This is a genomic window from Thalassospira sp. NFXS8 (assembly GCF_040148805.1).
Taxonomy (GTDB): Bacteria; Pseudomonadota; Alphaproteobacteria; order Rhodospirillales; family Thalassospiraceae; genus Thalassospira.
On record NZ_JAGEMF010000003.1, the window covers coordinates 57,672 to 288,357 of the forward strand.

General features: G+C 52.5%; 214 protein-coding genes, 4 pseudogenes and 1 riboswitch (2 of these 219 only partly in view). Of the genes and pseudogenes, 137 read left to right on the forward strand and 81 right to left on the reverse strand.

The genetic code is table 11. The features are described 5' to 3' along the window. The 11 genes and pseudogenes from J4E05_RS24110 to J4E05_RS16655 all read left to right on the forward strand — a co-directional run. A protein-coding gene (locus J4E05_RS24110; RefSeq protein WP_503012356.1) for a transposase crosses the window boundary here: on the forward strand, positions 1 to 126 show its final stretch. The gene continues 171 nt to the left of window position 1, outside the view; the window shows 126 of its 297 coding nt (coding positions 172-297); its start codon lies off the left edge, out of view; its stop codon occupies positions 124 to 126. Beyond that, positions 92 to 613 carry an RHS repeat domain-containing protein gene (locus J4E05_RS16610; RefSeq protein ID WP_349597748.1) on the forward strand — a complete coding sequence of 174 codons (522 nt, stop codon included), beginning with the start codon at positions 92 to 94 and terminating at the stop codon, positions 611 to 613. Before J4E05_RS24110 ends, J4E05_RS16610 begins: the two co-directional genes overlap by 35 nt. Continuing rightward, positions 614 to 811, forward strand: coding sequence for a hypothetical protein (locus J4E05_RS16615; RefSeq protein ID WP_349597749.1), 198 nt, complete (start codon positions 614 to 616; stop codon positions 809 to 811). It abuts the gene before it with no gap. A 229-nt stretch (positions 812 to 1,040) separates the two neighbouring features. Continuing rightward, entirely contained in the window at positions 1,041 to 1,592 is a 552-nt protein-coding gene (locus J4E05_RS16620) for a suppressor of fused domain protein (RefSeq protein WP_349597752.1), read from the forward strand. Positions 1,593 to 1,910: 318 nt separating this feature from the next. Next, entirely contained in the window at positions 1,911 to 2,375 is a 465-nt protein-coding gene (locus tag J4E05_RS16625; RefSeq protein WP_349597754.1) for a hypothetical protein, read from the forward strand. A 313-nt stretch (positions 2,376 to 2,688) separates the two neighbouring features. Continuing rightward, on the forward strand, positions 2,689 to 3,060 hold the full coding sequence (locus J4E05_RS16630; protein WP_349597757.1) for a hypothetical protein: 372 nt from the start codon (positions 2,689 to 2,691) through the stop codon (positions 3,058 to 3,060). A gap of 220 nt (positions 3,061 to 3,280) precedes the next feature. Continuing rightward, the gene (locus J4E05_RS16635) at positions 3,281 to 3,868 is read left to right on the forward strand and encodes a hypothetical protein (RefSeq protein WP_349597760.1); all 588 of its coding nucleotides are present in this window, start codon (positions 3,281 to 3,283) and stop codon (positions 3,866 to 3,868) included. 265 nt (positions 3,869 to 4,133) lie between these two features. Further along, on the forward strand, positions 4,134 to 4,394 hold the full coding sequence (locus tag J4E05_RS16640) for a hypothetical protein (protein ID WP_349597763.1): 261 nt from the start codon (positions 4,134 to 4,136) through the stop codon (positions 4,392 to 4,394). Positions 4,395 to 4,517: 123 nt separating this feature from the next. Then, entirely contained in the window at positions 4,518 to 4,838 is a 321-nt protein-coding gene (locus J4E05_RS16645; protein WP_349597766.1) for a hypothetical protein, read from the forward strand. Next, positions 4,838 to 5,161: a hypothetical protein gene (locus J4E05_RS16650; protein WP_349597768.1), complete on the forward strand. Its 324-nt coding sequence runs from the start codon at positions 4,838 to 4,840 to the stop codon at positions 5,159 to 5,161. Before J4E05_RS16645 ends, J4E05_RS16650 begins: the two co-directional genes overlap by 1 nt. A gap of 102 nt (positions 5,162 to 5,263) precedes the next feature. Beyond that, positions 5,264 to 5,435, forward strand: a pseudogene (locus J4E05_RS16655) (transposase); the annotation flags it as partial. Here the strand turns inward: J4E05_RS16655 and J4E05_RS16660 are convergent. Further along, a pseudogene (locus J4E05_RS16660) lies at positions 5,433 to 5,591 on the reverse strand (transposase); the annotation flags it as partial. The pseudogenes J4E05_RS16655 and J4E05_RS16660 sit on opposite strands and share 3 nt — an antisense overlap. A 225-nt stretch (positions 5,592 to 5,816) precedes the next feature. Between J4E05_RS16660 and J4E05_RS16665 the strand changes: the two are divergent. Next, positions 5,817 to 6,377: a hypothetical protein gene (locus J4E05_RS16665; protein ID WP_349597770.1), complete on the forward strand. Its 561-nt coding sequence runs from the start codon at positions 5,817 to 5,819 to the stop codon at positions 6,375 to 6,377. 140 nt (positions 6,378 to 6,517) lie between these two features. Then, positions 6,518 to 6,877, forward strand: a complete 360-nt coding sequence (locus tag J4E05_RS16670; RefSeq protein ID WP_349597772.1) for a hypothetical protein — start codon at positions 6,518 to 6,520, stop codon at positions 6,875 to 6,877. 79 nt (positions 6,878 to 6,956) lie between these two features. Here J4E05_RS16670 and J4E05_RS16675 read toward each other — a convergent pair whose 3' ends face one another. Further along, entirely contained in the window at positions 6,957 to 7,442 is a 486-nt protein-coding gene (locus J4E05_RS16675; RefSeq protein ID WP_349597774.1) for a hypothetical protein, read from the reverse strand. A 49-nt stretch (positions 7,443 to 7,491) separates the two neighbouring features. On the opposite strand from J4E05_RS16675, the gene J4E05_RS16680 reads away from it, so the two are divergent. The 6 genes and pseudogenes from J4E05_RS16680 to J4E05_RS16700 all read left to right on the forward strand — a co-directional run bounded on the left by J4E05_RS16680 (position 7,492) and on the right by J4E05_RS16700 (position 10,805). Then, on the forward strand, positions 7,492 to 7,926 hold the full coding sequence (locus J4E05_RS16680; RefSeq protein WP_349597775.1) for a hypothetical protein: 435 nt from the start codon (positions 7,492 to 7,494) through the stop codon (positions 7,924 to 7,926). Between the two features lie 560 nt (positions 7,927 to 8,486). Then, positions 8,487 to 9,281 carry an RHS repeat domain-containing protein gene (locus J4E05_RS16685; RefSeq protein WP_503012357.1) on the forward strand — a complete coding sequence of 265 codons (795 nt, stop codon included), beginning with the start codon at positions 8,487 to 8,489 and terminating at the stop codon, positions 9,279 to 9,281. Continuing rightward, positions 9,239 to 9,457: pseudogene (locus J4E05_RS24115) on the forward strand (polymorphic toxin type 50 domain-containing protein). Before J4E05_RS16685 ends, J4E05_RS24115 begins: the two are co-directional and overlap by 43 nt. A gap of 33 nt (positions 9,458 to 9,490) precedes the next feature. Beyond that, positions 9,491 to 9,877 carry a MafI2 family immunity protein gene (locus tag J4E05_RS16690; RefSeq protein WP_349597780.1) on the forward strand — a complete coding sequence of 129 codons (387 nt, stop codon included), beginning with the start codon at positions 9,491 to 9,493 and terminating at the stop codon, positions 9,875 to 9,877. A gap of 29 nt (positions 9,878 to 9,906) precedes the next feature. Further along, the gene (locus tag J4E05_RS16695; protein WP_349597783.1) at positions 9,907 to 10,383 is read left to right on the forward strand and encodes a hypothetical protein; all 477 of its coding nucleotides are present in this window, start codon (positions 9,907 to 9,909) and stop codon (positions 10,381 to 10,383) included. Continuing rightward, positions 10,383 to 10,805 (forward strand): hypothetical protein, encoded by a 423-nt coding sequence (locus tag J4E05_RS16700; RefSeq protein ID WP_349597786.1) that lies wholly within the window; start codon positions 10,383 to 10,385, stop codon positions 10,803 to 10,805. The genes J4E05_RS16695 and J4E05_RS16700 overlap by 1 nt, the downstream gene beginning before the upstream one ends. Positions 10,806 to 10,889: 84 nt before the next feature. Here J4E05_RS16700 and J4E05_RS24120 read toward each other — a convergent pair whose 3' ends face one another. Then, complete coding sequence (locus tag J4E05_RS24120) at positions 10,890 to 11,000, reverse strand: SymE family type I addiction module toxin (protein WP_503012358.1); 111 nt, start codon at positions 10,998 to 11,000, stop codon at positions 10,890 to 10,892. A 78-nt stretch (positions 11,001 to 11,078) separates the two neighbouring features. Here J4E05_RS24120 and J4E05_RS24125 point away from each other — a divergent pair, with 78 nt between their 5' ends. From J4E05_RS24125 to J4E05_RS16720, 5 genes and pseudogenes are all read left to right on the forward strand, one after another. Continuing rightward, positions 11,079 to 11,240, forward strand: coding sequence for a polymorphic toxin type 50 domain-containing protein (locus J4E05_RS24125; protein WP_503012351.1), 162 nt, complete (start codon positions 11,079 to 11,081; stop codon positions 11,238 to 11,240). Next, a complete protein-coding gene (locus J4E05_RS16705) occupies positions 11,240 to 11,551 on the forward strand; it encodes a MafI2 family immunity protein (RefSeq protein ID WP_349597787.1) in 312 nt (103 codons plus the stop codon). Before J4E05_RS24125 ends, J4E05_RS16705 begins: the two co-directional genes overlap by 1 nt. 77 nt (positions 11,552 to 11,628) lie before the next feature. Then, positions 11,629 to 12,638, forward strand: a pseudogene (locus J4E05_RS16710) (IS3 family transposase). A gap of 135 nt (positions 12,639 to 12,773) precedes the next feature. Then, on the forward strand, positions 12,774 to 13,250 hold the full coding sequence (locus J4E05_RS16715) for a hypothetical protein (protein WP_349597788.1): 477 nt from the start codon (positions 12,774 to 12,776) through the stop codon (positions 13,248 to 13,250). Beyond that, positions 13,238 to 13,477 (forward strand): hypothetical protein, encoded by a 240-nt coding sequence (locus J4E05_RS16720; protein WP_349597791.1) that lies wholly within the window; start codon positions 13,238 to 13,240, stop codon positions 13,475 to 13,477. Before J4E05_RS16715 ends, J4E05_RS16720 begins: the two co-directional genes overlap by 13 nt. Positions 13,478 to 13,950: 473 nt before the next feature. On the opposite strand, the gene J4E05_RS16725 is transcribed toward J4E05_RS16720, so the two are convergent. Then, a complete protein-coding gene (locus tag J4E05_RS16725; RefSeq protein ID WP_349597793.1) occupies positions 13,951 to 14,469 on the reverse strand; it encodes a hypothetical protein in 519 nt (172 codons plus the stop codon). Positions 14,470 to 14,837: 368 nt separating this feature from the next. On the opposite strand from J4E05_RS16725, the gene J4E05_RS16730 reads away from it, so the two are divergent. The 3 genes from J4E05_RS16730 to J4E05_RS16740 all read left to right on the forward strand — a co-directional run bounded on the left by J4E05_RS16730 (position 14,838) and on the right by J4E05_RS16740 (position 15,506). Continuing rightward, complete coding sequence (locus J4E05_RS16730; RefSeq protein ID WP_349598852.1) at positions 14,838 to 14,990, forward strand: prepilin peptidase; 153 nt, start codon at positions 14,838 to 14,840, stop codon at positions 14,988 to 14,990. Positions 14,991 to 15,107: 117 nt separating this feature from the next. Next, positions 15,108 to 15,248 carry a hypothetical protein gene (locus J4E05_RS16735; RefSeq protein ID WP_349597794.1) on the forward strand — a complete coding sequence of 47 codons (141 nt, stop codon included), beginning with the start codon at positions 15,108 to 15,110 and terminating at the stop codon, positions 15,246 to 15,248. A gap of 48 nt (positions 15,249 to 15,296) precedes the next feature. After that, positions 15,297 to 15,506, forward strand: coding sequence for a hypothetical protein (locus J4E05_RS16740; protein ID WP_349597797.1), 210 nt, complete (start codon positions 15,297 to 15,299; stop codon positions 15,504 to 15,506). Between the two features lie 1,103 nt (positions 15,507 to 16,609). Here the strand turns inward: J4E05_RS16740 and J4E05_RS16745 are convergent. Then, entirely contained in the window at positions 16,610 to 17,491 is an 882-nt protein-coding gene (locus J4E05_RS16745) for a sugar phosphate isomerase/epimerase family protein (RefSeq protein ID WP_349597800.1), read from the reverse strand. A 383-nt stretch (positions 17,492 to 17,874) separates the two neighbouring features. Between J4E05_RS16745 and J4E05_RS16750 the strand changes: the two genes are divergently transcribed. Further along, positions 17,875 to 19,467: a GMC family oxidoreductase gene (locus J4E05_RS16750; RefSeq protein ID WP_349597803.1), complete on the forward strand. Its 1,593-nt coding sequence runs from the start codon at positions 17,875 to 17,877 to the stop codon at positions 19,465 to 19,467. A gap of 55 nt (positions 19,468 to 19,522) precedes the next feature. Here J4E05_RS16750 and J4E05_RS16755 read toward each other — a convergent pair whose 3' ends face one another. From J4E05_RS16755 to J4E05_RS16775, 5 genes are all read right to left on the reverse strand, one after another. Next, the gene (locus J4E05_RS16755) at positions 19,523 to 19,909 is read right to left on the reverse strand and encodes a VOC family protein (protein WP_349597806.1); all 387 of its coding nucleotides are present in this window, start codon (positions 19,907 to 19,909) and stop codon (positions 19,523 to 19,525) included. Beyond that, positions 19,909 to 20,928 carry a glycoside hydrolase family 3 N-terminal domain-containing protein gene (locus J4E05_RS16760; protein ID WP_349597808.1) on the reverse strand — a complete coding sequence of 340 codons (1,020 nt, stop codon included), beginning with the start codon at positions 20,926 to 20,928 and terminating at the stop codon, positions 19,909 to 19,911. Before J4E05_RS16760 ends, J4E05_RS16755 begins: the two co-directional genes overlap by 1 nt. A gap of 12 nt (positions 20,929 to 20,940) precedes the next feature. Next, complete coding sequence (locus tag J4E05_RS16765) at positions 20,941 to 22,302, reverse strand: aspartate ammonia-lyase (protein ID WP_349597811.1); 1,362 nt, start codon at positions 22,300 to 22,302, stop codon at positions 20,941 to 20,943. A 67-nt stretch (positions 22,303 to 22,369) separates the two neighbouring features. Further along, the gene (locus J4E05_RS16770; RefSeq protein WP_349597814.1) at positions 22,370 to 23,065 is read right to left on the reverse strand and encodes a hypothetical protein; all 696 of its coding nucleotides are present in this window, start codon (positions 23,063 to 23,065) and stop codon (positions 22,370 to 22,372) included. A 127-nt stretch (positions 23,066 to 23,192) separates the two neighbouring features. Next, on the reverse strand, positions 23,193 to 24,026 hold the full coding sequence (locus tag J4E05_RS16775) for a helix-turn-helix domain-containing protein (RefSeq protein ID WP_085590184.1): 834 nt from the start codon (positions 24,024 to 24,026) through the stop codon (positions 23,193 to 23,195). A 164-nt stretch (positions 24,027 to 24,190) separates the two neighbouring features. On the opposite strand from J4E05_RS16775, the gene J4E05_RS16780 reads away from it, so the two are divergent. The 8 genes from J4E05_RS16780 to J4E05_RS16815 all read left to right on the forward strand — a co-directional run bounded on the left by J4E05_RS16780 (position 24,191) and on the right by J4E05_RS16815 (position 33,812). After that, positions 24,191 to 25,993: a thiamine pyrophosphate-binding protein gene (locus J4E05_RS16780; protein ID WP_349597818.1), complete on the forward strand. Its 1,803-nt coding sequence runs from the start codon at positions 24,191 to 24,193 to the stop codon at positions 25,991 to 25,993. A gap of 136 nt (positions 25,994 to 26,129) precedes the next feature. Beyond that, a complete protein-coding gene (hisD, locus tag J4E05_RS16785) occupies positions 26,130 to 27,437 on the forward strand; it encodes a histidinol dehydrogenase (protein ID WP_349597821.1) in 1,308 nt (435 codons plus the stop codon). A gap of 85 nt (positions 27,438 to 27,522) precedes the next feature. After that, positions 27,523 to 28,776: an ABC transporter substrate-binding protein gene (locus tag J4E05_RS16790; RefSeq protein WP_349597824.1), complete on the forward strand. Its 1,254-nt coding sequence runs from the start codon at positions 27,523 to 27,525 to the stop codon at positions 28,774 to 28,776. Positions 28,777 to 28,866: 90 nt separating this feature from the next. After that, positions 28,867 to 29,763 carry a carbohydrate ABC transporter permease gene (locus J4E05_RS16795; protein ID WP_085590192.1) on the forward strand — a complete coding sequence of 299 codons (897 nt, stop codon included), beginning with the start codon at positions 28,867 to 28,869 and terminating at the stop codon, positions 29,761 to 29,763. Beyond that, a complete protein-coding gene (locus J4E05_RS16800) occupies positions 29,753 to 30,631 on the forward strand; it encodes a carbohydrate ABC transporter permease (RefSeq protein WP_101267120.1) in 879 nt (292 codons plus the stop codon). Before J4E05_RS16795 ends, J4E05_RS16800 begins: the two co-directional genes overlap by 11 nt. Before the next feature lie 7 nt (positions 30,632 to 30,638). After that, positions 30,639 to 31,736 carry an ABC transporter ATP-binding protein gene (locus J4E05_RS16805; RefSeq protein ID WP_349597828.1) on the forward strand — a complete coding sequence of 366 codons (1,098 nt, stop codon included), beginning with the start codon at positions 30,639 to 30,641 and terminating at the stop codon, positions 31,734 to 31,736. 11 nt (positions 31,737 to 31,747) lie between these two features. Further along, a complete protein-coding gene (locus J4E05_RS16810) occupies positions 31,748 to 33,262 on the forward strand; it encodes a GMC oxidoreductase (RefSeq protein ID WP_349597831.1) in 1,515 nt (504 codons plus the stop codon). Positions 33,263 to 33,677: 415 nt separating this feature from the next. Continuing rightward, positions 33,678 to 33,812: a hypothetical protein gene (locus tag J4E05_RS16815; RefSeq protein ID WP_349597834.1), complete on the forward strand. Its 135-nt coding sequence runs from the start codon at positions 33,678 to 33,680 to the stop codon at positions 33,810 to 33,812. A gap of 140 nt (positions 33,813 to 33,952) precedes the next feature. On the opposite strand, the gene J4E05_RS16820 is transcribed toward J4E05_RS16815, so the two are convergent. Next, positions 33,953 to 34,150 (reverse strand): hypothetical protein, encoded by a 198-nt coding sequence (locus J4E05_RS16820; protein WP_503012352.1) that lies wholly within the window; start codon positions 34,148 to 34,150, stop codon positions 33,953 to 33,955. Positions 34,151 to 34,497: 347 nt separating this feature from the next. Here J4E05_RS16820 and nikA point away from each other — a divergent pair, with 347 nt between their 5' ends. From nikA to nikE, 5 genes are read left to right on the forward strand one after another with little or no spacing between them, the layout of a single operon-like run. After that, positions 34,498 to 36,084 (forward strand): nickel ABC transporter substrate-binding protein, encoded by a 1,587-nt coding sequence (gene nikA, locus J4E05_RS16825; RefSeq protein ID WP_349597836.1) that lies wholly within the window; start codon positions 34,498 to 34,500, stop codon positions 36,082 to 36,084. After that, a complete protein-coding gene (nikB, locus tag J4E05_RS16830; protein WP_349597838.1) occupies positions 36,081 to 37,031 on the forward strand; it encodes a nickel ABC transporter permease subunit NikB in 951 nt (316 codons plus the stop codon). Before nikA ends, nikB begins: the two co-directional genes overlap by 4 nt. Beyond that, complete coding sequence (nikC, locus tag J4E05_RS16835) at positions 37,028 to 37,906, forward strand: nickel ABC transporter permease subunit NikC (protein ID WP_349597841.1); 879 nt, start codon at positions 37,028 to 37,030, stop codon at positions 37,904 to 37,906. The genes nikB and nikC overlap by 4 nt, the downstream gene beginning before the upstream one ends. Beyond that, positions 37,906 to 38,691, forward strand: a complete 786-nt coding sequence (locus tag J4E05_RS16840) for a nickel import ATP-binding protein NikD (RefSeq protein WP_349597844.1) — start codon at positions 37,906 to 37,908, stop codon at positions 38,689 to 38,691. The genes nikC and J4E05_RS16840 overlap by 1 nt, the downstream gene beginning before the upstream one ends. Further along, positions 38,691 to 39,533, forward strand: coding sequence for a nickel import ATP-binding protein NikE (gene nikE, locus J4E05_RS16845; protein WP_503012353.1), 843 nt, complete (start codon positions 38,691 to 38,693; stop codon positions 39,531 to 39,533). Before J4E05_RS16840 ends, nikE begins: the two co-directional genes overlap by 1 nt. 73 nt (positions 39,534 to 39,606) lie before the next feature. Here nikE and J4E05_RS16850 read toward each other — a convergent pair whose 3' ends face one another. After that, positions 39,607 to 40,497, reverse strand: coding sequence for a helix-turn-helix domain-containing protein (locus J4E05_RS16850; RefSeq protein WP_349597847.1), 891 nt, complete (start codon positions 40,495 to 40,497; stop codon positions 39,607 to 39,609). Positions 40,498 to 40,686: 189 nt separating this feature from the next. On the opposite strand from J4E05_RS16850, the gene J4E05_RS16855 reads away from it, so the two are divergent. From J4E05_RS16855 to J4E05_RS16895, 9 genes are all read left to right on the forward strand, one after another. Beyond that, complete coding sequence (locus tag J4E05_RS16855) at positions 40,687 to 41,709, forward strand: TRAP transporter substrate-binding protein (protein WP_085595066.1); 1,023 nt, start codon at positions 40,687 to 40,689, stop codon at positions 41,707 to 41,709. Between the two features lie 112 nt (positions 41,710 to 41,821). After that, positions 41,822 to 42,349: a TRAP transporter small permease gene (locus tag J4E05_RS16860; RefSeq protein ID WP_349597851.1), complete on the forward strand. Its 528-nt coding sequence runs from the start codon at positions 41,822 to 41,824 to the stop codon at positions 42,347 to 42,349. Further along, positions 42,346 to 43,629, forward strand: a complete 1,284-nt coding sequence (locus J4E05_RS16865; protein ID WP_349597854.1) for a TRAP transporter large permease — start codon at positions 42,346 to 42,348, stop codon at positions 43,627 to 43,629. The genes J4E05_RS16860 and J4E05_RS16865 overlap by 4 nt, the downstream gene beginning before the upstream one ends. An 11-nt stretch (positions 43,630 to 43,640) precedes the next feature. Beyond that, a complete protein-coding gene (locus tag J4E05_RS16870) occupies positions 43,641 to 44,486 on the forward strand; it encodes a dihydroorotate dehydrogenase electron transfer subunit (protein WP_349597857.1) in 846 nt (281 codons plus the stop codon). Further along, positions 44,480 to 45,424: a dihydroorotate dehydrogenase gene (locus J4E05_RS16875; RefSeq protein WP_349597860.1), complete on the forward strand. Its 945-nt coding sequence runs from the start codon at positions 44,480 to 44,482 to the stop codon at positions 45,422 to 45,424. The genes J4E05_RS16870 and J4E05_RS16875 overlap by 7 nt, the downstream gene beginning before the upstream one ends. Next, on the forward strand, positions 45,421 to 46,707 hold the full coding sequence (locus tag J4E05_RS16880) for a Zn-dependent hydrolase (RefSeq protein ID WP_349597863.1): 1,287 nt from the start codon (positions 45,421 to 45,423) through the stop codon (positions 46,705 to 46,707). Before J4E05_RS16875 ends, J4E05_RS16880 begins: the two co-directional genes overlap by 4 nt. Continuing rightward, positions 46,704 to 47,795, forward strand: a complete 1,092-nt coding sequence (gene pyrC, locus J4E05_RS16885) for a dihydroorotase (RefSeq protein ID WP_349597865.1) — start codon at positions 46,704 to 46,706, stop codon at positions 47,793 to 47,795. Before J4E05_RS16880 ends, pyrC begins: the two co-directional genes overlap by 4 nt. Position 47,796: 1 nt before the next feature. Next, the gene (locus tag J4E05_RS16890) at positions 47,797 to 48,492 is read left to right on the forward strand and encodes an orotate phosphoribosyltransferase (RefSeq protein ID WP_085595053.1); all 696 of its coding nucleotides are present in this window, start codon (positions 47,797 to 47,799) and stop codon (positions 48,490 to 48,492) included. Between the two features lie 14 nt (positions 48,493 to 48,506). Further along, positions 48,507 to 48,827 carry a hypothetical protein gene (locus J4E05_RS16895; protein ID WP_349597868.1) on the forward strand — a complete coding sequence of 107 codons (321 nt, stop codon included), beginning with the start codon at positions 48,507 to 48,509 and terminating at the stop codon, positions 48,825 to 48,827. Between the two features lie 165 nt (positions 48,828 to 48,992). Here the strand turns inward: J4E05_RS16895 and J4E05_RS16900 are convergent, their stop codons facing one another. Beyond that, a complete protein-coding gene (locus J4E05_RS16900) occupies positions 48,993 to 49,163 on the reverse strand; it encodes a hypothetical protein (RefSeq protein ID WP_349597871.1) in 171 nt (56 codons plus the stop codon). Between the two features lie 324 nt (positions 49,164 to 49,487). On the opposite strand from J4E05_RS16900, the gene J4E05_RS16905 reads away from it, so the two are divergent. The 3 genes from J4E05_RS16905 to hmpA all read left to right on the forward strand — a co-directional run bounded on the left by J4E05_RS16905 (position 49,488) and on the right by hmpA (position 51,795). Further along, on the forward strand, positions 49,488 to 49,949 hold the full coding sequence (locus J4E05_RS16905) for an RrF2 family transcriptional regulator (protein ID WP_085595049.1): 462 nt from the start codon (positions 49,488 to 49,490) through the stop codon (positions 49,947 to 49,949). 106 nt (positions 49,950 to 50,055) lie between these two features. Beyond that, positions 50,056 to 50,457, forward strand: coding sequence for a group III truncated hemoglobin (locus J4E05_RS16910; RefSeq protein WP_349597874.1), 402 nt, complete (start codon positions 50,056 to 50,058; stop codon positions 50,455 to 50,457). Between the two features lie 123 nt (positions 50,458 to 50,580). After that, positions 50,581 to 51,795 (forward strand): NO-inducible flavohemoprotein, encoded by a 1,215-nt coding sequence (gene hmpA / locus J4E05_RS16915; protein WP_349597877.1) that lies wholly within the window; start codon positions 50,581 to 50,583, stop codon positions 51,793 to 51,795. 318 nt (positions 51,796 to 52,113) lie between these two features. On the opposite strand, the gene pdxR is transcribed toward hmpA, so the two are convergent. The 4 genes from pdxR to J4E05_RS16935 form a co-directional block, all read right to left on the reverse strand. After that, positions 52,114 to 53,574 carry a MocR-like pyridoxine biosynthesis transcription factor PdxR gene (gene pdxR / locus J4E05_RS16920; RefSeq protein ID WP_349597880.1) on the reverse strand — a complete coding sequence of 487 codons (1,461 nt, stop codon included), beginning with the start codon at positions 53,572 to 53,574 and terminating at the stop codon, positions 52,114 to 52,116. A 598-nt stretch (positions 53,575 to 54,172) separates the two neighbouring features. Then, positions 54,173 to 54,637 carry a GNAT family N-acetyltransferase gene (locus J4E05_RS16925; RefSeq protein ID WP_349597883.1) on the reverse strand — a complete coding sequence of 155 codons (465 nt, stop codon included), beginning with the start codon at positions 54,635 to 54,637 and terminating at the stop codon, positions 54,173 to 54,175. Positions 54,638 to 54,820: 183 nt separating this feature from the next. After that, positions 54,821 to 56,029: an NAD(P)/FAD-dependent oxidoreductase gene (locus tag J4E05_RS16930; protein ID WP_349597886.1), complete on the reverse strand. Its 1,209-nt coding sequence runs from the start codon at positions 56,027 to 56,029 to the stop codon at positions 54,821 to 54,823. Positions 56,030 to 56,113: 84 nt separating this feature from the next. Then, on the reverse strand, positions 56,114 to 56,746 hold the full coding sequence (locus tag J4E05_RS16935; RefSeq protein ID WP_349597889.1) for an RrF2 family transcriptional regulator: 633 nt from the start codon (positions 56,744 to 56,746) through the stop codon (positions 56,114 to 56,116). 284 nt (positions 56,747 to 57,030) lie between these two features. Between J4E05_RS16935 and J4E05_RS16940 the strand changes: the two genes are divergently transcribed. The 7 genes from J4E05_RS16940 to J4E05_RS16965 all read left to right on the forward strand — a co-directional run bounded on the left by J4E05_RS16940 (position 57,031) and on the right by J4E05_RS16965 (position 65,283). After that, complete coding sequence (locus J4E05_RS16940; RefSeq protein WP_168185010.1) at positions 57,031 to 57,195, forward strand: hypothetical protein; 165 nt, start codon at positions 57,031 to 57,033, stop codon at positions 57,193 to 57,195. Between the two features lie 10 nt (positions 57,196 to 57,205). Beyond that, on the forward strand, positions 57,206 to 57,292 hold the full coding sequence (kdpF, locus tag J4E05_RS24130; protein ID WP_085595633.1) for a K(+)-transporting ATPase subunit F: 87 nt from the start codon (positions 57,206 to 57,208) through the stop codon (positions 57,290 to 57,292). Positions 57,293 to 57,305: 13 nt separating this feature from the next. Beyond that, positions 57,306 to 59,015: a potassium-transporting ATPase subunit KdpA gene (gene kdpA / locus J4E05_RS16945; RefSeq protein WP_349597892.1), complete on the forward strand. Its 1,710-nt coding sequence runs from the start codon at positions 57,306 to 57,308 to the stop codon at positions 59,013 to 59,015. Positions 59,016 to 59,032: 17 nt separating this feature from the next. Beyond that, positions 59,033 to 61,066 (forward strand): potassium-transporting ATPase subunit KdpB, encoded by a 2,034-nt coding sequence (gene kdpB, locus J4E05_RS16950; RefSeq protein WP_349597894.1) that lies wholly within the window; start codon positions 59,033 to 59,035, stop codon positions 61,064 to 61,066. A 13-nt stretch (positions 61,067 to 61,079) separates the two neighbouring features. Further along, a complete protein-coding gene (gene kdpC / locus J4E05_RS16955; protein WP_349597897.1) occupies positions 61,080 to 61,646 on the forward strand; it encodes a potassium-transporting ATPase subunit KdpC in 567 nt (188 codons plus the stop codon). A 210-nt stretch (positions 61,647 to 61,856) separates the two neighbouring features. Further along, positions 61,857 to 64,607, forward strand: a complete 2,751-nt coding sequence (locus J4E05_RS16960) for an ATP-binding protein (RefSeq protein ID WP_349597900.1) — start codon at positions 61,857 to 61,859, stop codon at positions 64,605 to 64,607. Continuing rightward, a complete protein-coding gene (locus J4E05_RS16965) occupies positions 64,600 to 65,283 on the forward strand; it encodes a response regulator (protein ID WP_085595643.1) in 684 nt (227 codons plus the stop codon). Before J4E05_RS16960 ends, J4E05_RS16965 begins: the two co-directional genes overlap by 8 nt. 225 nt (positions 65,284 to 65,508) lie before the next feature. On the opposite strand, the gene J4E05_RS16970 is transcribed toward J4E05_RS16965, so the two are convergent. From J4E05_RS16970 to J4E05_RS17005, 8 genes are all read right to left on the reverse strand, one after another. Continuing rightward, on the reverse strand, positions 65,509 to 67,563 hold the full coding sequence (locus J4E05_RS16970; protein WP_349597903.1) for a bifunctional sugar-binding transcriptional regulator/dihydroxyacetone kinase subunit DhaK: 2,055 nt from the start codon (positions 67,561 to 67,563) through the stop codon (positions 65,509 to 65,511). After that, a complete protein-coding gene (dhaL, locus tag J4E05_RS16975; protein ID WP_349597906.1) occupies positions 67,560 to 68,231 on the reverse strand; it encodes a dihydroxyacetone kinase subunit DhaL in 672 nt (223 codons plus the stop codon). Before dhaL (J4E05_RS16975) ends, J4E05_RS16970 begins: the two co-directional genes overlap by 4 nt. Before the next feature lie 83 nt (positions 68,232 to 68,314). After that, positions 68,315 to 70,060: a dihydroxyacetone kinase subunit DhaL gene (dhaL, locus tag J4E05_RS16980; protein WP_349597909.1), complete on the reverse strand. Its 1,746-nt coding sequence runs from the start codon at positions 70,058 to 70,060 to the stop codon at positions 68,315 to 68,317. A gap of 38 nt (positions 70,061 to 70,098) precedes the next feature. Further along, positions 70,099 to 70,857, reverse strand: a complete 759-nt coding sequence (locus tag J4E05_RS16985; RefSeq protein ID WP_349597912.1) for a GolD/DthD family dehydrogenase — start codon at positions 70,855 to 70,857, stop codon at positions 70,099 to 70,101. Between the two features lie 93 nt (positions 70,858 to 70,950). Continuing rightward, positions 70,951 to 71,958 (reverse strand): substrate-binding domain-containing protein, encoded by a 1,008-nt coding sequence (locus tag J4E05_RS16990; RefSeq protein ID WP_349597915.1) that lies wholly within the window; start codon positions 71,956 to 71,958, stop codon positions 70,951 to 70,953. Positions 71,959 to 72,052: 94 nt separating this feature from the next. Beyond that, positions 72,053 to 73,072 carry an ABC transporter permease gene (locus tag J4E05_RS16995; RefSeq protein WP_349597918.1) on the reverse strand — a complete coding sequence of 340 codons (1,020 nt, stop codon included), beginning with the start codon at positions 73,070 to 73,072 and terminating at the stop codon, positions 72,053 to 72,055. A 67-nt stretch (positions 73,073 to 73,139) separates the two neighbouring features. After that, entirely contained in the window at positions 73,140 to 74,621 is a 1,482-nt protein-coding gene (locus tag J4E05_RS17000; protein WP_349597921.1) for a sugar ABC transporter ATP-binding protein, read from the reverse strand. A gap of 718 nt (positions 74,622 to 75,339) precedes the next feature. Next, positions 75,340 to 76,119, reverse strand: a complete 780-nt coding sequence (locus J4E05_RS17005) for an IclR family transcriptional regulator (protein ID WP_349597924.1) — start codon at positions 76,117 to 76,119, stop codon at positions 75,340 to 75,342. Positions 76,120 to 76,285: 166 nt separating this feature from the next. Here J4E05_RS17005 and J4E05_RS17010 point away from each other — a divergent pair, with 166 nt between their 5' ends. The 16 genes from J4E05_RS17010 to J4E05_RS17085 all read left to right on the forward strand — a co-directional run bounded on the left by J4E05_RS17010 (position 76,286) and on the right by J4E05_RS17085 (position 93,143). Further along, complete coding sequence (locus J4E05_RS17010) at positions 76,286 to 77,806, forward strand: ABC transporter substrate-binding protein (RefSeq protein WP_349597926.1); 1,521 nt, start codon at positions 76,286 to 76,288, stop codon at positions 77,804 to 77,806. A 31-nt stretch (positions 77,807 to 77,837) separates the two neighbouring features. Next, on the forward strand, positions 77,838 to 78,755 hold the full coding sequence (locus tag J4E05_RS17015) for an ABC transporter permease (RefSeq protein WP_085593121.1): 918 nt from the start codon (positions 77,838 to 77,840) through the stop codon (positions 78,753 to 78,755). Between the two features lies 1 nt (position 78,756). Beyond that, positions 78,757 to 79,656 carry an ABC transporter permease gene (locus J4E05_RS17020; RefSeq protein ID WP_085593120.1) on the forward strand — a complete coding sequence of 300 codons (900 nt, stop codon included), beginning with the start codon at positions 78,757 to 78,759 and terminating at the stop codon, positions 79,654 to 79,656. A gap of 16 nt (positions 79,657 to 79,672) precedes the next feature. Further along, positions 79,673 to 80,701 (forward strand): ABC transporter ATP-binding protein, encoded by a 1,029-nt coding sequence (locus J4E05_RS17025; RefSeq protein WP_349597931.1) that lies wholly within the window; start codon positions 79,673 to 79,675, stop codon positions 80,699 to 80,701. Beyond that, positions 80,698 to 81,669 carry an ABC transporter ATP-binding protein gene (locus tag J4E05_RS17030; RefSeq protein ID WP_349597933.1) on the forward strand — a complete coding sequence of 324 codons (972 nt, stop codon included), beginning with the start codon at positions 80,698 to 80,700 and terminating at the stop codon, positions 81,667 to 81,669. The genes J4E05_RS17025 and J4E05_RS17030 overlap by 4 nt, the downstream gene beginning before the upstream one ends. A gap of 50 nt (positions 81,670 to 81,719) precedes the next feature. Continuing rightward, on the forward strand, positions 81,720 to 83,294 hold the full coding sequence (locus J4E05_RS17035) for a gamma-glutamyltransferase family protein (protein WP_349597936.1): 1,575 nt from the start codon (positions 81,720 to 81,722) through the stop codon (positions 83,292 to 83,294). 18 nt (positions 83,295 to 83,312) lie between these two features. Further along, entirely contained in the window at positions 83,313 to 84,707 is a 1,395-nt protein-coding gene (locus tag J4E05_RS17040) for a M20 family metallopeptidase (protein ID WP_349597939.1), read from the forward strand. Positions 84,708 to 84,983: 276 nt separating this feature from the next. Beyond that, positions 84,984 to 85,436, forward strand: a complete 453-nt coding sequence (locus tag J4E05_RS17045) for a c-type cytochrome (RefSeq protein WP_085593111.1) — start codon at positions 84,984 to 84,986, stop codon at positions 85,434 to 85,436. Positions 85,437 to 85,463: 27 nt separating this feature from the next. Next, positions 85,464 to 86,807, forward strand: a complete 1,344-nt coding sequence (locus J4E05_RS17050) for a cbb3-type cytochrome c oxidase subunit I (RefSeq protein ID WP_349597943.1) — start codon at positions 85,464 to 85,466, stop codon at positions 86,805 to 86,807. Positions 86,808 to 86,933: 126 nt separating this feature from the next. Beyond that, a complete protein-coding gene (locus tag J4E05_RS17055; protein WP_349597946.1) occupies positions 86,934 to 87,743 on the forward strand; it encodes a CbbQ/NirQ/NorQ/GpvN family protein in 810 nt (269 codons plus the stop codon). Positions 87,744 to 87,757: 14 nt separating this feature from the next. Further along, positions 87,758 to 89,728, forward strand: a complete 1,971-nt coding sequence (locus J4E05_RS17060; RefSeq protein WP_349597949.1) for a nitric oxide reductase activation protein NorD — start codon at positions 87,758 to 87,760, stop codon at positions 89,726 to 89,728. Next, positions 89,725 to 90,354, forward strand: coding sequence for a cytochrome c oxidase subunit 3 family protein (locus J4E05_RS17065; RefSeq protein ID WP_349597952.1), 630 nt, complete (start codon positions 89,725 to 89,727; stop codon positions 90,352 to 90,354). Before J4E05_RS17060 ends, J4E05_RS17065 begins: the two co-directional genes overlap by 4 nt. Then, on the forward strand, positions 90,351 to 90,656 hold the full coding sequence (locus J4E05_RS17070; RefSeq protein ID WP_349597955.1) for a cytochrome C oxidase subunit IV family protein: 306 nt from the start codon (positions 90,351 to 90,353) through the stop codon (positions 90,654 to 90,656). Before J4E05_RS17065 ends, J4E05_RS17070 begins: the two co-directional genes overlap by 4 nt. A 296-nt stretch (positions 90,657 to 90,952) precedes the next feature. Beyond that, a complete protein-coding gene (locus J4E05_RS17075; RefSeq protein WP_349597958.1) occupies positions 90,953 to 91,621 on the forward strand; it encodes a Crp/Fnr family transcriptional regulator in 669 nt (222 codons plus the stop codon). A gap of 105 nt (positions 91,622 to 91,726) precedes the next feature. After that, complete coding sequence (locus J4E05_RS17080; RefSeq protein ID WP_085593099.1) at positions 91,727 to 92,458, forward strand: Crp/Fnr family transcriptional regulator; 732 nt, start codon at positions 91,727 to 91,729, stop codon at positions 92,456 to 92,458. Continuing rightward, positions 92,436 to 93,143, forward strand: coding sequence for a Crp/Fnr family transcriptional regulator (locus J4E05_RS17085; RefSeq protein ID WP_349597962.1), 708 nt, complete (start codon positions 92,436 to 92,438; stop codon positions 93,141 to 93,143). The genes J4E05_RS17080 and J4E05_RS17085 overlap by 23 nt, the downstream gene beginning before the upstream one ends. A gap of 130 nt (positions 93,144 to 93,273) precedes the next feature. Here the strand turns inward: J4E05_RS17085 and J4E05_RS17090 are convergent, their stop codons facing one another. From J4E05_RS17090 to J4E05_RS17125, 8 genes are read right to left on the reverse strand one after another with little or no spacing between them, the layout of a single operon-like run. After that, a complete protein-coding gene (locus J4E05_RS17090) occupies positions 93,274 to 93,795 on the reverse strand; it encodes a DUF2478 domain-containing protein (protein WP_349597965.1) in 522 nt (173 codons plus the stop codon). 28 nt (positions 93,796 to 93,823) lie between these two features. Next, a complete protein-coding gene (locus tag J4E05_RS17095) occupies positions 93,824 to 94,618 on the reverse strand; it encodes a peptidylprolyl isomerase (protein WP_349597967.1) in 795 nt (264 codons plus the stop codon). A gap of 4 nt (positions 94,619 to 94,622) precedes the next feature. After that, a complete protein-coding gene (gene narI / locus J4E05_RS17100; RefSeq protein WP_349597969.1) occupies positions 94,623 to 95,363 on the reverse strand; it encodes a respiratory nitrate reductase subunit gamma in 741 nt (246 codons plus the stop codon). 11 nt (positions 95,364 to 95,374) lie between these two features. Beyond that, the gene (gene narJ, locus J4E05_RS17105; RefSeq protein WP_349597971.1) at positions 95,375 to 96,082 is read right to left on the reverse strand and encodes a nitrate reductase molybdenum cofactor assembly chaperone; all 708 of its coding nucleotides are present in this window, start codon (positions 96,080 to 96,082) and stop codon (positions 95,375 to 95,377) included. Next, the gene (narH, locus tag J4E05_RS17110; protein ID WP_349597973.1) at positions 96,082 to 97,608 is read right to left on the reverse strand and encodes a nitrate reductase subunit beta; all 1,527 of its coding nucleotides are present in this window, start codon (positions 97,606 to 97,608) and stop codon (positions 96,082 to 96,084) included. Before narH ends, narJ begins: the two co-directional genes overlap by 1 nt. After that, positions 97,605 to 101,342, reverse strand: a complete 3,738-nt coding sequence (locus J4E05_RS17115; protein WP_349597975.1) for a nitrate reductase subunit alpha — start codon at positions 101,340 to 101,342, stop codon at positions 97,605 to 97,607. The genes narH and J4E05_RS17115 overlap by 4 nt, the downstream gene beginning before the upstream one ends. A 60-nt stretch (positions 101,343 to 101,402) precedes the next feature. After that, positions 101,403 to 102,788: a NarK family nitrate/nitrite MFS transporter gene (locus J4E05_RS17120; protein ID WP_349597977.1), complete on the reverse strand. Its 1,386-nt coding sequence runs from the start codon at positions 102,786 to 102,788 to the stop codon at positions 101,403 to 101,405. Between the two features lie 12 nt (positions 102,789 to 102,800). Continuing rightward, positions 102,801 to 104,183 (reverse strand): MFS transporter, encoded by a 1,383-nt coding sequence (locus J4E05_RS17125; protein ID WP_349597979.1) that lies wholly within the window; start codon positions 104,181 to 104,183, stop codon positions 102,801 to 102,803. Between the two features lie 211 nt (positions 104,184 to 104,394). Here J4E05_RS17125 and J4E05_RS17130 point away from each other — a divergent pair, with 211 nt between their 5' ends. The 9 genes from J4E05_RS17130 to ric all read left to right on the forward strand — a co-directional run bounded on the left by J4E05_RS17130 (position 104,395) and on the right by ric (position 115,025). Beyond that, positions 104,395 to 105,144 carry a helix-turn-helix domain-containing protein gene (locus J4E05_RS17130; protein WP_349597981.1) on the forward strand — a complete coding sequence of 250 codons (750 nt, stop codon included), beginning with the start codon at positions 104,395 to 104,397 and terminating at the stop codon, positions 105,142 to 105,144. A gap of 234 nt (positions 105,145 to 105,378) precedes the next feature. Then, positions 105,379 to 107,655, forward strand: coding sequence for a 4Fe-4S binding protein (locus tag J4E05_RS17135; RefSeq protein WP_349597983.1), 2,277 nt, complete (start codon positions 105,379 to 105,381; stop codon positions 107,653 to 107,655). A 23-nt stretch (positions 107,656 to 107,678) separates the two neighbouring features. Further along, entirely contained in the window at positions 107,679 to 109,607 is a 1,929-nt protein-coding gene (gene nosZ / locus J4E05_RS17140; RefSeq protein ID WP_349597985.1) for a TAT-dependent nitrous-oxide reductase, read from the forward strand. 12 nt (positions 109,608 to 109,619) lie between these two features. Then, positions 109,620 to 110,918 carry a nitrous oxide reductase family maturation protein NosD gene (locus J4E05_RS17145; RefSeq protein ID WP_349597987.1) on the forward strand — a complete coding sequence of 433 codons (1,299 nt, stop codon included), beginning with the start codon at positions 109,620 to 109,622 and terminating at the stop codon, positions 110,916 to 110,918. Beyond that, the gene (locus J4E05_RS17150) at positions 110,908 to 111,837 is read left to right on the forward strand and encodes an ABC transporter ATP-binding protein (protein WP_349597989.1); all 930 of its coding nucleotides are present in this window, start codon (positions 110,908 to 110,910) and stop codon (positions 111,835 to 111,837) included. Before J4E05_RS17145 ends, J4E05_RS17150 begins: the two co-directional genes overlap by 11 nt. Then, positions 111,834 to 112,658, forward strand: a complete 825-nt coding sequence (locus J4E05_RS17155; protein WP_349597991.1) for an ABC transporter permease subunit — start codon at positions 111,834 to 111,836, stop codon at positions 112,656 to 112,658. Before J4E05_RS17150 ends, J4E05_RS17155 begins: the two co-directional genes overlap by 4 nt. Further along, the gene (locus J4E05_RS17160) at positions 112,655 to 113,170 is read left to right on the forward strand and encodes a nitrous oxide reductase accessory protein NosL (RefSeq protein ID WP_349597994.1); all 516 of its coding nucleotides are present in this window, start codon (positions 112,655 to 112,657) and stop codon (positions 113,168 to 113,170) included. Before J4E05_RS17155 ends, J4E05_RS17160 begins: the two co-directional genes overlap by 4 nt. Next, the gene (locus J4E05_RS17165; RefSeq protein ID WP_349597997.1) at positions 113,167 to 114,174 is read left to right on the forward strand and encodes an FAD:protein FMN transferase; all 1,008 of its coding nucleotides are present in this window, start codon (positions 113,167 to 113,169) and stop codon (positions 114,172 to 114,174) included. The genes J4E05_RS17160 and J4E05_RS17165 overlap by 4 nt, the downstream gene beginning before the upstream one ends. Positions 114,175 to 114,341: 167 nt before the next feature. Further along, on the forward strand, positions 114,342 to 115,025 hold the full coding sequence (ric, locus tag J4E05_RS17170; RefSeq protein ID WP_349597999.1) for an iron-sulfur cluster repair di-iron protein: 684 nt from the start codon (positions 114,342 to 114,344) through the stop codon (positions 115,023 to 115,025). 305 nt (positions 115,026 to 115,330) lie between these two features. Here the strand turns inward: ric and J4E05_RS17175 are convergent, their stop codons facing one another. After that, complete coding sequence (locus J4E05_RS17175) at positions 115,331 to 115,741, reverse strand: MarR family winged helix-turn-helix transcriptional regulator (protein ID WP_349598002.1); 411 nt, start codon at positions 115,739 to 115,741, stop codon at positions 115,331 to 115,333. A gap of 117 nt (positions 115,742 to 115,858) precedes the next feature. Between J4E05_RS17175 and J4E05_RS17180 the strand changes: the two genes are divergently transcribed. Continuing rightward, positions 115,859 to 117,127 (forward strand): HPP family protein, encoded by a 1,269-nt coding sequence (locus J4E05_RS17180; RefSeq protein WP_349598005.1) that lies wholly within the window; start codon positions 115,859 to 115,861, stop codon positions 117,125 to 117,127. A gap of 238 nt (positions 117,128 to 117,365) precedes the next feature. Here the strand turns inward: J4E05_RS17180 and J4E05_RS17185 are convergent, their stop codons facing one another. Both J4E05_RS17185 and J4E05_RS17190 read right to left on the reverse strand, forming a co-directional pair. Continuing rightward, complete coding sequence (locus J4E05_RS17185; protein WP_349598007.1) at positions 117,366 to 118,337, reverse strand: 2-hydroxyacid dehydrogenase; 972 nt, start codon at positions 118,335 to 118,337, stop codon at positions 117,366 to 117,368. 110 nt (positions 118,338 to 118,447) lie between these two features. Then, positions 118,448 to 119,209, reverse strand: a complete 762-nt coding sequence (locus tag J4E05_RS17190; RefSeq protein WP_349598010.1) for a GntR family transcriptional regulator — start codon at positions 119,207 to 119,209, stop codon at positions 118,448 to 118,450. A 171-nt stretch (positions 119,210 to 119,380) separates the two neighbouring features. On the opposite strand from J4E05_RS17190, the gene J4E05_RS17195 reads away from it, so the two are divergent. The 6 genes from J4E05_RS17195 (at position 119,381) to J4E05_RS17220 (ending at position 125,351) form a co-directional block, all read left to right on the forward strand. Then, positions 119,381 to 120,406, forward strand: coding sequence for a TRAP transporter substrate-binding protein (locus tag J4E05_RS17195; protein WP_349598013.1), 1,026 nt, complete (start codon positions 119,381 to 119,383; stop codon positions 120,404 to 120,406). 62 nt (positions 120,407 to 120,468) lie between these two features. Further along, positions 120,469 to 120,996 (forward strand): TRAP transporter small permease subunit, encoded by a 528-nt coding sequence (locus tag J4E05_RS17200; protein WP_349598015.1) that lies wholly within the window; start codon positions 120,469 to 120,471, stop codon positions 120,994 to 120,996. Further along, positions 120,986 to 122,290 (forward strand): TRAP transporter large permease, encoded by a 1,305-nt coding sequence (locus tag J4E05_RS17205; protein WP_349598018.1) that lies wholly within the window; start codon positions 120,986 to 120,988, stop codon positions 122,288 to 122,290. The genes J4E05_RS17200 and J4E05_RS17205 overlap by 11 nt, the downstream gene beginning before the upstream one ends. Positions 122,291 to 122,310: 20 nt before the next feature. Further along, positions 122,311 to 123,510 carry a mandelate racemase/muconate lactonizing enzyme family protein gene (locus J4E05_RS17210; protein ID WP_349598021.1) on the forward strand — a complete coding sequence of 400 codons (1,200 nt, stop codon included), beginning with the start codon at positions 122,311 to 122,313 and terminating at the stop codon, positions 123,508 to 123,510. Positions 123,511 to 123,534: 24 nt separating this feature from the next. Next, entirely contained in the window at positions 123,535 to 124,302 is a 768-nt protein-coding gene (locus J4E05_RS17215; RefSeq protein ID WP_349598024.1) for an SDR family oxidoreductase, read from the forward strand. A gap of 11 nt (positions 124,303 to 124,313) precedes the next feature. Further along, complete coding sequence (locus J4E05_RS17220; protein WP_349598027.1) at positions 124,314 to 125,351, forward strand: L-idonate 5-dehydrogenase; 1,038 nt, start codon at positions 124,314 to 124,316, stop codon at positions 125,349 to 125,351. Positions 125,352 to 125,466: 115 nt separating this feature from the next. Here the strand turns inward: J4E05_RS17220 and tkt are convergent, their stop codons facing one another. Next, a complete protein-coding gene (tkt, locus tag J4E05_RS17225; protein WP_349598030.1) occupies positions 125,467 to 127,473 on the reverse strand; it encodes a transketolase in 2,007 nt (668 codons plus the stop codon). 134 nt (positions 127,474 to 127,607) lie between these two features. On the opposite strand from tkt, the gene J4E05_RS17230 reads away from it, so the two are divergent. The 4 genes from J4E05_RS17230 (at position 127,608) to fba (ending at position 130,947) form a co-directional block, all read left to right on the forward strand. Further along, positions 127,608 to 128,393 carry a triose-phosphate isomerase gene (locus J4E05_RS17230; protein ID WP_349598033.1) on the forward strand — a complete coding sequence of 262 codons (786 nt, stop codon included), beginning with the start codon at positions 127,608 to 127,610 and terminating at the stop codon, positions 128,391 to 128,393. After that, the gene (gene derI, locus J4E05_RS17235; RefSeq protein ID WP_085593059.1) at positions 128,390 to 128,851 is read left to right on the forward strand and encodes a D-erythrulose-4-phosphate isomerase; all 462 of its coding nucleotides are present in this window, start codon (positions 128,390 to 128,392) and stop codon (positions 128,849 to 128,851) included. The genes J4E05_RS17230 and derI overlap by 4 nt, the downstream gene beginning before the upstream one ends. Before the next feature lie 92 nt (positions 128,852 to 128,943). Beyond that, a complete protein-coding gene (locus J4E05_RS17240) occupies positions 128,944 to 129,912 on the forward strand; it encodes a class 1 fructose-bisphosphatase (RefSeq protein ID WP_349598036.1) in 969 nt (322 codons plus the stop codon). 3 nt (positions 129,913 to 129,915) lie between these two features. Then, complete coding sequence (fba, locus tag J4E05_RS17245; RefSeq protein WP_349598039.1) at positions 129,916 to 130,947, forward strand: class II fructose-bisphosphate aldolase; 1,032 nt, start codon at positions 129,916 to 129,918, stop codon at positions 130,945 to 130,947. A 248-nt stretch (positions 130,948 to 131,195) separates the two neighbouring features. Here the strand turns inward: fba and J4E05_RS17250 are convergent, their stop codons facing one another. The 4 genes from J4E05_RS17250 to J4E05_RS17265 all read right to left on the reverse strand — a co-directional run bounded on the left by J4E05_RS17250 (position 131,196) and on the right by J4E05_RS17265 (position 135,487). Then, positions 131,196 to 132,146, reverse strand: a complete 951-nt coding sequence (locus J4E05_RS17250; protein WP_349598042.1) for a D-ribose ABC transporter substrate-binding protein — start codon at positions 132,144 to 132,146, stop codon at positions 131,196 to 131,198. A gap of 100 nt (positions 132,147 to 132,246) precedes the next feature. After that, a complete protein-coding gene (locus tag J4E05_RS17255) occupies positions 132,247 to 133,281 on the reverse strand; it encodes an ABC transporter permease (RefSeq protein ID WP_349598045.1) in 1,035 nt (344 codons plus the stop codon). 11 nt (positions 133,282 to 133,292) lie between these two features. Further along, a complete protein-coding gene (locus tag J4E05_RS17260; protein ID WP_349598048.1) occupies positions 133,293 to 134,840 on the reverse strand; it encodes a sugar ABC transporter ATP-binding protein in 1,548 nt (515 codons plus the stop codon). Further along, a complete protein-coding gene (locus tag J4E05_RS17265) occupies positions 134,837 to 135,487 on the reverse strand; it encodes a DUF2291 family protein (RefSeq protein ID WP_349598049.1) in 651 nt (216 codons plus the stop codon). Before J4E05_RS17265 ends, J4E05_RS17260 begins: the two co-directional genes overlap by 4 nt. A gap of 523 nt (positions 135,488 to 136,010) precedes the next feature. Between J4E05_RS17265 and J4E05_RS17270 the strand changes: the two genes are divergently transcribed. The 5 genes from J4E05_RS17270 (at position 136,011) to J4E05_RS17290 (ending at position 141,875) form a co-directional block, all read left to right on the forward strand. Further along, positions 136,011 to 137,612 carry an FGGY-family carbohydrate kinase gene (locus J4E05_RS17270; protein WP_349598051.1) on the forward strand — a complete coding sequence of 534 codons (1,602 nt, stop codon included), beginning with the start codon at positions 136,011 to 136,013 and terminating at the stop codon, positions 137,610 to 137,612. A gap of 1 nt (position 137,613) precedes the next feature. Continuing rightward, positions 137,614 to 139,122, forward strand: coding sequence for a glycerol-3-phosphate dehydrogenase (locus J4E05_RS17275; RefSeq protein WP_349598054.1), 1,509 nt, complete (start codon positions 137,614 to 137,616; stop codon positions 139,120 to 139,122). Next, positions 139,122 to 140,054, forward strand: a complete 933-nt coding sequence (locus J4E05_RS17280) for a TIM barrel protein (RefSeq protein WP_349598056.1) — start codon at positions 139,122 to 139,124, stop codon at positions 140,052 to 140,054. The genes J4E05_RS17275 and J4E05_RS17280 overlap by 1 nt, the downstream gene beginning before the upstream one ends. Positions 140,055 to 140,148: 94 nt before the next feature. Then, complete coding sequence (locus tag J4E05_RS17285) at positions 140,149 to 141,084, forward strand: sugar-binding transcriptional regulator (RefSeq protein ID WP_085593136.1); 936 nt, start codon at positions 140,149 to 140,151, stop codon at positions 141,082 to 141,084. A 29-nt stretch (positions 141,085 to 141,113) separates the two neighbouring features. Continuing rightward, the gene (locus tag J4E05_RS17290; RefSeq protein WP_349598059.1) at positions 141,114 to 141,875 is read left to right on the forward strand and encodes a DeoR/GlpR family DNA-binding transcription regulator; all 762 of its coding nucleotides are present in this window, start codon (positions 141,114 to 141,116) and stop codon (positions 141,873 to 141,875) included. An 89-nt stretch (positions 141,876 to 141,964) separates the two neighbouring features. Here J4E05_RS17290 and J4E05_RS17295 read toward each other — a convergent pair whose 3' ends face one another. Beyond that, positions 141,965 to 142,423 carry an NUDIX hydrolase gene (locus J4E05_RS17295; RefSeq protein ID WP_349598062.1) on the reverse strand — a complete coding sequence of 153 codons (459 nt, stop codon included), beginning with the start codon at positions 142,421 to 142,423 and terminating at the stop codon, positions 141,965 to 141,967. A 28-nt stretch (positions 142,424 to 142,451) separates the two neighbouring features. After that, positions 142,452 to 143,318 (reverse strand): LysR substrate-binding domain-containing protein, encoded by an 867-nt coding sequence (locus tag J4E05_RS17300; protein WP_349598065.1) that lies wholly within the window; start codon positions 143,316 to 143,318, stop codon positions 142,452 to 142,454. Between the two features lie 189 nt (positions 143,319 to 143,507). On the opposite strand from J4E05_RS17300, the gene J4E05_RS17305 reads away from it, so the two are divergent. The 3 genes from J4E05_RS17305 to J4E05_RS17315 all read left to right on the forward strand — a co-directional run bounded on the left by J4E05_RS17305 (position 143,508) and on the right by J4E05_RS17315 (position 146,589). Continuing rightward, positions 143,508 to 144,704, forward strand: a complete 1,197-nt coding sequence (locus tag J4E05_RS17305) for an MFS transporter (RefSeq protein ID WP_349598068.1) — start codon at positions 143,508 to 143,510, stop codon at positions 144,702 to 144,704. A 3-nt stretch (positions 144,705 to 144,707) separates the two neighbouring features. Further along, a complete protein-coding gene (locus J4E05_RS17310; protein ID WP_349598071.1) occupies positions 144,708 to 145,352 on the forward strand; it encodes a LysE family translocator in 645 nt (214 codons plus the stop codon). 325 nt (positions 145,353 to 145,677) lie between these two features. Further along, positions 145,678 to 146,589, forward strand: a complete 912-nt coding sequence (locus J4E05_RS17315) for a GntR family transcriptional regulator (RefSeq protein ID WP_349598074.1) — start codon at positions 145,678 to 145,680, stop codon at positions 146,587 to 146,589. On the opposite strand, the gene J4E05_RS17320 is transcribed toward J4E05_RS17315, so the two are convergent. From J4E05_RS17320 to J4E05_RS17360, 9 genes are all read right to left on the reverse strand, one after another. Further along, positions 146,586 to 147,401 carry an alpha/beta hydrolase family protein gene (locus J4E05_RS17320; protein WP_349598077.1) on the reverse strand — a complete coding sequence of 272 codons (816 nt, stop codon included), beginning with the start codon at positions 147,399 to 147,401 and terminating at the stop codon, positions 146,586 to 146,588. The genes J4E05_RS17315 and J4E05_RS17320 overlap by 4 nt on opposite strands. Further along, positions 147,401 to 148,297, reverse strand: coding sequence for an N-formylglutamate amidohydrolase (locus J4E05_RS17325; RefSeq protein ID WP_349598080.1), 897 nt, complete (start codon positions 148,295 to 148,297; stop codon positions 147,401 to 147,403). Before J4E05_RS17325 ends, J4E05_RS17320 begins: the two co-directional genes overlap by 1 nt. Then, positions 148,294 to 148,995 carry an RraA family protein gene (locus J4E05_RS17330; protein WP_349598083.1) on the reverse strand — a complete coding sequence of 234 codons (702 nt, stop codon included), beginning with the start codon at positions 148,993 to 148,995 and terminating at the stop codon, positions 148,294 to 148,296. The genes J4E05_RS17325 and J4E05_RS17330 overlap by 4 nt, the downstream gene beginning before the upstream one ends. Next, positions 148,976 to 149,809, reverse strand: a complete 834-nt coding sequence (locus J4E05_RS17335) for a creatininase family protein (protein ID WP_349598085.1) — start codon at positions 149,807 to 149,809, stop codon at positions 148,976 to 148,978. The genes J4E05_RS17330 and J4E05_RS17335 overlap by 20 nt, the downstream gene beginning before the upstream one ends. Beyond that, entirely contained in the window at positions 149,806 to 151,344 is a 1,539-nt protein-coding gene (locus J4E05_RS17340; RefSeq protein WP_349598087.1) for a serine hydrolase domain-containing protein, read from the reverse strand. Before J4E05_RS17340 ends, J4E05_RS17335 begins: the two co-directional genes overlap by 4 nt. Beyond that, positions 151,341 to 153,008, reverse strand: a complete 1,668-nt coding sequence (locus J4E05_RS17345) for a dipeptide ABC transporter ATP-binding protein (protein ID WP_349598090.1) — start codon at positions 153,006 to 153,008, stop codon at positions 151,341 to 151,343. Before J4E05_RS17345 ends, J4E05_RS17340 begins: the two co-directional genes overlap by 4 nt. Further along, positions 153,008 to 153,823 carry an ABC transporter permease gene (locus J4E05_RS17350; RefSeq protein ID WP_349598093.1) on the reverse strand — a complete coding sequence of 272 codons (816 nt, stop codon included), beginning with the start codon at positions 153,821 to 153,823 and terminating at the stop codon, positions 153,008 to 153,010. Before J4E05_RS17350 ends, J4E05_RS17345 begins: the two co-directional genes overlap by 1 nt. Beyond that, positions 153,820 to 154,764, reverse strand: coding sequence for an ABC transporter permease (locus J4E05_RS17355; protein WP_349598095.1), 945 nt, complete (start codon positions 154,762 to 154,764; stop codon positions 153,820 to 153,822). The genes J4E05_RS17350 and J4E05_RS17355 overlap by 4 nt, the downstream gene beginning before the upstream one ends. Positions 154,765 to 154,868: 104 nt before the next feature. Continuing rightward, positions 154,869 to 156,263 (reverse strand): ABC transporter substrate-binding protein, encoded by a 1,395-nt coding sequence (locus J4E05_RS17360; protein WP_349598098.1) that lies wholly within the window; start codon positions 156,261 to 156,263, stop codon positions 154,869 to 154,871. 508 nt (positions 156,264 to 156,771) lie between these two features. On the opposite strand from J4E05_RS17360, the gene J4E05_RS17365 reads away from it, so the two are divergent. The 3 genes from J4E05_RS17365 (at position 156,772) to J4E05_RS17375 (ending at position 161,508) form a co-directional block, all read left to right on the forward strand. Continuing rightward, on the forward strand, positions 156,772 to 157,845 hold the full coding sequence (locus J4E05_RS17365) for an NAD/NADP octopine/nopaline dehydrogenase family protein (protein WP_349598101.1): 1,074 nt from the start codon (positions 156,772 to 156,774) through the stop codon (positions 157,843 to 157,845). Between the two features lie 559 nt (positions 157,846 to 158,404). Next, the gene (locus J4E05_RS17370; protein WP_349598104.1) at positions 158,405 to 159,964 is read left to right on the forward strand and encodes an ABC transporter substrate-binding protein; all 1,560 of its coding nucleotides are present in this window, start codon (positions 158,405 to 158,407) and stop codon (positions 159,962 to 159,964) included. Between the two features lie 128 nt (positions 159,965 to 160,092). Then, positions 160,093 to 161,508 carry an MmgE/PrpD family protein gene (locus J4E05_RS17375; RefSeq protein ID WP_349598107.1) on the forward strand — a complete coding sequence of 472 codons (1,416 nt, stop codon included), beginning with the start codon at positions 160,093 to 160,095 and terminating at the stop codon, positions 161,506 to 161,508. Between the two features lie 327 nt (positions 161,509 to 161,835). On the opposite strand, the gene J4E05_RS17380 is transcribed toward J4E05_RS17375, so the two are convergent. Continuing rightward, entirely contained in the window at positions 161,836 to 162,738 is a 903-nt protein-coding gene (locus J4E05_RS17380; protein ID WP_349598110.1) for a LysR substrate-binding domain-containing protein, read from the reverse strand. Positions 162,739 to 162,832: 94 nt separating this feature from the next. On the opposite strand from J4E05_RS17380, the gene J4E05_RS17385 reads away from it, so the two are divergent. The 7 genes from J4E05_RS17385 to J4E05_RS17415 all read left to right on the forward strand — a co-directional run bounded on the left by J4E05_RS17385 (position 162,833) and on the right by J4E05_RS17415 (position 170,461). Next, complete coding sequence (locus tag J4E05_RS17385; RefSeq protein WP_349598113.1) at positions 162,833 to 163,930, forward strand: NAD(P)/FAD-dependent oxidoreductase; 1,098 nt, start codon at positions 162,833 to 162,835, stop codon at positions 163,928 to 163,930. Then, on the forward strand, positions 163,923 to 164,222 hold the full coding sequence (locus J4E05_RS17390) for a (2Fe-2S)-binding protein (protein ID WP_349598115.1): 300 nt from the start codon (positions 163,923 to 163,925) through the stop codon (positions 164,220 to 164,222). Before J4E05_RS17385 ends, J4E05_RS17390 begins: the two co-directional genes overlap by 8 nt. After that, complete coding sequence (locus tag J4E05_RS17395; RefSeq protein WP_349598117.1) at positions 164,219 to 165,592, forward strand: FAD/NAD(P)-dependent oxidoreductase; 1,374 nt, start codon at positions 164,219 to 164,221, stop codon at positions 165,590 to 165,592. The genes J4E05_RS17390 and J4E05_RS17395 overlap by 4 nt, the downstream gene beginning before the upstream one ends. 2 nt (positions 165,593 to 165,594) lie before the next feature. Further along, complete coding sequence (locus J4E05_RS17400; protein ID WP_349598120.1) at positions 165,595 to 166,719, forward strand: NAD(P)/FAD-dependent oxidoreductase; 1,125 nt, start codon at positions 165,595 to 165,597, stop codon at positions 166,717 to 166,719. After that, positions 166,713 to 167,654 (forward strand): ABC transporter permease, encoded by a 942-nt coding sequence (locus tag J4E05_RS17405; RefSeq protein ID WP_349598122.1) that lies wholly within the window; start codon positions 166,713 to 166,715, stop codon positions 167,652 to 167,654. The genes J4E05_RS17400 and J4E05_RS17405 overlap by 7 nt, the downstream gene beginning before the upstream one ends. Further along, a complete protein-coding gene (locus tag J4E05_RS17410; RefSeq protein WP_085594334.1) occupies positions 167,651 to 168,529 on the forward strand; it encodes an ABC transporter permease in 879 nt (292 codons plus the stop codon). The genes J4E05_RS17405 and J4E05_RS17410 overlap by 4 nt, the downstream gene beginning before the upstream one ends. Before the next feature lie 84 nt (positions 168,530 to 168,613). Beyond that, entirely contained in the window at positions 168,614 to 170,461 is a 1,848-nt protein-coding gene (locus J4E05_RS17415; RefSeq protein WP_349598125.1) for an ABC transporter ATP-binding protein, read from the forward strand. A gap of 104 nt (positions 170,462 to 170,565) precedes the next feature. Here the strand turns inward: J4E05_RS17415 and J4E05_RS17420 are convergent, their stop codons facing one another. The 9 genes from J4E05_RS17420 to J4E05_RS17460 all read right to left on the reverse strand — a co-directional run bounded on the left by J4E05_RS17420 (position 170,566) and on the right by J4E05_RS17460 (position 180,217). Further along, positions 170,566 to 171,309 (reverse strand): amino acid ABC transporter ATP-binding protein, encoded by a 744-nt coding sequence (locus J4E05_RS17420; RefSeq protein ID WP_349598127.1) that lies wholly within the window; start codon positions 171,307 to 171,309, stop codon positions 170,566 to 170,568. Then, complete coding sequence (locus J4E05_RS17425; protein ID WP_349598130.1) at positions 171,306 to 172,280, reverse strand: amino acid ABC transporter permease; 975 nt, start codon at positions 172,278 to 172,280, stop codon at positions 171,306 to 171,308. The genes J4E05_RS17420 and J4E05_RS17425 overlap by 4 nt, the downstream gene beginning before the upstream one ends. A gap of 61 nt (positions 172,281 to 172,341) precedes the next feature. Beyond that, the gene (locus J4E05_RS17430; RefSeq protein ID WP_349598133.1) at positions 172,342 to 173,175 is read right to left on the reverse strand and encodes a transporter substrate-binding domain-containing protein; all 834 of its coding nucleotides are present in this window, start codon (positions 173,173 to 173,175) and stop codon (positions 172,342 to 172,344) included. Between the two features lie 148 nt (positions 173,176 to 173,323). Then, positions 173,324 to 173,716 (reverse strand): carboxymuconolactone decarboxylase family protein, encoded by a 393-nt coding sequence (locus J4E05_RS17435; RefSeq protein WP_349598136.1) that lies wholly within the window; start codon positions 173,714 to 173,716, stop codon positions 173,324 to 173,326. After that, positions 173,709 to 174,518: an alpha/beta fold hydrolase gene (locus J4E05_RS17440; protein ID WP_349598139.1), complete on the reverse strand. Its 810-nt coding sequence runs from the start codon at positions 174,516 to 174,518 to the stop codon at positions 173,709 to 173,711. The genes J4E05_RS17435 and J4E05_RS17440 overlap by 8 nt, the downstream gene beginning before the upstream one ends. A 2-nt stretch (positions 174,519 to 174,520) precedes the next feature. Further along, positions 174,521 to 175,597: an LLM class flavin-dependent oxidoreductase gene (locus J4E05_RS17445; RefSeq protein ID WP_349598142.1), complete on the reverse strand. Its 1,077-nt coding sequence runs from the start codon at positions 175,595 to 175,597 to the stop codon at positions 174,521 to 174,523. Positions 175,598 to 175,626: 29 nt separating this feature from the next. Next, on the reverse strand, positions 175,627 to 177,138 hold the full coding sequence (locus tag J4E05_RS17450; RefSeq protein WP_349598145.1) for an aldehyde dehydrogenase: 1,512 nt from the start codon (positions 177,136 to 177,138) through the stop codon (positions 175,627 to 175,629). A 30-nt stretch (positions 177,139 to 177,168) separates the two neighbouring features. Further along, positions 177,169 to 178,131, reverse strand: a complete 963-nt coding sequence (locus tag J4E05_RS17455; protein WP_349598148.1) for a flavin reductase — start codon at positions 178,129 to 178,131, stop codon at positions 177,169 to 177,171. A 274-nt stretch (positions 178,132 to 178,405) separates the two neighbouring features. Further along, on the reverse strand, positions 178,406 to 180,217 hold the full coding sequence (locus J4E05_RS17460; RefSeq protein WP_349598151.1) for a helix-turn-helix domain-containing protein: 1,812 nt from the start codon (positions 180,215 to 180,217) through the stop codon (positions 178,406 to 178,408). 171 nt (positions 180,218 to 180,388) lie between these two features. Here J4E05_RS17460 and J4E05_RS17465 point away from each other — a divergent pair, with 171 nt between their 5' ends. Together J4E05_RS17465 and J4E05_RS17470 are read left to right on the forward strand one after the other, a co-directional pair. Continuing rightward, entirely contained in the window at positions 180,389 to 180,964 is a 576-nt protein-coding gene (locus J4E05_RS17465; RefSeq protein WP_349598154.1) for an amino acid synthesis family protein, read from the forward strand. Positions 180,965 to 181,346: 382 nt separating this feature from the next. Further along, positions 181,347 to 182,021 carry a class I SAM-dependent methyltransferase gene (locus tag J4E05_RS17470; protein ID WP_349598157.1) on the forward strand — a complete coding sequence of 225 codons (675 nt, stop codon included), beginning with the start codon at positions 181,347 to 181,349 and terminating at the stop codon, positions 182,019 to 182,021. Positions 182,022 to 182,266: 245 nt separating this feature from the next. Here J4E05_RS17470 and trpB read toward each other — a convergent pair whose 3' ends face one another. The 9 genes from trpB to J4E05_RS17515 form a co-directional block, all read right to left on the reverse strand. Then, entirely contained in the window at positions 182,267 to 183,490 is a 1,224-nt protein-coding gene (gene trpB, locus J4E05_RS17475) for a tryptophan synthase subunit beta (RefSeq protein ID WP_349598160.1), read from the reverse strand. A gap of 317 nt (positions 183,491 to 183,807) precedes the next feature. Next, on the reverse strand, positions 183,808 to 184,602 hold the full coding sequence (locus J4E05_RS17480; RefSeq protein ID WP_349598163.1) for a helix-turn-helix transcriptional regulator: 795 nt from the start codon (positions 184,600 to 184,602) through the stop codon (positions 183,808 to 183,810). A 52-nt stretch (positions 184,603 to 184,654) separates the two neighbouring features. Beyond that, positions 184,655 to 184,831 carry an FAD-dependent monooxygenase gene (locus J4E05_RS17485; protein ID WP_349598166.1) on the reverse strand — a complete coding sequence of 59 codons (177 nt, stop codon included), beginning with the start codon at positions 184,829 to 184,831 and terminating at the stop codon, positions 184,655 to 184,657. A 115-nt stretch (positions 184,832 to 184,946) separates the two neighbouring features. Continuing rightward, entirely contained in the window at positions 184,947 to 186,014 is a 1,068-nt protein-coding gene (locus tag J4E05_RS17490; RefSeq protein ID WP_349598169.1) for an ATP-binding protein, read from the reverse strand. After that, positions 186,004 to 186,726 (reverse strand): response regulator, encoded by a 723-nt coding sequence (locus tag J4E05_RS17495; RefSeq protein ID WP_349598172.1) that lies wholly within the window; start codon positions 186,724 to 186,726, stop codon positions 186,004 to 186,006. The genes J4E05_RS17490 and J4E05_RS17495 overlap by 11 nt, the downstream gene beginning before the upstream one ends. Before the next feature lie 368 nt (positions 186,727 to 187,094). Continuing rightward, positions 187,095 to 188,492 carry an efflux transporter outer membrane subunit gene (locus tag J4E05_RS17500; protein WP_349598175.1) on the reverse strand — a complete coding sequence of 466 codons (1,398 nt, stop codon included), beginning with the start codon at positions 188,490 to 188,492 and terminating at the stop codon, positions 187,095 to 187,097. A 2-nt stretch (positions 188,493 to 188,494) separates the two neighbouring features. Further along, positions 188,495 to 190,441, reverse strand: coding sequence for a MacB family efflux pump subunit (locus J4E05_RS17505; RefSeq protein WP_349598182.1), 1,947 nt, complete (start codon positions 190,439 to 190,441; stop codon positions 188,495 to 188,497). Beyond that, complete coding sequence (locus J4E05_RS17510) at positions 190,438 to 191,625, reverse strand: efflux RND transporter periplasmic adaptor subunit (protein ID WP_349598185.1); 1,188 nt, start codon at positions 191,623 to 191,625, stop codon at positions 190,438 to 190,440. The genes J4E05_RS17505 and J4E05_RS17510 overlap by 4 nt, the downstream gene beginning before the upstream one ends. A gap of 706 nt (positions 191,626 to 192,331) precedes the next feature. Further along, on the reverse strand, positions 192,332 to 193,654 hold the full coding sequence (locus tag J4E05_RS17515) for an aspartate aminotransferase family protein (protein WP_349598188.1): 1,323 nt from the start codon (positions 193,652 to 193,654) through the stop codon (positions 192,332 to 192,334). A 106-nt stretch (positions 193,655 to 193,760) separates the two neighbouring features. Here J4E05_RS17515 and J4E05_RS17520 point away from each other — a divergent pair, with 106 nt between their 5' ends. Continuing rightward, entirely contained in the window at positions 193,761 to 194,612 is an 852-nt protein-coding gene (locus tag J4E05_RS17520; RefSeq protein ID WP_349598191.1) for a LysR family transcriptional regulator, read from the forward strand. Positions 194,613 to 194,639: 27 nt separating this feature from the next. On the opposite strand, the gene J4E05_RS17525 is transcribed toward J4E05_RS17520, so the two are convergent. Further along, on the reverse strand, positions 194,640 to 195,515 hold the full coding sequence (locus J4E05_RS17525; protein WP_349598194.1) for a LysR substrate-binding domain-containing protein: 876 nt from the start codon (positions 195,513 to 195,515) through the stop codon (positions 194,640 to 194,642). Between the two features lie 90 nt (positions 195,516 to 195,605). Between J4E05_RS17525 and J4E05_RS17530 the strand changes: the two genes are divergently transcribed. The 7 genes from J4E05_RS17530 to J4E05_RS17560 all read left to right on the forward strand — a co-directional run bounded on the left by J4E05_RS17530 (position 195,606) and on the right by J4E05_RS17560 (position 204,505). Next, entirely contained in the window at positions 195,606 to 196,769 is a 1,164-nt protein-coding gene (locus J4E05_RS17530; protein WP_349598197.1) for a trans-sulfuration enzyme family protein, read from the forward strand. A 56-nt stretch (positions 196,770 to 196,825) separates the two neighbouring features. Beyond that, entirely contained in the window at positions 196,826 to 197,851 is a 1,026-nt protein-coding gene (locus J4E05_RS17535; RefSeq protein WP_349598200.1) for an amino acid ABC transporter substrate-binding protein, read from the forward strand. 48 nt (positions 197,852 to 197,899) lie between these two features. After that, positions 197,900 to 198,997, forward strand: coding sequence for an amino acid ABC transporter permease (locus tag J4E05_RS17540; protein WP_349598203.1), 1,098 nt, complete (start codon positions 197,900 to 197,902; stop codon positions 198,995 to 198,997). A 4-nt stretch (positions 198,998 to 199,001) separates the two neighbouring features. Continuing rightward, positions 199,002 to 200,069: an amino acid ABC transporter permease gene (locus J4E05_RS17545; RefSeq protein WP_349598205.1), complete on the forward strand. Its 1,068-nt coding sequence runs from the start codon at positions 199,002 to 199,004 to the stop codon at positions 200,067 to 200,069. Further along, positions 200,066 to 200,803, forward strand: a complete 738-nt coding sequence (locus tag J4E05_RS17550) for an amino acid ABC transporter ATP-binding protein (RefSeq protein WP_085591004.1) — start codon at positions 200,066 to 200,068, stop codon at positions 200,801 to 200,803. Before J4E05_RS17545 ends, J4E05_RS17550 begins: the two co-directional genes overlap by 4 nt. Before the next feature lie 232 nt (positions 200,804 to 201,035). Then, positions 201,036 to 201,259, forward strand: a riboswitch (cobalamin riboswitch). 106 nt (positions 201,260 to 201,365) lie between these two features. Beyond that, complete coding sequence (metE, locus tag J4E05_RS17555; RefSeq protein WP_349598209.1) at positions 201,366 to 203,708, forward strand: 5-methyltetrahydropteroyltriglutamate--homocysteine S-methyltransferase; 2,343 nt, start codon at positions 201,366 to 201,368, stop codon at positions 203,706 to 203,708. After that, on the forward strand, positions 203,705 to 204,505 hold the full coding sequence (locus J4E05_RS17560; protein WP_349598212.1) for an acyl-CoA thioesterase: 801 nt from the start codon (positions 203,705 to 203,707) through the stop codon (positions 204,503 to 204,505). Before metE ends, J4E05_RS17560 begins: the two co-directional genes overlap by 4 nt. 175 nt (positions 204,506 to 204,680) lie before the next feature. Here J4E05_RS17560 and J4E05_RS17565 read toward each other — a convergent pair whose 3' ends face one another. From J4E05_RS17565 to nirB, 3 genes are read right to left on the reverse strand one after another with little or no spacing between them, the layout of a single operon-like run. Next, positions 204,681 to 207,401 (reverse strand): molybdopterin-dependent oxidoreductase, encoded by a 2,721-nt coding sequence (locus J4E05_RS17565; protein ID WP_349598215.1) that lies wholly within the window; start codon positions 207,399 to 207,401, stop codon positions 204,681 to 204,683. Further along, positions 207,391 to 207,741, reverse strand: a complete 351-nt coding sequence (gene nirD / locus J4E05_RS17570) for a nitrite reductase small subunit NirD (protein WP_349598218.1) — start codon at positions 207,739 to 207,741, stop codon at positions 207,391 to 207,393. The genes J4E05_RS17565 and nirD overlap by 11 nt, the downstream gene beginning before the upstream one ends. Before the next feature lie 5 nt (positions 207,742 to 207,746). Next, complete coding sequence (nirB, locus tag J4E05_RS17575) at positions 207,747 to 210,215, reverse strand: nitrite reductase large subunit NirB (RefSeq protein ID WP_349598221.1); 2,469 nt, start codon at positions 210,213 to 210,215, stop codon at positions 207,747 to 207,749. Between nirB and J4E05_RS17580 the strand changes: the two genes are divergently transcribed. The 4 genes from J4E05_RS17580 to J4E05_RS17595 all read left to right on the forward strand — a co-directional run bounded on the left by J4E05_RS17580 (position 210,216) and on the right by J4E05_RS17595 (position 214,205). Then, positions 210,216 to 210,617, forward strand: coding sequence for a hypothetical protein (locus J4E05_RS17580; RefSeq protein ID WP_349598223.1), 402 nt, complete (start codon positions 210,216 to 210,218; stop codon positions 210,615 to 210,617). Positions 210,618 to 210,905: 288 nt separating this feature from the next. Next, complete coding sequence (locus J4E05_RS17585) at positions 210,906 to 212,297, forward strand: MFS transporter (protein WP_349598225.1); 1,392 nt, start codon at positions 210,906 to 210,908, stop codon at positions 212,295 to 212,297. A 138-nt stretch (positions 212,298 to 212,435) separates the two neighbouring features. Further along, the gene (locus tag J4E05_RS17590; RefSeq protein WP_349598228.1) at positions 212,436 to 213,023 is read left to right on the forward strand and encodes an ANTAR domain-containing response regulator; all 588 of its coding nucleotides are present in this window, start codon (positions 212,436 to 212,438) and stop codon (positions 213,021 to 213,023) included. A 3-nt stretch (positions 213,024 to 213,026) separates the two neighbouring features. After that, entirely contained in the window at positions 213,027 to 214,205 is a 1,179-nt protein-coding gene (locus J4E05_RS17595; protein ID WP_349598231.1) for a CmpA/NrtA family ABC transporter substrate-binding protein, read from the forward strand. A 48-nt stretch (positions 214,206 to 214,253) separates the two neighbouring features. Here J4E05_RS17595 and J4E05_RS17600 read toward each other — a convergent pair whose 3' ends face one another. Continuing rightward, complete coding sequence (locus J4E05_RS17600) at positions 214,254 to 215,558, reverse strand: L-fuconate dehydratase (RefSeq protein ID WP_349598234.1); 1,305 nt, start codon at positions 215,556 to 215,558, stop codon at positions 214,254 to 214,256. 117 nt (positions 215,559 to 215,675) lie between these two features. Here J4E05_RS17600 and J4E05_RS17605 point away from each other — a divergent pair, with 117 nt between their 5' ends. The 6 genes from J4E05_RS17605 (at position 215,676) to J4E05_RS17630 (ending at position 220,678) form a co-directional block, all read left to right on the forward strand. Beyond that, a complete protein-coding gene (locus tag J4E05_RS17605) occupies positions 215,676 to 216,455 on the forward strand; it encodes an IclR family transcriptional regulator (RefSeq protein WP_085591024.1) in 780 nt (259 codons plus the stop codon). Between the two features lie 147 nt (positions 216,456 to 216,602). After that, entirely contained in the window at positions 216,603 to 217,658 is a 1,056-nt protein-coding gene (locus tag J4E05_RS17610; RefSeq protein ID WP_349598237.1) for an aldo/keto reductase, read from the forward strand. Continuing rightward, positions 217,658 to 218,518, forward strand: a complete 861-nt coding sequence (locus tag J4E05_RS17615; RefSeq protein WP_349598240.1) for an amidohydrolase family protein — start codon at positions 217,658 to 217,660, stop codon at positions 218,516 to 218,518. The genes J4E05_RS17610 and J4E05_RS17615 overlap by 1 nt, the downstream gene beginning before the upstream one ends. 137 nt (positions 218,519 to 218,655) lie before the next feature. Further along, positions 218,656 to 218,979, forward strand: coding sequence for an L-rhamnose mutarotase (locus J4E05_RS17620; protein ID WP_349598243.1), 324 nt, complete (start codon positions 218,656 to 218,658; stop codon positions 218,977 to 218,979). Positions 218,980 to 219,044: 65 nt separating this feature from the next. Then, positions 219,045 to 219,779, forward strand: a complete 735-nt coding sequence (locus tag J4E05_RS17625) for an SDR family oxidoreductase (RefSeq protein ID WP_349598246.1) — start codon at positions 219,045 to 219,047, stop codon at positions 219,777 to 219,779. A gap of 56 nt (positions 219,780 to 219,835) precedes the next feature. Beyond that, a complete protein-coding gene (locus J4E05_RS17630; RefSeq protein WP_349598249.1) occupies positions 219,836 to 220,678 on the forward strand; it encodes a fumarylacetoacetate hydrolase family protein in 843 nt (280 codons plus the stop codon). A gap of 72 nt (positions 220,679 to 220,750) precedes the next feature. On the opposite strand, the gene J4E05_RS17635 is transcribed toward J4E05_RS17630, so the two are convergent. Next, entirely contained in the window at positions 220,751 to 221,140 is a 390-nt protein-coding gene (locus J4E05_RS17635; RefSeq protein WP_349598252.1) for a cupin domain-containing protein, read from the reverse strand. Between the two features lie 191 nt (positions 221,141 to 221,331). On the opposite strand from J4E05_RS17635, the gene J4E05_RS17640 reads away from it, so the two are divergent. Next, complete coding sequence (locus J4E05_RS17640) at positions 221,332 to 222,810, forward strand: caspase family protein (RefSeq protein ID WP_349598255.1); 1,479 nt, start codon at positions 221,332 to 221,334, stop codon at positions 222,808 to 222,810. A 26-nt stretch (positions 222,811 to 222,836) separates the two neighbouring features. Here J4E05_RS17640 and J4E05_RS17645 read toward each other — a convergent pair whose 3' ends face one another. From J4E05_RS17645 to J4E05_RS17655, 3 genes are read right to left on the reverse strand one after another with little or no spacing between them, the layout of a single operon-like run. Then, positions 222,837 to 224,273: an efflux transporter outer membrane subunit gene (locus J4E05_RS17645; protein ID WP_349598258.1), complete on the reverse strand. Its 1,437-nt coding sequence runs from the start codon at positions 224,271 to 224,273 to the stop codon at positions 222,837 to 222,839. Positions 224,274 to 224,288: 15 nt separating this feature from the next. Then, complete coding sequence (locus tag J4E05_RS17650; protein ID WP_349598261.1) at positions 224,289 to 226,247, reverse strand: MacB family efflux pump subunit; 1,959 nt, start codon at positions 226,245 to 226,247, stop codon at positions 224,289 to 224,291. A gap of 2 nt (positions 226,248 to 226,249) precedes the next feature. Then, positions 226,250 to 227,452 carry an efflux RND transporter periplasmic adaptor subunit gene (locus J4E05_RS17655; RefSeq protein WP_349598263.1) on the reverse strand — a complete coding sequence of 401 codons (1,203 nt, stop codon included), beginning with the start codon at positions 227,450 to 227,452 and terminating at the stop codon, positions 226,250 to 226,252. Between the two features lie 221 nt (positions 227,453 to 227,673). On the opposite strand from J4E05_RS17655, the gene J4E05_RS17660 reads away from it, so the two are divergent. Together J4E05_RS17660 and J4E05_RS17665 are read left to right on the forward strand one after the other, a co-directional pair. Continuing rightward, entirely contained in the window at positions 227,674 to 228,390 is a 717-nt protein-coding gene (locus J4E05_RS17660) for a response regulator transcription factor (protein ID WP_349598266.1), read from the forward strand. Beyond that, a complete protein-coding gene (locus tag J4E05_RS17665) occupies positions 228,387 to 229,943 on the forward strand; it encodes a sensor histidine kinase (protein WP_349598268.1) in 1,557 nt (518 codons plus the stop codon). The genes J4E05_RS17660 and J4E05_RS17665 overlap by 4 nt, the downstream gene beginning before the upstream one ends. 35 nt (positions 229,944 to 229,978) lie before the next feature. On the opposite strand, the gene J4E05_RS17670 is transcribed toward J4E05_RS17665, so the two are convergent. Beyond that, a protein-coding gene (locus J4E05_RS17670) for a histidine kinase dimerization/phospho-acceptor domain-containing protein (RefSeq protein ID WP_349598270.1) crosses the window boundary here: on the reverse strand, positions 229,979 to 230,686 show its 3' portion. Its footprint extends 714 nt past the window's final position; only the last 708 of its 1,422 coding nucleotides appear in the window; its start codon lies off the right edge, out of view; the stop codon is at positions 229,979 to 229,981.

Genomic DNA, 230,686 nt, shown 5'->3' on the forward strand with positions numbered 1-230,686 from the left:
GGCAGTGCACTTATCCGTAAAGAGATAGAGAATGCAGGAGCTTTGCCGGTGATCCCCGCCAAGGTAAATGCCAAAAGCCGATCCCTTGGGTATGGATACAGATCTGCATTATATTCGGGCCGATGATTTCAGTCTGGCGATTCATAAGATCACGATTGCGCAAGATACAACGCAAACGCAAAAGACTCTCTGGTATTCACTTGACCATATTGGCTCTGTGGTTCTGACAACAAATGCCGCAGGTGTGGTATGTGAGGCCATGTCCTATGATCCCCACGGGGCATGCCGTGAAGTAACATGGGAAGCAGCTCTTCTGCCGATCCGCCCCTATGACACGCCGCGCGGTTTTACCGAGCCTGAACAGCTTGATGCAGTTGGCATCATCCATATGAATGGGCGGATTTCTGATCCGGAGCTGGGCCGGATGCTCAGCCCTGATCCCAATGTGCTCGATCCGACTGTGACGCAAAGCTTTAATCGTTATGCCTATGTCCGTAACAACCCACTTTCATACACTGATCCAACAGGGTTTTGGGAGGACTTTGGTGACTACGGACCTGGACGGGATTTTGGGGGAGAAAGCTATCCTGATATGATCGTCAACGAGTTTTGATTGGTCAAGGGGGGGGGGGGGGCTGCTGCGGGCTTTATTTCTGCTGTGATCGATAAGATAAAAGACTTCTTGAATCTTAATGAAGAGGCAGAGCCAGAACCGGATGCTCGTCCTGAAATTGATGAGGGAAATGTACCAGCTGATGTAAATCTAAAAACAACCAGAAAAGGTCGAGGTCGTTTCGAAAGGGAACAGTAAAAGATGCTTGGGATTTGGCTGAAGATGGCGTTGTTGCTGGTATGAAAAGGTGTGTAAGTTGTGGGAAGGACGTAATGGTGCAAATGGATGGGATGTGGATCATGAGCCGAAATGGAAGGATCGAGATCCTCGTGGCCTAGACCGAAAGGGAATTCTCGATGAGTAAAATAAAAATACACGTCTGCGTTGTCCAGGTTGCAATAGATCAGATAATTGGTCAGGTTGAATTATGAACATAATTGATCACATAGAAAAATACATCGGTCCAATACAGGAAGGTTGGAAGGATAGAGATTCAAATTTAAATATTCAAATTGTTCGCTGTAATGATGAGCTCGAAGAAAATTTGAATCATTTTTTATCTCTTGGGTTGAGTGATTCTATTCTCTCGATTTCACCGAGGAAAAAAGTTCGGCAGGAGTTTTTGTTTTCAGTGCGTTCGTTCGACAACGATAGTTTAATTTGTTATTTTTTGATGTTGGTTTGTGAGGCTGTTATTGCTAGGAAAAAAGCTGTTTTAAGAGGAGAATATATTAGATTGCCTGCTGAAGTCGCTATGGATATGGGGTTTGATGCGCTTTACTGTTCAATTCCTATGTTGCAAGAGGATGGATTTTCAAGCTTCGATAAGGTTGATCCGCCTGTAATTATGGTTTGGTTGATTCCAATATATAAATCAGAAGTGGAATTTGTTGAGTTAAACGGTTGGGGTATGTTTGAAGATGTTTTGCAAGAGAATCAGCCTGATTTATTTTCTATTTCAAGGTCGAAATTATTTTAGATTAATAAAATTTTTATAATATATTTATCCATTTCATGGGGCGTGTTGGCCGTATGTTATTTTATGTACATGTGGGGGGGGCTTGAGCGGGAGCTTTCAGTCGAGTGTGGTTTATTTTTTATGATTTAAGAAACAGATTTTGAGGGACAACACTCGAGTGTGAGAGGGATGATCCTCCTGGGGGGCTTGCATGCTCATAGGTTTCAACAAGGATTAAGTGTCCCTGCAGGCTGAGTTTTCAAGAAGTTATAGAAATGTGTAGTTTTATGGGGAGGCAGGAGTGCTTGGACGAGCTTTAACAAGCCGTCGCGGGGCACGATGCTGACGGCTTCGGCAGTGACGCATACGCGCTTTGTTTATGGGCCGGATCGTGCGCGCATTCGTCAGAAGATTGTCGAGAACAATATTACCACGGAAGTAGCCTATGTCGGGAGCTATTACGAGTGCCGGACGGTAGTTGATGGTAACGGTGGTGATACGACGGGTGTGGATACACATCTGCACTATATCCGGGCTGATGATGTCAGTCTGGCGATCCATAAAATCACGATTGCGCAAGATACAACGCAAACGCAAAAGACTCTCTGGTATTCACTTGACCATATTGGCTCTGTGGTTCTGACAACAAATGCCGCAGGTGCGGTAAGTGACGCCATGTCCTATGACGCGCACGGGGCACGCCGTGAAGTAACATGGGAAGCAGTTCTTCTGCCGTTCCGCCCCCATGATACGCCGCGCGGCTTTACCGGGCATGAACAGCTTGATGCGGCTGGGGTCATCTGAATAGCCGCATCTATGACCCGGAACTGGGCCGGATGCTCACAGTCCCGATCCCAATGTGCCCGATCCGACTGTGACGCAGGAGTTTAACCGTTACGCCTATGTGCGCAATAATCCCCAGTCCTATACTGATCCAACCGGGTTTTATATCTTCTGAGATGGCGGATGGTCCTCAGGAGGTTATTCTGGAGGAAATGACCGGGGAGGTGATCATTCTCCGGTTCATGGAAGCGAAGGCGGAGACCACGTTGCGGGTAGTTCGGAAAGAGACACGATAAGTGTGGGTGACAAATATTCTCAGACAGATATCGGGATAATGACTGAGCTGGTTGTTGTGTCAGCTACCCGAGATTATGTTCCAAATGGAAAAGAACCGGATGGATATCCGAATAGCGGTGACGGCGGGGGAGAACACAACTATTCGGATTTAGCCTTTGATATTGTTGTTGACATCAGTCCTCTTGGAGATGTCAGGGATATTATCGAGGCAGGTGAACGTGGTAATTATGCCATGATGGCACTTTCGACGGGGAGTCTGGTATTGTCGTTTACGCCGGCAGGTTGGGGTGTTAAGGCGATAAAGGTCGCGTTCAAATTCCTTCGAAGACCAAAAAAGATCGATAAGTTTATTAGGAGGTTTCGCAAGGTATCTAAGATTTCAGATGTAAGGAAAAAAACTCCAAGTTAGCCAATATTGAGACTGATGTTCCGATAGATGAGTTTGAAGAAAATCTTGTTAAAAATAGATTTAAAAAATCAACGTCTATTGATGGAAATGTTAGTAATTTTTTTCTAAGGGAAATAGTAAATATACTACACGTGTATTTTCAAAATCTACAAGAGGGCCGACGGCTGATTTTTTTAAAGACGGAAGTCCTGTGTTTAAAATAAGGTTGAGAGGAAAATAAATGAGAGTTATTAGAGATGTCGATGATTTAAAAGATGCATACAGTTATATCTGTGAGTCGGTTTTTTTGGATAGGAAGCTTCCCGAAAAGGTATTCAGTAAAGAATTAATTGAGTTTCTTTTTATTGCATTTGATGATGTTATGATGCCGTTTTTTTTCAAGAAAATTACGGAATATTTGAGAAAGAATGAAGGTGACAGGTTTTGGATGATGTCTCTTGATCCGGACCCATATCTTTATTTTGGGGCAAACTATAATTATCTTGGGGCTGTTGAATTTTTTTCTTCCGATACAGAAGAGGACTATATATCAGCATTAAACGACTATCCAGAAAATAGTTTCGCAGATGCACTAGCCCATAATGCAAATCTGCTTGTGTTTTTTTCGCCTGAAAAAGATTTTGTTATTTACTGCGACCGTGATGCAGATATTGGTATATGCGCCTTCAAAGATGCTATAAGAATGCAGAATTTTATGAATATTTATGGAGAAGAATTGTTGGGTGGTAAAGAAGCCGCGGCATATTATGCATATGGCGAATTTCAAGAGAGCGAGAAGTTTGAAAAGTTTATTGATAGTTATGCGTGATAAAATCACTCTCGCTGGTCGATTTAGGATTTTTGGTTAAATTTTTCCAGATTATGATTGGCAAAAGGAGTGCATTTTTAAAGTTATAAGCGGACCCACTTTAGGGTGAAGAGTAGAATTTTTCGTGAATTTCTCGTGGTAATAAAACATGAAGGAAGGGGCTATTGGTAAGAAAAGGTTCTCGTGAAAGGAGTGATTGGGTGTGAATATTAATCAATTAAATCATAATTTTCACAGGTATATATGTTCTTGTTGATCAAGTATTATGGAGGTTTTATGGGACTGGGATAATTCACCGGGAAGAAGTGGCAGTATCAATGCTGAAGTCAAAAATAAGCAGGCTGTGCCGGGGAAAAATTCAAGTCTTTTAAGAATAGAAAAACAAGCTCTTGCCAGTGGATATGAGTATTCCCTGGGGGCTCTTGTTTACTTTATAAACACTCCTATCAATGCGGTGTTGGGGCGGACTAGCACGAAATTTCGATTTGCCTTAACGGAGGATTTACTGGATTATATCCAGCGTTGAGCCGCCTACCTCTATTGAGGAACAGATTGCTCGAGGGGCGGGGCAGATGGTAGGTGGGGTGCAGCGGAGATTGGTGCCGCAAATCGAGTTGCGAATGTGGGAACTTTGGGGCTTCGGATAAGGGTGCTGGATGAGGTTCCAAAGGGCGCAGACGACTTTGTAGATGGATACCGAGCTGTTTTAAAAGCCGAGACTGATGATATTGCCAAGCATGGATTCCGACTTAACCCCAATGGTCAATCGATGCAGGATAAATGGTTTTCTGAAACCCGTCAGGGTGCTGAAACATTCAAGCAGAACTATTCCGGTCTGGAGGACGTTATTAGCGCTAAAGTCCCAAAAGACGTATATGAGCGGAGTTATAAACATCCAAATATAGATAATACAGGCCCAGGATTTTGTGTTGCTTGCGATGATTTGAGTCGCTTGAAGGCGGGGCAGTGATGAGCACAAAATTACGATTTAATTTTATCTGGGTGCCAAGCTCTCTAGGTGGGCATAACGGGGAACCATACGAAGGTCTGCGCACAACTATTCGTTGGCAGAAATATTTAAATGAGTTTTTACAATGTGCAAGGGATGTCCAGTGGGAAACGATTGATTTTGATCCCATGGGTTCTCAGGGAGAGGCTACTTGTCGGTTGACTTCAGATGAACCTTTGCCAAGCGAATGGTTAAAAAATGGTGAGCTAATTGAAATGCTTAATGGCTATCGTGTTTTAGCTATAGGGAGAATATTCACTGAGGCAGATATTAAGCCCCGCTAACGTGGGGCTTCAGACTGCTGACAAACTCCTCGCCTTTGGCGGGGAGTTTTGATTCAATAGGCCGTGCTAAAAAAAACTTCCGCCCAACAAACCTAACTCGAGATGGTGACGCTGAACAGTCTGGTTCCAGCAGACCATCTGCTTCGCAAAATCGATGCCGTCATCGATTTCAGCTTTATTTATGACCGGGTTGCCGGGCTTTATTGCGCCGATCATGATGTTCAGGGCCTTTTTCATTGGCTATCTGTTTGGTGTTCGTTCTGAACGCCAGCTTGGCGTCCGATACCTCCACCCCGCCAAACTTCGACTTACAGCGGTAAAAAGTCTGCTCCGCAATACCGTGACGGCGGATGATATCCTTCACCGCAAATCCTGCTTCCTGTTCCTTCAAAATCCCGATGATCTGTTCTTCTGAAAAGCGTTTCTTCATCTTGAGTTCTCCTTTGCCTTAATTTGGAAAACTCACTCCAAAAATGCGACTGTTTTCAGGGAGAAGGTCAATTACGGACCTGGACGGGATTTTGGGGGAGAAAGCTATCCTGATGGAAGCCCGATAGAAGGAGGGCAGCATGGTCCTATGATGGATCGGCCATCCGGGGATAATTCACCAGGAAGAAGTGACAGTATCAATGCCGAGGTCAAGAATTGACAGGCTGTGCCTGGGCAAAACTCAAGTTTTTCAACAATAAGAACGCAAGCTCTTGCCGGTGCATATGAGTATTCCCTAGGGTCTCTTGTCAACTTTATAAACTCTCCTATCAATGCAGTGTTGGGGCTGACCAGCACGAATTTTCGGTTTGGTTTAACGCAGGATTTACTGGATTATGTTGAAGTTGGACTGCCTATATCTCTAGAGGAACAGGCTGCTCGAGGTTTTGGGCAGGTAGTTGGTGGGGTGCTGAGCCTGGCTGCGGCGGAGATTGGTGCCGCAAATCGAGTTGCGAATGCGGGAACTTTGGGGCTTCGGAAAACTGTAGCAAAATCGGATCTTCCCTTAGATTCAAGTAAGGGGAAAAGTGTAGATTTCATTGCAGACGGAAGAGGAACAGTTGTTTCAACGAGTCAAAGTCAAATGCGGAAAGGATTTGATGATGCAGGTTTCCCATCTATGAATGTCGTGTCACCTACAAGCGGAAACTCAGTTGGCAAGGCCCATACGATGCCGGATGGAAACATTACGCGCACAATGTCGGCAGATGGCCGAAATCCGCAGTGAGCATCGTTTACCAATAGGAATGGCGGAGCTATTGATCCTTTCATTAGCAAGCCTCCTCAGCCACAAAGTGGGTTGAGCCGAGCTGAGAGGAAACAGTTTGTGCGTGAGCGTAGCCACATAATTCAGGGACAATAAAAGCTATGAATAATCTCATTGACAAAGTCAGAAGGCAGCTTCCGCTACATGTTCGGGATATTTCGTGGGATGGGGATAATTTTGTTATTTTGGGTGAAGATTGGCGGTTCTCTACAAGTTGCGTTTGGCGAGTGCTGAATGAAGGTCAAATTAAATATGCTTGTTGGGATGAAAAATCGGAAATCTTGATAAAGGAGATGGTCGGAGAGAAAATTGTTTCACTAGATATTCAATGTGAGAGGATTAATGTGGACCCCGTTTTTATAATGTCTGGTAATAAGATTGTCGAAATTTTTTCATGTAGTTCGTTAGAGCCGTGGGAAATGCAGTTTTTGAATGGAGAAATTTATATAGGTAATAGCTAATAAATTAGTCGTGAAAAAAACGGGACAGATTTATTTTTTTTTGATGGAGCGGCGGTTTACAACGAGTGCGAGATCCACTTCACATCTTAATAATCTTCACTGGTGCTTTCTTGGGTCCGGTCAGAACAATCCGAACAGTGACGTCCCGAACGATTTTCCCGGATTGCTGAAGTCGTATTTTCATCTTAATGACCGAGAGCGGTGATTCTGGAGTTTTGTTGGCGTCAGCTAGTCTAACAATTCCATTTTGGGTTTCAGAAACCTTGTTTTTGAAGGAAGGTTCGATGATTTTTTCGTTTTGTGGTGTCTGACTGACAGGAGGCGATGAGGTGGAGAGGCTTGGCACAATATGGATGAGGCTGTTGGCGAGTTCATCGTCCATGCCGTCAATTGACAAAAGCTGTGCCCGCCTTGAATTCCTCTCATCGCTGTCGATCTTGGCGGGGGATGTAGAATTATCCTGTTTAAGGGGGCTTCTGGCGCTTTGCGAGATGGCGATTATGTCATTGGCGTTGGCCTTGGCTTGGTCAGCAGAACGTCCGTGAGCGATTATAAGTTTGGCCAAAAGGGTACCTCTTGGTAAGAAAAAGTTCTCGTACAAGGAGTGATTAGGTGTGAATATTAATCAATTAATATTTAACTTCCGTGGTTTTCTAATTTCGTCTTGGTCAAATGTTATGGAGATTTTGGAGCACTTGGACTGGGATAATTCACCTTACTTTCTTGACGACTGGATGCAGGCGAACTGGGAGTTTTTCGTCGAAAAGCGTGCCTTGGAATCTGAGCAGTTCCTTGTCCCTTATGGCGGCAATAGCTCATCAGAATGTCGTTATACAGATAAGGGTAGAGTGTTAACTCATCGTGTGACTTGCAAGAAAAAGGGAGAATCGAAGTCCCAGTACTATTTCTTTAAGTTCGTGACAAAAGATGATGGATGTATTAGAATTTGGTCGCCTTTCGATTATATTTATGTTGAAGATATAAAGACTGGTGATAGATTTTATCTTGCTTTCGATGAGGTGGAGTTTTCTGTTGATCAGATAGTTTGATTTTGTAAATGTTGTAGGTATTAAATTGAAATAAAAAATATTAATTTGTGATCGCCTATTAAACATAATGATAAGTTGGGTCGGAGTATTTATTGAAATATTTTTCAATAAAAGGCTGCTCATAATTTTTTATTTATCACTGACAAGAGTATTTGGATATATTGTTCTCTCTATATAGATAGTGTTCCGATTCTGATATATCCTAACTATTCCCCTTGATATCATGGCGTTTGTTGAGTGCCCGACGTTCGTGAGTGAGGATATCTTCAGCGCTTTTGCTCCACCTGGAGGATTTGAGTGTCTCGTTGTGCCGAGTGAGATAGTCGTAGATCGCAGTCTCGAGATCGCGGACACTGGTGTAACTGCCGCGTCGGATGTGACGGGTGGTGGGGGATTATTACGAGCGGCGCACGGTCGTTGATGCGCAGGGTCATATTACAGGTACAGATCGGCATCTGCATTATATCCGGGCCGACGATGTCAGCCTGGTGATCCATACGATCGAGATTGTACCGGACAGTACGCAAACGGAAGAAACACTGTGATACTCCCTTGATCATATTGGCTCGGTGGTTTTGACGACAGATGCGAGTGGTAATGTGAGTGAAGCGATGTCTTATGACGCGCACGGGGCGCGTCGGGAAGCGAGCTGGGAGGCCGTCCTTTTACCGGTGCGTCCGGTTGATACGCCACGAGGCTTTACCGGGCATGAACATCTCGATGCAGTTGGCATCATCCATATGAATGGGCGGATTTATGATCCGGAGTTGGGCCGCATGCTCAGCCCTGATCCCAATGTGCCCGATCCGACTGTGACACAAAGCTTTAATCGTTACGCCTATGTGCATGATAATCCCCTCTCCTATACCGATCCGACCGGGTTCTCTCTTTCTCAGAATGGACGTCGAGGGGAGCTTGGAGGAGGTACCCGGGAAGCAAACGATTATGGAAGCTGGGGCGGAGGAAATGACCGGGGAGATGGCACTCCCGCCAAAAGCACAACCATAAACGGGAATGTGAAAAATAAAGAGGCTGTGCCAGTTCCTAGCAAAAATGCCTCTCTCGGTGCTGGGATAAAGGGTGATTATGTATCCGGTATGGCTACAAATGATATGTTTATGGGAAGAGGTGTTAATCGAAGGTTGGAAGGTCCTGGGGGAGGAGGTGGTTCGATTGGCGGTGCTGCTGTCGCGCTTGGTGGTGCGGGTTTTATTTCTGCTGTGATCGATAATATAAAAGACTTCTTGATCTTAATGAAGAGGCAGAGCCAAGTGCTGGTCCTGAAATTGATGAAGATAAACAAGGTAAGCACATTGAGGGCCATAAAAACTATGGACTTGGTCGCAGTACGGTAGATCACGCCAATCTTCAAGGTCTCGTAGACAAATACGCTGGTACTGGCGTGTAAGTTGGACCAACGGAAAGAGGGATGCCGGGATTTAAGGAGAGAGTGGATTTTGGGGAGGAAATTGGCACTTTTAAAAATAAAGATACCAAGGAAGAGCTACCGACGACGAAAGGAATGATATAAAAAAGGAAGGGTTCATGTTGTTCCTGCGAGGCCATGATGAAACTTGATATACACTCACAGCTATTTGCGAAGATTGTTTTACAGGGCGTCCTATTAAATATGGTGACTCCTAATATGAGGGGGATTGCTTGTCGGGTTAAGAATAAGAAACTGGGGCTATTTTTTTTGTTTGAGAAAAAAATAAGTGATGAAGATTTTGATATCTATACAGAAATTGAAACAGAAGCCATAGCACAGTACCCAGATGATTACGACCTCGAGTCAAAAGCCATTTCCCTTGATATGAGTCAGAAAAGGTTCTGTAAAGAAGGGTATGAATGGGTGTACCTGCGAAAGGAGAAGGAAACTGACAACAATCATAAGGAGATTGGAACGTCGGGCAGCGGAGTGTTTAGAAGAGATGATGGGGCACAAATATAATATGATAGCGACCCAAGGGGGAGCTATTATTGGTAAAAATTCCCCTGCATGGCGTAAAGAACAAAAAGACTATTGGAAAAACGAATGGGATAGTGGGCGCTTTGATGACATGTGATGGAAAGTTCTTAAATCCAGATTCGGGTTATTCTGTTGTATTTGATGATGATGGGCGTGTGGCTTACGCCTATCTTCTCAATGAAAGCGAGGCGATTGTTAGCGACGTTTGGCTATACAATTGTTGTGCCTCTCCGTCAGAACCAGAGTGGAAAGACCCGGAAAAAATGCCATTTGCTAATCCGGTTGGTTTTGTAAAAGCCAACGAAGATTTTTCTCCTGTTAAAGACATTTCAGAAATTAGGGTGCAGTGGGGCTCATCTGAAGGAGCAGTAAAGGCAAATGTTTTTATCCACGATGAACTGTTCGCTATTTTAGTCGATGGAGAAAAGCCAGGGTGGTCTATTCTGGCTACAAAGAATGGACCTCTTGCTAAAGTTCTGGAGCGCTAATGACCATCTTAACAGAGTTGCAGAAAATAGAATCGTCTCTCAATGGTTCAAAAATAACAATAACCGAAGCGGCTGATCTGGCTAAAAATATGCCGCCAGAGTTGTTGCGAGGGTGGTTGATGGAAGCTTTACAGAACTACCCTTTATCGGGTGTTTGTTTTTGGCTTGATCAGGACGATGATGAATCTGGGTTGGGAGCTGATTTAAAGTGGTTTACCGCTGATCAAATAATTGAGGAGGCGTTATCTGCCTATCCAGGAAAAGTGGTTTTAAATCTTGGTTATCTTCCGGTTGCGGCCTGTTTGTCTGGTTCTGATGATCCTTATTTTTTGAAAATGAAGGGTAATAATTTGGCTGATCCTGCTTTGGTTCGCATACCTCACGATTTAGTTGCAGAAGATGACAGATATCCTGAAAAGTGAAATAGAGGTTGTTTGTAACTCTATTAGTCTCTTTTTTAATCTTTCCGAAATTGATTAAGCCCGCAGTCGCGGGCTTTGTTCTATCTACGCTATCGTCACAACCAGACAGCCTACCATTACCCTGACCCTAATCGGTGTATCAATCTCGAATCCGGCCTGAATCAGCCAGTGGCCTTTAAGATGAGTCTCGCCAATCGGCGTTCGGTCACGTCAGTTTTGTTGAAGTTGGTATGAGTGGTAAGCCTCCCTGACCTTGAGTTGTCGTTGGTGGGCATGGATTTTGGCCGAGCACAAAGCTACCGTATCGTCTTCAGTCATAACAACAGAGATTGTTCTTATGTCGATGACAAAGGAAAAATAAAGCAAAGAACATCAAAGGGAACCATACATTATGATAAAAATGGAAAAGTCCATGTTGTTCCGGCGAGGCCATAATGGAGAATGAGTTCGATACCAACTGGAGGGCACGTCTTATTTTGCAGGTGTCTCTTTTAAATATGATTACACCTAACATACGTGGTGTAGCTTGTTGTATGGAAAACAAGTTGTTGAGGATTTTTTATGTATTTGATGGGGCGATTAGTGAAAGGGATGTAGAAAATTATGATCAAGTTGAAGGACTTGCTATTTCTCATTGTCCAGATGGATATGATGTCAGGACTGACGCCATTTCGCTAAAAGCGGAAGAAAAAAGAGCCTGTAAAGGAAATTATGAGTGGATTTATTTGCGACAGGAGGCGTTCTAGGGCCTGTTGACCTTCTCCCCGAAAACAGTCGCATTTTTTGAGTGAGTTTTCCAAATTAAGGCAAAGGAGAACTCGAGATGAAGAAGCGCTTTTCAGAAGCACAGATCATCGGGATTTTGAAGGAACAGGACGCAGGATTTGCGGGGAAGGATATCATTCGCCATCATGGTATTGTGGAGCAGACTTTTTACCGTTGGAAGCCGAAGTTTGGCGGTTGCTCACCTCGCGGCAGAGCACCAGTTTACCGAACGCCGCGCTTGCGGGCTTGTCGGCATCAGCCGCCCGGTTTTGCATTATACATTCAGAAGAGAGGATGATGCGCCGACACGATCACGTCTCAAGGCTTTGGCCGGTATCGCCGCTATGGCTATTTGCGGCTGCATGTCTTTCTGCGCAAGGAAGGTCTCGTGGTCAATGCCAAGCGAACCTGGCGCCTTTATTATGAAGAGGGACTTCAAGTGTGTCGCCGCAAACGCAAACGGCTGGCGCATCGGGATCGCATTCCCCTAGCGGCAGCCGTTCGCCCCAACCAGCGCCGGTCTTTGGACTTCGTTTCGGATGGCTTGTGGAACGAACGTCGGTTCCGGGGCTTGAATATCGTCGATGATTGCACACGGGGCTGTCCTGGCCAGATTGTCGACTTCTCGATCTCCGGAAAACGTCTCACCCGATATCTTGATCAACTGGCTATGACCCATGGCTATCCGGACGAACTGGTTCATGATAACGGCCCTGAACCGACTTCCTGGACGATGTTTGAATGGTTGCAAAAAACCGGGGTGCAGCTACGGTTTATCCAGCCCGGCAAGCCGACACAGAATGCCTATGTGGAATAGTTAATGGCAAGTTCCGGGATGAATGTCTAAATGAGAACTGGTTTGCAAGCATCCACGAAGCCCGCAAGACCATTGAGGCTTGGCGGAGACATTACAACACCGTCCGGCCCCACTCGGCGCTGGACGACGAAACCCCGACCGCCCTCGCAAAACAATTCCATCGACGGAGACGCGACCTCCAGTCGCCTCCGGCTCCTTGCGGTCCCGTCCCCGTCGTGGCAAAAGTATCAACGAAACCACTCACCCTGTAAGTGAGACTGTTCCGGGGGGGAGTTCAGGAGTCTAAGAGGCAAGAAAGAATTCGGACAGCAGTAAATTCTTACCTTAGAAATGTATCGCAGATAGAGACGGCTAACCATTGTATTCAGATAGCAGCTGCTATTGGAGTGAAGTCTAAGTGGGTGGATGTAAAGACTCATTCTTTGCATGAGATTAGTGGATTTGACCTCCTCACGACGGAGGATGTTGAAGAGTTTGAGCGGCATCTCGGCATGAGCGAGGCTGCTTCAGCCGTGGGAATGGCGCTGTCTCTTCGTAATGTGAAAGGGCCATTAGCGAGCAGCACGAAAGTGGCCGCTACGGAAGCAAAAGCGGCATTGCCGCAGCATACTAAGCATAGCTTGAATCAAAAAATGAATAGGAACGTGCGTACTGTAGACGAACTGGATGCAATTAGGAGTCCGCTGGATAAAAAACCGGTGAAGTTTGATAGCCAAGGGCGACCAAGTCAGAGGTACGTTGGTTCAAAGGCAGAAGTGGCCATTAACCCAGAAACAAACAAAATTGTGTCGGTTAATCCAACCTCTGCGAAGAAAACAGCACGTTTAGAACGTCAACGTGAGTTGGAAAGATGGTTAAAGTAAATAGTAACGATATTGCTTTTATGTTGGAAAAACTTGAATTAACGCCTGTAATACGGGAAAGCCTCCAATCTATGAGAAATCCAAGTGACATCAACGAAGATATGGCTGATGAGATAAGGGATATCTGTATAGAAAGGCTTGATGAGATAGGTTTTGATGAAGACTATGAGTTGACTGCTATAGGAAAGAAATTAGATATATTAATTGATAAATTGTTTGTTGGGTAGATTTTCAATGAAATAGTGTTCTCCGCCTGACATAAGATACCTGAGATTGGCAGAATGTGTTATACTCGGAAACGAGTTTGTTTGCAGCGATACAACGGCGTTGATAATAAAGGTTGATGAGCGAAATAAAAATATGCTGCTTAAGTTATGCGATCCATTGAGTAGAGAGAAAAATTATTATGAGCATGTGGTTGCGAGAATAAGGATTGTTCATGATAGTCTTAATTCGTTGCGAGCGTCTAAGAGACTGAGTTGTTCGTTAACTTGGGTACCTGCGGATATCCACCACCTTTTGACAACCATGAAAAGGCCAGATGAAACACCAGTCAGCCCGTGCCAAGTTAAATTTTCTCAAGAAAATCTAATCTGTAGATGTTTACTCAGTCACTTTTCCTCTTAGACACCAAGTATCAGAGTCACAATTTGTCACCCACATTTTCATAGAAACATCAGCAATTTCAGCCATAGCAATCTTACCCCTGAAGAACGATCTCATACACAAAAGGTACTTCGTCAGAGTCTTGAAAGTGGCCAGTTTCTGGGATCAGGTACCTGCCCCCCCAATGCCCAGGTAGGCTCAAGAGACATATTAGCTGCTCAACTGATCCATAACTAAACTTAACGTGGTCGCTTCTATTCCATTCAGAAGCAAAAAAAAGTGTGATCTTATCGACATACGCCGAAGCTAACTGAGACATTTCATCCAGAAAATCAAAAAACTTAGGTCTTGTTCGCTGTGTCTCATACGTCGTGAGTTCATTATGTATGCCGAAAGCCAAGACACCACAGGCCGTGTCGTTTGTTCCTAAAAGAGCTACTTCTTGCCATCTTAATATCTCTTTAGTCACTGTTAGCCCTTGCAGCACGTCCTCTTCAGCATATTGAGTACCCTTCTTTAAATTGTAGCCATACTTTCTTGCAACTGAAGACAGTTTATCAATTAGATCACCTGTATTGGCCGCCCCAATTCCAAGCCCTATTGTAGTACTCATAATTTATTTTCCTGATCTTTTTCGTATGCCATTAGTACCGATACCATTTTGCGCTTTATAAAGCTCCCAGAAACCCATGTGCAACACGCAGAGCGACCGCGTCGACGGTTGCATCGGCCTGTGCTGCAAGTTGCAGGTTTCTGCTGTCGGCCAGATCGGTGCGGACAAGTTTTCAGAAATGCCCGGCGATAATACCTATCAGAACAAGGCCGAACATAACGGTTAGCAAAGCGTAGCCCCGCTCAGAGCCGTTTTTGCGACAAGAGTGAGGAAAAGGATCCTCGAGTGTTGTGCCGTTCGGCGCTATGTCGGATATGCTAACTTTCACGAGACCATGTTCGTTAAGGAAAACGTTGCCGATGAGCCATATGCTTGCCAGTTTCCTGATTATTATAGGGCCTTTTGTTGGAAGTTTCATTGCCGTTTTAACAGTTCGCTGGCCGCGAGGGGAACGTTTTGTTCTAGGTCGTTCTCACTGTGATGATTGCGGCCAGTTCTGCAATATTCTGCAATATATCTAATCGCCTTAGTTAAGCATACTGACGGGCTGTTGAACGGGATGCCGAGGATGCTTTGGGACGTGTGACGGGCCGGTCGTGCTAGGCAGCGGTATAGAGGGTATCAGGCTAGATCTGGCGATGACCTATGACATGGTCGGGAATTTGAAGGCACGTGAAGACAGCGTTCAAAAGCGGCATGAAAGCTTCAGCTATGATGCGCTGAACCGTCTGAGCAATACGACGCTGACGGATACGGAATATAATCAGGAAATTTCGTAGACCAGCTATCAGTACGATCATCTGGGCGACATCACCTGCAAGTCTGATGTGACGGGAGGTGGTGCGATTACCTATGGTGCGGGCGGACGCCCGCATACGGTTGCAACAGCGCGAGGCGGGCAGAGCTTCAGTTATCATGATAACGGCAATGTGCTGTTTGACGGGGGGCGCAACTATCCCGTGTATGTCGGCCAGATCGGATCGGTAGGGGATTTACCGAATTCGCAGATCGAACTGATGCCAAGGCAATTGGCATAGGCCCCGTCGACCAAGTGCTCGATCACCGCCCAAAGAGACCTTTGCTGCCGGAAGAACCAGCTTGCCGTTGCGGGCAAGATTGCGCCAGCATGAAAGATCGTCCAGACGCAACCCGTATTGCTGTGCCACCTGATTTAGCGTCGCTTTCGGTTCAAACGTTACCGATCATCTGACTAATGGCGCTGCTCTTTGCCATCAATTGTCGAAGATACATTTGTGAGAACCCCCGTTGACATGTTCATGAGATACTCTTTGCTGACTATTCGTCCGCAGGATCCATTTTTGAACTGATGGCTTTCTTTGGTTACGAGCCTTTTCACAACTTGAAGGCTTCGGCTGTGAATAAATCGCTCCACTGGAGCGATTTTGAACCGAAGGTCAAGCTCGGCGAAGCCGGGCGTAGATTGCGCAACTATCATCATCTACATCACGATCAAGCATTCGGTTCGCTATGGCGAGCTTTGTCTTTATTTCGATGTTTGCTTTAAATAGGTTCGCAGATACATGGGTAACATTACATGGCCGAGTAATAATCTAGTCTGCCGTCAACCATGATATTGATTGCAAAGAGACTTTTGGAACGAAAGTGATGATCAGCAGCACAATGTTGTTTGTTTGCCTGAACTCTACATGTTTGCGGGGAGCCAAAGGACTACTTCGGGAAAGGTAAGTAGCAGCCCAAGCATCACGAAAGCTGTAACGAGGCAGAGCATCAAACCGTTGAAGATTTCTTTCTGCACCTTCTACCACGAAACAGAGATACCAAACCAGATTGGATCATAGCGCGGAATATCGAGCACCGCTAGTAGCGGCCGGATAATGATACGCAGACTGCGACAGCAGCCAGCGTGCTTTAGGGCAGCAGCGGCAATGATGCTTTCCATATCGGCTCGAAGGTGATTGCCGTCTTGCAATCTCCGATTGGGAGCCGGGGCAACACACTGCATTGCGAAGCAAATCATTCCCGCGCCAAGCGAAAAATTGCCGATTAGCGTTGATCTGGTCCCGGTGAAGGCGCTGCTCGCCTCGCGGTTGAAGCTTATTTTGGAAAAGAAATAAGATTAAATGCGAAAACACCGGTCATAATGCTGTTTTCCCGTTAATCAGCGAATATGTTCAACCATCAAATCATACAGATCCCGTGCGATGACAAGGCTGTCCTGCTGGTGCTGACGCAGGCAAAAAAGCTCGGCACTCCACCAGCCCTGATAGCCGGTTGCCTTGACCGCATCGGTCCAGTGTTTAAGGTTAATCACGCCCTTGCCAATTGGCACATCACGCAAGACAGGTTCGATCGGGATGCCACCCGGATAGGGGTTTGAATCACAAAAATGCACCCCGTAAATCAGTGATTTATCAATTTTGGCAACCATATCGGGTGTGTCACCGGAAACATGGCAATGCCAGTAATCAATCACGATACGCACATTTTCGCGCGCTGCACGGTCAATAATTTCCAATTGATCGGCAAGGCGATTAACCGGCGACCAGCCCAGGGCTTCCAGATACAGAACCAGCCCATAGGGGGCAGCAAGGTCTGCCAGTTTTTGCAAACTGGACGCACAAAGCGTGATTTGGTCTTTGTGATCCAGCTTTAAAAACGCATGATCCCGGCGCAGGGCGGGCTCACTTTGGCAATCCAGAACTTGCCGCACATCAAGCGGGCCGGTCAAAACTTGCACGCCCTTGGCACCGGCCATTGCCGCCATTTTAAAGAGCTTTTCTGCATCCGCAAACAAGCTGGCAGCCTTGGCATCATTGCGTTCAATATCGGGCAAATAGCCCAGGCCGGGGCAATCAAGGCCATCCAGATAGGAACGTAAATCTTCCTGCGTCAGGCCGGCGGCAAAAAACGCATCAAGTTTTGTTGCTGAAAGTTCCAGCCCGTCAAACCCGATCTGGCGTGCAATGACAGTATCCATAACAAAGGTCGCAAACCGGGCGACGGTGGGATGAAGGATCAGTTTCTGCACGTTTGCGGACATGATTAATATTCCCTTTGATGCAAGTGGCCAGCACGAACCAGCCGTTAAATCTGCAGCGATTTTTCGGTGAAACAGGCCGACAGGCAATTGCGCAACCGGTTTTTATAAAGCGCAAACTGACGCAACTGCGCAAAATGCCCGTTTTAAGGCCCGATCCCGATGGCACATCGTTGAGGCAAATAAGCGTTCCTTATTGACGGGTATAAAATTGTCGCAACTTGTGCGTCATTTTGCGTCGATGCATGTTGTCCTGCGAAATTGAATGCATCGAGCACCCTGATATTTTCGGTCAATACCTGCGGCGGAATGGGTGCGCCTTGTTGCATCTTTTGCGCCTGATTACGCCTTGCAGGTCGGAACAATCAGGGGAACGGCAAATGCAAATGGCGGATTACATTATTGTTGGTGGCGGTTCGACGGGGTGTGTGATTGCATCGCGCCTGTCAGAAAACCCCGATTGCAGCGTTGTCCTGCTTGAAGAAGGCCCGCGTGATTATAATCCCTATATCCATATTCCCGGTGCCTATTACAAAACCGCGCAGGGCCGCCTGTTAAAACGCTATAACTGGCAACCAACCGCCGATCAGACCCGCGACGATAACCCGACAATGGTGCAGGCCAGTGTGCTGGGGGGTGGCAGTTCGGTAAATGCCATGATCTATATTCGCGGCAATCCCGCCGATTATGACGGTTGGGCACAGGCCGGTGCAGAAGGTTGGGGGTATGATGAAGTTTTGCCCTATTTCAAAAAGGCCGAAAACAATAACCGCTTTTGCAATGATGCCCACGGCACGGATGGGCCACTTGGTGTTTCCGATATAGACCATATCCACCCCTTAACCCGTGCCTGGCTTTTGGCATGCCAGCAAAAGGGCATGCCGTTTAACCCTGATTTCAATTCAGGCGATCCGGCGGGTTGCGGGCTTTATCAAATCACCGCGCGCAATGGCCGGCGCAGCAGTGCGGCAACAGCCTATTTAAAACCGGCACGAAACCGCAAAAACCTGACGGTTCAAACGGGTGCTCGCGTTTGTAAAATCATTTGCGAAAATGGCCGTGCCACGGGTGTTGAATATGTCATGAATGGCAAAACCTGCGTCATGCGCGCCCGGCGCGAAGTGATTATTTCCGCCGGTGCCATTGCCAGCCCGAAACTTTTGATGACATCGGGTATTGGTGCGGCCGGTGCCCTTGAAAAACACGGCATCAAGGTTGTGGCCGATATCCCCGGGGTTGGGCAGAACCTGCAGGACCATATTGAAATGTCGCTGATCTATCAGCTTAACGGGCCGCATAGTTACGACAAATACAAAAAGCTGCACTGGAAGGCGCTGGCGGGTTTAAATTATCTGCTATTCAAAGGCGGGCCTGCATCCTCGAACCTGATAGAAGGGGGCGGTTTCTGGTGGGCAAATCGGGACGAGGCCATGCCCGACATGCAATATTTTATGGTTGTTGGCGCCGGCATTGAAGAAGGTGTCGAGGCTGTACCGGGTGGCAATGGCTGTACCATCAATCTGGGCCAGATCCGCCCGCGATCGCGTGGCGAGGTGACATTGCAATCGGCCGATCCGCAAACGCCACCACGCATTTCGCCCAATTATTTGGCCGATCCCTATGATCTGGAAACGCTGACGGACGGGGGGCTGTTTGCCATTGAAATTATGGAGCAACCCGCCATTCGCAAATATCTGCAACAGCGCCATGTGCCAGACATGAAAATTCGCACACGGGCTGATTTCAGAACATTTTGCCAAAATACGGCCCATGCTGCCTTGCACCCAGCTGGTACCTGCAAAATGGGGCAGGACGACATGGCCGTGGTCACACCAGACCTGAAAGTACGTGGGATTGACGGGTTACGGGTTGCCGATGCCTCGATCATGCCGAACCTGATTTCGGGGAACCCAAATGCGGTTTGCATCATGATCGGCGAGAAGGCTTCTGATCTGATTTTGGGTGAAAAAGCCATCTAATAGTAAAGGCACTGCGTCACCATGCGTTAGCATCTGGTGACGCAGTGCCCCGAAATCAGATCAATATTTCAACCAGGATATTCCCCGGTGCGGTAAATGCCGCCTCGTAATAGCCATCGCCCGTATGGCGTGCTCCCTTAACATCAAACCCGGCGCGGGCGAGTTTGCCTGCCTTGTCGTTAACCGCCAATTCACTACCCAGCGATATGGCAATATGCGACCAGCCTTCAAATTCATAGTCTTGAATCCGGTTAACCCACGGCCCGGTCATCAGTTCGATCCGGGTGCCTTTTTCCAGACTGACAAAGATGGATTGATAACCGGGGCGGTTTTGGCTGCTATAAACTGCTGATATTTGCGCCCCGAAATATTGCTGCCAAAATGCAGCCGATGCCTTCAAATCCCGCGTCCATAACGCGACATGTTCAATATAGGCCATCATCAACCCGCCAGCTGCGAAGCAGCCTGACCGGCCAGTTTGCGCACGCGATTTGCGGCATCTGCCAACCGCTGTGCTGGCAGGTCACCATTTTCGACAGCCTGGCAGATACGGGTATTTAATGCGGGCAGATCATTGGCGGCTGATAATAACAATAAATCAGACCCGGCCTTTAAGGCCGCAATGGCCGCACCGGGCACATCAAAACGATCCCGCAGGGTAGCTGGCGCATCAAGATCGTCGCTAACGACAAGCCCGGCGAAACCCAGTTTTTTCAGCGCCGATATTGTCGGTTCCGATAAGGAAGATGGCATATCAGCATCCATCGCCGGGACAAGGGCAGGGCCAGTCATAATAGCACGCGGGCCCGCCGAAATGACCCCGGCAAAAACCGATATCGCCCGGTCAATATCATCCTTGCTGGCGGTAACGGTGGCGATATCCGTTGCCGGGTCACCATCAATATCGGGGTGGCCGGGAAAATGCTTTGCCACGGTGATAACCCCTGCCGCTTCAACCCCCTTGATAAAGGCACTGGCGATGCGGGTGGTATTTGCCGGGTCGTCAGCCAGTGTGCGGCCCTGAAGCCATGGGTTATTGCCGGTTATCACATCAACGACTGGCGATAGAAACATGGTCACGCCCAATGCACGGGCGGCCTTTGCCATTGCAAGTGAGGATACGTAAATTTCGTCATCGCTCATGGCCAGAAGTGCGTCACGGCCCGGTATTTGCGGCACCATACCATGCAAGCGTAAAATTCCGGCCGGTTCCTGATCAAGGGCAATGATCGCACCGCCCGCCTTTTTATGGATCAGCGATGCAAAGGCAGCAAAATCCGCCGTTGTTTCGGACTGACAGCGCCTTTCCGACATTTTGCGGGCAACATATTCAGCACGGTTTTCCCCCAAAAGCAGGGTTTTGCCGCCTTCGGAAAAATACTGTTCCAGGGCCGGTGTCAGTTCCAGATTATCGATCGCCGGCAATAAAACGGCATTGGCATCCAGGACAAGCTGGCTCATAGGGTCCTCGTTTCAGGATTTGGGTTTGCGGGCAAGATATGGCCCTAACAGGGCGGAAAGGGGCTTATCAGGGCTTATGGACTGCGCCAGTGCATGGGCGTCATCCGCCCCGATAAAGGGAACCAGCCCGTTTTCAATGGTGTCGGGATGTTCCAGCATGCCGCGCGACCGGCCAAGGTTAACAACAAGCCCGTCAATGCATTGCTTTGCCAGTGTTTTCATCGCCTTTGTCAGCATGCCCGTCGCGCCGAGCAGCGAATGGGCCAGCATTGGTTCAAACGGGTTGCGCTGCAATTGCCCGGCTTCGGCGGCCAGGCTGATAGCAACGTCGCTACCGATAATCTGAAAGGCAACCTGGTTAACCATTTCGGGGATCACCGGGTTTATTTTACCGGGAATTTGCGGTGAACCTGCCTGCACCGGCGGAAGCGACAATTCACCAATACCCCCATTCGGTCCGCTGGCAAGCAGGCGCAAATCATTGCAAATTTTCGATAATGTAATCGCCTGGCGCTTTAACCCCGCTGAAAGCCCAACAAGGTCGGACATATTCCATGCCGCCGCCACCAGATCATGCGCTGGCATCAGTGACAGGCTGGTAAGAGTTTCAAGTTCTTTGATCACAGCGTGGGTAAATGCCGGTTGATCGCTCAGCGATGACCCGGCAATGGTGCCGCCAAGATTGATCTGCGAAAGCCCGGCGCGCATCGCCAGCGTGTTTTCAAGGTCATGTAACAGGACATGCGAAAAGGCGGCAAATTCCTCGCCTATTTTCATGGGCACGGCATCCATCAAATGGGTACGTGCCAGTTTCAAATCATCCTTGAAAGCCCGGCCTTTGGCGGCAAAACTTTCGGCAAGGCCGGAAACGGCATTTTCCAGTTCGGCCAGTTCAAATAACAGGGCAATGCGCAAGGCCGTACTATGCACATCAGTTGTTGATTGCGACAGATTAACATCATCAACCGGGTGTAAATGTTCATAATTGCCACAGGCATAACCCAGCAATTCCAGCCCGCGATTGGCGATGATTTCGTTTAAATTCATATGGCTGGAGGTGCCGCCCCCGCCCTGAAACACATCGACAATCAAATGCCGGGCATGCTGGCCTGCCAAAAGTTCGTCGCACACCCGGCCAATAACATCGGCCTTTTCATCGGCCAGCAGTCCCAACCGGTTATTGGCAATGGCAGCGGCCTTTTTAACCAGGGCAAAGGCCTTAACCAGCGGGCGCAGACTTGCCAGCGTTGTGCCCGAAACATTGAAATTTTCCGATGCGCGCAGGCTGTGAATACCATAAAGCGCATCTCGCGGAATTTTGCGGCTGCCCAGTGCATCGGTTTCCAGGCGCACCCAGCTTCGATCTGGCTCCATCACCGTTTTCCTGCATTTGCTATCGGCAGGCCCAAACTGACTCTGCCGGAATGATCACAACGGTAAATCAGCCTCTGGGATGCAGTTCAATTGCCAGCCAGACAGAGTCGGTATCGGCGTAATAACGATGCCAGGGATAGGTCCATTCATTTTCACCCGTAACCCGGCAAAACGGATCATGTGAATAGCCCGCGGGCATTAAAACATCTTCGTAAAGTGTGCTTCCATCGCGGGTGGCAAATTTCTGCATACGGCCAAGGCCATGAATTTGCGTATGAACTTCCAAAAACGGATGTTCATTATGAATGAAGCAATCCGTATCACCCGGCGACCACCACAGATTAAGTTTCAGGTCAAATTCCTGCGGGGCTGTTGAATCGCGCCGCTCATTGGTAAACACAAACGGGTCGGTAACGACGCTGCCGATATGGTCCTGCGGGGAAATATAAAGCGGTGTATCGCGCGGAAAACTGCGAATACGGTTTCCCAGCCAGTCCCAGTCACGCAGGCCAACACCGCCCAGATTGGTGCGTTTGACAACCTTGATCACGGCCGCACGTTCACCAGACTTGATCACGCCCCCCTTAAGCCAGGTCGATTTCCATGCCGGGACAATTGCCGGGTGGTCCGTGCCCGTAATCATCGGGGCAGGTGACAGGTTGATAACAACCCCATCCTTAACATGATAATCACAAGGATTATCAATAAGCTGTGCCGTGATGAATTCGTCGTGAAAGGCGAGGTTGCGAACTTCATTCGTCATGATTCAATGCCTGTCGGTTTCCGTTAAGTTGCCGATAGCAAACCATCTTATTTCGACGCAGGCCAGTTCGCGATAAAAGCAATTATGACGCACTTTGAAGCAGAAATTGGCACTGATTGCGCAAAAACTAGCTGGGTTTGATCATGTCGGGCGCTTCGCCCAGATATTCACGTGCTTCGCGCGGAATCGAATTGTCGTTCATATCAAGGGTGGTTGTGCTTTGCAGTTCTTCACGGCTGAGAAGGCCGGGGCGCCGGTAATGCAAAACGGCCCGGGTTGAAAAAGGCTGGCGGAACATGGTTGCAGCCACGCCACTGACAATGCCAAACATGAAACGTTTGGCGCTGCGCTGCACGCTGGAAAAAATACCAAAGGTAAATTCGTTCCGTTGCACCGATTCAAAATCGATGCAGAAAACCCGATCTTCTACCGGGAAGGTAAAGCCATGATATTTAAAGATATATTCGGTTTTCTTCGGGTTGTCATAACTGGGAAATCGTTCGACATAATAGTGATTGAGGAAATCGCCATTCTGAAAAATGCAGAAGGCAGAACGCAAAATCTTGCGCGAATAGATTGACGAATACTGGTAGCGGTCATAACAGCCGACATATTCGCCCATATCCACCTTGCTTGAGACTGCGACCGTATCAAGGAAGCTGAGCACCTGTGGCGCGCGGCGCAAATTATCCAGCACATCGAAGAAATTGCCATCAACCAACGCCCTGAAATGTTCGGGTTCGGAAAACAGAACTTCCGGGCTCAGACCAAAAAAATTGGCGATGATGCGAATATTCCCCGATGACGGCAGATGTTTGCCCGACAGATATTTGTTGAATTGCTGCCGGTTGATGCCGACCTTGCGGCATATGTGCGAGATGGAGCCCTGACGGTCACATAACAGGCGAAGATTGGCCGAAAATGCCGCCAGGCGAGCCGTTGTTTCATGTTGCGGTAGCAAATCTTTGGCCTCTCACTACTTCGCACATTGTGCGTCAATTTGCGTCATCAATCTATCATATGCGAAATTGCCCGGACCCTGTCAAGTCTGCAAGATTTTGATCAGCAACAACGCAGATACGCCACTTGCTCAAAGGGCGTAACACAAGCAGGGAAGCAAAGATTATGAAACTTACGGGCGGTCAAGTCGTTGCCAAGGCGCTCAAGGAATATGGCGTAGAATATGTAGCCGGCGTTCCGGGGCATGGCATCTGGTCACTTTTTGATGCCTTCATGCAGGAAGGTTCGGAAATTCCGTTCATCCAGGTCATGCATGAACAAAGTGCCGTACACATGGCCGATGGGTATTACCGCGCATGTGGCAAGCCGATGGCATGTTCAACCTCGGTCGGGCCGGGTGCAACCAATACCATCATTGGTCTGGCAACGGCCTATTGTGATTCAACGTCGGTTTTTTATGTGTCTGGTTCGCCGCAAACCTACATGCATGGCCACGGCACGATGCAGGAACTCGAACGCCAGCAGGACAATGCCTTTCCCCGTATTACTGAACAGGTAACCAAACGCGCCTGGCAGGCAAAATCGGTCGAAGTATTGCCAACCATCATGCATCGCGCCTTTAACGAGATGATGACGGGTCGTCCCGGCCCGGTCCATGTTGAAGTACCGATGGATGTGCAGGTTGAAGCAGCCGATGTCACGATCCACCCGTTGCAAAGCCGCCTTCCCATCGGTATTGCCCACCCGGACCCGGCCGCGATTGAAGCCGCCGTCAAACTGCTGCAATCGGCCAAACGGCCGGTGATTGTTGCTGGCGGAGGGGCCATTACCGCCAACGCATTCAGGGCCTTGACGGAACTGGCCGAACGCCTTGGCGCTGCTGTTTCCATCACCTGGAACGGCAAGGGTGCCATTTCCGAAGACCACGAACTGTTTATTGGCGCTGTTGGCCAGACCGGCACCACATGTGGCAACAAAATCACGTCTTCCGCCGATGTTGTGTTGTCTGTTGGTTGCCGCTTTACCGACTGGTCGGCATCGTCCTATGCGCAGGGGGTCAGCTTTTCGATCCCGCCGGGAAAACTGGTCCATATTGACCTTGATCCCCGCGAAATTGGCAAAACCTATCCGACCGAAGTTGGCGTGGTCGCCGATGCCAAAATCGCCCTTGAGGCAATGCTGGCCCTGGTCCCCGCAGATAATGCAGCACAGGCCCGCATTGAAAACGAAGCCTTCCTTGCCGATGTCAAACAGGCAAAGGCGGACTGGGAAGCACAGGTGTCCCCGCGTGAAAACAGCCGCGAAACCCCGTTTACATCGCAGCGCCCGCTTCGCGCCCTGCGCAATGTACTGGACCGGAACGGCATTGTTGTTGTTGGCTCGGGCAATACGCAGGGGTCGGTCAAACAAAGCTTCCCGGTTTACGAACCGCGTACCCATATTACATCGGGGTCATTTTCGCCGATGGGCTGGGCAGTGCCCGCCGCCATGGGCGCCAAACTGGCCTGCCCGGACCAGCAGGTAGTGGCCATTGTCGGCGATGGTGATTTCATGATGTCGCTGCCTGAAATGGGAACGGCCGTCATGAACGGGATCAATGTTGTATTCCTTGTTCTGAACAACCAGGGCTACATGTCGATCCGGGGTGGACAGCGCAAATTCATGGGCCGCCATATTGCATCGGAATTCAACCATCATGCCGGCAATGGTGCGCCATATTCGGCCGATCTGACCGCAACGGCACGCGCCTTTGGCCTGCAGGCCTGGAAGGTTGAAAAGGATGAAGACCTTGAAAGCAGCCTGAAAGCCGCACTTGATTGTAATGGTCCGGCGTTGGTGGAAGTCATCGTCTCGCGCGATGCGGCAGGACCGTTTGCAACGGGCTGGTGGGATTTCCCGTCGCCAGCTTATTACGAAAAAGAACAGGCCGCTTATAGCGAGATGCGCAAAAAAGAACAGCATCTGTAATCGCCCGTCGGGCAGGGAAGGGTCGCGATAAAGCCCTTCTCACCTGACGCACGGCGACGACTAAACCATCATCTCCAAACCATAAATTTGCACAGCGGGTGAATGCGATGCGTCACCCGAAAGGGTAGATATTTGCATGATCAGGCATTTTAAAACCGTACGCCTTCAAAGCAGCGACCACACAGATCCCGCCGTAACCAAGGCCGTTGAAAAGCTTTTGGCCGAAGTGGCCGGGGGCGGTGACCACGCGGTTCGGGAACTAAGCATCCGTTTTGACGGGCTTGATCGCGACTGTTACCGGCTTAGCGATGCCGAAATTTCCGCCTGTGTTAACGGGCTGAGCAAACAGGAACGCCACGACCTGGATTTCGCCCAGGAACAGGTTGGCAATTTTGCCCGTTTGCAGCGCGAAACCATGACCGACCTTGAAGTTGAAACGCTTCCCGGTGTGGTTTTGGGACATAAGAATGTGCCAATTGAAAATGTTGGCTGTTATGTCCCGGGCGGGAAATATCCGTTGCTGGCATCCGCCCATATGACAGTGCTGACCGCAAAGGTCGCAGGCTGCAAACGCGTTATTACATGTGCGCCGCCCTTCAAGGGTGAAATCGCCCAGAAAATCGTCGCAGCCCAGCATTTGGCCGGTGCTGACGAAATTTATTGTCTGGGCGGTGTGCAGGCCATTGCGGCCATGGGTTATGGCACTGAAACCATCAAACCGGTTGATATGCTGGCAGGCCCCGGCAATGCCTATGTGGCCGAAGCCAAACGCCTTTTGTTTGGCAAAGTCGGCATCGATCTGTTTGCCGGGCCGACCGAAACCCTGGTTATTGCTGATGAAACCGTTGATGGCGAAATTTGTGCAACCGATTTGTTGGGGCAGGCCGAACACGGCACCAATTCACCGGCAGTCATGATCACCAATTCCGAAAAACTGGCCCGCGACACCCTTGAGCAGATTGATCGCCTGTTGCAAATCCTGCCGACTGCGGAAATCGCTGCAAAGGCCTGGCAGGATTACGGCGAAATCATCGTTTGCGATACCCTTGAAGAAATGGTGCAGGAAGGCGACCGTGTTGCATCCGAGCATGTGCAGGTCATGACCCGCGACCCTGACTATTTCCTGGAAAACATGACCAATTACGGCGCGCTGTTTTTGGGGGAACGCACCAATGTTGCCTTTGGTGACAAGGTCATTGGCACCAACCACACCTTGCCCACCCTTAAGGCCGCACGTTACACCGGCGGGCTTTGGGTTGGAAAATTCCTTAAGACCTGCACCTATCAGCGCATTCTGACCGATGAGGCATCGGCCAAAATCGGGGCTTACGGGTCACGTCTTTGCCACATGGAAGGCTTCATCGGCCATGCCGAACAAGCCAACATCCGTGTTCGCCGTTTTGGGGGCCGCAATATCGGGTATGGCGCGGCTGTAGACGGCTAACGTCACGTTATCCGGACCGAGACGAGCACAAAGCCGCCGGTCCGGGATTTTTTCACGCTCAATCTTTCAAATCAGGGAGTTTCTGATGAACAAATTAAAATCCGCCTTCGTGGCGGGCCTGCTGGTTGCGGCCTCGTCACTGCCATCCCATGCCGAAACCAAGATCGAAGTTCTGCATCATTGGGTATCGGAAAGTGAAGTCGCGGCCCTGAATGTTATTCGCAATGCACTGGCCGAAAAAGGATATGGCTGGCAGGACAGTGCGGTTGGAGGCATGTCGGGCGCCAATGCCCAGCAGGCCCTGCGCACGCGCCTTGCCGCTGGCAACCCGCCTGCAGCGATGCAGTTTCTGGGCTATGAAGGGCTGGACTGGGCCAGCGAAGGCGTTTTGCGCAATATGAACGACATGGCAACCGCCAATGGCTGGCAAAAGGCCATTGCGCCGCAGGTTTTACCATTTGTTGAATCAAATGACGGCTTTTTTGCCGTTCCCATCAACATGCATCGTCAGAACTGGGTTTGGGCCAACAAAAAGGTTTTCGACAAGGTCGGTATTGAACAGCCGCAATCCTGGGAAGAGCTGATTGCAGATGGCAAGAAACTGAAAGATGCCGGCATCATCCCGCTGGCGATTGGCGATGAACCCTGGCAGATCCAGGTGGTGTTTGATTCCCTTGTTGCCGATATCGGCGGACCGGAATTTTATAAAAAAGCGATGGTCGATCTGGATGACGAGGTCCTTTCCAGTGACACGATGAAACATATCTTTGACACGCTTCGCGAAGTACGCGGTCTTGTTGACGATGGTTTCAATGGCCGGGACTGGGCCGTTGCAACAGGTATGGTCATTAACGGTCAGGCTGCCATGCAGGTGATGGGGGATTGGGCCAAGGGTGAATTTCTGGCAAAGGGCCTGCAACCCGATACCGATTTCCTGTGTTTTGCCACGCCCAGCAAAACCCCGTCCTTCCTGTTTCTGATCGACAGTTTTGGCATGTTTTACATCAATGATGAAAACGTGACCAAAGGCCAGGACGCCCTGGCACAGGTGATCATGGACCCGAAAGTCCAGCGCGATTTCAACAAGATCAAAGGCTCGATCCCCGCACGTAGCGACGTTTCGGTCGATGATTTTGATGCCTGTGCCCAGAAAGGTTTCAAGGAACGGACCGAAGCCATCAATGACGGCGCCATGCTGGGTGCTGCAACACATGGCTTTGCCAGCCAGCCGCAATTCGCCGCTGTCTTTGGCGATGTTGCTGCCCGGTTCTTCGTTACGGAAATGTCCTCGGACGAAGCTGTGGAAATGCTTGTCGATGGCATCGACAACGCCCGCTAAGCACGCCTAACAGCCGGGCCTGTGCACCGTTTTACAGGCCCGGCACCCCGTATCCCCCCACGATTTCCACGATTTCCCGGCGAGGAATACATGTTTCGAAACACACATCTTACGGACCGGTTGGCGAAATGGTTACCCCGCCTGGTTTTGACACCCAGTATGGTGATGGTTCTGGTTGGCGTTTATCTGTTCATGGTCTGGACAGGCTGGATATCGCTTTCATCATCGCGCATGGTGCCCCATTACGACTTTGTCGGTCTTGAACAATATATCCGCCTGTGGTCCACACCGCGCTGGCACACGGCTGTCATCAACCTGTTCCTGTTCAGTTTTCTGTTTCTTGCCATTACGGTAGGAACAGGCCTGATCATCGCCATTCTGCTGGATCAGAATATCCGGGCCGAAGGCGCGTTGCGTGCGGTGTATCTGTATCCCATGTCGCTTTCCTTCATTGTGACGGGAACGGCCTGGAAATGGATTTTGAACCCCGATCTTGGCATTGAAAAAGTGGTGCGCAGCCTGGGCTGGGAAAGCTTTGTCTTTGACTGGATCACGCGGCCCAATTTTGCCATTTACACCATCGTCATTGCCGCTGTCTGGCAGTCATCGGGTTTTGCCATGGCGATTTTCCTTGCCGGTTTGCGCGGCATTGATAATTCCGTGATCAAGGCCGCCCAGATCGAGGGCGCATCCCTGCCCAAAATTTACCGCAGCATCATTATCCCCATGCTGCGCCCGGCATTTCTGTCGGTCATCGTGTTGCTTAGCTATATCGCGATCAAAAACTTTGACCTGGTCCTGGCCATGACCAATGGCGGACCGGGCAGCGCTACCGAAGTACCCTCCACCTTCATGTTTTCCGCGACATTCCGCCGCAACCAGATGGGGGTAGGGGCCGCAAGCGCAATCATGATGCTGATGACCGTGGCTGCCATCATCATTCCCTATCTTTATTCCGAATTGAAGGAGAGCCGCCATGCCGACTAAAACCGGCTCTGCCCGCAAGTCCGTCATCATCGGTAAATTCATCATTTATGGCAGCCTGATCGCCATTGCCAGCGTCTATCTGATGCCCCTTTGGGTCATGGTGACAACGTCGTTAAAATCGCTTGACGAGATCTATTCAGGGTCATTTATCGGCCTTCCGCAGGCCATCACCTTTGATGCCTGGGCTAAGGCATGGGGCGAGGCCTGCATTGGCACGGCCTGCACCGGGCTTAAACCCTATTTCATCAATTCGCTGATGATGGTGGTGCCCGCGGTTGCCCTTTCAACCGGCCTTGGCGCGATCAACGGGTATGTTCTGACAAAGTGGCGTTTTCCCTATCACAATGTCGTATTTGGCCTGCTGTTATTTGGGTGTTTTCTGCCCTATCAGGCGGTATTGCTGCCCATGGCGCAAATTTTGGGAATACTGAAACTTTCAGGCAGCATTTCCGGGCTGGTACTGGTGCATACGGTTTATGGCGTGTGCTTCACAACGCTGTTTTTCCGCAATTATTTCATCACCATCCCCGATGAACTGACAAAAGCCGCCCAAATCGACGGCGCGGGTTTCTTTCGCATTTTCTTTTCGATCATGCTGCCTGCTGCGCTTCCTATTCTGGTGGTGTCATGCATCTGGCAATTCACCCAGATCTGGAATGATTTCCTGTTCGGGGTGTCCTTTACCGCGGGTGAAAATACGCCAATTACGGTTGCGCTTAACAACATCGTCAACGTGACGATGGGCCGCAAACAATACAATGTCGATATGGCGGCTGCCATGATCGCCGCTCTTCCCACACTTTTTGTCTATATCGTTGCTGGCCGCTTTTTCGTTCGCGGGCTTACAGCAGGCGCAGTGAAAGGCTGATTGAAAAATGGCTACTCTGGAAATTGATCGCGTACGAAAAAGCTATGGCAATCTCGAGGTCCTCAAGGAAGTCAGCATCTCGATCGAGGCAGGCGATTTTCTGGTTCTTCTGGGGCCGTCGGGTTGTGGCAAGTCAACGCTGCTAAGCCTGATTGCCGGGCTGGAAGAAATTACCGACGGTGAAATCCGCATTGGCGGGCAGGGGGTCAATGATTTGATGCCCAAGGACCGCGACATCGCCATGGTGTTTCAATCCTATGCCTTGTATCCGACGATGACGGTGCGCGAAAACATCGAATTTGGCATGAAAATTCGCAAAACTGCCAAGGCTGACCGGGAAAAGGCCACACAGGCCGCCGTCGAACTGTTGCAGATCGACCATTTGCTGGATCGCAAACCATCGCAGCTTTCCGGCGGGCAGCGCCAGCGTGTGGCAATGGGTCGGGCGCTGGTGCGCAATCCCAAGCTGTTTTTGTTTGACGAACCGTTATCCAACCTAGATGCCAAATTGCGTGTCGATATGCGCACCGAAATCAAACGGTTACATCAACGGCTTGGCACGACCATCGTCTATGTCACCCACGACCAGATCGAGGCGATGACCCTGGCAACCCGTGTGGCGGTGATGAAAGACGGCATCGTTCAGCAGCTTGATGACCCGCAAACCGTTTATGAACGCCCGGCGAATGTATATGTGGCGAAATTCGTTGGCTCGCCTGCCATGAACATCGTGCCAGGCACCATGACCGCGGGCAGCGACACCCCCGTTATCCGTGTGCGCCAAACCAATGGCGAAGACGCCCTGATGACAAATATTCCCCTTAGCGACGCGGCAAAGGCGAAATATGCCGGCAAGGATGTATTGGTTGGACTTCGCCCGGAAGGTTTTTCAGTAAATACAAATGCCGATGCAAATGCCAATGTCACCATCGAGGTGGTTGAACCAACCGGACCCGATGCCCTGGCGATGTTTGCCCTTGGCGGTGCCGATGTTACCGCGCGCGTCCCGCCACAAACCCTGAAAAGCGGGCAGGTGGTATCATTGGGCATTGATGCAGCAAAAATCGTGCTGTTTGATCCCCAAACCGAACAACGCATCGATTAAGGCGACCCGGCATGACCCTTTCTTGCGACATCATCATTATCGGTTCCGGGATTGGCGGGGCGACGCTGGCGTCGTCCCTGGCCCCCACTGGTGCCAAAATCCTGATCCTGGAGCGTGGCCCCCATTTACAACACACACCGGAAGCCCGCGATGATGTCGCCATTTTTCAGAAGGGTTTTTATCAATCCGATGAAGAATGGCTGGCAACCGATGGCGAACGGTTTTTGCCGGGGAACTATTACTATGTCGGGGGGAATTCCAAATTCTATGGCGCGGTGATGTATCGTTACCGTGAACAGGATTTTACCCCCCGGCCACATCCCGAAGGGCAATCGCCGGGCTGGCCCATCAGTTATGGTGATCTTGCCCCGTGGTATGATGCGGCCGAAAATCTGTTTCAGGTGCATGGTGCCCTGGGACAGGACCCGACCGACCCGCCGCGCGTCCATAATTTTCCCTTTCCCGCCGTACCCGATGAACCGGCGATGGCGCGCGTTCGTCAGCGCTTGCAAAAAGCGGGGGTTACGCCGGCCAGCCTGCCACTTGCCATCGACATCAAAACCTGGCTTGCCGAGGGTAAAACCGGCTGGGATGCCTTCCCCAATACCGGAAAAGGCAAGATTGATGCGCAATCAGGGCCGCTGGATCAGGCCTTAAAACATGCGAATGTTGAACTTTGGCCAAATGCCCGGGTAACGCGTATTGAAACTGATAACAGCGGCCAAACCGCCACGTCGGTTATGGTCACCCATGACGGGCGCGACGAACGCATTTTTGCAAAGCATATTGTTGTTGCCGCAGGTGCCGTGCAATCGGCTGCATTATTACTGCGCTCGGCAAACAATGCGCATCCGGCTGGTTTGGCAAACAAGTCAGATCAAGTCGGGCGCAATTTCATGAACCACAATACCAGTGCCATGATCACGATGAACCCGTTTTTGAAAAACGATTGCATTTATCAAAAAACACTGTGTTTCAATGATTTCTATAATAACAGCCCGACAGGAACAGGGCCGCTGGGCAATGTGCAGTGCCTGGGGCGTATTACCGGCAACATTCTGAAGGCACAGGTGCCAATGTTACCGGCCTTTGTGGCAAAGGCAATTGCCGGGCGTGCCTTTGGCTGGTTCCTGACCAGCGAAGACCTGCCCAACCCGCAAAGCCGTGTCATGATCCGGGGCAATGACATTGTTGTCGATTGGCAGCGATCCAACATGCAAGCGCATCACCAACTGATTGCCCAGACAAAAAAGGTGATGAAACGTGCAGGTTTTCCGATTGTTGCCATTCGCACCTTTGGCCGCAAAACAACATCGCATCAATGTGGTACGGCACGACTGGGGATTGATCCGCACACTTCGGTCGTCAATCCCGATTGCCAGTCCCACGACATTGCCAATCTGTGGGTCACGGATGCGTCCGTTCTGCCAACATCCGCTGCAGTAAACCCGGCGCTGACAATTGCCGCACTAGCCCTGAAAGCGGGTAAAGCCATTTCACAGAAAATATCGGCCAACAATCCCTGATCACTGGTATTGCCCGTCTGCCTGCCCATACGCCTCTCCCAACAGGACAGGAGCGGGCGGGCGATGCGCCGTCTCTAACCTCTCCCTCACCTGGCCAACACCGGGTGACCTTGCCAGTCCGCTGCCCTTAATCATCCCACCCGGTTATTGGCGCGGACTGGTCTTCTTTGCGCAGCGAAAGATCTTTAAAGCACTTTAAAATAGTTCGATCATGGTATTGGCTGCGGTTCGTTCGTCCGCATCTTCCTGATTCATCATTTCATGATGGCTGTCATGCGGTCCCTGCCTGATATAGCGCCCGCATATCTATCTTCAACAATTTTCGACCGACGGCACTGGGCGAAAATATCGGCTCCACACCCGGGTCATTGGTAATCGCCAGGATCTTTTTTTCCTGTTCCAGCGCAGATAGCGAATGCTGGATCTCTTCAAGCTACTGGCGGATGATATCCTGAAATTGGAAATTATCCATGGTGTTGAAAATGGCGGTTTCGATGCTGTTTCCATCATCATGCGACAGGCTCACCAGATCGCCGACATAATCGTTTAATGCTTAACAGCCATTTTCCAGGTGCTGCATTGCCTGGGCGATCTTTTCGATATCCTGGATTGTATCGAACTTTATCAAGCATCCTTGATTGACTGCCCAGGGAAACCGGCATGTAGTCGCTGACCGTCATGCCATGAACCCTACGGCGTCTTGATGGTGTTGCTTGAGACATCAATTGCCCCAACTATAACCTTATTGCCACGAATAAGCTCGCTCAGATCAATGGCAACGCGCGAGTTGTGACATTCGAGTGAAAAGAAATCGACACTGGATGCCTGAAGTTTGGGGGGAATTTCCTCATACTGGCGCCATTTGGGGCCGAGTGTTGCACCATTCACATTGGCCGACGTTCCTAAGATTTTTGGCTTGCCGATACCAACGATTTCGACGCCAGCCTAGTGATGCCGAGACGGTGTTCCCCAACAAATATTTAATATTTCTACAGCCTTTACCTGGCTTGAGACAGTTTGGTTTTATCCGCCTCTGTCGTTCAAAGAACCTCCTTGGCGGACATACCTCTCTTAAATTGCATGATTGAGGTGTCGTACCCAGAGATCGCCAGCATACAACAAAGACGATAGGCGCTTGCCTATGCCAACCGGCTTTTGATCCGTTGCTTGACTTTTTTGCAAGCGCGATAGTATGAAGTTTTTGAAAAAAATCATACGGTCGGAAAGGGTAAGTTATGTGGCATCGTTTGGTTGGGAGGTTTTCCTTCCTTTTTTTATTGCTGGCTGCCCCACTGGTCGGCGCGATGCCGGTTCATGCCGCGCTGGTTTTGAATTTTTCCTGGCCGTTAAATGTTGGTCCGCTTAATCCGCATCTTTATTCACCCAATCAGATGTTCGCCCAGAACATGGTTTATGAACCGTTGGTGAAATACCATGCCGACGGCACGGTGGGTCCGTGGCTGGCGGAAAGCTGGCAGGTATCAAAGGATGGCCGTACCTATCATTTCAAGCTGCGCAAGGATGTGACCTTCTCGAACGGCGAGGCATTTGATGCCGATGCGGTGGTTGCCAATTTTAATGCCGTGCTGGCCAATCGTGCGCGCCATGCGTGGCTGGAACTGGCCAATCAGATTGTCGATGTGACCGCTGATGGCACATATGACGTTACCCTGACCTTAAAGGATGCTTATTACCCGGTCTTGCAGGAGCTTGCCCTGCCGCGGCCGTTTCGCTTTATTGCCCCGTCGCAATTCATCGATGGTGGCACGATGCACGGCATCAAGCAGCCGATTGGCACCGGCCCGTGGGTCTTGCAGGAAACCCGCCTGGGGGAAAAAGATGTTTTTGTCCGCAATGATCATTATTGGGGGCCAAAGCCATCTTATGGGCAAATAACGGTTAAGGTGATCCCCGATCCAAACAGCCGGGCAATTGCCTTTGAAACCGGCCAGGTTGACCTGATTTATGGCACCGATGGCCCGATTTCCCCCGATACCTTTGAACGGTTTCGCAAATCGGGGCGTTACCTTGCCGCATTATCCGCCCCGTTTGAAAGCCAGGTTTTGGCCCTGAATACCAATCGTGGCCCAACGCGCGATCTGGCCGTGCGCCTGGCGATCAATCATGCGGTGAACAAGGACCTGATCATCGACAAGGTCCTGTATGGCACGCAAAAACGTGCCGATACCCTGTTCGCCCCCAATGTGCCCTATGCCGATATCGGCCTGAAACCCTACATATTTGACCCCGATCAGGCATCTGCATTGCTTGAACAGGGTGGTTGGGTTTTGCCCAAGGATGGCAAGATCCGCATGAAGGACGGCAAGCCGTTGCAGATTGATCTTTCCTTTGTCGGGACCGATGCGGTTGCCAAATCCATTTCCGAAATCATCCAGGCGGATTTGCGCAAGGTCGGTATTGATGTGGCCCTGATTGGCGAGGAAGAAAGCAGTGTTTATGCCCGCCAGCGTGATGGCCGGTTTGGCATGATCTTTAATCGCACATGGGGCGCACCCTATGACCCGCATGCTTTTGTCAGTTCGATGCGTGTGCCCTCTCATGCCGATTATCAGGCCCAGCTTGGCCTGCCGGACAAGGCAGAGATCGATGCCAAAATCTCGCAAACTCTGGTCGAGACGGATGAGGAAAAACGCCGTGCGCTTTATCGCGATATTTTAACGCGTCTGCACAAGGAAGCGGTTTATTTGCCGCTGACCAATGTAACGGCAATTGCCGTTGCCAAACCCGAACTGGGCAACATCCCGTTTGGGGCGATGGCAAGCGAAATTCCCTTTGAAAAACTGGTTCCCGTCGCGCCATGACCATGCTTCGTTTTACCGTCCGGCGGTTGCTGTTTTTGATACCGATGCTGTTTGTCGCCTCGGTCGCCATTTTCCTGATGCTGCGTTTGGGGCCGAGCGACCCGGCGATGGATTATTTGCGTTTGTCGCGCGTCCCGCCAACGCCGCAGGCACTTGAAAATGCCCGGCAGATGCTTGGCCTCGACCTGCCGATTACGGTTCAGTATTTTAACTGGCTGGGCGATGCCCTGCATCTTGATTTCGGTGTGTCCTATGCGCTGCAGCGCCCGGTTCTGCCCGATATCCTGTATTATTTGCCCGCAACGCTGCAGCTTGCCGGTGTTGCCCTGTTGCTTACATTGGGGGTTTCGATCCCGCTGGGGATGTGGGCGGCCCGCCACCGGGATGGTCTGCCCGATCAGTTTGTGCGGCTGGTGGCGTTTTTGGGTGTGTCGATGCCCAATTTCTGGCTTGGTTTCCTGCTGGTGTGGCTGTTATCGATCGAACTGGGCTGGTTGCCACCGATGGGGCGTGGCAGTTGGAGCCAGCTGATCATGCCCGCCCTTGCCATTGCCTTTATGTCACTGTCGATTAATGCCCGGCTGTTGCGCGCCAGTATGCTGGAAGTCACCGGGCAACGGCATGTATATTATGCCCGTTTGCGCGGCCTTGAGGCGGGCAGGGTGGAACGGTCGCATATTTTGCGTAATGCCCTTTTGCCGATTGTCACCGCAACCGGCATGCATATTGGCGAATTGATTGGCGGCACCCTGATCATTGAAAGCATTTTTGGCTGGCCCGGTATTGGCCGCTATGCGGTTTCGGCGATTTTTAATCGCGATTATCCGGTGATCCAGTGTTTTACCCTGATGATGGTTCTGGTGTTCGTACTGTGCAATCTGATCGTTGATATTGTCTATGCGTGGCTTGATCCGCGAATCCGCCTGGGTGTGGAGGAAAAGGCATGATCGGCGCGCTGCAACAACGCAAAATGCCCCTGGCGGCAACCTTTGCCTTTTTAGGGGGTTCTGGCTGGCTGGTCAGGGTTTCGGCTGTTTTGGTGATGGTCCTGGTGGTGCTGGCAGTCTTTAGCCCGTGGATCATGCCGTTTGACCCCAACGAGGTTGACCTTGCCGGCCGCCTTCTGGCCCCGGATGCCGCGCATTGGCTGGGCACGGATCATCTTGGTCGCGATATTTTATCACGCCTGATGGCGGGGACGCGCGTGTCCCTGGGGTCGGTTGCGATCTCGCTTTTTGTCATCATGACATTGGGTATTCTGATTGGCGGGGCGGCAGGGTTCCTTGGCGGGCGTGCGGACCAGTTGATCATGCGCGTCACTGATATTTTCATGACCTTTCCAACCCTGGTGCTGGCCCTGTTCATGATCGGCATGCTTGGAACCGGGCTGGTGAACGTAATTGTCGCCATAGCCCTGTCGCACTGGGCCTGGTATGCGCGCATCGTGCGCAGCATCGTGATGTCGCTGCGCAATCGTGAATATATTCTGGCATCCCGGCTGGCGGGGGCGGGCCGGGTCAGGATTTTTGTTGAACATCTTTTGCCAGCAACCCTGTCGCAGCTTCTGGTGCTGGCAACGCTGGATATCGGGCATATCATGCTGCATGTCGCGGGGCTGTCATTTCTGGGGCTTGGGGTGATGCCACCAACGCCGGAATGGGGTGTAATGATCAATGATGCCCGTCAATTTATCTGGACCAATCCTTTATTGATGGTATGGCCGGGCCTGGCCCTGTTTCTAAGTGTTATGGCCTTTAACGTGATCGGTGATGCAGTGCGTGACCGGCTTGATCCCCACCTGCGCGAGGAGCATGTCCATTGATGTCGCCGACACTTCTGTCGATCTCTGATTTGACAGTCACCACACAAAAGCATGGCAAGACCTGCAAGCTGGTTGATGGCCTGTCGCTTGATATTATATCGGGTCGCGTTTTGGCCCTGGTCGGGGCCAGTGGCTCGGGTAAATCGCTTAGCTGTGCGGCGTGTCTGGATGTTTTGCCCGCCGGGGTGAAACGCCAGGCCGGGCAGGTGAAGCTGGATGGCACGGGCATTGATTTTGCTGCCCTGCGCGGGCGTATTGTCAGTTCGATCATGCAAAATCCGCGCAGTGCCTTTAACCCGGTCATGACGATGAAGGCCCATGCGCGCGAAACCTTAAAGGCACTTGGCCTGGCACGGGATAGTGGCAATGCGGGCATTGTTGCCGCCTTTCGCGATGTCGGGCTGGAAGAACCCGAGCGTATCCTCAACCTGCATCCGTTCGAGATGAGTGGCGGCATGTTGCAACGGGTGATGATCGCAATGGCGCTTTTGGGTGACCCGCCTTTCCTGTTTGCCGATGAACCAACGACCGATCTTGACCTTGTGGTGCAAAAACACATCCTGGATCTGCTGGAAAGTGTGGTGGCGCGCCGCGGGATGGGCATTTTGCTTGTCACCCATGACATGGGGGTGGTGGCGCGCCTGGCCGATGATGTGGCGGTGCTTGACACGGGAAAAATCGTTGAAAAGGGCCCGGTTCAACAGATTTTTGAACGGCCGTCTCATCGTGTAACGCGCAATCTGGTTGCGGCCCATTTATCCTTATACGGGCAGGAGGTTGCCTGATGTCCCTGTTATCGGCGCAAAATGTTTCTCATGGTTATCGCAGTTTTTCGTTGCTGGGTCCGTCGCGCTATCATCCGGTGTTAGAGGATGTTTCGATGGAAATTGGCCGGGGGGAAACACTTGCCCTGTTGGGGCGCAGCGGATGCGGCAAAAGCACGCTGGCACGGTTGTTAATCGGCCTTGAAACCCCGATGCACGGGCATATTCGGTTTGAAGGGATGCCCTTAAATAACCTGTCCCAAGCCGAAAGGCTTGCCCTGCGTTGTGGTGTGCAGATGGTGTTTCAGGATTCAATTTCGGCGGTTAATCCGCGCAAAACAGTGGGCGAGATCGTGGCCGAACCCCTGCGTCATTTAACCGATATGACCGTGGCACAGCAAAGCCAGCGGGTGGTTGAATTGCTGGAATCGGTTGAGTTATGTGCCGAAGATGCCGAAAAACGCCCGGCAACCATGAGCGGCGGGCAGTTGCAGCGCGTGTGCATTGCCCGGGCACTGGCCCCGAAACCGGCCCTTGTTATTCTGGACGAGGCGGTGTCGAACCTTGATCTTCTATTACAGATCCAAACCCTGGATCTGCTGCGCGGGCTACAGGAAAAATCCGGCCTGTCATTTTTGTTCATTACCCATGATTTGCGGCTGGTTGAACGGTTTTGTTCGCGCGTCATGGTGATGGACGGGGGCAGAATTGTCGAGGAAGCCGCGGTTCGCGGCGAGGTTCGTTTGAAACATCCTGCAAGCAAACAGTTACAGGATGCCATTCTTCCCGCCTGGCCCAGGGGCTGTGCCAAGCCTGATCAGCCGCGTGATGCTGTCAGGCAGCCCATGATTGCGAATGTGTGATTGCAAAGAAAATTCCGGTTGGCCGACGCGCCTGTTTCAGGAACAGGGAAGCAGGCCGCGACCGCCCTTTATTTTAAAGACTGCATCCCAGAATTTCACGTTCGATATAATCGGCCCCTTCTTCGCCCTTCAGGCTGCGCCGCCACAGGCGGTTGGTCATTTCGGTATAAAGCTCGATCGCTTCGGGTGCTGCGCTGACGGTGGCAACCCCCAGGCGGATATTGGCGAAGGTGCCCAAACGGAACGGGCTGACAACCACGCGGGTTTCCGTGCCCTGTTTAAAAAGCTGGAAGGTCGCCCCCGGCATTGAATCGACAATCACCCCGACCTGGGTGCCAATGGGCTGATCGCGCAACAGACGGACGATGTTTTTAATCTCGTTACGTGCAATTTCGCGGCGAAATTCCAGGTCGGCGCGGCTGGGTTCAAATGTGCCGACAAAGCCGGTGCGCAGGAATTGCGACAATTCGGCCGCGCAGACCAGGCTGACCGTATTGGGGGTGCGTTCGCGAAATGATTTTTTGCGCTGCTTAAGGATTTTCATCAGCGCATCGACATCGCGCAGGGCCGTTGCCCGGTCCGACGCGTCCTCGGGGATGCTTTCGGTCAGAATGGTGGGTAATATTTCGTCAAACCGGTCCGTGGTCAAAAGATAGGATACCGGGTCAAACAACATGCTGATCTGGTCGGCCTGTTCTTCAAGCTGACGCATTCTTTCGAAAAAACTGACGGCAGACCCAATATATTCCACCCCCACGCCCAACAGATTGGGCAGTGTGACATTCAGCCCGTCGGCAATTTTGCCCAGGGTGTCAAGTTTGGGGGGATGGCCGCTTTCATAACGGTAAATGGCAGCCCGTGAAACGCCGATTCGTTCGGCCAGTTCCTCGGGCGACATGCCTTTGCCCATGCGAAACGCCTTGATCCGCTGGCCGATATCCTCTCCCGCGATTTCTGCACTCATGTCATTGTGTCGCATGTTGTTTGCGTAAATTAGATATCCAACTATAGCGCAAAATTTCAAAAAGTCTCAATTATTAAGATTTTTTTTCATAAATCTCTTTTTTGAGAAAATTATTGACTTGTTCGACGAAGGTGGGAAGATGGTAATTCCTTTTTCGTTCTGTCGAAACCTATCAGGGGGCTTCTACTAATGACGTTTTCAAAACCGGCAAAAATTTTTGCTGCCGCGTTGTGCATTTCCGGGTTGAGTGTGTTTTCCGCACAGGCCGCAGAATTTGTTGCAAAGATCGGACATCTTGAATCAGCGCAGCAAAGCCGGAACATCTATCTGGAAAAAGTTGCCAAACTGGTGAATGAACGCACCGACGGCAATGTTGAATTTGAAATTTACCCGCAGGGCCAGCTTGGCAACCAGCGCCAGATGACCGAAGGCACCCAGCTTGGTGTGCTCGAGGCGACGGTTTCCCCGGCGGCTTTCCTCGGTGGGTTTAACCCGGCGGTTTCGGTTCTTGATATTCCCTATCTGATGCCTCAGGACTTCAAGCAGGCACAGGCTATTCGCGATAGCGCGTTTGGCAAGGAACTGATGGCGTCTTTCTCGTCAAAGGGTGTGGTTGCCATTGGCCTGTGGCCGAATGGCTTTAAGCAGTTCACCTCGAACCAGCCGATTGAAAACTGGAAAGAATTTGCCGGTCAGAAATTCCGCGTCATGGATTCCAACATCCTGATCGAACAGTTCAAGGCAATGGGCTCATCAGCAATCGCACTGCCGTTTGGTGAACTTTACACCTCGCTTCAGATGGGTGTTGTCGATGGCGAGGAAAATCCGCTCGATACCATCGAACGCATGAAATATTACGAAGTTCAGAAGAACCTTGTTGTTTCCGACCACGGCGCAATGGAAGACGTGATCCTGTTTAACGACGCTTTCTGGAATTCGCTGCCGGAAAACTATCGCAAGGTCATTGTCGATACTTTCCATGAAGTGATCCCGGACCTGGTCAAGGACAAGGCTGACAAGGTTGCAGCCGCCCTTGAAGTCGTAAAGAAGAACGGCATGAATGTGCGTGTTGCCACCCCGGAAGAACGTAAAGCCCTGCGCGAGGAAGTTTATCCCGCGACCAAGGCGGCATATGTCGAGCGTGCCGGTGATGAAGGCAAAAAGCTGATCGACCTTTATGAAAAGGCCTATGCCGACGTCGTAGGTAAGTAATCATCCAGTGGCGGCACGGTGCGGGTTTTCGCATTGTGCCGCCATTTTTGTTTTTAAATTTTCCAACCATCGGCACCAGCGATAATCATAAACGATGCCGGGGAGACAGCACATGGCGACGCTTTTAAAGGTTCTAAGAACGACCGAGCGCATTTTTCTCGTTACCATCTTTTTGCTGATGGTCGGGCTTTTTACCCTTGGTGTGGTGGTGCGCGAAGTTGCCCCGCAATATTCCAGTGATTTTTCCTGGATCGAGGAAGCCGTTCAGATGCTCAATCTGTTTTTGGTCTTCTGCGCGCTGGGCCTGGCGCTGGAACGCAAACGCCATGTTGGTGTCACCACCTTTCGCGATGCTCTTTCCCCGGGCAAACGCAAAGCCGTTTTTGCCCTGATCGATCTGGTCGGTGTTCTGTTTTCAATTTACACCACCTATCTTGGCATCGAGATGGTGCAGTTTGTTTTTGCCTCCGGTCAGCATAGCCCGACTTTGAACCTTCCAATGGCCTGGATCTATCTGGCGCCCACCGTTGGCTTTGCCCTTTTGGGGCTGCGTTATGCCCTTAGCCTGTTTGGTGTGATCGACCGTTTCTCCACCGATAATGCCCAAAATGCCGCCACGCCCGAAAAAGGAGCCGCATGATGTTGATCGCCATTATTGCTGCGACCGTCGTGTTGATGGCGCTTGGCTTCGAGATGTTGCTTGTTCTGGGCTTGCCCACACTTGCGATCAAGGAAGTTTTTTACGGGCGTTTGCCCGATGTGGTGTTTGTCCAGAAATTGCTGGGCGGCATTAACCATTCAACCTTGCTTGCCATTCCGTTTTTCCTGTTTGCCGCCCAGTTGATGGCATCGGGCCAGATCACCCGTCGCCTGATGGGGCTGGTCAGTGCGATGCTGGGGCATACGCGGGGCGGGATCGGCCATACCGTTATTGGCGGGTCGATGGCGTTTGGCTCTGTTTCCGGCTCTGCCCCGGCAACGGTGGCTGCCCTTGGCGGCATGGTTTACCCGGAACTGCGCAAAAGCGGTTATTCGGAAAAATTCAGCCTGGGCCTGATTGTGTCCAGTGCGGAAACCGCCCTTTTGATTCCGCCCTCGATCACCTTCATTGTTTATGGCTGGATGACGGGCACGTCGGTGGCACAGCTTTTTGCCGGTGGCCTTGCCATTGGGGTTGTGCTGGCTCTGATTTTTGGTCTGCTGGTGATGTTTCATGCCGCCCGCCAAAATGTAACAGCCCGTCCGCGCGTTCCCTGGAAACAGCGCCTTGAGGCCCTGATTGCGGCTGGCTGGGCGCTGGGCATGCCGATTATTATTCTGGGCGGGATTTATTCCGGCACCTTCACCCCGACCGAAGCCGCCGCCGTGAGTGTGGTTTACGCCATTTTTGTCGAGGCGGTGATTTATCGCGAACTCAGCTTTTCCAAGCTGGTCGAAATTTGCGAAGCCAGCGCCATTTCAACAGCGGTGATTTTTGTCCTGCTGGCCTTTGGCGGTGTGCTGTCATTCTTTGTCACGCTGGCACATGTGCCGACCTCCATTTCCGCCTTTTTGGCCGCGATTGATGCCGGGCCGATCCTGTTTTTGTTGATCCTTAATGTCTGCTTTCTGATTGCCGGCATGTTTATCGACCCCAATTCGGCCCTGCTGATTTTGGTGCCGCCGCTGTTTCCCGTGGCGACCAGCCTGGGTATTGATCCGGTGCATTTGGGCATGATTGTTACGTTGAATATCAGCCTGGGCATGATCACGCCGCCCTTTGGTCTGGATCTGTTTGTGGCGTCATCGACGCTGGATAAACCCGTGACCAAGATCATTGCCGGGGTTTGGCCCTTTGTTGTGGCGAACCTGATTGCGTTGCTGATCGTCACCTACATACCGCAGATTTCGCTGTTTATTCCCAACCTGTTATTTAGGTAAGGAAACGTCCAATGACTGCCGCTGTCCTACATGTAACGCCGGATTCCGTTCCGGCGAACGAACGGGTATTTGAAAGTGAATGCCTGGTTAAAAGCAATACACCAGTCAATAACGACTATCGGTTGCTTATCCTTGATGCCCCGGCCGAGATTTTGAATTGCACGCCGGGCCAGTTTTTCCATATCCAGTGCCCGGTGCGCGGGGGCCATCAGCCCTATCTGCGCCGCCCCATGAGCATCTATGGCTATTTCCCTGAAAAGGGCGAATTGCAGTTCCTGTATAAAATTGCAGGCGAGGGGACCGCGGCATTAGCCGAGCTTAAAACCGGTGAAAGCCTGAATGTGGTGGGGCCGTTAGGCCAGGGCTTTCATATCGCCCAGGATTGGCAAAACCTGCTGTTGCTGGCACGCGGTGTCGGCCTGGCAACCCTTGCACCCTTGGCATTGGAGGCACAGCGCCTGGGTAAAAAGCTGACCGCCATTTGCAGTGCCCGTTCGCCAGAATTGCTGATGTCGATTGATTATTTTCGCGATTTGGGCGCGGAGATTATTACCGTCACCGATAGCGAAGGCACCTCTGATCTGGCCCATTTGCAGGGCGTGATTGAAGGCCTGATCGCCGGGCCGGGCATTGATGCCTTTTATACCTGCGGCTCCAACCGTTTGCTGAAATTGCTTCAGGAAATGGGGGCAGAACACAATATTCCCGGCGAAATCGCCCTGGAACAGCAAATGGCCTGCGGGCTGGGCATGTGCCAATGCTGTGTACGTTCCTTCCGGGCGGAAAGCGGCATCGTTCATAAACGGGTGTGCAAGGAAGGTCCGGTATTTGACCTTCAGGAGGCAATGGGATGGTAGATCTTTCCGTTCAAATTGGCGATTTAAGCCTGAAAAATCCGATCATGCCGGCATCGGGGACATTCTCCGAAGATTTGGCAACGGTTTTTGACCTCAATATGCTGGGCGCGCTGGTCACGAAAACCATTACCCGCGGCCTGCGCCAGGGAAACCCGACCCCGCGTGTCTGCGAAGTGTCGGGATCAATGCTGAATTCCATTGGCATCCCCAGCAAGGGTGTCGGGCATTTCATTACCAATATGGTGCCGTTTTATCAGGCCTATAACAGCCCGCTGGTGGTGAGCATTTCTGGCAACACCGCCGATGAATTTGCCCGCCTGTGCGAAGAAATCAGTGTGCCGGGTGTCGCCGCGATCGAGGTGAATATTTCCTGCCCCAATATCGAGGAAGACGGCAAGGCCTTTGCCATGCGTCCGGCCTCGACCCTGGATGTGATGCGCAAATTGCGGGCCGCAACCGATTTGCCGTTATGGGCAAAGTTAACGCCCAATACCGGTGAAACATCCGACGTGGCCCGTGCCGCCGAAGAAGGCGGGGCCGATGCCTTGGTGGTATCGAACACCATGTTATCGATGTCGATTGATGTGCAGTCGCGCAAGCCGCGCCTGGGCAATTTGATGGGCGGGCTTTCCGGCCCGTCCTTAAAACCGATCAGCCTGCGCATGGCCTATCAATGTGCCAAGGCGGTGGACATTCCGGTGATTGGCTGTGGCGGCATTTCCACCATCGATGATGTGCTGGAATATCTGATTGCCGGGGCATCTGCGGTGCAGGTGGGGACGGCAACATTCATCCATCCGACCGTGATGGTGCAAATAATTGGCGAGCTGGAAGCCTATCTGGCGCAACACAACATGGCCTCGGTCCAGGAGCTGATTGGCAGTGTCCGTGACGAGGAAGCCGCCGACACCGTTGTCTTTATGGAGGCCGCACCATGAACAATATCGTTCCGTCCTCGACCTTTTCCCAGCAGGATCGCGATATGGTTGCGGGCCTGTTTGCCGAAATTGGCGCGCAAACCGCCGATACCGAAGGGGTCAGCCGCCCGGCCTATTCCGGCATTGAAACCGCAACCATTGATTATCTGGTTGAATTTGCCCGCAAACACGGGCTTGAGGTTGAATTTGATGCCGCCTGCAACGCGCTGTTTTCCCTGCCCGAAGACACGGCAGCAGAGAAATTTGTGCTTGTGGGATCGCACGCCGATAGCGTGCCCAATGGCGGCAATTTTGATGGTCTGGCCGGTATTCTTGCCGGGTTGATTTGCCTGGTCCGTGCGAAAAATGAAGGCCGCCATTTTGCCCGCCCGGTGAAGGTGATTGCCCTGCGCGGCGAGGAAAGTGCCTGGTATGGCCCGTGTTATATTGGTTCCAAGGCGCTGTTCGGGCTTTTGGGCACGACCGAGCTTTCGGCCCGCCATAAGGGCGATGACCGCCCGCTCGCGGAGCACATGGCCGATATCGGCATTGATATGGCACCGGTAAAAGCCGGGGAAAAGCTGTTCGATCCGTCGCGCCTGCTGGCTTATGTTGAATTGCATATCGAACAGGGGCCGTTGCTGGTCAACAAGGATTTGCCGGTTGCCAATGTTTCGGGCATTCGCGGTAATTTCCGCCACAAGGCGATTACCTGCATTGGCGAACCGGGCCATTCCGGCGCGGTGCCACGCGCCTATCGCCGGGACCCGGTATTGGCCACGGCGGACCTGTTTACCCGCCTTGATGATGACTGGGACACCATCTTGCAAAAGGGTGATGACCTGGTGCTGACCAGCGGGGTTGTGGGTACCGACCCGCAAAAACACGCCATTGCCCGCATTCCCGATAGCATATCCTTTAGCCTGGATGTGCGCAGCCAGGATGCGACAACCCTGGATGCCATGCGCGATTTGTTGCGCGCCCATATGCGGATTGTCGAACGCAATCGCAAAATACGGTTTGAGCTGGATGATGAATTAAGCGTTGCACCAGCCCTGTGTGATGGCGATGTGGTGGCAGGTATTTCGTCGGCCATGCGCCGCCTTGGGTTCGAGGATTATGTCATGCCCAGCGGGGCCGGGCATGATGCTGCCGTGTTTGCCAATAATGGTGTGCCCACCGGCATGATCTTTATTCGCAATCGGAACGGCTCGCATAACCCGCGCGAAGCAATGGAGATTGATGATTTCATGGCCGCAAGCTCGGTCCTGTACGAATATCTGACCGATGCGGAGGCGGCATGAAAATAACCGAACTAACCCTGCGCCGCCCCGATGACTGGCATTTGCATTTGCGCGACGGGGCGATGATGCGCGCCGTGCTGCCCTATAGCAGTGCCAATTTTGCCCGGGCGATCATTATGCCCAATCTGGTGCCGCCGGTGGTTTGTGCGGACGATGCCAGGGCCTATCGCGACCGTATTTTGGCCGCCATACCCGCCGGGCATGATTTTACCCCGCTAATGACGCTGTATCTGACCGAAACCACCAATGCCGATGATGTGGCCGCGGCCTATGAGGCCGGTTTGATTTCGGCGTTAAAGCTTTACCCCGCCGGGGCAACGACCAATTCCGAGTCTGGTGTGCGTAATATTGAACGCATCCTGCCGGTGCTCGAGCGCATGGCGCTGCTGGGCATTCCGTTATGTGTGCACGGCGAAGTGACCGATCCGGAGATTGATATTTTTGACCGCGAGGCAGTATTTATTGAAAGGGTGCTGCGCCGCATTGTTGACCGGATGCCCGAACTGCGCATTATCATGGAGCACATCACCACCGAAGAAGGTGTGCAATATGTGTGGGAAGGCGGCCCCAATATCGCCGCGACCATCACCACCCATCATTTGATCATTAATCGCAATGCCATGCTGGTTGGAGGTATTCGTCCACATTATTATTGCCTGCCGGTGGCAAAACGCGAACAGCACCGTTTGGCGTTGCGCAGGGCGGCAACATCGGGCAATGAAAAATTCTTTTTGGGTACGGATTCCGCCCCGCATTTAGATGCGCGCAAGGAAAGTGCCTGTGGCTGTGCGGGGATGTTTACTGCACCCAACACCCTGTCCTGTCTGGCACATGTGTTTGAGGAAGAAGGCGCGCTTGACCGCCTGGAGGCTTTTGCGTCATTGAATGGCCCAGCCTTTTACCGTTTGGCGCCCAACGAAACACGCATCAGACTGGTCAAAAGGCAAACGCCCTTTGAGGTATCGGCAAAAATCGGTACGGATGAGGGTTTGCTAACGGTGTTTGATCCGGGATTTCCGCTTTACTGGCATCCCGATATCGCCGATACGGCAAACCCGGGCGATGCTGTAACCAATACGAGGACCTGAGATGTTTTCCAATGCCTTTCCCGAACGTGCCTTGATGGCGGAAATGACGGCCAAAATGCTGCTCGAGATCGAGGCGGTGCATTTTCGGGCCGACAAGCCGTTTACCTTTACCTCGGGTCTTGCCAGTCCGGTTTATATTGATTGCCGGAAACTGATTTCGTACCCGCGCATTCGCATGACCCTGATGGATTTTGCCGCCTCGCAAATTTTGCGTGATGCCGGCTTCCAGAAATTCCAGGCTGTTGCGGGTGGGGAAACAGCGGGCATTCCGTTTGCTGCCTGGCTGGCCGACAAGCTGGCCTTGCCCATGCAATATGTGCGCAAAAAACCCAAGGGTTTTGGCCGGGATGCGCAAATTGAAGGCGATATCATCGAAGGGGCCAATGTGCTGTTGGTCGAGGATTTGACCACCGATGGCGGCAGCAAAATCAATTTTTGCGAGGCATTGCGCCGTGCCGGTGCCAATGTGACCGATACGCTGGTGATTTTCTATTACGACATCTTTCCGCAAACCCGCGAAAAGTTAAAAGAACACGGGCTGGAACTGCATTGGCTGGCAACCTGGTGGGATGTTCTCGCTGTGTGCAAGGCCCAGAACTATTTTGACCCGAAAACCCTGGATGAAGTTGAAGCCTTTCTGACCAATCCGACCCAATGGTCGGGGCAGCATGGCGGCGCAACAGAAATTACGCTTTGAGAAGGGATACCAATATGTACGAAAAACTGATCACGGTTATGCAGGGCGATGCCCTGGGCGTGCAGGCCTATGAAGAATGCAGCCGCATTGCCGCAACCGCCATTACCGAAAAATCGGGCGATGCCGCACCGTTTTTGCTGCTGGGCATGATTGCCAACCGCTTTATCGATGCCTATCGCGACCAGCCGTTGACGCGTAAAACTGCCGAAGATCAGGCAAAACGCTATGTCGAGCTGTGCAGCGCGTTTCGCGAAGCCTTTGAAAACGGCAGCGATGCGGACAAGCTGAATATTCTCAACGAAACCGCGCGGGCCTATAACGCCGAAACGCTGTAAGCGTTACGGTTTTATCGCCTTTGGCATGGTTTTAAACGTCGTGTCCTGATGCGCGCGATCTTTACGCTGCCGCCTGTTTGAACGGGCGGCAGTTTTTTGTATGGCACAGGGTACATTGCTGTTTTTGACCAAATCTCCTTCGGCCATTGTAGGTGATATCCGGTATTATCTGGTGGTCTCGACGTTATACCGCAGGGCTTTGGTCATAACCGCTTCCATCAGGTCTGCATCGCGCATAGCACGATTGGCACATTGATGACGCTTGCATGAATAGCGGTCTGCCTGGCGTACGCCCATGCTTTCGAACAGAACTGTGCCAAAGCTGATCTTGATCATCGAACTGCCAAGCCGCAACATCCATCAACAAACGAATGACCCGGACGATCAAGGAAGTGACGGCTCAGCGGATCCATTATAAAGATTATGATCAGTTGCGAAGCCATCTCCATGGCTTCATTGCTGCCGACAATTTTTGCAAGCGGCTAAAAATGCTCAAACACTTGCCAACTCACGTATACGTCGGCTCTATCTGGACAAAAGAACCAGAACGTTTCAATCTTGCTGCGAGCCATCAAATGCCGGGATTAAACATCGTGGTTTATAGTCGTTTCACTTATTATTTACATTTCTAATGCGCATTTTTACATGTAAAATAAAATTATGCAGCTTACACGTTTCACGGACTATGCCCTTAGGGTCATCATGCATTTGGCTGCTGCCAATGGCAGCCTGATGTCGACCCGCGAGATCGCCGCCATTCACGATGCCAAGTATAATCATTTGACAAAGGTCACCCAATGGTTGGCAGGCGAGGGATATCTTGAAACCGTGCGCGGGCGTTCCGGTGGCATTACCCTGGCAAAACGCCCGGAAGATATTTCCATCGGGAAACTCGTACGCAAACTTGAAAGTCAGTCTGCGTTGGTTGAATGCATGCGTGAAGATGGCGGTCACTGCCGACTGTCGTCCGCTTGCGGACTGGCGAGTGCGCTTAAAGAAGCAGAAGAGTCGTTTTTTGAATCTCTCGACAAAGTTACTCTGGCCGATATCCTGACACGGCGTCATGGTCTTGTTGGCATTCTGGCTGGGATGAATTCAGAAAAAACCAATTCTTCTCAATAAGTTAACAGATAACCTCACGAGCCTGTTTTTAAAGATTAAAATAAGCATTTACAATGCATGTTTACCGTAATATATGCATTTCAAATGCTTATATTACGAGGCCGAGATGACGAAACCAGACAAGCTTGATCCCGATAAACTTCCGGAAATTCTTACCCGGTTTTACGGCCGTATCCGCAAGGACCCGGACCTTGGACCGGTCTTTAACGATATCGTCGAAGATTGGGATGAGCATCTGCTAAGACTGGAAGATTTTTGGTCTTCATTGATGTTGTCGACGGGACGCTACAAGGGAAATCCGCTTGCGATGCATCGCCTTCATGTCGCGGCAATTTCGCCTGGGATGTATGATCGCTGGCTTCTCATCTGGGCCCAAACGACGAATGAAATGCTGCCGCCAGAGATTGCAAATGTCATGCAGATAAAGGCAACCCGCATCGCAGAACGCTTAAAAAGCGTGATGTATGAACCGACGCACGGCGGGTACTACCAGCTTTCACGTTCCTGAACGTTCCTTTCTATCACGACCAGGCGTTTTTCGCCGGCCCTGACGATCGGCACCTTGCGTGTTGGCCGCAGGGGCCGAACCCTTCCCGCTGCCTTGAACAAAACCACCACGGAGACTTCCGAAATGTCACAATCGCTGTCCCCCCGCACCATCGAACTGGTAAAAGCCACCGTCCCGGCCCTCGGTGCGCACGGTACTGACATCACCAAGGTCATGTATGCCAAACTGTTTCAGGACGCCCATATTCGTGCGCTGTTCAATCAGTCCAATCAGGGAGAAAGCGGATCGCAGGTTAAGGCCCTTGCCGCTGCAATCCTTGCTTATGCGCGCAATATCGATAACCTCGAGGCGCTTGTGCCGGTGGTTGAACGGATTGCGCACAAGCATATCGGTTATCATATCCTTCCCGAACATTATGCCTATGTGGCGCGTGCCCTGATCGGGGCGATTGCCGAGGTGCTTGGCGATAAGGTCAATGACGACGTCCTTACTGCCTGGGGCGAAGCATACTGGTTTCTGGCCAATATCCTGATCGAACGGGAAACCGCCATTCGCGAAAATCTTGAAAGCCGAACAGGCGGATGGAATGGTTGGCGCAAATTCCGGATTTCGGAGAAACGTCGGGAAAGCGACGTAATCACGTCCTTCATTCTCTCACCGGTCGACGGCCAACCTGTGCTGGCGCATCGGCCTGGCCAGTATCTGACCCTGAGGTTTTCCCTGGCCGACGGGACGGAAATCAAACGTAACTATTCGATTTCTTGCGCACCCAATACCTTGCATTACCGTATTTCGGTTAAGCTTGAACCCGCGGGACAGGGTGGGTCGCGCTTTCTTCACCAGGTTTCGCAAATTGGCGACATACTTGAAATAACCCCGCCTGCCGGTGATTTCTTCTTGCCAGACGAACCCGAACGCCCGATTGTCCTGTTGTCGGCAGGTGTCGGCCTGACACCGATGGTTAGCATGGTTGAAACCATCGGGACACATTATCCCGATATCGAGGTTCATTATGTGCATGGTGCGTTAAACAGCCGAACACATGCAATGGACCAACATGTCCGTTCTATCGCACACCAGCATGGCAAAATGTCGGTCGCAACATTTTATAGCGACCCGGCCCCGCAGGATTCCGCCGGGATTACCCATGACCAAAATGGTTTGATCTCGCCCGAATGGCTGCGCGACAATACGCCATTTTCAAATGCGGACTTCTTCTTGTGCGGCCCCAAACCGTTTTTGCGCGGTATGGTCAATGACCTCGGGACACTCGGGATAAAGCCGGAACACATTCATTATGAAATTTTCGGCCCGAGTGACGAAGAAATCGCCGCCTGATCCACGAAGTGCCCGTCAACCAGGTTCTTCGGCCTACCGACATATTTCGTCGTTCTTATGTTACATTATATAAGAGTGCGATTGCCCCGACCCGGAAGGGGCAATCGCTACGCAGCCTATCCATAACCCTGAAAGAACGTATCTGTCCGGTCGAGAAGTGCCTTCTTCACTAATGCGGGACCGTTTCATGATCTTTCTTTCTTTCTTTTGTCGAAGAACAGATTAACCAAATTTCGAGGATATTTCTTGGGGGCCGGACAAGGATGATTAGCTAAAAACGGCAGTACAGGTCGATGACAATATTTACATTTCCTGTGCCTAATTATCGGTGTCAATCAGGCCGGAGATAACGAGTGGGTTCTGACCATATCCACCATTCTTTAGCGGATCGCCGATCATCGTTAGTAACTGACGGCAATCGCGTTCAATACGTCGTTCCATCACATTGGCCACACCAAGAATGAGACCTGAAGGAGAGCAAGATCCACCGTTAAACCAGGGGGACAATGGTGCAGGCCCAAGACCGGCAGCGCGAGCATCGACAAATATGTTTTGGTCATCAAAGCCCTCAGGAATAGGCATAACCACTGACAACGCCGCAGGAACAGCTGTATGTACCCCAAACTTGGTAAGTGTCTCCAAAAGGCGACCTCTGCGTTCGCAATATAGTCGCCTCGTTCGCCTTAAATGTCGCAGATAATGGCCTTCACGCAGGAATTCCGCGAGTGCAACCTGGACCGCAGCGTTCGGCGGCGACCCGAGCCAGGTGGCGATATCGATTAATCTGCGCGCGAGCGGCAACGGTGCAACGAGGAAGCCTATACCAACCATCGGACTAATAGTCTTGCTGAACGTGCCAATGTGGATGACACGATCTGCTCCGGAGCCTGACGCTAGCGCGTTAGAAGGTTGGCCGGACAAATGTAGTTCCGCCAGATAATCATCCTCTACAATCCATGCATCCGATTTTACAGCCCAGCGAATTAGCTCGATGCGCCGCTCCTGTGACATTGTGACACCACTAGGTGCTTGCTGCCCGGGCGTCACAACGGCGACCGTCGCCTCTGGCGCCAATCTTTGACCATCTTGAACCGAGAGTCCTTGTTTATTAACTGGAATAGGCACCACATTGACGCCAGCAAATTCGAGTGCCAGCCGGGTCATGGGGTAACCTGGGTCTTCCACCCAGGCTTTTTTGCCCGTCGCATCTATGGCGCGAAGAGCGAGCGATAGCCCGCTTCGGAACCCGCCGGTTATAATAATCTGATCTGGCGAGCATTCTATGCCACGGGAGATGGCGACATGCGATGCGATTGCAGATCTCAATTCTATCAATCCGCGCGGATCAGAGAGGCCCGTGCGTAGTGCGGTAGTTTGCACCGCCTGTCGAAACAGGCGCGCCCACAAAGTGGCAGGAAAAGCATCAGCGGCAGGGACGCCCATCTGGAAGACCAATGGATCATCAGAGCGATATGAGGCATCCGGCGGGAGGAAGTTACGACTTTCCGATCCGATTGTGGGAACGATTGAAGGCGGTAGGATATCAACTACCCGGGTCCCTCCTGAACGCGATGTCACAAGGAGCTGCCGATCGACAAGTTTTTCGTAAGCGGCTCTTACAGTACCTCGGGCTACGCCAAGTTGCGCTGAAAGGTCACGCCAGGAAGGTAGACGACCTCCTGGCTGAAGTGCTCCCTCCGTGATCGCAACTTCAATATGGCGTGCAATTTGCTCGACAAGCGTCGTAGAGCTCGCGCGATCAAGTTGCAGTTCTATCATGGTTGAGGGGGCATTCCATTCCATGAGTTCAATTATACTTTGCGAAAAAGAAATGATAGTGGCAGCGAAAATCAGAGATGGCCTTCTCGATCACGACAGCACCCTCAGGACCAGCAATATTGCATGCTCCAGAACTACCGTGATTCGCGCCTGGTGCCGTAAGCTCTTTCTGTCCCTTGGTCGTTCGGTCCGGGCCATTGATTATGTACCCTGTGCCGTGAAGTGGGGGGATAATCGAACGACCAATGCGACCAGGCGCCCCGGCTACAAACACTCTCTTTGTCATGCCAAATTACTCCTTCGCAACTTGAGACCTAGAGGCAGGTTTGAGAACCTCCGATGACAGATAGTTCGAGAAAATTCTCTCTGTCCTGGAATTACCAAGGGTCGCTACCTCGAATATTCTAATATAAATACACGGGCCATGAATTTCAGAAGCACTGTTCTTTGTAATTCTGAACTACAGGTATTATAGCCGTTGTAATGAACGAGTGGCAAAACTCTATTTCACATGCTCCGTTAATGAAGACGCATAAGAGCGATCGACAGTGTGACACTGTTAGAAGATTGTAAACGATGAGGAAAATGTTCATGCGACTTACCTCAGTGACTTTTCAAAGCCAATGACTTCTCTGATCAGTCCCTCCCGCTCATAAAAGTGGCGCGGGTCGGTGTTTGTTGCCGCAATGTCGAAAACCAGTCGACGACAATACTCGTCCACACCGATACATGCCAGCTCTCGCAGGAGAGCTGTGCCAAGGCCTTTTCCCCGTTCTCCCTCGGATGTAACCAGATCATCAACATATAAAAAGCTGCCGTGGATCAGATTTTCCATCCTTCGGTATCCAGCGAGCGCTAAAACCTGATTACCTTCCCACGCAGCCAGAATGCGGTATCCCTCGGTTGCCATGCCCGACGCCCGTTCTATCCACTCGGCAGCGTCCGCTAATTCCGGGCGCAATTGGGAAACTACCGGGAAGCACGCGGTCAGCTCATCCTCTCCATGCACATGTCGAAGTATAATTCCAGGCGGCAATGAAGATACGTTAAGCAATTTTCTCATGCTTGCCTCGATAGATTTTAGTTACTGTTGATCCTTGATTCAATTAATTCCCCGGTAGTTCCGTTGATCGTTTGGCAGCTATCCAGACTGTACAATGAAGAATGGCCGACCGCAGCGGGGATGGGGGGAGGACTGCGGTCGGCCGGCACGGACGCAGCTTTGATAACTGCGGCCATTGGAAACTCAGACGTCTGCGGTAATTCCGGGCTTTGCAGCGGCTAAAGCCGCTTCGCGTTCTGCTTTGGGTGGGTAAATATACGTCGAGTTAATCTCTTCCTTGATCTTTTTACCGGCCGATCCACTCAGCATAACCTTTCGGTCCCAACCTTCGCAGAATGCGGCTCCCCAAGGACCAAGGTCGAGACAAGTGACATATCGCTCTTGTGAATAAGACATCGTTGGTGCGCAGAGAAGATCAGCAGCGGCATTGTGGCCAGCAAACCGGCCCAACGGCATCGCGTGCTGACAGGACATGAGTGTACGGTGACCATCATTGTCAGTTGCGGCGCTTGCCGCATCGCCGGTTGCGAATATTTCCGGATTGCCTGGAACACGAAGATCGTGCTCAACAACCAAACGACCAAGTTCGTCCCGCGGCGCCTCAATCTGCTCGGTTAACGGCGTTGCACGTAAGCCGCCAGTCCAGATCACAGTTTTACTTAAAATACGCGTTCCGTCTTCAAGAGTGACACCCGTTGCATCGACCTTTGTTACAGCCTTACCGAGCATCCATTCAACGCCGAGCGAACTCAACGCTTCCTCAATTACTGGCCTCGGACCTGGTCCGAGATCCGGGCCAATAGCTTCCGCACGCTCAACGACGACTACTCGGACATTCGCATCCTTTCCTAATGCAGTTCGCAGCCGTTGTGGCATTTCCGCCGCTGTCTCAATTCCGGTGAAGCCGCCACCGGCGATCACTACTGTGTCACGTTGTTCTGAAACGGGCTGCTCGGCAAGTTCGTGAATATGTTGCCACAATTCATGTGCTTCGTGGCGTTGATCCACGCTGAAGCAATGCTCGGAAAGCCCGGGTATCGGCGGGTGAACAACGCGACTTCCTGCTGCGAGGATGAGGCGATCATAACCAAGGGTGATTTGCTCGCCATTATTTTGTTCAATAATGACCGCAGGCGCCGATTTGTTGATTGTGCGAACGCATCCTTCCACAAAACGCACACCAGTTACGCGGAACAGTTCTTCGAGTGGTGCGCTCATCTGCGCAGGATCATCTTCATAGAGACGTGGACGCATGTTGAGTACGGGTTCCGGTGCAACCACAACAATCTCAATTCCATCCTCTGCGCCATAAGCGTCACGCAGGCGCGCCGCACTTAGTGCCGACATTGTGCCTGCAAAGCCAGCGCCGATAATCACAATTCTAGTCTGCATAGTGTACTCCTCTTGGGTTCTTGAAGACGCAGATCTCCCGTGGCGGGTCGAAGACCCGCTGAAGGATTTTCTCTCTGTTCAGTGTTATTTCAGGCGCGGCTTACGCGGCGCCTGCTTCAATGCTGCATTGCGTGCGGCATGACGCGAATTACTGCGATCCTGTATCCATGACGCTACAAGCTCATTGAATTGTTGGGGTTGGGGCACGTTGCGCGCGAGATCGGCAAGGCTGCTTCGTGCCAATTCGGCACGCATCTGCCGCTCCGCGCGTAACATAAGACGGTGGATGCCGCATACACCTACGCTTGACCAAGCAGGAGGAGTGCCACCGAAAAGAATACATCCCTCGCGAACGTCCTTGCAGTCGAACAGTTGCCGCTTGCCCTCAATCGCGTCTATTACGGCTAAGACTGAGATTTCCTCTGGTGACCGCGCCAGGGTGTAACCGCCGGAAATTCCATTCGTGGATTTAACAATACCGGCTTTTTCCATACGGGACATGATCTTTGCCAACATCGCTGGGGGAACTCCTTGAAGTTCCGCCAGATCACGGCTGCTAGCGCGTTCTACATCGTCGTTAACTAGCCACAGTAAACAATGGAGCCCATATTCAATCGACGCGCCGTACAAACTGGTCCGGTTGCGTGGTTGATTGGCCAAATCGGAATTTGTCCGTGAAACCGGGCTCGTTTTTGAGGTGAAATGCTGTGTTTTCATAACCCGGACTTTACAGGTCCGAGTTAGGTGTCGGTAGGACCAAAAACAGCCAGGATGAGTGGACCAGGGTAAGCGCAGATCCAATTTGTAAAGTTCAATAAAATGCGCGAACAGAAAATGTAATATGCGAACGAGTTCGGTAAATCAGCTTGTGCTTGTATAAAATCTTGCAGCCAATTGCTTGCACTGGAACGTCATCGTCCGGGGGCGCGCGAGTGATACAAGGTGTGGGGGATTACCAGAAGGCAAAAATTTTACGTGATTTTTACGTAGAGAGATAAAATTTGCCAGTTTCTGCCATCGCATTTTTACGCCTGGAAATTCTAGCCTGTAGTTCGGTAATTCGGACATTACAGGAGCAAGCCATGTCTGATCTGATCTATCTCGCCCTTGGGCTGGGATCGTTTGTCCTGTTTGGCCTGGCCGTGCGCGGCTGCGCGCGGATTTAGGGGGGACATCATGCTTGGTTACATACTTGGCGGTGCGATTTCAGCCGCTCTGGTCGTCTATCTGTTTTATGCCCTGATCCGGGCGGAAAAATTCTAGGACGGAGCTTCCAATGACAATCGATCTTGGCCAGTTTGCGCTTTATTGCGCAATCCTGCTGGTCTGCGCCCCGTTCGTGGGCGGTTATATGTATCGTGTCTATAATGGGGACAGGACATTTCTGTCCCCCTTGTTACAACCGGTTGAAACCGCGGTTTACCGGATTTGCGGGATTGATGCGTCGAGTTCTCAACACTGGTCGCGCTATGCAATTGCCCTTCTGGTCTTTAATGCTGCGGGCTGGCTTGTGCTGTTTGTGATCCTGCGATTACAGCATTTTTTGCCCTGGAACCCGGCCGGTCTGGCGCCTATGTCCTCGGACCTTGCTTTTAATACGGCGGTCAGTTTTATAACCAATACCAACTGGCAGGCTTATGGGGGCGAAACAACGCTATCCTATTTCAGCCAGATGGTCGGCTTGACAACGCAGAATTTTGTCAGCGCCTCGACCGGAATGGCCGTTGCTGTGGCCGTTATCCGGGGTTTTGCGAGCAGAAAAATTCGTGAATTGGGCAATTTCTATGTCGATATGACGCGCGGGGTACTTTACATCCTGTTGCCGTTATCCATTGTTGCGGCACTTTTCCTGATTTCCCAAGGCGTTCCGCAGAATTTGCATGCCTATGTTGACGCAACCACTCTTGAGGGAACCCATCAGGTTCTGGCGCAGGGGCCTGCAGCCTCCCAGATTGCCATCAAACAGCTCGGAACCAATGGGGGCGGATTTTTTAATGTCAATTCCGCCCATCCTTACGAAAACCCGACACCGCTAAGCAACCTTCTTGAAATGGTCTATCTGCTGCTGATACCTGCAGCTTTCTGTTTTTTGTTCGGAAAAATGGTCAATAACAAACGCCAGGGGATTGCGATCTTTGCCGTGATGGGCGTGCTTTTTGTGGCGGGCTTTTTCGCAACCTATGGGGCTGAAAAGGCGGGCAATCCCCTTTGGGCGCATAATAGCGCAATCATATCGTCGCCGGGCAATATGGAAGGCAAGGAAGTCCGTTTTGGCATCCTTAATTCGACGTTATGGGCCTCGGCAACAACAGCGGCATCCAATGGTTCGGTCAATGCCATGCATGACAGTATGACGCCGCTTGGCGGTATGGTTGCAATGCTTAATATGCAACTGGGCGAAATCGTCTATGGCGGGGTTGGTGCCGGTTTTTACGGCATGCTGTTATTTGTTGTGCTGACTGTTTTTATCGCCGGGTTAATGGTTGGCCGCACGCCGGAATATCTTGGGAAAAAGATTGAATCCCGGGAAATCAAGCTGGCTGTTCTGGCCATTTTGACCATGCCGATTGGTATTCTGATTTTTGGCGCTCTTGCGGCAACTGTTCCCTCGGCGCTGGTGGCCGTGCAGGACGCCGGACCGCATGGCTTATCTGAAATCCTGTATGCCTATAGTTCGGCGACGGGGAATAACGGCTCGGCCTTTGCCGGTTTTGGCGCCAGCGTGCCATTTCATACCACCTTGCAGGGCATTGCCATGATGCTGGGGCGGTACGGATTTATCATTCCCATTCTTGCGATTGCGGGCTCGCTTGGCGCGAAAAATGTCGTGCCGGTTTCCGGCGGCACCTTTCCCACACATGGCCCGCTTTTCGTCACCCTTTTGATTGCCGTCATCCTGATCGTCGGCGGCCTTACTTTCTTCCCGGCATTGGCACTGGGCCCGATCGCGGAACATTTCGCGATGTTGGCCGGTATCCTGTATTGACCGGAGGAGTGTTCAAAATGAAGAAAACAGAAAATACCCGTTTGCTCGACGGAACCCTTATGCGAACAGCAGGGTTCGAGGCATTACGCAAACTTGACCCCCGGGTTATGGTGCGCAATCCGGTGATGTTTATGGTGGAAGCCGGGGCCGTCATGGCAACCGTCATCAGCATTCAGGGAGCCCTGGCAGGCACCACGGATTTATCCGTGCTGGTTCAGATAACAGTCTGGCTGTGGTTTACCGTTTTGTTTGCCAATTTCGCCGAAGCAGTGGCCGAAGGCCGTGGAAAGGCCAGGGCAGACAGTTTGCGCTCGACAAACAAGGAAACCGAGGCAAAAAAGTTACCCTCTGGCGATAAAAACGATATCGAGCGGGTTGCAAGCAGCCACCTTGCTCCAGGAGACTTCGTTCTGGTCGAAGCCGGTGATGTTATCCCGGTTGACGGCGAAATCGTCGAGGGGATTGCCTCGGTTGATGAGTCGGCAATTACGGGGGAATCCGCGCCGGTTATCCGTGAAAGTGGCGGCGATCGTTCGGCCGTGACTGGCGGCACACGTGTTGTGTCCGACTGGCTGAAAATTCGCGTAACAGCGAAGCCCGGCGAAAGTTTTCTGGATCGCATGATTGCGATGGTCGAGGGCGCGCAACGCCAGAAAACACCCAACGAGATTGCGCTGAATATTTTGCTGGTGGGCATGTCGATTATTTTTCTGATCGTTGTTGTCACACTTGAACCGTTCGCCCTGTTTTCCGGAACCTCCATTCCGCTGGCATTTTTGATCGCGTTGCTGGTCACGCTGATCCCGACGACGATTGGGGGGCTGCTTTCGGCAATCGGGATTGCAGGTATGGACCGGCTGGTTAAGGCCAATGTGATTGCAAAATCCGGTCGTGCTGTCGAGGCGTCGGGTGACGTCGATACCCTGCTGCTTGATAAAACCGGGACAATTACATTTGGCAACCGGATGGCCGATGCATTTATGCCGTTAAAAGGTATCAGTGAACGGGAACTGGCCGAGGCAGCAGCAATCGCATCCCTTGCAGATGATACGCCCGAGGGTAAATCAATTGTCGAGCTGGCAGGAAAACTGTTCGATTTTCACGGAGATAAAGCATCCCTGACCAAAGCCATCGGCTTTAGTGCCGAAACCCGGATGTCAGGTGCGGATATCGGTATGGATGAATTCCGCAAAGGGGCCGGGGATGCAATGCGTGGATACGCCGAGCCCGGCCAGCAGGCCACCGAACTGGGCCGGATCGTTAACGGCATTGCAAAATCGGGTGGTACGCCACTGGTAGTTGCAAAAAATCATAATGTGATGGGTGTCATTCATTTGAAAGACATCATTAAACCGGGCATTCGCGCACGTTTCGCTGAATTGCGCGAGATGGGTATTCGCACGGTCATGATAACAGGTGATAATCCGCTGACCGCGGCAGCCATTGCCGCCGAGGCCGGTGTGGATGATTTTCTTGCCGAGGCAACACCGGAAAAGAAACTTGAACTGATCCGTCAGGAACAGGAAGGTGGACGGCTGGTCGCGATGTGCGGTGACGGATCAAACGATGCGCCCGCCCTGGCACAGGCCGATGTCGGTGTGGCAATGAATGACGGGACACAGGCCGCCCGCGAAGCCGGCAACCTTGTCGATCTTGATAGTGATCCGACCAAACTGATTGAAATTGTCAGGGTGGGCAAACAGTTGCTGATCAGCCGTGGCGCTTTGACAACTTTCTCGATTGCCAATGACGTTGCCAAATATTTTGCCATTCTGCCGGCGTTGTTTATTGCGACCTATCCGCAACTTGGTGCCTTAAACATCATGGGACTGGCAAGTCCGCAAAGCGCCATTCTTTCGGCCGTCATTTTTAATGCTCTGGTGATTATAGCCCTGATCCCGCTTGCCCTGCGAGGCGTGCAGTTCACACCGGGCAGTGCTGCGGCCCTGTTGCGGCGAAATCTGCTGATCTACGGCCTTGGCGGACTGATTGTTCCCTTTGTCGGTATCAAGGTGATCGATCTGATCATCAATGCCGTCGGGCTGGTATAAAGGAGGTGTGATCATGTTGAATTTGTTGCGTCCTGCAATCGCGATGATTGCGGTTATGACTGTATTGACCGGGATCGCCTATCCGCTGGCCATAACCGGGGTAAGCCAGGTTCTGTTCCCCGATCAGGCAAATGGCAGCCTGATTGAAAAGGATGGTGTTGTGATCGGCTCACGTTTGATCGGTCAAAAGTTTGGAAGTGATCGCTATTTTCATGCCCGTCCTTCCTATGCCGGGGCAGGGTATGAAGGCGATAATTCCGGTGGTTCCAATTTGGCACCGACAAGCCGGGAACTGGTCAAGGATATTCGTGCCCGCGCGATGGATTTGTCGGCCGAAAATGGCAATCGCCCGGTGCCGATTGATCTGGTAACCGCGTCGGGCAGTGGGCTTGACCCCGATATTTCGCCTGAAAGTGCCCGGTTTCAGATTGAACGGGTGGCAAAAGCCCGCAATATGCGGGGCAGCGATCTGGAGGAACTGGTGACTACGCATATCCAGCGCAGAACATTTGGATTGTTGGGCGAACCTCGCGTCAATGTCCTGATGTTGAATATGGCGCTGGATGGCATGTCGTCCTGAACCGATGTGCAACATTGACAATATCGTTTACCGGGCGGCCGATGGGCGGCCCGGTAAACGGCTGGAAAAAGTGTGGCGTTCGGCCTAACAGTTGCGGGCATTATGGCTGCACCATCTAATCGCCCGGTTTTTTGTCGGCGCTTTATCCGCGCCATTCGCCAAAGGTTCTGATATCAGAGAATAAATAGAAAAGGCTTTGATCATCGCATCATGACTGACGACGTGGACCGTCCTTTTCCTGAAGCCCTGCTGGAGCAGACCCGCACGGATCAGCGGGGTAAATTAAAGATTTTTCTGGGCGCCTATCCTGGTGTCGGAAAGACCTACGCCATGCTTCAGGCCGCACAGGAAAGGCGGAAAGAAGGGCGGGACGTTATTGTCGGCATTGTTGAAACCCATGGCCGGATCGAAACCGAAAACCTGCTGCGCGGGCTGGAAACCCTGCCGCGCAAACGTCTTTTGCATCGTGGGCGGGTTTTCGGGGAAATGGATATTGATGCAATTATCTGGCGCAAACCCGAAATTGCCCTGGTGGATGAACTGGCGCATACAAATGTACCGGGCAGCCGCCATGACAAACGCTATCAGGATATTGATGAACTGCTTGATGCCGGTATCAATGTCTATACCACGCTGAATATTCAGCATCTTGAAAGCCTGAACGATATTGTCGCGCGCATTTCCAAGGTGCGCGTGCGTGAAACCCTGCCCGACAGTTTTCTGGAAAAAGCCGACGAAATCGAACTGATTGACCTGTCACCGGAAGATTTGCTGCAACGCCTGCGTGACGGAAAAGTTTACGTTATTGAGCAGGTCGGGCGCGCCCTGCGGCATTTTTTCAGCAAGGGTAACCTGACAGCCCTGCGCGAACTTGCAATGCGGATTGCCGCCGAACGCATTGATGCGCAAATGCTTGAATATATGCGAACCCATGCGGTCAGCGGGCCCTGGCCCACCCAGGAACGGCTGATGGTGTGCCTGAATGAAAGCCCGGTTGCCAAAAAGCTGGTACGAACCGCAAAGCGCATGGCCGAACGCCAGCGTATACCGTGGATTGCCGTGCATGTTGAAACCCCGCGCGATGACCGGCTGACGAATGCCCAGAAAGACGGTGTTGCCCAGGCTTTGCAAATGGCCGAACAATTGGGGGCGGAAATCATCACCATGCAGGCAGAGGCACATCTGGCGCGCGAAATTGCTGCCCTGGCTGCCGAACGGAACGTGACACGTCTGCTGATCGGTCGACGCAGGCGTCGCCGTTTTATCGGTATTTTCCAGGAAAACGTGACACAAAAGCTGCTGGAAAACGCTGATGGTTTTGATGTTACCGTTATTGCCGAGGACAGCACCGATCAATCCGATCAACGGCCCGCACGTGTGTTACGAGAACGCAAAGGGGGCTACAGGCAGGCGCTGATATGGGTTGTCTCAAGCGTGGTGGTTGCCACGATTGCGGCCCTGGGCGCGGACAGATACCTGCCTTTCGGCAATTTATCGCTTGTTTACCTGCTTGCGGTTTTGGCCAGCGCCATACGTTGTGGCATGTGGCCGTCGATTGCTGCCAGTGTGTTGTCTTTTATTTCCTATAATTTCTTTTTCACCGTTCCTTATTATTCCTTGTCGGTGTTTCATCAGGAACAGTTGATTACCATTGTCTTTTTCCTGATTGTTTCTGTCATTGTCGGCAATCTGGCCGGGCGGTTGAGATTGCAGGTTGATGCCATGAAAATCAGCGCCAAACGCACGGCCAATCTCTATGATTTCAGCCGCAAAATTGCGGCTGCAGCCTCGCTTGATGATGTGTTGTGGGCGGCGGTTCACCATGTCGCCGCGACCCTGAATTGCCAGTCGATGGTTCTGCAGCCGGGAAAAAATGGATCACTGGAAATTACCGCAGCATACCCACCCGAGGATCAGTTGGGCCACAAGGACTGGGGAGCGGCTGAATGGGCGTGGGATCATATGAAGCCGGCGGGCTGGCAGTCCAATACGCTGCCAGCTGCCGAGTGGCTTTTCATGCCCGTAAACACACCGCAGCATCCGTTTGGGCTGTTGGGTGTGAGGTTTGACCAGCGCGAGCGTGTCCTGGGTCCGTCACAACGCCGGTTATTGGAAGCACTGGTGGACCAGGTGGCGGTTGCCGTGGAACGCACCCGCCTTGCAACCGATATTGAAGAAGCGCGCCTGTTAACCGAGACGGAACAACTTCGTGCGGCATTGTTGTCTTCTGTGTCGCATGATTTGCGCACACCTTTGGTGTCCATCATTGGTTCCGCGACTGCGTTGTCGGGTTATGACAAGGCGTTGACTGAAGATGACCGGCGACAGCTAACCACGACAATTCTTGAGGAAAGCGAGCGTTTGAACCGCTTTGTTCAGAACCTTCTGGATATGACCCGGCTGGGATATGGCGCGTTGCAACCGAAAAAGGAATGGTGCGATGTGGCAGAAATTATCGGTCGTGCCCTCCGTCATATCCGCAAATTTTCGGCGACCCGAAACTTTGATGTCAATGTCGCGCCTTATGTGCCAGCTCTTTTTATCGACCCTGTCTTGATGGAGCAGGTTTTGTTTAACGTGCTGGATAACGCCGTTAAACACACGACACCTGAAGGTAAAATATCGATTGACGTTACTGTGGAAAAGGCCGGGGTCAGGTTCGCCATTTCCGATAATGGCAGCGGTATCCCCCCGGCTGACCGGCAGGCGGTGTTTGATGTATTTTATCGCGTTCGTGCCGGCGACCATCAACTAGCGGGAACGGGGCTGGGGCTGTCGATTTGCCGTGGATTTGTCGAAGCGCATGGTGGAAACATTGTTGCACTTGAAAATTTGCAAGGGCAGGGCACGACGATTGCAATCACCCTGCCGGTAACGGCAATGCCGGGCATGGATACAATAGAGGACGAGGATATGCCGCAATCCGCCGTTAATATTGGGGATAAAAACCAAAGTGAGTGACAAGGTCAAAATTCTGATAATTGATGACGAACCGCAAATTCGCAAATTTCTGCGAATAAGCCTTGGGGCCCAAGGATATGGCGTGGTCGAGGCGGAAAATGGCCAGTCCGGCATTGAAAAATGCGCCCTTGAAACGCCGCAGCTTGTTATCCTTGATCTTGGATTACCCGATTTGGACGGCCAGACGGTTTTGCAGGAAATACGGCAATGGAGCGACGTGCCGATTATTGTGCTGTCCGTCCGATCCAGCGAAGATGAAAAGGTGAGCGCCCTTGACAATGGTGCCAATGATTATGTGACAAAGCCCTTTGGCATTGCCGAATTGATTGCACGGGTGCGGGCGACATTGCGGGGTCGGAAGTCTGACGAGGCCGCCAGCAGCGAGATTGTTTCGGGCGATCTGAGAATTGATCTGGCCGGGCACAAGGTGTTTTTGGCCGATAACGAACTGAAACTGACGAAAAAAGAATTCGCGTTACTGGCATTACTGGCGCGCAATGCCGGGCGGATTGTGACCCATCAGCAAATATTGCGAGAGATATGGGGGCCAGCTCATGAAAAGGAAACGCATTATTTGCGTATTTACATAGGTCATTTACGCCAAAAATTGGGAGATGACCCTTTGAATCCCAAATTTATTGAAAATGAACCGGGTGTTGGATATCGATTTACTTAGTCACACGAGAGCATGACTTGAGCGAACGCCACGGCGGTTCCACCCTATAAGTGGACCGATCCAATGTACGGTATCGCCCTAAACGTGCGCCACGCCCCGACACTGACCTGCCAGTTTACGGAGAGAGTTTGCTAAGCTCGCCTGGATCATACTGCGGAATTAACTTTTGGATGAAGCCTTGTGCAAGCAAAGACTAAACATTGACGGACAGTCTACAATGTAGCCTTAAGCGATCGTAATAGCCGGACTGCTGCAAGGATGATCAAGTAGCGTTTTTAATTCCGGGTCCAGGTGCATCATGGTGACGGAAACCCCGGCCATATCTAATGATGTATAGTAGTGACCAATCAGTGTGACATGGGCCTTGACCCGGCGGGCCTTGAGCCTTTCCCGTAAACGACGGTTAAGAATATAAAGCTCCATATGAGGTGTGCTGCCAAGCGAATTGACCAGCAAAGCCACTTCATCCCCTTCAGCGGGGCGCATTTCATCAAGAAGACGGTCAGCAATCAAGTCAGCTGTTTCGTCGGCGGATGCAACATGTACACGCGCAATGCCGGGTTCGCCGTGAACACCAACCCCTATTTCCATATCATCGGGTCCGAGAACAAAACTCGGGCGCCGGGTATCCAGCGAGGCACCAGGCTCCAGGGCAACGCCCATTGTGTAACAGCGTTCGTTTGCACGCTGGGCAAGTGCCGCACATGTTTCGAGCGGCAACATACGATCACAGGCCGCGCCAGCGATTTTGAAAACAAACACATTGCCCGCCACACCACGGCGCGCCGCGCGGGCATCGACTGGCGCGGAGGCGACATCGTCTGTCGTGACCACTGTTTTGACGGGCACGCCCCGCGCTTTTGCCATTTCGGCGGCCATCTCGAAATTCATCAGATCGCCGGAAAAATTACCAAAGATGTGCAGGACACCAGCGCCGCCATTGGCCGCCAGCGTTGCGGCCAGGATGGGGTCGGGCGGAGGGGATGCAAACACATTGCCGATTGCGACAGCATCGGCCAAGCCGCGACCGACATATCCCAGAAAGCCGGGTTCATGACCTGAACCACCCCCGATAACCAGGCCGACTTTGCCGTCTCTGGGTCCGTCAATTGCGCGCAGGGCCCGTGTTGTGCCCGCAATGGGAGCAAGGCATTTTTCATGCGCCAGCAAGGCACCGGCGATGCTTTCATCAACCGCGTCTTTGGGGCGATTGAGGAATTTCTTGATCTGGGTTCGTTCGGGCAGGGCCGCTGTGGATGTTTCTGCTGCCCGCCGTCGCCCGCCTTCAACACCTTCGGATGTTAAAATGGCGCGTGCGGTGTCAAAATCAGTCACCATGACATTGACATAGCCGCCCCGTAACGCCGCCAGTATCGCCTGCACCTTGTCCATGCCGCCTGCAACACCAATCCGACTGCGGATCGCCAGAATCTGATCAAGGCCGATACCGATGACCCGTCCTGCCAGTGGTCCGTCAACAGGCTGTCCGGTGGCCGAAATCAGCCGTCCGGCAATGCTGCCCACGGCATCGTGGTAATGCTCGTGCATCGCGATGCCGTCAAAAAAACCGCTTGTATGAATGGTGCTTTCAGGGCGCAGCGACGAAATCCCCAAAACGATGCGGTTGGCCTCGGCAAGGACCTCCATTTGTTCGGAAAGGACGGCCTCGCGGACCAGAAGGTCCCGCATTTCCGGCGAGGATACAATTGCCGGGGCGGACAAAGGAATACAGCGCGCGCCAATTGCGTCGGCAAGCCGCGTTGCACAGGCTTCGGGTGTCCAGGCGATTTTTGCCGTCGTACCGCCGGTGGCCTGAATGACGCGCAAATCCTGCAGCGATCGTATTTCAAGATGTTGTGCCATCGCCAGCATGGTGCGGCCCCATGTCACGGCGATTGTATCGCCCGAACGCGTGATGCGGGACAGAACCTGGGCCGCGGCAGCCCCCAGGCGGTTGACCAGCGGGCTGTCACTTCCGGTCGACGGAATGACAAAACAGTCGTCAAGCCCGAAATGTTCTTGCAGGTCGCGCGCGATGCTCAGGGCACGAAAACGTTCGGGGTCAATTTCGATATTGACGATGCCCCGTACACGGGCATCGGCCAGATAGGCGTTCACCGATGGCCGCGAAACCCCCATATGATCGGCGATTTCGCCCTGGGTCAGGCCTTCTTCATAATAGAGCCAGGCCGCCCATAGCAGCAGGTCGTCGCCGAATCGCAAGGGCGGACGCACATTCGCGGAACTGTTTGAGGCGCGTTGCGGTTTCCGCGCGCTCATGAAATGTCCTTTGATGCAGCAAATTCAGCCCATGTTGCCAGGGCATCGATCAGGGCGGCAGCAGAAACCGCACCGGGGTCCAGATGCCCGATGCTACGGGGACCGAGACGCGCTGCACGCCCGCGGGCTGCCATCATGGCACGTGTTGCGGTGGCTCCTTCGTCGGCTTTCCGGGCGGCATGTTTAAGAATATCGAGTGTTCCCATACCCTGTTCCAGCCCGAGGCGAACCGCATGCGACGCCGGAGACCAGGCATCGATCATGGTTTTATCACCCGGTTTGCCGTGTCCTCTTTTTTTAATGCCTTCGCACATGGCAATGATGATTTCGGGCAGACGTTCAAACGGCACTTCCCTGACATCGCCAAACAGGGCACCCACGCGCAAAAGGGCGCTGGCATAAAGCGGACCAGTCGTGGCCCCCACCGCATTTAAAAGCGCATTCGCCGCCAGCGAAAAACCTTCGCCCAGCGTTTGGCTGCCATCATCGGTTTCAACAAGAGATTTTGCTGCTGCTTCAAAGCCGCCGGCCATTGCCACACCATGATCCGCATCGCCAATTTCACCATCAAGCATACCTAGGCGGGCGCGCTCGTCAAACATACGAGCGGCGAAGCTGCGAAATAAAGAAGCGAGGTCGTGGCGTGTAAATGTTTGCATGGTCGGCATTTATCGCATGCCCGTCCTGTTGGGAGCAAGTCTTTGTCACAAAGACGAAGGGCCCCGCCTGCAAACAGGAAGGGCCCTTTGCATCAAGCCGATGTCAGACGCCGCGAGATCGCGGCGGCCAGTTCATTCAGGATCAAACAGCACGATGTCGCGCCCGCATCCAGAACCCCGCGGGATCGTTCACCCAGACGCGCCGCACGACCGAGTTTTGCTACCATATCAACCGTACTGTCGCGGCCTTTTTCGGCGGCCGCGCTCATGGCGGACAAGGCGGGTACAATGCCCTGGTTTTTGCTCGCCTCAAAGGCCTCCACAGCGGGGACGAAACAGTCAATCAGGGTTTTGTCGCCGATTTTTGCCCCCCCGGTAGAACGTGCCCCCTGAAGACCGGCATTGAGCATGGCCGAAATTCCGTCTGCATCAATGGCAGTGCGGTCTTCAATCGACAAAGACATGTTGCGGAAGACAAACCCGTAAAGGGGGCCCATTGACCCGCCAATCTCGGACATCAACACATCTGACAGTTTTTCGAATGCGTCAGAAAGCGGGAGATTTTTTCCCGCAATCTGGTCAGCGGCACGGCCAAAGCCCTTTGCCATGTTGATGCCGTGATCGCCATCACCGATCAGTCCATCGATGTCGGAAAGATGGGTTTTATTGGCAACAATGACGGCGGCCAGTTCCTCGACAATGCCTGATGCGGTGGTCAGATCAAGCTTTTCCGACCTTACCGCTTCGGGGGCGCGTAATACGGAAAGATTGCTGCGTTGTGCCGCCTGCCCCTGACGCCGACGGGTGCCAATTTTGCCAATCGGCGCGGTGATATCGCCAGGCAGGGTCATCCCAGGGGAGGCGCAACTGACGTCAAGCAGGGATTTCAGCTCATCGGTTAGCGCCATGACTGTAAGGGTGGCCCCGACCATTTCAAGCGAGGTGAAATAATTGCCGACAAAGGCGCGATGCACTTGCAACCCGGCCTTTTCGAGGCCAACTTCAATGCGGTCATAAAGCACATAAAGTTCATTTACCGGCGTGGCACCGAGACCGGACACCAGAACGGCAACCTCGGTGCCCTCGGGCAGATTATGATCGTCAAGCACGATCTTGACCATATCGTCGGCCACGGCATCGGCGGATTTAAGCGGTTCAACACGCGCCCCGGGTTCCCCGTGATGCCCAATGCCGACTTCCATTGTCCCGGCTTCGATCTGGAAATTCGGATGTCCCAGCGCGGGCAGGGTGCAGGGGCCCAGTCCGACGCCGACGGAACGGCAGGCATCAATGGCCGTTTGTGCGGCGTTCTTGACTTCAGCCAGTGATCCGCCAAGGGCGGCCTTGGCGCCACCGATTTTCCACATAAAAATCTCGCCGGCGACACCCCGGCGTTTTTCGCGTTCATCAACCGGGGCCGAGCAAACATCGTCGTTTGCAACCACGGTGGCAACATCGATGCCTTCGGGTGCGACCATTTCGCCGGCCATGCGAACATTCATATTGTCGCCCGCATAATTGCCGTACAAAACTGCAACACCAGCACCGCCATCTGCCGCACGAATGGCATCTGCGAAACTTTTTGCCGTTGGCGAGGAAAACAGTTCGCCGATGGCGACGGCATCAACCATGTTTTGGCCAACATAACCAACAAAGGCAGGTTCATGCCCGGACCCGCCGCCCGTTACGATGCCGACCTTCCCCTCTTGCGGGGCAAAGCGCGACACGACAACCCGGGGGTTTTCGGGGTCTTTGCGGACCAGGTCACGATGGGCTTTGACAAAGCCCGCGACGGTTTCGTCGACGATATCGTCGGGATCGTTGATGAATCGCTGCATGGCCAACGTGTTCCCTTTCAAATCATTCTGATCGTTCATTATTTTACAGTATATCCGCCATCTACGAGCAGATCGGCACCGTTAATCATTGCAGCGCCATCCGAGGCCAGAAAGACGGCGGAAGCGGCAATTTCTTCGGGTTCGGCAAAGCGGCCAGAGGGAATTTGCGCCTTCATCGCATCGCCCTTGGGGCCATCCCATGCCTTGCGGCCAAGCTCGGTGAGAACCACGGTCGGGGAAATGCAGTTTACGGTAATGCCGTGCTTGCCCCATTCGAGTGCAAGGGTCTTGGTCACACCGACAATGGCAAATTTGGAAGCGCAATAGGCAACATGGCCATCAATCGCAACAGAGCCCGCCTGGGATGCCAGGTTGATAATGCGTCCACCACGGCCGGCCTTGATCATGATGTTGCCAACCGCCTGTGCGATCAGAAAACTTCCTGTAAGGTTTACATCAAGTGTGCGTTGCCATGCTGTTTGCGATAATTCCTCGGCCGGGGCCAAATCGACAATTCCGGCAGAATTTACAAGAATATCGATGCTTCCAAAGCTGTCATTCACAGCATTGACGGCATCATTGATGCTGGTGGCATCAGTAACATTGCAGGCAAATGCCATGGCACCGTTTCCCAGCGCCTCGGCTTTCTTTGTGGCTGCCTCGACATTCATGTCCAGCAGGGCCACGCGCGCGCCCTGGGCAGCGTAGGCTTCTGCGATGGCCGCGCCAATACCGGATGCGGCACCTGTAACAATAGCAGTCTTGCCTGCCAGCGAAAAATCCAGAGGTTCAGCCATAACCGGTCCTTTTCTTCAAACGGGATAACGCCTATTACGTCCTGCATCGCCCGGGCGTGATGTGCGACCGGGCGCGCAGAATTCAAATCAGTGTCATTTGCGCTTGGCGAGCAGCGCATCAACATTTTGGAGCGTTACCGGGGTCCAGGGCACGTTGTATTCAGACTTTTTACCGTCTTCCCAGGTCATCTCGGGATACTGCTTCCAGATTTCCGACATGGGTTTATAGTCGGGTTTGACTGCTTTGATCGCAACGTCGATCGCCCCTTGGGCCTGGGCGGCACCATCTTGCAGGATGGAATCCATATTTCCTTCCTTGACGGCATGAAGGGCATCGGTCACCCCGTCGACACCGGCAATGGCAAAGTCTTTGACATTCAGGCCGGCGGATTTAATTGCCTCAATTGCGCCAAGCGCCATTTCGTCATTCTGGGCGATCACACCTTTGATCTCCGAACCATGCGAGGTAATCCAGTTTTCCATCAGGCTTTGTGCTTCCGCACGGGACCAGTTGGCCGTCTGTTGTTCAAGAACGCTGACATCGGGGCATTCAGCCAAGGCCTTTTTGTTGCCTTCGCCACGCTGGATCTGGGCGGACTGACCAATCGGCCCTTCGAGAATCACGACACTGCCCTTGCAGTCCATTTTGTCCAAAACGGATTTTGCTTCCATATAGCCAGCCTGGACATCGTCGGAACCGACATAGGCGGTAAGAAGTTTGCTGTTGACCATCGTGTTCGATCCAACGACCGGGATGCCTGCTTCGTGGGCAAGTTCAACGGCGGTTGCACCGGCATCAATGTCGATCGGAACAAAAACAATGGCGTCGTAACCCTGGGTGATCATGGTTTCAAACTGGTCTTGCTGGACAAGTGCGTCGTAGCGCCCGTCAAACACCGTCAAATCGACAAGACCGGATTTTACCGCCGGGTGGTTTTCGGCCGCATCCGCCCAAAGCTGCATGAATTCGGCGTTCAGCCCGTAAACGGCAGCGCCAATTTTGATCGCCCCATCCTTTGCGCTGGCAGCGGTGGATGCTGCGGCCAATGACAGGCCGATTACAAGGGCACTGACAGTTGTGGTAAGTTTGCGAAATGTCATGTTGGTTCCTCCCTGAATGACATTCTTTTCGGAAAGATGGCTTCCGGCTGATTGAAACAGTTTTTGTCGGAAGCGATTTGGATGAGAGCGGTTATCAGCTCTCGGTTCGGCGCGAGCGGTCCAGCATCACCGCAGCGACGATAAGTCCGCCTTTGATAACCTGCTGGTAGTAGGATTCGACGCCGAGCAGATCGAGGCCATTATTCATCACGCCGATGAGAAGGGCCCCGATTACGGTGCCGCTGACCCGACCAACGCCACCGGCCAGGCTGGTTCCGCCAATTACCACGGCGGCAATTGCGTCCAGTTCATAGGCAACACCGGCCTGGGGCAAGGCAGAGCCTGTGCGTGCGGCCAATACCATTCCGGCGATGCCCGCCAGGGCACCCGAAATCAGGTAAACGCAAAACCGGATACGGTTGACCGAAAGCCCCGAGACCTTGGCCGCATGGGGGTTCCCGCCAACGGCATAGATGTGTCGGCCAAAGCGGGTTCGGGTCAGGACGAAATGAGAAACGATAAAGACCAGGGCGAACAGAATGATCGGTATCGGAATGCCGATAATATCGCCCGTTCCCATCCAGCGGTAACCATCGGTCAGGGCCGGAATAGGGCGCCCACCGGCATAAATCAGCGTAAGGCCGCGTGCCGCTGATAACATGCCCAGTGTTGCAACAAATGCCGGTACGGCATAGCGTGCAACGGCAATACCCGATAAAGCCCCCATTGCAACACCCGTTAGCACGCCGATGACCAGCGGAATTAACGGCATGTAAGGTGAGCCGGGAATAAAGCCCGAAGCCGATGTCGTCGCAAAACTGGCCGAAACAACTCCTGCCAGCGCAACGACGGAACCGACCGAAAGGTCAATGCCGCGTGTGAGAATGACAAAGGTCATCCCGATTGCCAAAATCCCGTTGATCGAGGTTTGGCGTAATACGTTGATGATATTTCGCGAGCTTAGAAAATTGTCGCTGACAATGGACAAAACAATACAAAGCACCACAAGCGCAATCAGAATACCGTATCGTTGTGCCTGGGATCCGAGGCGATCCGACAACGTGTATTTTTGCGCCACACCTGCCGGTGCGTTGCCCTTGATTTGCGGTTCCAAGATATTTCTCCCTTTCGTACATCGGGGCTGTTGGCATTTTCAATGCCTTGACGGGGGCGCAACGCCCCTACGCAGCCAGATGCAGTAATTTTTCAGCCGACATTTCGGCCCGATCAACTTCGCCGGCGACGCGGCCATCGCGCATAACGATGACCCGGTCAGCCATGCCCAAAACCTCGTCGGTTTCGGATGAAATCATGATGATGCTGCCGCCTTTACTGGCGAAATCAGACATGACCCGGTAAATTTCGCGTTTTGCGCCAACATCGACGCCGCGTGTCGGTTCGTCCAGCAACAGGATCGTCGGGTCCGTCAAAAACCATTTGCCCAGAACCACTTTTTGCTGATTGCCACCTGAAAGGTTCGATACGCCCAGCCGGTCTGATGCGGTTTTGATTTTCAGCTTGTCGATCATGCCGCTCGCCGCCGCTGCCTCGGCACGACTGTTCATCATGCCGGAGGGCGACATTTTATCGAGTGTCGCCAGGCACAGATTTTCCCGTACATCGCCGCTTAAAACCAGCCCGGAGCCCTTGCGGTCTTCGGTCACATAAGCCAGGCCCGCTGCGATGGCGGCTTTGGGATCATCAATTTTGATGGGCTTCCCTTCAATCATGATGTTACCGGTCGTTTCGTCGGATAAACCAAAAAGGCGGTCAAATATTTCGGAACGTCCCGATCCCATCAACCCGTAAAGGGCAAGAATTTCACCCTTGCGGAGCGTGAAATTGACGTCGCGTACATTGTGATCGGCACGAAGGTCCGTAACACGCAGAACATCATGGTCCTGGGCGCGATTTTCCTTGATGAATTCTTCAACCAGGGGACGGCCGACAATAAGGTTGATCAGGCGGTCCTTATCAATATCCTCAAGCGTACCGGCTTCGACAAAGCTGCCATCGCGAAGGACGGTATAGCTGTCGCAGATCGTAAAAATTTCAGACAGTCGATGGCTGACATAAATCACGCCCTTCTGGTGCGATTTAAGGGTTTCGATTGCTGCAAAAAGCTGGTCGGCTTCCGCTTCACCCAGGGCCGAGGTTGGCTCATCCATAATGATGACTTCGGCATTGTAACTCAGGGCCTTGGCGATCTCGACAAGCTGGGTTTGCGCTACCGTCAGATCCATCATCAGGGTATCGGCACGAATGCCAAAATTGAAGCCATCCAGCAATTCCTGCGCTTGCGCATTCATGGCCTTGAAATCGATACATCCCAGAAAACCGGTTGGCTCGCGGCCCAGATAGATGTTTTCAGCCACCGACATCGACGGAACAGGGCTGAGTTCCTGTTCAATAATCGAAATTCCGTTTGCCAATGCGACGGAAGGGTCATCAAAAACCACTTCTTTGCCATTGCGCTTAAGAACGCCGGCATCCCGCAGATGGATGCCCATCAGAATTTTGAGGAAAGTGGATTTCCCGGCACCATTCCCGCCACAAAGCGCGTGAACGGACCCCGCCTTCAGGGAGAAACGCCCGTCCTTAAGCGCGGGAACGCCATTAAACGCTTTTTGGAAGCCCGTGGCTTCGAGCAAAAGCTGACCCATATTTTCCTCCCACCTTGGACTCTCGTTTTTGTGAGTCCTAATTGGCCTGACATTTGTTAGTTAGTGTCTGACAAATGAAATTTCCCAGAGTCTCTGACTTTTGTCAAGGCAAAGGTGTCAAAAATAAAAACATGAATTTTAATGAATTAATTCAGTATGATATGTGGATTATGGTGGTTCCGGATATTGTGTTTTCTACTGTTACGTGAACTTATTTGCGGATGATAAATTTCAAAAATCGAATTTTTCCGGGCTGAATAAACAAGGAGATTTTGACGAAGACGACTGGCTTTAACCAAGTACGGACCGTTGTGAGTCTGTGTTGGGCAGAGGAACATGTGTCTGTTTCGGAATTTTGCCGGAAGCACCAGGCAGGTTTGGTCGATCAATCCCGTGACCAATTTATCCGGGAGGATGTCGTCAATTCCGGCGGTGAATGTTCTGGGCGACTTTCTTCGGGAAAAGCTGCGCGGGTTCGGTACCGCACCCCGGTAATACGAACGTTATCGCCCGGTAGTAGAACCAATAATCCGAAGCCCGGACATAAATGTCCGATGTAATAAAGTTTGGGGTCCATCTCCATCTAGCGATGGATTGATTTTTCGCCGCGCGGGCAATTCCCTGACCAATAACCGATGTTTATCAACAGCGGATTCAAACATCGCGTAATGCGAGGAAGCGGTTTTTTTAATTGGCGTGTTGTGCCCGTCCCCGTTTTTTAGCGCGGAGGTGAAATTGACCGTGCGGTTTCGACGATATGTGGGACAATTTCGGCTTCCGCCTTTTCACGTGTCCAGCGGATAACAGGAAGTGAGCAGTGGATTGCCGCAACGGGCGTTCCGTCAAGCGTACAAACCGGGGCGGCGATATTGATTTCGTCGGGCAGTACTTCGCGTTCGCTCATGCAATAACCTTTGTCGCGAGACGTCATTATGCTTTCCAGGATTTTCCCGCGATCCAGTGTGGTCCAGGGTGTGTATTGTTTCAGCGGCCACTCGTTAACGCATTTGGTGATTGTTTCCTCGTCACGACGGCTGAGGATAACGCGGCCGGACGAGGCGGTTAGGGCGGGAACCCGCCGACCAATAACCGATGCCCCGTAACTGGTGCGATAACCGGGAATGCGCACCACATACATAATGTGTTGATCAATCGGGCGGGCCATGTTGATGGTTTGCTGGATCTGTCGGCTAAGCTCAATCAGGCGCGGCATGGCAAGCTGTACAAGGTTATCCGACCATAAATAGGCATAGGCCATGTCGAGATATTTAAGCGACGGCCGATAGCGGCGGGTTTCGGCATTTTTTTCCAGATAACCCAATTGATGCAACGTATTCACAAAACGCTGTGCTGCACTTTTGTCCAGGGCTGTTTCGCGTGCAATTTCGGAAAGGCCAAGCTCCAGCCTGTCTTCCGAAAAGACCTCGAGAATGCGCAATCCTTTTTCCAGTGACGATACATAAAGCGTGTTTTGGCGCGGTTTTTCGCGATCTGTCATGTTGAACTTCCCCCAATGCTTGCCGTTTTACATGCCGAGGATGCTTGACACATAACGCAAGGCTTCTTATCGTTGATTGGTATACAGTAATCTGTATTACAATATAATACAAAATGTTTCGGCGAACAACGCCGTCACCAAAAAACATATATGTCATGGAGGCATCATGAAGACGGTTCTTAAGGGGGCGAGTCTTTTCGCCCTAACGATGCTGGCTGCCTCGGGTTCTGCCCTTGCCGGTAAAGCAGACGACACGCTTAACATTTCGTTCACCAAAGAACTTGAAAACGTTGACGGTTACTTCAATTCATCCCGCGAAGGGGTGATCATGCAGCGTACCGTGTGGGACAGCCTGTTGTATCGCGATCCGGAAACGGGCGAATACAAGGGCAACCTTGCAACAGACTGGAAATGGGTTGATGACGTCACCCTTGATCTGGACCTGCGCAAGGGGGTGAAGTTCCATAACGGGGCTGATTTTACGGCTGATGACGTTGTTTACACCGTAAACTGGGTTGTTGACCCGGCGCATGGGGTGAAAACCCAGCGAAACGTCAACTGGATGAAAAGTGCGGAAAAGCTGGATGATTACAAGGTTCGCCTGCACCTGAAGGCACCGTTCCCGGCTGCATTTGAATATCTTTCCGGCCCGGTTCCGATTTACCCGCACGAATATTATGCCAAGGTTGGCCCCAGCGGCATGGGCCAGAACCCGGTTGGCACCGGCCCCTACAAGGTTGTGTCGGTAGAACCGGGCAAGCATTTCGTGCTGGAAAAATTTGATGGCTACTTTAAGGACAGCCCCAAGGGGCAGCCGAAAATCGGCCATCTTGATATTCGCACCATCCCCGACATCAATACCGAAGCTGCCGAACTGTTTAGCGGCGGCCTGGACTGGATCTGGCAGGTTCCGGCCGATCAGGCTGAAAAACTTAAAGAAATGGACCAGTTCACCGTTGCCAATGAAAGCACGATGCGCATTGGCTATATCGACATGGATGCCGCCGGCCGCACCGGCGAGAAAAACCCGATGACCGATGTACGTGTGCGTCGTGCGGTTGCCCATGCTATTGACCGCCAGGCCATTGTTGATGGGTTGCTTAAAGGGAAATCCAAGGTTGTTGACGCCGCCTGTTTCCCCACCCAGTTTGGCTGCACCGACGATGTCACCAAATACGATTATGATCCCGAGAAGGCCAAGGAACTTCTGGCCGAGGCCGGATATCCCGATGGTTTCACCATCGATTTTTATGCCTATCGGGATCGCGAATATGCCGAAGCCCTTGCGAATTACCTTAATGCGGTTGGTATCAAAACCAATTTCAAACTTTTGCAATATTCGGCACTGCGTGAATTGCGCATGAAGCAGGGTACGCCGATGTCTTTCCAGACGTGGGGGTCCTATTCGATCAATGATGCATCGGCAATTGTTAGCCAGTTCTTCAAACTCGGGTCGCTTGATACCGCCCGTGACGAAGAAATCAAGAAATGGCTGGACGTAGCCGATAGCTCGATCGACCCTGAAAAGCGTAAGGAATATTACGCCAAGGCCTTCAAGAAGATTGCCGATCAGGCTTATTGGGTGCCCTTGTTCTCCTATAACGCCAATTACGTCTTCACCAAGGATCTGGATTACACGCCAACCACGGACGCTATTCCGCGGTTCTTCCAGATGAGCTGGAAATAAACTTCCGGTAACCAGAAACGGGGTACGGACGGTGTTGATTTACACACTCAAAAGGCTGGGGTTGGCCATATTGGTTGCCCTTGCCGTCTCGATGCTAAGTTTTACCTTACTGCATCTTTCGGGGGATCCGGCTTCGGCAATTGCCGGAGAGTCCGCTACCGATGCAGACATTGCGGCCATTCGCGCCTTTTACGGGTTCGACCGGCCATTGATCGTGCAATATGCTGACTGGCTTTTTAGTGCGCTTCGGGGTGATTTTGGTGAAAGTTATTACTTTCAACTGCCTGTTGCCCAACTGATAGGCGACCGGTTATCGATCACGATGACACTTGGCATTTGTGGCATTACCTTTGCCATTCTGACGGCTGTGCCTTTGGGGGTTGCCGCCGCCGTCCGTCCCAACAGCATGATTGATCGGGTTGCTCTGTTTATTTCGGTCATGGGGCAGGCCATGCCCAGTTTCTGGTTTGGCCTGGTTCTGGTGGTGATTTTTAGCATCAAGTTTCGGCTGCTGCCGCCCTCGGGCACAGATGGTTGGCAGAATTTCGTCATGCCAACCGTGGTGCTGGGCTATTACGCGATGCCCGCCATTATGCGCCTGACACGCGCCGGTATGCTCGATGTTTTAAGTGCGGATTACGTGCGTACGGCACGGGCCAAAGGGGCAAGTGAAATGCGGGTTATGTTCAAACACGCGCTTCGCAATGCCATCATCCCGGTGGTTAGCCTGTCGGCTGTACAGATGGGGTTCATGCTGGGTGGATCAATTGTGGTTGAATCGATCTTTGCCCTGCACGGGGCGGGGTATCTGGCCTGGGAATCTATCGGGCGTAACGATTTGCCGACCGTGCAGGCCCTGATCCTGATTTTCGCGCTGTTCTATATCGTTTTTACCTTCCTTTCCGATTTGTTGAATGCGTGGCTTGACCCGCGCATGAGGGTGGGCTGACATGGCAAAAACAATTGAAACCGTCGAGGCTGCCCTTAGTGGTCCAACACCGGGGCAGGTCCTGCGCGGGCGCATTTTCGGCCATCGCGGGCTGATGTTCGGGGGCGTGGTTTTGGCGGCAATTTGCATTGTGGCCCTGCTGGCACCTGTCCTTGCCCCGCATGATCCATATAGCCAAAACCTGCTGGCGCGGATGCAACCGCCTGTCTGGTTTGACAAAGGCACGTGGGACCACCCGCTAGGTACCGATCATCTGGGCCGTGATTATTTGTCGCGTTTGATTTATGGCGCCCGTATTTCACTGTTGATTGGCGGCGTTGCAGCCCTGATTTCCGGCCTGATTGGCACCCTGATGGGGGTTGCAGCAGGTTATTTCGGTGGCAAGGTCGATACCGTGGTGACCTTTATCATCAATGTGCGCCTTGCGATGCCGGTGGTTCTGGTGGCCTTGGCTGTGGTTGCCGTTTTCGGCGGATCGCTTCAGGTCGTCATTCTGGTGCTGGGGCTTTTGTTGTGGGACCGGTTTGCGGTGGTGATGCGGTCTTCGACCCAGCAATTGCGGTCTATGGAATATGTCAATGCGGCACGCGCAATTGGTTGTTCGACCTCACGCATCGTCTTTAGCGAAATTATGCCCAACATCGTTAACAGTCTGATTGTGGTTGTTACGCTGGAAATGGCGCACGCGATCCTGCTTGAAGCCGCCCTTTCCTTTTTGGGGCTGGGTGTGCAGCCACCAACCCCGTCATGGGGGTTGATGGTAGCGGAAGGTAAAAAGATGCTGCTGTTTGAACCGTGGCTGATCGCCATTCCAGGTGTGGCGCTGTTTGTTCTGGTGTTGGTGATTAATCTGCTGGGCGATGGCCTGCGCGATGTCTCCGCCCCGGAAAACCGCAATTAAGGAAAGGAGAGAAGCAATGGATAATATTCTCTCTGTACGCGATCTCAGGGTTGATATTCCGCTGGCTGGTGGAACACTTCATGCCGTTCGGGGCCTGAATTTTGATCTCGCCCGTGGGGAAACCCTGTGTATCGTTGGGGAATCTGGCAGTGGTAAATCGCTAACGTCGTTGGCGATTATGGGGCTTTTGCCCAAGATGGCCCAGCGCCGGGCCGACAAGCTTGAATTTTCCGGTATTGATTTGTCATCGGCAAAAAACCGGCAGATGCGCAGTTTGCGCGGCGACCGGATTTCGATGATTTTTCAGGAACCGATGACGTCGCTTAACCCTGCTTACACCATAGGCGATCAGTTGACCGAGGCATTGTTGCTTCACCGCAAGGTGGGGCGGAAGGCAGCCGAGGCACGCGCGATTGAATTGCTGGAAAAAGTTGGCATTACGGCAGCGGCCAGCCGGCTGGAACAATACCCCCATCAATTATCCGGCGGGTTGCGCCAGCGCGTGATGATCGCAATGGCGTTAATGGCCGAACCTGACCTGATCATTGCGGATGAACCCACAACCGCCCTTGACGTGACGATCCAGGCGCAAATTTTGCGATTGCTGGTCGATTTGCAGCGCGAAATGAACATGGCGATGATTTTGATCACCCATGATCTGGGCGTTGTTGCCCGCGTTGCCGACAAAGTGGCCATTATGTATGCGGGCGAGGTGATTGAATCGGGCAGTTCAAAGGACGTGTTTACGGCACCACAGCACCCTTATACCCGTGGCTTGTTACGTTGTATTCCGGTGCCGGGCAAAACCAAACCTGGTGAACATTTGGGGTCAATTCCCGGTATTGTTCCTTCGCTGATTGGCAAGACACAGGGCTGTGCCTTTCGCGGGCGGTGCGATGTTGCGATTGATGCCTGCGCGCATGACATTCCCGAACGTGCCAGTGTTGAAGGTCACCTTTACCGGTGTGTGCATGACAACAGTCAAACGCAATTTTCGGCGTCTGGCGAGATCAACACCGCCAGCCAAAGCGAGGGCCGCCTATGACCTCCTCTCATGAAACAGCTGTTCTTGAACTGAAAAACGTTTCAAAGATTTTCTCGATCAGGCAGGGCATGTTTGGCAAACGCAAGCCGTTAAAGGCGGTTAACGAAGTTGATTTGCGTTTGAACAAAGGTGAAGTTCTTGGCCTGGTTGGGGAGTCCGGCTGTGGCAAAAGCACGCTTGCGCGTATTCTTCTTGGTCTTGAGAAACCGACCCACGGTCAGGTTCTGGTTGATGGACAAGATATCGGCACACAGGATCGTTCGTATCTGGCGCGCCGTATTCAGCCGATTTTTCAGGACCCGTATTCTTCGTTGAACCCGCGCAAAAGTATTGCCGATATCATTTCCCTGCCATTGCGGGTGCATAAAATTGGCAATGCCCGTGAATGGGACAAAAAAACGACTGATATCCTTGATTTTGTTGGTTTGCCCAAGCGCGTTTTACGCAGTTTCCCCAATCAGCTTTCCGGGGGGCAACGCCAGCGTGTCGCCATTGCGCGTGCCCTGATCATGAAACCCGAGATCGTCATTTGTGACGAGCCGACATCCGCGCTTGATGTGTCGGTGCAGTCGCAAATTCTTAATCTTCTGGTTGATTTACGGAATGAACTTGGCCTGACTTATTTGTTTATCAGCCATAACCTTGCGGTAATCGAACATCTCGCGACCCGGGTTGCGGTGATGTATCTTGGCCGGGTGGTCGAGGAATCAGCGGCGGCCCCGTTATTTGCCGAACCGCGCCATCCCTATAGTTCCGCCTTGCTGGAATCAGTGCTGACACCCGACCCGTTTTTGGGGGTTCCCGAAAATCATCTGGGCGCAGTTTATCCCAACCCGATTGATCCGCCCGGCGGGTGCCATTTTCACCCGCGCTGCGCGAAAGCAATGGATATTTGTTCGACAACGGCACCGCCCTGTTTACGTGAAGAGCTTCGCCGTGTGGAATGTCACCTTTATGCCGAAAGTTAGGGGCGAGACTATCGTTTCCTTATGATCTGGCCCAACAAGAAGCATAGATAATGGACAGTTTTTCCAATTCTCAAATCATTCGCAAGCCCGCAACCAGAAATGCCAATGGCGGGATCGTTGCGGCCCAGCACAAACGAGGTGCAGAAGCCGGTGCCGCGATCCTTGCCGAGGGCGGCGACGCGGTTGATGCGGCTGTTGCCACATCCTTTGCCATGGGGGTTCTTGAACCCTGGATGAGCGGCCCTGCCGGCGGGGGCGCGATGATGGTTTACCGCGCCGACGAAGACCGCGCCTATACGGTATATTTTGGCATGCGGTCGCCCGCAGGGCTTAACCCGGCCGATTATCCTTTGTCGGGGCAGGGCAAGGCGGGCGATTTGTTCCCCTGGTCGCATGTGGTTGACGATCGTAATCAGGTTGGTGCAACCGCTATCGCAGTGCCAGGTACGGTGGCGGGTATGGAAGCCGCCCACGGTAAATTTGGCAAGCTGGCCTGGCGTGACCTGCTAGGCCCGGCGGTTAAGTTTGCCGATGAAGGTCTACATGTGGATTGGTATGCTGCCCTGATTATTGCTTCGAGCACCCGTGAGCTGGCAAAAAATCCGGCCGCTGCAAAGACCTATCTTGAAGATGGTCAATGGCCGACCATTGCAGGGTGGACTGCCCTTTCGGACAAACGCATTGATATGTCCGCGATGGCAGGAACGCTGCGTCGCCTGGCGGAAAAGGGCCCGCGCGAATTTTATGAAGGGGACCTTGCCCACGAAATGGCTGCCGATGTGCAGGACGCTGGCGGGTGCCTGAGCGCGCAGGATTTGCGTGATTATCGTGCTGAAATTCAGTCTCCGCTGGACGTTAGTTATCGTGGCGGCAGGGTGTTTGCACCTGCGCATTTAACCGCTGGCGAGAACCTGGCCGAATGCCTTGAAATTTTGGGTCAGCAAACCTTTAGCGGGGATCGACCCGGTGCGCAGGCCTATCTTGCCTATGTCGACGCGTTGCGCAAAACATATCATCGTCGCCTGCGTGAAATGGGGGATATTAACGACGACCGCGCCCCGACCTGTACCACCCATTTCAGTGTGGTCGATCGTCATGGCAATATGGTTGCGGTTACCCAAACTTTGTTGTCAATTTTTGGCTCCAAGGTTGTGTTGCCGCAAAGCGGGCTTTTGATGAATAACGGCATTTTGTGGTTTGATCCGGAAAAGGACAAACCCAACTCACTGGCCCCGTCGAAACGCTGCCTGATGAATGTTTGCCCGGCCCTGGGCGAGATGAATGGCCGACGCTTTGCCATTGGGGCTTCGGGCGGACGCAAGATTTTACCCGCAATCTTGCAACTGACATCCTTTATGACCGACTTTGGCATGACGCTGGAAGAGGCGATACATCAGCAACGTATCGACAGCAGTGGCGGCGATACTGTTATTGCCGACCAAAGCCTGCCCGATGAAATTCTTGCGCAATTACAGCAGCATTACCCAACCGTAACTACGCGACGCACGATGTTTCCTTATGCCTTTGCCTGCCCTGCCGGGGTTGAGCGGGCCGGGAATGTGAATTACGGCGCGACCGAAATCATGTCGCCATGGGGCGATGCGGTGGCGGAAAAGCATAAATAAGAAAAGGAAACAGTGAATATGACCACCCGTGAACAGGCAATTGAGCGTATTACCCGATATTTTGACGATGGAGATTTTCTTCGCGAGCTGACGGCACTTGTGGAAATTCCCAGCGAAAGCCAGAACCCGGCGCGTTCGGACCAATTGCAACGTTATCTGGACGAGCAAATGATACCGATGCTACGCGGAATGGAATTTTCCACCCGTGTGATCGAAAATCCAAAAACCGGGTTTGGCCCTTTTTTGTTTGCACAACGCCACGAAGGCGACGATTTGCCTACCATCCTGACATATGGCCATGGCGATGTGATTTTGGGACAGGAAGGTGAATGGCGTGAAGGTTTAAACCCGTTTAAAATCACGGTGGAAGGTGACCGTATCTACGGGCGCGGAACAGCCGATAACAAAGGGCAGCATTGCATTAATCTTGCTGCCTTGCGGGCTGTTATTGAGGAACGCGGAAGGCTTGGTTTTAACTGCAAAGTGATCATTGAAACCGGCGAGGAAACAGGGTCGCCGGGGTTGGCGGAACTGTTTGAACAAAACAGGGACCTGTTTGCCGCCGATGTTTTGATTGCGTCAGACGGGCCGCGCCTGAGTGCGGATCGCCCGACCATGTTTATGGGATCACGCGGGGCGATCAATTTTGCCCTGTCGCTGAAATATCGCGAGGGTGGTCACCATTCGGGTAACTGGGGAGGTTTGCTCAAGGACCCGGGTATGGTTCTGTCGCATGCGCTGGCAACAATCACGGATGTGCGCGGGCAAATCCAGATCCCCGAATGGCGGCCCGATAGCCTGACCGACCCCGTGCGCAAGGCGTTAAAAGATTGTGCCATTACCGAAAACCCCACCGGCCCCAAAATTGATCCCGACTGGGGGGAAGAAAGCCTTAGCCTTGCTGAAAAGGTTTTTGGCTGGAACAGCTTTGCCATTCTGGCGATGAAAAGTGGCAACCCGGAAAAACCGGTAAATGCGATCGCGCCGTGGTCGATTGCCCATTGCCAGTTGCGTTATGTTGTCGGCACCAACCCTGATGATATTTTACCTGCGTTGCGCCGTCATCTCGATCAGCACGGTTTCACCGACATCGAAATTGTACCGGCCGAGAAGGGCTTTTTCAAAGCAACCCGTCTGGATCCCGACCATCCCTGGGTGTCATGGACGCGGGAATCGATTATGCGTACGACGGGAAAATCGCCGGCAATTCTGCCCAATCTGGGCGGGTCGCTTCCCAATGAAACATTTGCCTATATTTTGGGGATGCCCACGGTATGGATCCCGCATTCCTATGCCGCATGTTCGCAGCATGCCCCAAATGAACATATTTTAAAGGGGCTTAGCCGCGAAGCCTTGCAGATCATGGCGGGTGTGTTCTGGGATATTGGTGAAACCGCGACTGTGCCTGAATAATTGTTCTGTGCTGCTGCTAGAACAGGCCTGTGTCAGGTGTGTTTTATGTGGGACCGGTAACGTGAAAGCCCCGTTGACCAAAACCGGTCAGCGGGGTTTTTGTTTGTTATGTAATGAAAACAATCAAGCGATGGTTAGTAACGGCACCGTAGACTGCCACGATCAGTCATTTGACCATCGTCAAGGTGTCAGATCCTTATCCGATAAATGATTTCACAGTACCGTTTTGGCGACAGAACGGTTTCGAAATTTCAATCGGAGTGAGGATCCGTTCACATGTCGGAACGTCTGACAAAATCCGCCGCGCGGAATATTTTCTACGGCGGCACGATCTTCTTCCTGGTCATCTTTCTCGGGCTGACTTTCCAAAGTCACAATTACATCGTCACCACCTCCACCAACGAGGATGAACTGACGCCGTCTGTTGTGGCAGGCAAGCATATCTGGGAACGTCATGCCTGCATTAATTGCCATACCCTTTTGGGCGAGGGGGCTTACTTCGCCCCGGAACTCGGCAATGTCTGGGTGCGGTATGGCGGCAAGGAAGACCCGGAAGGCGCGCGTGATTCCTTAAAAGCCTGGATGCAATCCCAGCCCAGCGGCGTCGAAGGCCGCCGCCAGATGCCACAATTCAATCTGTCAGATCAGGAGCTGGATGAACTTGTCGATTTTTTGAAATGGACAAGCGAAATCAACACCCAGGGCTGGCCGCCAAACGAGGCCGGATAACGTGATGCTGATGGAAACGAGGCCACAATGAAATATCAATCCCAAAAGGTAGCACTATATTACATATATGGTGCCCTGACATTGTTCGCAGCCCAAATTCTGTTCGGTGTTGTTGCGGGCACAGTTTATGTTTTTCCAAACTTCTTATCGGAACTTTTGCCGTTTAACGTTATCCGCATGATTCATACCAACGCACTGATCGTGTGGTTGTTGATGGGGTATTTTGGCGCGGCATATTATTTGCTGCCCGAAGAATGTGAAACGGAAATTCACAGCCCCAGGTTGGCGATCATTCAGTTCTGGCTGTTCATGGCGGCGGCTTTGGCGGCGGTTGTTTGTTATATTCTGGGCATTCACGAAGGCCGGGAATTTCTTGAACAACCCTTGCCGATCAAGGTTGCGATTGTCGTTGTCGCCCTGATCTTTCTGTACAATTCAACGCTTACTTTGCTTAAAGGCCGCAAAACCGCGATTTCAAATGTTCTGATTGTCGGGTTGTGGTTTGTTGCCTTGCTGTTTTTGTTTGCCTTTTACAATCCGGGTAACCTTGCCGTCGATAAAATGTACTGGTGGTATGTTGTCCATCTGTGGGTCGAGGGTGTTTGGGAACTGATCATGGCCTCTATCCTGGCCTTCCTGATGATCAAGATGACCGGGGTTGACCGCGAGGTGATCGAAAAATGGCTGTATGTCATGGTGTCGCTTAGTCTGTTTACCGGCATCCTTGGGACTGGCCACCATTATTTGTGGATCGGCACACCGGGTTATTGGCAATGGATTGGCAATGTGTTTTCCACATTGGAAATTGTGCCGTTTTTCGCCATGGTCGTGTTCTGTTTTTACATGGTGTGGAAAGGGGGCCGCGAACATCCCAACAAGGCGGCCTTGCTGTGGGCGCTGGGGTGTTCCGTTATGGCATTTTTCGGAGCCGGGGTGTGGGGGTTCATGCACACCATTTCCTCGATCAATTATTACAGCCACGGCACCCAGATTACCGCCGCACACGGGCATCTGGCCTTTTACGGGGCCTATGTGATGCTTAATCTGGCGATCTTTACTTATGCCTTGCCGTATTTGCGAGGGCGCGCGCCCTACAACCAGCAACTTAACATGTGGGGTTTCTGGATTACGACCAGCGGCATGGCTTTCATGACCTTTACCCTGACCTTCGCCGGGATTGTGCAGGTTCATCTTCAACGTGTTCTGGGCATGGCCTATATGGAAGTGCAAGACCAGATTCAGTTGTTCTACTGGATGCGACTTGGGGCCGGGGTGGTGGTTTTGTTAGGTGTCACCCTGATCATATGGTCGCTGGTGGTGGCACCGCGCCAACGGTTGGCAAATGCGACAGGTCGCCAATCTGGAATGTGACCAAAGTCAAGGCAACGTGTCGTCGTCCATGCTCCCCTTGGTCATAGACACGTCGCGGATAAGGGCCGGTTCACGTGTGGACCGGTCGTTATCTTTTGATCTTCCTGTTTTGCCGGGTACATGCAAATGTCTGTTATCTATAAAGAAAGCCCTGTTGTGGATGATGTTCCGTTTTATCATGCAACGGGCAACGAAGAACGCCTGTTTGAAACCGCTTTTGCCCAACAACTTCCCTTGTTGCTTAAAGGGCCGACCGGCTGTGGCAAAACCCGCTTTGTCAGCCACATGGCCGCCCGGCTGGGCGTGCCACTTTATACTGTGTCCTGCCACGACGATTTAACTGCTGCCGATTTGACCGGGCGGTTTTTAATCAAAGGTGGGGAAACGGTTTGGGCCGATGGCCCCTTGACCCGCGCGGTGAGAACCGGCGGCATTTGTTACCTCGATGAAGTGGTTGAGGCGCGCAAGGATGTCACCGTGGTGTTGCACCCGTTAACCGATGACCGGCGTATTTTGCCGCTTGATCGTACCGGTGAAGTTTTGCAGGCACCGCCCGGCTTTATGCTGGTGGTGTCGTATAACCCCGGTTATCAGAACCTGTTAAAACAGCTTAAGCCCTCTACCCGGCAGCGTTTTTTGGCGATGGAATTTGATTTCCCCGATCCCGAAAGCGAAACAGTCGTCATCATGCGGGAAACCGGCATTGACCGCGATCGTGCGGCAATACTGGTGCGTATCGCAGGCAATATTCGCAAACTTTCGGGTATTGATCTGGAAGAAGCCGCTTCCACCCGTTTACTGGTTTATTGTGCAACCCTGTTGATGGCGGGGGTCGATTTTGACAATGCTGTGGCCGCAGCCATTATCGAGCCACTGTCAGATGATGCTGACATCAAGGCCGGGCTGCGCGAAGCCATTGCCATTATCCGTGGTTAGGCCAGGAGGCTTAAATGGCTTTTGATTTTCTGGAATTTGAAGAACAAATCGGGATGCTGTGGCACCGGCTGGCTTCGCACAATCAGGAAAGTTATGTTGACCATAAATCCTGTGCGGTTGCCTTTGCCGACGTACGGGGATATTTGCCAGTCATATTTCGCGCCCTTGGCGGGGATCCGGCCCTTGAATTTGCCCAGATCGACAAGCGGGTATCCGGGCATCGTTTAGGTTGGCGCCAAAAGATTGGTTTGGTTGATGAACAAATCGCCGTGGCAGAAATGACGGAAATGGCGGTTAAACTGCCACCAACACTGTCGCTGTTTCCGTCGCGTGCGCTTAACCGTGATCTTTATATATGGTTGATGGCATGGTTTGCGGCCTCGGCACGGCAATCTGTAATAACGGCGCCATCCGCCAGTCCGTTTGATGTCGATATCGCCCGGTTGCGCCGGGCTTATCGCACCGATGTTGCGCTATGCCGGTTGTTTCCCGGCATTATGGCAATGCGCAGGCGGTTGTATGATGCCTTTGTCGATTTACGGCCACAGCGTGTGTTGCCCAAAGGGGAACAGCAGGTTGAAACCTGCGTTTTGGCAATTTTACAATGCAACCTGAAGGGGCAAAAGCCCGATTTATGGCAGTTGATTACCCGGCACCCGTCAGATTCTGCAATGTCCGAATTGTTACCAAAAGCAGATGTGCGGCAGCCAGGGCGATATGCGCCGTTTTTGCCGGTACCCTTGTGGGGGGAGGTCTATTTTATCGGTACAACGATGCGAAAGCATGGCGATGAGGACGACGCGGAGGCGGAATCCGCCGATGGGGACCGGGATCGGAAAAAAAGTGCGCGACGACGCAAAAATGATCAGGCAGGGCGGGACGACCCGCTGGCGTTAAACCGGTTTGAAAAAATTCTGTCGATTGCTGAAATGGTTAATGTTAACCGCCCGATGGACGATGAAGATGCCGAGGACGCGAAAAAGGCCGCTGACGAGCTTGAGGAAATGGAAATTTCCGACTGCAAGCGCAAGGCGGCAACCAAACTGCGGTTTGATCTGGATTTACCGCCTGCCGGGGCCGATGACGGACGCATAACCGGCCAATGGGTTTACCCCGAATGGGATTACCGCCAACAGGCGTACCGTCCTGATTATTGCAAAGTTATCGTGCAGGCTGCCAGCGATGCACAAGATGACGCCAGCATGTGGCACCCCGATGAGACCGAACAACGGCAAATTGGTCGCGTGCGCCGCCAGTTTGAAGCCTTTCGACCCCGTAACGAGGTTTTGCGCGGGCAACTTGAAGGGGCGGAACTTGATTTGGAAGCCCTGGTGCGGGCGCGATGTGATCAAAGTGCGACGGGCGAGTTAAACAGCCGTGTTTATCTGGATCATGTGCGTCGGGCGCGTGATCTGTCAGTTGCGGTTTTAATTGATGTATCCCTGTCGACCGATGCCTGGGTCAAGGATCATCGGGTGCTGGACGTTGAAAAACAGGCATTGTCGGTTCTGGCGAGCGGGCTGGATGTGTGTGGTGATGAATTTGGTATTTTCAGTTTTACCTCGCGCCGCCGCGACTGGGTGCGGATCAATGCTATTAAGGAATTTGCCGAAGATTGGTCGCCTTTGTGCCAAAAGCGCATTCAGGCATTGCGGCCAGGCTATTATACCCGGTTGGGGGCGGCTATTCGCCATACCGGAAAATTGCTGGCCGACCGCCCGCATCAAAACCGTCTGATGCTGGTGATTACCGATGGCAAACCCAACGATGTTGACCACTATGAAGGCCGTTATGGCATTGAAGACAGCCGCCGGGCGGTTCGGGAATGTCGCCGTAACGGGCTGGCTTTGTTCGGGGTTACGGTGGATCGCAAGGCACAGGATTATTTCCCCTATATTTTTGGCGCAGCGGGCCATGCCATTGTCGGCACGCTTGAAAATTTGCCAGCGGCCCTGCCACGCATCTACAGGCAGCTTGTGCAATGATGGGTGATAAAAACACCGCTGATTGCCCGGTTTGTGATGATGCCGCCAGGATAGCATCGCCCGAAGGAAACGAAGATACAAGCGGGTGGGGCGGGCTGGAATTTTTACCCGGTCATCCGTTGATGTGGGTACTGATTTTATCCGAACTTGTGGTGTTTGGGGCGTTCTTGCTGGTTTTTTCCGCAGTGCGGATTATGGACCCCGCCGGGTTTGCCGCCGACCAGTTGCATTTAAGTCCGTTAGCCGGGGGGATCAATACCATTATTTTGCTCAGCAGCGGTTTATCTGCGGTTTTTGCCATGCGTGCGATGGAACGGAAAAGAATTTTGTCCTGTCGAATATGGCTGGGCGGCACGGTGTTGCTTGGGCTGGTTTTTTTGGTTGTAAAGCTGGTTGAATATGGCGCGAAAATTAATGCTGGCATCACCATTGATACCAGCACGTTTTTCACCCTTTATTTTCTGATCACGGGTTTTCACGCCCTGCATGTGGTGTTGGGACTGGGCATTTTATGTGTGGTTGGCATGTGGCCCAGCCGGGTCAATATCGAAACAGGCACGGCGTTCTGGCATATGGTCGATCTGATTTGGGTGCTGGTTTTTCCGGTAATTTATCTGGTGCGATGATGGAACATAAAGCCATTTCTGCGCGAACTGCAACAACGGTTTGGGCTGTTGCCAGCGGGGCAACGATCCTTGCTTTGACCGCAACATTGGAACATCTACCGGGCGGGGCATTTTTGTCCCGGTTTTTGCCTGTTGCTGTTGTTATGGCGGTCGCGAGTTGCAAGGCATGGCTGATTTTGCGGTTTTATCTGGGGTTGCGAAATGCTCAGGGCAGTTGGACCGGGTTATTTGCCGCATTTTTAAGTGTGATTGTTGCGGGTGTTCTGGCGGCCCAGGCGGCGATCATAATGATCAGCCGATGATGCCATCTGATCACAACAGGAAAGCGGCCTTTTGGCAGCAATAAGCCCCTGTGCCTATAGATGATTGAAAATTAGTGCGATGCGCAGATGTCTCGCCTGATCGGAATTAAGCGACTTCCGGGGAAGACGTTTTAAATGGCGGCATAAATTGCGGTTGCGCATTGTAACTTTCTTCCGTCTGAATTTTTATAACATTTACAGTTTGAAAATCGGCAAGCGGCAGTGTTTTGTACGAATGTATTTTTGCTCGCCGTGCTGTGCCCGTTTTCAGTCGTATTTGTCAGGGAGCATGGATAATGTCACGCCGAAACCTGGTTGATGCCGATTATGACCTGATTTCCAATGTCGCGGTTATGGCGACGTTTTCCAGACTTGAAATTGCAGACATGATTAGTGGCACGGCGGTAAATATTTATCCTGCATGTCAGCTGTTGTTTAGTGAAGGCGAGGCGGCGGATAAATTCTTTATCGTGGTTAAAGGCCAGGTACGGTTGTTTCGTGTTCTTGGCGATGGCCGGGTGACACTTTTTCATTTGGTGGCAGCAGGGGAACCCCTTGCCGAGGCGGTGGTGCTGGCCGGGCAAAATTACCCGGTTTCGGCAGAATGTGCCCCGGGAAGCGAGGTTGTTGCGATTAGTAAAAGCCAGTTTGTTGCGCACCTGAAGGCAGATCGCGCCATGATTGGACGTATGATCCAGTCGCTGATCGAACGCGAGCGTTTCTTTTATCAGGAATTACATGATTTGCGGCAACGCAGCCCTTCACAACGGCTGGCAGGCTTTTTACTGGCGCACGAGGATGACGACAAATTGTCGGTTCCCAAACATATTATTGCCAATCGAATTGGTGTGACGCCGGAAACGTTTTCACGCGCCCTGCGCAGGCTTGAGGACGACGGATTTATTGAACGCGATGCCGACATGACCATTCTGGACCGGGATGGTCTGACCCGGTTTGCGCAGTGATAACACCTGGCGGTTTTACCGGCTTGATATGGAACAAGGCCCGTATACCCCTGCAATGTTAGAGTGAATACAGTTTACAACCGTATACGTGTCACGGATTATGTCATGATAACCGATTTAGAACGTATCGCTGGTGTTCTTCGCTTTGCGACGTATTTCCGAACATGGCCGCAGGAAGATATTCTGGAACTGGCAAACCTGTGCGAATGGGTCCGTCTGGATGCGAATACAGAAATGATTTCGTCTGGCGAGCCGGCCTTGGCCCTTTTTTTGATAGTGAACGGACATGTCGAGCTATCGTTTGAAAATCATAACGGTAAAAGCGGGCTGATTGACCTTTTAGGGAACGGGCAATTGGTTGGCGAGTGTGCACTTGTGCCTGAAGGGGCCTATGCCATTTCGGTGCGTACACTTGAAGCAACAACGGCAATTCGCATTGACGGACAGGGTTTCTCGGATTTCCTGGCGGACCATTTTGACCGGGCTCTTACCATGATGTCGGCGATGACGGAACGGCTGTGCCAGATGTTACGACAGGCCGAAGAACTTAAATGCCGGTCCGCAGCACAGCGTTTGGGAATTTATTTTCTGGCCGATGCCGTGTTGGTTGACGGGGTATATGAAATACCACTGACCTTGGAAAAATCGGCATTGGCGCGCAAACTTGGCATGACCAGCGAAACCATATCGCGGGCGTTTAAAAAACTTGCCGAAGTCGGGGTTTCCCAGCATTCCAAAGGGCATATCGTTCGCATTGCCAACATGCAGGCCCTGGCGGAATGGTGTGGTCTTGCAGGCAATGAAGGGGATGAAAATGCATTCAAGACCGCTGTCTGAAACAGAATGTGATCTTGTCGCAACGGCCCCTTTGTTTTCAGCATTGGGAAAGCAGATTTTTCGCAGTCTGATCGTTAAGTGCCGGGTTGAACGCTGTGCTGTTGGCGAATATCTGTTTCAGGCGGGTGACGTTGCCGAACATTTATATTTTTTGCTGTCTGGCAAATTACGGCTTGTTAAAATCTCGGCGCATGGCGATGAAACCGTCATGCATTTTCTAACCCGGCCAGGTGCTTTCGCCGAGGCGGTTTCGCTGGCCGGTGCGACATATCCGGTTAATTGCCAGGTAATGGAAGAATGTGAAGTTGTCCTTATTCCCCGCGAGGCGTGCATTGCGCTTTTGCGTGAAACACCCAAGGCGTCAACCGACGTTCTTGTTCGCCTGATAGAATGGGAACGTTTTTTTCTGGGCGAATTATACCAGCTTCGCCACACCACACCCTTGCAACGCATAGCATCGTTTCTGATTGATTTTGAGGGTAGGAGCAGCGCAGCTAAGCCAAATGGTAGCAGCCATGTTGCCTATCCCGAAAAACGTCAAATCGCCAGTCTGATTGGTGTGACGCCGGAAACGTTTTCCCGGTCTTTACGTAAACTTGAGGCGGCGGGCGCCATTGCCAAAGGAACGCATCTGAACATTCTTGACCGTAAAATTCTGGAACAATCAGCCCTGAATGCAAGTTGAAAAAATTGATCTAGCCGGGATGTGGAAAGACTTTATTTACGTGCCAAATGGCTGGCGCAATACAAACAACCGGGGCTTGCATTATACCGATGTAAGCCCCGATCCTCGTTAATCCCAGTAATATTTTATATCAGGCCGCTGTTAGCGATTTTTGCTGCAGGCACCAGTCTAATATGGTGGTTTCATCATTTGCCAATGGCTGGGCAAGTCCATCGGTGAATGTATCAAATGCTTCGCGGTTAAGGGTATTGACGCCCGTTAAGACCGGAATATTCCGCATCATGGCGTCACCGATCAAGGCTCGAAACCCACGTCCTTCTCCCTCGTGTTTACCAAATTTGTTTAGGATCAGAAAATCAATTGGCGATCCGTCCTTAAACATGGTTTCAACCGAAGCAACTGCGGTTTCAAGCGCATTCGGATCCAAACGGCACCCATGTGATTCAGCACCAAGATTTTGAGAAATCCGCACAACGGGCCCGTGGGGTAATACGCGGACATCCATATCGCAATGATGAGTTTCCGGTCGGTCGAAATTGGTTTGCACAACACCAGCCAGTCGAAAACCCTGTTTTTCAAGCCGGGATGCAACCCTGGCCAATACTCGGTCTGTGCCACCGCGTTCGTTCGAACTTATGAATGCGATTTCCATAACGTGCGTGCTCCTGTTCTTGTGTCCGTTATTCGGGGCGCATGTCGATGCCTGAAATGTCGGCATGTTTGACAAGGCTTGTGACAAAATCATTGGCTGCGCGTGTCCATGCGGCTTTTTCAGTTGCTTCAGCAATTCGGGGCCGGGCATTTTCAAACGGCAATATTGCACCTTCGGCCCGCGCATCAAGACGCAGGATGTGAAAGCCAAAACGGGTTTCAACGGGTTCCGGGGCGATCGAGCCCGGCTCTAACTGATCAAGCATCCTGTCAAATGCTTCCACGGTTTCACCGCGACTTATTTGCCCTAAACGCCCGTCGGATTGGCGCGAGGAACAATCGCTTTCGGCGCGGGCGAGCTTGCGAAACTGTTCCGGGTCTTGCGAAAGAATCTGCAACGCGGCTATTGCTTTTGCCCGTGCTTTTTGACGCGAAGGTTCGGTTTCGTCGGCCGAAAAAAGGATATGTGATGCTTCGTATAACGACGGGGCGCGGAAACGTTCGGGATTGGCGTCGTAATAGGCGCGCAAGGTGGTTTCATCGGGTTTGGTTTCAGGGAGCGCCTGTTCAAGCAAGGCCCGGATCAACGCCTCGGTTTCAGTTTCGTTTTTGCCCGGAGCAATATTTTGGGCCGTCGCAGCAAGGTTACGTTTTTTTGCTTCTTGCAATAACAGGGTACGAATGGTTAGCGCACGGGCCGCCCGGCGCCATGCCATGGCCTGTTGACCCTGCGGGACGTCGTGATTTTGCAGTTCGGCTGATACTTCGTTTGCCGGGATCGTGTCGCCATTAACAACGATATCAGGTAAAAATGCGTCGCTCATGATATTACTCCGCCGGTTTGCTCAGGTTGGAACGTGCCGTCACAGCCGCTTTGCGCGGGGGCAGCGGGGACTGCCGACGTGACCGCACCACTTGATAGCCGGGGCGAAACAAGAACCTGATTGGGACCGACAACATGTGAACCAGTCGGGTAAAGGGGAACAAAACAAATATCGTTAGCCCCAGCACCAGATGAATTTTAAAGATCCATGCGACATCGGCGATATAGCTGGCTGCGTTTGATTGAAGGGTGAAAATGCCCTGTGCCCACGCCATGAACTTGGTCATTTCATGACCGTCCAGATGTTGTAGCGACACAAAAATAGTGCTGACACCCAATACAAGTTGTACCAGCAAAACAATGAGAATGCCGGTGTCGGCAAAACTTGACGTTGCACGAATGCGCGGGTCGGTCAGGCGACGATGTAGCAGCATCGCTCCGCCCGTTAGCGCCATAATTCCGGCAATGCCGCCTGCGACGATGGCCAGGGTTTGTTTTGCGCCATGGCTGATACCCAGGGCGTCAAACAGGGCAATGGGGGTAAGCAAACCAACAAAATGGCCGGCAAAAATCGTTAGAACACCGACGTGAAACAAGATCGATCCGGCAATCAGTTGTTTGCGGCGTAATAGCTGGCTGGACGATGACTTCCATGTGAAAGGATCACGTTCATACCGCGCAATGGAACCCACAACCAGAACGGTTAAGGCGATGTAGGGATAAACACCAAAAAGAAAATTATGCATTGTGTTTTCCTTTATTTAAAACCGGCTGTTGCGGCCTGTGGCGAAGTGCGATCATCCATACGGTTCAATATGTCGCGAACCTGGGGACAATCTCCGTTGGGGTCGGGTCCAAAAACGATTTCGCTTTCTTCCCAAACGGCATCCAGGGCGGCGAGATCGTCGGGGTCGTCTTCGGGGATTGCCAAAAGTTCGGCAAGCGCGGTTTTGTCGGTGTCGCCCAGTGCCAATTCGTTAAGGGCCGCAAAAACCGCGGCATAGCTGCTGTCGCGGCGAGAAAGCCGATCACGCAGGGCGTCAATAATATGGGCCGCATCGGCAAGGGTTTCGCGGCCCTCGGTCAGGGGGCGGGTTGCCAGAAATTCCAGCAATACCGGTAAATGATCGGGCAGTTCGGTGGTGGCCGGTTCAAACCCGGCCGCGCGGTAGGTTTCTAACAAATCAACCATTGCCCCCCCGCGATCACGGCTTTCGCCGTGAACATGCTCGAACAGGTTAAGCGACAGGGTGCGGGAACGATCAAACAGGGTTACGAAACGTTCTTGCAGATCATAAATGTCGTTTGTCGCCAGTTCGGTTAATAAAGGGGTGATCTGTGCGATTGTCGTAGACGAGAGAAGTGCCTCGTTGTGCAAAACAGTTGGAATTTCCGCGCACGCTTCCTGAAGTTCCTGACCGGGATAGGTTAACAATGCCGAAAGGGCCTTGAATGTCATGATCATCAGAATGCCTCCGAGGGAAGGGTCATTGTTTTCTTTTTGCCGCCACCAAACAGCGACACCTGGCTGATACCACCCGAGCAGCCATTGCCATCGGTAAAGCCGCAGCCGCCACGCAGGTCATAGGCTTCTTCAACGACTTCGCGATGTGTGGTGGGAATGACAAACCTGTCTTCGTAGTTTGCCAAAGCCATGATTTTGTACATGTCTTCGATCATTGCCGGGCTAAGACCGACACGATCAGCAACGCCGGTATTAATAACGCCATCAATGGTTTTGGACCGCATATAGGTTCGCATTGCCAGCATACGTTCAAGGGCGGAAATAACCGGTGTTTCGTCACCAGCAGTGAGCATATTGGCAAGGTAGCGTACCGGAATGCGCAGGCTGCGAACGTCGGGCATTTCGCCGTCATGGCCAATTTGGCCTGCTTCGGCGGCATTTTGAATGGGGGATAGTGGCGGAATATACCAAACCATCGGCAAGGTCCGGTATTCAGGATGAAGCGGGAAAGCAACTTTCCAGTCCATCGCCATTTTCCAGACGGGCGAGTTTTTGGCTGATTCTACCCATGCAGGCGGAATGCCATCGGCAATGGCCTGTTTTTGTATTTCGGGGTCATTCGGATCGAGAAAAATATCAAGCTGGGCCTGATACAGATCTTTTTCGTCTTCCATGTTTGCCGCGGTTTCAATGGCATCAGCATCATAAAGCATGACCCCGAGATAGCGGATACGACCGACACAGGTTTCCGAGCAAACAGTTGGATTGCCGCTTTCAATGCGTGGATAGCAAAAGGTGCATTTTTCCGATTTGCCGGTCGACCAGTTATAATAGACCTTTTTATAGGGGCACCCCGAAACGCACATGCGCCAACCCCGGCATTTTTCCTGATCAATCAGGACAATGCCGTCTTCTTCGCGTTTATAAATTGCGCCAGACGGGCACGACGCGGCACAGGCTGGATTAAGGCAATGTTCGCACAATCGGGGCAAGTACATCATGAAGGTATTTTCGTATTGCCCGTAGATTTCCTTTTGAATGCCTTCAAAATTGTAATCCTGTGACCGTTTGGAAAACTCGCCGCCCAGGATTTCTTCCCAGTTGGGGCCGGCTGTAATTTTTTCCATCCGTTCGCCGGTGATCTTTGACCGTGGGCGTGCTGTCGGAAATGCTTGCATTTCCGGAGCGGATTTTAAATGGTCGTAGTCGAAATCAAACGGTTCGTAATAATCGTCAATTTCGGGCAGGGACGGGTTGGCGAAAATATTGGCAAGGATGCGCCATTTTGCCCCCTGTTTGGGCTGAAGTTTGCCCGATTTGGTGCGTTCCCAGCCCCCTTTCCAGCGTTTCTGGTTTTCCCAGTCATGCGGGTAGCCCATGCCGGGTTTGGTTTCGACATTGTTAAACCAGGCGTATTCAACACCGTCACGGCTGGTCCATACGTTTTTACACGTGACCGAGCAAGTGTGGCAGCCGATACATTTATCAAGGTTCAGCACCATGCCGATTTGTGCGCGAATTCTCATTGTGCTGCCTCCTCGATGGCGGCGGGCTGGTCGAGCCAGTCCACACGGTTCATTTTGCGAACGATGACAAATTCGTCGCGGTTGGAACCAACGGTGCCGTAATAGTTAAAACCGTAACTTTGATGGGCATAGCCGCCGATCATATGGGTGGGTTTAAGGGTTGTGCGGGTCACTGAATTATGAATGCCGCCACGTTTGCCGGTTTTTTCCGAACCCGGTGTGTTCACAATTTTTTCTTGCGCGTGATACATGAACAACGTGCCGTCCTTGATGCGCTGTGACACCACGGCGCGTGCTGTAAGTGCGCCATTCACATTGTAAACTTCCACCCAGTCGTTATCGACAATACCCGCCGTTTTTGCATCGGTTTCACTGATCCATACGACCGGACCGCCGCGATTGAGGGTCAGCATCAAAAGGTTGTCGGAATAGGTGGAATGGATGCCCCATTTCTGGTGTGGGGTAATAAAGTTTAACACCACATGGGGTTGGCCATCACGCGCGTCGGAATTAACTTCCTGCGTTATGGTTTTAAGATCGACCGGAGGCCGATAACAGCACAAGCCCTCGCCAAAGGCACGCATCCACAAGTGATCCTGATAAAGCTGCTGACGACCTGTCAGGGTCCGCCACGGGATCAGTTCATGAACATTGGTGTATCCGGCGTTATAGCAAACTTCCTCACTTTCGATGCCAGACCATGTCGGCGATGAGATGATTTTGCGCGGCTGGGCGGCAATATCGCGGAAGCGTATTTTTTCGTCTTCCTTGGATCGCGCCAGATGGGTGTGATCACGCCCGGTAAACTTGCCCAGCGCTTCCCAGGCCTTGATCGCAACTTCGCCGTTCGTTTCCGGGGCCAGCATCAGGATGACTTCGGTGGCGTCAATATCGGTGATGATTTTGGCGCAACCTTTGGCCGGGCCTTCTGTCCATTCGCCGTTAAGGTCCCGTAGATGCTGTATTTCGGGTTTGGTTGGCCACGAAATGCCTTTGCCGCCGTTACCCATTTTGTCAAGTAACGGGCCGACAGCGACAAACTGGTCGTAAAGGGCCGGATAATTGCGTTCCACGGTAATATAGTTAGGCGCGGTCTTGCCTGGAATAAGGTCGCATTCGCCTTTTTTCCAGTCGCGCACCTGGTCTTGTGCAATTTCTGCCGGGGTATCATGCAGGATCGGCAAAGCAACGACATCGGTTTCAACCCCGAGAATTTGCGGGGCAACCTCGGAAAACTTTTTAGCAATGGATTTAAAAATTTCCCAGTCGGATTTGGACTCATAGGCCGGGTCAACTGCCGCCTGAAGCGGATGGATAAACGGATGCATATCCGATGTATTCAGGTCATTCTTTTCGTACCAACTTGCCGTTGGCAGGACGATATCGGAATAAACCGCCGTGGTAGACATGCGAAAATCAATGCAGACCAGAAGGTCAAGTTTGCCTTCCGGGGCTTTGTCGTGCCAAACGGCTTCTTTGGTTTCGACGCTGCCTTCCTGGCCCAGGTCTTTGCCCAGAACACCGTGATCGGTGCCCAAAAGGTGCTTAAGGAAATATTCGTGCCCTTTGCCGGAAGACCCCAAAAGGTTCGAACGCCAGACAAACAGGTTGCGCGGCCAGTTTTCAGGTGCGTCAGGATCTTCGCAAGACATTTGCAAATCACCCGATTTCAGATTCTGGACGATGTAGTCCTTAACGTCCAAACCTGTGGCTTTTGCTGATTTTGCAACATCAAGCGGATTGGTGCGCAATTGCGGGGCTGAAGGCAGCCAGCCCATGCGTTCGGCCCGGATGTTATAGTCAATCAGGCTGACATCCCAATCACCTGCAGGGGCTGTGGGGGACAGGATTTTATCGGCCTTAAGGGTTTCATAACGCCACTGGTCGGTATGGGCATACCAGGCGGATGTCGCATTCATATGACGCGGTGGGCGGGACCAGTCCAGGCCAAAGGCCAGCGGTTGCCAGCCGGTTTGCGGGCGCAGTTTTTCCTGGCCGACATAGTGGCTCCAGCCGCCGCCAGATTGCCCGACGCAGCCGCACATCACCAGCATGTTGATGATGCCGCGATAGTTCATGTCCATGTGGTACCAGTGGTTCAGCCCGGCCCCTAGAATGACCATCGATTTGCCACGGGTTTTTTCCGCATTCAGGGCAAATTCGCGGGCGACCATGGTAATTTTTGCGGCTGGAACGCCGGTGATCTTTTCGGCCCATGCCGGGGTATAGGGCACATCGTCATCATAGCTTTTGGCAACCCATGCGCCGCCCAGCCCGCGATCAAGGCCATAATTGGCGCAAAACAGATCAAATACTGTGGTGACTTTTGCCGTGCCATCGGCAAGCTCAATGTTTTTGACCGGAATATTACGGGTAAGTATATCGGGATGGTCACATTTGACAAAGGTGTCGCTGGCGGCCCCGCCGAAATAGGGGAAATCAACTGCAACAACCTCGTCATGATCCTGTTCCAGGATCAGAGACATTTTTAGCTCGGTCTTGTTTGTGCCAGCCCGGTCTTCCAGGTTCCAGTTGCCGTCTTCGCCCCAGCGAAAACCAATCGAGCCGTTGGGGGCGACAATGTTGCCCGAAATCTGGTCAAGGGCCAGTGTTTTCCATTCCGGGTTATTGGTGGCGCCGGCCTTGTCTGCCAGGTCATCGGCGCGCAAAAATCGCCCGGCGATTAGTTTGCCGTCTTTTTCTTCCAGGCGGACCAGCATTGGCATATCGCTATAGCGGCGGCAATAATCCTCAAAATAGTCCGCCTGCCGGTCCAGATGAAATTCGCGCAGAATGACATGTCCCATTGCCATCGACAGGGCACTGTCGGTCCCCTGTTTAGGGGCCAGCCATATATCGCCAAATTTGGCGGCTTCGGAATAGTCCGGGCAAATGACGGCTGATTTTGCACCACGATAGCGGGCTTCGGTATAGAAATGGGCATCGGGTGTTCGGGTTTGTGGAACGTTTGAACCCCACAGCAATAAAAAGCCGGCATTATACCAGTCAGCACTTTCAGGAACGTCGGTTTGTTCGCCCCATGTCATCGGGCTGGCAGGTGGCAGGTCGCAATACCAGTCATAAAAGCTCATGCACACGCCGCCAAGCAGCGACAGATAGCGCGAACCCGCAGCATAGGAAACCATCGACATCGCCGGAATGGGCGAAAAGCCAAATACGCGGTCCGGGCCATATTTTTTGGTGGTATAGGCGTTGGCAGCGGCGATGATTTCGGTGGCTTCATCCCATGTGGCACGCACCAGCCCGCCCTTGCCGCGCATTTTAACATAGGATGCGCGCAAGATTGGATCGTTCTGTAAGGCCGTCCAGGCATCGGTGGCATTCATGGTTTGGCGCATTTTGCGCCATGCACGCAAAAGCCTGCTGCGAATAAGGGGATGTTTCACCCGGTTTGCCGAATACAGATACCAGCTATAGCTGGCACCACGTGCACAGCCGCGCGGTTCATGGTTGGGAAGGTCGGGTCGTGTGCGCGGATAATCGGTTTGCTGGGTTTCCCAGGTAACAATGCCGGATTTGACATAGATTTTCCAGGAACACGATCCGGTACAATTTACCCCGTGTGTCGAACGAACAATTTTATCGTGGCGCCAGCGATTACGATAGGTATCTTCCCAATCACGGTTTTCACGTGTGACCTGACCGTGACCATTGGCAAATGTTTCCAGTTCTTTGGACTGAAAAAAGTTCAGTCTGTCGAGCAGATGGCTCATTTTTCTTTCTCTCTCTCCTGAAGGCAGGGGCGTAGCAAGGCGGGACTTGCCAGCGGGGACTTAGCAGGGAACCTTTGCCCCTTTGCGGGCATAGCAAGCCCAGGTAATGACCACGCAAACCGCATAAAAGGCGGCAAACAACCAAAGGGCGGCTTCGGGGCCACCGGTAAGCCCGATTGACGTGCCATAGGCTTTGGGAATGAAGAATGCGCCGTAAGCGGCAATCGCAGAGGTGAAGGCGATAATCGCAGCACTTTCGCGTTCGGCCTGTTTGAGGGTTGCCGCACCGTCAAGCGTGGGCATCAAACGCGGAATTTCCTGGCGCATAATTGACGGGATCATTTGAAAGGTGGACGCATTGCCAACGCCGGTCAGGAAAAACAGCGCCATGAAGCATGTGAAAAAGCCCCAGAAGTCACCCGGCACATTGCCCGAAGGCAGGTAATGCAAAACACCGATGACAGCGGCGATCATTGCGATAAACGTCCACAAGGTGACACGCCCACCGCCAAAGCGATCCGAGATCCAGCCGGTGGCCGCGCGTGACAGAGCCCCGACAAGCGGGCCAAGAAAGGCAAATGCCAAAACATCAACACTGGGGAACTGGGTTTTCATCAGGAGCGGGAAACCGGCGGAATACCCGATGAACGAGCCAAAAGTACCTGTATAAAGGATGCACATGATCCAGTTATGACGGCGTTTGAGGATAACCGACTGTTCCTTGAAGCTGGCTTTGGCGTCGGCAATATCATTCATGCCAAACCAGGCGGCGATAGAACCGATGATCAAAAATGGTACCCAGATAAAACCGGCATTTTGCACCCACAACTGCCCGCCATCAGAAAGCGTTTGCCCGTCGCCGCCCAGTACACCAAACACACTGGTGGTAATTGCCATTGGCACGGCAAATTGCATGACCGATACGCCCAGATTGCCCAATCCGGCATTTAAGGCCAGGGCATTCCCTTTGCTTTTTTTAGGGTAGAAAAAGGCAATATTGGCCATTGATGAGGCAAAATTTCCGCCCCCCAGCCCGCAAAGCAGGGCCAATATCAAAAAGATATAATAGGGTGTATCCGGGGTTTGTACGGCAAAGCCGATGCCAATAGCGGGGAGCAACAGTGATGCGGTTGACAGGGTTGTCCATAAACGGCCACCGAAAATTGGCACCATGAAGCTGTAAAAAATGCGCAGGGTTGCACCAGACAAACCAGGTAAAGCCGCCAGCCAGAATAATTCGCCCGTAGTGTAGTTAAATCCGATGGCGGGCAATTTTGCCACCACCACCGACCAGACCATCCACACAGAAAAGGCCAGCAGCAGGCACGGAATGGAAATCCAGAGATTGCGGGTCGCAACAGAGGCCCCGGTTGTGTCCCAAAACCTGTTATCTTCCGGGCGCCAATCGGTAAGGATATAGCGATTTTGGCGAGTTTGAACATTCATGACAAGTTTCCTTTAGCGTGCAGTTGGCCGACCGGTGGTGTTCACACCAGTGGTGTCAGACATCGTTTTGGCACGCGATGTTGGAGCGCCCAGGGGATGGTCGGGCAAATCGGAAAGGTATCTTTCGTCGGCAAGGGCCGGATGGCGACGGTGTTCCATTTTGCGGATCACGACATGCATCCACACCGTTGAAATTGCGACGATGGCAAATAACAGCATGAAGGGTGCGGTCCAGACCCCGGTTGCATCAAGCAGCATCCCAAAGGCGACGGGCAGGAAAAAACCACCCAATCCGCCAATCATCCCAACCAGGCCACCCACCGCGCCGACATGGTGCGGGTAATAAACCGGTATATGTTTGTAGACGGCGGCTTTACCCAAACTCATGACAAAACCAAGCGCAATGGTAAGGGCGACAAAAACGTGCAGCGATACCCCGAAATTAAACGAGATCGGCTCGTGAATGCCTGAAATGGTATAGGCTGTCGTCGGGTAACTTAGGAAAAACAGGCAGATTAGCGAGACGATGAAGGTCAGATACATCACGGCGCGTGCGCCCCATTTGTCTGACATCCAGCCTCCCAACGCCCGGAAGATTGACCCCGGCAAGGAATAAAGACCGGCAAATACACCCGCTGTTGTCAGCTCAAGGCCATATGCCCCGACATAATAGCGTGGCAGAAACGATGCCAGCGCCACAAAGCCGCCGAAAACGAAGAAGTAATAGATTGAAAAACGCCACACCTGCATGTTCTTTAGAGGGGCGAGTTGCGCACTGGTCGATACTGGACCTTCACCGGAACGCTTGCGTTCCAGATGTACCGGGTCTGTTTTGGCAAACACGAAAAAAAGCACCGCGATGATTGCCAGTACGATGGCATATACCTTGGCCGTACCCTGCCAACCCAACGCAACAACAAGAAAGGGGGCGGCAAAATTGGTAACGGCGGCACCGACATTGCCAGCCCCGAAAATGCCAAGCGCCGTTCCCTGGCGATCCTTTTCAAACCAGCGTGATACATAGGCCACGCCAACAATAAAAGACCCGCCCGCCAGACCCAGTCCAAGGGCTGCGAGCAGGAATATCGGATAGCTGTGAACCGAGGTAAGCAACCACACGGCAACTGCGGTTATCAGCATTTGCAGTGGAAAAATAATTCGCCCGCCGAACTGTTCAGTCCAGATGCCGAGAAAAATCCGGCTGATCGACCCGGTCAGCACAGGTGTTGCGACGAGCAGGCCAAACTGTGTATCTGTAAGCCCAAGTTCGCCTTTGATCTTGACACCAATAATGGAGAAAATAGTCCAGACAGCAAAACACGTGGTGAATGCAAAGGTGCTTAACCCCAGGGCTCGCGCCTGATCTGTTCGGGTTACCTTGCTGAGAGCATACATTTTCGTCCCTCTCTTTTCCGTTGGCGCGATATTCGTGCGCCTTTCGGAATGCAGTAATGCGTCAGGGAGAGATCAAAAACTTGATCAGAATCAATAAATCATTTTAGCCGTGTAAAATAATCGTAGACACAAAAGGTGATAATTATAAATATTGATTATTCAGTATTGAAGTAAATATTTATTGCTTACTTGATTGAATAATTTTTTGTTTATGCTTGATAATTATCAAGTGAGAAGAAGGATAAACATCATGCGCCCGTCGGATGTGCCTGATTTGCGTGATCTTGAGTTGTTCCGTGAGATGTCGGAAGAACGATTCGAGGACTTGATGCATGGTGCGTACGTGCAGACTTTTCCACCAATGGTTGATCTGATCACCGAGGGGGATATGAGTGATTTTCTGCATGTCGTTTTGGAAGGCAGGGTGGAATTGTTTGCATCATGGAACGGTCATGAGACCACGATTGCAACGGTAGAACCGATTGCGACCTTTATTCTGGCGGCGACAATTAACGATGCCTCTTATCTTATGTCGGCGCGAACATTGGAAAAATCGCGGTTGATTTTGTTGCCGTCGTCCGATGTGCGGAAGGTCTTTGATGCGGATGGTGCTTTTGCCCGTAGTGTGGTTCGGGAACTTTCGGCACGGTATCGTACAGTAATTAAAAATACCAAAAATTTGAAATTGCGCAGTTCTTTGGAAAGGTTGGCAAATTATTTGCTGCATCAATATGAGATTGAAGGATGCAATGCCGAGTTTGATCTGCCGATCGAAAAACGCAAGATAGCTTCTTTTTTAGGGATGACCCCTGAAAACCTGTCGCGGGCTATTCGTGGGCTCCGGCCCTATGGCGTTGAAATTGACGCCCAGCATATAAAAATTGCCGATTTTGACGCGCTGCAGAATTTGGCAAAGCCCAGCCCGCTAATTGATGAATCTGACGTGCCGTTAACGGAATAGGGCTGCTGCAAGGGCAGCCTGGCTAATAAAGGGACCATTCACCCCTTGTTCTGATGACGTAATTCTATGGCATGATTTTCATTAAGTTATTGTTTCAAATTATCTTTTAGATCAATTCCAGCTCGCGTACAGAAAATGACCAAAGTCAAGTGAGGGTCGCGCTCAAAGGGATAGGTTCTTCGCACGTTGGTCGCGGTTTTATCTGAAACCGCCCGTACGCGGGGAATTGGGAACGTGCCTGAATATTACCGAACAGTTTGGGGACGAAGGGCGTGTGCCTTTCTGGTGGGGTTGATTTTGGTATTGTGCAGTGTCGGCGCACATGCCGAACGTTTGTCCACTTACCTTCATAAAATCACCCTTACCGACTTTTTCCCTAAAGCAGACAGCGTTGGGGCCATTCAGGATGATGTCCCGGTGGCACCGGTTTTTCAAGGCAGCCGTTTATTGGGTTATTTATTCCTCAATAGCGACTGGGCCAATTCGATTGGGTATTCGGGAAAGCCAATCGATATTGTGCTGGGGATTACCGCTGACGGTGTTCTTGCCGGTGGCCGTCTGGTCGCGCATAAGGAACCGATTGTTCTGGTCGGAATTCCTGAAAGTAAAATCACCCACTATATTGATAACTATAAGGGTTTCGACGTGGCAGGATATGCCAAAAGCGGAACTCAGGATGCGTTGCCTTCCGATATTGTAAGCGGTGCAACGGTTACCATTATGGTGATTGACGATTCAATGCGCCGGTCCGCGATCAAGGTTGCCCGGGCTTTGCAATTGGGTGGTTTGCGTATTTCGGGGCTTGTTGCTGATCAATATGCCGTTGATACAACCCAAAGCATCATCGTTGACTGGCAAACTTTGTTGGGTGACGGGTCTGTACGGCGGCTTAACGTCACACGCGATGACATAAATCAGGCGTTTGAAAGTAATGCCGATCCCCGGGCCGTCAGCAAGGCGCTGCCACCTCCGGGCGATACAACGTTTATTGATCTTTATGCAGCACTGGTCTCTATCCCGACGATTGGACGCAGCCTTCTGGGCGATGCTGAATATTCAAACCTGCAAAAAATGTTGAAACCGGACCAGCAAGCAATCCTGATTGCGGCAAACGGCGAATACTCGTTTAAGGGTTCCGGCTATGTTCGGGGCGGTGTGTTTGATCGTATTCAGGTTAATCAAGGGGATAGCAGTATCCGGTTTCGGGACCGCCATCATAAACGGCTGGGTGATATTGCCGCGGCGGGGGCCCCAAAATTTAGCGAAGTTTCCCTGTTTGTTGTTCCGCGCGATGTCAAACTCGATCCGGCGGCACCGTGGCATTTGCAATTATTGGTGCAGCGCCAATTGGGTGCACTGGATAAAATCTTCACGATTGTCGGGCTTGATTATACACCACCAGTCAAATATCTGCGCAAGATCTCCAAACCCGAGCCTGTTTCCGCGCCGATGGCGACATCGGCACCAAATGGAAACACCGTAATCGCGGATGACGACGATGGCCGTGACGCGCTATGGGTTCGGGTTTGGAAAGGACGTGTTGTTGATATAGCGGTGCTGATTACAGCGATGCTGCTGTTAACCGGGCTGTTCTTTTTCCAGGACTGGTTCGTTCGCCGTCGCAAACTAACAGCGCGGATCCGTGTTGGCTTCCTGTTGTTTACTGTTACCTGGATTGGGTATTACGCCCACGCCCAACTGTCTGTCATCAATGTGTTAACGGTGGCAACATCGTTTGGTTCCGGTTTCGATTGGGGCTATTTCCTGATGGACCCGATAATCTTCATTTTGTGGTTTGCGGTTGCGGCGGCGATGATTTTTTGGGGACGTGGGGCTTATTGTGGCTGGCTGTGTCCGTTTGGCGCATTGCAGGAATTACTGAACAAACTTGCGAAAGCAGTGCGTATTCCGCAACTGACCATACCGTTTTCTGTTCATCAACGATTGTGGCCGCTTAAATACATCGCGTTCCTGGTGTTGTTTGGCGTGGCGTTTCATGCCTTTGACCAGGCCGAGCGTATTGCCGAAATCGAACCGTTTAAAACCGCGATTATTTTGTCCTTTGTCCGCGATTGGCCATTTGTTCTTTACGCCGTCATCTTGCTGGTGATCGGGCTTTTTGTTGAACGGTTTTATTGCCGCTATCTTTGCCCGTTGGGGGCCGCATTGGCCATTCCGGCGCGTTTACGGGTAAATGACTGGCTTAAACGCTATCGCGATTGCGGGTCGCCCTGTCAGCGGTGTTCGGTCGAATGCATGGTTCAGGCCATTCACCCTGACGGGCATATTGACCCCAATGAATGCCTCTATTGCCTGCATTGCCAGGAACTTTATTACGACGAACATGATTGCCCGGTGGTCATAAAACAAATGGCCCGGATTGAACGTCGTCTGGCTTTGCAAACCAAACCTCCAGCTTCTCCCATTCAGAATAATCCTGCCACGGGTGTTTCCGGTGTCGGGGGGAAAGCTGGGCCTGATTCCGATCCGAATGCCGGGAACGGCACATAACCTGCACCTTCAGGAGCATTATTATGTCTAATCACGACGAGAACATGAAATTAACACGTCGAAGCCTGTTGGGAGGCACTGCAAAAGTCGCCGGACTGGCTGGTCTTGCAACGGCCACCGGTGCTGCTGGTATCGCGGGAAGTTCGGTGCTGTTGGGTAACAGCCGTTCTGCAAAAGCCGCATCTGCACATGACTCTGCCACGGTCGCGCCAGGCGACCTTGATGAATATTACGGCTTTTGGAGCAGCGGCCAGGCGGGTGAAGTGCGTATTATGGGCGTGCCATCAATGCGTGAATTAATGCGCATTCCCGTTTTTAACCGGTGCAGTGCCACAGGTTGGGGGCAAACCAACGAAAGCCGGAAGATATTAACCGAAGGTTTGACCGAAGATACGAAGAAATTTCTGGCGGATAAAGGCGGGGTCTGGGTGAATGGCGATTTGCACCACCCGCATATGTCCTTTACCGATGGCACCTATGACGGACGTTATTTGTTTGTAAATGACAAAGCCAACACCCGGGTTGGGCGTATTCGTTGCGATGTAATGAAATGCGATAAAATTACCGAAATCCCCAATGCGTCGGACATTCACGGTTTGCGGCCACAGAAATACCCGCGTACCGGTTATGTGTTTGCCAATGGCGAGCATCGTGTGCCGATGCCCAATGACGGTTCCATTCTCGACGAACCGAAAAAATACCATGCTATTTTTACGGCCATTGATGGCGACAGCATGGAAGTGGCGTGGCAAGTGATCGTCGACGGTAATCTGGATAACTGCGATGCCGATTATCAGGGCAAATACGCGATTTCGACTTGCTATAACTCGGAAGAAGGCACGACCCTGGCCGAGATGACGTCAAGCGAGCAGGATTGGGCTGTTATTTTCTCGATTGAACGTATTGAACAGGCCGTTCGTGACGGCAAGTTCAAGGTTATGAATGGCGTTAAGGTGCTTGATGGTCGCCATGGGTCGCCCCTGACGCGTTATGTGCCGGTATCGAACAGCCCGCATGGTTGTAATACGGCACCGGATGGCCGCCATGTTGTGATTAATGGTAAACTGTCGCCGACAGTTACGGTTCTGGATGTCACCCTGTTTGAAGATTGCTTTAACGATAAAATCAAACCGCGCGGTGTGGTTGTTGCCGAACCGGAATTGGGCCTTGGTCCGCTACACACAGCTTTCGACGGCCAGGGAAATGCCTTTACCACCCTGTTTATCGATAGCCAGATTTGCAAGTGGAACATTGATAAAGCCCTGCGGAAGTTCAAGGGCGAAGACGTTGATCCGATCCTGAACAAGGTCGATGTCGAATATCAACCGGGCCATAACCATACCTCGATGGGGGAAACCAAGGAAGCCGATGGCAAGTGGCTGGTCAGCCTTAACAAGTTTTCCAAAGACCGGTTTATCAATGTTGGTCCGTTAAAACCGGAAAATGATCAGTTGATGGATATTACCGGGGATACTCCGGTGATTGTTCACGATGGCCCAACCTTTGCCGAACCGCACGATTGTATCATCGTTAAACGTTCAATCGTGAATCCGCTTCGGGTTTGGGATCGTAATGATCCAACCTGGGATGATGCGCGCGCATGGGCGAAAAAGGATGGTATTGATCTTGAAAGTGCCGAGGATGTTATCCGCGATGGTAACAAGGTGCGCGTCTACATGTATTCCAGCGCGCCGATGTATAGCCTGGAAAAATTCGAGGTTAATCAGGGCGACGAAGTTACCGTTTTCATCACCAATATTGATGACGTTGATGACCTGACACATGGTTTCACCATTGCAAATTATGGCATTGCGATGGAGGTGGCACCACAAGCGACTGCTTCTGTCACCTTTAAGGCCGATCGTCCGGGCGTTCACTGGTTCTATTGCCAGTGGTTCTGTCATGCGCTGCACATGGAAATGCGCGGTCGTATGCTGGTTAAACCGGCCTAACAGGGGAAACTGATGTTACTGGTTTCGCGATGGACTTTTTGGGTGAAGGTGGTCTGTCTTGCGAGCATCCTGCTTTTTCAGGTTCCTGTTTCGGGGCGGGCGGTGGAAATCACCGTCCCGGCTGCGCCCGGGGCGTTTGAAAAGGCATTGATGGATGCAAAAGATGGCGATCACTTGATACTTGCGCCAGGGGTTCATCGCGGGCCAGTGATCATTTCGCATTCTATTGACCTGACAGGCTTTGCCGGTGCGGTGATAGAGGGGGCCGGCACAGGTAACGCAATTACAGTTGATGCACCGGATGTGCGGATACACGGACTTACGGTTACGGGTTCCGGTTTGACGTTATCGACCCAGGATTCCGGTATTTTTGTAACCGAAAACGGGGATCGCGCCCGGATTGAGGATAACCGGATCCTTGATAACCTGATTGGTGTTTATTTGTCGGGGCCGGAAAATGCGGTGGTCATGAATAACGATATTGTTGGCCGTCGTGATTTGCGTGTCAACGAACGGGGTAATGGCGTGCAGTTATGGAATACGCCGGGTTCAAAGATCGTTGGCAATCGTGTCTCGCAAGGGCGCGATGGCATCTTTGTCACGACCAGTAAAAAAAATCTGTTTGCCGATAACGTCTTTCGCGACGTTCGTTTTGCGGTGCATTACATGTACACCAACGATAGTGAAATTCGCGGTAACCGTTCTTATGGTAACACCGTTGGATATGCGTTGATGTATTCCGACCATTTGCGGGTGTTTGACAATCTTTCCCGCGGAGATCGCGACCACGGCATTATGATGAATTACGCCAATTCGTCGGTCTTTAAGGGAAATGCCGTTGAAGATGGCGGCACCAAATGCGTTTTTATCTACAACTCCAATAAAAACAGGTTCGAAGATAACCTGTTTCGCAATTGCCAGATCGGTATTCATTTTACGGCCGGGTCTGAACGGAACGCAATTGTTGGCAATGCGTTTGTCGGCAACCGTACCCAGGTCAAATATGTCGGGACGCGATGGCTGGAATGGTCGGAAAATGGCCGTGGCAATTACTGGAGCGACAATGTTGCCTTTGACCTTAATGGTGATGGCATTGCCGACCAGCCTTATCGGCCCAACGATGTTATTGACCAGGTGATCTGGGCATATCCGGCGGCCAAGCTTCTTATTAATTCGCCAGCCCTTCAAATTCTTAAATGGGCGCAATCGCGGTTTCCTGCCTTGCATCCCGGCGGCGTAGTAGACAGCGCACCTTTAATGGCACCGCCAGCCGTGAACATAACCCGGAAAGAGACCCGCCATGCCGGTTGAAAATGCCGTTGAAATACAGGGTGTCACCAAAATTTTTGCCACCCAGCACGCCCTTCAGAACCTTACTTTGTCGGTTGGTGCGGGTGAAAGCCTGGCATTGCTTGGCCATAATGGTGCGGGCAAAACGACGTTGATGAAACTGATACTTGGTTTGTTGCGGCCCGATGCTGGCCAGGTTCGTATTCTTGGGGTTGATCCGGTTGGAAAAGGGGCCGATACGGCCCGCCGTTTTCTGGGGTATTTGCCCGAAAATATCGCTTTCTATCCGTCTTTAACCGGGGCGGAAACGCTGGCTTTTTATGCACGTCTTAAACATCACCCGGTCAGCGATTGCGCGCGTATTCTTGACCGTGTTGGCCTGGCCGGGGCGGCGGGCAAACGGGTTGGAGCTTATTCCAAAGGCATGCGACAGCGTCTTGGTTTGGCGCAAACCCTGATCGGCAGTCCCAAAGTCATGCTGCTTGATGAACCGACAACCGGCCTTGACCCGGAATTGCGCAACGGATTTTACGAAATCGTGCGTCATCTGGAAGAAGAGGGGGTGAGCGTTATTCTATCGTCTCATGCTTTGACCGAACTGGAAGCGCACACCCGTAAAATTGCGATTTTACGCAATGGTGTATTGATCGCAGCAGGAACCTTGCCCGAACTGAGAGAGCGCGCCAATTTGCCAATCCATGTCAGGCTTCGGACGGAAGGCACCGGTGCCAGCGATAACATTATGTCGCAATTACCCGATGGCATAACCCCAAAGCGTTTTAACGGCCACGCGATTGAGCTTACCTTACCCGCGATACGCAAAATGGAAATTCTTCGTCATCTTACCAGCACGTCAGACGGTATCGCCGATCTCGAGGTTTGCTTGCCGTCTCTGGGGGATTTGTATTTGTATTTTCAAAACCAGAGTGTCCCGTCATGAGATCGATTTTGATCATCGCAATCAAGGAATTTCGTGACGGTATACGTAATCGCTGGTTTCTTGGCGCGGCGGGTGCCCTCACATTATTTGCACTTGGGTTAACATTTTTGGGCAGCGCGCCTTCCGGGTCGGTGGGCGTGGACCGGTTGGCCGTAACAATTGTTAGTCAGGCCAGCCTGTCGGTGTTTCTGTTGCCGCTGATGGCTTTGCTATTGTCCTATGATGCCCTTGTGGGCGAGGTTGAACGTGGCACGATGGCCTTGCTGCTGACGTATCCTGTTGCGCGGTGGCAGGTGGTGATTGGCAAGTTTCTGGGGCAAACCGTCGGTCTTGGTTGTGCAACGGCGATCAGTTTCGGGGTGGCGGCGGGGTGTCTTGTCTGGCTGGCACCGCAAAGTACCAACTGGTTTGGCTACCTGGTGCTGGTGGGAACATCGATTATGCTGGGCGGCATTTTTGTTGCCATTGGGTTACTGATCAGTGCTTTCCCCCGTCAGCGGGCGGCAGCAGCGGCTTTTGCCTTTATTGTCTGGTTGCTGCTGGTGGTGATGTACGACATGGCGTTATTGGGATGGCTGGTTGCTGATGGCGGGCAATCCATCGGGGCGTGGTTGTTTAATTTCTTTTTGGTTCTTAATCCGGCGGATGCGTTTCGTATGACAAACCTGGCAGGCATTGAAGATGTTCGCGCTGCCGCCGGGTTACTCGGTACCGAAATGACAGGGCCTGTTGCGGGCATTACGCCATTGATTTCAATGGTATTGTGGATGGTTGTGCCGTTGCTGCTATCGGTTATGGTTTTCCGCAGGAAACAGATATGAACAAACTTTTTTCAGCTATTTTCCTGTCGCTGGCCGCACTTGCCGCATGCAAGCCTGAAAGCGCGGCGACAATGCCCGATCCGGTGGCATTGACACGTGATGTATCGGGATATTTTTGCGGAATGATCGTTTTTGACCATCCCGGCCCGAAGGCGCAAATACATAAGCAGACGGGTGAAAGCCCGTTGTGGTTTCCGTCTGTTCGTGATGCCATCGCCTATACCATGATGCCCGGCGAAGCCATTGATATTGTCGCAATTTATGTAACGGATATGACCGGTTACCGCGACTGGAAAAACCCGCCCCAACACTGGATTTTAGCTAAAGACGCCTTTTTCGTAATTGATAGCGACCAGACCAGCGGCATGGGGGTGGGGGAAACGGTTCCGTTTTCCACCCGCAAGGCGGCAAACGATTATGTTGGGGTGCATCACGGTCAGGTCGTTTCCTTTAAGGAAATTCCGCAAAGCTATGTGCTTGGCGGTGGTGATAACCCGGAGGTAAAGTCATGACCGATCTGGCAAAAAGGCGCAGCCTGACTGTATTCGCCAGTGTGCTCGCGGGAAGCTGTCTGCCACGTTTGGCCCGTGCGGGCGCGGTGCGTGATGATCATCCTCGTCGTTGGCGCGGCACCGCGATGGGGGCCGAGGCGACCATTTTTTTCGAAGGGGTGGACGAAAAGACAGCAGATCGCCTGATCGGCCAGATCACGCAGGAGATTGACCGCCTCGAAGGTATTTTTAGCCTGTATAGACCGGAATCAACCTTGTCGCGTCTTAATGCAAAGGGCGTTGTTATCGGCCCCGAACAGGAATTCACTGAACTGCTGGTATTGGCGCAGCATTTTGCAGAAATAACTGGTGGGGCTTTTGATCCCACTGTGCAACCGTTATGGCAAGCGCTTGCTGATTTGTCGGTTAATAAAGTGCGAGACGAGGCCCTGATTGACAGAACGGTTTTGCGCGCATTGGACGATGTTGGATATAAAAACCTGATTGTTTCCGAGGGGCGTGTATCGTTCAATCGACCGGGTATGCAAGCGACATTAAATGGTATTGCCCAAGGCTATATGACCGATCGCATTGCCAACATGTTGTCTGAAAATGGTTTTTGCAATGTGTTGGTGGATTTGGGTGAACATCGCGCTACCGGGCCGCGTATCAGCGGTGATCCGTGGAATGTGCGGATAAAATCGCCTTTTACAGGCTTGCCCGGGCGTGAAGCGATCAATTTATTTGCCGATGCTCTGGCGACATCGGGCGGATACGGGTTTCGTTTTGACTTGCCAGGCAAAAGATCCCATTTGCTGGATCCCCGAACCGGGGCTTCACCGGTAATATGGGATAGTCTGTCGGTAAGGGCAGCCAGTGCAACCGAAGCAGATGCCTTATCAACTGCATTTTCTGTAATGGCACCGGCTGAAATTGCAACCGTGCTGCCTTTAACCCGGGTTTCTTTGGTGCTTGGCTTGCCTGTAGCGAATGAAAAACCGGTTAAGATGTTACAGGCCGGATGATTAACTTTTGACGATAGTCAAGATGCAGGGTCCGTTACGAGGATAAAATCCGCTGGCTTTTTTGGTAAGAAGCATCCGCTTGTTATTCGGATCGAGAGCCATTTTCCTCGACTAAAGACCGAAGGTGGACTTGGCCAGATATACCCTTTTCCCGATGGAGATCCGCAATGTGCGTCGATGCTCAAACTGTATCTGTAGCTTCAGATTTTTTAAACCGACGTGTCGGTGAACTGGCAGCATCTATCCCTGGTGCTACGCGCGTATTTCGTCGGCACAGGATTAATTTTTGCTGTGCCGGAGAACGGGAACTGATCCAGGCCATCGAAAAGCGCGGGCTGGATGCACAAGTGATCGTTGACGAGCTTGTAGCACTTGAAAATGTTGATGATGCGTTGCCTGTTGCTGCGGATACACCAACATTGATCACGTTTATTTTGAACCGCTACCACGATACCCATCGTGCCGAGTTGCAAGAACTGGTTTTGCTGGCACGCAAAGTTGAGCGTGTACATGCCAATGACGAAAACTGCCCGATAGGCCTTTCTGCCATTCTTGAAGAATTGTTGATCGACTTGAACGATCACATGATCAAGGAAGAAACGGTTTTGTTTCCGGTCATGCTAAACGCGGATGCAATGGTGATGGGGCCAATTGCCCAGATGCGGTTCGAGCACGAAAATCATGGCGAATATATTCATAGGCTTGAGGCCGTAACGTCACATCTTTCGCTTCCAGGTGGTGCGTGTAATTCCTGGCGCGCTCTTTATGATGGTGTTGCAAAACTGATCGAGGATCTGGTTGCGCATATCTATATTGAAAACAGGGTTTTGTTCCCGCGTTTTGAACGCTGAAGCCAGTTGATATTTAAAGTTTGTTCCGGTGGTCCTGCGTTGGACCCCGGAGCATTGGCCGATGTGGCGGGACAGCGATGTGTTTTGCCCGTCAGGGCCTAATACCAATCTGCACTGATCGAAATCGGTCCGTGCAACCGTCAATCGACGGGCGGGCTTTTCTGAAACCCTTGCCAATCGCTCTTAGGCCGCGCGGCACAGTCGCGCCTAACAAGTTTTCAATGAGTTTCACTGATAGAAAACTAGTATAAGCATAATTTCATAAACGCCTGATCGCAAAAAGCCGTACGGTCATTTCTGTTTGATTACAGAAAATCTCCTAACAAGGGGCGAATGCGCGTAAGTTCCTCAAGGTGGGCAGCCGAGAGCTCTGCCAAGTCCTGATTTGCGCGCTCGGTAAGTTCAAGGATTACCTGCCGGTTGTCATCGGGGCTGGGTTCGCGTTGCACCAGTCCGGCCTCGACAAGCCGGTTGACCAGTTCAACCGCACTGTGATGGCGGATCAGCAAACGTTTGGCAAGATCACCGATTGTGACCTTGCGGTCCTCTGGAAATCCTTTTATTGCCAGCAAAGCCTGATGCTGGCGCGGGGTAAGACCGATGTTCTTGGCAGCCTTCTGGCTGAAGTCCAGAAAGCAGCGCAAGACATAGCGAAATTCCGCCAATGTCCGATAATCGGCCAAGGTTATATCTTCAGGGCTTTTTTTCGATGTCATTTTTAGGGTGCATCCTGTGTGGTGACGACGCCGCGCGATGATGCCTTGCATTTATATATCGCATTACGATATATAAATTTCGCCAGTTTACAAAGTATCTAAAGTGACATCTGCCCAATGAAATTCCGTCGAAAATCTGCAAGCTGCCGTCTGGCGGATTTTGCAACATGCCTTCGCGTGTTGATGGGCGCAGCGAGTGCGCTGGCTGGTATGGCTGCTTTTGATATGCAAGGAAGAACTTCGTCACGTGTTGGTCGGGCGGTTAAACGGCGCTTTGCGGTTTTTGCGCCCATTCTGGTTGGTGCAACCTTGCGCAACCGGCTGTTTTCTGCCCTTGGTGCGATTGCCGGTATTTCATTGACCGGGCTGGTATGCGGTGCATTTCTGGGCGATAGTCCGTGGGTTCCCCTGATTGTGGCCCCAATTGGGGCCTCGGCGGTGTTGTTGTTTGCCGTGCCTTCCAGTCCCTTGGCGCAACCCTGGCCGATTATTGGCGGCAATACCTTGTCGGCGATGGTGGGCATCGCGGTTGCACATTTTATTGATGTTCCGGTACTGGCAATCGGGGCGGGGGTGTCGTTGGCAATTGTTGTGATGTCCTTAACCCGCTGTTTGCATCCGCCGGGTGGGGCGGCGGCCTTGACGGCGGTTCTGGGCGGGAAGGTTGTTGCCGGCTGGGGGGTGTTGTTTCCACTGTTACCGGTCGGGATTAATTCCTGCCTGCTTGTTGGGGTTGGTTTGATTTTTCATAAAATCATGAACCATTCCTATCCGCATCGTCCTGCGCCACAGGTTGAAAATGTACATCATACCCTTGATTTGCCATCGCAATTGCGCGGCGGTGTTAATCGTCAGGACATTGCGGTCGTTCTGGAACGTCGCGATGAATCCTTCGATATTGACCCCGATGACCTTGAAGGGTTGATTGGTGATGTCGTCCTTCAGACGTTGGCGCGAAATGGTGGTGACCCCAAATGTCAGGATATTATGTCACGTGATGTAATCTCGGTTGGACAACGCATGTCGTGTGAAACAGCAAGATCGTTACTGCTTCATCATAATATACGCACCTTGCCGGTAACCGATTATAATGACCGGTTGGTTGGGGTTGTGGGATTACGTAATATTATATCTGCCGTCGGTCCGGTCGAGGATCATATGGTGCCAGCCGTTATCGCCGCACCCGATAGTCCTGCGTTTGATATTGTCCCACGCTTTGCCGGTGGTACGACGCACGGGGTTGTCATTACGGAAAAGAATGGGAAAATTGTTGGTCTTGTTTCGCAGACAGATTTGCTGGCGACGATTTCCTGTCTTATCGGCCTGAAAACCCCTGTAATCGGCCAAACTCCACCCCACAGTCACATGGTGGCTGCTGAGAGTTGAAAAGATCATCCAGGACCATTTTGCGAGCAATTTTGGGCGTTATGCAATGACCTTCGGTATTGCGGTTACGTTGTTCTATTAACTTTTGGCTATCCCGTGCAAAGCTGGCAGATGATGCGGACCCGGATTTTACATTCCGGGCCCGCGCATTCGAGTTAAGCAGCTTTTACCCGGGCAAAGCCTGATTGTTAAAGTTGTCGTGATCAGGTTGATGGAAGCCGAGATCAGACCGGAGAGCTTAGCGAGGGATAAGATTGAGTGGTTTTTCACCACGGGTGATCCGGTTGATATTCTCGGCCATTGTATTTCGACGGCGTTCAATTGTGCCGTGAGTCCAACCTGACATGTGTGGCGTCATTGTAATGTTAGCCAGTTCATGGAAGGGCAGGCTTGAGGGAAATGGCGTAGGGTTATCTGCGTTAGGGTATTGGTACCATGTATCAATAAACGCATGTTCGATTAGCCCGTTTTTCAGTGCATGATACAGTGCTTCTTGGTCAACCACAGCACCACGCCCGACATTCATGAACACGGCGTTTTTCTTCATCCGTGCAAAAACGTCGTTATCAACAAATCCTGTTGTCGTTGGGGTAAGTGGCAATGTGTTAACAACCGCATCCACCAGCGGTAACATGTCCTTAAATTCGTCAAGCGCATAAAACGCATCAATTTGGGTGTGATCCTTGACATGGGAACGGTTGGCAACATGCACTGTCATGCCAAATGCTTTTGCCCGCTGGGCAATCATGTTGCCGATGTGACCATATCCGAGAATACCGATGGCAGTATTGCCAAGTTCGGTTCTGACCCCCGATGGTCCACCGGCCCAATATTTCCAGTCGCCCTGGCGTAAACGCCTGTCGGCATCCGCAAGCGGAACATGGCGCGATAGCAAGGCTGACATTGCATATTCGGCAATTGCGATTTCGTGGCCAAAACAATTGCAAAGGGCAGCCTCTACGGGCAATTCCGAAATTGCTATGCCGTCGTAACCGGCGCCTGGAACCTGGTAAAGTTTCAGGTTTTTGGGTGTGGCGTGCGTGTTGTTATACTTGATCCCAATGATCACATCAGCGGCAGAATATTCCTTTTGATCTGCATCGGTTTCAAGATTATCGGGCAACAACACAAGTTCGTGTTCGTGCTCCAGCCTTTTGGCAAAGCCCGGGTGAAAAGTCGCAGCATTGTTGCCATGAAATATGATTTTCACGTCGCCTCCATACTTTTTTATCGTTACTGTTTATTGATATTTTCTGATATTTCAGAAAATATCAAATAAAAAATAACAGCATGATGACCGACATGTATCTTCTGACCGAGTTAGAACGGGTCAAAATCCTGTGTCACATCAAACACGCTTGGCGCAACCTCGGTTTCAAGAATCGGGAACATGGCATCGACGAATTCGATCAGTTTATCGGATGCAATCAGGGCGGCGTCTTTTTTTCCTGCCACAACGGCATTCAATACATCCAGGTGACTATCAATTGTCATATCAAGGTTTGCACCATGATTGGTCTGGGTGTGATAAATCCAGCCGAGGCGCCGGAAAATTGTGTGCAGGGGGCGCAGCGTATATTCCAGAAAAGGCTCGCCGCAGGCCGCCAGCATCATTTGATCAATGCGGCGGTCAAATTCGTTGAATTCAACAATCGTCATTTCATTGCGATGTGTGGATAAAAGCCCGATGAGATGCCGCATCTGACGTCGTGATGAACTGCTGGCCCGTTCACTTGCCAGTGCGACAACAAATCGTTCCATGTCGCGACGGAGTTGCAACAACAGATGTGACCGGGTCAGATCTATCGGTGCGATTTGGATGCCCTGCCGAGGCTGGATAATCATAAGTGTATCGGAAGATAGGCGCGTCACAGCTTGATGAACGGGGGTGCGGTTGATACCTGTTAATGTCTGTAGATCCTGGATGCGCAAATAGCTGCCCGGTTTCAAGGTGCACGTCACGATTAATTCTTCGAGCTTGTTATGCGCGACTTCGTTTAGGTTCTTGCCCGTACCCGTCCCGGTTTTTTCATTGCCTAAAGGGCTGTTTTCAGATGCTTTTCCCGCTCGTTTCAACGTCATTGTGTCCCGCTATATTTCAATATACTTCTTGATATATCTGTTTTGGTTCAACACCATATAGCGATATTATCACATATGTGAAACCAAAACCTGTTGAAAAGCACGAACTCTGTGTGCTAGTGATGTTTTGTGAAATATCACAAAACATCACATAAGGGAGGAACCAGAAAAATGAAAAATTGGAAAAAATCACTCGCTGCACTGGCAACAACAAGCTTATTGGCCTTTTCGGCAAGCCAGGCCGCTGCCGATGAAACAATGCAATTGCAGTTTCAGACGCACCATAATGCTTCTTCGTTGCAAGGAAAAGCACTGCTGCGATTTGCCGAGCTTACCAAAGAATATTCGAACAACACTGTGCAAATCGAAATGCACACCAGTTCATCCGTTGTTAACGCCAGTGAAGCCTTTGAAGCATCCAGCATGGGCATCATTGATGGGGATGCGACAGGGGCAGGTTATGTGACGGGCAAAAACCCCGCCTTCCAGTTTTACGGCGATATCATGGGCGGTTACAGCAAACCCGAACAGCTTCTGGGCTGGTATAAGGAAGGCGGGTTAGAACTTGCAAACAAGCTGTATGAAAAATTCAACATGCATCTTGTCGGCGTTTTCATTGCAACGCCCGAGGCTTTGAGCTCTACCACCCCGCTTTCTGGCATCGCTGATTTGAAGGGCTGGAAATTCCGCTCGCCTCCGGGGATGGAATCAGAGATTTTTACCAAGCTTGGTGCGGGCCCGGTTGTTATGCCCTTTGGCGAAGTTTTTACGGCCATGTCCACCGGCACTGTGTCGGGGGCCGATGCATCGACCCTTGCTGTGAACAAAAAGCTCGGCCTTTATGACATTGCCAAATACGCGACCTATCCCGGCTTCCATTCGATGCCGATCGAACATATTGCCCTTAATCTGGATAAATGGAAGGCGCTGAGTGCATCCCAGCAGGCGGCAATGGAAAAGGCTGTCGCAACGATTGTACCTGAAGTTATTTCAGATTCCAGAAAGGCCGACAAGGAAGCCGCTGCAGAACTGACAAAAGAAGGCGTGACCCTGGAAGACTGGAGCAGCGAAGATCGCCAGGCATTCCGCAAGGCTGCGCAAAAAGTTTGGGCCGAATGGGCAACACGTAGCCCCGAAGCAAAAGCTGCTTATGATTCCCACATCGCTTACATGCGTAAAATCGGCATCCTCGACTAATCCACAGGTCAGACTTGTCATCCTCGGGGCGTTCTGCCCCGGGGTCTTTATGGAGGTCCGCGATGCAGGTTACCCCGAAACGCGTGCGCAGTTTCCAATTCGTCGTTGCACTTTTTTCTCTACTTCTCTTGGTCATTGTTGGCGTCACTTTTTTCGAAGTTATTGCCCGCTATATCTTTAAATCCCCTACGATTTGGGCCAACGAGCTTGCCTTGTGGCTTTCGGCTATCCTGTTTCTGGCAGCCGGTCTTTATGCCATGCAACGCGATCAACACCTTCGCATTACTGTTCTTTACGATGTTAGCCCGCCATGGCTGCAACGCATTCTTGATCTGATAACCCTGGTGTGCTGCCTGATTTTTTGCTTTGGTATTGCCTGGTTTGGCGCACCAAGCTCGTGGCAATCGCTGGTGAACTGGGAACCCTTTGGAACCGCATGGAACCCGCCCATTCCAGCAACTGTAAAGCCCGCCATTGTGGTGACAACAGCATTGATGGGCGTTTATGCCATCATCAATTGCGTCAAAAGGTTCCGGGGCATTCCGCCAGAAACAGCAGAAGAATCCGCGGAGGAAAACCGTGTCGATTGAGCTTATTTCCATTGTGCTTGTCGGGGGTGTATTTGCCCTGATGGCGCTTGGCGTTCCGCTGGCCTTTGCCGCCGGTTCCCTGGCTGTTCTGGTAAGTTATCTGAAATTCGGGCCGGCCGTTATCGCGCTTGCGCATAAAACCGTATATGGGCTGGCGACCGAATATTCGTTGCTTTCGGTGCCGCTTTTCATCCTGATGGCAACCCTGCTGGAGCGGTCGCGCCTCGCGCAGGATCTTTATGATGCCCTGTTTAAAATTTGCGGCCATCTTAAAGGTGGCGTTGCAACCGTTACCTTGATTATTTCGGTTTTCATGGCCGCAATCAGTGGCATTATTGGCGGTGAAATCGTTTTACTGGGGCTGATTGCCCTGCCGCAGATGATGCGCCTGCAATATGATCGAAAATTGTCGATCGGTATTATCTGTGCCGGTGGATCCCTTGGGACCATGGTGCCGCCGTCGATTGTGCTGATCATTTATGGGCTGACGGCTGATGTTTCCGTTCAAAAGCTTTTCCTGGCATCGTTTGTGCCGGGCTTTGTGCTGGCCTTTGCCTATTTCGCCTATATCTATATTCGCTGTACCCTTAATCCGGCCCTGACGCCAAAAGTAACCGAAAAAACCGAGCCCTTCACCAGGAAGGACTTTATGCGCGGCATTCTGCCGTTGTTCATTCTGATCGGCATTGTGTTCGGGTGCATTTATGGCGGGGTGACATCGATCACCGAAGCGGCCGGTATCGCCGTTGGCATATCGCTTCTGATTATCTTTCTGCGCTCAGAACTTAATGTCACCATGCTGTGGCAGGCATTGACCCGAACCTTGCAATCGTGCGGAATCATTCTTTGGGTGACGTTTGGTGCCGCGTCACTGATTGCGGTTTATAACCTGTCGGGTGGTCAACGCTTTGTCACCGGTATGATTACCGGGCTGGATATTGCGCCGGTTGTCACAATCATGCTGATGATGTCGATTTTCATTGTTCTGGGCCTGTTTATGGACTGGATTGGCATCCTGCTTTTGACCATTCCCATCTTTGTTCCGATCGTCATACAGCTTGGCTATGACCCGGTATGGTTTGGCGTCCTGTTTTCGTTAACGATGCAGGTTGCGTTTCTCTCGCCTCCGTTCGGTCCTGCGGCTTTTTATCTCAAAAGTGTCGCGCCGCCTGAAATCACGCTGCAAACAATTTTCGCATCTCTCTGGCCCTTTATGCTCATTCAGATCGCCTTTTTGGCGCTGATGCTTGCATTTCCATCCATCGCACTGTGGTTGCCAGAAATACTCAACTAGTCTCCATTCGGGTAAAAACAATGAAGATCACTGCAATTAAAACCTACCGCGTCGCCGAATTTGCCAATGTTCTTTGGGTTCATGTCGAAACGGATGCGGGTGTTACCGGCCTTGGCGAAACCTTTTACGGGGCCGGTGCTGTTGAAGCGCATATTCATGATACGCTGGCAGGACGCCTGATCGGGCAAAACCCGCTTCATATCGAAGCCCTGCACAAGGAAATGGTTAATCTGCCAATGGCGCAGTCATCCACTGGTGCCGAATACCGTGCAGCATCGGCCATCGACATTGCCCTTTGGGATATTTTTGGCAAGGTTTGTAACCAGCCTGTTCACCAAATGCTGGGTGGTTTGTGTTGGGATAAAATCCGGATTTACAACACATGTGCCGGTTATCGTTATGTGCGGACCAATAACATCAAACCGGTTTCCAACTGGAACCTGGGGGATGCCGAAGGCCCGTACGAAGACCTCGAGGGTTTTATGCACCGTCCGGCACAGTTGGCGGAAAACCTTCTGGAATCGGGTATTACGGCCATGAAAATCTGGCCTTTCGACCCGATGGCGGCGGAAACTCGCGGTCAATATATTACGACCGAGCAAATGAAAACCGCCATTCGCCCGTTTGAAGAAATCCGCAAGGCCGTCGGCGACAAGATGGAAATTATGGTCGAGTTCCATTCTCAATGGAACTTGCCCACAGCCAAAAAAATTGCCCGCGAACTCGAACAGTTCAAGCCGACCTGGTATGAAGATCCGATCCGTATGAACTCCCCCCAGGCTTTGGCCGAGTTCGCAGCCTCTACCGATGTGTGGACATGTGCCAGTGAAACGCTGGGGTCACGCTGGCCTTACAAAGAAATGCTCGACCGCGATGCGACCCATGTTGTTATGGTTGATTTGTGCTGGACGGGCGGCCTGACCGAAGGCAAGAAAATTGCGGCATTGGCCGAAACCTGGCATCGCCCGTTTGCCCCGCATGACTGTATTGGTCCGGTTGGCTTTGCTGCTGCCATCCATATGTCTTTCAGCCAGCCCAACACCCTGATCCAGGAAAGCGTCCGTGCCTTTTACAAAGGCTGGTACACCGAATTGGTAACCGCGGTTCCCAGAATTGAAAATGGCTTTGTTTATCCGATGGAGGGGCCGGGGCTTGGGGTTGAATTGCAAAAAACTTTCTTTGAGCGTCGCGATTTAACGGTCCGCGAAAGCAAAATCTGAAACAACACGACAATCGGAGGAACCATGTCTTTGGAACTCTTTTCCCTTACCGGCAAAACCGCCTTGATCACCGGATCTTCGCGCGGGCTTGGTCGGGCCTTTGCCGAAGGCCTGGCTGCGGCTGGTGCATCTGTGATCCTTAATGGGACCAACGCCGAACGTCTTGAGCAGGCGCGGGCGGAAATGTCGGAAAAAGGTATGTCGGTTGATACATCCCTGTTTGATGTGACCGACGAAACCGCAATTAAATCTGCCTTCGCAGGATTTGACGCGGCAGGTATCAAAATTGATATTCTGATCAATAATGCCGGTATCCAGTTCCGCAAACCGATGCTGGATCTTGAAACAGCCGATTGGCAGCGGGTAATTGATACAAACCTGACATCGGCCTTCATGATCGGTCGCGAAGCCGCAAAGCGTATGGTTACTCGCGGATATGGCAAAATCGTCAATATTGGTTCGCTGACTAGCGAATTGGCCCGCGCAACCGTCGCCCCTTATACCGTTGCCAAAGGTGGCATAAAAATGCTGACCAAAGCCATGGCCGCAGAATGGGCAGAGCATGGCCTTCAGGCCAATGCCATTGGTCCTGGCTATATGCTGACCGATATGAATGCGGCTTTGACCTCGAACCCGGACTTTGATGCCTGGGTTAAGGGACGGACACCCGCACGCCGTTGGGGAAAACCCGAGGAACTGATCGGAACGGCGATTTATCTTTGTTCTGATGCCTCGAACTATGTGAATGGCCAAATCATTTATGCCGATGGCGGCATGATCTCCGTTTTGTAAGGAGAATCAGCTTGTATTCTGTTGTTATTCATTCTCCGCACGATCTTCGGCTGGGTTCCATGGACAGCCCTGGTGTTCCCGAAGATCATGCCGTTACCGTCAGAATAGACAAGGGCGGCATTTGCGGGTCGGATCTTCATTATTATCATCATGGCGGGTTTGGGACGGTTAAAATACGTGAACCGATGGTGCTGGGTCACGAAGTTGCCGGAACAGTTGTTGCTGTGGGAAAAGCCGTTGATAACTTTGCCTTAAATGACAAAGTTGCTGTTAATCCTTCAATGCCGTGTAATCAGTGTGCATATTGCCGGGCTAATATGCGTAACCAATGTACGGATATGCGGTTCTTTGGCAGCGCCATGCGTTTCCCCCATCAGCAGGGGCTGTTTCGCCAGAAAATTAATCTTCCGGCAGAGCAACTGGTTCGGTTAAGTGCGCAAACTAGCCTGGAACATGCCGCCTGTAGCGAGCCGCTTGCGGTTTGCCTGCATGCCGTGCGTCAGGCCGGGCCATTATCAGGAAAAAAAGTTCTGGTATCAGGATGTGGCCCTATTGGCTGTTTGACAATCATGGCAGCGCAACATTCCGGTTCCCATTGGATTACAGCCTCGGATTTATCGCAACCTCCTCTTGATATTGCTGTTCAGGCGGGTGCGAACGCTGTCATCGATGTCGCCCGCGATGCAAGCGCGTTTCAGAAACTTTCTGAAAACAAAGGCACCCAGGATGTTGTTTTTGAATGTTCAGGCAGCCCCAAAGCACTCGCCAATGCATTTGAAGCCGTTAAACCTGGTGGCACAATTGTTACCGTTGGATTGGGAGGAAATGGGGAGCTGCCTTTAAGTCTTGCTGTGACAAAAGAAATTAAAATGGTCGGAAGTTTTCGTTTCGACCCGGAGTTTAAACAGGCAGTGGAACTCATTGATCGGGGCATTATCGACGTGACGCCGCTTATCAGTGCCGTGTTGCCGTTTCAAGAAGCCAGGGCAGCATTTGATTTGGCCTCTGATCGCAGCCGCTCCATGAAAGTGCAACTCGATTTTAGCTAATCTGAAAACGGCTAAAGGTTACATTTAATCCGAAATTTGGTTCTGAAAGCTCTGGGTTCCTGACTTTTTACGGGACGGTTCGGGTCCGAAGCATATGCTTCGGACCCTTGTGCTGTTAACTGGCAATTTTTGCTTTTGCCGAGGCGACAATTGCCTTGGTCGTGATGCCAAATTCCTCATACAGGCGTTCAGCCGGGGCGGATGCACCAAAGCCGGGCATGCCGATGACATCAGCCTCGCGGTCAACATAGCGTGTCCAGCCAAATGCAGTGGCGGCCTCTATTGCGATGCGCGGGGCGTCGCCCAGTGTGGCATCACGATAGGCATCGTCCTGCGCGTCGAACAATTCCCAGCACGGCATTGATACGACGGCGACCGAGTATCCTTCGTCGTGCAACAGATGTGCTGCATCGATTGCCAGTGAAACCTCGGTGCCGGTGGCGAGAAGCGTTATGTCACGCGCGTTGCCAAATTGCCGGATGATATAGGCACCGCGCCGGGTTAAATTCTCGTCTCCGGTGTCGCGCAATTGGGGCACTCCCTGCCGGGACAGGGCCATGAGCGACGGTGTGGTGGATGACGTTAACGCGATATCCCATGCTTCGAGTGTTTCCACCGCATCGGCGGGGCGAAAAACGTTAAGATTGGGGATGGCCCGCAAGGATGCCAGATGTTCGACGGGTTGGTGTGTTGGCCCATCCTCGCCAAGGCCGATTGAATCGTGGGTCATAACATAGGTAACACCCAGCCCCATAAGGGCCGAAAGACGGATGGCGTTGCGCGCATAATCCGAGAAGACCAGAAAAGTGCCGCCATAGGGTTTGAAGCCCCCATGTAGCGCCAACCCGTTCATCGCCGCCGCCATGCCAAATTCGCGAACGCCATAACCAATATAACGGCCCGGCATTTCGGCGGTGAACTGACTGTCGACAGCGGAGACCCGTGTGAGGTTGGAGCCGGTAAGATCGGCACTGCCGCCAATCATGGCCGGAACGGCACTGGCAAGGTGTTCCAATGCAATTTGCGATGCCTTGCGCGTGGCAACCTTTTGCGGCGTTTCAAACAGGGCGTTTCGGGCCTTGCTGACTTTATTTTCATAATTGTCGGGCAGTTTACCGGCAATGCGGTCGCGAAAGGCATTGGCATGGTTGGAGGCCGCAAGTTTGGCTTCCCATGCTTTACGTTCCGCAGTACCGCGTGTGCCAATTTCTTTCCAGGATGCGGCAAGGTCGGCCGGTATTTCAAAGGGGGCGGCATTCCAGCCCAGTGCGGCCTTTGCCAGCGCGCCTTCTTCCTCGCCCAGCGGGGCGCCGTGTGCCTTGGCTGTTCCTGCACGGTTCGGGGAGCCAAAACCGATAATGGTTTTCATGGCGATCAGTGTCGGCCGGGTGGTTTCGGCTTTTGCCGCACTCATTGCGGCATCAAGGGCATTTGCGTCATGGCCGTCACAACTGATGACGTGCCAGCCACACGCCCGAAAGCGGGCAGGGACATCTTCGGAAAAGGAAATGGCGGTTGGGCCATCAATGGTGATGTCGTTGTCATCATATAACAGATTAAGTTTGCCCAGGCCAAGATGCCCGGCGAGCGAGATTGCTTCCTGCCCTATGCCTTCTTGCAGGCAGCCATCACCCAGCATGACCCATGTCCGATGATCAACAAGGCCGGGGAATTCGCCAGCCAGCGCCCGTTCGGCCAGGGCCATGCCAACAGCCGTTGCCAAACCCTGCCCCAGCGGGCCGGTGGTGGTTTCAATACCTTTGGCGTGGCCCCATTCCGGGTGGCCCGCCGTGATGGAACCCCATTGACGGAAATTGCGGATCTGATCAATCGTCATGTCTTCATAGCCGGTCAGATGCAGCAAGCCATAAAGCAGCATGGATGCATGGCCGTTTGACAGGACAAAACGGTCACGATCTGCCCAGTCAGGTGCCGAGGCATCGAATTTCAGATGTTTGCGAAACAAAACCGTTGCGGCATCGGCCATGCCCATCGGGGCACCGGGATGGCCGGAATTCGCCGCGTTAACGGCATCAATGGCAAGGGCGCGCAAGCAGTTTGCCAGGGCGAAGTTTTCGGGATCGATGGCGGTTTTGGCCGCGATTTGGGATTGAGCGTTCATGAGTTCCTCCTGTGGCGTATAAGCTAACAGTGAGGCTGTGATCTAACAATTAAAAATAACAAAATAACAAAATTAATGTTGAATTTTACATTTTTGATGTTATTTCTTGAAATGAAGACAGAGGAGCTTTTGTCATGCCCGAAGTTTGGATCGGCACCAGTTGGAAAATGAACAAGACATTATCCGAGGCCCTTGTCTGGGCTGAGGGGATCGCGAAGGCAGATCTGTCGCCGCGCATTCAAAGTTTTGTCATTCCGCCCTTTACGGTCACGCGGGACGTTAAGGCTGCCCTTGCCGAGGTGCCTGTTTTTGTCGGTGCGCAAAATATGCACTGGGCCGATCAGGGTGCCTGGACCGGTGAAATTTCCGCCCCGATGCTGGTGGATTGCGGGCTTGATATTGTCGAGTTGGGTCATTCCGAGCGCCGGGAACATTTTGGCGAAACCGATGAAACCGTTGGTTTGAAAGCCGAATCTGCTGTGCGGCACGGTTTGATCCCGCTGATTTGCATTGGCGAAACATTGCAAGATCGTGAACAAGGCCGGGCGGCCGAGGTTTTGGCGCGCCAGGTGCGCGGTGCTCTTGCCAAACTAAGCGACATGCAAAAGCAGGCGCAAATCTGGCTGGCCTATGAGCCGGTCTGGGCCATTGGTGAAAACGGCATACCGGCAACGTCGGATTATGCCGATGCCCGCCAGGCCGAAATTATTGCCGTGGCCGAGGACGTTTTGGGGCGGCGGGTTCCCTGTCTGTATGGCGGGTCAGTCAACCCGGAAAACTGCGCCGATCTGGTGACTTGCCCACATATCGACGGGCTGTTTATCGGCCGGTCAGCCTGGGACGTCGCGGGCTATCTCGACATTTTAAGGCGCTGCGATGCAGCGCTGGATGCGCAAGCCAAAATGGAGGAAACAACATGAAAATCGTAGTGGCCGGTGACAGTGCCGGTGAAGGCCTGGCAAAGGTTCTGGCAGAATATTTAAGCCAAAACCCTGCTTATGAGGTGACAGAGGCATCGCGGACCGAAAGTGGCCCCGATGATTTTTATGCCAATCTGTCGGACCGGGTGGCATCGGAAATTAAGGCGGGTACCTATGACCGGGGAATTTTGTGCTGCGGCACCGGCATTGGCGTGTGCCTTGCGGCCAACAAGGTACCTGGCATCCGTGCGGCACAAACGCACGATACCTACTCGGCCGGGAAGGCGGCAACATCTAACAACGCGCATATCATTACGATGGGTGCCCGCGTTGTGGGTACAGAACTTGCCAAGGATATTGCCGATGCGTTTTTGTCGGCTGTTTTTGATCCGCAAGGCAAATCGGCCAGCAACGTTAATGCTATCGACGCTGTTGATGCAAAATACCACTCTGCCTGAATTGCAGGTTTACGCGCCGCGGCTTTGAACAACCCGGCCATTTTGACGAAAGCATGTTTCCTTAACATGCTTTACGTAACGGATATCCCGACATGCTGACATTGCCAAATGATCGTGCCCTGGAGGCGGCGATCCTGCACAGCTGCCTGCCTGCCGGGAAACTGGGTGGCGTTATTGATGCCATCGCCAGTGCATTACCCGCAATTGCAGCACGGCTGGCGGCCGGGAAATTGCCCGGTGATCCAGCCGCGCTGTGTGGCAAGAATGAAAGCGGCGATGCGCAAAAGGCGCTTGATGTCGGCGCGCATAATCACATGGTAGCGGTGCTTCAGGGCCGCGGTGTGCGCCATATGCTTTCAGAAGAAGCCGAAGCTGTTGAACTGCTTGATCCCGAGGGGGGTTACGACATTGCCATTGACCCGATTGATGGTTCGGGGTCGATCGGTATTGGCGCGCCGTTGGGGATGCTTTTTGTGATTTACCCTGCCGGTTCGGGCGATTTTTGCCGTAAAGGCAGCGAAGCGGTTGCCGCAGGCTATGCATCCTTTGGGCATTCGCTGGATTTTGGCTTTACCACCGGGCAGGGTGTGCATATCGCCACCTACGACGGGCAGGATTTTCGAATGGCGGCACGCGATGTGTGTGTCAAACCGGCGGCATCGACAATTGCCTATAATGCCTCAAATGAACGGCATTGGTGCCCGGGTTTGAAGCAATGGGCCGCTGGTTTGCGCGCCGGGGCGGATGGCCCGCGTGGACGTGATTTTAATATGCGCTGGCTGGCGGCCGCCGTTGGCGAATTGCACCGAATTTTATTGCAGGGCGGGGCGTTTTTATACCCGGCGGACCAGCGGGGAAACTATCGTGAAGGTCGCCTGCGTTTGGCCTATGAGGCCGTGCCCATTGCTTGCCTGATCGAAGCGGCCGGGGGCCGGGCCACCAATGGCACGCATCGTATTCTCGACCTTGTGCCCGAAACACCGCATCAGAATGTGCCGCTTGTGTTTGGTGCCTCTGATGAAGTCGACATTATCGCAAAATACATATCCGGGGAGATCTGATGAATGGCCCGTATCACGCTTCGCCAGTTGCTTGATCATGCTGCCGAACATGGCTATGCCGTGCCGGCTTTTAACATATCGAACATGGAAATGGGTCTTGCGATTATGAATGCGGCGCGCAAGGCCAATGCGCCGGTGATCCTTGCCGCGTCACGCGGGGCGCGGGCCTATGCCGGAGATCGGTTGCTGGCGCGACTGATTGACGGGTTGGTAGAAACTTTTCCCGAAATTCCGGTTTGTATGCATCTTGATCATGGCAATAACCTTGCAACCTGTGCAACGGCAATCCAGCATGGTTTTACATCGGTGATGATGGATGGTTCCCTGCTGGCGGATGGCAAAACACCGGCGGATTATGATTATAACCGCGATATTACCGCGCGTGTGGTTGAAATGGCCCATGCTTGTGGTGTTTCGGTTGAGGGTGAATTGGGCGTTTTAGGGTCGCTTGAAACTGGTATGGGCGACCAGGAAGATGGTCATGGCGCAACCGGGAAACTGTCCGAGGACCAGCTTTTAACCGACCCGCAAGAGGCCGAACGGTTTGTGCGCGAGACCGGGGTTGATGCCCTGGCGGTGGCGATGGGGACCAGTCACGGGGCGTACAAATTCACGCGCCAGCCGGATGGCGAAATTCTTGCCATGTCGGTTATCGAGGAAATTAACCGTCGTTTGCCCAACACGCATTTGGTGATGCATGGTTCATCTTCTGTCCCTGATGATTTACGCCAGATGATTAATAATTTTGGGGGTGATATGCGCCCAACCTGGGGCGTACCGGTTAAGGAAATTCAACGTGGTATTCGTTCCGGCGTGCGGAAGGTGAATATTGATACGGATAACCGCATGGCGATGACGGCAGGTGTGCGCCGTGTTCTGGCCAATGATCCGACCGAGTTTGACCCGCGCAAATATTTAAAAGAAGGAACTGCCCTGATGCAGGATCTGTGTCAAAACCGGTTCGAGGCATTTGGGACAGCCGGGCAAGCTGATCGCATCACGCCATTGGCACCAGAGGCGATGGCATCTGCGTGATGGGGGCTTTTTCTTAATATTGTCGAAACATGGCGATGCCGGGCCTTTACCGTGCCTTGCATTTTGTTCACAAAATTATCCCCTGCGCCCTGGCGTAGGGGTTTTTTGTTTTGCTGGCGCGTGCAGATTTTCCCTTGCTGATATGGCTTGAGCAATTGGGTTGTCTTCATGCTATTGGATAAAACAAAACCCCGGCCACAACTGGACCGGGGTTTGTCGTTTAGACAGGAACGGATCGGGAGGGCTGATTACCGGTCGAGTTGAAACGGGCCAGCAAAGGAATAAACGTCGAGGATGCTGGAATCGATCAGAATGCAATCGAAGAGCTGCTTTTCTTCGGCCACTTTCAGCTTATCATTCTTGATAAAGTAATCGGCCTGCTCTACCGCGTCTTTGGCAAAAATCGCGACAGGCTGAAGCACGGTGTAGGTAAGCTCACCGGCCTTTACTGCCGCGACGGCATCGGGCGAGCCGTCAAAACCGCCAATGACTTTACCCTCAAGTTTGCCTGCTTCTTTCAGGGCGGCGATGGCGCCCAGGGCCATTTCGTCATTACCGGAAATGACACCGTTAATGTCCGGGTTAGCCTGCAGCATGGATTGCATTTTGTTATAACCTTGGGTCCGGTCCCAGTTGGCAACTTCCTGTGCTTTTTTCTCAAGGTCGGGATACTGGCTTAACACCGTTTCAAAACCGTTGGAACGGGTCTGGGCATTATTGTCCGACGGTGCGCCAAATAGTTCGACATAGGAACCCTTGTCGCCCATCGCATCAACCCACGCCATGGCGCCAAGGGCAGCACCCTGTGCGTTGTTGGAAACAAGTTGCGCCTTGGCAAGGCCAGTCTGGTTGATTTCGGCATTGATGATGAAAACGGGGATGCCGGCATTAACCGCTTTTTTCACCGCACCAACGGAACCATCGGCATTGGCCGGGTCCAGGATGATGGCTTTTGCCTGGTTGGTAATTGCGGTATCGACCAGGTTACTTTCGGTGTTGGTGTCGCCCTTGTGTGCGCCAACATTTGCGCTATAGCCCAGTTTTTCGGCAGTGGCCTTGGCAACATTGCCTTCTGCCAGCCAATAGGGGTTGGACGGATCATTGACGATGATCGAAATCAGGCCATCGGCCATTGCGGCCTGTGCCATGAATGGCAAGGCTAAAACGGATGCAAGGATTGTGCGTTTAAATAGATTCATTATGGGTGTCCTCCCGTGGGTTTTGATATTTGCCGGTTAAGACCGGCGGTTATTCGGGCGCGGGACCACCCTGTCCCGCGAGCGCGAATTTCGATGTGTTTTATCGGCCGGCGCGGCCGTATTGCAGGCTGTTAAGCAGCACGGCAAGGACGATCACCGCACCGGTAAAAACCGTTTGCCAATAGGCGGATACGCCGATGATGACGAGGCCGTCGCTAAGAAACCCGATGACAAAAGCGCCCAGCATAGTGCCGCGCACGTTGCCGCGACCGCCTGTAAGGGCGGCACCGCCAATAACAACGGCAGCAATGGCTGTAAGTTCATAGGTGGTCCCGGCTGTCGGGCCCGCCGATGTCAATTGCGAAGAAAGAACCAGCCCGGCAATGGCGGCACAAACACCTGACAGCACATAAACCGAGATTTTAACACCGCGTGTTGGGACGCCGGATAATTCGGCGGCACGTTCGTTGCCGCCCGACGCGTAAAGCCAGCGGCCAAAGGCCGTGCGTATCAGAACAAGGCCAACGGCGAGCGCAACCAGGGCAAGGACGATAACGCCAATCGGTATACCGGCGATGCGGTTAAAGCCCAGCCAGTCAAAACCGGTATTGCCTAATGCTTCGGCACCGCCAAGGTTGTTATAGGTCAGGCCGTTGGTCATCAGCAGGGCAACGCCCCGGGCGACATAAAGCATACCCAGTGTTGCAACAAAGGCTGGCACACGGAAAAAGGCGATCAGCACACCGTTTATGGCACCAACGAAGGCGCCCAGTAAAATGGTCAGCACCACAACAGCCCAAACCGGCGGATACAGGATGACACCGGCAGATGGCAGTTCGACGCCCTGCATAAGAAAGCCGGCGAAGACACCCGAAAGACCCAGGGTTGAGCCAACCGAAAGGTCAATGCCGCCGTTAAGAATGACAAGCAGCATGCCGATCGCAAGAAGGCCAAAGATCGCGACATGTGATGACATGATAAGGAAATTGTTCGCGCTGAAGTAAACAGGCGACAGGAATGAGAATGCGACAATGATTACGACAAGGGCAAAAAACGCGCGCCCTTCAAGAAGAATTTTACCTAAGTTGAAGTTCATGCCACCTGTTGCGGGCTTGGAATTGGTAATGTCCGCCATCTTGGCCTCTCTTAATGATGTACGGCTTCGCCAGAGGCGGCCATGATCTGTTCTTTGGTTACGGTATGGTCGAACTCGGCCGCGATGCGGCCCTTGTTCATAACGATGATGCGATGCGCAATGCTGAGGCATTCGCTGACTTCGGAGGTTGTGTAAACCACCGCCAACCCGCGTGTTTCGGCCGTTTTTGCCAGTAATTTGAAAACCTCGGCCTTGGCGCCGATATCAATGCCGCGCGATGGTTCGTCGAGCAGGATGACCTCGGGTCGGGTGGCAAGCATTTTGCCGATCACAACCTTTTGCTGGTTGCCGCCCGAAAGCGTGCCGATCATGGCCCCGCCGCCATCGGTTTTGACGGTCACCTCGCGAATGGAATTCTCAATCACCTCGCGCTCGTCCTTTCGGCTGGTAAACAGCCCACGGGTAAAGGCCGCGATTGAGGCCAGCGACAGGTTTTGTCCCACCGTCATTGTCGGAACAAGACCATCACGTTGCCGGTCTTCCGGGACCAGAACCAGCCCGGCATCAATACGTTGGGCGATAGACAGAGGCGAAATTTCCCGGCCTTGCAATTTGATGGTACCGCTTTGCGCCGAAAGCCTGCCAGCCGCACATTCCATCATTTCGGTGCGCCCGGCGCCCATCAATCCGTAAATACAAACAATTTCGCCCGACCGGACATTCAGGTTTAAATGATCAACGACCAGCCCATGACCCGAGGCATCGGGCACGCACAGATTTTCAATGGTCAGGGCCGCGTCGCCCATTTTGCTGTCTGGCGGGCTGCCCAGATCAAAATTTTCGCCGACCATGTTGCGGACGATCCATTCCAGATCAATCTCTGCGCGTGGCGCCCAGGCTGTCATTGTGCCATCGCGCAAAACAACAGCGTGGTCAGTTATTTCAAGGGCTTCTTCAAGATGATGCGAGATATAAACGATGCTGACACCTTTTGCTGTCAGATCGTTAATTACCTTGAACAGCACTTCGACTTCAGATGCAGAAAGGGCTGATGTCGGTTCATCCATGATCAGGATGCGGCTTTTGGCCTGAAGGGCGCGGGCGATTTCAACAATCTGCTGTTGGCCCAGGCGCAGCTCTTCAACCGGGGTCAGGGGATCAAGATCTTCTTCAAGTTCCTTCATCAGCGCACGGGTAATGCGTTCTTCCTCGGCGAAATTGACGCCACCGGCGGTTCGAATTTCGCGACCCATGAAAATATTGTCGCGGACATTGATGTTCGGGGCGAGGGCCAATTCCTGGTGAATGATTGAAATGCCATGTGCCAGCGCATCATTGGCGCCATGAAAATTGACAGGTTTGCCGTCCAGAAGAATCTGACCCGATGTCGGGGCAATAATACCCGACAGGACTTTCATTAATGTGGATTTACCGGCACCATTTTCGCCAAAAAGGGTCGTAACCTGACCGCGATGAATGTCAAAATTCACCCCTTTAAGCGCCTTGATCGGCCCGTAATGCTTGGCAATATGCCGGGCGGACATAACGACTTCTTTATCCGTCTTTTTTTCGGGGGGCATGCTTTGTTGCACGGTCATTGGACCTGCACCTCAACCGGTGTGATCAGCCACATTTTCGGGTTGATCAGTTTGAAAACACCGGTGACGGAAATTGTTTTGCCGGTCAGGTCTGAATTATCAAACCCTTCAAGAACCTCGGCTTTCATGGCGCGGTTAATGCCGGCACCCGCATCCTGATATTCGATCTGGTTTTTAAATTCACCAAAGGCGATGTCGCCCGGCGCGTCGCGCAGGTCGGTGCCGTTAATGGCGGGGCCGGTTTGTACCCGGATACGCACATTTTCAACGTCCTTTACGGTCACGTCGTAAATGCCGCTTTTGCCTTCGCCAACCGTTCCGGTCAGCTTGACGGGTAGTACCGGCATGGCGCCACCGGTGCCGTATTTTTTTGCTGCGGCTTTTTTATCCGTGGTCAGCGCGGAGGCAAGGGTTGGCGCATCGACGGCGCGGGCTTCAATATCCTTGCGAATTCGGGGGAATTCCTTGGCACCATAGGCATCAGGCGAAAAGCCAGCCACACGGGTGTCCTGTTCGGACCCGATGGTTACGACAGTGGTATCAAGGGCGATTGCAGCGACAACGCAAAATGCTGCTGCTCCGATGATCATGCCCCGCCTGCCAAGGCGCGGTTTCATCGGGGTAATGGATATATCGTTGGCACTCATGGCCTCTTGCTCCTCCCGTCGACCCCGACGGGGCCTGTTGTTTCCTTGCGGGAGATGCTGGTGCAAAGCCGCTGGGTACGGCTTTGTCTGATTCCTGTTCCGGTCTATGCGCCACTTTGGTGTCACCTGAAGGGTGCAAATAAAATGCGCGTCGCGGACGAGAACCAGCCCGGCCTGTCTTGGTGCAGGCCATAATCCTCCCGTTTCACAATGCGAGACGTGCTTGCGCCCGTTTCGCCTGTCACGCACCGAAACCCCCGTTATTTTGCGCCAGCTTTTTGAACCATCTGGCAGGCGGTGTATCCGGTCCGTGTTCATCACCATAACTGAAAAAAATTTCTGTTAAAGAAAAAAATTACACTCGACATGTGACTTTGTGTGGCTATGCTGAAATCAACCTGGGCGCAATGGCCCGGCAAGAACCGCATCGGCCAGCTAGGCTGTGGGGCAAAAACATAGGGAGGAGGTCACATGGCGCATGCGTTTTGCATGATTGACCATTCGCACGACGAAAAGGTGCGGCATGGCTGAGCGTGACATCATCATTGGTATCGACGCGGGCACATCCGTCATCAAGGCGGTGGCGTTCAGCCTGACGGGGCGACAGCTTGGTGCCGCCGCCATTGCCAATCAGTATGACAGTGGCCCAAATGGTGCTGCCACCCAGAACATGGATCGGACATGGGCCGATTGTGCCAGCGCGTTGCGCGACCTTGGCAAACGGATTGATGGCCTTGCCGACCGCACAGCCGCCGTTGCCGTGACAGCACAGGGCGACGGTACGTGGCTGGTCGGAAAGGGAAATCGGCCGGTAGGTGATGCCTGGTTATGGCTTGATGCCCGAGCGGCAGAAACCACCCGCAGACTGGCCCAAAACCCGGCGGATGCAGCACGCTTTAACGCAACCGGTACTGCGCTTAATACCTGCCAGCAAGGCGCGCAAATGGCACATATGCAGCGTCATTGCCCGGAACTGCTTGATCAGGCCGAAGTGGCCCTGCATTGCAAGGACTGGCTGTATCTTAACCTGACCGGTGTTCGTGCCACGGACCCGTCGGAAGCAAGTTTTACCTTTGGCGATTTTCGCACCCGTCAATATTCCGATGTTGTGATTGATGCGCTTGAACTGGGCGCGCGTCGCCATTTGTTGCCCGAGATTATCGACGGCAGGCAGATAACACATCCCCTGACTGAATCTGCCGCCACACAAACGGGCCTGCATGCGGGAACGCCCGTAACCCTTGGTTATGTGGATATGGTGATGACCGCCCTGGGCGCGGGTGTCTATACCGGCACGACAGGCGCGGCCTGTTCCACCATTGGCTCAACGGGGGTGCATATGCGTGCCGTGCGTGATGATGCGGTTCGTTTGAATGGCAAATCGGGATATGTGATTTGCCTGCCCGCAAACCGTATGGTGACGCAGGTTCAAACCAACATGGCCGCCACCCTGAATATTGACTGGGCGTTGCGCGTTGCCGCCGATTTGATGAGCGAAACCGGCCACCCCCACGACTACGCCGATCTGGTCGCGCGCATTGATGGCTGGCTGGCGCGGTCCGAACCCGGTGCCGTGCTCTATCATCCCTATGTTTCCGAGGCGGGGGAACGCGGGCCGATGGTGAATGCCAATGCACGGGCCGGTTTTATTGGCTTGTCGGCGGGCCACAGGTTCTCCGACATGATCCGGGCGGTGGTGGAAAGCCTGGGCCTGGCGGCACGTGACTGTTATGGCGCAATGGATAGCTTGCCACAGGAATTGCGTTTGACGGGCGGTGCTGCCCGTTCGCAGGCATTGCGCGGTATTTTGGCTGCCGCTGTCGGTGCGCCGGTAAGGGTATCGTCGCGTGAAGAAGCCGGGGCGGCGGGGTGTGCCATGATGGCGGCCGTGGCGATTGGCGCCTATCCGGATATGGAAAGCTGTGTTGCCGAATGGGTTTCGCCCTTATTGGGCGATGCGGAAGCCCCTGATCCCGGCCTTCAGGCAACCTATGCCGCCCTTTACCCCGCTTATGCTGCCGCGCGCGAGGCACTGGAACCCGTTTGGGACCAGTTGGCCAGTCATCGTGCGCGTAATACAGCCCCGGACATTGATGCGTCGCATGTGACGCAAGGAGGATCGTGATATGAGGACGCAGGAACTGGATCTGTTTGTGATCGGCGGTGGCATTAACGGGGCAGGCTTTGCCCGCGATGCAGCCGGGCGTGGCCTGAAGGTTGCCCTTTGTGAAAAGGATGATCTGGCCGAAGGCACATCGTCACGGTCGGGCAAGCTGGTGCATGGTGGATTGCGCTATCTGGAATATTATGAATTCCGGTTGGTGCGCGAGGCCCTGATTGAGCGCGAGGTTCTGATGAATGCCGCGCCGCATATCATTTGGCCTTTGCGTTTTGTGCTGCCCCATTCCCCGCAGGACCGCCCGGCATGGCTGGTACGGCTTGGCCTGTTTTTATATGATCATTTGGGGGGGCGCAAAAAGCTGCCGGGTACCCGAACGCTGGATTTGCTGCGCGATCCCGAAGGGGCGCCGTTGCTTGATAAATATACCCGTGGTTTTGAATATTCCGATTGCTGGGTGGATGATGCCCGCCTGGTAACGTTAAATGCCCTTGATGCCGCCCAGCGTGGCGCGATTGTTATGACACGTTCACCTGCAATCAGCGCGCGTCGTGAAAATGGCAAATGGCATGTCTCCACACAAAACCGGTTGACCGGCGAAACACGTGAATTTGTTGCCAAATGCCTGGTCAATGCCGCTGGTCCCTGGGTGACCGATGTGCTGACAAGGGTTGCCGGGGCCAATTCCACCCGCAATGTCCGGCTGGTGAAAGGTAGCCACATTATTGTTCCCAAATTTTGGGACGGCTCGCACAGTTATCTTGTGCAGAACGATGACAAGCGGGTCATCTTTATCAATGCCTATGAAGGGGACAAAGCCCTGATCGGCACGACAGATATCGCCTATGACGGGCGGGCAGAAGACGTTGCGATTGACGATAATGAAATCAATTATCTTCTTGAATGTGTAAACCGCTATTTCAAGGAAAAGCTTCGTCGTGAGGATATCCTGGAGACTTTTTCCGGGGTGCGACCGTTGTTTGATGATGGCAATGGTAATCCCTCGGCAGTGACGCGCGATTATGTGTTTGATCTTGATGAAACGGCCGGCGCGCCGCTTTTGAATATTTTTGGCGGTAAAATTACCACTTTCCGCGAACTGGCCGAACGCGGGATGCACGAAATTCGGCATATTTTCCCCGATATGGGCAAGGATTGGACTGAAACGGCTCCGCTGCCCGGTGGGGACATGCCCAATGCCGACTATTCGGCCTTTCGCGAAATTCTGAAGGCTGAATATCCGTGGATGACCCGTGCGTTGCGTGAATATTACGGGCGTCGATATGGCACGCTGACTCGCAATATTGTCGGTTCGGCAACTCGCCTGAATGGACTGGGCCGGTATTTTGGTGCGCATCTTTACGAGGCAGAAGTGCGCTGGCTGGTTAAGAATGAATGGGCGTTAACCGCGGAAGATATTATCTGGCGGCGCACCAAACATCGGCTGGATATGACCCCGGACGAAATCGCCGCCTTTGGCGACTGGTTTGAAGCAACCCGGGCGGAGGCAAGCTGATGGCACTGACCCTTTCGTTAAATACCAATCCGCTGGTCAATCGCTTTGCCGACCCGGATGACCTGATTAATTGCGTAGCGCGTGATCTGCGGATCCGCGATTTGCAGTTGACCCATGAATTTATTAATCCGTCCTGGCCTGCTGCGGTGATCCGCCGTTTGACGCGCCAGATGGCGGCGGCACTGGCGCGGACTGGCGTATGTGTAACATCGGGCATGACCGGCCCTTATGGCCGGTTGAACCATTTTGGTCATCCCGATCGCGATGTAAGGCGCTATTATGTCGACTGGTTTAAAACCTTTGCCGATATAACCGCCGATCTGGGCGGAAAATCGGTTGGGACGCAGTTTGCTATTCTGACGTATCGTGAACAGGATGATCCGGTAAAGCGCGAAGACATGATCCGCACCGCAATGGATTGTTGGGCCGAAGTAGCCGAACATGGCAAGGCTGCGGGCCTGGATTATGTGTATTGGGAACCCATGAGCATTGCACGCGAATTTGGCGAAACGATTGGGGAATGTATGGTATTACAGGACCGGCTGACGGCGGCTGATATGGCCATTCCCATGTGGATGATGGCCGATATTGACCACGGCGATGTCACATCGGACAACCCGGATGATTTTGACCCCTATGCCTGGGCGCGGGCCGTTCCGCGTGTTTCGCCGATTATTCATATCAAGCAAAGCCTGATGGACAAGGGTGGGCATCGCCCTTTTACGGCGGAATTTAATGCGCGTGGGCGTATTCAGCCCGAACCATTGCTGGCGGCTTTTGCCGAAGGGGGCGCCCAGAATAATGAAATCTGCCTGGAACTTTCCTTTAAAGAGCGCGAGCCCAATGACCGGGAAGTGATCTCGCAAATCGCGGAAAGCATCGCCTTTTGGGCCCCTTATATTGATACGGGTGCATCGGCCCTCAAACTCTGATAACGTGCTGTTTGGGCATGTTTTTCCCTGGCTGCGCCCGGGCCTTTATCAAAAAATAACATGCTGGTTGGTGCCCGGCCGGCTGAAGGACATTATGAACGATACGGACGAAGCGCTCGCCATTCGGGCGGCCTGGATGCATTACGTCGGTGGCCTTACACAGGCAAAGGTCGCCAAAAGGCTTGGCCTGCCATCGGTCAAGGCGCACCGGCTTATCGCCAAGGCGGTGGCTGACGGGCGTGTCAAAGTCACGATTGAAGGCGATATTGTTGAATGTGTTCAGCTCGAAACGCGGTTATTTGAGGCATATAATCTTAAACTTTGCGAAGTAGCCCCCGATATTGGCGAGGAAGGCCTGCCTGTGCGGGCGTTGGCGTTGGCAGGGGCGGCTTACCTGAAACGTCAGTTCGAGGCGGGCGAGCATTCGATCATCGGGCTGGGTCATGGACGGACCCTGGCCGAAATTACCCGGCAATTACCCCGGATTGATGCAAGGGGGCTTCACTTTGTTTCTCTTCTTGGCGGGCTGACCCGAAACTTCTCGGCAAATCCGCATGATGTGATGCACCGTCTGGCCGAAAAAACCGGGGCGCGGGCCTATGTTATGCCGGTTCCGTTTTTTGCCAATACAGTGGAAGATCGCGAAGTGTTGCTTTCGCAGCGCGGCGTAGACGAAGTTTTCCATATGGCGCAGGCAGCGACGCTTAAAATTGTCGGGATTGGTACGGCAACGGCAGAAGCGCAGCTTGTTTCATCCGGCATGATTGAACCTTCCGAAATCGAGGAAATTGCCGCAGCCGGGGCGCAGGGCGAAATGCTGGGTGATTTTTTTAATGCGGCGGGGGATGTTGTTGAAACCACGCTTTCGGCCCGAACGCTTGCGGTGGGCTATGATCCTGAGCGCAAAGAGGATATTGTCGCGGTTGCGGGTGGGCCGGACAAGATCAATGCGATCCGGGCGGTGTTGCGGTCGGGCCGGGTGGCCGGGTTGATCACCGACGAAAGAACGGCACGCGCCCTTCTGGATTGATCACGCACAGACGCATAAAAGGACACCCCATGAAACGAGACGACCGCAGGCAGCAGATTCTGGATGCACTGGTGCGCAATGGCGAAGTGCAACTTGATGAACTGGCAGAAACCTTCGGCGTATCGAAGATGACCATTCACCGCGATCTTGATGATCTGGAAGGTGAAGGTTTGCTGCGCCGGATAAGGGGTGGCGCAACCATTGAACCCGGTTCGCAATTTGAAAGCGATTTTCGGTTTCGCCATCTTCAGGGGCATGACCAAAAAGAACGCATGGCACGCGCCGCGCTTGAATGGGTTGAACCGGGCATGACTGTTATGGTCAATGACGGTTCAACAGCCACGGTATTGGGCAGTCTTTTGCCAGAAAAACGGCCGCTTACGGTTATTACCAATAACGATGCCGTGATGGAGACGTTGAAGTCCGAAGCCGGGATTACGGTAATTGCGCTTGGGGGGCGTTATTCGGCGAAATACAATGCCTGGGTTGGGCGGGTAACAGAGGACGCCCTTGATGCTTTACGTGCCGATCTTGCATTTATATCGACGCCTGCAGCGGGTGAAGGGCGCGTTTATCATATGGATGATGACATCACACGGGCAAAACGCCGGATGATGGATGCCGCAACGCACTCAATATTGTTGATAAATCATTTGCGGTTCGACCATACGGCTTTACATGTTCTGGCGCCATTTTCGGCATTTTCCGCAGTGATTACCGATGCCACCCCTTCTGATGCCGCCCGCGCGCAGATTGATGCCGCGGGAACCGAACTTGTGATAGCAGGCTGAGCCATATCTATGTGAGCGTTGTCACCGGATGTCGTATCCATTTGGCGGAAGGTTTGGCAGACTTTTGGGCACGTGTGTTTATCGGCGGGTTACTGATAACATTCTGATATGACCTGTGCCGCTTGCTGCGCGACTTCGGTGACATCAAGGCTGAGTTCCAGACCGGACGTTGCAAGGTTGCTTATTGGAAACCAGCGGGCTTCCAGTGCATCATCACCCGCCACCGGTGCGCCATGGTTCCAGCGACACAACACGGCAATCAAAATGAAATGGCGCTGTATATGCCCGTGCTCGTCCTGTTCAAAGGCATCTGTTGCGGTAAAAACACGCAGTATATCGGCCGAGATACCGGTTTCTTCCTTAAGTTCGCGAAGGGTGGCGTCTGCCAGTTTTTCGCCCTGTTCTATTTTTCCCCCGGGGAACCCCCATTTGCCTGCATCAGGCGGATTTGCCCGGCGGACCAGTAAAACCTGGTCATTTCGGATGACCACGGCAATTGTTGCGGCGATCGGGCGGGCATGCGTGGGGGATTGCGGCTGGTTAATCATTGCAGTTCCGTGTGTTGGTGTCGGAAAATTACCAGACCCTTGCCTGTGTTTCCTGACGAAGGGTTTCGGCCACGTCTTTGGCGATTGATGAAATATTTGGCGCGCATAGTAACCGCACCTCAATGTCAGGCAATGGGGGAAGATTTAGCGTCTTGTCAACGCAGGTAATGTCCTGTGGTTTACCATGTTCCGTGCGCACAGCAATACCAAGACCGGACCGCAATGCAGCCCATATACCTGGTAAACTGGGTGTCGTTAACGCGGCGCGCCAGCGTTGTCGTTTTTGTTCAAGCACGGCAAGGGCGGCCTGGCGAAACAGGCAGGGATGGTTAAACAGTACCAGTGGCAACGGATCTTGCTTCAATTGGTTCGCTGTTTCGGCATGTGCCAGCCAGTGCATGGGCAACTTGCACAAAACATCGCCTGTTTCCGGGCTTCCGCACCTGAAAAACGCAATGGCGACATCAAGGCGGCCCGCACGGACTTCTTCTGCAATGCTGTGGTTTTCGCCCGCGCGCACGTCGATATGAACATTGTCGTGTGCCTGTGCGAATGACGTTAGCGTCGCAGGCATGACGTCATCAAAAAAATCCTGCGGCAGACCAAGCCGTACCGATGCGGTGGTTGTTGCGGTTCCCATCGCAAATGCTGCTTCGTCATTTAACATCAAAATTCGCCGCGCATAAGCGACAAAGGTTTCGCCAGCCTCGGTTGCGACCAGTCCGCGCCCTTTACGAATGAAAAGTTGCTGACCGGTTTGATGTTCGAGTTTTTTTAACTGCATACTGATTGCCGATTGCGACCGGCCCAAATGAATTGCTGCCTGCGCAAAACTGCCAAGATCGTTTCCCGTTACAATTGCGCGCAGCGCATCTATGTCGAAAGCAGGATTCATTTCAAAATTTCGAAAGTAAGAGTTCAGATATATTCGTTATTTTTAAGTTTTAGTCCTTGTTACCCTTCTGATCAAGCTCAGGGGTGAATTATCGTCTTTTGGTGATTTTCGGGCTTGGGTTGTCAGGGATACAGGGATGAGGGACGGCAAATGATTTCGACGATTTCGAGCAAGCGACGGAATGATACAGTGATAATTGTAACCGCAGGCAGTGTTGTGCTGGCGTTGGCATTTGGTGTGCGTGCCGTTTTTGGCGGGGTTATCCAACCGCTGTCAGACGATCTTTTTGGTGGCCGGATAGAGATTTTTTCCCTGTCGATTGCCATTCAAAACCTTGTTTGGGGGCTTGCACAGCCTGGTTTTGGCATCATTGCTGACAAATTTGGCGACCGGCGTGCGATTTGGCTGGGCTTCTTTTTGTATGTTTTGGGAATGGTCGTTTGTGTGACCGGAACGTCACCGTTGGCCCAGCATTTGGGGGCGGGTGTTTTGGTGGGTATGGGTATTTCCGGTACCGCATTTGGAACGGTTCTTGCGGTGGTTGGTCGGGCCGCACCGCTTGAAAAACGCGGTTTTTACCTTGGTGTTACCTCGGCGATGGGGTCTGTCGGGCAGGCATTGTTGCCTTTGATCGTATCGTGGGTGATCGCATCTTTTGATTGGCGGATAACGTTGCTGATTGTGACGTCCATGTTAGTGCCGATGGCCTTTTGTATTCCGTTTTTACGTGCGGATCATAAAAGGATTGCGGAGGATGCCCCTGTTTACCTTCGACAGACCCTGCGGCAGGCTTTTGGGCACTCAAGTTTCCTGATGTTGAGTGCCGGTTTTTTTGTGTGCGGTTTTCATCTTGCTTTCATTACGGCGCATCTTCCGAATTATGTGCAAAACTTCTGTATTGGCACCAGTCTTTCGCCCGAGGAATTGCGTGCTTTGGGGTTGCGCGCCTTGGCTCTGGCGGGGTTTGCCAATATCTTTGGCACGCTGTTGGCCGCGCGGTTGGGCGGCATTTTTCCCAAGCCCTATGTATTGGCGATGATTTATGTTTTACGGGCAGTCATTATTCTGGGGTTCGTTTCCCTCCCGGTGACACCAGCCTCGGTGATGATATTCGGGTTTCTGATGGGGGGGCTTTGGCTTTCAACCGTGCCGCTAACCAGCGCCCTTGTGTTGGTTATGTTTGGTCCGCGCGTGATGGGAACGCTTTTTGGTTTCGTTTTTCTCAGTCATCAACTTGGCGGGTTTGTCGGTGTCTGGTTAGGCGGGATCTGGTTTGACCGTTTCGGTAGTTACGACGCCGTATGGTTTTTGGCTATTGCGCTGGGTTTGTTATCTGCTGTGATTCATTTACTGGTAAAAGAACGCAGTGTCCTGATTACGGTGTAAACCATGTTACGCGATATTATATTGCTGTTGCTTGCGGCATTTCCGCTGATGGGCAGTCCGGGGCCGGCGACACTTAGCCTTGCCAGTTTGGGGGCAGCCTTCGGGTTTCGGAATGGCGTGCGCTACCTGTTGGGCATTATTGTTGGCACGACGGCTGTTTTGCTGTTTGTGGCGACGGGCGTTACCGTTTTTCTGGTTGTTCAGCCCGTGTTGTCGGCGGTGATCGAGGTCGCGGCTGCGATTTATATTGGCTATCTTGCATGGAAAATTGCCACCGCACCGATCCGATCAAAAAACAGGGATGCTAAACGCCGACCGCGATCTGGCAATGCGGGGTTTTTGCCCGGTTTTGCTTTGGCGATTACCAATCCCAAGGCCTTTGCCGCCATAGGTGCCGTTTATTCGAGCCATATGATCCTGCCCGAACAAGCCGGATGGGATGTTGCGGTTAAAGTCATTGTTTTGACCGCTGTGATCGTAATCGTAAATACGACCTGGCTCGCATTCGGGGTGACGTTTTCAACTGTTTTGACCAATCCGGTATTGGGCAGAGTGATCAATATCGTTTTCGCGGTCCTTTTGTTGTGCTCTGTCGGACTGGCGTTGATGGATAATCACAGCTTTTTACCGATTACGATGCCATGGTGAACTGTGGTTGCAAAACAGCGACTTATCAAAAGACTGCCACGAATACTCGGTGTTGGCGGTGCCATTGCTCATTTGTGTAACCGTGTGATCCGAGGGGGGCGGCGATTGGCTTGGGGTCGAAGTAATGCCGATAGAATGCTGTCGGGATGTTTTTCGGCAGGCCATTCAGGACATGGTCGACTTTAAGTTGGAAAACACGTGCGAAAAAACGCAAATTTATGGGGATGAATATATGAAACATACAATTTCATTGACGCATCACGCCTGATTTTCGGGTAATTATCGGGGGTGAATTGGCGAGCAGTATGTGTATAGGAGATTTGTTTTGCCTGACGACATTCTTGAAAAGCCATTGAGTGACCTTCAGGCAGAACTGGCGCGGAAAGTTTTTAATCTGGCGCAGAACGGTCATTGGGAACCGTCGGAGCATGTTTCGGAAATTAAACTGGCCAAGGAACTGGGCACATCGCGGTCGCCCGTGCGCAGTGTGTTGCAATTGCTCGAACAGTTTGGGGTTTTTTCCAAAGTCCCCAATGTTGGTTTTCGGTTTGTTGGCGCACCAGCGCAACATTTGGATATAGAAGCCCGTTTGCCGCGTTCGGAACTGGAAGATCTTTATGAAAAAATGATGATCTCGCGTGCGAATGGAGATATCGGCGTAGAGGTTTCAGAGGCCGAGCTGGCCGAGCAATTTGGCCGGTCACGCGGGATTGTCCGGCGAGTGATGATGCGGTTTGCCAATTCCGGTTTGGCAGAACGCCGGACCGGTCATGGTTGGCGTTTTACGGAAACGCTGGACCATCAGGATGCGATTAACGAAAGTTATGCCTATCGCATTATCATAGAATGCGGTGCCATTCGCGAAAGCAGTTTTGAACCGGTTATGTCGCAATTGCAGGATTTGCGGGCTGAACAAATGGCAATTTTGCAGCGCCCTTTGTCAGAAACGTCCGGCAGCGCCTGGTTTGAAGCCAATGCCAATTTTCATTCCACAATTGTCTCCTGGGCGAATAACCGTTTCCTTACCGAGAGCATCGAACGTCAGAATAATTTGCGCCGCATGACCGAATTTGCCGAGTTCACCCGCCTGAGCGAAGATCGTGTGAAAAAGTCGGCGCGGGACCATTTGGCGATTATTGATGCGCTGGAACGCGGCGATAGAAAACAGGCTGTTGATATTCTCTATCGCCACCTTAGTCGGACGTCTTCTGACGGCAATGACCCTTTTGCCGATTAACGCGCCAGAAAACGTGTCAGAAAGTCTTTGACCGCATTCTGGATTTTATCACCCTCATGCCCGGCATTGGGGACAATGGCCATTTCCGAGGGCACGTCAATTGCCGACAGGCTTTTTGCCAGACTGTTTATTCGTTCCATGCGCGTATGACCGGAATTGTTAATGCCGTCCATCCAGAAGGTTGATTTTTCGCCAACTTTGGTGCCTTCGGGCGAGGTATCATTTGCGCCAATCACCAGTTGCACGGCAACATTTTGCATCATTTCGGGTCGCAGGGGCGCGCCCAATTGGTGTTTCATGTCGGCGGTGCCGACCCACCAGGGGGTGTTGTTATCGGCAAGGGTAACGGTTCCTGGTGCTGCGATTGAAATGGCCGATAAACGGTCAGGGTGACGCAACAAAAAGCGATGCGCAAATTGGCCGCCACCGGAAAACCCGTGCATCATGAATTTTTCGCTGCTGAGGCGAAAAATGCCAGATACCTCGTCGATCATGTCGAGCAGAACCGTATCATAAGCCACATCGCCATAACGAAGATGCTTGTAATTGTTAAAATCGTTCAGGCCTTCGATCCCGCAGGGAAAGAGCGGGGCGAGTAACGCGCATTGTTGTTCTTCGGCGAAATCGACAAACTGATCGCGCAATTCATACGCGTTGCGCATGCTGCCATGGATCAGCACGACCAGCGGATAGGCTTTGTCGCCGGCGGGATCATAATTTTTGGGTATATAAGTGCAGTAGGAAAAACGCGGATCGCTTTGCAATGAAAACATGGCACTGCGGTCCAGGCGATAAAAATTCAGTTTTGCCATCAGCTTGCTTTGTCCTTTGCATAGGCCGCCAGTTTTTCGCTCAGCCGGGTCATTGCGGCTTTGAATGCCGGGAAGTCAGCCGTTTTTTCGCGGGTGGTTTCGTCCATATACATGCGGCGATTGATTTCAAATTGCACCGAATGGCGGCCAATTGCCGGGTTGGCATAGGCCTCGGTCAATTCGGCCCCCCGAAAGGGTTTGTTCATTTCAACGACAAAGCCTTCACCGCGCAAAATCTCGCATAACAGGGCGGTAAATTCGTTTCCTGCGGAACGCCCATAAAGATCGCCAATGCAAATATCAGGACGCGACGCACCCTTTCCGTCCGAAGACATGGTATGGCCGATATTGGTCATGGAATGACAATTAACATGATAGACGGTGCGAAACTGGCCGTATGATGCATCAAGCAACCGGCGAAGGGCACTGTGATAAGGCAGCCAATAGGTGAGGATGCGGTCGCGCGCCTGGGCAATGGTAAGTGGCCGGTCATACATTGCGGTGTCGTCCCATGCCTTGCGCCAGATAAGGCCCATGCCGCGTTTGGCGGTGTTGCTGGAACGAGTGGGATAGGGCCAGTCCCCGTCAACCATGCTGACATCCATATCAGACAGGGACCGGTTCACATCAAGGAAGCTGCGCGGGAATAGGGCGCGCAACAAGGGGGCGCCATAATCGGGGGCGGCGGAGAATAATTCATCAACATGGGTGTCGGCGGAAACGCGCACCGCATCCGCATCGACAGCAGGATGAAAATCCGCCGGAAGGTCAAGGCCGCTATGTGGGCTGTCAAAAACCAGGGGCACCAACGGGGCTTTGGGCGCGTCAATACTTAAAACGCCGTGAATATCTTCCGGGACGGGCAGCAAGGGAAGGGTGAATTCGGGGGATGTCATGATGTTTTCGTCTCTGTATCCGCGTTTGCGCCGATGGCGTCATCGATCTGTTTCACAACGCCGGTAATGTCGCCCAGGCGTTCGCCGTTTTGCAGGCGTTCCATGGTGCGGGCGACACGGCCCTGGCGGGCAATGCCGGCATCGGCTTCGTCTTCTGCTTCGTCGGCGGGCAGAAAAACCACGCCGGATGCGTCAGCTAAAACGACATCACCGGGCAATACGGGGGCATTGCCACAGGCGATGGGGCGGTTAAACGTGCCGCCCAAATTCAGCCTGCGCGTCGTTAAGGACGATGCCCCCCGGCACCAAACCGGCAGGCCTTCATCGAGAATTTCGTTAATATCGGTGACGGGGCCGTCGATGATGACACCAACAGCCCCCGCCTGTTTTGCCGCACGCGCCACCGCCCCGCCAAGGCAGGCATGGCGGTCGTCGCCCAACCGGTCCACGACCAGCATGTCGCCGGGGCGGATTTTGCTTACCGCGTAATGCATCAGCGTGGAACACATCGGCGGTAGGGCCAAGGTGACGGCGACACCGGCCCGTACCGCTTGTTGGTTATCAAGCGCCTGAATCGCCCGATTGGCAAATCCGGTTAGTCGCACATGACCAAGGGTGGCTGTTTCAACCTGCTCCAGCTTTGCCAGCAAGGCCGGGTCAAGCGGTGCCGGTAAAGGATCAATACGATAGCGGGTCAAGATGCGATGCCTCCGACATAAACGGGTTTTCAGGGTCAGCATTAAGCAAAGAACGGATCAGGCGGGCTGTTATGCCAACAATATGCTGCGTCAGTTTTTCGCCATGTTGTGATGACGCCAAAGCCGCCGAGCCGGAAAGTAATCCGTTCTCATCAACGTCTTTGGCATTCAGCGGCAGGTTAAGCGCGATACCCTCAAAAGTAACGCCGGACACTCCACGCACAGGGAAACCAAGGGCTGTTTTGCGAGGTGTTTTCTGCGTTCGAAGGTCCATGCGGCACTGTTCGGGATATAAATGCAGGGCGATCGAACTGATTGGTTCACCCCCATGCCCGCATACGGTGGTGTGGCCAAACAGGGTTTCTAACAGGCTGTCGGGGATGGTTTTCCAAATATCAAGCGATGGCACCATAATGCCCCGATCACGGCGAATATCGCGCACGACTTGAGAGATCAGGGAGGCGTTTGTGGTATGGCCGTTAAAAATCAGCAGACGGTTAAGGTCGTGGTCAAGCAGGCTGTCGAGCATATCGCGCAAGACCGCCTTGAAGGTTTCAGGACGCAATTGCATGCCACCGGCAACATCCCGAAAAAAGTCGGCATAACCAAAGGGAAGCCCCGGCGCAACCAGCGCGCAAGGGCCTGCATCCTGTGCTGCCATAACGGCAAGGCGTTCGGCCAGTTGGTAATCGCCCATTGGGCAATGGGGGCCTTGCACTTCCTGTGATCCAAGCGGGACCAGAATGACGGTTGGTTCCTGTGTCCGCGCGGCAAATTCGGCCGCCGTCATGTCTGCGATGCGGTGCTTTGTCATGATGCGGTTTCTTTTTGCCGGGCGTTTTGGCTAAGGTGCCCTTTTATTTCGGGCAGGGACAGAATGGACGAATTCACATTCACCTGCCGGGACATCCGCACGATACCATTGCGCAATTTGCAGCGTACCGTATCGCGAAAGGCGGTTTCGATGAAGGCCCAATCAAATGTTAGACTGTGCCAGCCGTCATCATCCATTTCTGACCATGCGGCCCATGCCGCCACGGCAAAGCCCGCATCGGGTTCATACGCATGGTGCAGGCGTGCGCCGGTCATGGTCGTGATGCTTTCAATTCTGTGGCCCAACCCGGCCTGAATGCGATGTACCCCGCGATGGTCTTCTAAAACAAAGACAATATCGTGACCGGATTGTTCCAGACGCAGCGCCGTGATACCCTGATCATTGGGTTCGGCCTTGTAGGTGCCCGCCCAGTTTTGCGGGGCATGTGACCAGCTTTCGCGCGGCGGCGGGGAAAGTTCCAGCATATTGATGCGGCCCGGCAGATCGGGTTTGTCCCAGGTGCCAAGGGCAGGGCGCAATACATCATGGATAAGGCCATGAAAGCGGCGATCATTATCGTCCATGCCCGCGGTGAAGGCGATGACGGCCCGTTCATTGGGCAGCACAATGCAGGCCTGGCCAAACAGGCCGGTCGCGGCATAGCTGTCATGGGCGCCACGCCACCATTGATAGCCATATCCTTCCCTCCGTTCCGGGGCGGCGTCGCCGACACTTTCATCGGAGCCAAGATAATGCTCGCCAGTTAACACGCCCAGCGAGACACCGCGCAGTTGCATGCCGGTGGCGGCTTTGGCCCAGTTTTCCGGTAAAATCTGATCACCGTTCCAGGTGCCGTGCTGCAAATGCAAAATGCCGAGTTTTAGCAAATCCGATGTTCGGCATGTCAGGCCGTTACCGCCGCTATTAATTCCTTCCGGGCTTTTGTCCCAGCGGATATCGGGGGACATTTGCAGGGGGGTAAAAACGCGATCTGTCAGGTAATCATGGACCGTGCGTCCCAAAGCGCGCTGAACAATGGCCGAGAGCATATAACTGCATGCGCTGTCATAAATGAAAATTTCGCCCGGCGCATAGACAATGGGTTGTTTAAGGAAATCTTCGACCCAGCTTGTTTTGAGTTTGCGCCACGATCCGCCGGAAATACCGCAGGCATGACCGCTGGTCATTGTTAGCAGATGGCGAATTTGCATGGCCTCGATGCCATTGGCGGCCGAATTTTCAAATTCCGGGAAAAAGTCGATCACCCGGTCCGTCAGGCTTAGTTTGCCATCCTCGATGGCCAGTCCGACCGCCATCGAGGTAAAACTTTTGGTTACCGAATGCATCATATGCAAGCGTTCAGGCCCGTAGGGTGCCCAATAGGCCTCGGTAATCAAGGCGCCATCATGCCAGACCAGCAGGCTGTGCATTTCAATTCCGGCGCGTTCAATTTCATCAAGCACGGTTAAAATGATGGCCGGGTCCGTTTTGTGACTTTCAGGCGTTGCGCGGATCAGTCCGTCTTTATGGCTCATCCTACGGCCTCCGTTGTCATGTTCGGTTCGTCAAAACGCCAGCTTAAAACAACGCCGGTTTCGGTGCGGTTCAGTTTGGGAATTGCCGACAGCAGGGCGCGGGTATAGTCGCTTTTGGGGGTGTCAAATATCTGGTTGCGCGCCCCTTCTTCGACAATTTTGCCATCGCGCATCACAATCACGCGGTCGGCAAGTTGTTCCACCACGCCCAGATCGTGGCTGATGAACAGGCAGGAAAAACCGTAACGATGTTGCAGGTTACTCAGAAGTTCCAATATCTGTGCCCGCACGGTGACATCCAGGGCCGAAACGGCTTCATCCGCGATGACGAAATCGGGACGGCCGATAATGGCCCGCGCAATGGCAACACGCTGGCGCTGCCCGCCGGAAAGTTCGTGGGGCAGGCGGTCAAGATGGGCGATGCCTAACCCGACTTCCTCAATCGCGGTGCAAATGCGCTCGTTCCGTTCGGACCGCGAAAGGTCTTTTTCGTGATACAGGGCTTCGGAAAGTGTGCGCCGAATGGTAAAGCGCGGATCAAGCGATCCAAACGGGTCCTGAAAGATCATTTGGCAATTTCGGCGGTAATCCATCCATGTGGTACTGCCTTTTTTTACTGCCTGCCCGCGAAATAACACCTCGCCCGCACTGGTTCTGATTTGATGGGCAATGGCCTTGCCAAGGGTGGTTTTGCCCGAGCCCGAGGCCCCGACAACCGCCACAACCTCGCCGCGCCGCACCGTAAGATTAATGCCGTGCAGGGCCTTTTTCTTGTCCACCTTGCCAAACAGACCGGACCGGGATTTATATTCAACGGCCAGATCCCGGGTTTCAAGGATGGGCTGGTCGGTATCCTCAAAGGGGCGAACAGGCCCGCGTTCGGGCATGGAACGCAAAAGGTTGCGGGTATATTCATGTTGCGGGGTTGCCAGAATATTGGCCGTTACGCCGGCTTCAACAATCTCTCCCTGGCGCATGACAAGCAGGCGTTCGCAATAATGTGCCACCATCGGTAAATCATGGCTGATCAGGATTAATGCGGTGCCTTCTTCTTTGGTTAGTTCCAGCATGAGTTTCAAAACGCTACGCTGGACCAGGGCATCGAGTGCGGTTGTCGGTTCATCCGCGATTAGCAAGGCTGGCTTTAGCAACATCGCCGATGCCAGCATGATGCGCTGGCGCATGCCGCCGGAAAATTCGTGCGGATAATCGTCCAGCCGGTCTTGCGGGGCAGGGATGCCCACCCGTTCCATAATTTCAAGGATACGGGCATGGCGTTCTTTTGCGTTCAGGTCGGTATGTTCTTGCAATGGTTCATTCAGCTGGCGACCAATGGTCATGGACGGGTTCAGCGATGTCATGGGTTCTTGAAAAACCATGCCGATTTCCGCCCCGCGCAGGCGGCGCAGATCCTTGGCTTTCATGTCCAGTACCGAACGCCCCTGAAACAGGATGTCTCCGCCATAGGGAACGACAACGCCGGGCTGAAGGCCGAAAAGCGAACGGCCCAGCATGGTCTTGCCCGAGCCTGATTCCCCGACAAGGCCCAAAACTTCGCCCGGTTTCAGATCAAAGCTGGCGGATTTGACAATGCGGTTGTCATTGGGGCTGACCAGCCCCAGTTCGAGCGCGCGCACACTTAACAAGATTTCGGTGTCAGTCATCACAGGCCCCTCATCCGTGGGTCAAATCGGTCGCGGACATAGTCGCCAAACAGGTTGATACCCAGCAAAGTCATTGAAATACACAGGCCCGGAAAAATACCCAACCAGACGGCCTGTTCCATATAAGGACGCGCACCAGCCAGCATATTGCCCCATGTCGGTGCGGGTGGCGGCATGCCAAGACCCAGAAAACTGAGCGCACTTTCGGTTAGCAAAACGGAACCAAACATTGAGGTTGCGATCACGATCACCGGTGCGAGGCAGTTGGGAATAATATGCACAAGCAAGGTATATCCGGCGGGGTGCCCCATCAGGCGGGATGCCTCGATATAATCCTGTTCGCGCAGTGACATGACCGACCCGCGAACAACGCGCGTGACCGTTGGCAAATAGGCCAGGCCAAGGGCGATGATAACGCCGGAAATGTTGGTGCCCATGATGGATAGCAAAGCAAGGGCCAGCAGCATGGAGGGAAAGGCCAGAAGTGTGTCGGTAAACAGCATGATGGTGCGATCCATCCAGCCCCGGCAATAGCCCGAAAGCGCGCCAAGGATCAGCCCGAAAAAGACCGAGCACAAAACCGTCAGCGTTGAAATGGAAACGCTGGTGCCTGCCGCGGCCATAAGGCGCGATAAAACATCGCGGCCATATTCGTCCGTGCCCAGCCAATGGCCCGGCCCCGGGGGCATAAGTTTATCTTGCAGGTGAATGGCAAGCGGGTTTTCCGGCGTCCAAAGCAACCCTGTCAAAGCCACAATAAGGAAGAAGGCGACAAGGCTGCTTCCCAGGATTTGGTTTGTTCTACGCAGGCTCATTGGGCTTTTATCCTTGGATCGAACAGGGGGTAGCACAGATCAATGATCAGATTGACGACCACATAGGTCACCGCGACAAACAGCAGGCAGCCCTGCAAGACCGGGTAGTCACGACCGAAAATGGATTCAACAATCAGGCGCCCAAGGCCTGGAATTGTAAAAACGGTTTCGATAACAGCCACACCGCCCAGCAAATTGCCTAAAATAAGACCCAGTAAGGTCCAGGTGGGGCCAAACGCATTGCGGGCCACATGCCGGGTCAGGATGGCGGCATCTGAAAGGCCTTTGGCGCGCGCATGGGTAATGTAATCCAGGCGCAAAACATCCAGGGTTGATGCCCGTGCCATACGGACCAGAATGCCGGTTTCGTGCAGCACCAGGGAGGCAACCGGCATGATCAGATAGATCAGCCCGCTCCACAAATTCTGGGCGATGGAGACATATCCGATCACCGGGAGCCAGCCGAGCTTAAGGCCAAAAAACAATAACAACATCAACCCACCCCAGAAGGTGGGGATCGACATCAGCATTGTTGCGGTTATCACAACACCCAGGTCAAAGCCGCTGCTTTGGCGCCAGGCGGCCACCATGCCCAAAGGCACGGCAATGAAGGCCGATATGGCGATGGCAATTAATACAAGCTGGGCCGAGACAAAGAAGCGATGCAGCACAAGCTGCAAGACCGGTTCGCCGGTGGTGATGGAGTGTCCTAAATCGCCGTGCAATAGGGCCTGAAACCATAGAAACATCTGGGTGGGGATGGATTGGTCCAGCCCAAGATGGTGGCGCATTGCGTCATAGACCTGCTGGTCGGCGTTATCGCCCAGCATCAGGGTGACTGGGTCTCCCGGAACCAGCCGGATCAAGGTAAAAACGGTAATGGAAACCAGAATGAGCGTCGGTATGGCTGTAAGAAAACGTGCAACCATGAATCTGAGCATTATGCGCCCCTGTTTGCGTGTTCTGCGTTTAGCGCAGGCACTGGTTTTGGGAAACCAGCGCCGCGTAAAGCGGTTGTTTTTTCTTGTGAGGTTTGTTTCGCAGATTATTTTTTAACCCCGACACCCCACAGCCGGGTGAAGCCGTTCCAGCTGCGGTAACCCACGATGTCGGCGGCGGTAATGGAAACATCAATGCCGTTTGCCAGCATCAGCATGGGCACGTCATGCAAGAACAATTTATGCATCTGATCAAACAGGGCCTGGCGTTTTGGTCCGTCGGGGGTTTGCAGCATCTCGTTCAAAAGGGCGATGGCTTTGGGGTCATCCCAGATTGCGCTGCCCCGGTCTTTTTTGGATGCAGTGACCGCGCTATAGGCCAGGGCGGGATCGGCCCGGTTGGAATAGTTAAAGGCGGAAAGCTGATATTTGCCATTGCGAAAACGGTCAAGCTGGGTGGCCCATTCCAGAACTTCGATCCGGGCATTGATGCCGTTCATTTGCAACATTGCCTGCGAGATGATGGCAACGTTTTCGTTAATCGGGTTGCGCCGATTGGTTTGAATGACGATTTCCTGGCCCTTATATCCTGCCGCCTTCAAAAGGTCCGGGACGTCTTGCGGGGCATAGGCGATCCGTTCGTCCTGTACCGCATCGTGATAAATCGACCGCGTTGCCACAAGCGACGCATTGGGCGTGCCAAGTCCATTGGTTGCAGCATCCACGATTTGCGGAATATCAAGCGATTTGGCAATTGCCAGGCGCATTTCGCGCGATGACAGGACCGGGTCAGTGGTTTGCATTAACAGTGTGATCATCCCGCCATGTGGTTCGGCCACAACCTTAAAGGCCGGGTCGTTCATAAGGTTTTTGGCTTCGCTGGGCGGCAGATAGGGCAAAATATCAAGGTCGCCGCTGCGAAGGGCGGCAACGGCAGTTGATTTATCGGGGGTGACGATCAGGTTGACATCATCAACCAGCACTTCCTTGCGCCCGGCATAACCATCAATTTTATCGCCAACCGGCTTATAGTCTTTGAATTTGGTCAGATGGATGCTTTGGCCGCGGGTCCATTTATCAAAAACAAACGGGCCGGTGCCAATCGGGTGATCCCAGCTGCCATCTTTGGCGAAACTGTCCGGATGCATAATCGCCATACCGCCGCATTGCGACTGGGCGGTATATTTTAAAAACATCGCATCGGGTTTGCTTAGCGAAATGACGACGGTATGGGCATCGGGTGCCGTTATTTTTTCAATCGCCGCACCGCGCGACCCGTCAAAAAATGAGGCGCAGTTAAAGGCAGGTGTGGCGCGTAGCGTATCCAGGCTTTGTTTGGCAAGGGCCGCGGTTAAGGGGGCGCCATTATGAAACACAACATCATCGCGCAGGTGAAAGGTGTAAGTGGTGCCGTTGTCGGAAACGTCCCAGCTTTTGGCAAGCATTGGTTTGATATCGCCGCCTTCGCCAAAGGCCACCAATCCTTCGCCAACATTCATCATGACGGAATCCGATAGGGAATCACGGTTTACGCCGGGTTCAGAACTGCGTAAATCCGCCGAAATCTGAACATTAAGTGTTTGTGCGCAAAGGGAAGAGGCCCCGAGAAGAACGGACCCTGCAAATGCGAAATGAAACCATAATGCGTTTTTTTTCATGAGGCCTCTCTGTTGGTTTTTTGTCAATATTGTATTTTGATTGATCATAATACAATATTGAAAATGCAAGGCAGGTCAAACAAAAAATTGGCCGTGGCAGAAATTTGAGGGTTACTGCGCATACGGGTACTTAAGCAGGGAGCGTCTTTATGACCGGCATTGCACACCTGCGAGAGTATGAGAAATAATCGACAATATCGTATTGTGGCGCAGTAAAATACCAAGGCGAACTGCGTTGCCAGAGCGCCCTATAACTATCTGGAATATATGCCGCAATTTATCGACTTTGACTTCATGACACGGACTTTCCCAATTTACGGGTCTGTTTGAAATGATGTGAAAGTGGATAATAATGCATGTTGGTATTGCCGGTGCCGGGCTTATTGCCAGGGGCTATTTTACCTTTTTAACGCAACGTGGCGTCGCCGCGAAAATATGGTCGCCATCAGGGAAAAGTGCGCAGCTTGTTCCTGTGGAGCACCCTTTGACGGTCAGCGGGGCAATTGAAGGCAGTTTTAATCTGGCATATTGCCCTGGTGCAAAGGAACTTGCGCAGAATGATATCATTATTCTGGCATTACCTGCGAACGGACACCGTATGGTCCTTGATGCTATCATTCCCTATCTTGAAGCGCGTCATACGTTAATCCTTAGCGGGCATTTGTCATTTGCAGCCCTGTATCTGTCTAAAAAGCTGGCCGAACGCGGGGTGCAAATTCCCATTATTGTGTGGAGCACAACAGTCTTAACGGCAAAATCACCGACTGCGCCAACCGAACTTCACATTGGCGCATTACGCAGCAATGTTGATATGGCTGTGATACCGTTCGAGGTTGGGGAACGGGCCAAAGATCTGTGCAGCGCCCTGTTTGGGGACCGGTTTACGTTACAGGATGATCTTTTGACAATTGCGCTAAGCAATTTGAACCCGCAAAGCCACCTTGCCATTGCATTGTGTAATCTTACCCGAATTGAAAAGGGCGAGGTTTGGCACCAGAACACCAACATAACCGACAAGGTTGGTAATTTTCTTGAAGCCCTTGATGGCGAAAGGTTGGCAATTGCCAATGGGCTTGGCAAGCAGATGAGAAGCCAGCTTGAAAATTTCTGTCTTGCATCGGGCCTGAAACCCAAAAGCATAACTGATCTTTATCAGATGCAGGTCGCACGGGGAACTGACCCAATCGGACCAAAAAATATCAATACACGATACGTGTTGGAAGATGTGCCATTTGGTCTTGTGCCAACTCTTTATCTTGCGCGTCTTGCCGGGGTGGATGCGCCATTGCATCAGGCCGGTGCTGCCATCCTTGCAGCCTGTTACAAACGCGATTTCAGGCAGGATAACGACTTTCTGGATGTTCTTGCGATTAATGACATTGCCACGCTAACGCGACTTGTTCGTGATGGTTTTCAATGTGGTTAAGCCGTGGCCCGTTTTTAAACGGGAAGTAAGTTCGACCTTGTGGAGGGTATGGGGGATATAGTCCTTGTTTGACTTTCGTGCCGTCCGGTGTGGGGCGGCACGATTATTTGGTGCCGTAAACAGCAAGATGTGCCTTTGCGGGTATGGCTTGCCCCAGGGTGCAGGTTATCGGTGTGTTGGTAGTATAAAAATGCGCTGTATTCCCCCTCAAAAAATGTTGGTCTGCAGTATGAAAATATCCTGTCTGATGCCTGTTCTTGCTATATCGGCTTAGGTTAGGTTTGCAGGTTTGGGCGGTATCGAACAGTGGAAAATTCGGTGGAAACCACTTTGGTCGAACTGTTGTGGCCTGATTGAAAATATTGGGAATGTTCAGGCGACCTAAACAGGAATCAGGTGGATTGGCGCGATGATTTTTACGCGGGTTGGTGCGAGGTCGCAGTCCTGAGCTGTTGCAATAGACTATAACCTTTTGTGATACAGTGCCCAAAATATCGACTTTGACACTTATATGTGATGGCCTTTTAATCCGGGCTGTAAAAAAAATCAGGAGGCAAATATGCGAAAAACATTAGGGGTCAAATTCATCCTTACGGCAGCGCTTTCACTGGCGTCTGTCGGGGCCGTTTCACACGCGGCTATTGCCGAAACATTGCGGGTTGGTCTTGCCGCCGCAGATTATTCCACCCTGGATCCAGACCGCGCGACAGCAACACAGGATGTGGCGCTGGTGTCGTGGATGTTTAACGGGTTGGTGCGTTTTGCGCCGGGAAGTGCTGACCCTGCACGGATTGAACCAGACCTTGCCACAAGCTGGGAAACGTCAAAGGACGGATTGGTCTGGACGTTTCATTTGAAGGACAATGTAAAATTCCACAAGGGATATGGCACGCTGAGTGCCGATGACGTTGTGTTTTCGTTTAACCGGGCCAAAAACCCGGAAACATCATCCTATGCCAGTGATTATGCTGCGTTTGAGAAAATAGAGGCACTGGACCCGAACACCGTTCGCATCACCCTGCGCGAACCGGTGCCGGGATTTTTGGGGCTGGTGGCAAACTATCATGGCGGTAATATCGTCAGCAAAAAGGCCGCCGAAGAACTAGGAGCTGATTTTCAGCGGAATCCTGTCGGCACCGGACCGTTCAAGTTTGATGAAGCCCTTACCCAGCAATCCGTTAGTCTGACGGCCTTTGCCGATTATTTTCGTGGCGCGCCGCTGATTGACGGTATCCGCGCAGACTTTATCCCGTCTGATTCCAGTCGCGAACTTGCCTTCCGTTCCGGCGAACTGGACCTGATTTACGGTCAGCGGGAACGTCATTGGGTGGACCAGGCCATGTTCTGGGACAATACCACCGTCGATATTTTTGCCCCCGGCGAGTTCCGCACCCTGTTTATTAACCGGGCACATGCGCCGCTGGATAATATCAAGGTACGTCAGGCGATCGCCGATGCTATTGACGTTGACCAGATTGTACAATTTGTCGGCACCGGTATTGCGCGTAAGGGCTGTTCGGTGGTGCCGGTTGGCTATATGGGTGAAGATTGCAGCTGGGCTTATAGCTATAACCCGGAAAAAGCAAAGGAACTTCTGGCTGAAGCCGGGTTTGAAAATGGTTTGAATCTGACGGCGGTGGTTTCATCCAGTTCGGCGCAAAAGCCGATCATGGAAGTTATTCAGGCGCAGTTGGCAAAGGTTGGCATCAATCTGCAAATGAATGTTGTCGATCACCCCACCTATCATCAGCAGATCCGTAAAGATTTAAGCGATCTGGTGTTTTACGGGGCAGCACGATACCCGGTTGCTGATAGCTATCTTAGCCAGTTCTATCATTCTGATGCGGCGATCGGCAAACCAACAGCCGTTACCAATTTTGGCCACTGTGATGCAGGTGATGCTGATATTACTGCAGCCAAAAAAGCAGCAACCGACGAAGAACGCCTGAAATATTGGTCGGCGGCACAAAAGAAGATCTCGGAGCAGGTGTGTTCGGTCCCGCTATTTAGTTTGATGCAGGTATGGGCGCGCAATACAGCCCTTGATTACGGCGTTGAATTGAAAGGATCCCTTAATCTTGCTCCACCGATCACAGAACTGACAACCTTAAGCCGGTAACAGGTTTTTTCAGACTATAGTGTTTGCAAGTGCCCCGACCACCGATTGTTCTGCAAGGCAGGTCTATCGTGGTCGGGGTATGAGAGGCCGCACGGTTCAGGCTCAAAAGAGGCGTTTTGGTTGGGCAAATGGAACCTGTTTTTCTAAATCCAAATTCAGAAAACATAGAGACGAGCTTGATGCAAACTCAGAAAAACCTTGCTTCTTTTCAAGAAGGAGCAGTAGGACAAATAGCATCTTATATTGATAAGGTTCGTGGAACACCGTCCGCAGAGTTGACACGGGAAGCAGCCATAAAGTGCATATTCGACCTTTTGGCAGCCGCTGCGGCAGGAATTGGTGATGTCGGGCCGATAGCAATTCGAAGAACTTTGCCGGCAATTTTTGGTAACGGTATCAATCCTATTTGGTTTACTGGCACAGGAAGTTCTGTAATCGGTGCTGCATGGGCAAACAGTTCTGCCGCCGCAGCGCTCGATCTTGATGATGGTAACCGGTTTGCACGAGGTCACCCTGGAGCCGCAATTATTCCGGCGGCATTCGCGGTGGGCAATGATGTCGGCGCAACATTTGAAGAAATAATTACGGCTATCGTAATTGGTTATGAAGTTGCTGTTGCGGTTGGGGCGGCACGAACAAGTTATGGTAGTTCCGGAACGTGGACACCGTACGGTGTTGTTGCAACTGCCGCAGCTTTGCGTGGGACACCTTATCCAGAGATTGAACATGCTCTTGCGATAGCGGGAGAGAGTGCACCTAATCAGGCATTTGCGGGAGGCCCGGCGCCTCGGGTTCCTGCTCCTGAGGGGGCGGCCGTGAAAGAGGGGATCCCATGGTCGGTCGTAACAGGTTTGACCGCGCTATATTTAGCGGAATCCGGTCACACCGGACCTCGAAATATTCTTGACAGCGGGCGGCATTACCAATTTCCCGAACATTTTTCTTTGGGAACCGCCGATCATATTTGTGGGACGTATTTCAAGCCTTATGCCTGTTGTCGTCACATTCATGCTCCTCTTGCTGCCCTCGAGTACCTTAGCAGGCAGCATGACATTGTAGGACAAGAGATTGACAGCATTGAAGTGGAAATTCATTCGGCTGGACTACGGATATCTAACCGCCCGGACCCTGAAAACCTGATTGATGTACAATATAGTATCCCCTATTGCCTGGCGTTGGTTAGCTTGTATGGTTCGGGAAGTCTTTTGCCGGTGACTGCGGAGGTTCTTGGGCGAACTGATGTCCGTGCACTTGCACGAAAAGTCAAATTGTCATTGTGTCCCAAGTTTGATGAAGTTTATCCGACTGATATTCTAGCACGTGTTGCAATTACATTTAAGGGTAAGCGTTTTGTTTCTGAGCCGACAGCGCCCGAAGGTGAGCCACTCATGTCATGGGGCAAGCTCGAAAAGAAATTCCGAATTGCAACGGAACTTGTCGCAAGCCCGGTTCAGGCAAATTTGATAATCGACGCTGTGGCTGCAATGAGGTTAGGAAATATGGTTCCTGTTTGCAATTGTCTGTCGAACTTGAAGTTAGGTTAGCGCAAGACCTTTTACTTCGATGATTTTGTTGCTTGCATAAGCAGAATAGTATGGCTGTGTAACCACAGGCAATATCCTAAGAGGTATTGATTGTATGCCGGTTAATTGGGAGCAGAAGCTATCGAATGTGATTCGATGACGTCGACTTTCCCAATTTATTGGGCTGGCTGAATTGACGTGAAAGTTGACAGTCACGGATGTTAGTATTGCGGTTGCTGACTTCATATCTATAGCGATGCGCACGATATGGTCCTTTATCGTGTCGGCAATTGCCCCGACCACCGATTGTTCTGCAAGGCAGGTCTATCGTGGTCGGGTCACTTATATTTAGCCAATCATTTGCACTTTCAACGAAGCGGCGTGGACCTCTTCGACAAAGGCAGACACAAGGCTGCTGTTGCGTGCCCGGACAGGCCGAATGATGTGGTAATCGTAAATCTGTGTTGGTCTGAACGGTCGGGCAGTTACACGGTTTGCGGCAAATTCAAGCGATAACGGGTCGGCAATGGTCAGGCCCAGACCGGCTGCAACCAGTTCCCCTACATTATTGATGGTTGTTGATTCAATAACCACCTTTGGCTGAAGGTTGTATCGTCGAAAAGCTGCATCGACCAGATTACGGGTGCGGCTGGAGTCCCCCAGGGCAATAAAGGGTTCATCCTTAAGGTCTTCGGGCGTGATTTCCGATTTTTCCGATAACCGGTGGCCGTGTGGCATAATCACAACCATCGGCGGAGCTTGCAGGTGTTCGACCATCACAGATGGATGTTCGTGACTGTTAACGACCAGGGCAAGATCCAGCCTGCGCAATAATACCGCTTCGCTTAGAAATTGTGAGCTGCGGGTTTCAACAGAAATGAAAACATCGGGATAGCGCGCCAGAAACCCCGATAATACGCGGCTTAAGAACATTCCGGAAAGGGCTGGCATGGCACCGATAACAAGATGCCCGCGTTCCTCGCGGCGAATGGCCTCTACCGCGCGGGTCAGCTGGTGAACACCGCCGAATATACGCTGCACTTCTTCATACAGGCGCATGCCTCGCCCGGTTGGCACCAGCCGCCCGCTTTCCCGCTCAAAAAGTTCAAGTCCGGTATCGGCTTCCAGATCCCGGATCAGCTTGCTGGCGGCGGGTTGCGATATCCGCATGATCTCGGCGGCACGGCTGACAGTCCCGCCCTCGATCACAGCCATTAATGCTTCAAGTTGCCTCAGGCTCGGTGCGCGCATGGGTATAACCTTTTTGAATATATCCCCGAACAAAACGACTTTGACTTTCTACCCCCACTATTTAGTTTGAAGCAAGAAAAAGAACGAGGAAAACATGGACGCTGACATCATCGTTATTGGCGCAGGCGTTGTGGGGGCTGCCTTGGCCTTCGGCCTTGCCCGTGATGGTTACAAGGTCAAAGTGCTTGACGGGAAAAACAGGGATCTTCGCGCGGCCCGTGCCAATTTCGGGCTGGTCTGGGTACAGGGAAAAGGGGTGGATGCACCGGCCTACAGCCAACTGACTCATCAAAGTGCCGAACTGTGGCCGCGCTTTTGCGATGAACTTGCCAACACTGCACAGGTACAAATCGATTACACAAATCCCGGTGGGCTTCATTACTGCCTGGGGGATGCCGAATTTGAACATCGCGCTGCCATTGCCGCCCGTATTAACAATGCCGCCACATCCCCGGAAATTGACATGCTCAGCCGGCGTGATTTGGAAAAAATGGTACCCGCTGCTCAATTCGGCCCGGATGTAACGGGGGCCAGCTATTGCCGCCTGGATGGGCATGTAAACCCGCTTCAGTTGCTTGATGCCCTGCATAACGGGATCGCGGCACATGGTGGTTCGGTGGTTTTTCGTCATCCGGTAACGGATGTGAAACCGCTTTCAACCGGTTTTGCTGTTCATGGCCCTGCGGGCACCCTTCAGGCCCGATATGTGATTATCGCCGCCGGGCTTGGAACGGCGGAACTGGCAAATCGCTGTGACATGAATATCAAAATCGGCACCACGCGCGGGCAAATTCTGGTGACCGAACGCCTGGACCCGCTATTGCCCTTTCCCGCTAGTGGCTTGCGTCAAACGGCCGAGGGGACGGTCATGATCGGGGCGACACAGGAACAGACATCGGATCGCGGGGTAAGCGTTAATTCCGCCATCACGCTGGCCCGTCGGGCCACGCGGATTATTCCCGCGCTGGCATCGGTTCGCCTTGTTCGGCAATGGAGCGGTTTTCGCATTTTGCCCCCCGATGGCTCGCCAATCTATGCGCAGTCAAAATCCAGTCCCGGCCTGTTTGCAGCGGTTTGCCATTCGGGTGTGACATTGGCCGCAGCCCATGCCGCGATTGTTGGACCAGCCATGATCAATGGACAGCTCGATAGCGAATTGTCCGAATTTTCTGATGGAAGATTTCATGTTTAGAAGTGTGACGGCGGGCTTGAAAGAGCAAGCAGATATGACTGTTTATGTTAATGGCGTTGCAACGCCTGCCTGGGATGGTGAAACCGTAGCCAGCATTCTTTTACGGGTGGCCAATGTCGGGCGCCAGACACCGGTAAGTGGCGAAACGCGCCTGCCTTACTGCCAGATGGGTGTGTGTTTTGAATGCTTGGCCGTTGTCGATGGTGTTTCATCGGTGCAGGGATGTTTGACCCCCTTAAAAAACGGCATGCGGATTGAACGCCAGCGTGGTCGCCGGGAGGTCGGACAATGAATTATGATGTTGTGGTGATTGGGGCTGGCCCCGCGGGTATGGCGGCTGCCGTTAAACTGGCAAAACTTGGCACATCTGTTTGTGTTGTCGATGAACAGCCTGCACCGGGTGGGCAGATATGGCGTGGCGTTGAACGCAATGCCACCAGCCCGGTTTTTAATGCCCTTGGCGAGGATTATCAGAAAGGGTCATCCGCAACGGCGGCCTTTCATGCTGCCGGTATTGATTATCAGCCCTCCGCCCAGGTTTGGCAAATCGAGGATGGCTGGAAAGTATTTCTGACAGCCGAAGGCAAAAGTCGCTGCATCACAGCAAAGGCCGTATTGCTGGCAAACGGCGCACAGGAACGCCCGGTCCCCTTTGCAGGCTGGACATTGCCCGGTGTGATGACTGTTGGTGCCGCGCAGATTTTGCTGAAATCCGGGGGAATGTTGCCTGAAGGGGATGTCTGGATTGCCGGGGCAGGGCCGTTGCCGCTGCTTTATGCCACCCAGTTGCTGGAGCTTGGCGGCAAGGTTGCCGGTTATATCGATACATCGCAAAAACCGTCACTGAAAGCGCTTTCACATTTACCTGCTGCATGGCGCGATTTTCCCGGTTTGATGAAAGGTTTGCGCTGGACATGGAAATTACGGCGCAGCGGTAAACTGATCCGCGATATTCATAATTTGCGTGCCACGGGTGAGGGGCAGCTTTATCAGATTGAATGGGAAAGTAAGGGCAATACCCACAAACGCGGTGCCGGTGTATTGCTGGTTCATGAAGGGGTTGTCCCGCGTGTTCATGAAACGATGGCATTGGGATGTGACCATGACTGGAATGATCAGCAAAAATACTTTGCCCCGCGTACCAATGAATGGGGGGAAACCAGCCGTAAGGGCATTTTTGTTGCCGGGGATGCCGGTGGCATTGGTGGCTGGAAGGCGGCAATTGTTTCGGGTGAAATTGCAGGCCTTGGGATTGCCCGGTTTTTAAATATCGGCATTGATGCCGAAAAATTGCGCCGTGATGCCGCCCTTGATGACAGGCGTAAACGGGCAACAGCGTTACGCCCGTTGCTGGATGCCCTTTATACACCGCCACAAACGCCGATTGCCGATGATGTTGTTGTTTGCCGTTGCGAAGAAGTAAGTGCCGGACGTATCCGCGAAGCTGCCCGGGCTTCCGCACCTGATGTCGGGGCTGTCAAGGCAGCAACCCGGTGTGGCATGGGGCCGTGCCAGGGGCGTCAATGTGGATATTCCGTTCAGGCACTGGTGGCGGAGGTGAATAATTTGCCAGTTGAGGATGTGCGCTTCTTTAATATCCGTCCGCCGCTTAAGCCGGTAACGCTGGGCGAAATTGCCACATTGCAGGATGTGGAACTGTGAATATGAACCCGGATATTTTGGTAATTGGTGGCGGTTTGCACGGTCTTTCGTGCGCCTTGCAGGCCGCACGGGGCGGGGCATCGGTTCTGGTGCTTGAACGTCATTTTTTAGGGCGGCATGCGTCGGGTTCGACCGCCGCCGGTGTGCGGACCCTTGGCCGGGATCCGGCCGAATTGCCCTTAAGCCTTGAGGCGGCTGAAACCTGGCACAAAATGGCGGATCTGGTTGGGGATGATTGTGGTTTTAAGGCCTGCGGCCAGCTACAGGTGGCCGAAGATGACGCGGCTATGGCGTCGATTGCTGCCCGCGTTACCCGCCTTGAAAAACAGGGTATGCATCACGAAAAGCTGATCGGGCCAGATCAATTGCGTGAACTTGTACCGGCCATATCACCGCATTGTGCCGGGGCGGCGTGGGCTCCGGGGGATGGGTCGGCGGACCCGCATCGCGCCATTCGCGCCTTTCGCGATGCGGCAAAGCGTGCAGGCGTAAACATCATCGAGCAATGCCAGGTTCTCAGCCTTGGGCGAAATGGGCAAAGCTGGCAAATACATACCACCACAGGCGATTTTAGCGCTGCCGTTGTGATTAATGCGGCCGGGGCGTGGGCGGATAAAATCGCAAAAATGGCGGGTGAACCCGTGCGCCACGCCATTCGGACATCCATGATGGTTGTTACAGAAAGAACAGGTGACGTGGTGCGCCCGGTGATAAGTTCGTTTGGGCGCAAACTGTCGTTTAAACAGACAGCCGAGGGTACATTGCTGATTGGCGGCGGCGCACAGGGCCGCCTTGCTGCGGATCAGCAGTCAGCCAGCGTCGATGTCCAGGCATTGTCGGTGGCCGTACAGGCCGCAGTGCGTTTGTTTCCATCAATGGTGGGGACGCGCATGGTGCGGGCATGGGCCGGAATGGAAGCGATGACAGAAGACCATCTTCCCGTCATTGGCTTTTCGGATCAGGCCGAAGGATTAATTCATGCGTTCGGTTTTTCCGGGCATGGGTTTCAGCTTGTCCCGTCTGTGGGGCGGGTGGTTGCCGATCTGGCAATTGAGGGAAAATCTAATCAACAACTGGACGCATTTAACGTCAATCGCGTCTCAGAAAAAGGGGTGGCCTTATGTTAGGCTATATTTTTCGCAGGCTGCTGTTAGCTATTCCAACATTGTTGGTCATGCTGACGGTGGTTTTCATTCTGGTTCGCCTGGTGCCGGGCGATCCTGCTGTTGCCATGCTGGGCGATCGCGCCAGCGAGGCAACATTGCAAACGTTGCGCGAACAGCTGGGCCTGAACCAGCCCATTATGGTGCAGTATTTCGAGTTTCTGGGTAATATGATCACTGGTGATTTTGGAAAATCAATGGTGACAGGTCGCACAGTGTTATCCGAAGTTGGTGCCGTTTTGCCCTATACGCTGGAATTGACATTTTCGGCAATGGTTCTGGGAACGCTGTTTGGTTTGCCACTTGGTGTTATTGCGGCGGTTCGACGCAACAAATGGCCCGATTATGTAAGCCGCATTCTGTCGTTAATTGGTCTTTCCTTTCCGGGGTTTGTGTCGGCCATTTTGCTGTTGCTGTGTTTTGCTGTCTGGCAGCACTGGTTACCGGTGATGAGCCGGGCGTCCTCTGACCCGGTAACGCATATTCGTAATCTGATTTTGCCTGCCCTTAATCTGGGTCTGATCATGATGGCCTATATCGCGCGCGTAACACGTTCCTCGATGCTTGATGTGCTGGGCGAGGATTACATCCGCACGGCACAGGCCAAGGGGGTGAAGGCCCGCACACTGGTGATGCGCCATGCGCTGGGCAATGCCCTGATCCCGATTGTTACGGTGGTGGGGCTTTATTTTGGCACCCTGATTGGCAATTCCGTTTTGGCCGAAATCGTTTTTACCCGGCCCGGTCTGGGTAAGTTGATACTGGGGGCCCTGCAATCGCGTGATTACACCATGTTGCAGGGGTTGATGGTTGTTTTTGCGATTTTCGTCATTCTTGTAAATACCGCGACCGATGTCATTTATGGCCTGGTCGACCCGCGAGTGAGTTATAAAAAATGACCAGCGCAGCAATTTCCAATTCGTCGAAAACTGTCACATCCAGCCCGGTTTTAAATGCGTTGCGCCGTAATCGTATGGCGTGGCTTGGGGGTGGAACGCTTTTTATCATTGTGATGGTCGCCATTTTCGCGCCCCTGATCGCCCCGCATGACCCGCTAGAGCAAAATATTCTTGCACGCCTTAGTCCGCCATCGGCTGATTTCTGGCTGGGAACGGACAGTTATGGTCGTGATGTTCTATCGCGTCTTCTTTATGGCGCGCGAATTTCCCTTTCTATCGGGTTTTTGTCAGTTTTGACCGCAATGATCGTTGGCTCATCTTTAGGTATGCTTGCGGGTTATATTGGCGGTGTGTTTGAACAGATTGTGATGGGCCTTGTGGATGTGTTGCTGTCATTTCCAACCCTGCTTTTGGGTTTGATGATTGCGGCCATGCTGGGTGCCAGTTTTGAAAACCTGATCATTGCCATTGCCATAACCGAAATGGCCCCGTTTGCCCGCGTGGCGCGGGCCCCGACCATTGCCGTTAAACGGCGCGATTTTGTCGATGCCGGGCGGTCGCTTGGTTTGTCACCCTTGCGCATTCTGGGCGTACATATATTGCCCAATATTCTTTCAGATGTGGTTGTTGTGGGCTCGCTTTGGATGGCGTCCGCCATCCGGACCGAGGCGTCACTGGCCTTTATCGGCCTGGGGGTGTTGCCACCAACGGCAACATGGGGCGGCATGATCCGCGAGGGGTTCGATAATATTCTGACGGCCTGGTGGCTGGTGGTTTTTCCGTCCGTCGCGATTTTGATAACCGTGCTCGCGCTTAATATTCTTGGCGATGCATTGCGTGATGCCATTGATCCCAAAACCAGGAGCGGACAATGAATTTAGTGTGTTCTCTTTTGGGGGCCGTTTTTGGTAAAGACCGGCATTTCTTCGGTTTTGATTTGGAAGGAAAAGGGCAAAGCCATGCATCTCTCCGGTCTTAATTCAGTGCAGGCATCGGCAAGCGACGCACCCGTTCTTTCTGTGCAAAATCTGACGACATCGTTTCGGGTTTATGACGAATGGAAACCGGTTATTCGCGACATCAGTTTTGATGTTCGCCCGCGCGAAACCGTTGCCATTGTCGGGGAATCAGGGTCGGGGAAAAGTGTTACGTCGCTGTCTATAATGCGACTTTTACAAGCGGACAGCAGCCGTGTCGAGGGCCGGATCCTGCTCGAAGGTCGTGATCTTCTTGCCCTGAGCGAAGCTGAAATGCGCAAGGTTCGTGGCAAGGATGTATCGATGATCTTCCAGGAGCCGATGACATCGTTAAACCCGATTTTTCCGATCGGCGAGCAGATTGCCGAAGCGCTGATGGTTCATCAAAAAATCTCGAAGGTGGACGCCCGGGCTGAGGTTTTACGTTTACTTGAAAAAGTGCGCATTCCGAATGCTGGTAGACGGTTCAAGGAATATCCGCACCAGTTTTCCGGCGGGATGCGCCAGCGCGTGATGATTGCAATGGCATTGGCATCGCGCCCTAAACTGTTGATTGCCGATGAACCGACAACCGCCCTTGATGTGACCATTCAAAGCCAGATCCTGGACCTGATTAAACAGTTACAGGAAGAGGAGGGGATGTCCGTTTTGTTCATTACCCATGATATGGGGGTGGTGGCCGAAGTGGCAGATCGTACCATTGTGATGTATCGTGGGGACACGGTGGAAACAGGGGCGACTGCCGATATTTTTGTGCGCGGAGAACACCCTTATACCCGTGCCTTGTTATCGGCCGTTCCGCAATTGGGGGCAATGAGCGGCAAGGGGCTACCATTGCGTTTTCCGATTGTGGATGTAAACACGGGTGAGAGCCCGACTGTGCAGGAAACCAGCAATACTGTTTCACCGGAAAATCAGCCGTTACTGGAAGTTAAAAACCTGACAACCCGGTTCCCAATTCAAGGTGGGTTGTTTGGCGGTTCAGTCGGCGCTGTACATGCCGTCGAGGATATTTCCTTTAGCATCCGCAAGGGTGAAACGCTGTCATTGGTGGGTGAATCCGGTTGCGGCAAGTCGACAACCGGGCGGTCTATCTTGCGTCTGACGACCCCGCAGAAGGGCCAGATCCTGTTGAACGGGCAGGATATTCTGAAACTTGGTGCCTCTGAACTTCGTCAGATGCGACGTTCCATCCAGATGATTTTTCAAGATCCATATGCGTCGTTAAATCCGCGTATCAGTGTTGGTGCCGCCCTGATCGAACCTTTTCGGCAACATGGCCTTGGTCCGCGTGCAGATGCACGGGACAAGGCAGCATCCCTTTTGGAAAAGGTCGGGCTGAATGCCGATATGATGCAGCGTTACCCGCATGAATTTTCTGGCGGGCAACGCCAGCGCATTGCAATTGCACGCGCCCTGATGCTTGATCCCAAAATTATTGTCGCAGATGAAGCGGTTTCCGCCCTTGATGTTTCAGTTAAGGCGCAGGTCTGCAATTTGTTGCTTGATTTGCAGGAAAGTTTTGATCTTTCGTTTCTGTTCATCTCCCACGATATGGCGGTGGTGGAACGGGTAAGTCATCGGGTTGCCGTGATGTATCTGGGGGAAATTGTTGAAATCGGTCCGCGGTCCGCGGTTTTTGACAATCCGCAACATTCCTATACGAAGAAATTGTTGTCCGCGGTGCCTGTGCCAGACCCGTCACGCCGATCCATGCGACGTGAAATTTCCGTAGATGAACTTAGAAGCCCTATTCGCCCAAAGGGATACGAAGCCCCTGTTCGTAAATACCGCGAGGTTACGCCTGATCATTTCGTACAGGTAAGTTAGATTTCGGCAAAAAATTGAGGCCCGCAGAACAGAGGAGATATTCCCCTGTTTTCGGGCCTTGATTGTCATGACAACCTGCAACCAAACTTTATCGCAGACAGGCGTTAATGTTTCAGGATCTGATTTAAAAATTGCTGTGCCCGTTCATTTTGCGGGTTCGTAAAGAAATCGTGTGGTGTTCCTTCTTCAACGATCTGCCCTGCATCCATAAATATGATCCGGTCAGCAACAGCGCGGGCAAAGGCCATTTCGTGGGTCACACACACCATCGTCATGCCGTCCCGTGCAAGGGATGTCATGGTTTCAAGCACTTCTGAAACCATTTCCGGGTCGAGCGCCGATGTTGGTTCATCAAATAACATAACGGCGGGGTTCATACATAACGACCGTGCAATTGCGACGCGTTGCTGTTGCCCTCCAGAAAGCTGAATGGGGAATTTATGTGCCTGTTCAGGAATACGTACACGCTCAAGATATTGTAATGCGGTGCGTTTTGCTTCCGCCTTTGAGACACCTTTGATCCACATGGGGCCAATCATGCAGTTCATCAGGACGGTCATATGGGGGAACAGATTGAAGTGTTGAAAAACCATCCCCACATTTTTGCGAACATCGCCAACATCGGGCATTTTATTGTGAAGGGAGATGCCGTTTACCGTGATTTCCCCTTTCTGATGCGCTTCCAGGCGGTTAAAGCACCGGATAAGTGTTGATTTTCCCGACCCGGAAGGGCCGCACACAACAATTCGTTCGCCTTTATGTACAGTCAGGTTGATATCGGTCAGAACCCGGAACGCGCCATACCATTTAGAGACATTGTGAGCTTTAATGATTGCTTCCATACTCATCTTACCTTGCTCCTGGCGTAGTGTTTTTCAATGCGCGACTGGATGAGTTCAAGAACGATAGAAAGGATCCAGTAGATCATGGCAGCGGAGATCAGCATTTCCATGTGATTGAAGGTTTTTTGACCCAGAGTGCGTGCCAGAAACATCAGTTCCCAAACACCGATAACAGACACCAGCGAGCTGTCTTTCAGCATTGAAATAAACTGGTTACCTGTTGGCGGAATGATGACGGGCAGGGCCTGGGGCAAAATGATTTTGCGCATTGTAATGCCAAAACCAAAGCCGATTGAACGGGCGGCTTCCCATTGCCCGCGATCGATGCTTTGAATGCCGGACCGGAAAATTTCGGTCATATAGGCACCATAGCATAATGACAGCGCGATAATGCCAGCGGGCACAGCATCAATAATATAACCAAGCTGGGGCAGGCCAAGATAGATAAGATAAATTTGCATTAGTAACGGCAAGCCGCGAAAGAATGACGTGTAAAAACTGGCAATCGCAAAGGCAAAACCATTATTCGACAATTTTGCAACAGCACCAATAATGGCAATAAACGATGCAATAATGATCGATATTGCCGACACATATAATGTTGTTAAAAGCCCCTGCGTGATCATGAAGGGCAGTTTTTGTTCGATGAATGCCAGGCTAAGATTGAATGTTTCGAAAAAAGCCAGGAACAAAAGCAAAAGTTCAAACCATACAATGCCTATCTGCGCCTTTATTGGCAGAAAGCCGATAGCGACAATGTTAAGGCAAAACAAAACAGAAATAACAACTGCAATGGCAAATCGGCCATAAAGACCACTTTGCGATGGTTCGTCGATGACCGGGCGCATCAATTCGCCCAGGACTGTTCCTGTCAGGTTGAACGTCATAAATAAAGCAAGCACGACAATAAACACAATTGCCACAAACTTCGGCTTGTGGACAAGTATGTCGGACTCAACGGTATCTGGGTAAAGCATCACGAAGCCCCCTGTAGCAAAATGGCGACCTTCTGGCTGAAAGCCGCCAATTGGATTGGGATTATTTTGTTGTTGTGTAGTCGACGCCGTACCATTTGACGGAAATTTTCCCGAGTGTGCCGTCTGCTTTCATATCGGCAATTGCCGTTGCAATTTTGGCTTTTAGTTCCGGGTCACCATGTTCGATTGCCACGGCCAGCGGTTCATAAAATACAGGGTCGCCAAGCTGTTTGATTGGATAGCCGGCCTTTTGTGCATCAAGGATACTGGGCAACGAAGAGACAACGGCATCAAGTCGGGTGCCATTCCCCAGGCGCAGGTCGTCAAACGCGGTCGATGAATTGGAATAGGATTTTACCTGCCCAGGGGTGAATTGATAGGTAAAGGGCGGTGCGCCTGCAGCATCAAGCACAAGGTCATGGTTGGCATAGGCTTCAAACGTGGAAGTTGTTGTTGCACCAACAACCTTGCCATCAAGGTCGGAAAGGCTGGTTGCCTTGCTGTCATTATGCACGGCAACTGCGGCCGGTGTGTAATAGTAAATGGCGGGAAAATCGAAAACTTTTTCCCGCGCTTTTGTTGGGGTCATCGAGCCGACATGCATGTCCCAACGGCCCTGCCAGTGACCGGCAGTGATGATGTCCCATCCCGGCGTGACGAATTTAACCTGCACGCCAAGGTGTTTGCCAATACCTTTGGCAACGTCAACATCAAAGCCATCAAGTTCGTTTTTGTCATTCAGGAAAGATTGCGGTGCCCAATTGGCATCGGTTGCGACGGTCAGAGTTTTGGTTTCCTGGATACGGTCCAGAACAGGTCCAGCCTGAGCGGTTGATGTCATAAAAGACATGGTCATCAACATTGCTGCGGCAGTCATTCCAAGTACTTTGTTCATAGGTTCAATTCCCTCTGTTTGATCCTATTATGCAGTTGGAACAAACATTCCAACCAGTTTGGGTGGTGATACTTCTGTGGTGGCAAGTATTGCGTCTTGTCCTGTGGGGCAGGGGCAAAGACACGACCGTTCTTTTATTTTTGAAAACCTAAAGTTCCCCTTTTTCTTGCATTTCCTTGCGAACGGCTTTTGCCACCCTGAAGGCCTCAACACCGGCAGGAATGCCGCAATATACCGCGATCTGGATCAAGGCCGCCTGTAGTTCGTTATCTTTCAGGCCATTGCGAATGGCCCCGCGAAAGTGGATGCCAAATTCGTGCATCCGGTTGGAGGCGGCAAGCATGCCCAGGTTAAGTAAACTGCGCTGTTTGAGGTCGAGCGCATCATTCGTCCAGGCCATGCCCCAGCAATATTCGTTTAAAACGTCCTGAAGCGGGTGGCCAAACGGATCGTTGTCATTAAGGGCGCGGTCGACATATACGTCCCCCAGTACCTTTCGGCGAACTTTCTCGCCGTTGGCTTTAAGGATGTCGTCAGGCATGTTCCTCCTCCTTTAACAGGAATGCGCGCATCGTATTTGCCACCAGTTCCGGTGCCTCGATTAAAATGGAATGGCGAAGACCCGGCAGAATATTAAGTTCGGAATTGGGAATACGGGCATGCATGTATTCGGCCATACGCGGGTTCGATCCCTGGTCATCTTCACCGGTAACAATCAGGGTCGGCTTTCGGATCTGGTCAAGGAAACCGCCAAAATCTGTTTCGGCCAGCACTCGGTACGCCGCTGCGTAACAATCGTGGTCGTTTTCGCTGTCAAATTGACGCAATTTTTTGATGATCTTTGGGTTTTCACGCTGGAAATCTTCGGTCAGCCAACGTGAAAGCGATGCATCGTGATGTTGTGCCGGTTGACCGTTGCGTAGCGTTTCCAGTCTTTCCAGAACCCGGCTTCTTTCGTCCGGTGTGCGTCCTGCCACGGTTGAAAGAAGCACAAGTTTCAAAAGTCGCTTCTGGTGGGTTAAAGCAAGCCGCTGTGCAATCATCCCACCCAGGGAAAAACCGGCCAGATTAAAGGTTTCAAAGCCTGTTTTGTCGGCCAGGGCCAGTGTTTCATCAACAAAATCATCAATTTCGTAGCGGCCCTTAACCCGGCTGGAGCGCCCGTGTCCGCGCAAGTCAAAGGTCATGATGACGAAATCATTGCCAAGATGGCGGACAACATTTTCCCAGGCTTCCAGACGAGAGCCAACGCCGTGAATACAGACAAGCGGGATGCTACCGGATCCGTCGATCCGGTAGTTTAATGTGACATCACCAATGGTATGGCGTGTGGTTTCCCCCATCCCTAGGCACCTGCATTTTCAGTCTGGCGTTTTTTTTCACGCGCAGCAAAGAAAGGGATGATGTGTTGTATAAACAGTTCAAGCGTGCGCTTGCGCAGTTCGAACGGCAGATTAAACGTTAAACCCAGGCAATACTGGTCGACCCCGGCGGCCTCATAATCCAATAACTTTTCAATAACTTCGTCCGGGGTCCCGAACAAAAGGTTTTTACGGATGTTTTCGGGGTTGTAGTTTTCCTTGCCTTTTACGGCCTCAAACGGAACGGCTTCGGGGAAACCATTTTTGACCCCACCCAGATTTTGCATAAGGTTTTCAAATGCCCGACCGTAATCAATGCTGTGTTGCACGGCAATTTTCCAGTCTTCGGGTTTGTCATAAACGCAGGTGCGGCGTTGCATCATAAAACGCGGCTTTGGCACTTCGGGGTGATCGGCCACAGCTTTGGCAAATTTGTCGCCCAAAACCTTTATTTCGGCGGCTGGCATTGACAGAGGGGTTGACATGATGTTGGCGCCGTTGGCGATGGCCCAGTCAAAGGTACCCGGGTCACGTGCGGCCACCCAAATGGGGGGATGCGGGTTTTGCAGCGGTTTTGGCACTGCTGCCGTTACCGGGAATTTCCAGTAATGACCATCATGGGCATAATCGCCAGTCCATAGCTTTTTTACCGCCGGGACAATTTCCTTAAGATAGGCAACACCTTCCTGTTGGGGCATGCCACCTGCCATGCGGTCAAATTCATATTGGTATGACCCGCGTGCAATTCCAAATTCAAGTCGGCCACCGGTGAGGTGATCGCACAGGGCGGCTTCGCCCGCCAGGCGAATGGGCGACCAATAGGGGGCGACAAGGGTGGACGTGCCCAGACGGATGTTTTTTGTGTGCTGTGCTAACCACACAAGTGTTTGAAAAGGATTGGGCGAAATGGTGCATTCAAGGGTGTGATGCTCTGCTGTCCACAGGGTTTCAAACCCGCCTTCGTCAGCCATTTGCGCAAGTTGCAACAGGTCGTCCTGAACTTTGGCCATAGGAACGTCAGGTGAAAAACGTTCCATGGTAAGCGATACCGAAAATTTCATGATATTATGCCTTTCCCCACGGATACTGGTTATTTGAGACGCATGACAAAGGGGTCCTGCATGACACCCGAATAATCGATGATGATGTTTTTCAGGCGCGAGAATTCGCGCATGACTTCAAAGCCGCCACGACGGCCATAACCGCTTTGCTTGAAGCCGCCATTAGCAGACATGAATGATGAACTGCGATATGTATTGATCCATACCGTTCCGGCATCGACCTGATTGGCGAACCGCAAGGCGCGGTCGATATTCTGGGTCCAGATTCCTGATGCCAGGCCATAACGTGTGTCGTTTGCCAGCGTGATCATTTCTTCTTCAGAGCGGAAAGGCATTACGCCAACCACGGGGCCGAAAATTTCGTCACGCATGAAGGTCATGTCGTTGTTGGTGTCGGTCATGACGGTGGGTTCAAAATACCATCCGCCAGATTGCTCATGTGCCCAGGGGCGTTTGCCACCTACGGCAATGGAGGCACCTTCTTTCACGCCCGAGGAGACGTAATGTTCGACTTTTGAAAGCTGATCCGCCAGAGCCAGGGGGCCAATGTCAGTTTCAGCATTCATGGGATGACCGATCTGGATGTGGCGGGTGCGTGCCACCAGGGCTTCGACAAAGCGGTCATATATTGATGCTTCGACAAAGCAGCGTGATCCGGCAACGCAGGTTTGACCTGCGGCTGCAAATGCACCCGAAACAATGCCGTTGACGGCATTTTCAATTTCAACGTCTGCAAACACCACATGAGGTGACTTGCCGCCCAGTTCCATTGAACAGGGAACAAGGTTTTGGGCGGCATTTCCGGCAATGCGGCGGCCAGTGTCTGTACTGCCGGTGAACACGTATTTGGCAATATCGGGGTGCCGGGTTAATGCTTCACCTGCACTGGCCCCGGTTCCGGTGACGACATTGACAACGCCAGCGGGAAATCCGGCCTCCATGATCAGTTCGGCCAGTGCCAGGGTTGAGGCCGTGGCATGTTCCGATGGCTTGATAACCACGGTGTTGCCGATTGCCAGGCACGGCGCAAGCGTGCCGGTTAGTAACATCAGGGGGGAATTCCATGGTGTAATCATGCCGACAACACCAAGCGGTTCGCGGGTGTTGTAATTCAGCATGTCCAGTTTGTTGACCGGAATGGTTTCACCCTGCAACTTGTCTGCCATACCGGCAAAATAATCATAGGTGTCTGGTAAAGCGGCCATTTGGGCGCGCATTTCCTTGATTAGCTTGCCATTGTCGCGGGTTTCAATTTCGGCAAGGCTGTCGGCATGTTCCGCAATTAATGCGGACAGGCGTCGTAAAAGACGGCCCCTGTCGGTTTGGGTCATGCGACGCCATGCCGGGTCCTTAAATGCCCGATTTGCCGATGCGACTGCAATTTCAACATCATCCGCGTCGGCCTGGGCAAATTCGTACCAGGGCTTGCCGGTTGTCGGGTCAAAACTTGAAATATAGGCACCGTTTTTGGGAGCAACGAACCGGCCGTTTATGAAAAGGTCCTGACGCGAACCTTCCAGGGTTTGAAGGGTGGTTTTCATGGGATCGCTCTTGTTCTTAAAGGGAAGTATTCAGGCCTGAAGGTTGCCGTCGATCATGGCAACGCGGCCGCCGTCGCCGGAATCCATATAGATCCCAAACTGATTGTTCTGACGTTCGCGGACATAGCGCCGCAGGGTCGAACGCAATTCGTGGGTTGCAATCTGGTCAAAGGGAAGGTCGTTAACGGCAAACAGTTTCATGTCGGATGGAAGCGTGCTTTCGCTCCATTCGCCAGCCAGTCTCGCTCGATAAACAAGGTGCCCCGGGTCATCATCGGCGACATCAAATACCGAATATAAAAACGTATTTTCGGGAATGAGGCTAAGGGCCTTGTTACCGGCAAGTTCAAGTTGCCGGTCGGCTCGCAGGCGTTTTGCCGTTGGTAAACCCCATTCACCCTTGCCGTTGCTGCGCATCAGAAGTTTGTCTTTGGCTTCGATCAGGTAACCTATAATCATGCCATTGGATTCAGGCCAACCCGCAGGTAACGGGTCTTTCACGCTGACATAGTTGCCGCGACAAAACCCCAATGGCGCGGCCGGGCTTGTGCCAAATGCCTTAACCTCGCCAATCAGAATGGTGTGATCCCCTGCATCTGCCTGGCTATAGGTGGAACAATCAAACCAGGTGAGACAGTCGCTTAGAACCGGGGCGCCGGTGTGAAAGCTGGTATGCGGGGCGGCCTCGAATTTGTTTTCTGCCCGGGATGCAAAAATGTTGGAAATGGCTGCCTGTTCGTCATGCAGGATGTTGACGGCGAAACTGTTTGCATTGGTGAAAACAGGATGGCTGGAAGCTGACTTTGAAATACAGACCAGCAACAGGGGTGGGTCAAGCGAAACCGATGTGAATGAATTTGCTGTCATCCCGCGTGGTGTGCCATCGGCATCAAGCGTTGTGACAACCGTGATCCCGGTGACAAATGTTCCAAAAGCGTTTCGCAGCATTTTGCTGTCGATTGCTGTATCGGCAAGGGCTGTTGCGTTGGCCATATTCCAGGACCTCCTCTCTTGATGCGTGAGATGAGGCTAGCTTTTGATCTCTGGTCATTCTTCCATGTGTTCACAGGATGATAGGGACTATTTTTTATTTGTTTCGATGTAAAAGAAGGAGGCGCGGAGGAGTTATGGCTCCTTAAAATGTGCCGACGTGTATGCGCGCACCGCCTTTAGTTGCGGGGGGGGCGGCCGCAAACAGGCTGGCGTTAATGATAGTTCAGGTATTTGTTTGGATGGATTGCAAATGAAGCAGGACGAAGCCGCTGGCTTATAAAGAGCTTTTGCCAGTTTCAGGATTTCGGATAACGTCATAAAGCCTTATTGCCAATTCTATGGCAAATCTGCTGTTGGCAGTTTCAAGATCAATGCCAAACAGTTCCTGCATGCGCGTCAGCCGATAACGAAGGGTTGTAACATGAAGCCCCATTGTATCGGCACAGGCCTGGTTGCGGCATCCTTCGCGCAAAAACATCGAAAGTGTTTCCAGATACGGCGTACCGTTTTCTTGATCATGCCGGGCGATGGCACCAATGCTTTCATGAACAAAATTTTTGACATCCCGGGCATCGGACGCGGCAACCAGCATTGGCAATGGTCCAAATCCCTGACTTGAAAGCGCACCTGTGGACCCGAACGACCGGGCAATCCTGATCATTCTGTTGCTACGTTCCCAGATCGACGGGTAATCCTCCAGTGATTGGCACGGATCACTCGCCAGCACCAGTGGTTGTTCATCAAAGTGATGCCCAAGATCATCGGCGATACGGCGCACCAGTTTATCGATTTTTTCGGACGATAAACCAGCCCCGGCCGGGATCATACATATGAAACCCCCATCAATCGCGATCAGCCCGGCCGTGATCGCAAGCTGGTGAGTGATACGCGAAACGGCACGTTCTACATCAACAATATCACCATCATGGTGTGCGGTGGTGTTGGGAAAGTTTATAATGATTAATTGTTGGGGGTTTTTAAAATCCAGTCCCAGGCGTTGCGCTCGTTGATAGATATCGTCCGCATTTCGCCAGCGGGTCTCAACCACATCAAAAAACAGTTCGGCCCTTGTTCGTGTTTCTGAACGAAAACGAATAAAGCTGCGCATCATCTGAACGCTCAGGGCAAAACAACCGCTTTCAAGCAAAAGTTTTTCAAGGTCGTTAAATTGATACGGCCCCCTAAATATGAGCAAGGCCCCAACGGGTTGCATGTCAACGGTTAGTGCCTCGATCCGAACGGGCAGGGTAAGATGCTGATTTTCATCCCGAAGCAACAGGCTTGCCTCTTCATTGCCCCCTTGTTCGGCATTTTCACGGGCAAATTTAATTAATTGCTGCGCCAAACCGCTTGAGGCAGATTTTTGCCATTGGTCGTTATCATAATATTCAAGGGCAGGTGATTTACCGGCAATGACCTGATTAGTTGTAAAGTCGATCATGACCAGCGGTGTCGGCAGCATGTCCGTCAGCATTTTTGACAGCGAATAAACCGATCCGTCACTTAGGACGTGGCGCAATAGTGTACTGTGCGCGCCCAACACCTTTTGCAGGCTGTTCGCGGCATGACGGGCATCATTCAGTCTGCGTTCGCGTTCCACCGCGATGGTGCCGAGATGCGTAATCATCCCTAAAAAGGCAAGATCCAGTTCGTTTACATCGGTAACCTGGCGGGCAATCACGCTAAGCACCATGGGACGGCCTTCAAAATCTTCGCAATTCATCGGCATGACCAGAACAGTTCGATAGTCACGCTCGAAGGCTTCTTTTTGGTAGCCGGGAAATTCCTCTGATGCCCGGGCATCCCGAATATAAACCGGTTCGTTGCGTTGCAGAGCAATCAGCGACGGGCTCATTGCCAGTTCCCATTTGTTGGGTAAGGGGCGTTGCAATAATGTCGGGTCGTGGCGTGCCAGGACATAGGCGTATCCATGTGCAGCATCGATTGCCATGATAGACCCCAGCGCCCAGTTTGCATGGCGACAGGCTCCTGCAATCAGTTGTTGCAAAATGGTTTCAAGGTCGCCGCCGCTATTGATCTGACTGGCAACATCGCGAAGCGATAATATCCGTGAAGTCTGATCCAAAATTTATCCCGTTAATCCAAACTGGTTTGCCAATCATGTGCGCAGAGGACTTTGTGGTCTACATTTTTTCTAAGGAAAAATTACAGTCGATTTCCTTGATTCAAAGGAAGAAAACTTTCGAGCATTTTCTACGATGCCCACAGGTTCATCATAAATCGGGTTTGTAATGTTATGGCGCTGGGTATTCGAAAAATTTGCACCTTTTTGGAAGAAACGCTGGTTGAAGGCGGACGTGAAGTTTCCCGCCCAACGCATACTGTTGTTGTTGCAGCAATCATTACCAACCCCTGGGCCGGGCGGGGATTTGTTGAAAATTTGCGACCGGAAATTCTCGATATTGCAATGGATTTAAGTCATGAGATGACGCAACGGTTGCTTAAGCAAATGCCAGCCGACAAAATTGAAGCCTGTGGCAAGTCTTCGGCAACCGGTATTGATGGTGAAATTGAACATGCCTCGGCGATGATCCACACATTGCGGTTTGGAAACCCGTTTCGCGATGCGATCGGCGGGACCAATTACCTCGAATTTACCAATACACGGAATGCGCCGGGTGCCCTTATGGCTTTACCGATGATGCATAAAAGCGAAACCGGCAAACGGTCGCATTTTTTAACGGCCAATTTCCAAATTGCCGACGCGCCCAGGCCCGATGAAATTGTGGTTGCCATCGGTGCATCTGATAATGGTCGTCCTCATGCTCGCATAGCGGACCGTTTTCAGGATATCGCCGAACTTGAAACCTGATGTTTGAAGGTTGCGAGTGCCGGCGTCGGATCATCGCCCGCGATCTTCCGGATTACGCACGCAGAACCTCCCTGCCGTGATCTGCCCTGATAGTTTGGGAAAGGGGCCAGTTTCTATCGTAAGTTCGGACGTTGAACGTTAATGGGGTAATCCTCCGGAACCCTTCCTGGGCCGCACATAACCGGCTTCTCCGGGACCCATCACCTTTGCCAGAAATGGGCGCACGGAAACGCAGGGATATTGCAAGTGCATTTGGTTGCTGCCGTTCCTCCGGCTTTCCACGATATCTGGTCGGAAGTGGGACGCGATATTGATTTTCTGATGTTATAGCATTATGTATCTTTAAATGTTACATGAATCAGACGCATGACAGGAAGCTACAATGTCCACTTTCTCTGATCCCGATATAATCTCCTCTTACGCGGAGATGGTCGAGCGCAATGTCCCCGCTCTTCATGATCTCCACCGGATGGTGAGCTTGCTTCTTGCCGAGAAAGCTCCGTCCGATGGCCGGATTCTGGTCTTAGGGGCGGGGGGAGGATTGGAACTCAGGGCCATGGCCAGACAGAAACCGGACTGGAGGTTCGACGGGGTTGATCCCTCTGCGCAGATGCTCAATCAGGCACGCACCGTGACACGCGAATTCGCTGACTGCATCACGCTTTACGAAGGTTACATCACAGACGCGCCGGAAGGGCCTTATGACGGTGCAACGTGCCTTCTGACGCTACACTTTCTTTCCCGGGAAGAGCGTTGCCGCACTCTGAGAGAGATCTGCCGGCGGCTCCGCCCTGGCGCACCTTTGGTGGTCGTTCACCATAGTTTTGTAAACGACGATGCCGGAAAGGAGAAATGGCTCTCCCGTTTTTCCAACTACGTCGCCACATCCGGGATGGGTGATGCCGGAAAGGGCATAAATGTGGAAGCCATGAAGGAGCGGCTGCCGGTTCTGTCGCCCGAACAGGATGTTTCCATCTTGCACGAGGCCGGATTTTCGCAGGTCGAACTCTTCTATGCCGCCCTTACGTTCAAGGGCTGGGTAGCGTACCGAACCTAGTTATCTGGATCGGACTATGATACTTGCGAGAGATTCAGATACTGTCGCCAATGTCGATTAAACCACCTTATCGGCCTGGTTTCGCTTTTGCACGATCATCACAACCTTAGCTTTGTGATGGTTCCCCATTCGCATAGTGGCGCGTGCAATCGTAGTCTCGGAAGACTGTTTCGGAGATGCAAAGCACACGATATTTTCCATGAGATGTCGTGTTAAAGTGAGTTCCGTTTTCTGAATTTGCTAATCTATTCAAACCCTGTTCCAAAATTATTAATGACATAGTCAATGTCCTTGTCGCCTCGTCCGGAGAGGTTTAGCAAAATTTTCCGAGAGGTTGGTAACCGCGCCGCCAGTTTTAGGGCGAATGCCAACGCATGGCAGCTTTCAAGCGCTGGAATGATCCCTTCGGATCGGGACATTCGGAAAAAAGTGCGCACCACCTCGTCGTCAGATACGACAGCCACGTTCAACCGTCCGGAATCCTGGAGTGCTGCGATCTCCGGTCCAACTCCGGGATACACGAGGCCCGATGCCACCGACCGCACTTGCATTGTTGCTCCGTCGTCTTGCTGCAAGACAACGGACCGAGCCCCATGCAGTGTTCCTGGCGTTCCAAACGAAAGGGTCGCCGCATGCCGACCTGCTCTGTCTGAATCTCCCAGCGGTTCAACCGCGTGAAGGTTGACCTCGGGATCATCAATAAATCCCGAATAAATGCCCATCGCGTTTGAGCCGCCAGCAACACAGGCCACGACGTGATCCGGGAGAGTTCCGTCATGAAGAGCCAGGAATTGATGACGGGCCTCCCGGCCAACTACAGCCTGGAAATCTCTCACGATCATTGGGAAGGGGTGAGGTCCAATTGCCGATCCGATTGCGTAAAGCGCGTGCTCTCGCTGTTCGACATATGCAGTAAATGCTGAGTCGCTGGCCTCTTTCAACGCGGATTGCCCCGTTGTTGCCACAACCACCTTGGCGCCATGCAAACGCATGCGTTCAACGTTTACACTCTGCTTTTCAGTATCAATCTTACCCATGTGAATTTCACACTCGAGGCCGAAATATGCGGACGCAGCCGCAAGCGCGACGCCATGTTGGCCGGCCCCCGTTTCCGCGATCAGTTTGCGCTTCCCCATTTTCCGGGCCAGCAACGCGAAGCCCACACAATGATTGATCTTGTGTGCACCAGTATGGTTCAGGTCTTCACGTTTGACGTAGATCTGCGCGCCGCCAATCTCGGATGTCGTATTCCTGAGGAAGTGGAGGGGTGTGGGGCGACCTTGGAAGCCAATTCTCGCTTCTTCAAGGTCGTGCAGGAATTCCGGCGTTTCCCTTACCGCCCGGTACGTTGCTTCAAGTTCCTTTAATGCGGGCCATGCCGCCTGTGGATAATGATTGCCGCCAAACTGGCCAAAGTAGCCGTTGGCATCGGGAAAGTTCGACAGATAGTCGCGATTGTTGTCTTGCATTTCGGCTCCTTAAAAATTCATGCCGAAATTTAGGTGATCTCTTCTTTGCTGTATTGAACAAGATTTGCATGTTGCCTTGGCAACAGTCGGGTGTATCGCACCCTATCCCCAGGTGACAGAAATGACCCTTGGTTCTTCACCTGGGGTCTGGGTTCCATTGCACGAGCATCTGATGACAAACTGATATGCTGTCATGGAGTGTTCACCACTGATAGCAAGACGCGATGGATGACCGAGCGCATCTATAGCGGGGTGAATTTTACTTGTCCTGTCGCCACATGCACGTCCAATACCTCTCGCCAGTTCCCTTTTGGGTCCTAGCCTTTAAAGCGGTAATCCTTTCGTTGAGGTGTACAGATATCGCGAGATAAGCTGCCAGGTGGTACTCCGAAGACCTTTTTGAATTCCCGCGTGAAATGAGCCTGATCACTGAAGTCCATAAAAGCAGCGATCTCACTGAGTGCTAACCCTTCGCAGATTAATTCTTTGGCTTTTGCTATGCGAACCTGCCGCAAATATGTTTGAGGCGGTATTCCAACGATCTTGCTAAATGACCTCACCAGATGACTCTTGTGCACCCCCAATTTGTGTGCCAGCTCTTCGGTTTTTATCGCCTGTGTGGCGTGCTGCTGGATCAGCGAACAAGCCCGCTGCACTAACGTTCCAGAATCTTTGCTGGCAGCTCTGATTGAAAACTTGCAGGTCGTTAATAATCTTCGAAGCGCAAGCTCAAGAAACTTTCCGTCAGTCTGTGGTGTAAAAAGAGCGTCACAAAGTTCCTGTGTTTCATACCCTTGACCTGGCATTAAATTTTCAAAGTCAATTACCCTGTCACGAAGCTCTAGGTCGAGGCATTGAGCTACAAAGTTCTCCGTAAGATAGAGTGTTGTATATTCAGTATCCTGAATGGGGCAGTGTGCAGAATGAACTTCATATGGATTGAAAAAGAAGACCTCTCGTGCGCCTGCTGTACCGGTCCATCTGCGAGATGTGATCTCAGCAGAGCCCTGCTTTAAAGCGACAACTGAATATGTATTGTGGAAGTGGGGGGCAAACCTCTTCGCCAGTGCATGAGAGCGCAAAACTCCGCGTTCCTGAAGGGCGAAGGTCATCGAACTAACCTGTGTGCCGACTTGCCTCATTTGATTTAACAATACCCAGGTCCTAGAAGATTTCCAGTGCGCGCGATTGCAGGCCTTTGCTGCGCGAACCGCGAAAGGCGTCATACATCTTCTCTATCAGATGGACGGAAATTCCCCGTCGTGCAAGGCTGATTGCAAGCGTGAGGCCGGCCGCGCCCGCGCCGTAAATTAGCATGTCGATTGTGAAGTCTTTTGTCATGCTTACCTTTTGCGATAAGGGAAGAAAACCGACAAAATGCCGCAAATTGAGACATGCCGTTCAGCAACACCGGCATAGTCATCAGAGTAACCGGGATCTTCAGACATTATTACAATCAGACGATAGGTGACACTTGGCGTGGCAGCCGGATTTCGACGGTAAGACCGGGTTCCTTACCGGGTAATATAACTGCTTCGCCCCCATGTGCCTGGGCAATCGCCTTTACAATCGGCAAGCCCAAGCCGGAGCCACCAAGGCTACGCCCTCGTGAGTCATCCGCACGCCAGAACCGTTCGAAGGCGCGTGCGCGGCTTTCTTCGGGAAGGCCTGGCCCTGTATCCGTACAGCGGAAGAAAACATGCTGTTCGTCCGCACCGGTCTTAACATGCACTTTACTTTGCGGTGCATAACGACAACAGTTTTCAAGAACCGCAACGAAGGCCTGGCGCAAACGCGATTGATCAGCACTCAGAATGCCACTGGATAATTGTCTTGTTACCGTAATCCCGGCGGCAGCGAAATGATCCTCAAGCGAGGCAAGGGCGACCTTGGCCTCCATTGCAAGGTCAAGAGATGAATATTGCAGATCCAGCTGACCGGCATTACTCAGTGCTAGCGTTCGCAGCTCCTCTACAATGGCCGACAGATCATCCACATGGTTAATCAAGCGACCATATAGTTCAGGGCTGGGGGCAAAGGCACCATCTAGCAACCCCTGAAGCCGCCCACGCAGAATGGTCAAAGGCGTTCGCAATTCATGCGCAATTGCCGAGTTCGAGTATTTCAACTCGGCCTCTGCGCGCTGTAGTCGCCCAGCCATCTGATTGAAGTCATTGACGAGGTCGCTCGCCTCGCCAAAATTTCCGCGGCTCAATGAAGCGCGTGCTGAAAAATCGCCATTTGCTACTTTTCGCGCCGCCGCGCCAACAGATTTCAAAGGATCCACAATTCGTCGTGCAAGAACCCAGCCCAACAATGAGGCGGTTAATATGCCGATCCCCAATAGGAGGCCCAACGTTACGACATCACCGGTACGCAAGATCTCGTCGTCAGTAAATTCCGGATAGAGCCAATCATAAATGAAGAAAAAATAGGCACTTAACCCGAAATAAACGACGACGAAAGCAAGCATCGTAAGCGCGATCATCGCGCGAACGATGCGGGAATTCAGATTACTGGCCATATGTATTGTCCAGTCGATAACCAACACCACGAACACCGACGAGCAAACCATCTGCGCCAGCTGCTGCCAGTTTCCGACGCAGATTGCTGACATGACTGTCCACTGTCCGATCCAGTGCTTCCCCTTCTGGCAGGCACGCGTCGACCAGTTCCGAGCGCTCGAACACTCTGCCAATTCTTAAGGCCATATAAGCCAGAATACGAAATTCGGTTCTGGTAAGGCCGAGTGTAACCGGTCCCGCGGCGGCTTCGACCTCCACCCGATATGCCTGCGGATCAATGGTCAAGGATCCGACGCGCAACATTTGCTCGCTATCTCGGGCAACGGTTCGTCGTAAAACCGCCTTCACACGCGCAACAACCTCAAGCGGGTTGAACGGTTTAACCACGTAATCGTCTGCACCGATCCGAAGGGCCTGCAACTTGTCGAGATCCTCCGCCAGCGCGGTGACCATGATGACGGGCGTATCACCCCTGCGGCGTATCATTGCTAAAACCTCATAGCCATCCTGTCCTGGCAGCTTGATGTCCAGGACCACAAGGTCGGGCCGTAAACGCAAGTGATGCGCAAGCCCAATCGTGCCATCACCTGCGGTGACAACCCGGAAACCTTCGCGCGACAGATACGTGCCGATGATTTCGGCAATCTCGGGTTCGTCTTCGATGATCAGGATCAAGGCATTGTTCACGAGCATGTTTTCAATCTTTGACATTTCATCCAAAAGAACTCATTTGGCTGAGGTATCCAACACTTTGTATTGTTGGCAACCGCTTGAGAATACCATCATTTAGTCGCAAGCAATGTGGTGATTGAGACCTCGTTGAACATCACGGGCAATTTGTACTTAGCTTTTCACAACCGACCGCGTCCGCGCGCCCAGAGCACAGCATCCTTCATATCCGGATCGGCATTTGCAGATAACAGTCAACGGTTAACGGTTAACGGTTAACGGTTAACCTCCCTGTGTCGAGAGCGGGTTAAATGTTTGTGGAGGTTCTATGGAGATTTTCGATACCGGGAACTCCAAGGTGCGGGATTTAAGAATTGTGCCCCTGGTTTCTCCATACTGACTGGAGTACCCTATTGTTTCGCTGTGGCGACCTCGTTTCCGATAAGAGTGGTGCTGCCACCGAGCGCGCGATATAGAATGGATTCATTGACGAACTGTGCAAGCTGCACATCTGCAAGTGCCACTTCGGCGGAACGTCGGCGTTCCTGCGCGTCAAGCCAGATACGCATAGTGATGGCACCCGCCCGATAACGTGTTTCGGAGAGCTTCTCAACTTCCCGTGCTGCCACATAAGCATTAGTAAGTCGGCGTGACTGTTCTACATAGTTGGTGCGCGCACCAAGCGCATTGGCAACGTCGGCGAATGCATTTAGCAAAGTCGTTCGAAATGCCGCAACAGCCTCTTCATATTGTGCTTGTGAAACTGCGATTGTCAGATCCATGTCTTTTAGATTCAGGAATGACAGAACTGTTCCGGTACCCAGTGTCCCGACCGGATTGGAAATGAAAGATAAAAGTTGATTGCTGCTGGTACCAAGCTCGCCAGTAAGCGAAATGCCCGGATAGAAGCTGGTTCGCGTCGCATCCACATTTTTTAACGCCCCCTTTAACCGCGCTTCTGCTGCACGAAGGTCCGGGCGGCGGGCAAGAAGGTCTGCGGGCAAACCAGGCGTCATCGCTGGCAACTTCTGTCGCGGCAAGCTTTGTAATTCGGGAACCGGACTTGGCCTGCCGTTTAAAAGGACCGTAAGCACATTTCTCAGAACAAGGCGTGCCTGCTGCAATTCGGAAACGCGTGCGGCCTGTGTTTCGACAGTCTGTTCAACTTCCAAAAGTTCGAGTTCGGAAACGTCCCCGACATCCAGCTGTTTGCGGACGAGGTTCTGTACTTGCCTTACATAATCAAGACTGTTTTCAGCCGACGTAACTGCCTCATTCGCGTGCGCGATACGGAAATAGGTTTCGATTGTCATGCCGATAATTGCAAGACGGGCCGCTTCGTAATCCTCAAGCGTTGCCTCGGCTTCAAAGTTTGTATTATCGCGCTGCGCTGCCAGTTTGCCCCATAAGTCAACTTCGTAGGAAAGCCTGATTGAAGCTGACGAAGACGAGGTCGATACGGCATTTCCGTCAAGCGGCCTCGATCTCGAACTGTTAAGATTGCCACTCAATTTCGGGAATAAGGAATTTGCAGCAAGATCTGCTTGTAAAAACGCTCTGCGAACACGAACGGTTGCCGCGAAAATATCGTTGTTACGCGTAACAACTTCACGGATCAGCGTGTTTAGGTCGCGGTCTCCGAACGCAGCCCACCATTGATCGGCATCTACTTTGGCGATGTCGTTAGAAATCGAGGCAGGCCATGTCGGTCCTTCTGGCATATCCGGACGCAGATAGGTTGTTGACTGGCCCGTGCAACCGGCAAGCACGACAAAAACGCAGGGAAAAATCAATCTGACGAAAACCATGGTTACTCTCTTGAAAGCGCAACGACCGGATCAAGGCGCGAAGCATTGCGGGCGGGCAGAAAACCGAAAGCGAGGCCGATCAAAAGCGCAACCAGACACGCAAAAAGGATGGCATCAAAAGAGATGATCATCGGGAATTGGCTGTCCTCTCCGCCGAAGGCAATTGCTGTGGCGAAGGCCAGCCCGACGCCGAGGAAAGACCCGGCAATGCAAATCGTCACGGCTTCAATCAGGAACTGAAGCATGATGTCGATACGACGTGCACCGACCGCCATGCGCAGGCCAATTTCACTGGTACGCTCGGTGACCGAAACCAGCATAATGTTCATTACGCCAATGCCGCCGACGATCAGAGAAATCACCGCAACAGACGAAATCAGTAGCGTCATTTTCTGCGATGTCTTTTCCAGGATCCGACGTAACTGGTCGCTGTTGAAGACAAAAAAGTCCTGCGTGCCGTGACGACGTGTCAAAAGACCGACGATTGCGCGTTCAGCAATAATCGTGTCTATATTGTCCGAGATACGAACGGTTAACCCGGCAAGGCTTGTTGCAGCGCCAAGCAGCCTGCCGGCCACGGCAGTATAGGGAATATACATTTGCAGGGTTTTACCGGACATGCCGGAACGTGAGGTCACCGTGCCAATAATCACCACCGGCACACGATCAATCATAACGATTTTGCCAAGCGGAGATTGATTCCCCGGAAAAAGCGTCGATACGGCGCGTTCCTCTATCACGGCCTCCTGTCGGCGTTCCGCAATACTGTCGGCTGAGAACCCGTTACCACGCACGATTCTGAGGCCATTTACCCGGAAATAATCCGTGCCGACACCGTCAATGTTGGCTGACATGCTGGAGCGGCCGACCCGAATGCGCGTACTCGTCGATACCAGCGGTGTAACGCTGTCGATATAGTTTTGCGCAGACAAAGCCTCGGCGTCGGAAACCACCAGCGTCCTGATGCTATCGACGCGCTCGTCGTCCCAGCCGTGCCCGGGGAAAATGGAAAGGGTGCTCGCACCAAGTTCGCTGATTTCGGCCAGGACTCTCTGGCGTGTCCCTTCGCCCAGACCGACGACTGAAACGACCGCAGCAATGCCAATTATGATCCCGAGCATGGTAAGGAATGTACGGACCCGATGCGCGGCCAATGAACGCAACGCCATTGGGAAAGCTTCTGAAAACCGTCGATGAAAACCGGACAGAACGCCAACAGGCTCTGAATTTACAAAGGAAGGTGAAGGCGCATCAATGGCAGTTACGCGGCACCGCTTGTCCGACAGAACAAGGCCATCACGGATTTCAATGATACGATCAGCATGGGCGGCGACCTCCATATCGTGCGTGACCATAATGACAGTATGGCCGTCCCGATGAAGCTCTTTAAGGATCTCAAGAACGGTTTCACCACTTTTACTATCAAGCGCCCCGGTTGGTTCGTCGGCGAGAATGATATGCCCACCATTCATAAGCGCACGCGCAATCGACACCCGTTGCTGCTGCCCGCCGGAAAGCTGACCCGGACGGTGATCAATGCGCGCACCAAGGCCAAGGCGCTCCAGAAGCCCTTTGGCCCTTTCGCACCGGGTGACAGAATCAATACCGGCATAAACAGCTGGCATCGCCACATTATCCGTTGCGTTGAGCGTGCCAAGCAAATGATAGCGCTGGAAGATGAAGCCGAAATGCTCCCTTCGCAATGCAGCCAGTTCGTCCGCGTTCAAACCGGCAACACTATGGCCACCGACGCGGTAATCACCCGTAGTTGGCTGATCAAGGCAGCCAAGAATATTCATCAGCGTCGATTTTCCCGACCCGCTGGCACCCACGATCGCGACGAGCTCACCGTTGTCAATACGAAGGTCGATACCCTTGAGTGCGGAGACCGTCTCTTCGCCTGCTTTAAATAGCCGCGTGACGTTCTCTATTTCCAGTAAAGCGCTCACATCATCCCCATAGCGTTAGAGTCTGACGCCTGACCATCTGCCGGAATGACAACTTCCTCGCCAACCTTAAGGCCTTCAATCACTTGCGCCTTGATCCGGTCTGTCAGTCCTATTGTGACAAGACGTTCGGAAATTTCGCCTGAAGGCGACCGCACACTCATGTGATAGCGACCGTTCTGATCGCGCCCGGTTAGTGCTGACCAAGGCACAAGCGGGACGTTTTGCGCTTTTCCCACAACAATGGTCACAAGAGTGGTCATCATGGGGCGCAATTGGCCATCGGGATTTGGCGTTGTGAATAGTCCGTTGAAATAAACAGCCTGTGCTATCTGCCCGGCTGTTGCCGAGGTCGTTGTTGATTCCGCCGCGATTGATGTCGGGGCGGGGGCGATCTGCTCCAATTTGCCAGCTATCGGAGTATGGGTTTCGCCCATAATCGTGAAACGCACAGTTTGGTCCGGTTTTACGCGGGTGATATCGGCCTCTGATATTTTGACCTTTACCTGCATTACATCAAGCTGCGCTAGCACAACAATCGTCGGCACAGCCAGGTTGGAGTTCAGTGTTTGGCCAGCTTTGGTTACGACCGCAACCACAACGCCATCCATTGGTGCGACAACCTTCGTGTAGCCGAGATTGGCTTTCGCGTTCTCGACTTCCACTGTGGCTTGGGCAATCTGCGCTTCCAACGCATCTATATCAGCTGCGAGTACTTTGAACGCAGCCTCTGCTGTCTCAAGCTCGGCCACAGATGCGGCCTGCTGAAGCGCCATACTTTTCTGTCTGTTGTAGGCTTGTTCCGCCCGTTTGAGTTCAAAGCCGCGGGCTTTGCGCTGCGCCTTGACATTGGCAAGAGCTGCTTCTGCGATGCGAAGGGCATATTCCTGTGCCGTCGGGTCGATTTCGGCGATCAGGTCGCCTGCCGTGATTTTTTGACCAAGTTCAACATGCAGTGCCTTTAACTGACCTGAAACCTGCGCACCAATGCTTACGATGCTGGCAGGTTCGAGTTCGCCATAGGCAAGAACTGTTTCCTCGATTGTGCCCAACGAGACAAACTCGGTAAGCACAGATGCTGGCGGCTTTTCCTCAAGAACACCACGGGCCGAGGCAATTGCCACGAGCGCCACGATAATTATTCCCCCAATGACCAGTGGGCGGCCAAAGCTATTCGAAAGTTTCATTCTTGTTGTTACCAACTGAAGTTTATTTACCAGGGAAAAGCGACCACCCTGCTGCCTTTTATCTCGTCAGTCTCCGCGACGTCAGCGTGACGGGTATCAGCGGATGCATCCTGCGTAAGATGAAAAGGTTCCATGAAGATCGCTTTCTTCCGGACCCTTTCACGCAGCAATGAAAGTTGAGTAGAGGTTATGTGGAGGTTTGGTGGATGCGTATTTATTCGCTTTGCTCACCAGCACTGAGGTTGTGTTAGCAAACAAGGATCGAGTGCGATCAATGATCGGTGTGCAGGGAATACGACCTTGGAATTTTGACCTTGGCCCTTTAAACCCGACCAGAAGAACGTAGAGTCTGTCATCAGGAAGCGGGCGCAAGCTTGCCCCGGGGATTTGGGTGCCGTTGGCCGTGACTGGTGGATCCAATGAACGTCATTGACGGCTTCATCAATGGTTGCCGTTTTCGTATCCTGCGCATTATTGGCGATTATGGCCTCTAACGCCTGGCACTGTATTATGCCACAAAAACCGATGCAGAACGGTTTTGCCCGCAAGACAATGGTTTTAATGCCATATGAGGACACGCGTAGTTGAAGGCGCGCGTATCCTCATATGGACGTTAGCTTGTTTTATAGTCGGATTATGGCACCCTTTGTAAAAGTGATTATGAGTCCGGGTGTTGTTGTTTCAGGTGGCCTGTTTTGATTAGGAACTAGCGTTGCGCTGCTTGAATGGCCTCGGCCATGATGTCGAGGCCACGGTCGATTTCATCGTCTGAAATTGTCAATGGCGGTGCAATTCGAAAAACAGCGCCCATTGCGGGAACCTTGACGATATTCATGCTCAGGCCGCGGGCAAGGGCTTCTTCGCCGATGCGGTCGCCCATGGCAAGGTCGGGCGTGCGGCTTTGGCGGTCGGTAACAATTTCAAGTCCAAGCAATAATCCGCGGCCCCGAACATCACCAATGCAGTCAAAACGTTGCTGCAATGCCTCAAGGCCGGTGCGCAGATGTTGCCCGGCTGATGTGGCACGCTCGATCAGGTTTTCACGGGCGATAACATCCATGACCGTGATGCCAATGGCGGCGGGCAGGGGGTCGGATACATGGGTGGTTAGAAAAATAAAGCCGCGATCATGGGCTTTCTGTTCGATTTCGGTGCTGGTCAGAACCGCCGAAAGCGGCAAACCGGCACCCAGCGTTTTGGAAAGGGTCAGAATATCGGGTGTGACACCATCGCGTTCAAAGGCAAACATATGGCCGGTGCGACCCATGCCGGTTTGGGCCTCGTCCAGGATCAGCAACATGCCGCGTTCGTCGCATTTTTTCTTAAGTGCTGCCAGATAGCCCAACGGTAAATCAATGATCCCGCCCGACGACAGGATGGGTTCGGCAATAAAAGCGGCCAGATTGCCGGTTGACTGGCTGTCGATCAGGTTAAAGGCATCGTCAAGTTCGGTTTGCCAGTCCAGCGAGCCATCGGTATGGGTGAAACGGGGGCGATAGGCATGGGGGGCGGGAATGGCAAAAGAACCCACCGAAACCGGGCCATAGCCCTTGCGTGCTGCACTATAGGTTGCGGCTGCAGCGGCCCCTGTCATGCCGTGCCAGCTTTTGGAAAACGCCACAATTTCGTGTTTACCGGTAACAATTTTGGCAAGGCGAATGGCGGCTTCGTTCGACTCACCCCCGGTCGAAAGCAGCAAAACCTTTTCGAGGCCCGGGGTGATGGAACCAAGACGTTGCGAAAGCTCGATCACCGGGCGCGACAACATGCCGCTAAAAAGATGGTCCAGCTGGCCGATATTGTCCTGAACGGTTTTGACGATTTCGGGGTGAGAATGGCCTAAAACCGCGCTCATTTGCCCAGATGTGAAATCCAGGATGGGTTCATTCGCCAAATCATAAACATAGCTGCCCGAAGCACGGCTGATGATGCGTTTTTCAAATTGCGGGCCATAGCGCATGACATGATCGGAGATTGCCGACCACAAGGTAGGATCAAGGTTGGGATTGTCGGGTTTGGTGTTGCTCATCAAAACGGCTTTCTGCTGATTGGCGGGTGAAAAGCATTTTGCCTTGCCAAAGCCATTCAGCCAAATTCATAATATAAAAATGCGATATCAATAAAATTGATGGAAAATGCAGGATCTGGAAATATTTTTACTGCGCAGTTTTGTGGCAGTGTCGCGTGCGGGTTCGGTCAGTGAAGCCGCCCGGAAGATTGGGCGCACGCAATCGGCTGTCAGTATGCAAATGCAACGCCTTGAAGACGCCGTCGGCCAGCCGGTTTTACGCCGCACAGGGGGCGGGGTAGAATTAACGGCGGCGGGTATTCGTATGCTTTCCTATGCCGAACGCATCTTGGGTGCCCATGACGAAGCAGTTGCTGCCATATCGGGCACAGCCCTTCACGGCGCGATCAGCATCGGGTGTCCGGAAGATTATATGACGGCCTTTTTTCCCGGCTTGCTGCGTGGTTTTGCCACCCTTCATGGTGGTATTGAAATTGAGGTTGTTTGCGCGGGCACAGTAGAATTACGCCAGCTTTTGCAACGGCGGCAAATCGACCTTGCGGTGCTGTCTGTGCCAGAAGATGCCGACCGAGCCCGGATTATTCGCCCGGAATCTTTTGTCTGGGTAGGGAATGGTCCCGATCCGGCAATTCTGGCGCGTGAAGTACTGCCAGTGGCCCTGTCTGCGCCTGGAACACTGGATTACGAAGCAGCCATTGGGGCAATGGACCGGGTGGGGCGCGCCTATCGTATTGCATTTGCAAGTAACAGCCTTGCCGGGCTTTTGGCCGTTACGCGCTCTGGCGAGGCGATCAGCGTGGTGACGCGTGCTGCTGTCCCATCTGATCTGTTTGTTTTGCAAAATGGCCTTCCTGCCTTGCCTGATATTGGCATTACCCTTGCCTATGCGGCCCTTAAACCACCGCCGATTGTTAAAACATTTGGCGAGTTTATAAAAACATATATGGCTGAAATCTAGACGAATTCTTTAGCCAGATTTAAGCGGTTATCTGTGTGACAGCAGGATCCCGCTAAATTCGCGGATCAGCCGTGATTTTTGTACATTGGCCGGATAAAGCAGCAGCGATCTGAAAATGACATCGGGTTCAAACGGACGGAAAATGACATTTCGTTTTGCGTAAAGACCTGTAACCATCGGATTGACAAGGCCGACAGCGTTGCCATCTTCGGCAAGGGCACAGATGGTCGCCGAATTTGGCGTTTCCAGTGCATAATCAGGTGTTATACCCTCAGCCTCAAGCAAGGTATCCAGCCTTTGGCGTGCGCGGTCTTCGGCGACCAGCCCCAACAGCGGTACATTGTTAAGGTCAGCAGGTTTTATGATTTTTTGTGCCGTCAGCCGGTGATCTTTTGGCATGGCGATAACGCCAGCGTAACTGCAAAAAACCTGGCTATCGACGCCTGAATTATCAATTTCGTCGGCGGCGATGCCAATATCGTATTGCCCATCGACAATGCCATTACGAATATCGGCAGATGATTTGACATGAAAAGTCAGCCGGATATCCGGATGCCTGGCGCGAAATGTACGAATGGCGGAAGGCACAAGGCTAACGCTGCCCGCAGCAAAACAGCCGATCCGCAATGTACCTTCGCCATAGTCCCGAATACCGGCTGCTGCTGCGCGCAGACGATCCAGCCCGCGAAAACTTTCATCCACTTCGCGAAAAAACAGGCGTGCTTCCGGTGTGGCAACCAGGCGTCCGCGTATACGATCAAACAGTGCAAAGCGTACAGCATGTTCCAGGTCGCTTATCAGGCGAGAAACAGCAGGCTGGGTAATGCCCATGATTTCGGCGGCACGAACGGTCGAGCCCGAAATCATGAGGGCATGAAATGCCTCGATCTGGCGGTATTTCATATAACATTTCCACATAGAGTAATGATGAACCATCAGTATATTTACTAGGGTGGTCGTGCAACTCTCTTTGAAACCCAATCGGAGAGTTTTATGCGTGATTTTACCCTTAGCGTTCATCACCCTGCCGTTGCAGAAGATGAATTTTCGTCTTTATGTGTGGCAACGCAGCGGGCATCAACCATTGTTTTTGACAATGCCGAAGCCTATGCCACCCGTGGTCAGCGTGACCTTGACAGTTATTCATATGGCATGCACGGCACCCCGACACAGCGTGTTCTGGAGGCGCAGTTAACCGCACTTGAAGGCGGGGTTAAAACAGTTGTTGTTCCATCGGGCCAGGCGGCCATTGCGGCTGTTTTTTTAAGTGTTCTCAAACCGGGCGATCATGTGTTGATTGCTGAAACAGCTTATCCGCCGGTGAACGGCTTTTGCCAGAACTTCCTCGCCCCGCTGGGCATGACATGGTCGACGTATCCGCCTGGTATCGGTGCAGGGATTGATGCCCACATAACAGCGGAAACCCGCCTGATCTGGATGGAAAGCCCTGGTTCGACGACAATGGAGATCGAGGATGTACCTGCCATTGTCGCCTGTGCCCGCGAAAAGGGTATTTTAACTGGTATTGATAACACCTGGGCAACCCCGTTGTTGTTCAAGCCCCTGGCGCATGGGGTTGATTTTTCCATGCAGGCATTGACCAAATATCCCGGTGGGCATTCGGATATTCTGATGGGGTCGGTTACGGTAAATCGTATGGATTTACGCAAAGGCTTGCGTGATGTGATGCGAATGCTGGGTTTTCATACCGCCCCTGACGCCATTTCACTGGTATTGCGCGGGTTGGAAACAATGGCAGTACGGGTTGCGCATTCCGGTCGTGTTGCCAGTGAAATTGCCCACGAGCTTGTCGCCCAATACCCCGTCGAGGTTCTATCGCCAATATTACCCGAAAGCCCGGGGCATGCGCTTTGGGTGCGTGATTTTACCGGTGCCAGCGGTCTGTTTTCGGTGGTTTTGCCGGTGGAATGGGAAAGCAGACTGGATGCTGCTTTGAACGGGCTCAGGATCTTTGCAATCGGTGCGTCCTGGGGAGGAACGCGCAGTTTGATTGCACCGATGACTGTAAACAGTCATCGAACCACACCGCACCCGCGAAACGAACGCATCATATTGCGTCTCAGTATCGGGCTTGAAGACCCGGAAGATTTGCGGGCGGATCTGCGTACGTTTTTTGATCTGATGGCACAGGCCTGAGGTTGGAAACGCGCCGTATTACGCGGCTTTGAATGATAAAATATCAGGAGGTAAAAATGGGATATAAAACGAAACTTGCGGCAATTTGTCTGCCCGTGGCGGGGATGTTGTTTGCAATGACGGCGCAGGCCGCCACCACGCTTGATACAGTAAAGGAACGCGGACGCCTGATTTGCGGCGCAAGTCAGGGCACACCGGGTTTTGGCGCCCCCGACGATAATGGATACTGGCGCGGGCTGGATATTGAAACATGCCGGGCCGTTGCAGTTGCAGTGCTGGGGGATAAGGATGCGGTTGATTTTGTGCCCCTTTCCGGGCAGCAGCGCATTCCTGCGTTACAAACCGGGGAAATTGATATTTTGCCCCGCACCCTGACCTGGACATTGCAGCGTGATGCAAATGGCATCAATTTTACCCAGCCAAATTATTATGAATATACCGGTTTCATGATGCCAAAATCCCTTGGGATCACGCAGGTTGAAGATATGGCGGGGGCATCGGTTTGTGTTCAGACGGGGTCGACGACCGAAGTTGTCGTCAACGATGTATCAACAAAGCATAAGCTCGATTTGCAGCCGGTTGTTTTTGATAATACTTCGGCCGCACGGCAGGCATTTTTCTCTGGCCGTTGTGATGCGCTGATTACCGATGCCGGGGCATTGGCATCGGTCCGGGCAAGTATGGCAAAAAACCCCGATGATTATATCATTTTTCCTGCCACCCCTTACGTTGATGCGCTGACCCCGGCCGTCAGACAGGGGGATGACCAGTGGATGGATATTGTACGCTGGTCCATTCAGGCCCTGATTGCCGCCGAAAGTTTTGGCATTACCCGGGAAAATGTTGATGCCATGCTAGACAGCAAGGACCCGCGCATTGTGCGGTTTCTGGGCAAGGACCCGGGAAATGGTACCGCCCTTGGCTTAAAGGATGACTTTGCCTATCAGATCGTCAAGGCGCTGGGTAATTACGGGGAAATATTTGATCGTAATGTGGGCAAGGATAGTCCGCTGAAACTTGAACGTGGTTACAATGCCCTGTTTAAGGACGGCGGTTTGATGCTTCCTCTGGCGTTTCAATAAGCCATGTTGCAGTCCCTTTGGTATTCGGACCGGTTCCGGAGCTGGATCATGCAGATCGCCCTTTTGGGTGGTCTGCTGGGGCTCCTGTACTGGGTGGCCGGAAATGCAGTTAGCAACCTGGCCGAGCGTGGCATTCGTACCGGATTTGATTTTTTGTTTCATCCGGCGCGGTTTCCTATTTCCGAAAGTATTGTCCATTACACCCCGTCGGACAGCTTTCTTTGGGCTTTTGTCGTCGGCGTGGCCAATACGCTTTGGCTTTCGGTTATTGCTGTTGTCCTGGCAACGATTGGCGGTCTTTTTCTGGCATTGGCGCAACTCTCAAAGCACCCTTTGCTGTCACGTCTGGCCGTCGGGTATGTCACGCTATTTCGCAATATTCCGCTTATTGTGCAGTTATTGTTCTTTTACGGGTTGGTAACTTCGTCGTTACCTGCACCGCGCGATGCGTTTCAGCCGGTGTCGGGGGTGTTTTTATCCTTGCGCGGGGTTTATGCGCCAACCCTTGTCATGGGGCCAGGCGGCGGCTGGGTGATCGCGGCTTCGATCCTATTGCTGATAGCGGTCATCCGGGTTGGGCATCGCCGGTTTCGCCATATCGGGTTGCTGCGGCGGTTACCTGCATATGCGGCTATATGGTTTTTGGGTAGCATTGTTATCTGGTGGTTGGCGGATGTGCCGCTTGGTCTTGAAAGTCCCGTGTTGCATGGGCTGAATTTTCGAGGTGGCATGTATTTGTCACCGGAATTTGCGGCAATCACCATCGGCCTGGCGCTGTACACAACGGCATTTACCGGCGAAATCATTCGCGGCGGGATCGAGGCGGTTGACAAAGGGCAATGGGAAGGGGGCCGGGCACTGGGCCTTCGCGACCGACAAATTATGTTTCGCATTGTTCTGCCGCAGGCTCTGCGCATCATCGTTCCACCAATGACATCCCAATATCTTTCAACGGTGAAAAACACCACGTTGGCGGTGGCAGTGGGCTATCCGGAACTGGGACTGGTTGTAAATACCGTTATCAATCAGACGGGGCAGGCACTGGAAAGCATTATGGTCATGCTGGGTGTATTTTTGACGGTTTCGCTGACCGTTTCGCTGATTATGAACCGGTTTAATGCCAAAATTGCGTTGGTGGAGCGTTAAGGACATGGCACATCCAAATATACCAGCTAACCGGCCTGCCATTCATCGCCTGTTCACTCTGTTATTTGGCGACTGGCTATCGGTTTTGTTAACGGTGCTGTCGCTAGGCATCGTGATTGGTCTTGTTCCGGCGTTTAACTGGGCGGTACTTGATGCGCACTGGACGGTTGCATCGCCTGGCGAATGTCGGGCAGGTGGTGCCTGCTGGGCGTTTATTTCGGCAAAGCTGAATTTCATTTTGTTCGGCTTGTATCCACCAGAAGAACAATGGCGGGCCATTATTGTGGTGATCGTGATTGTGATGCTGGTCTTGGCAACCCTTTCACCAAAGATGTGGGGTGGGCGGTTACTGGTGCTGTGGGCAGCAGGCATTGCCGTGATGCTGGTGCTAATGAATGGTGGCATTCTGGGCCTTGCCTATGTGCCGACATCCAAATGGGGAGGGCTGCCTGTTACGCTTTTGCTGGCGGTATTGTCGCTGGGGCTGGCATTTCCTTTTGCCATTGTTTTGGCATTGGGGCGGCGCGGGTCTTTGCCCGTTATGCGTAATGTGTCGATTTTCATTATTGAAATCGTGCGAGGGCTGCCGCTGGTGGGGCTATTGTTTGTGGCGGCTATTCTGCTGCCGCTGTTTCTGCCGCCCGATTGGACGATCGATAAACTGGGGCGAACCCTTGCGGCCTTAACGGTTTTTGCTGCGGCTTACCTTGCCGAGGTCATTCGTGGTGGTTTGCAAGGTTTGCCATCTGGCCAAATCGAGGCATCACAGGCCCTTGGCATTCCTTACTGGAGAATGGTCTGGCATATCGTTTTGCCACAGGCGATCCAGAAGGTTATTCCACCTTTGACCAATACGGCCATCGTGATGGTTAAAAATACGGCACTGGTTTTGATCGTTGGCGTGTTCGACATGTTAAGTGCGGCGCGCAGTGCTGCAACTGATCCGGCGTGGCCGGGGCCATCGACAGAAGCCTATCTGTTTGTGGCCGGTATCTATTTTGTCATTTGTTATGGCATTGCCGCATATTCCCGCCATCTTGAAGCCGGCATAAATTCAAGGAATCATTCATGACCTATGCCATCGATGTTCAGGGCCTGAACAAATATTACGGGGCCTTTCATGCATTGCGCGATGTTGATTTTTGCGTTTCCGAACGCGAACGGGTGGTAATTTGTGGCCCTTCAGGGTCGGGAAAATCCACATTGATCCGCTGTTTGAACAAACTTGAATCCCATGATTCCGGCCATGTTGTCATTCGTGGTATTGAACTGGGCGATAATTTGCGGGATCTGGATGAAATCCGCCGTGAAGCAGGCATGGTGTTTCAGCATTTCAACTTGTTTCCGCATCTGACCGTGCTTGAAAACTGTGCCTTGCCGCAAATTCTGTCGCGCAAAACCAGTCGCAAGGAAGCCGAGGAACGCGCGCGGGACTATCTTGACCGTGTGCAAATTCTGGGGCAGGCGGCCAAATTCCCCGGTCAGCTATCGGGCGGGCAGCAGCAGCGCGCTGCTATTGCCCGTGCCTTGTGCATGAAACCGAAAATCATGCTGTTTGACGAGCCGACATCGGCCCTTGATCCTGAAATGATTGGCGAAGTACTTGATACCATGGTGGCCCTGGCCGAGGGCGGTATGACGATGGTGGTTGTTACCCACGAAATGGGTTTTGCCCGCCGGGTTGCTGACCGGGTTGTTTATATGGAGGCCGGTGAAATTGTTGAAACGGCCACGCCTGATGCCTTTTTTGACAATCCGCAGGACGAACGGAGCCAACGGTTCCTTTCGCGATTGGTAAAAGCGTAATCAGGGCAGGCCGATAACCGAATAGCAGGTCGTGGTGACCCCGGTATTTTCGGACGTTAAAGATATCGTGAATACGGAAGCGAGCCTGATTTTCGGTGCCCTGATATAAAAATGTACCGTCAAATACGGTGAAAGAAGACGGTGTCACATGTTCGGTTTGTGGCACCGTTTTTCTTTTTAATAAGACATAAAGAAATCTTTATGTCTGTGTTGACAGTTGTGGCGTTTAGAGGCACTGTAGCCGTGTCGATGGTTCTTTCGTTTGATTGTCAGGCGGAAGCTAAGAGGGAATTCGGTGCGCCGTTTGAAGAAACGGCAATGCCGAAGCTGCCCCCGCAACTGTAAGCGGCGAGCTTTTATCCATGCATGGCCACTGAGACGTTCAGGCGTTTCGGGAAGGCCGGATAAAAGCCGTGACCCGTGAGCCAGGAGACCTGCCGCGACTTCATGTTACGTCCTCGGGCGGGGTGCCCCGGTGGAGTATTGTACTCTTGCCGGTGTTTTTCCGGTCAGGGGTGCGTGCTTTTGCCTGGCCTTTGCCCCCATTTATTGGGGTAAGTCTATGTCGAAGAATTTTTCCATTCCTGTTTCAACTCTGGGAACACCCCGGATCGGCCCACGGCGCGAATTGAAATTCGCATTGGAGGATTACTGGTCCGGCATGTCCGATCTTGCCACTTTGCAGGAAAAGGCATCGGCCTTGCGGTGTGCCAACTGGGCACGGCAAAAAAGCCTTGGTGTTGATCATGTGCCCAGCAACGATTTTTCCCTGTATGACCATGTGCTTGATCTTTGTGTCATGGTTGGTGCAATTCCCGATGTCTATGACTGGCAGGGCGGGTTGATTCAACCCGACACCTATTTTGCCATGGCACGGGGAGATACACAGGAAGAAAGTTGCTGTGGTAAAACGGCCTATAAAGGCATTCCAGCCCTTGAAATGACCAAATGGTTTGACACCAATTATCATTATATGGTGCCGGAACTGTCCCCTGAACAGCATTTCACCCTGGCCTCGACCAAAGCGGTTGACGAATTTCGCGAGGCAAAAGCACTTGGTTTTAAAACCCGCCCGGTTTTGTTGGGGCCGGTTACGTTTCTGAAACTGGCAAAATCCACGGTCCGGGGGTTTGACCCGCTGTCCTTGCTGGACCGGTTGTTGCCCGTATATGCGGAAGTGCTTTGCCAGCTTAGAGATAGTGGTGCTGACTGGGTCCAAATTGATGAACCCTGCCTGGTCCTTGACCTTGATGACGCCGAGCGTTCGGCTTTTAAAAAGGCGTACGAGGTACTGGGCAAGGCCGTTCCAAAATTGAAACTGATGCTGGCGACGTATTTTGGTAAACTGGGAGAAAACTTACCGACAGTGTTGTCATTGCCGGTGGCCGGGTTGCATGTCGATTTGGTCAGGGCACCCGAGCAGCTTGATGCCGTGATTAACGGTGCTGCGCCAAACCAGGTTATTTCGCTTGGCGTAATTGACGGGCGCAATATCTGGCGGGCCGATCTTCAGGCAATTTATGACTGGATTGCCCCGGCCATTGCGGCGCGTGGCAATGACCTGTTTGAACTGGCACCTTCATGCTCGCTTTTGCATGTGCCGATTGATCTGGAGCAGGAAAGCGATCTGGACGCGGACCTTAAAAGCTGGCTTTCATTCGCGGTTCAAAAAATACAGGAACTTAAAACCCTTTCACGGGCTTTTGGTGAAGGCGTAGGGGCGGTCGCATCGCTATTTCGCGAGGCATCGGCTGCACTTGCCACACGTCGCACGTCAGCGAAAGTTCATGATCGTCTGGTGACGGAACGTGTTTTGGGTATTTCTGCGGGTATGGATAATCGCAACAGCCCGTTTGATGTGCGTCGTCGTTTGCAAACCGTCAAACTGGGGCTGCCTGCTTTTCCAACCACAACCATCGGGTCCTTTCCGCAAACAACAGATGTGCGCAAATCCCGTGCGGCCTTTGCCAGGGGCAACATGGAACCCGATGCCTATGATGCCTTTATTCGTGAAGAAACCAGTGCCGCCATTCGCTGGCAGGAAGAAATTGGCATCGATGTGCTGGTCCATGGCGAGTTCGAGCGCAACGACATGGTACAGTATTTTGGCGAAAAACTGGCGGGATATGCCTTTACCAAACATGGCTGGGTACAAAGTTACGGGTCGCGATATGTTCGACCCCCCATCATTTATGGCGATGTATCGCGTCCCGATGCCATGACAGTTAAATGGTCGCATTATGCCCAGTCGTTAACTGACAGGCCGGTTAAGGGGATGCTGACCGGGCCTGTCACCATGATGCAATGGTCGTTTGTGCGAAATGATTTACCGCGCCGCGATGTCTGCGCCCAGATCGCACTGGCCCTGCGCGACGAGGTTACTGACCTTGAAGCAGCCGGTATCGGCCTGATCCAGATAGATGAACCCGCCTTGCGCGAAGGATTGCCGCTGCGTAAGGCGGACTGGAAAACCTATCTGGACTGGGCGGTTGAATGTTTTCGATTGTCGGCATCGGGCGTGCGTGATGAAACCCAGATCCACACTCACATGTGCTATTCCGAATTTAATGACATCATAGAAGCAATTGGTGCGATGGATGCGGATGTTATTTCGATTGAAACATCGCGTTCAAAAATGGAACTGCTGGATGCCTTTGTCGATTATGCCTATCCCAATGACATTGGCCCGGGGGTCTATGATATTCATTCGCGGCGTGTGCCAACCATTGATGAAATGGTTGATTTGCTGGTGGCAGCAACCCGGCAACTGTCGGCAAGCCAGATTTGGGTCAACCCGGATTGCGGCCTTAAAACCCGTAGATGGGATGAAGTGCGCCCGGCCCTTGTAAATATGGTCGAAGCAGCACGGTTATTGCGTCAGAACCTTGTGAAGGCCGCACAATGAGCCCGGATCACCCGGTGTTTTCCGGGCCAACCCGGATGGTTGATATCGTGTTTCCGGGTGCTGCAAATCATCATGGCACGTTGTTTGGGAGTGTTGGCCTTTCCTTTATGGACAAGGTTGCCTTTATTGCGGCGTCGCGCCACGGGCATGTCGATTTTGTCACGGCATCGTGTGACCGCATTGATTTTAATGCACCGGCGCAAATCGGGGACATTGTTGAACTGACGGGGTCTGTGGTTCGGGTCGGGTGTCGGTCATTGTCGGTAGAGGTCGAAATGATCGCTGAAAACCCGCTAAGCGGCGCGCGCAACCATTGTTGCCGTGGTGGATTTAACATGGTGGCGATTGGGGCCGAACTTGGGGCGTGGGGCGGCAAATTGCCGCCCTTGCCAGATAATGCCGGGGTAACCGGGGCCGACGAAATACCGATACATCCGGCGATGGTCGAAATTGTTTTTCCCGAAAAAACCAGCCATTACGGCAGTTTATATGGGGGCAATGCACTTGCGGCCATGGGAAAAGCTGCCTTTGTTGCTGCATCCCGCCAGTGTCGGCAAACAGTGGTGATGGCGGGGGCAAAGCGGGTTGATTTCACCAGTCATATTCACAGCGGTGAAGTTGCCATTACCGTGCCGCGGGTGATTGACGTTGGGCAAAGCTCGATCCGGGTTGAGGTCCAGCTATGGGCCGAAAATTTACATGCAGATCAAAGGCGGCAATGTGGTGTTGGCGAGTTTGTGATGGTGGCCATTGATCACGATCATCGCCCGATACCGTTTCATAACCGCGCAGCATAACAATCGCCCTTTTATTGGGAAAGGAGGGCTGGCGTTCATCATGCGCCAGCCATTTTCCGATTGTTAAAATCACGGGTATTTCCGGCTAAAAAATGACCAATAGGCGATTGCCGGGAAAGCTGTTTGTGTTGGCCGAGACCAAATAACCCTTGGGTAAGGTGTTACATGGCAGGCGTTATTCTGCGGCGCGGGGCAGTGTGTTGTTCACAAGCTCGCTGATTTCGGGAAGGCAGGACCCGCAACCGGTTCCCGCCTGAAGCAAACGGCCAATATCGGCGGGTGTCATTGCATTTTGGGTGTGAATGGCACGCGTGATTGCCGTTAGCCCGACCGAAAAGCACGAACAGATTAAACGGTCGTTGACTGCCGTAGCGTCGGGCATGCGCCCGGCTAACAAAGCATTGCGTTCAGGTGTGCTGATCGCGGCATTACCAAGAAGGGTCGATATCCAGTCCCGGCCCAGGGCGGGTCGTTTCGGACCAACAAAAAGTGCGCCGGTAATGCATTCGCCCTGAAGGCGGGCGTAACGATGAACGCCCTTTTTGCCATCGCTATATTCAATGATTTGTTCAGCGGTGTTATCCGGCCCGATATTGGCCGCAGCGGGCAACATTGATTTAAACAGGCAGGGTTTGTCGCTGGCAATTTCATAAATCATGCAACCCGGGCCACTTGCAGCGACCCAGTAAGGCAGGTGGGACAGGTCTGCCGGGGCGTTTGAAAACAGCAACCCCTGCCATAGTGCTGTGAACGGTGTGATAGAAACCGGAATATATTTGGTTTCCGGCTGGCCGGAATAGGGGTCAACATTGGCCGTGGCCAGCCGACCAATGCCACCGGCAGAAGAATAGACATCGTTCCAGTGCATCGGCATAAAAACCTCGCCCGGCATTTGGGCATTGCTTATTGAAACCCGCATCAAAGCGGTGCCTTGCAGGCTTTTGATCCGGGCCAATCCGCCATCACATAGTCCGTATCGCCTGGCGTCGACAGGATTGACCTCAAGCAGCGGTTCGGGACGGTGGGCTGATAACCGTGCTGCCGTTCCGGTGCGGGTCATGGTGTGCCATTGGTCGCGATAACGGCCGCTATTGCCAATCAGCGGGAAATCGGCGCTTGTTTGGGACGGGGGCAATTTATGCTGAACGGCCAGCATTCTGGCACGACCATTCGACGTTGTGAAAATACCGTTGCCATAAAGGCGGTGGGCACCATCCTTTGGTTGATGTTTGCGCGAGGCAGGCCATTGAAACGGCTCCATTGCGTCATAGGCCGATTTTTTTGTTTTGCGCCAAATGCCAATGTCAAAGGCTCGTACGCCATCGTTTTCAAATTCCGATAATGCCGCATGTTCTGCAAAAATTTCGGCCGTGTCGCGATATTTGAATGCCTTGCCATATCCCATTGCAGTGGCAACCTGGCTTATAATCCACCAATCGGGTTTGGCGTCGCCCTGTTGGTCGCGAAATGGGCGCTGGCGCGATATCCGGCGTTCCGAATTGGTAACCGTGCCCGATTTTTCGCCCCAGCCCGCCGCCGGAAGTTTAATATGGGCATAACGTAATGTGTCGGTGTCGTTGACCGTGTCTGAAACAATCACAAGCGGGCACCGTGATAAAGCAAGCCTTACACGGCTGGCGTCGGGCAGGCTGACTGCCGGGTTGGTCGCCATAATCCAAACTGCCCTGATCTCGCCGGTTTCAATGGCACGAAACATGTCAACGGCTTTATACCCTTCACCGGCTTCCAAGATGTCGGATTTCCAAAACCGTTTCACCTGGTTAACATCGTTTACATTGTTCGGGTCCATATGGGCGGCAAGCTGGTTGGCAAGGCCGCCAACTTCGCGGCCCCCCATGGCATTGGGCTGGCCGGTTACAGAAAACGGACTTGCCCCAGGTTTGCCAACCCGCCCGGTCGCCAAATGGGTGTTTATAATCGCATTAACCTTGTCCGACCCGCTACTGGACTGGTTTACGCCCTGCGAAAACACCGTAACCGTGCGCTCAAACTTGGCAAACCACTGAAAAAATGTTTCCAGTTTGGTCAGTCCCGATGCCGTTTGATCGGTTTTTACCGGGTCATCAAGCCCACATTTTTTGGCGGTGCTGGCAATATCGGGGCAATCGGCACGGGCGGCGGCAATGGCGTCTTCATATCCGCTAACATGCCGTGAAAGATAGGTCGGGTTGCACTGTCCGTTTTGCTCAAGCCATGCAAGCAACCCGTTAAACAGGGCCACGTCACTGCCCGGTTTGATCGACAGGTGTAAATCGGCGATATCGCAACTGGCTGTTTTGCGCGGGTCGATTACGACAATTCTGGTGCCGCGTTTTTCTTTTGCGGCGCGTAAACGCTGGTTTAGAACCGGGTGACACCAGGCAAGATTTGACCCGGTAAGTATAACCAGATCGGCAATTTCCAAATCTTCATAACATCCGGGGACGACATCGGCCCCAAAAGCACGTTTATGGCCAACCACGGTTGATGCCATGCATAACCGTGAATTTGTATCGATATGCGGGGATCCTATGAAACCCTTGATCAGTTTGTTGGCGACATAATAATCCTCGGTCAGTAATTGACCGGAAACATAAAACGCCACCGATTTCGGGCCATGCTGGTCAATCGTCTGGCGCAGCCTTCTTGCGGTTTCGTTGGTTGCGGTTTTCCAGTCGGCAATTTTTCCATCGATTTCCGGGCTTAATAATCGAAAATCACGTTTTGTTTCGGCCGTAACAGTATCAATCAGGGCTGCCCCCTTCGAACAGATCCGGCCCCGGTTGGCCGGGTGGTCAGGGTCGCCCCCAACCGCCCAGCCGTCCCGGGTGGGGGAGACGATTAACCCGCAGCCAACGCCGCAATAGGGGCAAGTGGTTTTAACCTCACCCTGCATGGCGCAATCCCGTTTGTTGTGCGTTCAGGCCGATATGGACGGTATCATTTACAACACGCACGTCCACCCTGGCTGCGCAGCCATCGTCTGTGCCTTGCGCTTCGCCGGTTTCCAGCGAAAAAACCATATTATGTAGCGGGCAGGTGACAAAGCGACCATGGACAATGCCCTGTGCCAATGGGCCGTCCTTATGCGGGCAGCGGTCCAGCAGGGCGTAAATCTGATCATCAAGGGTGCGAAAAATTGCGATGCGGTCTATTTCGGTTTGAAATGTGCGTGCGCCTTGCTGCGGAATATTGGAAAGGGGGCCGACATTTACCCAGGTCACGATATCTGACATTGCCGTTACTCCGCTGCGATCAGGGACAGGGATTTAAATTCATGGGAATCAACGCCCTGGCTGGCGCGTTCTGCCCATGGGTCAATTTGTGCGGTTTTCTGGCTTTCAAGGAACCGGGCAAACAGGGCAACACGGTTTTGGGTGTTATCGACAACCCGCTCCTGAACATGTTTCAGGCCGACCCGTTCTATCCATGGTGCCGTGCGTTCCAGATACCGGGCTTCTTCGCGATAAAGCTGAATAAAGGCGCCGCAATATTCCTTAACCTCGTCGCTGGTTGTGACTTTGCATAAAAGTTCGGTTGCGCGGACATGAATGCCGCCATTGCCGCCAACATGCAAATCCCACCCGCCATCGGTAGCAACCACGCCAAAATCCTTGATTGTGGCTTCGGCGCAATTGCGCGGACAACCTGAAACCGCCATTTTGAATTTATGGGGCATCCACGATCCCCAGGTCATTTGTTCCAGTTCGACGGCCATGCTCATGGACATTTGCGTGCCAAAACGGCACCATTCCTGCCCAACGCAGCTTTTTACCGTTCGCAGCGATTTACCATAAGCATGGCCCGATACCATGCCTGCTGCGTTCAGGTCCGCCCATACGGCAGGCAGATCTTCTTTTTTTACGCCCAAAAGGTCGATGCGCTGCCCGCCGGTTACTTTAACGGTGGGAATGCTGAATTTGTCGGCGACATCGGCAATGGCGCGTAATTCGCGCGGGTTGGTTAGGCCACCCCACATGCGTGGTACCACCGAATACGTACCATCTTTTTGAATGTTGGCATGGACGCGTTCGTTAATAAATCGCGATGCCCCGTGGTCAACATATTCGCCGGGCCATGCGGCAAGCAGATAATAATTCAGGGCCGGGCGACATATATGGCACCCGTCTGACGACTTCCATTCCAGTTCCTGCATTACGGCGGGCATGGATTTAAGGGTTTTTGCAATAATTAACCGACGAACGCTGTCATGATCATGGTCAGTGCAGGTGCAGACCGGTTTGACTGCAGAAGCCTGGTAATCGCCGCCCAATGTTGCGGCTAGCAGGTTTTCCACCAAACCGCTGCATGAGCCACAGGACGCGGAGGCTTTGGTATGGCCTTTAACCTCGTCAAGGGATGTTAGGCCCTTTTCCGTAATTGCCGAAACAATGGTTCCCTTGCAAATGCCGTTGCAACCGCAAATTTCTGCATCATCTGGCAGGGCGGCAACGGCATCAAAAGGGTTTGCAGTGGCCCCTGTTGCAAAGGCCTGACCAAAAGCAAGAGTATCGCGCAACTCGGTAACATCCTGCCTGTCTTTCATTAGTTGAAAATACCAGGCACCGTCGGACGTATCGCCGTACAGAACGGCACCTTTTATCCGCCCGTCTTCCAGAACAATGCGCTTGTAAACGCCCCGTCCGGCATCGCGAAACACGATTTCCTCAGTTTCGCCGCCACCGGAAAAATCGCCCGCCGAGAAAACATCAACGCCGGTGACTTTTAATTTGGTCGAGGTGACAGAACCGGCATAGCCGCCGGTTTCGATTTCGGTTAAATGATCAGCACAGGATTTTGCCATTTCAAATAATGGTGCAACCAGGCCATAACATTGGCCGCGGTGTTGTACGCATTCGCCAACGGCAAAAATATCCGGATCGCTGGTGGTCATCACATCGTCAACAACGATGCCGCGTTCGACTGCTATTCCCGCGTCTGCGGCAAGGCGCCCGTTGGGGCGAATGCCAACAGCCATGACCACCAGGTCAGCCGGGATCATATGTCCGTTTTTCAAACGAACACCTGTGACGTTATCTGTGCCAATAATTTCGGCAGTGTTGGCTTCGGTGATAACTTCGATGCCCCGGCGGCCCAGTTCCTGCGCCAAAAGATATCCGGCGGAAGGATCCAACTGGCGTTCCATAACGTGGTTAGCCAAATGTAAGACCGTCACCGACATGCCGCGTGCTTGCAGACCGGAAGCAGCCTCCAACCCTAAAAGTCCCCCGCCGATGACAACGGCCGGTCCGCCCTTTTGGGCAGCCTTCAGCATGATATCGACGTCATCAACGTCGCGAAATGTGACAACTCCCGGCAGTGTGTGCCCGGGTACCGGGATTATGATCGGGTCAGATCCGGTTGCCAGCAAAAGCTGGTCATAGGCAGTTTTTGATCCGCTTTTTGAAATGACAATTTTACGATCCCGGTCGATTTCAACCACAGGGTCGCCCGATAACAGGTGAATATTATTTTCCTGATACCAGGACATTGTGTTGATAACGATGTCGTCGAATTGTTTTTCGCCCGACAGAAGTGGCGAAAGCATGATGCGATTATAGTTAACACGGGGTTCGGCCCCGAAAACGGTGATGTCGTATTTATCCGGCGCACGGGCAAGAATTTCTTCAACAGTGCGCATACCGGCCATTCCATTGCCGATAACGACAAGACGGGTCTTCTTTAAAAGTGCAGCAGGGACGTGGTTCATTTGTCTCTGGCTCCTGGTCGCGGGAAGCGAATTGGCAAAAAAAAACGCCCGATGCGCTTTGCCTGTAAAAAAGGCAATGTCGCAACGGACGTCGTTATCCGGAGAACCCGTCATTGGATTCAATATAAGGGTCTGGCATTTTGGCCAGGGCAGCAGGCAGCTTTGCCCGCGCACTCATCCTTTTCTATACAAGTTGCGTGCCAGAATGCCGATTTTGATGAAATTTCTAATAAGTGCATGATGCAAAAAGAAACTTTGTCAATTCGAAATAGACCTCAACCTGAGGCAAAACTCATTAATGATGATAAAATAAACAGCAATGCGCTTATGTGTATAAAAAATACGCAAAATTACAGGCGCGTGGAGTGGATTGATGAAGGAACCGGAGCCTGTTGCATGTGAATCACTATTTTTTTCAAATGCTTAGTCAAAAAATACTGCAATGCGAAAAAATTGGCGCGCAGTTTGCAGCGCTGTCATTCGTGAGGCGCTTGGATGAAAGCAGACCCAATGACGGGTATCTCACAGTTCTTCGTCCAATGGCGGGCGATCAGACGTTTGGTTTTGGCGCGCAACGATGTCGCTGCCCTGACCGAAACGAATGACGGGCCGCCAGCGAACTCCATTTGGTGAAGCATGCGGCCCTTGGGGAAATAACCGTCGGTCATGCAATCGGCAACCTGATTGCATATGACCCGAACGAAGGGCTTCATTGTGATGGAAATCAAGAACAAAGCTCCGCGTATTAATTTGTTCAGCCTTAAAACGGTGCAGATGCGGACCTTTCATCTTACCTGGCTTGCATTTTTCCTGTGTTTTTTTGGCTGGTTTGGCATTGCCCCGCTGATGCCACTTGTGCGTGATGACCTGGGCCTGACCAAGGGGCAGATCGGAAACACCATTATTGCATCGGTCGCCATTACGGTTTTGGTACGACTGCTGATTGGTCCGCTTTGCGACAAAATCGGTCCGCGCAAAACCTATACTGCCTTGCTGGTGATCGGTTCCTTGCCGGTTATGCTGATCGGGCTTGCAGATAGCTACGAAACGTTCCTTCTTGCCCGTCTTGCCATTGGTTCGATCGGGGCATCGTTTGTGATTACGCAATATCATACATCAACCATGTTCGCGCCTAACATCGTGGGCACCGCAAATGCCACCACGGCCGGCTGGGGTAATTTGGGTGGAGGTATCACGCAAATGGTGATGCCGTTAATTTTGGCGATGGTGCTTGGCTTTGGTGTGTCTGAAACCATGGGCTGGCGCCTGGCAATGGTGTTCCCCGGTGCCATCATGCTGGTTGTTGCGGCACTGTACTGGTTTTTTACCACCGACGCGCCGGGTGGCAATTACGCCGATATGCGCAAAAATGGCACATTGTCAGCCGAAGACGACCATTCGGGTGCGATCAAAGGGATGTTGGCCGCAATCAGCGACTTTCGCGTCTGGGCGTTGTTTTTGGTGTATGGCGCATGTTTTGGTGTCGAACTGACCATCAACAATATCGCGGCGATTTATTTCTTTGACCGGTTCGAGCTTAGCTTGCAAACAGCCGGGCTGATCGCCGGTTTGTTTGGCCTGATGAACATCTTTGCCCGCACCCTTGGTGGCATGTTTTCCGATAAATTTGCCGCAGCAAACGGCCTTTCCGGCCGGGTACGGTTTTTGTTTTTGGCCCTGTTTATCGAAGGTATCGCACTGGTCGCATTTTCAATGATGGACGCACTGGTTATTGCGGTATCGATGATGGTGGTGTTTTCGTTGTTCGTGCAAATGTCGGAAGGTGCAACCTTCGGAATTGTCCCCTTTATTAACCGCAAGGCACTGGGGTCTGTCGCGGGTATTGTCGGGGCCGGGGGTAATGCCGGTGCCGTTGCCGCAGGGTTTTTGTTTAAATCGGAATCGCTGACCTATCAACAGGGTCTGATGTATTTGGGCATTGCCGTCATTGTCTGTTCCTTTGCTGCCCTTTCGGTGCGTTTTTCGGAAAAAACCGTGGCTGAGGAAAAAGAACGCTTTGAAAAAGCCGTTCAGGAACGTGATGGTGTGCCTTCGTCTGCACAGGCCGTTCCGGCAGAATAGAAAATTGAATGCCGGAATGCGGCCAGCGTCGCATTCCGGTTCTGCCGATAGCCCGGGTTGTTTTTCCGGTCAAGACAAGGCAGGCAAGGGTTGATTGGGGAGAATGATTGTGGTCGTCAGGGATTTGGGTTGCATTAAATGAACCTAGCAGACTTTAGTATTCTGGTGATTGATGAAAACCCGGACCGCGCCGCCATTGTCGAGCGCGGCCTTGTTGAAAGCGGCTATACCCGTGTAAGCCGTATTGGCACGTCGTTTAATCTGGTGGAACGCATTCAGGCTTTGGCGCCTGATATCATTATCATTGACCTTGAAAATCCCGATCGCGATACGCTTGAACAAATGTTTCAGGTGTCGCGGGCAATTTCGCGGCCGATTGCGATGTTTGTGGATCAAAGTGATTCCAGCATGATCCGTGAATCTGTCGAAGCCGGGGTAAGTGCTTATGTTGTTGACGGTTTAAGGCAAGACCGTATCCGGCCAATTGTTGAAATGGCAATTTCACGATTTAATGCCTTTCATCAATTGCGCCGCGAACGCGACGAGGCGATGGCGAAGCTAAGCGAACGCAAGCTGATCGATCGGGCAAAAGGATTGCTGATGCAGGAAAAAGGCCTGACCGAGGAGGCGGCATATAACCTGCTGCGTAAAAACGCCATGAAACAGAACCGCAAGATTTATGAAATTGCGCAAAGCGTGATTACTGCTTTTCAGTTGGAGTTCTAATTCATGTCTCTTATGCAGGTTCGCCTTGGTTTCGTGCCGTTAATTGATTGTGCCTTGCCCGTTGTTGCCCGGGCCAAAGGTTTTGCGGAAGATGAAAATATAGACCTTGTTCTGGTGCGCGAGATGTCGTGGGCGGCCATGCGCGACAAGTTGTCTTACGGGCTTTTTGATGCGGCACATTTGTTGGCAGGTATTCCCCTTGCTGCGCGCCTTGGTCTTGGCGGGATGCCATCGCAAAATCTGGTTGTGCCAATGGCGCTTGGTCGCGGCGGGAATGCGATTACGGTTTCCACCCGGCTTTATCAGCGCATGCTGGAAGCAGACCCGGCAGCGATGCGCGGGCCACGTGGGCTGTCTGCACGCGCCCTTAAAAAAGTAATTGACGGTGACCGGGCGGCTGGTCGGCCGGTTTTGTCCTTTGCAACGGTTTTTCCGTTCTCCAGCCATAATTATGAATTGCGTTACTGGATGGCCGCCGCCGGGATTGACCCGGATAATGACGTTAATATTGGCGTTATTGCCCCGCCCCGCATGTTCGACAGTTTACGCAATGGCTGGGTTGATGGTTATTGTGTGGGGGAACCCTGGAACCAGCGTGCCGTATTTCACGGTGATGGCGTTATTGTTGCCTTAAAGGACGATATATGGGCGCGCAGCCCGGAAAAGGTGCTGGGTGTTCGTGAAGACTGGGCGCAGGCCAATGCCGAAACGCTGGACGCGCTGGTTCGTGCCCTGGTGCGTGCTGCCGAATGGGCCGATCAGGCGGAAAACCGGACTGAATTGGCGCAGTTGCTGTCAGAAGAGCATTATGTAGGGGCGTCGTTCGATATTTTACGGGCATCCTTGCAGGGACGCCCGGTGTTAAAACCCGGCGATGATCCGGTTGATGCACCGGATCGCCATGTTTTTTATCGCTATACCGCCACCTTCCCGTGGTTGTCGCAGGGTGTTTGGGTGGGGCGGCAAATGCAGCGCTGGGGGCAGGTTGGTCGCCAGGTTAATTTCAACGATGTTGTTCGCGATGTTTATCGCCCCGATATATACCGCCGCGCCGTCGCCAGCCTGGATGTCGCCTTACCCGCCGAAGACTGGCGGGTAGAAGGGCTTGCTAATGCCGGGGATCGTGCTTTGGTTGGGCCCGACAGCTTTCTGGATGGCACCCTTTTTGACATGCGCGGATGATGCATTCACGGCAATGAAAGCCCGGTTGGCCGATCGTGGCTTGCGGATTTATGGCGCTTCCTGCCACACAATGCCGGTCGGGAAGGTGTGATCAACAATGCTTTGCGGTTTCATGGTGATCGAGAAACCGGGGACCGTCGGGGCGATATAGCGACCATTGCGGATGATGCAGGGCGTTTCGAAATGTTCATGCAAATGGTCAACATATTCCAGAACCCGATCCTCGAGCGAGGCCGAAACGCAGATATAATCGATCATGGAGAGATGCTGGACATATTCACACAGGCCAACCCCACCGGCATGCGGGCAGACGGGCTTGTTGAATTTTTTGGCCATCAGCAAAATCGCCATGATTTCGTTAACACCGCCCACACGGCAACTGTCAATTTGCACCACATCGATGGCATCGGCCTGCAGGAACTGCTTGAAGATAATGCGATTCTGGCAATGTTCGCCAGTGGCAACGCGGATGGGCGAAATGCCTTCACGGATTTGTTTGTGACCCAGGATATCATCTGGGCTGGTGGGTTCTTCAATAAACCAGGGGTCAAATTCGGCCAGTTGCTTCATCCATGAAATGGCCTGGTCAACTTCCCAGTTCTGATTGGCATCGACCATCAATTTGCGGTCCGGGCCAATCACATCACGCGCAATGGCAAGACGGCGGCGGTCATCTTCCACATCAAGCCCGACTTTCAGCTTGATATGGGTCCAGCCGGCATCAATGGCTTCCTGGCAAAGACGGCGCAGTTTTTCATCGCTATAGCCCAGCCAGCCTGCCGATGTGGTATAGGCCGGGTAACCCTGATGGCGCATTTCATCAATGCGGGCCTGTTTGCCCGGCTCGGCCGCACGCAGAATTTCAAGGGCTTCATCGCGGGTTAATGCATTGGTCAGATAGCGAAAATCAACGCATTCAACAAATTGTTCCGGGGTCATTTCTGCGACAAGCTGCCAGACGGGTTTGCCCGCGGCCTTGCCCCACATATCCCAGATCGCATTAACAACGGCCCCTGTTGCCAGATGCATGACGCCCTTGTCCGGGCCGAGCCAGCGCAACTGGCTGTCGCCGGTTAAATCGCGCCAGGTCTGGCCCATATTTTTGGTAAGGTCGTTTAGCGATTTGCCCACCAGCAGGTGCGACATAGCATTGATGGCGGCAACACAGACATCATTGCCCCGGCCGATGGTAAAGGTCAGGCCGTGGCCGGAAAGACCGGAATGATCGGTTTCAATAATGACATAGGCAGCGGAATAATCCGGGTCCTTGTTCATGGCATCCGACCCGTCGAGCTGACGTGACGTCGGAAACCGTATGTCGATTGCCTTGATCCCTGTAATGACCGGATTCATGCCCTGCTGCCTCGTTATTTTATAAATGGAACACTGTTTTAAATATGGTGTATTTTCGTGCTTGGCAAGTCCCGGTTTTTACGAAAAGCTGCGGCAGTTGAGGAACAAGGGTAAAATATGTCCGACGATACCAAACGCATATACAAGGCTCCGGCCCTGGAAAAGGGGTTGGAGATTTTGGAAATTCTGGCCGCAGAACGTCGTCCGATGAGCATGGGCGCAATTGCAAGTGCGCTTGGCCGCTCCAAAAGCGAGATTTTCCGTATGCTTTCGGTGCTGGAGCAAAAAGGCTATCTGGAGCGCAAGGACGGGTCGGAACTTTTTCATATTACCAACCATCTATTCGAGCTTGGCATGCAGGTGTCGCCGGTTTCAACCTTGTTGGAAGCCGCTTTGCCCCAAATGCGCAGGCTGGCGGCGCGGGTGGGGCAATCGTGTCATTTGGCGGTGCCGTCGCGCGACCAGATGGTGGTTATTGCCCGGGTGGAAAGCCCGGAGGCGATTGGCTTTTCGGTACGTGTTGGTTATCGGCGCAGTTTGGCGGATTCCGGATCGGGCAAGGTATTGCTGGCATGGATGTCACCCGAACGTCGCGCACCATTGATGGAATATTTTGGCGAACGCCTGGGCGCGTCCTTTAACGCGGAAATTTGGGAAGATGAGCTAAAAGCCATACGGACGCGCGGCTATGTCGAGGTGCAAAGTACTGCCACCGTTGGTATTGTTGATGTTGGCGCACCTGTTTTGCAAGGTGAAGGTGGGGATCTGTTGGCCAGCCTGACCATCCCCTATCTGGGTGGTCCTGGTACCCCGTACAAGGTGGCCGATACCGTACCCTTTATTCTGGAAACAGCACAGGAAATTACCCGGCTAACCGGATCGCACGGCGGCTTGTAAGGCATTTTGAATACCTCACTTGCCGGGCACCGGTTTGAGGTTTGGCCTCAAATGTTCTTTTTGTCGTAAAATACAATTGAAATGATAATTTAAATATGAAACGATCCTGGCCTGTCGCGAAAATGCGAGCATGGGAGGATTAAATTTATGGCCCGTCAGAAGCGCCAAATTGGTAATACCGGTTTAGATGTCAGCGTCCTTGGGTTTGGCGGCGCGCCGCTGGGAAACATGTATCGTCCGCTTGATGATGATCAGGCGCGCGAAACCTTGCAGGTCGCCTGGGATTGCGGATTTCGCTATTTTGATACTGCCCCGCGCTATGGTTATGGCCTGAGCGAACGGCGCACCGGTGACTTTTTGCGCGCGCAAAGTGAACCCTATATTCTGTCGACCAAGGTTGGCCGCCTTTTGCAGCGCATTGAGGGCGACATTCCCCAGGACCGCCCGTTTGTCGATGCACTGCCTTTTGTTGAGGTTTACGATTACAGCTATGACGCGGTGATGCGATCGGTCGAGGATAGCTGGCAGCGTTTGGGGCTGCGTCGTATTGATATTGCCTATATCCACGATATTGGCAGCCTGACCCACGGCAAGGATGCCCACCCGCGCCTGATGCGCGACGCGATGGAGGGGGGCGCACGGGCGCTGGACGAGCTTAAAAAGGCCGGGTTGATTGGCGCGTATGGCCTTGGCGTGAATGAATGGGAAGTCTGCCTTGAAGCCCTGAAATCCACCGATATGGATGTGTTTTTGTTGGCCGGGCGTTATACGCTTTTGGAACAGGAAGCACAGGAGACTTTCCTGCCGGAATGTTTGCGGCGTAATGCCTCGGTTGTTGTTGGCGGGGCGTTTAATTCAGGTATTTTGGTGACAGGCCCTAAGCCGGGGGCGAAATATGATTATGAAGATGCCCCGCAGCATATTCTGGATCGGGCGCAAAAAATTGAACAGATTTGCAACGACCATAATGTGCCGCTGCCTGCTGCTGCCATTCAGTTTCCGCTAACGCATCCTGCTGTTGTGTCGGTTATTCCCGGTGCCAGTTCGCCGCGCCATGTGAAGCAGGCGGTCGAATGGGCAGAATTGCAAATTCCGTCCGCATTATGGAATGATTTACGTGATCAGGGCCTGTTGCGGGCCGATGTGCCAGTACCGGGCGAAGATTTACTGACAGGCGGTGCCGCCCCCGGAGGCATTGCGTAATGGCAAATAATATTGCCCTGATCGATGCTCACCAGCATTTCTGGCAAATTGATCGCGGGGATTATGGCTGGTTAACACCGGATGTAACAGCCCTGTATCGCGATTTTCTGCCCGACGATCTTGAGCCGATCCTGACCGGGCAAAACATTGCCAAAACCGTATTGGTACAGGCCGCGCCCAGTGTGGCTGAAACCGATTTCATGCTGTCGCTGGCAAGCACGCACGATTTTATAGCCGGGGTGGTTGGCTGGGTTGATTTTGAAGACCCGAACGCCGCCGTTGCCGATATTGCCCGCTGGGCCAAACATGACAAATTTGTCGCTGTGCGGCCAATGATACAGGATATCGAAGACCCGGCATGGATGCTGCGTGCTGAATTTGCCCCGGTATTTGAAGCCCTGATGGCGCGCAACCTGGCATTTGATGCCCTGGTGCATCCGCGCCATTTGGGCAATTTGCAAATTTTGGCCCGGCGTTATGCCAGCCTGCGCATCGTTATTGACCATGCCGCCAAACCCAAAATCCGCAATGGCATTCATGGCCCGGATGCCTATGTGGAATGGGCGCGGATGATGGGGGAATTTGCCCCGTTAAAAAACGTATATTGCAAGGTTTCCGGCCTTCTGACCGAAGCACGCGAGGGGGCCGGCCTGCATGATCTGAAACCGTATCTGGACCATTTGCCGCGTGTTTTTGGCGCAGACCGCTTGATGTGGGGCAGCGACTGGCCGGTGCTGGGGCTGGCGGCGGATTATGCCGACTGGGTGAAAATGACCCGCGAGTGGCTGGGGTCCTTTGCGCCGAGTGAGGCAGAAAAGATTGCCGCAAAAACCGCAGCGCATTTTTATCAATTACAATAATTGCCGGATTACAAAGCTCCCTCCCGGTGGCGCGCCACACCCTTAGCCACCGGGGTTTTGGGCGGTTGGTCCACAATCAACCGCCCTTTTTTCTTTTAACTGTCGTGTTTTCATACCCGTTAGTAAATGAGGCCGTAATGAAACGTGTTGGCATGGTCATTCATGTGAAGCCGGAAAAACTGGCAGAATATAAAAAGCTCCATGCGGAGCCGTGGCCTGGTGTGCTGGAAACGTTGCACAACCATCACGTGCATAATTACGTGATCTATCAGCACGCTGATTTGCTGTTTGGTCATATGGAATATGACGGTGACGATTTTAAAGCCGACATGGCCGACATTGCCAAAGACCCGGTAACACAGGATTGGTGGAAACTGACCGACCCGTGCCAGTCGCCGCTTGTGACCCGCAAGGAAGGCGAATGGTGGGCGGAAATGGAAGAAGTTTTTTATATGGCCTGACGGTGCGGCGTAACACCGCCCGTTAAATAAGCAAACAAAAATGACCACACACGCAGGAGAGCGAAATGGCAGGAAGACTGGCAGGGAAAACCGCCGTAGTAACCGCCGCAGGGCAGGGCATTGGCCGCGCAACAGCAGAAATGTTTGTCGCCGAAGGGGCAAAGGTGATTGCCACCGATATTAACGAAGATGCGCTGGCGACCCTGTCGGGCATGGAAACCCGCAAACTGGATGTAACCGATGGTGCCGCCATTGCTGCCTTTGGCAAGGAAACCGGGGCGGTGGATATTTTGTTTAACTGTGCCGGGTTTGTGCATCATGGCAGCATCCTTGACTGCGACGAAGATGCCTATGATTTCAGCTTTAATCTGAATGTGCGCTCGCAATATCGCATGATGCGCGCCTTTTTACCGGCCATGCTGGAAAATGGCGGCGGGTCTATTGTTAATATGTCGTCGGTGGCATCCTCGGTTAAGGGGGTTCCGGTGCGCTTTATTTACGGGGCTACCAAGGCGGCGGTTATTGGCATGACCAAATCGGTTGCGGCTGATTTTGTTGGCATGGGCATTCGCTGTAACGCCATTTGCCCCGGCACAGTCGAAAGCCCGTCGCTGGAACAGCGTATGTCGTCGCAGGGCGGCGATTTTGCCGAAGTCCGCAAGGCATTTGTCGCCCGCCAGCCGATTGGCCGCATTGGCCAGCCCGGCGAAATTGCCGCTCTTGCCACTTATCTGGCCTCAGACGAAGCAAGCTATACCACTGGCACCATTCATGTGATTGACGGTGGCTGGGTAAACTGATCCATTCGGGTCTCTCCGGTTTTAAACTCACAAAAAACCAAAAGGACAAATGTTCAATGAAACTGTTACGTTACGGGCTGGTTGGCGCTGAAAAACCCGGTCTTCTCGACGCCAATGGCACCATTCGCGATCTTTCCGGCGTGATTGCCGATCTTGATCCTTCGACCATCTCGCAGGAAACGTTCGATAAAATCGCCGCCATCGATGCGGTAACCCTGCCGGAAGTCTCTGGCGATCCGCGTATTGGTGCCTGTGTTGGCCGCCCTGGCAAATTCATTTGCATCGGTCTTAACTATTCCGACCATGCCGCTGAAACCGGCATGGCCGTCCCGCCCGAACCGGTGATCTTCTTTAAGGCGACCTCGGCTGTATGCGGCCCGTATGATAATGTCGAAATCCCGCGCGGCTCGGAAAAATCCGACTGGGAAGTTGAACTGGGCGTTATCATTGGCAAAGAAGCCAAATATGTCGATGAAGCCAACGCGATGGACCATGTTGCAGGGTATTGCGTGGTCAATGACCTGTCAGAACGCGCATTCCAGATCGAACGTTCCGGCCAGTGGGTTAAGGGCAAAAGTGCTGATACCTTCGGCCCGGTCGGCCCCTACCTCGTCACCCGTGACGAAGTAAAAGACCCCCAAAACCTGCCGATGTGGCTGACCGTAAACGGCCATAAATACCAGAATGGCAGCACCACAACCATGGTTTATGGCGTGCAGTTCCTGATCCACTATCTGTCACAATTCATGAGCCTGCAACCGGGCGACATCATCTCGACCGGCACCCCTCCGGGCGTTGGCATGGGCCAGAACCCGCAGGTTTACCTTAAGGCTGGTGATGTGATGGAACTCGGCATTGAAGGCCTGGGCAGCCAGAAACAGACAACCGTGCAGGCTTAATCGTCCACACGCTGTTTAACGACCCGTATTTTAGAAAGTCGCCATCTGTTTAAATACAGATGGCGGCTTTTTCTATTCCGGCGGCAGATCGAAACTGTTGGGCAGCGACACCCAGATCACGGTCTGCGCCTCTGGCGAATGGCGCGAGAGATGGCCTTTGCCATGGGTATCTTCCACCAGTACAAAGCTGCCTGCCGCCACATGGCGCACATCACCATCACTTGTTTCGTAATCAACGGCTCCATCCAGCCGCACCGTTAAAACAGGCTCCGGCACCGTATGCCACGCAACCTCCCGCATCCCGGCCGGAATATGCGTGATGCGAACCCGCGACGCGGGATAACTCGCCGTCACATCAAATGGCACGGCCTCTGGATGCACCGTGCGCTTCGTCGTCGGTAAATCGACTTCATCAAAGTGTGATTCCCCGTCCGGGCTGGCGTAGATGCGTAGGCATTTCATGGTGGTGGGTTCCTAGTTGTGAAAGATGATGAAATATTACGATGATTAAGGTAGGCTTTATAGAGGCGATAACGTCGGTAGTGTTAGAATTAGAATGGAGAAATATCTCCGTATTATTATGAAGTTTATATATTTTTTCTTAGTTTGTGTGATCTGATTGTTGTCAGTCAATTTTTGGGGTTCGGTGAGTTATGGGGAAAAAATTAGCAATTTTGATCAGCGTGTCAGATTATAAAAATGAAATAGATCTTCCTCCTTGCAGCAAGGATTTTGATTTAATTTCGCAAATTATTTCTGTCGTAGGCACGTATGATGATGTGCTGAATTTGGGAGGAAGTCCAGAATCTAAAGAGGGGAAAAGTGAGATAGCTAACTTTATTAGAAAATATCAAGGTTCTGAAGTTGACGAGATATTTTTATATTACACAGGTCACGGGACGAGATCTGATAACGATTTTTTATACCTGTTCTCTGACTTTGATGGGGCGAAAAAAGAACAAACGTCGCTAGGAAATAGAGAGTTTGACATAATGTTAAAGTCTCTTCAGCCTAAATTGGTGGTTAAATTTATTGATGCCTGTCAGGCAGGAACTGAATATATAAAATCTAATGTTAATTTTGAGTCAATTTTAAGGAAGTCGTCGGAAAAGAATTTTGATAAGATATACTTTTTTTTCTCATCTTCAAATACTGAATCATCGGTTGCATTGTCAGATTACAGCGTTTTTACGAAAAGTTTCGCACGGTCTTTTTTGCATTTTGAAGGCCAAGATATTCGATATCGTGACATTATGGCTTACATTGCTGATGATCAGGATGTTAAGAAACATCAGACTCCTCTATTTATTCAGCAAGCCAGTAATGTCGAAATTTTTTGCGAAGTCTCAAAAAAATTATCTGCTGTAATTTGTGAGAGATTGATTGAAAATGAATTCCAAGATGTTGACCGGAAAACAAATGAATTTGAAAATTCAGGCGTGCCCCAGGAATCGGTTGATTTGATTGATTTAATAAAAAAGGAAAGTGAAAAATTTTGTAATGAGGTGGAGGCAAAAGAATCGCTTGAGATTCTTTTCAAAGCAATCTTAAACTATAAATGGGGATTTTTGGTTTCCCAGCTGTATGATTGCAATATTGTCCCGTGTGGTGTCATTCCGAGTTTTGGGTCTATTGCGGCAATTGCGAAATGGTTGGATAAAAATCAATCTGATTACTTTATTAATTTAACCTATAAAGACGAAGAATATATGGCGAAAGAGAAGGTTGAAATTGAAGTTCCTTCTTTTTTGTATACAATTAATCCCTTTGGGGGAGGTAAGAGAATTGAATATCAAGATGTTCCGAGATATCGTAGCGTCATATCTGGTTACGATATAAATATTTCTGTGGAAAATAAGTTTTTCGACATTCAACTGACGCCAAAAGAAAGAGTTTTACCATATGTAAAAATATTTTTTGCGTTTGCCTTTTCTAAATCTCGACTGTCAATATTTTATAAAAAAGAGATTGAAAAAGAATTAAACTGGAATGATCGAAAGCTAGTAGAGGAGAGTGAGTGGAAAATTAATCACTGTAATCTGAAAAGCCATATGTTAATTCAAGAGATGGTTCAAGGCGCTTTTGAAAAGTTAGAAGAAGAAATCTCAGAGTTGATTAGATCTGTGATCTAAGTTCTAAGTTATTTTTGCGGTTTTATTTAGGGGGATGGCTCGGGCGAATTGATATCCCCACCCAACGCCTGATACAGCGTGACCAAATTTAGAATCTGGTTGAGCTGGTTTTGCAGGAGGGATTCTTCTGCGGTGCGGCGTTTTTCCTGGGCGTCGAGCCAATCCTGTATGGAGACGGCTCCGGCGCGAAAGCGGGTTTCGTAGATGCGTTCGGCGTTGCGTGCGTTATCAAGGGCGGCGCGCAGATTTTTGGCCTGTTCCAGATAATGATCGCGGGCGGATAAGGCAGTTTCAACGTCGCTAAACGCCTGATACAGGGTTTGGCGATAGGTCGCGATATCCTGTTCGTATTGGGCTTGCGATACCTTGATATTTAGTTGGCCTTCGTTCCAGTTCAGGAACGGCAGGGCGAGGCTGGCGCCCAGCGTGCCAATCGGGTTTTGCAAGAAGTTGCGCAACTGGTCGCTGCTGGTACCGAGTTCGCCGGTCAGGTTCAGGGTGGGCAGCAGGCTGGTTTTGGTGGAATTAAGCTGCGATACATCTTCGCGCAGGCGCAATTCGGCGGCTTTGATGTCGGGTCGACGGTCCAGCAAGGTTGCGGGCAGGCCCGAGGCGACAATTGGCAGGCCGCCATCGGGCAGGGTTTTGCGGGCGATTTCCATGTTTTGCGGTGGCTGGTCAAACAGGATCGAAAGCGCGTTTTTATTGGCCTTCAGGCTTTGTGCAATTTGAGTATAATCGGCCTGCTGGCTTTCAAGACTGCGGCGGGATTCATAAAGTTCCAGCGAGCTTGACGCCCCGCTTTCATATTGCACGTTCACCAGTTCCAGCGTTTTGCGCGCATAATCAATACTGGCCTGAGCGATTGCCAGGCGTTGCTGGTCATACACCGTTTGCCAATACAGGTTGGCCGTGGTGCCGGTGAGCGTTAAGGCCGTGCTGGCACGGTCCTTTTCGGTTGCCAGGGCTTCCCATTTTGCGGCGTCATAATCATTGCCAAGTTTCCCCCACAAATCTACCTCGTAGCTGACACCCGTTGTGGTGCCATAGCTGCGCGAGATATTGCCGGTATCGAGGTTGCGCGAGGTGGAGCTGTTGGCCGTGGCGGACAGGTCGGGGAACAGGTCGGTTTTGGCAATGCCCGCTTGTAACTGGGCCTGACGGACCTTGATGGTGGCGGCGGCAAGGTCGTTATTGCGTGCAAGGGCATTGGCGACAAGCTGGTTTAGCGCATCGTCGTTAAAGTTATGCCACCAGTTGGAGGGGGCAAAGGCGGCGTCCTTGCCGGGGATGGTCGCCTTGTTATTGCCGTTCACATCCATGTCGTCGCGGGCATTTGCCGAATACCAGCCATTGGGCACACCAACGTCGGGCCTGGTATAGCTGACTTCTTTCAGGCTGGAGCAGCCCGCAAGGATCAGCAGCGACAGGATGGTTCCGGTCTTGAGGGTGGATTTAAGCATTATCAAAATTCTCCATCAGTCCCGGTTCAAGGCATCGACAGGGTTCAGGCGGGCAGCACTGCGCGCGGGCAAAAAGCCAAACAGCACCCCGATCATGGAGGAGCAGGCAAAGGCCGCAATAATTGAGGTGGTGGAATAGATCATTTGAATGGGGGTTCCCAGCATATCAAACAGCACCCCGAATAACAGGGCCAGCGACACGCCCAGCGCCCCGCCGATCAGGCACACCAGCACTGCTTCGATCAGGAACTGGCGCAAAATATCGCCCTGACGGGCGCCCACCGCCATGCGCACACCAATTTCGCCAGTGCGTTCGGTAACCGATACCAGCATGATATTCATAACGCCAATGCCGCCAACAATTAGCGAAATAACGGCGATGGAGGATACCAGCAGGGTGAGCGTTGCCGTGGTGGTTTCGATGGTTTGGCGAATGGTATCGGTATTGATGGTGAAAAAATCGCGGATCCCGTGGCGTTTTTCAAGAAAGGCGCCAATTTTTTGTTCGGCCAGTTTGGTATCCACCGCATCGGCGACGCGCACGGTGATGCTGGTCAGGTAATTTTGGCCGGTCAGACGTGTCATGACGGTGGTGTAAGGCAGCCAGACATTGAGGGTATCACCCCGGCCAAAGGCACTGTCGTGTTTTTTGGTGACGCCAATGATGCGCACAGGGACGGAACCTAACAAGATGACTTTGCCCAGCGGATCTTCACCATTGGGGAACAGTTTGTCGCGCGTGTTATTATCGATAATCGCATCCTGATCGCGGTTTTGAACAGAACGCTGGTTAAACCAGATGCCCTGATCCATTTCATACCCGCGTACGCGGTCGTAATTCACCCCGACACCGGTAACGGCGGATGTGACCTCGATATTGCGATAGCGTAGCGTGACACTGGCAGAAACGCTTGGCGTGACGCTATCGACATAATATTCATCATCCAGCGCGGTGGCATCATCGGCAGTGAGGGTCCGGATACTATCGGCATCGCGGTCGCCAAAATCCTGCCCGCGTCGAATGTCGATGGTGTTTGTGCCAATAGAGCTAATGTCAGCCAGCACCTTTTCGCGCGAGCCAGTGCCAAGGGCAACGACAGACACCACCGAGGCAATACCGATGATAATGCCCAGCATGGTAAGGAATGTGCGCAAACGGTGCGCTGCCATTGCCACCAGTGCCATTTTAAAGGCTTCGCCAAAGCGGCCAAATTCGGCCCACAGGCGGTTGCCCGACGGTTTTTGGGCAATTGGGGCAGGGGTGGCGGTTTCATTGCCACTTGCTGCGGTCTGGCGTTCATCACGGATGATTTCACCATCCAGAATTTCGATCACCCGTTCGGCGTGGGCGGCAACATTGGGGTCGTGCGTGACCAGAATTACCGTATGGCCATCGGCATGAAGGTCACGCAAAAGGGCCAGGGTTTGCTCGCCGCTTTTGCTGTCCAGCGCGCCGGTGGGTTCGTCCGCCAGGATCACATCGCCGCCATTCATCAGGGCACGGGCAATACTGACACGTTGTTGCTGCCCGCCTGAAAGCTGGCCGGGGCGATGATGGGTGCGATCGGCCAGTCCCACTTTATCGAGCAGGTCCTGGGCCCGGGCATGGCGCTGGCTGGATGAATAACCGGCATAAATGGCAGGGACTTCCACATTGCCGAGTGCTGTTAAATCGGACAGCAAATGATAGCGTTGAAAGATAAAGCCGAAATATTCACGGCGCAGGGCTGCCAGTTCGTCGGGCTCCAGCGCATCGGTGGCGCGGCCATTAACACGGTAGGTGCCGCGTGTCGGCCGGTCCAGACAGCCCAGAATATTCATCAAGGTTGATTTGCCAGAACCCGACGCGCCCATAATGGCAACCATTTCACCGCGTTCAATGGTCAGGTTAACGCCTTTAAGCACGGCAATTTTCTGGTCACCTGCGGGATATTCGCGCCACAGGTTTGCGATTTCAATTAACGGTGCAGCCATGATCAGAACATCATCCCCCGTGGGCGACGATTACCAGTACCGTCAATGGCAACGCCACTGGCGGCCCCAATGACAACACTGTCGCCTTCGGCAACGCCCGATGTAATTTCGGCTTTGACATTGGTGTTAAGGCCAACCGTGACAGGCACCTGTTTGATTGTTGGTTGTTTGTCGCCGTCGCTGTTGGCAGTGGCGATTTGCACATATTGTTTGCCATCCTGCCCGCTGATCAGGGCGGATGAGGGAATGATCAATGCGTCTTTGACCGATTTTAAAATAATGGTGACTTCGGTGGTCATGGCGATGCGTAAAACGCCATCGGGGTTGGGTACATCAAACAGCGCATTGTAATAAACCGCCTCGTCATCGGCGATGCCATCGTCATTGTCGTCAATTTCATCGGGGGCGGGTTCAATTGCGCGCAGGGTGGCGTGATATTTGGTGTCGGGGTCGCCCAGAATGGTGAAATAAACCTTCTGTCCCGGTTTGACGCGAATAACATCGGCTTCCGATATTTCGGCTTTGACCGTCATGGTATCAAGCTGGGCCAGTTTAATGATGGTAGGTGTGGTTTGCACCGCATTCACCGTTTGTCCGACCTTGACAGGCAGGGACACAACCGTGCCATCCATCGGGGCTTTGATCTGGGTGTAATCAAGGTCGATCTGGGCTGTATCAACGGCGATTTTCGCCTGGTCGATTTCGGCATTCAGCGCGTTAATTTCGGCCTTGGTGACGGCAAGGGTGGCGGTGGCGGTTTCAAGGTCTTCCTGCGGGCTGGCATCAAGGCGGCGCATTTTTTGCTGCCGTTCATAGGCCTGTTGTGCCTGACGCAGGGTCGCTTTTTTTGAGGCCAGTTGCGCCTGAATATTGGCCAGGTTGGCTTTCGCGTCGCTCAGGGCATTTTGCTGGGTGGACGGGTCGATCTCGGCGATCAGGTCGCCCTGCTTGATGACATCGCCCAGGGCGACATGCAGTTTTTGAATTTGCCCCGAAACCTGCGCCCCGACCGACACCAGCTGATAGGATTCCAGCGCCCCGCTTGCCAGAACTGTGCTTTCCAGATCACCACGCGTTACCTTGGCGGTAACATAGCTGGGGGCTGTTTCGGGCGGAAACAGATAATTGCGGCCAAACCACCCGCCAGCGGCCAGCAGGATGATAACGACAATTATGGTGGTGCGATGGGCGAGCAGTTTTTTCATGGGAATCCGTTATGCTGAATTCTTAAAGCGTCGGTGTGGGGCGAAAGGCACGAACAAGACGTTCGTTTCCATCTTTATCCTGAACCTAGATAGCATTCATTGATGTGCCATGGGGTGAGCAGGATGAAAAACATGTGTAAGGGATGTGTAAAGGTCGCATCTGTGGCCTTTTCGCGGCGATTTTGCCCGGTATGATACAATCAGATTTGGAGAAGGCCGCCGTGAGTCGAATACTTCTGATTGATGATGACACTGAACTGGGCGAGATGCTGGCAGAGTATCTTGACGGGGAAGGTTTTGAAATTACCGTTGTGCATAATGGCCGCGACGGGATTGCCTATGCCCTGTCAGGCGATTATGCGATGGCGTTGCTTGATATCATGATGCCCGGCATTGGCGGGATAGAGGTTTTGCGCCAGGTGCGTGCCCAAAGCCGGATGCCGATTATTATGTTAACCGCCAAGGGAGATGACGTTGACCGGGTGGTAGGCCTGGAGCTGGGCGCGGATGATTACATTCCGAAACCTTATTATCCGCGCGAACTGGTGGCCCGTATTCGCGCGGTTTTGCGGCGCGCCGGGGGTGATGAAGGTGCCGGGGTGCCAAAAGGTAGCGGGGCTGAAGGCCGGGAAGAAACGTTGCAACAAGGCCAGGTCACCTTGGACCCGGCACGCAGAATGGCCGCATTTGGCGGAACAGAGCTGGACCTGACGGTTTCAGAATTTAATTTGCTGGAAACCCTGATGCGTGCCCGTGACAGGGCACTTTCAAAAAATGAGTTATCGTTAACTGTGCTGGGCCGGCCACGTGAAGTTTATGACCGGTCTATCGATGTACATATGAGCAACCTGCGCCAGAAATTACAGCAGGTAAGCGGTGATGCAACCCTGATTGAAACCGTGCGCGGGTTTGGTTACCGGCTGAGGCAAAACCCATGAGGGGACGGCTTTTCTGGAAAATTCTGGTTGGCTTTGCCATTACGTTTGTGGGTATCGCCCAGGGGATATGGCTGCTTTTTCAGTTTTATGGTCATCCGCCAACCCTGTACCTGATCGGTTATTTATCGGCAACCGTACCCGGATATGTCGAGATGGCGACTCGTGCCGCCGAACGTGGCGGTGTGGCGGCACTTGATCAACTGGTAAAGGACTGGCCCCGGGCGGAAAGGGAACGGTTTGCCTATAAACCCGTCAGTGCCGCGGTTGCCGCCCAGCAAAACAACCGCAACGATACGTTGCCCACCGCACAGGAACTGGCGGAATGGTCGGAAAAAACAGGGAACCTTACCCGGCGTTTAACACCCGAACAATTGCGCGAAGGGTATCTGGTGGCGCATCAGGTATGGGAAACCGGCAGTATTGTCCGCACCATACAATTGCCTGACGAAACGTGGATACAAATGTCATTTGATGCCAGCGATATTGTGGCGCAAATCCCACGGGACCGGCATTTTAATGTGCCCATGCCCATGATTGTGGCCGGGGTGGTTGGCGGGCTTATTTTTAGTGCGCTTTTGGCGTGGTATTTAACCCGGCCGATTTTGCAATTGCGTAAGGGCTTTGAACAACTGGCATCGGGTGAAATGTCGCATCGTTTGCGCCCGAAAATGGGCCGCCGCCGCGACGAAATTGCCGATCTGGCCCGCGATTTTGACCATATGGCAGGCCAGTTGCAGCAACTGATCGGCGCACGCGACCGCTTGTTGAACGATGTATCGCATGAATTGCGATCACCGTTGGCGCGGATGCAAATGGCGGTTGCGCTGGCCCGGCAAAAACCGGAACGAGCCGAAAGTTCGTTTGACCGGATTGAAAAGGAAACCATTCGCCTTGATGAACTGGTAGGCGGGCTTTTAACCCTGTCGCGGGTTGAAAGCGGGGCGGCACATCAACCGGTATATCTGGATCTGGATCATTTGTTGGGCCGGGTCATTGCCGATGCCAGGTTCGAGGCCGAAGGTCTGGGTGTTACCGTAAAAACCAACCTTGCGGTGCGCCGGTCGCATTTCGGGGCGGTGCCCGTGGTGCTGGGCAATGCCGAATTGTTGCGCCGGGCTTTTGAAAATGTGATCCGCAATGCGTTGCATCATACGCCCGTGGGTCAGCAGGTAGAAATTACCGCTACCGCCGATTTTGACAGGCAAGTTTTCGATATTATGATTGCGGACTGCGGGCCGGGCATTGCACCAGACATGATCGAGACCGTGTTTGACCCCTTTACCCGCGATGTGGGGGCGAACGGGGTGGTGTCAGCGCAAAGTGATGCGGGGAATGATATGGCGCGCCATATGCGTTCCGCCCCTGTAAGCGAAAAACGCGATGTTGCCGGTTTTAACGCCAGTAAAACCGGTTTCGGGCTTGGCCTTTCGATTGCCCAACGCGCCATTGTTGCCCATGGCGGGACCATTTTTGCCCGCAATCGCGAAGAGGGCGGGTTGGTAATGTATATAACATTGCCTTTTATCGTGCGCCCTGTGGGTAGCGATGATTAATAATGCGCGACCGCAAAACGCATTTCGGTATGTTTTTATATGTTGGTTCGTGACGGCGGACCAGAAGGTTCGTCTTTGGTTGTTTGCGGTAATACGCCATCAGGGTGCGGTAAAATTACGATGGCTTCAAAGCCATCAACTTCGCCGGTGGCCGGGGATTGCAACAATAGCTGACCACCGGCCTGCTGCATGATGGTATCGGCAATTGCTAAACCCAGTCCTGACCCTCGTGCGGCAGGATTATTGCGTTCAAACCGTTCCGTTAATTTGATCAACACATCATCGGGCACGCGTGCGCAGCGATTAACAATGTGAATATGCGCCGGGTGATCGGCCGATGCCCAAATATGAATAGCGGCATCTTCGTCACTGTGGATCAGGGCATTTTCGATCAGGTTGCGCAGGCAGATGGCAAAGGCGTCAATGTCGATTTTCCCCATCAATTGCCCGGCATTGACTAAATCAACATCAAGGCGATGCGCATAGCGGGTATCACGGCTGAAATCCTCGATAACGAGGGATAATGCGGGGGATAAATCCTGCATTTCGCCCACAACGGCAACGCCAGCTTCAGCGCGGGAAAGCTGCAACAGTTTTTCCGACAGACGTTTTAAGTGTTGCAACGATTTTTCGACCTGGCTGGCGCGATCGCTATTGGCGGGATCATCCGATATTTCGGCACGCAGGCGCTGGGTTTGTGCCAGTGCCGCAGCAATCGGGGTGCGTAATTCGTGCGCAGAATT

Excerpts from the sequence above, each read along its gene's own strand:
- J4E05_RS16610 (WP_349597748.1), top strand. The coding sequence starts at position 92 with ATGGATACAGATCTGCATTATATTCGGGCCGATGATTTCAGTCTGGCG.
- J4E05_RS16620 (WP_349597752.1), top strand. The coding sequence starts at position 1,041 with ATGAACATAATTGATCACATAGAAAAATACATCGGTCCAATACAGGAA.
- J4E05_RS16625 (WP_349597754.1), top strand. The coding sequence starts at position 1,911 with ATGCTGACGGCTTCGGCAGTGACGCATACGCGCTTTGTTTATGGGCCG.
- J4E05_RS16630 (WP_349597757.1), top strand. The coding sequence starts at position 2,689 with ATGACTGAGCTGGTTGTTGTGTCAGCTACCCGAGATTATGTTCCAAAT.
- J4E05_RS16635 (WP_349597760.1), top strand. The coding sequence starts at position 3,281 with ATGAGAGTTATTAGAGATGTCGATGATTTAAAAGATGCATACAGTTAT.
- J4E05_RS16640 (WP_349597763.1), top strand. The coding sequence starts at position 4,134 with ATGGAGGTTTTATGGGACTGGGATAATTCACCGGGAAGAAGTGGCAGT.
- J4E05_RS16650 (WP_349597768.1), top strand. The coding sequence starts at position 4,838 with ATGAGCACAAAATTACGATTTAATTTTATCTGGGTGCCAAGCTCTCTA.
- J4E05_RS16670 (WP_349597772.1), top strand. The coding sequence starts at position 6,518 with ATGAATAATCTCATTGACAAAGTCAGAAGGCAGCTTCCGCTACATGTT.
- J4E05_RS16690 (WP_349597780.1), top strand. The coding sequence starts at position 9,491 with ATGATGAAACTTGATATACACTCACAGCTATTTGCGAAGATTGTTTTA.
- J4E05_RS16700 (WP_349597786.1), top strand. The coding sequence starts at position 10,383 with ATGACCATCTTAACAGAGTTGCAGAAAATAGAATCGTCTCTCAATGGT.
- J4E05_RS24125 (WP_503012351.1), top strand. The coding sequence starts at position 11,079 with ATGGATTTTGGCCGAGCACAAAGCTACCGTATCGTCTTCAGTCATAAC.
- J4E05_RS16705 (WP_349597787.1), top strand. The coding sequence starts at position 11,240 with ATGGAGAATGAGTTCGATACCAACTGGAGGGCACGTCTTATTTTGCAG.
- J4E05_RS16720 (WP_349597791.1), top strand. The coding sequence starts at position 13,238 with ATGGTTAAAGTAAATAGTAACGATATTGCTTTTATGTTGGAAAAACTT.
- J4E05_RS16725 (WP_349597793.1), bottom strand. The coding sequence starts at position 14,469 with ATGAGTACTACAATAGGGCTTGGAATTGGGGCGGCCAATACAGGTGAT.
- J4E05_RS16730 (WP_349598852.1), top strand. The coding sequence starts at position 14,838 with ATGCTTGCCAGTTTCCTGATTATTATAGGGCCTTTTGTTGGAAGTTTC.
- J4E05_RS16735 (WP_349597794.1), top strand. The coding sequence starts at position 15,108 with ATGACCTATGACATGGTCGGGAATTTGAAGGCACGTGAAGACAGCGTT.
- J4E05_RS16745 (WP_349597800.1), bottom strand. The coding sequence starts at position 17,491 with ATGTCCGCAAACGTGCAGAAACTGATCCTTCATCCCACCGTCGCCCGG.
- J4E05_RS16750 (WP_349597803.1), top strand. The coding sequence starts at position 17,875 with ATGGCGGATTACATTATTGTTGGTGGCGGTTCGACGGGGTGTGTGATT.
- J4E05_RS16755 (WP_349597806.1), bottom strand. The coding sequence starts at position 19,909 with ATGATGGCCTATATTGAACATGTCGCGTTATGGACGCGGGATTTGAAG.
- J4E05_RS16760 (WP_349597808.1), bottom strand. The coding sequence starts at position 20,928 with ATGAGCCAGCTTGTCCTGGATGCCAATGCCGTTTTATTGCCGGCGATC.
- J4E05_RS16765 (WP_349597811.1), bottom strand. The coding sequence starts at position 22,302 with ATGGAGCCAGATCGAAGCTGGGTGCGCCTGGAAACCGATGCACTGGGC.
- J4E05_RS16770 (WP_349597814.1), bottom strand. The coding sequence starts at position 23,065 with ATGACGAATGAAGTTCGCAACCTCGCCTTTCACGACGAATTCATCACG.
- J4E05_RS16780 (WP_349597818.1), top strand. The coding sequence starts at position 24,191 with ATGAAACTTACGGGCGGTCAAGTCGTTGCCAAGGCGCTCAAGGAATAT.
- hisD (WP_349597821.1), top strand. The coding sequence starts at position 26,130 with ATGATCAGGCATTTTAAAACCGTACGCCTTCAAAGCAGCGACCACACA.
- J4E05_RS16790 (WP_349597824.1), top strand. The coding sequence starts at position 27,523 with ATGAACAAATTAAAATCCGCCTTCGTGGCGGGCCTGCTGGTTGCGGCC.
- J4E05_RS16795 (WP_085590192.1), top strand. The coding sequence starts at position 28,867 with ATGTTTCGAAACACACATCTTACGGACCGGTTGGCGAAATGGTTACCC.
- J4E05_RS16800 (WP_101267120.1), top strand. The coding sequence starts at position 29,753 with ATGCCGACTAAAACCGGCTCTGCCCGCAAGTCCGTCATCATCGGTAAA.
- J4E05_RS16805 (WP_349597828.1), top strand. The coding sequence starts at position 30,639 with ATGGCTACTCTGGAAATTGATCGCGTACGAAAAAGCTATGGCAATCTC.
- J4E05_RS16810 (WP_349597831.1), top strand. The coding sequence starts at position 31,748 with ATGACCCTTTCTTGCGACATCATCATTATCGGTTCCGGGATTGGCGGG.
- J4E05_RS16815 (WP_349597834.1), top strand. The coding sequence starts at position 33,678 with ATGCTGGATCTCTTCAAGCTACTGGCGGATGATATCCTGAAATTGGAA.
- nikA (WP_349597836.1), top strand. The coding sequence starts at position 34,498 with ATGTGGCATCGTTTGGTTGGGAGGTTTTCCTTCCTTTTTTTATTGCTG.
- nikB (WP_349597838.1), top strand. The coding sequence starts at position 36,081 with ATGACCATGCTTCGTTTTACCGTCCGGCGGTTGCTGTTTTTGATACCG.
- nikC (WP_349597841.1), top strand. The coding sequence starts at position 37,028 with ATGATCGGCGCGCTGCAACAACGCAAAATGCCCCTGGCGGCAACCTTT.
- J4E05_RS16840 (WP_349597844.1), top strand. The coding sequence starts at position 37,906 with ATGTCGCCGACACTTCTGTCGATCTCTGATTTGACAGTCACCACACAA.
- nikE (WP_503012353.1), top strand. The coding sequence starts at position 38,691 with ATGTCCCTGTTATCGGCGCAAAATGTTTCTCATGGTTATCGCAGTTTT.
- J4E05_RS16850 (WP_349597847.1), bottom strand. The coding sequence starts at position 40,497 with ATGAGTGCAGAAATCGCGGGAGAGGATATCGGCCAGCGGATCAAGGCG.
- J4E05_RS16855 (WP_085595066.1), top strand. The coding sequence starts at position 40,687 with ATGACGTTTTCAAAACCGGCAAAAATTTTTGCTGCCGCGTTGTGCATT.
- J4E05_RS16860 (WP_349597851.1), top strand. The coding sequence starts at position 41,822 with ATGGCGACGCTTTTAAAGGTTCTAAGAACGACCGAGCGCATTTTTCTC.
- J4E05_RS16865 (WP_349597854.1), top strand. The coding sequence starts at position 42,346 with ATGATGTTGATCGCCATTATTGCTGCGACCGTCGTGTTGATGGCGCTT.
- J4E05_RS16870 (WP_349597857.1), top strand. The coding sequence starts at position 43,641 with ATGACTGCCGCTGTCCTACATGTAACGCCGGATTCCGTTCCGGCGAAC.
- J4E05_RS16875 (WP_349597860.1), top strand. The coding sequence starts at position 44,480 with ATGGTAGATCTTTCCGTTCAAATTGGCGATTTAAGCCTGAAAAATCCG.
- J4E05_RS16880 (WP_349597863.1), top strand. The coding sequence starts at position 45,421 with ATGAACAATATCGTTCCGTCCTCGACCTTTTCCCAGCAGGATCGCGAT.
- pyrC (WP_349597865.1), top strand. The coding sequence starts at position 46,704 with ATGAAAATAACCGAACTAACCCTGCGCCGCCCCGATGACTGGCATTTG.
- J4E05_RS16890 (WP_085595053.1), top strand. The coding sequence starts at position 47,797 with ATGTTTTCCAATGCCTTTCCCGAACGTGCCTTGATGGCGGAAATGACG.
- J4E05_RS16895 (WP_349597868.1), top strand. The coding sequence starts at position 48,507 with ATGTACGAAAAACTGATCACGGTTATGCAGGGCGATGCCCTGGGCGTG.
- J4E05_RS16900 (WP_349597871.1), bottom strand. The coding sequence starts at position 49,163 with ATGATCAAGATCAGCTTTGGCACAGTTCTGTTCGAAAGCATGGGCGTA.
- J4E05_RS16905 (WP_085595049.1), top strand. The coding sequence starts at position 49,488 with ATGCAGCTTACACGTTTCACGGACTATGCCCTTAGGGTCATCATGCAT.
- J4E05_RS16910 (WP_349597874.1), top strand. The coding sequence starts at position 50,056 with ATGACGAAACCAGACAAGCTTGATCCCGATAAACTTCCGGAAATTCTT.
- hmpA (WP_349597877.1), top strand. The coding sequence starts at position 50,581 with ATGTCACAATCGCTGTCCCCCCGCACCATCGAACTGGTAAAAGCCACC.
- pdxR (WP_349597880.1), bottom strand. The coding sequence starts at position 53,574 with ATGATAGAACTGCAACTTGATCGCGCGAGCTCTACGACGCTTGTCGAG.
- J4E05_RS16925 (WP_349597883.1), bottom strand. The coding sequence starts at position 54,637 with ATGAGAAAATTGCTTAACGTATCTTCATTGCCGCCTGGAATTATACTT.
- J4E05_RS16930 (WP_349597886.1), bottom strand. The coding sequence starts at position 56,029 with ATGCAGACTAGAATTGTGATTATCGGCGCTGGCTTTGCAGGCACAATG.
- J4E05_RS16935 (WP_349597889.1), bottom strand. The coding sequence starts at position 56,746 with ATGAAAACACAGCATTTCACCTCAAAAACGAGCCCGGTTTCACGGACA.
- kdpF (WP_085595633.1), top strand. The coding sequence starts at position 57,206 with ATGCTTGGTTACATACTTGGCGGTGCGATTTCAGCCGCTCTGGTCGTC.
- kdpA (WP_349597892.1), top strand. The coding sequence starts at position 57,306 with ATGACAATCGATCTTGGCCAGTTTGCGCTTTATTGCGCAATCCTGCTG.
- kdpB (WP_349597894.1), top strand. The coding sequence starts at position 59,033 with ATGAAGAAAACAGAAAATACCCGTTTGCTCGACGGAACCCTTATGCGA.
- kdpC (WP_349597897.1), top strand. The coding sequence starts at position 61,080 with ATGTTGAATTTGTTGCGTCCTGCAATCGCGATGATTGCGGTTATGACT.
- J4E05_RS16960 (WP_349597900.1), top strand. The coding sequence starts at position 61,857 with ATGACTGACGACGTGGACCGTCCTTTTCCTGAAGCCCTGCTGGAGCAG.
- J4E05_RS16970 (WP_349597903.1), bottom strand. The coding sequence starts at position 67,563 with ATGAGCGCGCGGAAACCGCAACGCGCCTCAAACAGTTCCGCGAATGTG.
- dhaL (WP_349597906.1), bottom strand. The coding sequence starts at position 68,231 with ATGCCGACCATGCAAACATTTACACGCCACGACCTCGCTTCTTTATTT.
- dhaL (WP_349597909.1), bottom strand. The coding sequence starts at position 70,060 with ATGCAGCGATTCATCAACGATCCCGACGATATCGTCGACGAAACCGTC.
- J4E05_RS16985 (WP_349597912.1), bottom strand. The coding sequence starts at position 70,857 with ATGGCTGAACCTCTGGATTTTTCGCTGGCAGGCAAGACTGCTATTGTT.
- J4E05_RS16990 (WP_349597915.1), bottom strand. The coding sequence starts at position 71,958 with ATGACATTTCGCAAACTTACCACAACTGTCAGTGCCCTTGTAATCGGC.
- J4E05_RS17000 (WP_349597921.1), bottom strand. The coding sequence starts at position 74,621 with ATGGGTCAGCTTTTGCTCGAAGCCACGGGCTTCCAAAAAGCGTTTAAT.
- J4E05_RS17005 (WP_349597924.1), bottom strand. The coding sequence starts at position 76,119 with ATGACAGATCGCGAAAAACCGCGCCAAAACACGCTTTATGTATCGTCA.
- J4E05_RS17010 (WP_349597926.1), top strand. The coding sequence starts at position 76,286 with ATGAAGACGGTTCTTAAGGGGGCGAGTCTTTTCGCCCTAACGATGCTG.
- J4E05_RS17020 (WP_085593120.1), top strand. The coding sequence starts at position 78,757 with ATGGCAAAAACAATTGAAACCGTCGAGGCTGCCCTTAGTGGTCCAACA.
- J4E05_RS17025 (WP_349597931.1), top strand. The coding sequence starts at position 79,673 with ATGGATAATATTCTCTCTGTACGCGATCTCAGGGTTGATATTCCGCTG.
- J4E05_RS17030 (WP_349597933.1), top strand. The coding sequence starts at position 80,698 with ATGACCTCCTCTCATGAAACAGCTGTTCTTGAACTGAAAAACGTTTCA.
- J4E05_RS17035 (WP_349597936.1), top strand. The coding sequence starts at position 81,720 with ATGGACAGTTTTTCCAATTCTCAAATCATTCGCAAGCCCGCAACCAGA.
- J4E05_RS17040 (WP_349597939.1), top strand. The coding sequence starts at position 83,313 with ATGACCACCCGTGAACAGGCAATTGAGCGTATTACCCGATATTTTGAC.
- J4E05_RS17045 (WP_085593111.1), top strand. The coding sequence starts at position 84,984 with ATGTCGGAACGTCTGACAAAATCCGCCGCGCGGAATATTTTCTACGGC.
- J4E05_RS17050 (WP_349597943.1), top strand. The coding sequence starts at position 85,464 with ATGAAATATCAATCCCAAAAGGTAGCACTATATTACATATATGGTGCC.
- J4E05_RS17055 (WP_349597946.1), top strand. The coding sequence starts at position 86,934 with ATGTCTGTTATCTATAAAGAAAGCCCTGTTGTGGATGATGTTCCGTTT.
- J4E05_RS17060 (WP_349597949.1), top strand. The coding sequence starts at position 87,758 with ATGGCTTTTGATTTTCTGGAATTTGAAGAACAAATCGGGATGCTGTGG.
- J4E05_RS17065 (WP_349597952.1), top strand. The coding sequence starts at position 89,725 with ATGATGGGTGATAAAAACACCGCTGATTGCCCGGTTTGTGATGATGCC.
- J4E05_RS17070 (WP_349597955.1), top strand. The coding sequence starts at position 90,351 with ATGATGGAACATAAAGCCATTTCTGCGCGAACTGCAACAACGGTTTGG.
- J4E05_RS17075 (WP_349597958.1), top strand. The coding sequence starts at position 90,953 with ATGTCACGCCGAAACCTGGTTGATGCCGATTATGACCTGATTTCCAAT.
- J4E05_RS17080 (WP_085593099.1), top strand. The coding sequence starts at position 91,727 with ATGATAACCGATTTAGAACGTATCGCTGGTGTTCTTCGCTTTGCGACG.
- J4E05_RS17085 (WP_349597962.1), top strand. The coding sequence starts at position 92,436 with ATGCATTCAAGACCGCTGTCTGAAACAGAATGTGATCTTGTCGCAACG.
- J4E05_RS17090 (WP_349597965.1), bottom strand. The coding sequence starts at position 93,795 with ATGGAAATCGCATTCATAAGTTCGAACGAACGCGGTGGCACAGACCGA.
- J4E05_RS17095 (WP_349597967.1), bottom strand. The coding sequence starts at position 94,618 with ATGAGCGACGCATTTTTACCTGATATCGTTGTTAATGGCGACACGATC.
- narI (WP_349597969.1), bottom strand. The coding sequence starts at position 95,363 with ATGCATAATTTTCTTTTTGGTGTTTATCCCTACATCGCCTTAACCGTT.
- narJ (WP_349597971.1), bottom strand. The coding sequence starts at position 96,082 with ATGATCATGACATTCAAGGCCCTTTCGGCATTGTTAACCTATCCCGGT.
- narH (WP_349597973.1), bottom strand. The coding sequence starts at position 97,608 with ATGAGAATTCGCGCACAAATCGGCATGGTGCTGAACCTTGATAAATGT.
- J4E05_RS17115 (WP_349597975.1), bottom strand. The coding sequence starts at position 101,342 with ATGAGCCATCTGCTCGACAGACTGAACTTTTTTCAGTCCAAAGAACTG.
- J4E05_RS17120 (WP_349597977.1), bottom strand. The coding sequence starts at position 102,788 with ATGAATGTTCAAACTCGCCAAAATCGCTATATCCTTACCGATTGGCGC.
- J4E05_RS17125 (WP_349597979.1), bottom strand. The coding sequence starts at position 104,183 with ATGTATGCTCTCAGCAAGGTAACCCGAACAGATCAGGCGCGAGCCCTG.
- J4E05_RS17130 (WP_349597981.1), top strand. The coding sequence starts at position 104,395 with ATGCTTGATAATTATCAAGTGAGAAGAAGGATAAACATCATGCGCCCG.
- nosZ (WP_349597985.1), top strand. The coding sequence starts at position 107,679 with ATGTCTAATCACGACGAGAACATGAAATTAACACGTCGAAGCCTGTTG.
- J4E05_RS17145 (WP_349597987.1), top strand. The coding sequence starts at position 109,620 with ATGTTACTGGTTTCGCGATGGACTTTTTGGGTGAAGGTGGTCTGTCTT.
- J4E05_RS17150 (WP_349597989.1), top strand. The coding sequence starts at position 110,908 with ATGCCGGTTGAAAATGCCGTTGAAATACAGGGTGTCACCAAAATTTTT.
- J4E05_RS17155 (WP_349597991.1), top strand. The coding sequence starts at position 111,834 with ATGAGATCGATTTTGATCATCGCAATCAAGGAATTTCGTGACGGTATA.
- J4E05_RS17160 (WP_349597994.1), top strand. The coding sequence starts at position 112,655 with ATGAACAAACTTTTTTCAGCTATTTTCCTGTCGCTGGCCGCACTTGCC.
- J4E05_RS17165 (WP_349597997.1), top strand. The coding sequence starts at position 113,167 with ATGACCGATCTGGCAAAAAGGCGCAGCCTGACTGTATTCGCCAGTGTG.
- ric (WP_349597999.1), top strand. The coding sequence starts at position 114,342 with ATGTGCGTCGATGCTCAAACTGTATCTGTAGCTTCAGATTTTTTAAAC.
- J4E05_RS17175 (WP_349598002.1), bottom strand. The coding sequence starts at position 115,741 with ATGACATCGAAAAAAAGCCCTGAAGATATAACCTTGGCCGATTATCGG.
- J4E05_RS17180 (WP_349598005.1), top strand. The coding sequence starts at position 115,859 with ATGAAATTCCGTCGAAAATCTGCAAGCTGCCGTCTGGCGGATTTTGCA.
- J4E05_RS17190 (WP_349598010.1), bottom strand. The coding sequence starts at position 119,209 with ATGACGTTGAAACGAGCGGGAAAAGCATCTGAAAACAGCCCTTTAGGC.
- J4E05_RS17195 (WP_349598013.1), top strand. The coding sequence starts at position 119,381 with ATGAAAAATTGGAAAAAATCACTCGCTGCACTGGCAACAACAAGCTTA.
- J4E05_RS17200 (WP_349598015.1), top strand. The coding sequence starts at position 120,469 with ATGCAGGTTACCCCGAAACGCGTGCGCAGTTTCCAATTCGTCGTTGCA.
- J4E05_RS17210 (WP_349598021.1), top strand. The coding sequence starts at position 122,311 with ATGAAGATCACTGCAATTAAAACCTACCGCGTCGCCGAATTTGCCAAT.
- J4E05_RS17215 (WP_349598024.1), top strand. The coding sequence starts at position 123,535 with ATGTCTTTGGAACTCTTTTCCCTTACCGGCAAAACCGCCTTGATCACC.
- tkt (WP_349598030.1), bottom strand. The coding sequence starts at position 127,473 with ATGAACGCTCAATCCCAAATCGCGGCCAAAACCGCCATCGATCCCGAA.
- J4E05_RS17230 (WP_349598033.1), top strand. The coding sequence starts at position 127,608 with ATGCCCGAAGTTTGGATCGGCACCAGTTGGAAAATGAACAAGACATTA.
- derI (WP_085593059.1), top strand. The coding sequence starts at position 128,390 with ATGAAAATCGTAGTGGCCGGTGACAGTGCCGGTGAAGGCCTGGCAAAG.
- J4E05_RS17240 (WP_349598036.1), top strand. The coding sequence starts at position 128,944 with ATGCTGACATTGCCAAATGATCGTGCCCTGGAGGCGGCGATCCTGCAC.
- fba (WP_349598039.1), top strand. The coding sequence starts at position 129,916 with ATGGCCCGTATCACGCTTCGCCAGTTGCTTGATCATGCTGCCGAACAT.
- J4E05_RS17250 (WP_349598042.1), bottom strand. The coding sequence starts at position 132,146 with ATGAATCTATTTAAACGCACAATCCTTGCATCCGTTTTAGCCTTGCCA.
- J4E05_RS17255 (WP_349598045.1), bottom strand. The coding sequence starts at position 133,281 with ATGGCGGACATTACCAATTCCAAGCCCGCAACAGGTGGCATGAACTTC.
- J4E05_RS17260 (WP_349598048.1), bottom strand. The coding sequence starts at position 134,840 with ATGACCGTGCAACAAAGCATGCCCCCCGAAAAAAAGACGGATAAAGAA.
- J4E05_RS17265 (WP_349598049.1), bottom strand. The coding sequence starts at position 135,487 with ATGAGTGCCAACGATATATCCATTACCCCGATGAAACCGCGCCTTGGC.
- J4E05_RS17270 (WP_349598051.1), top strand. The coding sequence starts at position 136,011 with ATGGCTGAGCGTGACATCATCATTGGTATCGACGCGGGCACATCCGTC.
- J4E05_RS17275 (WP_349598054.1), top strand. The coding sequence starts at position 137,614 with ATGAGGACGCAGGAACTGGATCTGTTTGTGATCGGCGGTGGCATTAAC.
- J4E05_RS17280 (WP_349598056.1), top strand. The coding sequence starts at position 139,122 with ATGGCACTGACCCTTTCGTTAAATACCAATCCGCTGGTCAATCGCTTT.
- J4E05_RS17285 (WP_085593136.1), top strand. The coding sequence starts at position 140,149 with ATGAACGATACGGACGAAGCGCTCGCCATTCGGGCGGCCTGGATGCAT.
- J4E05_RS17290 (WP_349598059.1), top strand. The coding sequence starts at position 141,114 with ATGAAACGAGACGACCGCAGGCAGCAGATTCTGGATGCACTGGTGCGC.
- J4E05_RS17295 (WP_349598062.1), bottom strand. The coding sequence starts at position 142,423 with ATGATTAACCAGCCGCAATCCCCCACGCATGCCCGCCCGATCGCCGCA.
- J4E05_RS17300 (WP_349598065.1), bottom strand. The coding sequence starts at position 143,318 with ATGAATCCTGCTTTCGACATAGATGCGCTGCGCGCAATTGTAACGGGA.
- J4E05_RS17310 (WP_349598071.1), top strand. The coding sequence starts at position 144,708 with ATGTTACGCGATATTATATTGCTGTTGCTTGCGGCATTTCCGCTGATG.
- J4E05_RS17320 (WP_349598077.1), bottom strand. The coding sequence starts at position 147,401 with ATGGCAAAACTGAATTTTTATCGCCTGGACCGCAGTGCCATGTTTTCA.
- J4E05_RS17325 (WP_349598080.1), bottom strand. The coding sequence starts at position 148,297 with ATGACATCCCCCGAATTCACCCTTCCCTTGCTGCCCGTCCCGGAAGAT.
- J4E05_RS17335 (WP_349598085.1), bottom strand. The coding sequence starts at position 149,809 with ATGACAAAGCACCGCATCGCAGACATGACGGCGGCCGAATTTGCCGCG.
- J4E05_RS17340 (WP_349598087.1), bottom strand. The coding sequence starts at position 151,344 with ATGAGCCATAAAGACGGACTGATCCGCGCAACGCCTGAAAGTCACAAA.
- J4E05_RS17345 (WP_349598090.1), bottom strand. The coding sequence starts at position 153,008 with ATGACTGACACCGAAATCTTGTTAAGTGTGCGCGCGCTCGAACTGGGG.
- J4E05_RS17350 (WP_349598093.1), bottom strand. The coding sequence starts at position 153,823 with ATGAGCCTGCGTAGAACAAACCAAATCCTGGGAAGCAGCCTTGTCGCC.
- J4E05_RS17355 (WP_349598095.1), bottom strand. The coding sequence starts at position 154,764 with ATGCTCAGATTCATGGTTGCACGTTTTCTTACAGCCATACCGACGCTC.
- J4E05_RS17360 (WP_349598098.1), bottom strand. The coding sequence starts at position 156,263 with ATGATGAATGTTGGCGAAGGATTGGTGGCCTTTGGCGAAGGCGGCGAT.
- J4E05_RS17365 (WP_349598101.1), top strand. The coding sequence starts at position 156,772 with ATGCATGTTGGTATTGCCGGTGCCGGGCTTATTGCCAGGGGCTATTTT.
- J4E05_RS17370 (WP_349598104.1), top strand. The coding sequence starts at position 158,405 with ATGCGAAAAACATTAGGGGTCAAATTCATCCTTACGGCAGCGCTTTCA.
- J4E05_RS17375 (WP_349598107.1), top strand. The coding sequence starts at position 160,093 with ATGGAACCTGTTTTTCTAAATCCAAATTCAGAAAACATAGAGACGAGC.
- J4E05_RS17380 (WP_349598110.1), bottom strand. The coding sequence starts at position 162,738 with ATGCGCGCACCGAGCCTGAGGCAACTTGAAGCATTAATGGCTGTGATC.
- J4E05_RS17385 (WP_349598113.1), top strand. The coding sequence starts at position 162,833 with ATGGACGCTGACATCATCGTTATTGGCGCAGGCGTTGTGGGGGCTGCC.
- J4E05_RS17390 (WP_349598115.1), top strand. The coding sequence starts at position 163,923 with ATGTTTAGAAGTGTGACGGCGGGCTTGAAAGAGCAAGCAGATATGACT.
- J4E05_RS17395 (WP_349598117.1), top strand. The coding sequence starts at position 164,219 with ATGAATTATGATGTTGTGGTGATTGGGGCTGGCCCCGCGGGTATGGCG.
- J4E05_RS17400 (WP_349598120.1), top strand. The coding sequence starts at position 165,595 with ATGAACCCGGATATTTTGGTAATTGGTGGCGGTTTGCACGGTCTTTCG.
- J4E05_RS17405 (WP_349598122.1), top strand. The coding sequence starts at position 166,713 with ATGTTAGGCTATATTTTTCGCAGGCTGCTGTTAGCTATTCCAACATTG.
- J4E05_RS17410 (WP_085594334.1), top strand. The coding sequence starts at position 167,651 with ATGACCAGCGCAGCAATTTCCAATTCGTCGAAAACTGTCACATCCAGC.
- J4E05_RS17415 (WP_349598125.1), top strand. The coding sequence starts at position 168,614 with ATGCATCTCTCCGGTCTTAATTCAGTGCAGGCATCGGCAAGCGACGCA.
- J4E05_RS17420 (WP_349598127.1), bottom strand. The coding sequence starts at position 171,309 with ATGAGTATGGAAGCAATCATTAAAGCTCACAATGTCTCTAAATGGTAT.
- J4E05_RS17425 (WP_349598130.1), bottom strand. The coding sequence starts at position 172,280 with ATGCTTTACCCAGATACCGTTGAGTCCGACATACTTGTCCACAAGCCG.
- J4E05_RS17430 (WP_349598133.1), bottom strand. The coding sequence starts at position 173,175 with ATGAACAAAGTACTTGGAATGACTGCCGCAGCAATGTTGATGACCATG.
- J4E05_RS17435 (WP_349598136.1), bottom strand. The coding sequence starts at position 173,716 with ATGCCTGACGACATCCTTAAAGCCAACGGCGAGAAAGTTCGCCGAAAG.
- J4E05_RS17440 (WP_349598139.1), bottom strand. The coding sequence starts at position 174,518 with ATGGGGGAAACCACACGCCATACCATTGGTGATGTCACATTAAACTAC.
- J4E05_RS17445 (WP_349598142.1), bottom strand. The coding sequence starts at position 175,597 with ATGAAATTTTCGGTATCGCTTACCATGGAACGTTTTTCACCTGACGTT.
- J4E05_RS17450 (WP_349598145.1), bottom strand. The coding sequence starts at position 177,138 with ATGAAAACCACCCTTCAAACCCTGGAAGGTTCGCGTCAGGACCTTTTC.
- J4E05_RS17455 (WP_349598148.1), bottom strand. The coding sequence starts at position 178,131 with ATGGCCAACGCAACAGCCCTTGCCGATACAGCAATCGACAGCAAAATG.
- J4E05_RS17465 (WP_349598154.1), top strand. The coding sequence starts at position 180,389 with ATGGCGCTGGGTATTCGAAAAATTTGCACCTTTTTGGAAGAAACGCTG.
- J4E05_RS17470 (WP_349598157.1), top strand. The coding sequence starts at position 181,347 with ATGTCCACTTTCTCTGATCCCGATATAATCTCCTCTTACGCGGAGATG.
- trpB (WP_349598160.1), bottom strand. The coding sequence starts at position 183,490 with ATGCAAGACAACAATCGCGACTATCTGTCGAACTTTCCCGATGCCAAC.
- J4E05_RS17480 (WP_349598163.1), bottom strand. The coding sequence starts at position 184,602 with ATGACCTTCGCCCTTCAGGAACGCGGAGTTTTGCGCTCTCATGCACTG.
- J4E05_RS17485 (WP_349598166.1), bottom strand. The coding sequence starts at position 184,831 with ATGACAAAAGACTTCACAATCGACATGCTAATTTACGGCGCGGGCGCG.
- J4E05_RS17490 (WP_349598169.1), bottom strand. The coding sequence starts at position 186,014 with ATGGCCAGTAATCTGAATTCCCGCATCGTTCGCGCGATGATCGCGCTT.
- J4E05_RS17495 (WP_349598172.1), bottom strand. The coding sequence starts at position 186,726 with ATGTCAAAGATTGAAAACATGCTCGTGAACAATGCCTTGATCCTGATC.
- J4E05_RS17500 (WP_349598175.1), bottom strand. The coding sequence starts at position 188,492 with ATGGTTTTCGTCAGATTGATTTTTCCCTGCGTTTTTGTCGTGCTTGCC.
- J4E05_RS17510 (WP_349598185.1), bottom strand. The coding sequence starts at position 191,625 with ATGAAACTTTCGAATAGCTTTGGCCGCCCACTGGTCATTGGGGGAATA.
- J4E05_RS17515 (WP_349598188.1), bottom strand. The coding sequence starts at position 193,654 with ATGAGCAACACCAAACCCGACAATCCCAACCTTGATCCTACCTTGTGG.
- J4E05_RS17520 (WP_349598191.1), top strand. The coding sequence starts at position 193,761 with ATGCAGGATCTGGAAATATTTTTACTGCGCAGTTTTGTGGCAGTGTCG.
- J4E05_RS17525 (WP_349598194.1), bottom strand. The coding sequence starts at position 195,515 with ATGAAATACCGCCAGATCGAGGCATTTCATGCCCTCATGATTTCGGGC.
- J4E05_RS17530 (WP_349598197.1), top strand. The coding sequence starts at position 195,606 with ATGCGTGATTTTACCCTTAGCGTTCATCACCCTGCCGTTGCAGAAGAT.
- J4E05_RS17535 (WP_349598200.1), top strand. The coding sequence starts at position 196,826 with ATGGGATATAAAACGAAACTTGCGGCAATTTGTCTGCCCGTGGCGGGG.
- J4E05_RS17540 (WP_349598203.1), top strand. The coding sequence starts at position 197,900 with ATGCAGATCGCCCTTTTGGGTGGTCTGCTGGGGCTCCTGTACTGGGTG.
- J4E05_RS17545 (WP_349598205.1), top strand. The coding sequence starts at position 199,002 with ATGGCACATCCAAATATACCAGCTAACCGGCCTGCCATTCATCGCCTG.
- J4E05_RS17550 (WP_085591004.1), top strand. The coding sequence starts at position 200,066 with ATGACCTATGCCATCGATGTTCAGGGCCTGAACAAATATTACGGGGCC.
- metE (WP_349598209.1), top strand. The coding sequence starts at position 201,366 with ATGTCGAAGAATTTTTCCATTCCTGTTTCAACTCTGGGAACACCCCGG.
- J4E05_RS17560 (WP_349598212.1), top strand. The coding sequence starts at position 203,705 with ATGAGCCCGGATCACCCGGTGTTTTCCGGGCCAACCCGGATGGTTGAT.
- J4E05_RS17565 (WP_349598215.1), bottom strand. The coding sequence starts at position 207,401 with ATGCAGGGTGAGGTTAAAACCACTTGCCCCTATTGCGGCGTTGGCTGC.
- nirD (WP_349598218.1), bottom strand. The coding sequence starts at position 207,741 with ATGTCAGATATCGTGACCTGGGTAAATGTCGGCCCCCTTTCCAATATT.
- nirB (WP_349598221.1), bottom strand. The coding sequence starts at position 210,215 with ATGAACCACGTCCCTGCTGCACTTTTAAAGAAGACCCGTCTTGTCGTT.
- J4E05_RS17585 (WP_349598225.1), top strand. The coding sequence starts at position 210,906 with ATGACCCGAACGAAGGGCTTCATTGTGATGGAAATCAAGAACAAAGCT.
- J4E05_RS17590 (WP_349598228.1), top strand. The coding sequence starts at position 212,436 with ATGAACCTAGCAGACTTTAGTATTCTGGTGATTGATGAAAACCCGGAC.
- J4E05_RS17595 (WP_349598231.1), top strand. The coding sequence starts at position 213,027 with ATGTCTCTTATGCAGGTTCGCCTTGGTTTCGTGCCGTTAATTGATTGT.
- J4E05_RS17600 (WP_349598234.1), bottom strand. The coding sequence starts at position 215,558 with ATGAATCCGGTCATTACAGGGATCAAGGCAATCGACATACGGTTTCCG.
- J4E05_RS17605 (WP_085591024.1), top strand. The coding sequence starts at position 215,676 with ATGTCCGACGATACCAAACGCATATACAAGGCTCCGGCCCTGGAAAAG.
- J4E05_RS17610 (WP_349598237.1), top strand. The coding sequence starts at position 216,603 with ATGGCCCGTCAGAAGCGCCAAATTGGTAATACCGGTTTAGATGTCAGC.
- J4E05_RS17615 (WP_349598240.1), top strand. The coding sequence starts at position 217,658 with ATGGCAAATAATATTGCCCTGATCGATGCTCACCAGCATTTCTGGCAA.
- J4E05_RS17620 (WP_349598243.1), top strand. The coding sequence starts at position 218,656 with ATGAAACGTGTTGGCATGGTCATTCATGTGAAGCCGGAAAAACTGGCA.
- J4E05_RS17625 (WP_349598246.1), top strand. The coding sequence starts at position 219,045 with ATGGCAGGAAGACTGGCAGGGAAAACCGCCGTAGTAACCGCCGCAGGG.
- J4E05_RS17630 (WP_349598249.1), top strand. The coding sequence starts at position 219,836 with ATGAAACTGTTACGTTACGGGCTGGTTGGCGCTGAAAAACCCGGTCTT.
- J4E05_RS17635 (WP_349598252.1), bottom strand. The coding sequence starts at position 221,140 with ATGAAATGCCTACGCATCTACGCCAGCCCGGACGGGGAATCACACTTT.
- J4E05_RS17640 (WP_349598255.1), top strand. The coding sequence starts at position 221,332 with ATGGGGAAAAAATTAGCAATTTTGATCAGCGTGTCAGATTATAAAAAT.
- J4E05_RS17645 (WP_349598258.1), bottom strand. The coding sequence starts at position 224,273 with ATGCTTAAATCCACCCTCAAGACCGGAACCATCCTGTCGCTGCTGATC.
- J4E05_RS17650 (WP_349598261.1), bottom strand. The coding sequence starts at position 226,247 with ATGGCTGCACCGTTAATTGAAATCGCAAACCTGTGGCGCGAATATCCC.
- J4E05_RS17655 (WP_349598263.1), bottom strand. The coding sequence starts at position 227,452 with ATGAAAAAACTGCTCGCCCATCGCACCACCATAATTGTCGTTATCATC.
- J4E05_RS17665 (WP_349598268.1), top strand. The coding sequence starts at position 228,387 with ATGAGGGGACGGCTTTTCTGGAAAATTCTGGTTGGCTTTGCCATTACG.